Raw genomic sequence first — 177,072 nt, 5'->3', positions numbered from 1 at the left:
ACAGCGATGTATCGTTTTAAACAATTAATGGGTGATAAGCTAAAAAGTCGTCAATTCAATAGTCAGCATACAGAAACGATGATTAAAGTGAAGGCAATAAATAAAATGACTGGGCTAGGTATGCCCAAATATCAGCAACAGAGTTAAAACTGAGAAGTTGATTAGGAGTTAGCTATTTGATCAACAAGGCCCCACCAAAGTAATAACTTAACCATGACGCGCTCTATACCTGCCAATTGATCGGCTGTTTCCCCATGTCCAATAACAACTGATTCGTTTTAGAGAAATGCTGACAGCCGAAGAACCCGCGATGAGCCGACAAAGGAGACGGGTGTGGTGCGTGCAATACATGATGGCGGGCGGTATCGATGCTTTTCCCTTTTTTCTGAGCATGTGCGCCCCACAATAAAAAGATAGTGCCTGTGGTGTGCTCATTTACATGTGCAATCACAGCGTCAGTAAAGCGCTCCCAGCCAAGTTTTTTATGGGAATGTGCCGCTCCTTGCTCAACCGTTAATACGGTATTTAACAGTAAAACGCCTTGCTCAGCCCATGACAATAAAAAGCCATGCTCTGGGATGGTAAAATCCGTCACATCTTGTACCAGTTCTTTGTACATATTCGCCAATGACGGAGGTGGCTTTATTCCTGGTAAAACCGAAAAGCATAAGCCATGCGCTTGTTCAGGCCCATGGTAAGGGTCTTGCCCTAATATCACGACTTTTACTTTACTTAAATCAGTGACGTTCAGCGCTTCAAATACATGCTTATCTTCCGGGTAAACCGCAATACCCTCAGCACGACGTTGTGCGACATAACTGAGTGTATCTTGTAAGTAAGTTTGCTTATGCTCTTGCTCTAAAAATGTTTTCCAACCGCTCATTTGGATAGCCTCATTAATTAACCTAACCTCAATACATCGCACAATAAATTATTGTCATAACGAATTATAATGTGCTTTTGAATGCCGCATTTTATCACACATATCGCTTACCCCTTGTAACACCCGAGTGCTATAACGGTGCAACAAATCAGCATCCACTTCTATAAATTGCTGATTCGCCACAGCTGGGATCTCTGGCCACTTTTGCCAATCAACCATTTGTATTTGCTTCTTGGTTTTTTCATTAGGTAAGACAATAACGTGAGGGTTCGCTTTGATCACATTCTCAATGCTGATTTGTGGATAGTCAGTACTACCCTTTGCAAACACGTTCTCAACACCGCACACTGATAATAACTGGTGGATCCACGTATTTTTGCTAACAGTCATCATAGGGTCGGGCCACAATTGATAAAAAACCCTAAGCGAATTACCTGTGGCGTAACGCGTTTTTATTTCTTCAAATTGAGCCGTAAATTCGGTTGCAGCTTGTTCACCCTCCTTTATTTTCCCAGTTAGTTGGCCAAACAACCGTAATTCATCAGCCACTTTATTAATGTCTTTTGCATCGCTGTAAACGACTTTGATACCCAGCTTTTCCACTTTTGCTAAGTCAATTTTTTTACTGCCTGTTTGCCACGCAATCACTAAATCTGGCTTTAGTGCCAATAGTTTTTCAAGCTGAATGCCGTTGTAACCCCCAATACGAGGAATGGCGTTGGCGGCGTCAGGGTAATCGGCATAATCAACCGTACCGACTATCAAATCACCCGCTCCAATTGCAAATAAGTTTTCAACCACATGTGGAGCCAATGCCACAATGCGCTTAGCGCTATCAGCTTGAACATAGCTACTTAGCAATAACAACGCTGTAAAAGCAGTAAAAAAACGCATTAAAAATCAAACCCTTTTTGCGCTTTAATCCCCGCTTCAAAGGCATGTTTTACATTACGAACTTCACTGACTGTATCAGCTAGATCAGTTAAGCGTCGATGTGCAGCACGACCTGTGATGATGACCGATTGCATTTTAGGACGATTTTCAATAGCCGTAATGACCTCATCTAAATCGATATACTCATAGGTCACCATGTAAGTCAGCTCGTCAAGCAATACAAGATCGATACTCTCGTCCGCTAACCAAGCTTTAGCTTGTTGCCAAGTGTCTTGTGCTGCTTTGGTATCTGTTTCACGATTTTGTGTTTCCCATGTAAAACCGGTTTTCATCACAGAAAATGGAACTCCCGCTTTTTCTAGCAGGTTACGTTCTCCACAGTCCCATAAACCTTTTATGAACTGAGCAACAGCCGCGTTCATACCATGCCCAACACACCGAGCGACGGTACCAAATCCAGACGTTGATTTTCCTTTACCATTACCAGTAATAACTTGAAATATCCCTTGCTCAGCTTGTGCAGCAGCGACTTTTGCATCCACATTCTCTTTTACTTTTTGCTGGCGCTGCTGATGCTTATCGTGGTTTTTTTGTTGTGCTTCTTGTGTCTTATTTTGCTTATCGGTGCTCATATTTTCCTCTACTCACCACGCGTGATCGCGGTAATTTTTGTTACATCTAAATATTGTTCACATACATCAGCAAGGCGTTCTAATTGCGTTTCTCGATGCTTATTTAAGTCGAACATATCATTGTCTAAGTCCCCTTCACTGGCCCAGCGCAAAATGGCAGATGCTGCTTCTGTGTTATCAAATAAACCATGTAAATAGGTACCCGCTATTTGGTTATCGTCACAAATAAAGCCATCTTGTTTAGTGCCGTTCGGATGGGCTGAAAAATACAGAAATGGACGTGCCATCGCTGGCCCATGACTTTGGCCACAATGGATCTCATACCCCGCAATAGCAACATCGTTGTCATCTAATTTGCAGGTTCCACTGACTTGAGTCAACGTTTTCTGTGCACTTAACTGTGTCGTAAAATCAACCAGGCCCAAAGTAGTAATATACTGAACAGATGATTCAACCCCCAGAGGGTCTGAAATCGATTTACCCAGCATCTGCAACCCTCCACATACGCCAAGTACCTTCCCACCGTAGCGTAAATGGCGCTTGATCTCTGCTGACCAAGTTTGCGACTGTACAAAGGTGAAATCACTGATCACATTCTTGCTACCAGGAATAATGATCAAGTCTACACTACCAATACTTTGGGTGTGACGCACATAGCGTAAATCAACATTTGGGTGTAGACGTAACACATCAAAGTCTGTGTGATTACTAATATGAGGCAATAGCAGTACCGCTACTGACAGTTGCTTATCTTCAAGCACATTATCCATCGCCACTGCGTCTTCTGCATCTAGATTCAATGAATGTAAATAAGGCAACACACCCAATACTGGCTTACCGGTTCTTTCTTCCAACCAATCCAGCCCTGATTGTAGTAATCCAATATCGCCACGAAAGCGATTAATGACAAACCCTTTTACCAGCGCTTGCTCTTCCTCACTGAGCAACATCAATGTGCCAACGAGATGCGCAAATACTCCTCCTTTATCAATATCAGCAATAATGATTACTGGGCAATTGACTTGGGTGGCAAATCCCATATTGGCAATATCATTTTCTCGCAAGTTAATTTCTGCAGGGCTGCCCGCCCCTTCAACCATGATCATGTCATACGCGTTTACCAGCCGGCTATGTGATTGCAGCACCGCCTCCATCGCCACTTTTTTATAATCATGATATTTGGCCGCTTCCATATTACTAATGGCCTTCCCATGAATAATAACTTGTGCACCAGTATCGCTATTAGGTTTGAGCAAAATAGGATTAAAATCAGTATCTAACGCCACATTTGCAGCCACGGCCTGCAACGCTTGTGCACGACCAATTTCACCACCACAGGGGGTCACTGCGCTATTTAATGCCATATTTTGCGGCTTAAATGGCGCAACGTTAAAGTTTTTTCTGGCAAACACACGACATAACCCTGCAACCAGTGTACTTTTGCCAGCATCTGACGTGGTCCCTTGTACCATCAATGTTTTCACTGTTTTATTCTCTATTTTATTCTTAAGGTACAACCAGCCATAATGAAGTCGACGCGATCGGCTAACTGGGCAATATCTTGATGTAACCACCCTGACTGATCGACAAAGGTACGGCTCAATTCACCTAACGGGACAATGCCATGCCCCACTTCATTACTCACTAAAATCACTTTGGCTTGAGTTTCTCCCAATGCACGCAACAAGGCTGATTTTTGCTTTATATATGCATCGATGCCTTGCTCGCATAAACCATGGGTTAGCCATAATGTTAAACAGTCTACTAAAATACACGTTTGCTCATCAGTATCGGCGATGACTTCGGGTAATGCCCAAGCCTCTTCAACAACAGTCCAATGTGCACTGCGAGCGGCTTGATGGTGCTTAACACGCTCTGCCATTTCATTATCTTTAACTTCAGCCGTTGCGACATAGAGTAATTTTTTAACCAGCCTATTATGAAGATAGTGTTCAGCAAGTTGTTCCGCTAAACGGCTTTTACCCGAACGTGCACCGCCCAACATTAACGTTATTCGCTCAGTCATAGCCATACCTGTATACAAAAACCATAAATCACTAACTCTGCAATTTGCTGTGCCGCACCCAGACAATCCCCGGTATACCCACCTAACTGATGCTTAAACCACTTAATACACAATAAACGTGTTACCCATAAAGCACCGACCAACATGAAGCATTGCAACAGGGTAAAAGCACCCAACAACCACATGAGAAGTAACACGCAGCCTGCGCTTGCATATAACACCTGTCGACCGTCTACTGATAAACTCTGAGCCACAGGTTTCACTTTGCTTTGTGCATCCTCTTGCGCATACAACAATAGCCCAATAATGCTCGTAGCCATTGCACGACTGAACGTATGCGCGCAAATCAGCGCCATCACAATCCAGCTCACCTGCACAGTTAACAGCATTAACTGTTGGTATTTTGCTAACAGCAGCAACACCAACGCAGCCGTGCCATAGGTGCCTAAGCGGCTGTCTTTCATAATGGTCAGTTTCTGTGATACCGACCACCCCCCTCCAAAGCCATCCCATAAATCAGCAAAGCCATCTTCATGAAACGCACCGGTGAGGATCAAACCCGCTGCCAACAGTAAAACAATGGAAATTTCATTGGGTAAAAATGACTGTAAAAAACAATAAAGCAGAGCCAACCCTGCGCCAATGACCCCTCCGACTAGGGCAAAATACCGGCTGGCTTCATTTAAACTAGTATCGTCAATGGGTGTAGGCACTTTAACAGGGATACGTGTTAAAAAGCTGACGGCTAACAGCAACCTTTGCTTATTCACCCTCTACCACCTGAGTCACTTGCGCTTCATCAAAGCTGGCCATATCATTATAAAGCGCCAATGCACTTTGGATGAGTGGTAAGCTCATGGCAGCTCCGGTACCTTCACCTAATCGTAAATCTAACGCTAATAAAGCTTCCGCTTTTAAATATGCCAGCATTTTTCGATGGCCTTGTTCACCTGAGCAATGTGCAAAAATCATATACTGTTGCGCGCTAGGTGAAAGACGGCACACAATCATTGCCGCAGCCGTCGCAATAAATCCGTCGATCACCAAGACCATTTGTAATTTTGCCGCTTGTTGCATCGCCCCCACCATTTGGCAAATCTCAAATCCGCCCAAGCATCGTAAAATATCAATTGGGTTTGTTAAATTCGGTTTGTGTCGTGCCAAAGCCTGTGAAATCAGCTGCTGTTTTTTTAGAACTATCTCCTCACAGACCCCAGTCCCTTTGCCAACGGTTTCCTGTGGTGTCAACCCTGTCAGCGCAGAGAAAATCGCCGATGCTGCGGTGGTATTACCAATGCCCATTTCACCAAATGCAATTAAATTAGTCCCTGATTGGTGGTACTGTGTTGTAAGGCCAGCCCCCATTTTTAAACCCATGTGAAGCTGTTTATCATCAATCGCTTCATCGATGTGCAAAGCGCGCGTACAACTGCCCAAACGTTGAGAAACAATACCCAATAACTCAGCCGGAGGCGTTAAAATACCGCAATCGACAACACTTAGTTGCCAGCCTAATTGGCGACATAACACATTAATTGCCGCGCCCCCAGAGGCAAAATTCGCAACCATTTGCCCTGTTACTTCACTGGGTGCTATCGAAACGCCTTGTGCCGCCACCCCATGATCTCCCGCAAAAACGATTAGTTGTGGCGCAGTAATTTCAAAACGCGCCTCAGCAAATTGCTTATCATCTAACTTTTGGGACAAAATACTGACCACTTGGTAAGCCACATGCTCTAATTTACCGAGTGCTCCCAAAGGCTTGGTTTTTAGATCTATTTTATGCTTAATCTGGGTTGCAAAGTGATGTTCTAGTGGCTTTACCATCGATAAACTCTCTCAGTTAGGCTTAATATTACTACGATGAACGTTTACGGAACATCAATAAAAATAGGAAAAACACACTCCCAATCGCTGACGTGATCACGCCAATGGGCAATTCTTGGTTTTCAAAAGAGATCCGCGCGATCACATCTACCCAAATCATCAACAGCCCGCCACTCATTGCGGTCGTAATAAGACCAAGTGTGGTTGCCTGCGAGATAAAAAACCGCACAATATGGGGGATCATTAAGCCTACAAACCCTACGCCACCACACATAGCAACAAGCACCGCCGTCAATAAGGAACTTAATAGCAGCATGCCTAAACGTACTTTTTCAACACTGACGCCCAACGTAGTCGCACTCTCATCTCCCAGTAGTAATGCGTTAATAGGCCGGCGCAATAGCAACATGATCAGCATGCAACCACTCACCACCAAAGACGGTAACCACAACCACTGCCAGTCGGCTCGACTAAAACTACCTAAATTCCAAAACAAAATTGCGCTGATCGCTTGTGGGTCGCTCCAATACAGAAGCAAGCTGGTAAAAGAACTAAATAAGAAAGACAGGGCTACACCGGCCAGTAACATGGCTTCAACTTGTCCTGATGTCCGCCCTTTTGCGATCAGTAACAACAATGTCATCGCCAGTAAGCTCCCAGCAAAGGCAGCGCCAGATAATGCCAGGCCAGCTTGAATACCCGTGACAGCAAATAACACCACAACCCCGAACGACGCGCCCGATGAAATACCAAACAAATAAGGGTCAGCCAAAGGATTACGCGTTACCGTTTGTAAAATAAGCCCAGCCATAGCTAGCCCACTGCCCGCAATAAATGCCAAAATTACTCGAGGCAAACGTAGCTCAATAATGATTTTCTGTGAAAAATTCCCAACATCATAGTGCCAAAGAGCGTGCAGGACTTGCTCTGTAGTAATGGCAATGGCACCCAGCTTTAAGGCAATGAAAAAACTAATAACACAACTTAATGCTAACGACACGGTAATCGCGACATGCTTCATAATTGGTATCCGTAGTGATAGCGAATGTGGGGGACCTGCGTTATACCATCATATGGGCAGGGCACAGAATTTACCACAGCATGTACACCGTACACATCCGCCAAAAGCTGAGCCGTTAATATGTCAATAGGCGCGCCTTGCGCAACAAGTGCCCCCTGTTGCAAGACCAGTATTTCATCACACAAAGCCGCTGCTAAATTTAAATCATGAAATGATGCTAACACAGTAATATTCAGCGACTTTGCCAGCGCCATGATTTGAATCTGATATTTCACATCTAAATGACTGGTTGGCTCATCCATAATCAAAAAAGTGGGCTGTTGCACAATCGCGCGCGCGATCAACGCCCGTTGTTTTTCTCCCCCCGACAAATGAGAAAAAGGCTGCTGAGCTTTATCATTCAAACCAACCTTATCAATCGCATTTATAATCTGAGTTTTATCTTGCTGGTTAACTGAACTGAATAATGTTTTATGCGGTAACACCCCCATCGCAACCACGTCAAATACCGTTAAATTAAATTGATCAGGGATCTCTTGCAGCACAACTGCAACGTGTTTTGCATATTCTTGCCGTGGATAATCAGATAAGGACTTTCCAAAAAATGTAATACGTCCAGCGCTCGGTGCTGCATAACGATATAAGCAGCGCAGTAATGACGATTTACCAGCGCCATTAGGACCAATTAACCCTACAAACCTGCCCGGTTGAATAGTAAAATTGATATTGTTCAGTATATGGTGTTCAGCAATCTTAAGGTTTAAATGACAGACCTCAATAACAGGTGAGCAGTTTGATCCTCGATCGTTCATAGTGACCCTCATGTCTTCATTTAATCAGCTATGATCAGTTTGAAAGCTATATTTCACGGGCTATTAAAAACGATAATACAAGAAAGTATGTTATATCACTGATATAACATATAAATTAATTGAATCACCCAGAGTACGCCCGCTCATGAGAAAGTTGCTGGTCTTGGTATCTGACTTGAGCACATTCAATGCTTTTACAGTTGCGGGGACAGTTGAACACTTGCAGTTCATTCCCAAGAAACACCAACAAACAGTCACTATTATGCTGTCTAGATGTCTAAAATACAACTTTTGGCCATGCAATGCCCTGTTCATCATAGTAGACTTTTACTTTAATCATTGCCCCATAACCGACATCAAATAAGCTTTGTTGTCTCGTATCGTGCTTGGGAAACGCTAAGATCAACGCCAGCAACTGCTTGATCACTCCGCCATGTGTGATCACTAGATTGCATGAATCATTGGGTGTCGCTAATTGTGCATGCCACCACTGCTGAATGCGTGTGTAAAACGCTTCCATGGTTTCAGCCTCTGGCGGAGTATACAGCCAAGGGTTTTGCCAAAAGTCACCGATGCTCGGATTATGGGTATTACTCCAAAGCCATTCAAACGATTTGCCATCCCACGCGCCAAAGTCCATCTCTTGTAATGAGTCTGCAATAAATAAAGGGCTCTGCCAGCGACAACTTAGTGTTGTAGCAAACTGGCGACATCGCTGTAAGGGAGAAGAGAATATACGGTCTATATCAGTCAACGTCTTAGTTTTAGCATATAGCTGCTCTATACCCAATTCACTGAGTGCAATATCAGTACAACCAGACAATACACCACTTTGAATCAGTGCACCGTGGCGTAAAAAATACCAAGTCTGTTGCATATTGCCTCTAAGATGCAGATACAAAAATGCGAGCTAATCGCTCGCATTACACTGAGTAACTGAAGTTACTTCCATCACTCTATTATAAAATTTGGTTCTCTTTCCAAACTTGCTCTTTTTCTAGGCGCTTTTTACGTTTATCACAGGGGTCATCACAATCACATGCTTTATCAATACCTACTGCACCTAAACCACCACAGCTACCCGCCATAGATTTTTTTTGAACAATAACACCTACAGCCATTGCCACAACAATTAAAATCAGTAAACCAAATGTAAGTAAAAACAGCGACATTGCACAGGCCCCTTAAAAGCAAATAAACAGCTCAATAATTGAGCTCATGACGGTGTAAAACACCCCTCATTATAACGCGGTTATTCCGTACTCACAAATATGGTTTGAACCGCTTACTTGCATAGGTTACTAAACCATCATCACTTTTACTGATCAAATACACCGCTAGGTCATGCTGCTGTGCATATGCTTTAGCCCGCTCAGTGCCCATTACAGTTAAAGCCGTAGCTAAACCGTCGGCTGTCATTGCTGATGGATGTAACACGGTTACCGACACAAGCTCATGTTTTACTGGCATCCCCGTCATCGGGTCAATCAAATGCGTAAACGTTTCACCGTCCATTTCATAAAAAATACGGTAATCACCCGAGGTCGCTATACCATTATTTCCAGGTTCAATAGCTTTATGTATTTGCCTTTGACCCATAGGTGCATCAGGCTGCTCAATGGCAATTACCCACGGCTTATTATTGGCTTTAGTACCGGCGACTCGTAACTCACCGCCGATTTCAACCATATAATTACGAAACCCTTGCTGCTCCAATAATAAAGCAACCTTATCGATACCATACCCTTTCGCCGTGGCCGAAAAAGACAGCTCTAAACCATTTTGAGTCTTAGCCAAACCTTGCTCATTCAGGACTAATTTATCCACACCAATATGAGCACGCATATCATCTAATTGCGTTTGTTCTGGGCGCTTAGTTGGTCGCTTATCTGGCCCAAATCCCCATAAATCGATCAATGGCCCCATGGTTACATCGAGCGTTTTTGTCGATCGACCCAGGCGTATAGACTCAGCAATTACGACCCGAAAATCATCACTGATCTCCATAACCTCATTCGCGTTAAGACCATTAAAACGATTAATCTCAGAGTTTTCGACCCACGGCGACATAGAAGCATTCACCGCAATCAGTGCATCGTCAATTTTCTGCTGTAATTCGCTCCCTTCGACCTGCTTACCTTGAGTAAATACTTTGACATTATAGGTAGTGCCCATCGTTTGACCATGCAATGTCAGAGGTTTAACTGGCTCATGCGATACATTGTCACAACCCACTAAGAACACACCCAAAGACACGGTTAATACAGTACTCATTCTATTCATTTACTGACTGCTCCATAGAAAATAAAAAGCCCCCAAGTACATGACTTGAGGGCTGATATCTATTTCAAAACTATGTTTTAAAAACTATGTTTGAAAAACTAAGTGTGCTAATTAGCCACCGAAGTCATCTAGTAAGATGTTTTCTTCTTCTACACCCAAGTCTTTCAACAAGTTGATAACTGCCGCGTTCATCATTGGAGGACCACACATGTAGTACTCACAATCTTCTGGCGCTTCATGGTCACGTAGGTAGTTTTCAAACAATACGTTATGAATAAACCCTGTGTAACCTTCCCAGTTATCTTCTGGTTGCGGATCTGACAACGCAGTGTGCCATACGAAGTTTTCATTTTCAGCCGCTAAGCCGTCAAAGTCTTCAACGTAGAACATTTCACGTTTAGAACGAGCACCGTACCAGAAAGACATCTTACGCTTTGAATTAAGACGCTTAAGTTGGTCAAAAATGTGTGAGCGCATTGGCGCCATACCAGCACCACCACCAACAAATACCATTTCTGCATCTGTGTCTTTAGCAAAGAACTCACCGAATGGACCAGAAATAGTTACCTTGTCACCCGCTTTCAATGACCAGATGTACGATGACATCTTACCACATGGTAACGTTAGGTTATTTGGCGGCGGAGAAGCGATACGCACGTTAAGCATGATGATACCCTCTTCTTCAGGGTAGTTAGCCATTGAGTATGCACGAATTGTCTCATCATCAACCTTAGACTCAAGGTTAAAGAAGCCAAAACGCTCCCAATCACCACGGTACTCATCAGGCACATCAAAGTCTGCATATTTAACATGGTGCGCAGGTGCTTCAATCTGAATGTAGCCACCAGCACGGAATGGAACTGACTCGCCATCAGGGATACCTAGTTTTAGCTCCTTGATGAAAGTTGCTTTGTTATCGTTAGAGATAACGTCACATTCCCACTTCTTAACACCAAAAATTGACTCTTCAAGTTCGATGTCCATGTCTGTTTTAACATTAACCTGACACGCTAAACGACACCCTTCACGTGCTTCACCTTTAGAAATATGGTCAAGCTCAGTAGGTAGAATGTCACCACCGCCATCATGAATGTGTACACGACACTGGCCACAAGAGCCACCGCCACCACATGCAGATGATACGAAGATACCAGCGTCAGCTAAGGCGCCAAGTAATTTTGTACCAGCCGACGTTTTGATGCCCTTCTCAGGATCACCATTAATATTAATTAATATGTCACCGCTCGCTACTAGCTTAGATTTAGCTGCAATAATAACTAAAACAAGTAGTACAACGATAGCAATGAACATTCCTACGCCTAAAAATACCTCAAGCATGATTTTTCCTCGCTACCTTACAGTGAAATACCAGAGAATGACATAAAGCCAAAGCCCATCAAGCCTACAGTGATAAAGGTAATACCTAAACCACGTAATCCATCAGGTACGTCTGCATATTTCATTTTCTCACGGATACCGGCAAGTAATACAATTGCCAATGCCCAACCAACACCAGAACCAATACCGAATACCACTGATTCAGTAAAGTTCAAGTTACGCTCTACCATGAATGATACTGCACCAAAGATTGCACAGTTTACGGTAATAAGCGGTAAGAAGATGCCCAGTGCATTATAAAGTGCAGGGAAGAACTTATCTAAAGCCATTTCCAAGATCTGTACAAGTGCTGCTATAACACCGATAAAGGTCAAGAAACGTAAGAAGCTTAAATCTGCTTCTTTAAAGCCAAGCCACTCTAACGCACCTGGTGCAAGTACTGCGTAATACACTAAGTTGTTTACGGGTACCGCAACACCTAGTACAAAGATTACTGCAACACCTAACCCTAATGAAGTCGTTACTTTCTTTGATACTGCTAAGAAAGTACACATACCCAAGAAGAAAGATAACGCTAAGTTTTCAACGAAAACTGCTTTGACGAATAAACTGATATATTGTTCCATCTCTCTCCCCTTATGCCTTCGCTTCTACTTGATCTTTCTTGTATGTACGAAGTATCCAAATAAAGATACCGACCAAGAAGAACGAGCTAAATGGCATAATTAGTAGACCCATAGGACGATACCAACCACCATCAGAAACCAAAGGTAAAATCTCAGCACCAAATAATGTACCTGAACCAAATAATTCACGTACAAAACCAACCGTTAGAAGTACCACTGAGTACCCTAAACCGTTACCAATACCATCTAAAAATGACATCGTTGGTGGTGATTTCATTGCATAAGCTTCAGCACGACCCATTACAATACAGTTTGTAATGATCAAACCAATGAAAGTAGATAACTCTTTTGCCGTGGTATAAACAACAGCTTGGAGTACCTGATCAACAACAATTACCAATGAAGCGATAATTGTCATCTGAACGATGATACGTACACTTGAAGGAATATGGTTACGTATCATTGAGATGAATAAACTTGAGAATGCAGTTACCACAGTCAAAGCAATTGACATGATAAGCGCATTTTTAAGGCTTGAAGTTACTGCAAGTGCAGAACAAACACCTAATACCTGAAGGGCAATGGGGTTGTTAGCAAATACAGGACCAAACAAGACGTCTTTCATTTCTTTAGCATTAGCCATTAGTTCAACGCTCCTTTACGTACTTTCGCAAGGAATGGACCAAAACCAGTGTTACCAGTCCAAAAATCAATTGTATTGTCTACACCAACTGACGTTAATGTCGCGCCTGATAACCCGTCAACCTTGTTGACGTCGCCACCAGAAGTGCCTTTAACAATATCAATTGGAAGTGACTTTCCAGCCCAAGTTGCTGTCCACTTCGGGTTTTGGATTTCACCACCAAGACCTGCCGTTTCATTATGCTTATAGAACTGAATTGCATTGATTGTTTGACCGTCGCTGTCTAACGCAAGGAAACCAAACATAACGCCCCATAATCCATACCCTTGAATAGGTAAGATAACAGACGCAACATTGCCATTCTCATCTTTACTAAGATAAACAGGCGAGTTGTTTGTCATGCGCTGAACGCCAGCAATGTCATCAGCTTTAGATAGCGCAATGCTTCGTGTGTCATCAAACTTAGTCATTTCAAAATCAAATGACATAGGGTCAACGTCAACGAAATCACCCGTTTTCATGTTGATAACGCGTGATTCAATGTTAGTACCGAAGGTTGCTTTTACATCAGTAACATCATTAAAGCCTGCTGCCGCTAAAATATTGCGCTGCACGTCTTCAATCTTGTTAGCTTGCTGTAGTGGACGTAACTGCACTGATGCAGCCGATACCACTACCGCACACACTAAACATAGACCAATAACAACGCCTAATGTTTTGCCTATAGATTCATTGTTACTAGACACGTGCTAATCTCCTCTTAACATTAGACTGCACAACAAAGTGGTCAAATAATGGCGCGAACAAGTTAGCAAAAAGAATAGCCAACATCATGCCTTCAGGGTATGCAGGGTTAACTACGCGAACAAGTACAACCATCACACCAATCAATGCACCGTATGCAAATTTACCTTTATTTGTGAATGACGCAGAAACTGGGTCAGTCGCCATAAAGAACATACCGAATGCAAAACCACCAAGTACTAAGTGCCAATGCCAGGGCATTGCAAATGCTGGGTTTGTTTCAGAACCAAGTACATTAAATAGCGTTGACATCACAACCATACCTAGGAAAACACCTAGAACAATTCGCCATGACGCAATACGTACATAGATTAAGAACAAGCCACCAATCATCAGTGCAAGAGTTGACGTTTCACCCATTGAACCTTGAATGAAGCCATAGAATGCATCCCACCAAAGCGCCATGTTGTTAAAATCAACTGCACCTTGTGCAACTTGACCTAAGTACGTTGCACCTGAGAATGAATCTACCGCAGTCCAAACCGTGTCACCAGAAATGTCAGCTGGGTATGCAAAGAATAAGAATGCACGACCCGCTAGTGCAGGGTTTAAGAAGTTACGACCCGTACCACCAAATACTTCTTTAGCAACAACAACACCAAAAGTAATACCTAACGCAGCTTGCCACAGTGGAATGGTTGAAGGAAGAATAAGCGAGAACAACACTGAGGTTACGAAGAAGCCTTCGTTTACTTCATGCTTACGGATTGACGCAAATAATACTTCCCAGAATCCACCCACTAAGAAGACAGTGCCGTAGATAGGTAAGTAGAAACACGCACCATAGAATATTTTAGCGCCCCAGCCAGCTTGTGCGGTTAATTCACCACCCAACGCTTGGAAAATCGCTACCTGCCATGTATTAGCAATTTCAAATCCGTTACCCAGCGCTAAAGCAGCCTGGTGACCGATATTGAACATACCAAAAAACATTGCAGGAAAAGTTGCCATCCACACTAAAATCATAATACGTTTTAGGTCGATGTTGTCACGCACATGCGTGCCGCCTTTGTTAACATAACCAGGCGTATAAAAGACAGTTGCTATCGCTTCATACAGAGCGTACCACTTTTCGTGCTTACCGCCCGCTTCAAAGTGAGGTTCAATGTCTTCTAAAAATTTCTTTAAGGCCATTTTAACCTTCCTTCTCGATAGTAGTCAGGCAATCACGAAGGATTGAACCGTACTCATACTTGCCAGGACACACGAATGTACACAATGCCAGATCTTCTTCATCTAGCTCTAATGCACCTAAGGTAATCGCACCATCTAAGTCACCTGCAATTAGGTCACGTAGTAAAGGTGTTGGTAAGATATCGAGTGGCATAACACGTTCATAGTTACCAATTGGTACCATCGCACGTTTAGACCCACCCGTAGACGTTGTCATTTTGAATAAACGACTCGGTGCTAGATGTGAAACAAACATACGTGTTACTGAGAACTTGTTACTACCAGGCGCGATCCAACCGAATAGTTCTTTTTCGCGACCTTCAAGTAATACACATACTTGAACATGGTAACGGCCTAAGAAAGCATGAGGTCCGGCTGCTGTTTTACCAGCTAACACAGAGCCAGAAATGACTCGGTTATCACCGTCTTCAAGCTCACCGGCAACTAAATCAGTTAGCGATGCACCTAATTGTGTTTTAACTAGACGTGGGTTTTTCACACGAGGGCCAGCTAAGGATACAACACGCTCACTGCTGATTTCGCCAGTTAAGAATAACTGACCAAACGCAATCACGTCTTGGTAACCTAGATGCCAAACCTGCTTGCTAGCAGACACCGCGTCTAAATGATGGATATGAGTACCAACCAGTCCTGCAGGGTGTAAACCACCAAACTCATGCACTTCTACTTGAGAAAGCGATGAGCTAGGTACTTGACTACCAGCTTGTTTGCAAACGAATACTTTACCATCAGTTAGTCTTGATACCACAGCAAGACCCGCTTCAAATGCTTCCACATTTTCAGCGATGATCACTGCAGGATCAGCAGCTAACGGATTAGTATCCATTGCAGTTACAAACACAGAGCTAGGAGTAGCATCTAGTGAAGCAACTTTGCTAAAAGGACGGACACGAAGCGCTGGCCATTGACCAGACTCAACAAGCACTTCTTTTACTTTATCACGCTCAAGATTGCTTAATTCAGCAGCCGAGAACTTTTCAAAAGTAATTTGCTCATTGCCTTGTACTTCAATCACGATGGATTGTAGTACACGCTTAGCACCACGGTTGATTTCTTTAACTACACCAGCAGCTGGTGCAGTAAACTTGACGCCAGGATTCTTTTTATCTAAAAAAAGAACTTGGCCTTTCTTGACTTGGTCATCCACACGAACATGCATGGTAGGACGCATACCAATAAACTCTTCACCTAGCACAGCTACTCGTTTGACGGCAGAGCCATCATGAATAACTTGCTGAGGTGCGCCCTCTATGGGTAAGTCCAGACCTTTTTTTATGTTGATCATACGCACTTGCATTACATTAACGGAAAGAAATTGAAAAATCTTTTAATTACCACGGCGCTTGTTGCCTCGTATTCGTCAGGTATAAAAGAGCCACCTGTCCAAGTACTGAAACAAGCATCGTAGTCGTGTTCTCACATATTGCCGAGATTTTAACATTAATCACCCTAACTATGCGAGGAGAAATATTAAATTAATACGTCTTTACAATGGTTTTTGTGTAGTTATAGGTCTTGTACTTATTTCAACATAGACCAAAGTCGAATTGATGAAAAATATAGAAGGGTTTTGAACAAAAATAAAGCTAAACAGAACTAAAAATGTCGAATAAATGAACTAGGCACAGATGATAATTAGGCCTAGTTCATAATTATCAGGACGTTACAAAAGGTGGTTAATCACAACAGCAGAGTCAACTTCTTGATCATAATCTATCGTTTCGATGCCAAAACCAAATAAACGTAAGAACTCGTTGTGGTAACCAACATAATCTGTAAGCTCATCAATGGTTTCAGAATTAACCGAATCCCAAATGACTTGAATACGTGATTGCACGTCGTCTTCCAGCTCTTTATAGTTTTGGAATAAGTGGCCACCCTCATCAAAACGTGGCGTATCGCCATAAAGGCTCTCGCGGAACAAACCATTTATTTGTTCAATGGTACCTTCATATGTACCATCCGCTTTCATAACTTTAAATAGCGCAGAAATATAAAGAGGCATAATAGGGATCGCAGAACTGGCTTGTGTTACCACCGCATTTAACGAAGAGACATACGCTTCACCATTTAAAGACGCAGTCGATGCTTTAATTGCGGCTGTTGCTCTATCTAAATCTTCTTTTGCTTTACCAATCGTTGCATGGCCATATATTGGCCAAGTCAGTTCTTTACCAATATATGTATACGCGGTCGTTTTAAAGTTGTCAGCTAGCACATCAGCTTCTTTTAAAGCATCAACCCACAACTCCCAATCTTCACCACCCATCACTTTTACCGTATTGGCAATCTCGTCTTCATTTGCCGCTTCAACGGTAATATCACCTATTGTGCGTGCTGACGTATTCAAGTTTTTCGTTGTAACATCATTACCAATGGGCTTGAGTACCGACGAAAATACTTCACCAGTTTTTGGATCTGTACGACGTGGTGACGCCAAGCTATAGATAACCAAATCAACCTTGCCCATTTCAGCTTTAATTGCAGCAATCGTTTTTTGCTTTATCTCATCAGAGAACGCATCGCCGTTTATGTTCTTAGACCATAAACCTGCTTCATCTGCCGCTTGCTGAAATGCCGCGGTATTGTACCAACCAGCCGATGCTGTTTTACGCTCAGTACCTTCTTTTTCAAAAAAGATCCCTAACGTCTTTGCACCTGCACCAAAGGCAGCCGTAATACGAGATGCCAATCCATATCCAGTTGATGCACCAATAACCAATACATTCTTAGGACCATTTTCAATTGGGCCTTGCGCTTTTACATAATCAATTTGCTCTTGAACGTGAGCGGCACAACCAGCTGAGTGTGCGTTAGTACAAATAAAACCACGAATTTTTGGCTTAACGACCATGATAAATCCTATTTACTTTTCAAATAACTGCCATAGTTTAATGGTTGATCAGACAAACACAGGTCTGATCAGCTACTTATCAAACTTTGAACCACCCAAACATGTTGGCGAATCAGGAGTTTGTCCATTTTTTTCACTATACTCGTCAGGAGTATATGCATGGATAGAGAGCGCATGAATATGGTTAGCGAGTTCATCTTTTAAGATCTCATTAACGATACGGTGACGCGGTAACAAGCGCTTCCCTAAAAACTCTTCACTTACAATGACGACTTTAAAATGAGACTCTTCACCTCTGCTATGCATATGGCTTTCATTCACCACATTTAAATGCTTACACGCAACTGCATCAGCAAGCTTAGCGTGAATGTGTTGTTGCATTGACATTTCAAGTCCTTCAATAAATTTGGAATTTAGGGCTACTATACGCTTTTGCTTGCTATTGACCAACACTACGAAAGGTTAAATTTATACGCCCACCTTTCACCCGGGTTTGTTTTGGAAGTGCATGTTGATACCCTGATTGACTGGTGCTGTGCATAAGTAAACCACTGCCATTTTCGAGCAAGATATTGTAAGTCGTTTTTGAGGCCTTCTCTTTAATGACAAACTTTCTTGACGCACCAAGCGAAATAGACACAATAAACGGATTAATACCGAGTTCGGGTTCATCGTCACTATGCCAGCCCATACAGTCATTACCATCTCGGTACCAATTGACTAGTAACGCATTAAAACGATACCCATACGTCTTTTGCAATCGCATCCGCATATCATCTAACACACTAGGCCAGCGCTCAGAGCTTAAAGTCTGCTTTGAATAACTGTAATTCACGTCATTGTCTGCAATAAAGCTTTGCAACCGAGGAATGCGATGTAACTTACCGAATACTTGAATTTGTGGCTGTTGCCAGTTTAGATTCGCAACCAAGTACTCATACAAAGCAATCCCTTTGCTATAACTCATAACCTGCTTTATATAGTCGAAGCCATGAGGCAAGAGCAGTTCAGGGTTTTGCAATGTCATGATACCATTCTCCTATTCTCTATGACTGCTACTATATTGATTATGACAACTGACGCGATACTGGGTGAGCATCACCTTACACTACACCGTTTTCCACTGGAACAAAAAAATCGCAGTTTACAAGCGTGGGATTCGGCTGATGAATATTTACTAGATTACACTTTTGAGCATCATTGCGCCCCTCAACATGCACTGGTTTTGAATGACGCTTTTGGCGCCATTACAGCAGCACTTATTGCTCAATACCCAACGATCAGAGTAACTTGCGTATCAGACTCATTTGTTAGCCATCAAGCATGCCAATACAATTTAGCTGAGAACACACTTAATGCAGAACACGTTACTTCTCAAAATAGCTTAACGTCGCTGCCCCAAGATGTTGATTTGATTTTAATGAAAGTACCTAAAAATGCTGGCTTTATGCAGCATCAGTTGGCCCAAATTAGCCAACTAGCGGCTGACATTCCAGTTATCATTGCGGGGAAAGTTAAAGAAATACACAGTTCCACACTCAAAAGTGTCACCCACTTTTTATCTGAACCGAAAACCAGTTTAGCCGTTAAAAAATCTCGACTAATATTTGCCACCAGCACAGGCAAGCCAGTCAAAGACAAGTTCCCAATTAGCTGGGCTTTAGAAAAAACAGACTTTACTATTTACAATCATGCTAATGTATTTTCAAGAGATTCACTCGATATTGGTGCGCGCTTTTTTGCCAACTACTTGCCACAAGGTAAAAAGCCAATAAAAGTCATAGATCTTGGCTGTGGCAATGGCGTAATAGGCCTTTTAACGCTCGCCAAAATGCCAAATGCTAAACTGACATTTGTGGATGAATCTGCCATGGCTGTTGCAAGTGCAGAGCAGAATGTACTGCATAACTTACCTGAGCAAAGCAGTAACTGTACCTTTATTCAAAATGACTGCCTAACGGACTTCACACCAGGTTCAGCTGATTTAGTGTTATGTAACCCTCCGTTTCATCAAGCGCAAGCCATCACTGATCACATTGCTTGGCAAATGTTTATACAAGCCAAGCAGACGCTAAAACAAGGTGGTGAATTGCGCATTATTGGAAATCGCCATTTGGAGTATCAAGAAAAATTAAATCGACTATTTGGCAATTGCAAAATTATCGGAAATAACAAAAAGTTTACCGTACTAAGCGCAACAAAAAGAGGTTAATCCATGTTAAAACTGTGTCTTCTATTTATCAGCCTTTTCACACTGTCAGGGTGTGCAACAGCGCCAAAATCCGTTATTTTAAACCCAGTTTATACCAGTGGAAAAATAAGTAATATTAACAGTGTACTACAAGCAAAGGTTGTCGATCACCGTATTACCAATTTCACAATCAAAGTACTCAATCAAGAGCCCGCTGTATATTTACCCGATGCCAGTTTGCCAGTAAAAATACAAAACGCTTTTTTAGACGCACTCACCAGTAATGGTGCAACAGTCTTACCTACTTCACGCCATACTATCACGTTACAAATCAATGCATTTCATAGCAAAATAACAGAAAGTCTCACGCAACATGAAAGTAACGCAGTTGCAGATTGGTTGGTGATTGCTGCCGCTAATGGCAATACGTTTGAAAAACGTTATACAGGCCAATCGCAAATTACAGGGCCGTTAAAACACGAGCAAGCAAAAGTCGAATCACAATTAAACAGCTTGACGAAGAAAATGCTGACGCGCATTGTATCTGATCAAGCACTTATCAACTTATTACAAGGACAATAACATGAAAAGAATGTGGTTTATTTTGATCGTAGCGCTATTTTCTAACCTCGCCTTTGCGGCGAATAAAGAAGGACGCTTTGTACAAAAAGATAATTTGTTTCCTCGTGTTGAGATCACCACAAGTCTTGGCAAAGTGACTTTAGAGCTGGATCGTTCTCGTGCGCCTATTACCGTAAACAACTTTCTAACGTATGTCATCAATGGTGACTATAAAGGCTCCGTCTTTCATCGTGTTGAACGCGATGATGCCAATGAACAAGACTTTGTTATTCAAGGAGGCGGATATGATAAAGACTATGATGGTATGTTCGAACGCCCGCCTATATTTAACGAAAGTGGTAATGGTATGAAAAATGATATTTATAGCGTTGCAATGGCATACCAAGACAGTAAACCACACTCAGGTACGCGTCAGTTCTTTTTTAATATGGATAACAATAAACATTTAAACCCGGGCCGTGATTGGGGCTTCGCAGTATTCGGTAATGTTGTTGAAGGCTATGAAACGCTCGACAAAATAATGCAAGTAGAGACAGGTTACAATCAAAAACTCGGCTACACATTTATCCCCAAGACTCCGGTTATTATTTTCGATATTGCCGTGCTCAAAGCAATAGAACTTTAAACTAAACAAGAAGCACACCAATGATCCTCAAAGCAAGTTTACGTGACTATTTGGGTTACTATAAAGACCGACGATTGGTCACTATTTTTATGTTGGGGATCAGCAGTGGCTTCCCTTGGGTTTTAATCGGTTCAGTTATGTCCGCATGGCTTAAAGATGAAGGCTTAAGCCGCAGTATGATAGGCTTATTTGGTATCGTCTTCGGCGCATATACAATTAACTTTTTATGGTCACCGTTGCTCGATCGCGTCAAGATCCCAAGATTAACCGCCATGCTAGGCCAAAGACGAAGCTGGATCGCAACTTGCCAAGTGATCACTATGCTTGCAACCCTAGGCATGTCTTATATCGTCATCAAAGATAACTTATTCAGTGCCGCCTTACTGTGTTTTATTATTGCGGCTGCCTCAGCGACACACGACATTGCGATTGACGCCTACCGTATAGATATCTTACCTGAAGCAGAAAGTGAAAAAGCCACTGCGGCTGCCGCTATGGCCACCTCTGGGTGGTGGAGTGGCTATGCATTACTCGGCGCGATCCCTTTTTTCTTGGCTGACTCACCAGCTTTCGATTGGCCAAGAATTTATTTAGTGCTTGGGATTATTATGGGGCTACTCGTGCTCGTTACATTATTTGCTAAAGAGCCAGAATCACAAAGGGATCATATTCACAAACAGCTAGAGTTAGCTTACCAAGCTCGCTTAGGCCACTCACAAAGTGCCATAAATAAAGCATTAGCATGGTTTGCAGTGACACTCATAGAGCCTTTTAAAAGCTTTTTCACTAAAAACGGCGTCAAAACAGCGCTCGCATTATTGCTATTTATATTCTTGTTTAAAATAGGTGAATCGTTTTTAGCAAGAATGTCTATTGTTTTCTATAAAGAGATTGGATTCAGTAACAGTCAAATTGGCCAATATTCGAAGCTAGGGACGGGTGTTATCACCATTATATTCGCCTTTTTGGGCAGTATTTTTAACCATAAGTATGGCATTGTAAAAGGGCTATTTATCAGCGGCTTAGCAATGGCTGCTTCTAACCTTATGTTTTCATGGATCGCTGTAGCAGGCCCTCAAGAGCATTTATATGCTATGGCGATCGTGGTTGATGGCTTTACACAAGCTTGGTCGTTAGTTGCAATGGTCGCCTTTATCTCGATGATGTGTGACCGCGCATTCAGTGCGACACATTATGCCTTGCTAGCCTCGCTAGGAAGCTTAGGACGAACGGTTATGTCGAGCTATAGTGGCGTGGTAATTGATGATTGGTTACAAGGGGATTGGGCGTTATTCTTTGTGATAACTGCATTAATGGTAATACCATCATTATTGCTACTTTATATGATACGTCATAAGCTGTATGACATTGAGTCTGCATATCATCTTTCAAAAAAGTAACGTAAGAGTGAGAGAATTGAGGTGCAGTTCCTTGCACCTTCTTACGCTAACTTATTTAATTAGTCTTCGTCTTTATTCACTAAGTTAAGACCTTCATACGGGTCTACTTCTAATGCTTCGCAATAGCGTAAAAATTCAATCACATCCAAACGACGTTCTTGATTTTCAATTTTACCGATAAAAGAGTGCGGTGTGCCTAGAACCTGCGCAAGGCTGCGCATTGTATGGCCTTTTTCATGACGCTTCGATTTTAACCATTTTGTTAACTTGCCGTTTTCTTCTGAAGAAACCGTTTTACCCATCATACTTAACATCTCCTACTCGATGATTATTCTAAATTACACCGATATGAAATTTGCCCGTCTCACATCAGCGGTGTACTGTATACCATAGGCATGATCAAAAAATCTATCATTTGTTCCTATGTACCAAATTAGGTATAGCCTATATTTCTGTTAACACCTAATTAAAATTTAACTTTTTACCGACTTTTTATCCAAGCATGTTCAGGCATTAACTTTAACAAATTTTTTATAAAATGCACCAGAAAATGAAATAATTTATTTTTTCATTTAAAACAAAGGCTTAGATTTTTAAAAGGATAGGTAAACCTAAAGAAGAGAATCTTTTATGTTTAGAGTGCTGTTTTTGTTACCTATTTTATTATGTATAGGATGGTTTTGGTTTTTACGCAGTAATCGAGTTCCACTGAAACAAGGGAAGCAAGGATTTATCTACATACTCGCATTTAGTTCTTTTGTATTAGGATTCTTTACATTAATGATCCAAGTGACAAAGACATAAAAAAAGCCACGCTAATTCGTGGCCTCTTCATTTCAAGTTGTGGGGTTTAATTAAACGCTAAAACTGGCCCCACAACCACAGGTTGTCGTTGCATTTGGGTTACTTACAAAAAAGCGTGCGCCTTCTAACCCTTCAGTATAATCCACCACACCATCAATTAAATATTGAATACTCATCGGGTCAACAACCATGACCACCCCATTTTTTTCAATTTCTAAATCGCCAGGGTTGGCTTTTTCATCAAAAGTGAATCCATATTGAAAACCAGAGCAACCACCTCCAGTTACATAAACACGCAGCTTTAACTCAGGATTCTCTTCTTCTTCAATTAACTCTTTTACGCGATGCGCCGCAGCATCACTAAATTGAATTGGTAACTGTTCAGACATACTTTTCGACCCTTGTACATTTTATAGCTGGATTATCTAATACCCGAGTGTTTTAATCAAGTATAGTCACAACACCTTAATTGATTAAAATACCCCCATATCAAACACGCTTCGCAGACTATTGCTAAATTCCTCATTATGACGTTCACTTCTCATAAGTATTCAGGTAATTCTTGCCATAAAATTTCAGTTTCTCAATAAGACGAAGTGACATTTTTTTGATAGACTTAAGTCTTTAATATGACATGGAATTAAGATATGTCGCTGGATACATTACGGCGTAGTTTGGCCAAACCCAAAACATCCGTGCAACTGTGTTTACTCGGTGTGTGTGCAGGACTAATTGCGGCTATTCTGATCATATTATTTCGTCTCACCATTGTACTCGTGCAATCAACCTTTCTAGACTCTCCTGATCATTTTTCGCAACTCCCTGAGTTTCAACGTGTTGCACTACCTGTTTTGGCCGCTTTACTGATTGCCCTATTCGCTAATTTAACAGGCTTTAGGCATTATAGACTGGGTATTCCTTTTGTGATCCACCGTATCAAACATCACTACGGACAAATGCCGATTTGGAATACCGCGAACCAATTTTTTGGCGGAGCTGTAGCACTGATAAGTGGCTTTTCTGTTGGCCGTGAAGGTCCTTCTGTTCATATGGGAGCTACCGGTGCAAGTATTTTAGCTGAGCGGTTACATTTACCTATGAATGCCTCTCGTACACTGGCTGGCTGTGGTGTCGCTGCGGGTATAGCGGCGTCATTTAACACACCGCTGGCTGCTGTTATTTTTGTAATGGAAGTCGTTTTACGAGAATACAAAATACATATTTTTGTGCCCATCATGCTCGCCGCAGTAACGGGGGCCTTAGCAACGCAGTTTGTATTTGGCGCAGGATCTGAGTTGGCACTAATCAATATCACGCCTTTGAGCTTTTGGCACTACCCTTATTTAATTCTGTGTGGCGCAATTCTCGGTGCCGTCGCCTTTAGTTTTAATCAAAATCTTATGCTCATTATAAAAACATTTAAACCATTGAGCATGTTACCAAGACTAATGTTAGCTGGGCTAATTGCGGGCCTTATCGGCTATATGGTGCCTCAAGCAATGGGGTCAGGGATGAGTGCGATCACCATCGCTGTAGATTCACCAGAAAACATTCAATTACTCACAACAATACTCATCGCTAAATTGCTTGCTACGTTATTTGCGATAGGGCTCGGTATACCAGGCGGGTTAATTGGTCCCGTTATCGGACTTGGGGTTGTTATGGGCACGTTAATGTCCTTTTTTGCTCAGTTTATTACCCCAGGGGTTGATGTCAGCGGCACCTATGGCGTATTAGGCATGGCAGGGTTACTTGCGGCTACCTTGCATGCCCCTTTGGCGGCATTAACTGCGGTAATGGAATTGACCTCTAGTCCAGAAATCATCGTACCTGCAATGCTGGTGATCTCTACCGCCTATGTGACTGCACTGCAAGTGTTTGGTAATCGTTCTATTTTTTTACAGCAACTTGATTTTCAGGGCTTACCTTATCAAGTTTCTCCCGCCAGCGAAGCGCTGCAAAAAGTGGGGATAATGGATGACATGGACGAACAATTTAAATTGTTATATTCAGATGATAAAGAACAAATAAAAGAAACACTCGACGCTGTTAATAGTCAAACCCCGCTGATCGTTTATGATGAAGAACACGGTTATCGGTTAGCTGAATATGACCTAAATTTAATGAGTGATCAAAGCATGAATATTTCTTATATTCCGCTTCAAGGCCTGAGCAGTCAAGCAACCTTGTCAGACGCATTTGATGTACTCAAAGATAAACGCAGTGGCGCAGTATATATTTACAATCAAAAAGATAATCAACAAATAATGGGGATATTACGCTGGGATCATATCCGTCACATTTTAACCACGCGTAATAGTTTACTTTAATATTGAGGGCACAATGAGCTTACTTCTAACTTTCAAAGCGTTACATCTCTTTTTTATGATCGCATGGTTTGCGGGGATTTTTTATCTTCCTAGATTATTTGTCTACCACGCAATGACCGAAGAAAAGTCATGCAGTGCTATGCTTAAAATAATGGAGCGTCGATTACTTTATTTTGTTACCCCATTTGCAATCCTAACTCTGGTTTTCGGCGTATTAACTATCGTTGAATATGGACGTGAGTGGTTCCGGTACAGTATGTGGCTACACTACAAATTAGTACTGGTGATCATCCTTTATATTTACCATGGCTTTTGCTTTAAATTACTCGCTGATTTTAAGCATGACAGAAATAAACGAAGCGATCGCTTCTATCGTTACTTTAACGAGTTTCCAGTGCTGGTATTACTTGCAATTGTATTGCTCGCGGTACTCAAACCAAGCCTTTAATTGTGTTACAATGGCGCGCCAAATAACCATGCGACTGCATGCACGTTATGATGGTGGTTTGCTGCGCCGCAAGCCCGTTGTCAATCAGTGATTAGGAACCACCCCATGTTAAGTTTCCAAGGTGAAAACATTCTTTCCGTAAATCAATTGGACCGAGAGGCAATTGAGCATATTTTTGCTGTCGCAAAACAAATGGAACCTTATGCAAAAAAGCATAAGCGTACGCGTGTTTTAGAGGGCGCTATCTTAGCCAACCTATTCTTTGAACCAAGTACTCGAACACGAGTGAGTTTTGGTACTGCATTTAACTTACTCGGTGGTATTGTCCGAGAGACAACAGGTATGCAAAGCTCTGCATTAGCAAAAGGTGAATCTCTCTACGATACTGCACGTGTCATTTCAGCTTATGCTGATGCCGTTGCGATGCGCCATCCTGATGCAGGATCAGTCGCAGAATTTGCGACAGGCTCAGACGTTCCCGTAATTAATGGCGGTGACGGGCCAAATGAGCACCCAACTCAAGCCTTATTAGATTTGCTGACAATAGATCGAGAGCTGGGTCGTTTTGAGCGTGGAATCGATGGAATGCATATTGCTCTGGTGGGTGATTTAAAATATGGCCGCACAGTGCACTCTTTATCAAAATTACTCTGTCACTATAAAGATATTCGCTTCAGTATGGTTGCACCTGACGGATTACAGATGCCCGATTACATCTTAGATAGTGTCAGCAACGCCGGTCATAAAATAGAAATCGTGTCACAAATGGAAGGCAACCTAGCCGCTGATATCGTCTATCAAACACGTATTCAAGAAGAGCGTTTCCCTTCTCAAGAAGAAGCAAATAAATACCGTGGTGGCTTTCGGATCAGCCAAGCAATTTACAATGCGCACTGCAAACCAAACTCCGTATTAATGCATCCGCTGCCGCGTGATAGCCGCAGTGACGCAAATGAACTAGACAATGATCTCAATAATAACGACAACCTCGCAATATTCCGTCAAGTACAAAATGGTGTCTTGATCAGAATGGCGTTGTTTGCATTAACGCTTGGCGTAGAAAACCAAATTACTCAGTATGAAGCAGATGTACCTTGGTTCAGCCGTAAGCGTAATAGCTAAGCAGATAGGAATTTAACATGACCATAAGCCAAGATTTATTTTCTCGTGCACAAACCTCTATTCCAGGAGGTGTAAACTCTCCTGTGCGAGCATTCAATGGTGTCGGCGGTACACCTTTGTTTATTACCAAAGCAGAAGGGCCTTTTACCTACGATGCCGACAACAATCGTTACATCGATTACGTTGGCTCATGGGGACCGATGATCTTAGGGCACAATCACCCAGAGATAAAACAAGCCGTGTTAGCCGCAGTAGAAAACGGTCTAAGCTACGGCGCCCCAACTGAAGCTGAAATTCTTATGGCAGAAAAAGTCAAAGAGCTAGTTCCTTCAATTGAAAAAGTACGTATGGTAAGTTCTGGTACAGAAGCCACTATGAGCGCTATTCGTTTAGCGCGAGGCTACACTAATCGTGACAAAATCCTCAAGTTTGAAGGATGTTATCATGGCCATGCAGATTCTTTATTAGTTAAAGCAGGCTCAGGCGCACTCACCATGGGCGTGCCTAGCTCCCCTGGGATCCCAGAAGATTTTGCCAAACACACGCTCACCGTATCATTTAATAATTTAGATGAAGTGAAAGCCATCTTTGCACAGTACCCAGATGAAATATCTTGTATTATCGTGGAACCGGTTGCAGGTAACATGAACTGCATTCCCCCTGAGCCTGGTTTCTTGCAAGGTTTACGTGACGTGTGTGATGAACACGGCGCAGTACTCATCTTTGATGAAGTCATGACAGGTTTTCGGGTGGCACTTGGTGGCGCTCAAGCTTACTACGATATCCAACCAGATTTAACCTGCTTAGGAAAAGTGATTGGTGGCGGTATGCCTGTCGGTGCATTTGGTGGTAAACACGCCATTATGGATTATATTGCCCCTGTTGGCCCTGTATACCAAGCCGGTACTTTATCAGGTAACCCAATAGCTATGGCCGCCGGATTAAAAGCACTAGAGCTTTTATCTGCTGAAGGCTTGCATGATGAACTTGAAGCAAAAAGTAAAGCGCTATGCGAAGGCTTTCAGCAAGCTGCTGATACCGCAGGTATTCCACTAACCACCAATTTTGCCGGTGGCATGTACGGTTTCTTCTTCACTGACGCGAAGTCGGTTACCAGTTACCAGCAAGCAACAGAATGTGATTTAGAGCGTTTTAAGCGCTTCTTCCATCTAATGCTAGAAGAAGGTGTTTACTTAGCCCCCTCAGCATTTGAAGCTGGGTTTGTGAGTACAATGCACTCAGATGAAGATATTCAAAATACCATCGCTGCTGCGCAACGTGCCTTTGCTAAATTGTAATACACTCAGAGTTGTTACAGTAAATTATTGAATAAAAAGCCCGAAAGGGCTTTTTTTATGCCTGTCTATTTTATTTTGAACTAATATTAGTCATTACACGGTCTACTCTTCTCGAATATTTTTAACATTCAAAAGTGAACAATATGCAAGGACTAAGAACGCTCAGCGCGCCTGCGACTCAATTTATGGCGCAATTAAAATACAAAACAAAAATAACCTTAGTGTTCGGTATTTTACTGGTTCCATTGAGTTTAAGCTTATTTTTTCTAACCAACATATTGTCTGACTCGATACGAGTGAGCAAAGAACAGCAACATGGCTTAAGTATTTATCCAAAGTTACTCTCTAATATCATGCAGGCACGGCCCGACAATAATAAGCAAGTCGCTGAAAGTGCTGGTTTTCAATTAATAACTCAGCAAGATTCTTCGGTACTTGAGCTCGTATCCATTCAATCTAAACTGGCAATCGATGATAATTTAACTCGCTCTTATATCAATAGAACGCTTGTTGAATCCACGCCTCGCCTACTGGCTCAAATCAATGCTGTCGCAGAGCAAGCTAATAAAGTGATCAATGCTGGTCGCTTCACACCAGATAGCTTTATTGCACTGTCTAATTTGAACAAGGGGTTACCGACTTTTAACGAACAACTGCAAAGTAAGCTACTCGTTGCCCTACATGCAATGCCAAGTACAAAAAAAGTGTTACAGCCACATGTGGATGCACTAGAGAAAAGCTTAGATGAATACAAAAATGCCGTCACCAATAAGTTATTGGAGCCTGATAACCTAGAGCTCAGCGCGAGTCAGTTTTCTCGCTTTCATCAAAATGTGCTGAATGACGTCAATGCGTTAGTTAACGCTGCAACCCCACAATTAAAAACATTGCTAACTCAGAAGCTGGAACAGCAGCGCTTGATCCGAAATACCGTCGCATTTGCTGCACTTGTTAGTTTATTAATTGCCATCTATTTAATGTTAGGGTTCTATTTCGCAGTATCAGATAGCATTTCAAACTTTTCTCGTACTGCTGCAAGAGCGGCCGGTGGCGATTTAAGTGCCAAAGCAACAGCCCATGGTAAAGATGAAATGTCTATCATCGTCGAGCAGTACAATAAGGTTATTGATGCCTTCGTGCATTTATTAGAAGACGTGAATGTGACCAGTGGCGACCTACACACTGCGACCAAACAACTCAGTCAAATCAGCCAAGACACCCGTGATGACGTTGACCAGCAACAAAATAAGATTCAAACTATTCATAGTGCTTTAAGTGAAATGGCACACTCTGCCGACTCGGTTGAGACCTCTGCACAACATGCAACTGAACTTGCGAGCACAGCAGCACAGCACGTAAAACAAGGCACAACCAATACCACTGAATTGGCTCGCCATATGACAGAGCTACAATTGGAGTTTGAAGAAAGCCGAGGCGCACTCGATAAACTCGCGCAAGACAGTCAAAATATCAGTAAGGTCAGTGCTGCTATTAGTGAAATCGCAGAGCAAACAAACCTATTGGCACTCAATGCAGCCATTGAAGCTGCAAGGGCCGGAGAACAAGGTCGTGGTTTTGCGGTTGTTGCCGATGAAGTACGCACACTCGCAAAGCGCACACAACAGCAAACAGAAGAGATCCACAGCATTATTAGTTCGCTCCAAAATGCATCGAACGATACGCAAAGCAAAATGCGCAATAGCGTTGAAAAAATGGAACTCGGCGTCAATGCTGCCAATCAAACTAATCAAGTGCTCCAAGCCGCAGAGCAAAGTATGATCGACATTGATCAGCAAGGGCACCTTATTTCAGACTTAGTTAAACAGCAGTCTAGTGCAACCCAGCAAGCACTGGCTGATTCAAGTGAAATAAGCAGTCTTGCCGAGCATACGTTGGTATCTGCCGAAGCCACTCAAGAGGGGGCACACAAGCTCTCAACCATGGCGACTAATTTACAAACCGCGATGGATCAATTTAAAACATAGCCACCCGACTATATAAAGGCCTAAGTTATTGAGCACATTTAGGCCTAGGTTCAAATTCGCTGGTTCGTATCGGTAATTGGATCACTTTACCGCACCCTGGTGGCGCTTGTTTGCCTGTTTTTTCATTGACAAAAGCCCAGCGAACGCCAGCAGGTCTTGTATCTGCAATGGCTTGTGGGTTTAAAGGCTTTAAATAACGGATGTATAACTCTAACGCACCGCTGGCACCGGTCAAACCTGTTGGACGGTTATCGTCTCGCCCTAACCAAGTAACGGTTACCGTATTATGATCAAATCCAGCAAACCAACTATCTCGTAGATCATTACTTGTGCCCGTTTTTCCTGCAAGTTGAATTGACGGAAAGTGCGCATTAATACGCCGTGCTGTACCATCTTTCGTTACCCGCTTTAATCCATACTTTGTCATATAACTGGCGTCTGCAGAAAATCGCTTCTGTGCATCAACATCATGCTCATATAAAACCCGCCCAACCGCATCTGTCATCGCCGAAATACTGGTTAATTTTCGATATTGCCCGCCACTTGCAATGGTGGTGTACATTTGTGCCACATCAAAGCTAGAAAGCTCTATCGCGCCTAATAATAAAGAAGGATATTGATTTATCGTGTCTTCTATTCCCAGTTTATTTAGTGATTCAGCAACGTTATGAACCCCGATATCGAGCCCTAGATTCACCACGGGAATATTAATACTGCGACTAAACGCCCTAAACAATGGCATATATCCTCTAAACTTATGATCAAAGTTTTCAGGTTGCCAAGTATCGCCAGCTTCATCTGTTACTTGTAGCGGAGAATCATCTAATAACGTGCCTAAGTTGTATTGTGATTGCTCTAACGCCGTTAAATATACTGCAGGCTTCACCAGTGAGCCAATATTACGTTTGGTATCTAATACTCGATTAAAGCCGTTGTAGCGCACCTCCCTACCCGCAACCAATGCCGACACACCGCTTTTTTCTATGTTAACTGAAATCATGGCGGTTTCTAGTTGCTTGGTTTTAAACCGCCTTTCTAAATACGGTAACCCAGCGCCGATTGATTGCTCCATGGCCGTTTGTTTTTGCAAATCGAAATACGTGAAAATACGCACCCCAGCATTCACTATTTCTTGATTTGGCAAGCGCTTTTTCAACTCTCGGTTAACCAGTTCTAGGTATCCCGGGTAGCTCTTGTGTAAGCTATTTTTCAATGTTTGAATTTTGATAGGTCGTGCCAACGCTAAGCGAAATTCATTGGTACTGATATGGCCGGACTCTGCCAGCAAACGTAAGACCAGATCTCTGCGTTCTTGCACGCGTTCAGGGTAGCGTCGCGGATTATAATAAGAAGGCCCTTTAACCATCGCAACCAATAACGCAATTTGATCAAACTCTAACTCATCAACCGGCTTTGCAAAATAAAACTCAGCAGCTAAGCCCATGCCATGAACACCTTGGTTATATGCTTGGCCTAGATATACTTCGTTAAGATACGCTTCAAGTATCTCATCCTTGCTGTACCTGTAATCTAAAATTAATGCGATAAAGGCTTCATTAATTTTGCGCACGATGGAGCGCTCTCGTGTTAAATAAAAGTTTTTTGCCAATTGCTGAGTGAGTGTACTGCCCCCTTGCACGGTGCGGCCGACTTTAATATTGGTATAGAATGCGCGCATAATCGACCACAGTGATACACCATGATGCTCATAAAAATCTCGATCCTCGACTACCAATAATGCTTGCTTGAGAATATTCGGGAATTTTTCTAACGACACAAATTCACGGTCTTGATTACTTTCATTACCAATACGGGCTATTTGAACGGGCTCTAATCGGGCTGAATTAACCCTACGGCCATTTTGATCAACAATGCTGGCTAGCTTTTTACCCGCAAAGTTTAAAGTAAAGGTACGAGCTTGCTCACTGCCATCATGAAAATTAAAACTGCGTCGATGCACCTCGATGGTTCGCCCTTGCAGCACATATTGCCCAGTGCGGTTTATTCGATTAACTTGTGAATAATTTAAGCGTTTTAATTCCCATAACACCTCATCTTCTGACAAGTACTGATCAGGATAAAAATTCATAGCACGTGCATACACCTGCACTGGCAGTTGCCACTTATTCCCTTCAAATTGTTTGGTGATTTTGGCGTCGAGATACACTACATAAAACGCCACGACCACAATACATGCTAAACTCCCTTTCCAAATTAAGTTCCAGATGGTACGCAATGTACGCTGCTTAATTCGTTGTAACAAAGGGGCATTGGTCGGCTTTTTGGCTGCTCTTTTTCTAGGTTTTGGCTTTGCTGTTTTTGCGCTGCTTTTAGTGGCTGACTTACTGACTTTATCAGTGCTTTTTTTAGAACCTGCGTTTTTTTCTGCCATGCCTACCGTACAAAAAGAAATATTAAATAGTTGATAAGCGTAGGTTACCTCAGATTAACCAGACCTGAAAGTCACAACGGGCCCTTAGGCCCGTAAATATTCTGATATAGAGTAAGTAAGTTTACTGAGAACGCACACTCACAAATTCAGGATACGCATCGACACCACAATCATGTTGATCCATGCCATTTATTTCCTCTTCTTGACCCACTCTAATTCCCATTGTTGCTTTTAAGAGTGCCCACACCAAATAAGACACAACAAATACAAAGCCTAAAATACAGAGCACACCAATTAGCTGCACACCAAAAGTAGCATCGCTATTAGACAGCGGTACTAACATGACCCCCAACATGCCACAAGTACCATGTACTGAAATCGCTCCCACAGGATCATCTACCTTCGCTTTATCTAAAAATACGATACTAAATACCACCAGCGAGCCTCCTAATGATCCTAATAAGCACGCCATTAACGGAGTCGGAGACGCAGGTTCAGCAGTAATAACCACTAGGCCAGCTAACGCACCATTTAAAATCATCGTTAGATCTGCTTTACCCCACAAAACTTTACACACCAACAATGCGGCAATTGCCCCTGTGGCCGCCGCCGCGTTCGTGTTTAAAAGTATTTGACTCACCGCAACTGCGTTTTCTTTGTCTGCCAAAAAGAGTTGAGAGCCTCCATTAAAGCCAAACCAGCCCATCCACAGTATAAAAGTCCCCAGTGTTGCCAGAGGCATATTTGAGCCTGGGATCGGGTAAATCTCACCGTTACGACCGTATTTCCCTTTGCGCGCACCCAGCAATAATACACCCGCCAATGCAGCAGCAGCCCCCGCGCCATGCACAATGGCAGAACCGGCAAAATCAACAAAGCCTAGTTGTGATAAAAACCCACCACCCCATGTCCAAAACCCTTCGACCGGATAGATGAAGCCGGTCAATACGACTGTAAAGGCTAAAAATGCCCATAATTTCATACGTTCAGCGACTGCGCCAGATACTATCGACATGGCTGTTGCAACAAATACCACTTGAAAGAAAAAATCAGCCTCTAACGCATGGGTGGCATCGGTGCTTGCTGCACCAATCAAAGCACCAAACTCAGGGACGACTCCGCCCTCCGTATTTCCCACGTACATAATGTTATAGCCAATCAGCAAAAACATGGTGCATGCAATGGCATATAACGCGATGTTTTTGGTTAATATTTCAGTGGTATTTTTAGAGCGGACAAGCCCAGCTTCGAGCATGGCAAAACCCGCCGCCATCCACATAACCAGTACGCCAGAGATAAGAAAGTAGAAAGTATTTAATGAAAACTTCAGTTCTATTATTGCATTTTCCATGATGGTTCCTCAGATAGCTTCTTCGTCTAGTTCACCAGTACGGATCCGCACTATTTGATCTAAATCGTAAACAAATATTTTTCCATCACCAATTTTCCCTGTGTGTGCTGCTTGTGTTAATACATCTACAACACGCTGTGTGTTTTCACTTCGAGTGGCAATTTCTAGCTTAATTTTGGGAATAAAATCCACTTGGTATTCAGCCCCTCGATATAACTCAGTATGACCTCGCTGACGCCCAAACCCTTTAACATCAACCACCGTCATCCCTTCCACGCCTAAATCGGCAAGTGCTTCTCGTACTTCATCCAATTTAAATGGTTTTATTATTGCACTTATCATTTTCATTGTTCGTCCCCTTAGGACAGGCTTATCCTGTACACAGGGGTAATCCAACCTTTATGCCATAATTTTTTATTGTTTATTTTGAAAGACTTAATATATTTAATATTGCGAGGCGTATAAAAAATGCACCATGAAGGTGCATTCTATTTATTTATGAGCTGAACTGGTGCGCTAGCTATGGACCACCACACAGTTACGTTGCCGAGCTTTGGCTTGATAGAGTGCTTTATCCGCTGCACGCATTATTTGGCTAAGAGAACCATGGTTGCAAAATGCTAAGCCGATACTCACCGTACTAAACAATATTTCACCATTAATATCGAACTGTGTTTTTGCTAAACGGTCACGAAAGTCATTCATTGCCCGCTCTGCCACTTGCATATCATTGCCCGGTAGCACCACAGCGAACTCTTCCCCGCCGATCCGAGCAACTGTACAATGATTAAATGCACTTTTAAGTAAATCAGCAACTTGGGTTAGAACTGAGTCCCCACCTTCATGACCATATTCATCGTTAATACTTTTAAATAGGTCTAAATCAAGCAGCGCCAATATATACTGGTCAGGTTTTGCCTTAAACAATTTTTCAGCTTGTTGACAGAAGAAGCGGCGGTTATATAAACCCGTTAAATAATCTCGGTGTGCATACTCTTTAATTTCAGCAATTAAATTTAATTGCTCCATAGTCTGCATTATGCGGCAATGAAACTCTTCATTCATAAAAGGCTTTGCTAAGAAATCATTGGCACCAAATTTAATAAACTTAGCCGACAAACCATGGCTCCCTGCCCCTGACAGGCCAATAATCGCCAATTCATCTCGGCCTCGATTATTTCTTATGGCTTTAACTAACTCAAAGCCATCCATGGTCGGCATAGCATAATCCGTTAATAGCAGCTTGATCTCATAATCTTCTTTAAGCATATGTAATGCTTGCTCACCATCTTGTGCTTCAAGCACAGTAAACAGCTGCTTTTCGAGCATTTGTCGCATAACTGCACGACTGATCATCGAGTCATCGGCAACCAATGCTTTACAGCCTTGGTTACGCAGAAGGCGAGAAACCAGCTTTACAGCGTATAAATATGAGTCACGGTTGTCTTTGATAACATAATCAACCACACCGAGCTCTAGCATTTGCTGACGGCTGTACTCATCAATTTTTGACGTGAGCACCACGGTAGGTACATTTTGTCTTAGCGTATGTTGAACAACTTCTCCATCCATAGCATCGGGTAACGTCAAATCGACCAAGGCCAATGTATATTGATGCTTACTCAAGTATTCTCGACTTTCTTTTAAAGACCACGCAAAGTCTATTTCAACTTCTAAATATAAGCTGGCTAAATGACGCAGCACTTGCTGTACCACTTTACTGTCTTCAACAATTAAAACTCTTTGCATGGTAACGAGGCTCTATAACTACTAAGAGAAATGGGACGATTCAAGGATTTAAACGACTAAATACTTTAATGCGACATAATAAAGTCGTAAATATACGCGATTTTTGTTACAAAAAAAACCACAAACACGTTACAAATTACAATCAACTTAGCATTTGTACCTAGGCTATTTTCATTAGAAGCAATAGTCTCACCATCTAGCCATTTAAACTCAAATCCTTTGCAATATATAGAATATTCCTCTTTAATTAATCAATTGCAAAACATAGGATTATTATGAAACCCGTTACAATATTGCTATTTATACTGACCTTGGTCTGTTATAACGCCAGTGCCAGCGAGCATGCACGAGCCATCGACATTGATAGCCACGTGATCACCAAGCATAAAGCGACCATTAATGATCAAAAGATCAGTTATACCGTCAATACGGGTACCCAGCCGGTATGGAATGCGCAAGGGCAACCTATTGCAACTTTACACTACACCTATTACAAAAGAGATAAAATCAAAGACGACAGTAAACGCCCATTATTGATTTCTTTTAATGGTGGTCCAGGCTCGGCTTCGGTATGGATGCATGTTGCCTATACCGGGCCTCGCGTGCTTAACATTGACGAAGAAGGTTACCCAGTGCAGCCATACGGTTTGCAAGATAACCCGTTTTCAGTACTTGATGTGGCAGATATTGTTTTTGTGAACCCTGTAAATACCGGTTACTCACGAATATTACCCAACAAAGATGGCAAAATGCCAAGTAAAGCAGAGCAAAAGAAATTGTTCTTTGGTGTAAATGCCGACGTAACGTATTTAGCAGAATGGTTAAATACCTTTGTTAATCGTCACAACCGCTTTCGTTCACCCAAATTTCTCATTGGTGAAAGCTATGGCACAACCCGTGTCTCTGGGCTGGCTCATGCTTTGCAAAATCAGCAATGGATGTATATTAACGGGGTAATTTTAGTCTCGCCAACCGATATTGGTATCAAGCGTGATGGTCCAGTCAAAGCGGCTAATAGACTCCCTTATTTCGCTGCTGCAGCCTGGTACCACAAAGCCCTCACCACCGAGCTACAAAATAAAGATTTGCTTGAGGTCTTGGAAGAGGTTGAAAGCTATACCATTGATCAATACTTACCCGCGCTCGCAAAAGGCGCATTTATTAGCGAACAAGAAAAACAACACACCATTACACAAGTAGCTAAATACAGTGGTTTGTCTGAAAAATTTGTTGCACAAAACAACCTTGATATTCCAAATGCGGCGTTTTGGAAAGAGCTATTGCGTCATAAGGGTTATACATTGGGTCGCTTAGATTCTCGCTATTTAGGTATTGATAAAAGAGATGCCGGATCTCGACCTGATTACTGGCCAGAACTTACATCGTGGTTGCATTCATTTACCCCTGCGATTAACTATTATTTGAGAGAAGAGCTAAATTATAAAACCGACGTAAAATACAATATGTTTGGTAACGTGCATCCTTGGGACCGCAGCAATAATAAGACGGGTGAACAATTGCGATTAGCGATGGCACAGAATCCCTATTTGAATGTGATGATCCAAGCAGGTTATTACGATGGAGCAACCAATTACTTTGATGCTAAATACACCCTTTGGCAACTTGATCCAAGCGGAAAAATGCGCGACAGACTTAGCTTTAAAGGGTATCGTTCAGGCCATATGATGTATTTACGTCGAGCCGACCTTGAAAAGTCAAATCAGGAATTACGCGAATTTATAAAAGCGTCATTACCCAGCGCAGACAAAGCCGCTAAATACTAAGCAATTGATTACCTTAAAGGCGCAGACCATACTGCGCCTTTTTCCTCTGTTGTATTCATAAATTCTTTTCGAATATTCGCGCTGCATCGCGCGCTTTGATAATATTACTTTTTTAAACATCTTTAGGGGCGTAAAGATGCAAGGTACTTTGAGCAAATTAAAAGCACAACTGACCAATCCTATCCAATACCAACTTCCGGTTGGGGATGAACTCATTAACTTAAATGACTTTATGGGTAAAACAATCACATTGACGCATACTGGCAATATTTTTTGTAGTAACTGCGGTAAAAAAACCAAAAAGAGTTACTCTCAAGGCCACTGCTTCGTTTGTATGAAAAAGCTTGCTAGCTGCGATATGTGTATCATGAAGCCGGAAACCTGCCATTATGATCAAGGAACATGTCGAGAACCTGAATGGGGTGAGAATAACTGCTTTGTTCCTCACTATGTCTATCTGGCCAATACTTCGGGTTTAAAGGTCGGTATTACACGCCATACTCAGATCCCTACACGTTGGATAGATCAGGGAGCAACACAAGCATTACCCATTTTTAAAGTACAAACCAGATTACAATCAGGACTGGTTGAAGTCGCCTTAGCTGAGTTTATTGCCGATAAAACAAATTGGCGTAATATGTTAAAAGGGATCAGTGTTGATGCTGATTTAAAAGTGGCTGCAGCTCAGTTGATCCCCCAGATACAAGCAAAATTAGATGAACTTGCAGAGCTATTTGGTGCAACGGCCATTGAAAAGCTCGATGAAGATGTTATCGATTTATCGTTTCCAGTCGAGACATTCCCAAGCAAAGTTACCTCATTTAACTTTGATAAAAATCCAGAAGTCAGTGGTGTACTACAAGGTATAAAAGGCCAATACCTTATTTTCGATACCGGTGTGATCAACATCCGTAAATTCACTTCTTATGAAGTGAGCTTTACTGAGTTGTAAAAATTCATCCAGTTATTGGCAGCCAGAGGTTTACAAAACAAATAGCCTTGTAAAGTATGACAGCCCAGTTTTTGTAAAAACTGGCGCTGCTCTGGCTTTTCAACACCTTCAGCAACAACTTGTAAATTAAGTGCTTTAGCCATCGCAATAATGGCACTGACAATTTCACTATTGCCATACTCATCTGGAATTTTAGCAATAAAACTGGCATCAATTTTCAAAATATCAATGGGGAGTTTTGTCAGGTAGCTTAAGGCTGAATAACCTGTACCAAAGTCATCTAATGCAATCGACACACCTAAGTTTTTGAGCTGTTTTAGCTGCATTTTTGCCTCATGTAAGTTACTAATAAAGCTACTCTCGGTCAGTTCAATCTCTAAGTATTGACCTTTCAAGCGATGTTTAGTCAACGCATTCGCCACCGTTAAAGCCAAATCCCCCTGAGATAAGAATTGCGCCGATATATTAATGGCAATACGGCGGATCTCTGCACCTTGAGAACGCCAAAATGCCATTTGCTCACACGCTCGATTGACCACCCATTTATCTAATTGAGTGATCAATCCAAGTTCCTCAGCTAACGGAATAAACTGTGCAGGTGAGATCATGCCTAAATTAGGATCTTGCCACCGAAGTAAACATTCAACACTATTTATTCTACTACTGGTTAAGCACTGTAAGGGCTGAAAATACAATTCAAATTCACTATTCTTTAGCGCACTTTGAAAACGGCTCAACATAGACAAACGCTCTAACGAGCGCGCATTCATCGAGGCTTTGTATAGCTGAAATGAATTACGACCAATTTCCTTAGAGCGGTACATTGCGACATCGGCATGTTTGAGCAGGGCTTCGCTGTCTAAACCATCTTCAGGGTAAATTGCGGCACCTATAGAAGCCGTTGCAGCAACACATACTTCACCCAATTCAAATGGCATACTCAATTGCTGCAGAATTCGATTGGCAAAGCTGACTACGCTGTCGATGTCTTTTACTTCCGTTAATAAAATAACAAATTCATCTCCGCCAAGCCGAGCAAGAGTATCTCCTTCTTTAAGCATGGCCTTTATCCGTTCACTCACTTGCACTAACAATTGATCTCCAGCGCTATGACCCAAAGAATCATTTACTTCTTTGAAGCGATCTAAGTCAATAAACATCACCGCCAAAGTTTGTGTATCTCGGTGGGCACTGGCAAGTGCCATAGATAAACGATCATGAAATAAGCGTCGATTAGGCAAGCTCGTCAACTCATCAAAATACGCAAGCCTGACTATTTTTTCTTCTGCATTTTTACGTTCTGTAATATCGCTAAAAATTGCCGCATATAGTACATCTTCACTATAGGGCTCTTTGATCTCAATGATCGTTAGCCACTCAACATAGACATCGCCATTTTTTTTACGATTACAGATCTCACCTTGCCATACACCTTTTTCGCTGAGTTGCTGCCACATCTGCTGATAATACTCCTCACCATGCAAGCCTGAACTCAACATACTTGGGTCTTTTCCCAATACTTCATAATCATGAAAGCCTGTCAGCGCGCTAAATGCTGGGTTAACTTGAATGATCTCACCTGTGCTACGCGTGATCATAATGCCATCTAATGACGCATCAATGATCCGATTGGCTAAATACAAATTCTTTTCTGATTTTTGTAACGCAATATCTCGCTGAGCCAAGACCTTTTCAAGCTCACTACAATAAGCGGTTTCTATCTCTGTAAGCACATTTTTCAGGCCCAATAAACCGATCACCTCATGGGTATTCGCGTCTTTAACAACCAAATGTCGAATGGATTTAGTGGTCATTAATCGATATGCATCAAATAAACTGTCACTAGGAGTCACGTAATGCATGGGATAACTCGATAATTGCCAGCAATGTATTTGCCAATCAGGATTCAGCACCATATAGGCAATATCTCGTTGCGTTACGATGCCATATTGTTCAAGCGCTTGGTTGTACACCAGCACAGCCGTAACACGCTGACTTTTCATCACTTCTATGGCACGTGAGATGCAATCATCACTTTTCAAAATACATACTTTCCGCTCGAAGTGTTCTTCAATCGGCCTGAAATGTAAATAATGATCAAGCCCTTGATTACGAACAATATCAGATAGTGACACCACTCCAACGGCTTGCTTATTCTCGTCTTTTACTAATAGGTGGCGAATAGCAAGTTGATGAAACTTAATCGTTGCCTCCCCTAAAGTTTTATCAATGCCAATAGCATGCACCGGTGACGCCATCAACGCACCTATTGGCGTGTGAGTAAAAGTCGGATTTTCAAAATTCAATTTTACGCAGTCTGATTCAGTCCAAATCCCTGCAATATCATTACCCTTTAGTACAAAAATAGCACTCACTTGGTGTGCTTTCATTTGCTTTACTGCATCAGTTAAAGGCGTATGCCATGAACAAGACACTAATTGGTTGGAAAATATATCTTTGACTTGTAATTGGCGGTTATCAGTTTCCATAAGCTAAACCTCGCTTTTTAGCACTGCAAGCCAGTATAATATTGCTCACCATTTATACTTTGATTGAAAACAAAAAATGACAATAAAGCACTACCCTCTACTGCTTATAATACAAGGTGGTATTGAGTACATAGAGAATCAAAGCATGTTAGATGCTTCGCTTTACAGTATTGATAAAAAAGAATTTAATGAAATATTCGTCATATATAACAACGGTGAGAGTCATGCCTTAAGCTCACCCGCGCCAATCAAAATATGCCTAACAGAATTGACCAAATTAGTGCAACAGTCTCTTGTTGATGATGGTCAGTGCTGTGTAGAAAAGATAGAAATAACAGATGTTTGCCAAGCATTTTATTTACTTCAAGACTCGGCTTAACGGCTTAGTAGATATTTAGCCGTTGACCAATGCTTTTATATGCGTAACGGCGCTACGCCCTAACGAAGATAAGTCGTACCCCCCCTCCAAATAAGAAATAATGCCCAGTGCACCGTAGTCTTTAACAAACTGTGTTACCTGCTCGGTAAACCACTGGTAATCAGCTTCAACAAACTTAAGGCTGCCCATTTCATCTTCTAAATGAGCATCAAACCCAGCACTGATCAACACTAACTGTGGAGAAAATGACTTAAGTTTAGGCAACCACTGCTGTTCATAAAGTGCGCGTAAATCCTTTCCATCACTGGCAATGGCCAGCGGAGAGTTCAAAACTGAGTCGGTGTTTTCAATCGCAGTATTTGGATAAAATGGGTATTGAAATAAAGAGCAAAACAAAACAGCAGGGTCAGATTTAAAAATATCTTGCGTGCCATTACCGTGATGTACATCAATATCAAGAATCGCAATGCGCTCAATCCCTTGCTGTTTGGCATAGGCTGCAGCAATGGCAACATTATTAAAGACACAAAAACCAGCTGATGTATGCTGGTTAGCATGATGTCCAGGTGGGCGCACACTGCAAAATGCAGCATCTAAATTACCCGCTAAGATTTCATCAACGGCTAAGATCCCAGCCCCCACAGCACGTTCTATGGCTTTAAATGACTCCGGACATAACCAGGTATCGCCATCTAATTCCGTTAATCCCTGCTCTGGTAATTGTGTCAACACCCGATCTATCAAAGCATGATCATGTACCAAAGCAATATGGTCACGGGTAGCGGAGGGTGCCTGCTTTTGCGTCACGGCAATATCGAGCCCTGACGCCAACAGCCTATCCGATATGGCATCCAAACGAGCTGGGCACTCTGGATGATCGGCGATCATCTTATGCTTGCGACAATGGGGGTGACTGATCACAGCAGTGCGCATTTTAGATCCTTTTGAAAAACTCATACACAATAAAACCAATGTGCACAGAGTGTAGCAAAGCTCATCTGTACATACTTTGCTACTTTGGTGTTATGAATACACACTCAGTCTTTATTTAGCCGTTAAGCTTAGATCATGAAAATCAAAACTAAAATCTGAAATATCAGGGTTCACAAATTCCATTGTGGCCGACTTTACTTGCTGGGTTTTGTCAAAAACAAAATCAATATAGGCATCTGCCTCTAGTAGCCTTTCGTCCCATCGCACCACAAAACGGTTTCCCGAGACATGCTCTAATTTGCCTTTGAGCATTTTAGTATGTGTAAAGTCAATACGCAGTTCACCCACTAACTCTTCAATAATAACATCACCATACCAATCACTTTTTAATGTACCGGTGTAATACTGTGCTGGAAAAGCTTTTCGGATCTCTTTAGGAAGTGTAATGCCTGCGTTGGGATATAACTGGGCTTTTTCATTTTTGTATTCTGTTGCTAATAACGTTACCCAATCTTTGTCCGTTTGCCCTAGTGCATCTTCAAACACTTCATGAATTATCGCAGTCAACGCTGGGTAAGCCTGTTGATTAGAAAGTACCACGACTCCCAGCTTCTTCTCTGGGATCATCGCAACCTGTGAAACCATCCCTAAGATCCCACCACCATGGCCCACTTTTTTATAACCAAAGTAATCTTCAATTGCCCAACCTAAACCATAACCTCTAAATTGTTGTCGGTATGCATTAAAAGAAGCGGGCTCTGTCAGGCGCATAATATGCGGGTGCCACATTTGTATCTGATGTTTGCTGTCATACAACTGCTCACCAGCTAACAATTTGCCCGATGCGAGCTGAGCAAGTAACCACTTACTCATATCATCAACATTAGACGCAATTGCGCCTGCACCTCGAAAGTCTTCTAAGTAATTAACAAAGAATGGTGTCAATTGACCATTGTCAGGTATGTTACCAATCGCCCAGTTAGTATTGTGCTTAGCAATGCGCGAGAAACCGGCTCTAGAACCATCCATTTTGAGAGTTTTGAAAATCCGCTGCTCGATAAATTCTCTCCAGCTCATACCAGATAATCGAGCAACCACTTCTCCTGCGACCACAAACATTAGATTATTATATGCATATTCACTACGAAAACTTGAAGACGGTGGAATGTACTGTAGTCCTTTAATAATATCTTGCACCGGCTTATCTGTGTCAGGCCAAATCATTAAATCCCCAGCACCTAAACCCAAGCCACTGCGATGGCTCAATAGGTCTCTGATAGTCATGTGAGCTGTAGCATACTCATCATATAAGCGAAATTCAGGAAGATGTTTAGTAACCTTGTCATCCCAACTTAACTTACCTTCATCAATAAGCATCGCTAACGCAGCAGCAGTAAACGCTTTAGAATTTGAAGCGATGCCAAATAAGGTGTTTTTATCTACTTTTTTACCAGATGCTAAATCTCTTACACCGTACCCTTTTGACAATACAACTTGATCATTTTCCACCACGGCAATTGCGATACCTGGCACATTAAATTGTGCCATTGCAGCGTAAACAGCATTATCAATATCAGTAATATTCACTCTCGCGGCAGGGGCCGCCCCAAATGAGCTAAGGCTCACAGTAAGTAAGGTCGCAGCGACCAATGTATTAAGGTATTTCATTATTAATAACTTCTTTATTTTGTATAGATTGAGAGTTCGGTTTCTTTGCGCTGAGCTTGCCTATCAATGACAGACGCTTGCTCTTTGATACGTGCTAAATAACTTGTTGGGAAGTGGTGCTCTAATGCCCCGGCATAGACATGCTGAACATACCAGTCAAACGGAAGCTGTGTCGTTATCAATGTATTGGCAATGTAACAATACGCACTCACATATTCACCTGACCTCAATTGCACGGTGACTTCTGTGCGGTCGTAACGTGCTCCTTCAACCTCATCGAGTAATGCTTGCTCACACTCATCCAACGCATACACAACCCCAAAAACAACATCTTGGGTGTTACTTGTTTGATGAATATTACACTTTGCTGAGCCATCCGTACTGAGCATCGAAAACTTCAGTTCAAAGCTTGATAACTGAGCAACCCCCACCTTTTTCGCCTGTGGTAATCGTGCAAACAGTCGCGGACTTGACATGTTAGAGCCAAATGCAAAGTTGTAAAAGGTGATACCTCTCATCGCTAAGCTCCTCTTTAAATAACGACTCGAACCGCCAATGCAATTAAAATGATACCAATCCCTCTATCAAACCAGTGCCCTGCTTTATGAAAAAATGCTCTTACCGCCTGTTTAGATAAGACAATCGATAAAAACGAAAACCACAACCATGTAGCAACTGCCATATATCCGCCATAAAAGGCTTGCACAACGCTTGGAGTTTCAGCCGATATAACCAAGGTAAACAGTGATAAAAAGAACAACGTTGCTTTGGGATTAAGCGCATTAACCAAAAACCCTCTGCGTAACGCTAAACCATATGACTCAACTTGAGACTGTTCATTGTTGACGCTTTGAGGGTCAGTATTTGCTTTTGCTCTAAGCGCTTGAATCCCCATATATGCCAAATAGGCACCCGCAACATATTTTAACGCATTAAAGGCCGCTTCAGATTGAGACAATAAAATCGCTACGCCAAGCAAGCAATACGTTACATGCACTAAAATGCCTAAAGCAACTCCCGCACTCGTCCACAAAGCATTTGTACGGCCGCGCTGAACACTTTGTTTCAACACAATCGCAAAATCAGGTCCTGGGCTCGCTACAGCAAAAAAGTGCGCAACTGCGATTAATAAAAACTCATCAAGATAGATGAACATGACGCTGCTCCTCTAAAGCCAACAACAATGGATTAGGCGTGTCATTTATATAATTCTTAAGTTGCTTTTGTGCCTTTTTATATACACCGCGCAAATGGGGTTTTAAGTGTTTTTTACCATCTATCTGTGGCTTAAAATGACAAATTAATGCATGCATAAAGACCGTTTGTGGCTCAGTTAAAGCGGCTTGGCGATTTGCATAGGGGTTGTAACACGATCCACACCCCCCTTTAAATTGATATACCGTGTTGCTCATCATGACGCCGAATCCTAAAAAGCAAGCCAATGCATCACTCGCTGCAGCAACTTGCGCTTCGCCTCCAGGCGGTAAAATACCACGATGATAAATCATCACCGTCGCCAGAGAACCGGCAAAACTTGCGACTAAATCTTGTGGTTGGTTAATTTGATTTGGGTTATAAGATAACTGCATATCAATTGCCGGTGCATTCACTAATTCGGCTTTCTCACCACGAATTTCATCTATGAAAGTAAACTTAGGCATACTTTGCTGCTGCATGTGTTGCTGCGGATTTACAACACTAATTGGCCATGATTGCATGCCAGCATAATGACTCACGCGCTTAAACACGGTACTGGCCATTTGCTCAACACTACTGACTTGATCTGGAAAAAACTTACCCGTTGGTTCAATAATTTGGGTGTCAGTCATAAAATACTGACCATCAAATTGCTCACATGCCCATACAAACGTATCAATTAACCATTCGACTTCAGAGTCGCTTAATAAAGGAGGTGATTTAAAAAGTGTCAACATAATTTACTGTGCCTTATTTGCCCATTCCCATGCCTGCGTCCCATACAAGGGCACTGTTGATAGTGCATGATGGTGACTGCCGCTGGTCTCTTTTGTTGAATATGATAAATAAATTAAGCTTCGTGTTGGTGCATCAAAAATACGTCTTACTTTCAATGATTTAAATAAGATGCTTTTCGATGTTTTGAACACTATCTCACCACTTTTTGATAAATTGATCTCTGCTAGTTGCTCAGCGGTAATGGGCCCGGTTTGACGACATGCAATCGACATGTCTGAGGGGTCAGAAAAATCAAGGTCTGCTTCTACGTGACTTATATGACAGGTAACGCCTGTTACTAATGGGTCTTGTTGAGCAGACACCACGACGTCTTTCGTCGTAAACAACCCTAAACTTACCTTGGCGGCATCATCAGAACAAGCAGATAATAGGCTAACGCCAAGTAACAGCGCTAAAAGTCTATAATTAACCATTTGGCTTTCCTTTCAAAGTTACTTAATATATTTGGCATTTACGCATAAACTACACAATAAGTCATCATGCCACATTTGATCATTGAACATTCTCATAATTTACCCATTTCTGAAGCCAATTTACTCAATGCACTACATGATACGGCAGCATCAACCCAATTGTTTGACCCATCTACCATAAAATCTCGCGCAATAGAATTTAAGCACTTTAAACTAGGGAGCAATAAATGTGGATTTGTCCATGTTCAGGCACATATTATTGAAGGCAGAACAATGGAGCAAAAACAACTCTTAAGCGATGCATTACTTCAACAGTTACAAATACAATTGACCGAACAATATCAATTAAGTGTTCATATTTATGATTTGACCCCACAAATATATCGAAAAAACTGAACTGAGCCGGTAGCTAACGTATAATGAGATATACGTTATACTTTTCCAATGAGTTTATATGAAATTTCCGTGTAGAATCGACAAATTTGTCAGCCACCTTACTGAATTACCTCGCACAAAAGTCAAAGCAGGCATCAAAAAAAATAAAGTAACTGTTAACGGCGAAACAATTACAAAATTTGACCATTCAATTACCTTAGACGACCAAGTTACATGGCAAGGTGAGTCATTAAAATACCTTGGAAAACGGTACTTTATGTTAAACAAGCCTGCTGGGTATGTTTGCGCAAATAGTGATGAGTTACACACGACTGTGTTTGATTTATTGGATGAAACGCACTTAAAGGATTTTCATGTTGCAGGACGTTTAGATATTGATACAACCGGGCTGGTATTGCTCACTAATGATGGAGATTGGTCACATAAGATCACCTCGCCCAAAAAGCAAAAATACAAAACGTACCTAGTTGAAACACAAGATATCATTACCTCTGAAGCAATCGAACAGCTTCAAAATGGCGTGCAATTGCACAACGAAAAACACCCAACAGCCCCAGCGATAGTTGAACAACTCGCCAGCTACAGCCTGCGTCTATCAATTTATGAAGGTAAATATCATCAAGTAAAAAGGATGCTTGCCGCCGTAGGCAATAAAGTCGTTGAACTGCATAGAGAAAATATTGCAGGTATCGCACTAGATGAAGCCTTATCGGCAGGTGAATATCGGCTACTGACAGATGAAGAAATTAACATAATTAATGCAAAATAGCCTTATATTACGGGAGTATGAGTAAATATCATCTCATTTTCCCGTAAATACGTTATATCTTACTTACATGATTTCAATAAACGTGATAATTAATATACTCGGCATGTTTTAAGGGGCATTTTGTGTTTTCATCATTAACGTTAAGAATTAAAATAATTTTATTCGCTGCAGCATTTTTCCTCTCACTGCTACTTGTTGCTATTTTAGGTTTGCAATCACTTCGACACGCAAGTGAAGTAGATAACATTGCACGAATAAATCAATTAATGAAAACCACAGTCAATATTGTCGAGCAATTTGAGCAATATGCTTCAAGTGGTGAATTGTCAGAACCCCAAGCAAAACAACTTGCGATTGAGATGCTTCGTAACAATAAATACCATGACTCTGAATACGTTTATGTGGTTGACGATAGTTTAAATTTTGTTGCGACTCCTCACGACCCGCAACTTCATGGTACCAGCTTTAATGATTTCAAGGATGCCAAAGGGCAAAGCATTGGCAGAATGGTCGAACGCTTAGTCGGCAGGAAAACAAATCAAATCATCACCTACCATTGGGACTCTGTACGCGATGGTGAAACCGTTGACTTAACCTCGGTAGTACAAAAAACAGCGAATTTTGGTTGGTATATTGGCACCGGAATTAGCTACAAAGAGGTAGATGAACGTTATTGGGAAACCGCACAGTGGTTGTTATCTTTATCCTTAATTATTGCGGTTGTACTCACATTCGCACTCAGCAAATTTGGTATTGGACTCTCAAACAAATTAGGGGGAGAGATTAACGATGTATTGTCTATCGTTAATCAAGTTTCAAGAGGTAACCTAACCTCCCCTATAAACACATCAGACGCGCACCCTGATAGCATGATGTCAGCAATGGACTACATGCAAAAAGGCCTACGAGATGTTGTAGGTGGAATCGTCACGGTGAGTGACACTTTAAAAGTACAAAGCTTTGATGGTGAAAAGCGCTCTGACGAATTGGAACATTTAACACAAAGCTTAAGTGATGAAACCCAAATGGTCGCATCAGCCATTACAGAGCTAACAGCATCAGCACATACTGTAGTCGACCATGCAGAACAAGCGGCAACGTCGGTCCAAGAAGCTGAGAACCAAGGACAAAATGCAGACAGATTAACCTCCAATGCAGCGGAAGCCATAGAAGTATTGGAGCAGCAAATTGACAGTGCAGGCAATAATATTCATGTTCTTGATGAAGAAGTAAATAACATTGCAAACGTTTTGAGTGTCATACAAAGTATTGCCGAGCAAACCAATTTACTAGCGCTTAATGCTGCAATTGAAGCGGCACGAGCTGGAGAGCAAGGGCGAGGTTTTGCCGTTGTTGCAGATGAAGTTAGACAACTAGCCCAACGAACACAAACAAGTACCGAAGAAATTCACACTATGATAGGCAAACTTCAATCGGCCACACAGGATGCAAAATCTTCCGTATCTTTGAGTATTGCAACCAGTGAAAAAACCGTAACCATGTCAAAAGAAGCCAGTGAAGAGCTTCGCAGAGTAGCAACCTCTTTAGGTGCTATCTCTCAAATGAGTCACCAAATTGCATTGGCGGCTAAAGAGCAACTTGATGCGGGTGAAGATACCGCTAGACGAGTGGTAACCATTTCAGATACTGCATCACAGACCGCAAATGTATCGCAGCAAGCACACTTGGCAACAGACAGTATTAAGGAACTAACAGCGACTTTAGAGCGAGAAATGGATAAATTCAACGCCTAATTTGACCGTTAAAAAATATAGTAATCAAAAGCTTAATACGAAAAAAGTTATTATAGTTTGTCGTTTAATTCTTTTTTCGTAAAAATTAATTAATTCATTTCTTTTTTTGTTTAATTAGTGTTAAATTCTTAATTGTAACTAAAGATAATTGTAACGAGCCATATCGTTTCAATTTTTATGGTTACAGGTAACCCCAAAAGTACAGACATAAATTGAAATACGGATAATATATCTATTTAATACAAATACTTTGCAAAAGGAATATCACAATGAAAGCACTATCGTTAGAAGCGTGTAAAAAAGTTGTAGGATCTGGTGTATTTGACCCTGAACACCCAGTGGTAGATACAAATTCAGCAAAGGCCAAAAAGCTCAATCGCCAATGAAGTCTGAGAAAAACCTTTATCGATTACTATTGATTTATGCAGTATCAATAGTCTTTTGGGCGATAGTCAAAGATAACCCTCTTATTTTTACTAGTGTACTGATTGCTTTTGGCTTACTTGTTTTATTCTTATCTTTTAGAATAGAAGAAGTTAATATAGCTACGATTGTTACATTAACACTGCTACCAACACTTATTGAGTTTCTCATTTTTGGATTAGGCTTGGTCAACTTATCATCATCACATGGAGATAGACTAGTTCAGAACAGTATAATATACGGCATACACTTTGCCATAGACTTATTTATATTGGTGCCATTAACTTACCGCGTTGAATTATCGAAAAAACTTTTCCCTATAGCCAAGGTCAAATATACCTTTGCTGATAGTATGCTGCCATGGGTACAAATTATTGCCATCGTGATGACTTTTTCTGCCTTGATTGAGAATTACTTTAGAAACGCCAAAGGCTATGATATCACCTTCTTTTTCTACTCATATTCAATCGTTGGATATTTAAAATACTCTTTCGCTTTCGGGATTATTACCGTATTACTCGGTATGGCGTATAAAGAATATTATGGCTTCAAAACACCGACATTACTTTCTAAAGGCATAAAACGCTCGAATAAATAGGGCCTCAAAGGCCCTTACTGCCTACTTTATTTCAACCCTTTGCGAACGCATAACAATCTCATCGTTTAGCTCGATACCGATACCTGGCTCTTCTGATACTTTGAAAATGCCATTTTCTGGCTGAGGGTCTTGAATACATAGCTCACGGTTCCACTTTTTAATCGCGTAAGTATGGTGTTCATGAATAAGAAAGTTAGGAATAGCCGTTTCTAAATGCAATGATGCCGCTGTTGCAACTGGGCCACCGCAAACATGTGCTTGTACACGCACATCAAAAATATCTGCATAATCACACACTTTCTTTGTTTCGGTAAAACCACCACACAAACCGACATCAGGCTGTAATACATCAATACTCTGATCTTCAAAGTATGGACGAACGCCCCAACGATTATATAAGCGCTCACCACCAGCAATAGGCACCGCAACCTTGTCTGCAACTTTCGCATGCAACGAGTGGTTTAAATAATTCACAGGTTCTTCATAGAACATGCAATCAAACTCTTGCGCAATCTCTCCAATTTGAATAGCAGAAGTCGCGCCAGGTAAACTATGACATTCAAAAATAATGTCTACTTCATCACCAACGGCTTCTCGAATAGCTTGCATACGCGCGCGGTATAATTTCATTTCTTGGCGAGAGATCAACTTAGTACGGTCATAATAAGTGTTACCCGCCTTATCATACATAATTGGGTCAACTTTGACGGCATCGTACCCTTGTGCAATCGCTTTTAGAGCCGCTTCTGCGTATTCTTGTGGTTGAACAAGTGCTTTAAATTCATCATCCCAATCAAATTGTAATTGTGACGCATAAGTACGTAGCTCTGGATTTACTTTACCACCAAGTAATTGATATACAGGTAACTTAAGTGCCTTACCTTTTATATCCCATAAGGCAATATCAATTGCACTCATCGCAGCATAAACCACAGGCCCACCACCTAGGCCCCAAAAGCTTTCTCTTAGCATACGAGACCAAAGCAGTTCAGTTTGAAATGGGTCATGCCCTATCAGAAACGCTTCCGCCATTTCTTTAATCATACTGGCAGCAGCACTATGCCCTAAGTCGTAAGCTAAACCCGCTTCCCCCACACCTGAAATACCTTCATCAGTATGAATTCGAATAAAAACGGGGGTCCAAGCTGGTCGTTCTGGACAGTGAATATCAAATACTTCGACGCGATTAACTTTCATGTAAACTCCTATTGAGCAAAACCAGGATCAAGACGATACGCCTTTCTCAACATGGCTGGCCAGGCTAACTGCCCACCTGTACTGCCGCTGTGTACCACGCTTGCTTGTTTATAAATATTATCAATGATGGGTTGTGGAACTTGAACAGCTTGTTGCCCGGTAGCTTGAATGGCGACTTGAATTTCACATGCTCGCTGCAAATCATAAAAACGCATAAATGCGTCGCCTACTGTTGGTCCAACCGTTAAACCACCATGATTCACCAGAAGCATATGGTTAGTCGTTCCCAAATCATCTTGTAAACGCTGTCTCTCATCATCATTTACGGCTAAACCTTCGTAACCATGGTAAGACAGTGAGGGCAGTGAAAACATCGAGTGCTGGCTTAAAGGCAATAGACCGCATTCGCTACTGGCGACCGCAATCGTTTCTTTGGTGTGTAAATGAATAACGCAGTGCGCGTCGTCACGAACCTCATGAATTGCGCTATGAATTGTAAATCCAGCAGGATTTATTTCAAATGGCGTGTCATCAATAATATTACCAGCCAAGTCAACTTTAACAAGATTGGAGGCGGTAACTTCGTCAAAGCTCAGGCCAAAAGCATTTACAAGATAATAGTCTGTACCGGGTAACCTAGCCGACATATGGGTATAAATTAAATCACCCCAACGCATGTGTTCTACCAGTCGGTAACATGCAGCTAAATCAACTCTCAATTGCCACTCTTGCTCACTGACCTTGCCTTTTAAATCAAGTTTTGGCAGCTCTAGCATATACTTTCCTTTTTACTTGGTCACACACCCATCAATATAGATGTTTAGAAGTCTAAATCACTCAGCTCGTTTGTTCAATGAAAAATAAAAACCACCGACAAGCGGTGGTTTTTATTTGAGTCAAATAATGCGTTATTTAACTTTAGATAAGTACTCTGCAATGGCGTCAATTTCAGCATCTGACACGTTAGCTACCATGGCTTTCATTGCCATCGACATACCATTATTACGTTTGCCAGATTTAATATCTTTCATCTGGGCCGCTAAATACTCTTTGTTCTGACCATTTAATTTCGGGTACAGTGCCATTATAGGCGCTTTACCTTCAGCACCGTGGCATGTTTGACACATCTTAGCGGTATAAAGTGCAGCACCATCCGCAGCGTTCACTGCCGTTGCTCCCATCGTGGAAAGCGCTAACCCGACTCCCATTATTACGTGTTTTATCTTGCTCATAACTTTACTCTTTTTTTAAATAAACGGATAAATCTTTTATAGTGTAGACCAATTACTTTCACTACACATACGCACTTACTCGCTTCAAAGATCGCAATGAGTGTATCCATACCAACGATAGTTGGCGCAGAGAAAAATAATCTTACCAGCCACATTCAGTCACTATTTTACGTCTTACCACACTAAATCGTCTGGGATCTCATAGTCTGCATATGGGTCATTTTCATCTGGCCCTTGGCTATCATCTTCAACATGGAACACGATGTACTTCTCATCCACCTCTGCGACCTTTCTTGCTGGCTCATCTTGAAGCACAAAAAACTGACCTTCCAGTACACAAATCGCTAAGCGGCCCTTAGATAAAGCGTTCTTCGTGGGCTCATCCACATCTAGTTCTTTTACTTTATTGTTATACGTAAAATTGAAAGTGAGTTCCCCACGGATCTCATCCTGATTGTGATGCTCTAAAATTTGTTTAACGCGAGCCACTTGCTCACGCTCTTTAAGCTCAGCTTTTTTCGCTTGATTCTGCTCTTCGGCTTTTTTCTGCTGCTCTAATTTAGTTTGCGCAATGTGCTTTTGTAAATCACTCGGATCGCTCGTGGCACCTTTTTTCTTTTTCTTCTGCGCTTTACGCTTTTCAGATTTAGCCACTTTGGCTTTATGTTCCGATGTTAATCCTGCTTTCAAAAGCTGGTCTTGTAATGAACCCATAATGCAGTGCTCCATGAAAATATAATGCGCTATATTTTAACCTAGTTGATTTTTTTCACCAGATAGAAAACACACATTTCTGTGGCTTATTTACTAGAAAAGGCACAAACAGTAATTTAGCAAGTCCATCAGCAGGCACCATGACTTAGCGCAAGTTATTTGTATCTAATAAATTTAAAGTTATGATGAAGAATAAATTTAATAAAAAATATCACACACTTATTCAATACTGAGTTGTTTCATGCCTTTAATGCTATTACTTAGCTGCTCTCTTTTTACATTTTTTGTCTTGTATGCACCGCAGCCTTTGTTGATGGTATTGGCAACGCAATACAACGTCAGCCCAGCCAGCAGTGGTAGCTTGATGTCTGCGACTATGCTGCCACTTGCAATCGCGCCAATTTGTTATGGCATTTTATTTGCTCGATTTAACCCGTTACGGATTTTAAAATATGCCATGTTCTTACTTGCGATCACCTGTATCACCTTTGTTCATATGCCCAACTTTGAGTTGCTGCTAGCCACACGTTTTATACAAGGTTTGATCTTACCCGCCGCGTTAACAGCCATGACAACTTACATCGGCCAACAATATCAAGGCCGGACCTTACATAAGAATATGACGCGGTATATCGCAAGTTCAATTATGGGAGGGTATTTAGGTCGAGTACTTTCAGCAAATTTCGCCGCCTTTTTTACCTGGCAAAGCTTTTACTATTTTATTGCAGTGATGCTTGTGGTTTTAGCCTTAACTATCACGACTCAGTCAAGTAAATTCAGTCCGAGCAAGCATACCGTACCAAGCTCACCTAAAGACTATGTACGTCCACTGAAAGAAACACGATTATTCAGACTTTATTGTGCGGTGTTTTGCATGTTCTTTTGCTTTTCAGGATTACTGAACTATTTGCCCTTTATCTTGCAAACACGCTTTCATATCATTGATAGTAAAATGATAGGGTGGGTTTACACCAGCTACTTAGTTGGTGCCATTTTATCACTGTCCACGCCCACTTTGCGACGCTATATCACTAACAACTGGGTATTTTTAAGCGCGGTATTTTTGACATATAGCATCAGTATTGCACTCTTATCAGTTAGTAACTTAAACTTCTTTGTCGTTATATTTACGCTCTTTTGTGCTTCTATGTTCATGATACATTCGACAGCAGCGCCAATAGTAAATCAATTAAGCAAAGCGCCGACTTCTATAACAAATGGCGCCTACGTCTCATTTTATTACAGTGGTGGCGCACTTGGCTCTTACATTCCAGGGCTTATCATGCAACACCATGGCTATACAGCCTTTATCATCAGTTTATTGCTCGTAAGCTTGGTGGGCCTGGTTTTAGTCACGAAGAATTATAAACATGGGATGTCAACTATGCGCGGATAATGCCCTGTTTGTCGCCAAAAAGTATAAAGATCATGTTGCTGTAATACCCAGGTTTTATCATTTTCAAACGGATGGCACTGCCACTCTAATTCGTTCAATAAACCACTATCTAGCCACAGTTCAACGGCTCTTTTATCATCATTAACTAACGCAAGAGCAGACACACAACCGGGTTTAACCCCTAAATACTTATCTAAGCGCTCCGTAGAAGCGAGCCCCAAACGGGATAGCTTTTGTTGTGTAGATAAGGCCTTTAAATCAACTTTCAAATGAGCACGGGTCAAGCACAAAATATGCTTCTTTCCTCGATTATCTCGTAAGAACAAGTTTTTGATCTGGACACCACTGCGTTTAAGTCCGAGTTTTTGCGCTTCAGTACAAGTAGGTAAAGGCGGATGTTCGTAACTTTTGAATGTGATCCTTAGCGTCTCTAGTACTGCTTTGAGCTTAAGCTGTTGAGGCGTCATGAGCACTCACCCCGCAATTGTACGCTCCTTTGTCGCCAAAAAACTTGGCTCACTTTATAGCCTTGCGAACAATACGCACTTTCATCGAGTTTTTTTTCTAAAAGCGTTACAGCCTCTTCTTCTAAAGCCAATTTTAACTCTGGAGAATCTTCAACGCGTTCATATTCAGAGAAACGCTTGAGCTCACTGCGCGTCATTGCTTTACGGCCATCCACTTTCATCATTGGGGTGGGTGAAACCGTCACAATAAATGCAAAGAGCTCAGCTCCTTGTTCAGATTTTTTTGTATGCAGTACCTGCTTTTCGATTTCATAGCTTGGTTTTGGCGTACTACTACACCCCAGCATTAATAATACGCTAGGGAAAATAACGGCTAGGCTTTTAATCAAAATATTCTACCCTCTTAAACTGTTTAGCCAGTCTAACAAAGGCAGCATTAAAATTGTTAATTTTTTAAAATCGAAAATACTTGACTCTTGAGGGGAAAAACTATAAATTTTTGCTCGTCTTTTGACGGAATGTGGGGCTATAGCTCAGCTGGGAGAGCGCCTGCCTTGCACGCAGGAGGTCAGCAGTTCGATCCTGCTTAGCTCCACCACTTTCCGTATCTTTATTTTATATATTGATCTTTCATTTTCCTTCTGACGAAACGGTTTATTCCCCTTAAATAGCTTTACCCAATCTTAAACACTAACGTACTTGATACTTCATATATTTTTGATTTTCGCCCAACACCCTATCATAATATGAGTTGACTGAGACTAGCCTACCATTGCATTGAATCACAAAAAATCCTCCTACAGACACTCCAATACGCATCATGTAACGCTTAATTCACCACAACCATCGAATACTGAGTAATTGGCCGTACAAATAATTCAAAACAGGCATCGTTGAAATGTCATATATTCACAGTAATTTTCACGGTAAAGGATCAATAAACAGTCTATTGTTAAAGTGAATACGTAGTTCGAAAACGCAATACTAAATTACTTTCTCTCAATTTAATTATGCGACAACCACTAGCGAGTTGTCCGTTAAACTTTGCTGACACTATGATCAGCCGGAGACGCTATGTCAGCTATTTACATTGCTGGAATTGCCTTATTTTCTGTTTTTGCACAATGGCTTGCATGGGTTTTCAAAGTGCCAGCTATCCTGTTTTTACTGCTTGTTGGACTCCTTCTCGGCCCAATTTCTGGCCAGCTAAGCCCTGATGACTTATTGGGGGACTTATTATTTCCCATTGTTTCACTGTCTGTTGCTGTGATCCTATTTGAAGGATCTTTAACCCTTCATTTTAGAGAACTTAAAGGTATTGGAAAAATAGTCCGTAACTTGTGCTCTATAGGCATGCTTGCAACCTTTGTTATTATTGCTCTCAGTGGTTATTTTGTCCTAAATTTGGACTGGCGAGTCGCTGCAGTGTTAGGCGCTGTACTCGTGGTTACTGGACCAACCGTTATTGCGCCAATGCTTAACGCAATGCGTCCGACACAAGACATTGACCGAGTATTACGCTGGGAAGGGATCGTTATAGATCCCATCGGGGCGCTATTTGCCGTATTAGTGTTTGAAGCAGTTAGCTTTGTAGGCAAAGGCGAAGTGTTAAGCCATACCCTAATCGCCCTTTTTACCACGTTAGGTGTGGGGATGAGTGTCGGCGTTGTTAGTGGCTGGCTAACAAGTTTATTGATCAGACGTGAATGGCTCCCGTATGAACTTCATAAGTTCGGGATCCTCGCATTGGTGCTATTTAGCTTTTCATTTTCTAACTTTTTAAGCCATGAGTCCGGTTTATTGGCTGTCACGGTCTTTGGTATTTGGCTTGCCAATCAAGATGATTTGGAAATTGATTCAGTCCTTGAGTTTAAAGAGGATCTATCAATGATCCTGATTTCGAGTTTATTTATCTTGCTCGCTGCACGCCTTCAAATCAGCGATTTGATGTTACTCGATATCAATATTTTCATCTTTCTCGCCATCGTACTCTTTGTCGCAAGACCTATCTGTATTGCTATCTCAACCTTCAATAGTGATTTGCCATTTAAATCTCGACTCCTATTATCTTGGATAGCACCTAGAGGAATAGTCGCAGCCGCAGTGGGTTCTGTCTTCGCGCTCAGTATGTTTGAATCAGGAATTGCAGATGCTAATAAAATAGTCCCTCTTATATTTACCGTGATCATTGTCACGGTGGTGCTGCAGAGCTTAACGGCCACTCCGCTCGCTAAATTATTAGGGGTGCGTCAACCCAGTCCAAATACATTACTCATAATTGGGGCTAATCACGTCGCTAGGGCTATTGCTTGTGGTTTAAAAGACCAAAATATTGACGTTCACTTGTCAGATCCAGCATGGGAAAATTGCAAGATGGCACGTATGGATGGCTTGCCTTGTTATTATGGAAACCCTCAGTCTGAACACGCGGAGCGTTACTTACCCCTCACTCAACTGAAATCAGTGATAGCACTTTCACCCAATCGCCATCACAACGCGTTAGGGGTGCAATACTTCTCGCATTTATTAAATGAGCAGAGTGTGTTTTCATTGCGCTCCTCAACCAATCATGCCAAAGCAAACAAAGATAGTGCGACCTTTTTATCCCGGCAGATATTGTTTGGAGAACAAGGGAATTATGCGCGCTTAAGTAGTTTAATAGCCAAAGGGGGAAAAGTAAGTGCAACCCGCCTATCAGAAGAATTTACGTGGCAACAGTATCTCGATGTCAATAAAGAAGCCATCCCCCTGTTTATTATATCTGAGCGCAGTAAAGAAGATGCCCCTCTGCTCATTAGGCCTTTTGTTATTGGTATGCAAAAGCAGCCTGAAGAAGGTGAAAAGATTGTCGCCTTGCAGCCCCCTAAAATGACTGTTTTAAAAGATACAGCTTTCAATAAAGAATCTTCTGAGCAAGCCCGCGTAGAAGGCTAAGAAACGTAGCGAGTATGTTGAATTCGGGTGGCTATGATACCTTTCTCATAGCCAGTTAAATAAGTTACAACGGCAAGCGTGCACGGCGTATAACACTTTGTGGCATACGCTCTGCGAGCTTGCTTAAAGCATGCTCTATTTGTTTATGTTGTTTTTTATCCGCAACGGCAGAATGAAATAACCACCGATAAGCATCTTCATAATCTCTCGGGCTGCCATGCCCGTTATTAAATAAGCTAACTAAACGTAGCTGGGCTTTTAAATTACCTTGTGCTGCGGCTTCACGTAAATAGGTTATCGCCATCGCTTTATCTGCTTGAACAAGCTGCCCTACATCATAATATCGACCTAGTTGCTCAAGTGCCGACGCTAGGCCCTGCTCAGCAGCACTACGCATGTAATATAACCCTAGCTCTACATCACGTTCTACACAAACCGCATACGCTAGCATATCCCCATATAAAAATTGATATGACGGTAACGCCATTGTCTCCGCTCTGGCTTCAATATCTTGAACCAATTGACATTCATCAGCCTTCACTCGCTCTAAATGCGTGTTCTGCTTTATGAGCTCAATTAACTCCGCCTGAGTATACAAGGGAACGGCTTCAATCGGCTCCTGTGCGGCAGATACTTGCCAACAGAGCAGAAAACCCACACTACACCACTTCTTCAACATAAGCACCTTGACGTCAATATCACACTCTAATATTTATACAAAGACTATACCAACAATCAAATTTTAGGCATAAAAAAAGCTGCAATTGCAGCTTTTTTTAATTTGACTGAGTTTACTCGCCAAATGGGTTGCGTAAAACCATCGTTTCTACGCGATCTGGGCCAGTTGAAATAATATCAATTGGCACACCAGTAATTTCTTCTAAACGCTTAACATAGTTAACAGCTGCTTCTGGAAGCTGTTCAACTGACGTTGCACCGAATGTATTTTCAGTCCAACCAGGCATTTCTTCATAAACTGGCGTTACTTTCTCGTAACCTTCAGCAGCCAATGGGGTGATATTTGTTACCGTTCCATCTTCTAACTGATAACCAGTACAGATCTTAATTGTTTCTAAGCCATCTAAAACATCTAACTTAGTTAAACAAAAGCCTGTGATACTATTGATTTGAATTGCACGACGCATCGCAACAGCATCAAACCAACCAGTACGGCGTAAACGACCTGTTGTCGCGCCAAACTCATGGCCTTTATCACCTAAGTGCTTACCTACTGGGTCTTGCTTGTCTAAACCATCGTATAGTTCAGTTGGGAAAGGACCTGAACCTACACGTGTTGTATATGCTTTAACAATACCAAGTACGTAATCTAAGTTTAATGGACCAAAACCAGCACCTGTTGCAACACCACCTGCAGTGGTATTTGAAGACGTTACATATGGGTATGTACCATGATCGATATCTAGTAACGTACCCTGTGCACCTTCAAATAAGATGTGTTCACCTGCCGCACGCTTTTGATCAAGTAGTTCTGTAACATCAACAACCATTGATTTCAGAATATCAGCAACAGCCATTGCATCGTCATACGTCTTTTGGAAGTCTACTGCGTCAACTTTGTAGTAATTTACAAGTGCGAAGTTATGGTACTCAAGCACTTCTTTAAGCTTAGTTGCAAATTGCTCTGGATTGAATAAATCACCAACGCGTAATCCACGACGTGCAACTTTGTCTTCATATGCAGGGCCGATACCACGACCTGTTGTACCAATTGCTTTCTCGCCGCGAGCAAGCTCACGTGCTTGGTCTAAAGCTACATGGTAAGGCAAAATAAGAGGACAAGCTTCACTGATCAACAAACGTTCACGTACTGGTACGCCACGCTCTTCTAGCATGCCAATTTCTCTCATTAGCGCATCTGGCGCTAAAACCACACCATTGCCGATCACGCACTGTACGTTTTCACGTAGCACACCTGAAGGGATTAAGTGTAGAACGGTTTTTTCACCGTTAATTACCAATGTATGGCCTGCGTTATGACCACCTTGATAACGTACAACAAGAGAAGCTTTATCTGTCAGTAAGTCAACAACCTTACCTTTACCTTCGTCACCCCATTGGGTGCCTAATACAACGACGTTTTTACCCATTGCAAAATCACTTAGAAAAAATTAGGCGCAGATTTTACCAGAAAACCATGGTCAAGATCACCTTGTTTAGATTATTTTTTCCTCATTCAATTTTTTATTATCAAAAGCCATTGAATTAAAAACAAAAAAAGCTCTGAAATCTCAGAGCTTTTTTATAAAGGTCTACAGCCACTACTGTGGGTTTGCGCCTTTCATGTAATTGAAGAAATCGCTTTTCGGCGATAGTACCATTACATCATTTTTGTCTTTAAACGTATTTTTGTACGCTTCTAGCGAACGAACAAAACTAAAGAACTCAGGATCTTTGTTATACGCATCTGCATAAATCTTTGCAGCTGTTGCATCACCTTCACCTCGAACACCACGCGCATTACGTTCAGCATCAGCCAACATAACCGTCACACGGCGGTCTACTTCAGCTCGGATCGTCTCAGCCTTCTCTTGACCTTCAGAACGGTGCTCTTTCGCCACAGCGGTACGCTCAGCGCGCATACGTTGGTAGATTGAGTTACTCACTTCATTAGGTAAGTTAATTTGCTTAACACGAACATCTAATACTTCAATACCAAGCTCTTGTGCACTTTCTGATGCTTGAACCAGCGCTTCAGCCATTAACTCGCTTCGCTCACCTGATACAATTTCACGAATAGTACGCGAACCAAAGTTTGTTCTCAGTCCATTATTCACTTTTTGCTTTAGGAGTGTTTCAGCATATGCCTTATCACCACGTGCACGTAAGTAAAATGAACTAAAGTCATTAACACGCCATTTTACGAAAGAGTCAACAATCAAATCTTTCTTTTCACTGGTTACAAATCTATCAGGTGCGCCATCAAGTGTTTGAATACGCGCATCTAAACGACGAACTTGACTGAAAAATGGAATTTTCAGATGCAAGCCAGGTCCATAAACTACAGCGTCATCATTGCTATCTTTTTGTACTTTACTAAAAAGTAAAACAATCGCACGTTGACCTTCTGTTACCACAAACACCGATGAAAAAGACATCACGACCGCGGCTAGTAGTAGTACAACACTAAAGTTTTTCATTGCCATTACCTCCCGCTGTTAAATCTGTCTTGTGTATAGCGATCATTACTGCTATTCACTGTGCTATTACGTGATTGACCTAGCGTCTTACGAAGCTGATTAATATCATTTTGGTTCGGTAAAGTCATCGGTGTGCCACCTGAAGACTGGTTCATGATTTTATCAAGCGGTAAATACATCATGTTATTTGAGCCTTCAACGTCAACTAGCACCTTAGTACTACGCCCTAATACCTCTTCCATTGCATCTATGTATAAACGCTGACGCGTTACTTCTTTCGCTGCAATGTATTCTGGTAATAGTTTCTCAAATCGTGCGACCTCACCTTGAGCTTCTAATGTAATACGCTCTCGGTAACCTTCCGCTTCTTGGGTCATTCGTGTAACTCGACCACGTGCACTCGGCTCAATCTCACGCGCATACGCTTCAGCTTCACGGATGAAGCGCTCTTCATCTTCTTGTGCTGCAATTGCATCATCAAACGCATCTTTTACTTCTGAGGGTGGACGCGAATCTTTAAAGTTCACATCAGTTACCAAAATACCTAAATTGTAAGGTTCGATAATTTTGTTAAGTTCATCCCAGGTACGCTGACGAACTAACTCACGGCCTGTTGTTAGTACTTGGTCCATGCGTGAGTGACCCACAACATATCGTAAAGCACTATCAAGAGATTGCTGTAAACTGTGATCGGCATCCGTCACACTAAACTTGTATAGGGTTGGATCCATAACACGATATTGCACTTCAAATTCAACGCTTACCACATTTTCATCTTCAGTGAGCATAAAGCCTGATGCTGATAACGAACGAACGGCTTCGATATTAATTGGAATGACACGCTCAATAAACGTCATTTTCCAACGTAAACCTGGCTCAGCAATACGGTCAAATTTACCAAATTGTAATACGATGCCGCGCTCAGCTTCTTTAACGGTATAAATACCACTTAAAGCCCAAACAACAGCTGCGATAAGTAATACAAATGTAATACCAGCACCACCGATGCCGCCATTGCCACCACCGCCGCCGGATTTACCGCCGAACAAACCGCCAAACTTGTTACTGAACTTACGGAATACTTCATCTAGATCAGGTGGGCCTTGATCTCGTCCACCACGGTTTTTATTTTTCCATGGGTCGTTATCATTGCCATTATTACCCGGTTCATTCCAGGCCATAGCTATACTCCATTGTAATTAAAATGAATTAAGATAAATCTAACAAATATAGAACGCATCTCATACAAAAATGCGCACAAAACTGTAATTTATTGTGAAAATTCTATTTTATAATAAAACTTTCTATCTCTGAGCCTTGTTCTTTCTTTAGCTTTTCCCAGTCGACATGAGGAACTCTGACGTCAATTAGCCAATTGCCCTGCTCGTCATAACTTTCTTGCTGCACTGCACTCAGGTTAAACAACGCCCCTCGTAGACGTCCAAAACTTGGCGGAATACATAGACTCTCTGAGAATATTTTTTTCGCCAGTAATTCAGAAATAGCATCACTGAGTAGCTCAACACCCGCACCGCTATGTGCGGATAACCACACACGAATAGGCATTCCTTCGTCGTTGCGGTCGATACGAGGTCTTACGTCGTCTAGTAAATCGATTTTGTTATACACTAATAATTGAGGAATATCATCTGCCTCAATTTCAGTTAAAACCGATTGTACCTCTTCTATATTCTCTTTTCTTCTACTATCCGCCGCATCAATCACATGAATTTGTAAATCAGCTTCTCGTGTTTCTGTTAACGTTGCTTTAAAAGCCGCCACTAGGTCATGAGGTAAATGGCGAATAAAGCCTACCGTATCAGCTAAGATCACAGGCCCAATATCGTCTATATGCAACTTTCTTAATGTGGGATCAAGTGTTGCAAATAATTGGTCTGCTGCATACACATCAGCATTAGTAATATGGTTAAAGAGTGTCGACTTTCCGGCGTTGGTATACCCGACTAGCGATACAGTAGGTACCTCGTTGCGAGCTCTCGCACGTCGCCCTTGCTCTCGCACAAGTGCCACCTTATCTAAGCGCTTGCGGATACTCTTTATACGCTCTCGCAGTAAACGGCGGTCAGTTTCTAACTGCGTTTCACCTGGTCCTCGTAACCCAATACCACCTTTTTGGCGCTCTAAATGCGTCCAACCTCGGATCAATCGGGTAGAAACATGACGCAGTTGAGCAAGCTCAACTTGTAATTTACCTTCGTGCGTTCTTGCACGTTGGGCGAATATATCTAAAATCAATGTCGTTCTATCTAATACTCGACACTGGCAGATACGTTCTAAATTGCGTTCTTGCGAAGGGCTGAGTTGGTGATTAAATATGATGACATCTGCATTGTGGATTTTGACAGTTTCAGCTATTTCTTCTGCTTTACCCGTACCGACGAATAGTTTGGCATGCGGTGATTGACGGCTGCCTTGCACAACCGTCAAACTACTAACACCAGCAGAAGATACCAACATTTCCAGCTCATGAAGATCTTCACGATCTCCTTCATTTGGAAACTCGATATGGACTAAAACTGCCTGTTCGCCGGCTTCATAACGGTCAAACAAGCATTACGCTCCTAGTTTTTATTGATAGCTACCTTCATCGCTTTGCTCAGCAACGTCATTGCCTTGCGCACTTTGAAAATTAACTGCGCGCGCAGGCACAACAGTAGAAATAGCGTGCTTATAAACCATCTGGTTTACTGTGTTTTCAAGCAAAATTACAAACTGGTCAAACGATTGAATTTTACCCTGTAATTTAATGCCGTTAACTAAAAAAATTGAAACAGGAATGCGCTCACGACGTAAGACATTCAAAAATGGGTCTTGTAACGATTGGCCTTTTGCCATTTTCTTTTCCTTCGTTCTAGGTGTTATTATAGTTTCGCTGTCATCAAATCGGAACAGATTGATTTAACAACTACTATTAGCTTAGCGAAGTTAGTACGCGTTGCAAGTTTTCTTGATCATCAGTCTCTAACCAATTCACATCAGGCCAGCTCCTTAACCAAGTAAGCTGACGCTTCGCAAGTTGTCTGGTTGCCGCAATCCCTTTGAATACCATTTCGTCATGATCGCAGTTTCCCGCTAAATGTTCCCACATTTGTCGATACCCTACACACCGTATCGACGGTAAATCTGGATGTAAGTCTCCCCGCTGATATAAGGTCGAAACTTCATTTTTAAACCCCTGATCTAACATTATATTAAATCTTTTTTCAATACGATCGTGTAATACTTTACGATCAGTGGGCGCAATCGCAAATTGGTGGAATTGATAAGGTAAAAGAGGCTGTTTTTGCTGCTGCAAAACAGTCATAGTTTGACCTGTCAAACGATATACTTCAAGGGCTCGATTGATGCGCTGAGAATCATTTTCGCTGATTTTTGCTGCTGCATCAGGGTCAACCGCTGCAAGTTGCTCATGCAAACCAGCCCAACCGATTTGCTGTGCTTGCGCTTCTAACTCTTGACGTATTGTAGCATCAGCTTCCGGCAAAGGAGATAGCCCTTCAATTAAACCTTTAAAATACATCATCGTCCCCCCTACCAAAATGGGCACTTTTCCTTGTTGGTGTAACTGATCAATTTTTTCAATCGCATCACGACGAAAATCAGCCACCGAATAGGTTTCAAGCGGATCTAACATATCAATTAGATGATGTGGTGCGAGTGATAACTCCTCTGCATCAGGTTTAGCTGTGCCTATGTTCATGCCTTTATATACCAAAGCAGAATCAACGCTGATCACTTGTGTATCTAAATGTTGGCATAACTCAATGGCCAATGCCGTTTTTCCTGCGGCAGTGGGGCCCATTAAGGTTATAACGGGTAAATTATTCACTCTCAGACTCTTGCTGTAATAACTTCAAAAATATACTGCTTTCTATTTTAACTGCTTTTTCCTGAATGCGCGCCAAACATTCGGTATTTTTTTCTACTGCTGGCTGAATTTTTGCAAAATGCTCCGATTCAAAATAACGTTTAGGTGTATGACTATTGAGCCACTCTAGCCAATGTTCTAATGAATCTGGATTTGTACTGCACCCCGCCAACAGAGCTGTCATAAATGTTGCGACATCTATACTGTACAAGCTCATTGGCATTTTTTTTATCATTGCATATTGCTCAAACAATGAAATTTCAAAGCCCAATAAAGTTAACCACGAACTTTGGTCATGTAACTGTGCTAAGTCTGTTTTCTCTAAATTAACTCTAACAGGTAATAGCAATGCTTTACCCAGCAAGGCAGCATCCTGCTCTATAACTTTTTGCCAATAAGTGGTGAGAGCATATTCAAAGTGTGAAATATACATATCACCATCACGCTTAATTAACACAGCACCATTAGGAATACTCAACCAAGAGACTTGCTGAACTGAGTTGACTGCTGGCTCTGCCACCTCAACAACATTATCAAAATGGCTGGCTTGCTGATGAGACAACCCCTGATAAAGCTGATTTGCATTATATTTACGAGAATTGTGCGGCTGTGTAGAGTGAGTACTAAAACCCGAACCACCGCTGTTCCCTGTGGTCCCTCGACCACTATTGGCATTATAACCACCTTCAGAGCGCTGCTCTCTTGTGTTGCCCTCTTGTGGATCATAACTTCCAACAAGACCCGCATAGTCGGTATTCGTTTCATTAATAGTTTGTAGCGAGCTGCGGTACGTTTGATGCTCTTCATCTGGTTGCTGGTGCATTTGCATAGCACGTGCTTCATCACCCGCTACACCCGACTCCTCTTCTAAAGGCGCAATCAAGTCCGCGGGTAATACAACTTGCTTAATAGCTTGCACAATAAAATCATGCACTAACCGCGCTTGGTGAAAACGGACCTCATGTTTAGCTGGATGCACATTTACGTCAACCTGACGCGGGTCTATCTCAACGTACACCACAAAGCCCGGTAAAGCCTGTTCTCCTGCAGCTTCTTCAAAAGCTTGTCGAATCGCATGCAAAACTAACTTGTCTCGCATCATTCGCCCATTAACATAGCTGTATTGTATGCTGTTGGTATTGCCAATCGGCAACACCCAACCATAGAGCTTTAAGCCATCAGTCCCTGACTCTATAAATGCAGCAAGCTGCTCAAATTCTTTTCCAGCAACCTGCGCAACCCGCTTTACACCCTGTGTCGACTCGCGGGCTCGATATTGACGCACTACTTTTTTATTGTGCGTCAAAGTTAATGCAATATCAAAGCGACTCAGTGCAATACGCTTTAATAGCTCATCAATATGACTGAACTCCGTTTTCTCTGTTCGTAAAAACTTGCGACGTGCTGGCGTATTAAAAAACAGATCTTTCACTTCAATCGTCGTGCCATCTGGATGTGCTGTCGGCTGCACTTGCACCGCCATATCTCGCCCTTCAGCAAAAGCTTGCCATGCTGTTTCTTGTGTTGCAGGCTTTGAACTTAATGTTAACCGAGACACTGAGCTAATTGAGGCTAATGCTTCCCCCCTAAATCCCAATGATGAAATACATTCTAAATCATCCAAGCTCTTTAACTTACTCGTTGCATGTCGAGATAACGCCAAAGTGAGTTCATCTTTAGCGATCGCTTTGCCGTTATCACGAATACGAATTAGCTTATGCCCACCACGCTCTATATCAATGTGGATCTTTGTTGCTCCTGCATCAATACTATTCTCTACCAGTTCTTTGACAACCGAGGCTGGGCGCTCAACCACCTCACCTGCGGCTATCTGGTTAGCTAGACGTGCGGGTAATATTTCAATGCTCATATGCTAGGCTTTTGGGATCATAAGAATTTGGCCAATGTAAAGGGTATTCTTCTTTAACTGGTTATGCTTTTTTAGTGCTGAAATGGTGGTACCGTAACGGCTTGCAAGTACACTCAGCGACTCACCACTTTTCACTTTATGTCTCAGTGGTTTATTATTTTTTAAACTGGCGAATAAAGAGTCATCCGGAGGATTACGCTTATAATAATTTCTGATGGAGTAAAAAATCGCCTGTGCCAGTCGCTGCTGGTGTTGCGCAGTATTTAGCTTACGCTCTTCTTTTGGATTAGAGATAAAGCCAGTTTCAACCAATATTGAAGGAATGTCTGGAGATTTTAATACCCCAAAGTTTGCAGCTTGAGGTCGCTTTTTATGTAACTTAGACACACTTTTAAGCTCCTTAACGACCTCATCAGCGACTTGAAATGCCGTTTTCATAGAGTGATCCATCGACATATCTAACAACGCTTTCGCTAAATACTTTTCATTGGCAGTGTCTTTAATTAAATCGGCCGCGCCTCCCAACAACTGAGAGTGTTTTTCCTTATCTTCTAACCACTTACCTATTTCAGAGTTAGCTCGACGCAGTGATAAAACCCACACTGAAGTACCGTTTGGGCCCGGACTTGAAAATGCATCTGCATGTATCGAAACAAAAAAGTCAGCGCGTTTTTTTCGTGCATGCGCCGTGCGCGTATTAAGCTTTAAGTAGTAGTCTCCAGTACGAATTAAACGCGCTTTCATTCCAGGTTCTTTATCAACCAGTCGTGCAACTCGCTTCGCTATCTGTAGGGTAATATTCTTTTCATACGTACCTGCAGGCCCTATTGAACCTGGATCTTCTCCACCATGTCCTGCATCAATGGCAATAATAATATCTCTGTCTGCGGTGCGTGTTCGTTTTTTAGCTGTGCTTTTATCAACTGAAAATGACTTTTGCTTTTTAGAATATAAATCAACGACTAGGCGGTTTTTGTAAGGCCCCGTTGGTGCTAAGGCAAATACCACTGGCTTTACCGCCCCAGTTAATTCAAATACAACCCGCGTGCTATTTTTCTTTTTAGGTTTACTGTATCTCAATTTACTGATCAAATTATGCTTTTTGGGCACACTGGGTAAATATTTAGCTTGCTGTGTATTTTGTAAATCAATAACCAACCGCAAAGGGTTTTTCAGCATAAAGTAGCTAAAGTCTGGCTTCGACGACATGTCAAAAACCACACGCGTGCTTTCAGGTGAAGGCCATACACGTACACCTTCCATGTTGTTTTTTGCCAGTACCTTTGTACTGATAAATAGGCACAGTAATACCGTGCAAAGCACGACCGTATGATATTTAAATAATCTCATATTACCCTAAACTGCTGATAATTTTTTCTCCACGCGCACTCTTTGCGGTGATAGTAATACAGCGTTGCTGATCCTCATATGCCATTTCAATACTAAGATCTGGTGTGGGAATAAAACCCACCCCTTTCTCAGGCCATTCAACAATACAAATAGCCTGATCTGCAAAATAATCTCTGATCCCCATATATTCAAGCTCTTCGGGATCACCCAAACGATATAAATCAAAATGATAAATTGACACATCATCTAATTCATATGGCTCCACCAGGGTATAAGTGGGGCTTTTTACTTTTCCATTATGCCCTAACCCTTGCACAATGCCTCTGCTTAATGTGGTTTTGCCAGCGCCTAAATCCCCATTTAAAAACAACACAGCCCCTGTTTTCACAGCATTGGACAAGCGTCGGCCCATCTCTACAGTTGCCGCTTCATCAGCTAAGTGTAGGCAAAAAACATCACTCATGTTTACCCCAATAAATCTCTAATATGCTTAAATAAATCCCCGGCAAGCAATCCTTTTTCACCTTCGACAGCAGCCCTTTCAGCTGCCAAACCATGAATATACACAGCCAAACTGGTTGCGGCAAATTTCTCCATGCCCTGTGCAATTAAACTGGCAATGATACCAGATAATACATCCCCCATCCCAGCACTGGCCATTGCTGAACTCCCTGAACGGTTAATATTCATTCGAGTTTGCTGGCAAACTAAACTCCCCGGCCCTTTTACCACCACAGTGGTGTCATAGTCCCGTTGTAAATGTGCTGCAACATCAAACCTATTCGACATATCCACAGTATTACTTTTCGTCAGCAAACGACGAGCTTCTCCCATATGCGGTGTCATAACCGCCTGTTTATAGCGTAATGAAGATACCGCTGACAAATTCAATGCATCAGCATCACAAACCACAATACCATCAAAGTTAAAGCTTTTATCAAACAGCGCTTTTGCCCAATTATCTTGACCTAACCCCGGGCCAATCACCAATACATCGGCTTTAGCAAACAAGGCACCAACATATTCACGGCTGCTCTCAACTGTTTCAATACCGTGTACCATAAGCTCATATCGCCCCTGTTGAACCATTGCGACATTATCTGTATGTGTAAGTACACTAACTAAACCTGCGCCAGAGCGTAAACATGCTTCACTCGCTAACCGGATCGCCCCTGCCATTCCTTTATTACCGCCAACCAATAAAACGTGACCGCACTGGTTTTTATAACAATCATGCGCCCTGCCTAAACGCATTGCCATAAACGCAGAGTGAGACACATAAGACACTGCTGAGTTCACTATTTTTGAAAAAGCCTCTGCAACGCCCAAAGGAGCAAATAGCAACTTGCCACAAACTTGTTTAGCACTGCCTGTTAGCATACCTTGCTTTAAGGCAATAAAAGTCAGAGTAATATCAGCTAAAAATGCACCGTCAGCTACGATCCCCGTTGATGCCTCAATACCACTTGGCACATCAATACTGAGTCGCAGTGCAGTATCTTTATTACAATATGCAAAAATATTTTTTAATGAGCCGCTTAACTCACCAGAAAAACCTATCCCGAAAACCCCGTCAACAATCACATCAAATGAGTGCTGTTTTGGTAACTCACTCAATACGTTTAAGCCCGCAGCATCAGCTCGTTGATACGCCCTAAGGGCATCGCCCGCCAGCAAGCTCGGAGAAAAAACGGCTACTATGGTCACCTTACGTCCAGCTCGGTGCAATAACTCAGCCAATAAATATGCATCTCCTGCGTTATTTCCCTTACCCGCTAGAATTAAAATATGCTCTGCATTTACTAACTCATGATCGAATAAATCAAAGAGCGCGTCAGCTGCGCGTACCATTAATTGCGATAAATTAAGACCAACAAGCTGGGCTGCGCTTGCTTCATTATCCCTCACTTGCTGGGCCGTATAGGCAAACTGTGGTAAATTAGCCGTGTATTTAGCTGCCAAGATCGATTTCCCGTGACTATCACTCATATTGACTATACTGAACTCGCAATAAAAATTAAGCAATGGGGCCGCGAACTTGGTTTCGCTGAAGTCGGGATCACCGATATAGATCTCAGTGAACATGAAGCACAACTGCAGCGCTGGTTAGACAAAGGTTATCACGGCGAAATGGAATATATGGCAGCGCATGGCATGAAAAGAGCACGTCCAGCGGAGTTAGTACCAGGCACACAGCGCGTTATTTCAGTCAAAATGAACTACCTGCCTCCTGATGCCAGCTTTGCCAGAGCATTAGGTAACAAACATACAGCCTACATCAGCCGCTATGCGCTTGGCCGCGATTACCACAAGGTGTTGCGCAATCGGCTCAAAAAACTAGGCCAAAAAATAGAACAAGAAGTCGAACAACTTGGATATCGACCCTTTGTTGACTCTGCGCCTGTACTTGAACGCCAATTAGCTGAAAAAGCGGGGCTAGGCTGGCGTGGTAAAAATAGCTTGTTAATTCATAAGCAAGCCGGCTCATGGTTTTTTCTAGGTGAGTTATTTGTCAGCATCCCCTTACCCATAGATGCGCCCAATGACATTGAAGGATGTGGCAAATGTAACGCCTGTATTACCTTATGCCCCACTGGTGCAATCGTCGAACCGTATGTGGTCGACGCCAGAAAGTGCATTTCATATTTAACCATCGAACTACAAGGTGCTATTCCTGAACAGTACCGTCCATTACTCGGAAACCGTATTTATGGATGTGATGATTGCCAACTGGTGTGCCCGTGGAATCGCTTCGGACAATTAACCGACGAGCTAGATTTTCATCCTCGCCAACAAATTAAAGACCAAGATTTAATGACATTATTTGCGTGGGATGAAAGTACCTTTTTAAAAAATACCGAAGGCAGCCCTATACGCCGCATAGGTCATGAACGTTGGTTACGTAATATCGCCGTTGGATTAGGTAACGCACATTATGATCCTCTCATCATTGAGGCGCTAAAAGCTCGCCTCAATAGTGCATCACCTTTGGTGAAAGAGCATATAGAATGGGCACTCACGCAACAGCATGATAAACAAGTAAACACAGAACGAAAGAAGGCCCGACTCATTAGAATCATTGAAAAAGGCCTCCCGCGAGACGCCTAACCTTTTGCATGTTCAGACAATAGTGCCAAATCGCCTTCAATTTCGTTAAAAGCACTTTTAACCATGTCAATGGCTTCTTTTCGCGCAACTGAGTTTTGAATTGCTTCATCAACATTATTGAATATGAAAACTTCTTGATCTTCATCTAAACCCATGGTCGGGATCCGCGTTTCAAAACGCTCTTGCAATGCGCGAAACACCGTTTCATTTTGCTTGCGATTGGTCTCTAACATACCCATTAAGCTTTTAAATTTTCCATTCACCATCGCTTGAGCTTTATCTAAGTTTTCACGCTGAGCTGTCAATTCATGACGAGTTAAAATTGCAGTCAATTGTTGCTCTGTCACGCTCACCAAAAAACATATATGGTCTCGAATTCGACCATGCTTGCTCTCATCCTCCGGCATATTTAAAATCAGGACGCTGACTAAATCATAATTGACTAACACTCGGCTCGTAAATTCATGTAACCGCCCCTTCGATTTTAAAATATCGAATAACTCAATGACAATGGGCGAACATAACCCTGTGGTGGCAAAGTGATGACGCTGTTCATCAATTCGAATTTCAACATTGCTGTTCAAGCCAAAGCTAGACAAGCATTTCGTCATGGCATTAGCCAGCGTAGGAATATCGTCCAAAAGTGAAATTTGTTCTATATAATTAACTATTTGGCCCATTTCACTGCTGGTAGCCATTGCATCAAATGCTGTCGATGTGGCTTCTTCTACTTGCTGTTCAAGAATATCTTTATCTAGCAACATTTGACTTAAATTCAACAACTTTGTTTTTAGTTCCCCTTGACCAAATGGCTTTACGATATAATCTTCAGCTCCTACAGAGTAACCTTCCATACGCTCTTCAACAGACCCTCTTGCTGACACAAACATCACCACAATATGGTGTGTTTCAGGGTTTGCCTTTATCGCGCGACATACATCGTAGCCATTCATTTGCGGCATACTAACATCGAGTAAAATCACTTGTGGGTCAAATGATTCAATCATATCTAAGCATTCAGGCCCACTGCTTGCGGTAAGCAAATCAAAGTTGAGGTCTTCAAGGATCTCTTCAAGAATTTCTAAATTAAATGGTTCGTCGTCGACGGCTAAAATACGCTGCAGGGCCATAAGTTTATTCCTTTTCTATTATATCGCTCATTCTATTTATAGTCATGATTTACATGAATGCTAGTATGTTAAACGCTTTAATGCTGACTCAATGGCAACTCTATGTGGACTGTCGCGCCGCCAAATTCATTGTTACTGGCATAAATACAGCCTTTGTGTAGCAAAATAAATTCCTTACAAATCGCCAACCCTAAGCCTGTACCACCAGCGCCATTATTGGTTTTACTACTTTGCACAAACTTCGAAAAAACCTGCTCAAGCTCATCATCGGGGATCCCAACGCCTTGATCGCTAATGGCCACAGCCACTTTATTTCCGATTAAATCAACAGCCACCTTAATCTGACTATTCTCAGGGCTAAATTTAAGCGCATTTCCCAATAGATTACGCACCACCTGGTTCATTTGCTCCTGATCGCAATACAACAAAATAGGCGTTGAAGGAACGCATAACTCAAACTGGATTTTTTTTGCCAAGGCACTGCCAGCCACATCATCGATACCCGTTTTAATAATACTGGTAAAATCGTAGTTACTTGGATTAAAGGGAAAGCGACCGGCATCCAAACGTGATAAATCCAAAAGATTGTTCAGTAGCAATAACAGCCGCTCACCACTGGTTTCAATTCTCGATAAATATTTTTGCAATTTGTCTAGTGGTGCTTCACCACAGCTTAACTTGTCTAATCCAAAGCGCGCGAAACTCAAAATAGAATGCATGGGGGTACGTAATTCATGAGACATATTGGCTAAAAATTCTGACTTGCTTAAATTCGCGGCTTCAGCAGCATCTTTCGCACTTTGTAATTGCGCAGTCCGTGCTTGAACTTCAGCTTCAAGTACCTCTTTGGCTTCTTCTAAAACTTGTTGTTTTTTCTTTAGGTGTGCGACATTTTTAAATATAACCGCAAATGCCACTTCGCCATGATGATCTATTTCATTAAAAGTGCCCATTAAAGGGATATCACCTGACGCCTGTGGTAATACCAACTCGCAATTAAAGTGTCGCTTTATACCCACCTCTTTAATCGCCACTTTTAAAGAGTCAGTGCAATCAGTCGCAAATAAATCATAAAGAGAACGCGCTTGTATCTCGCTTTGTGACAATTTAAGTAAGCGCATTGACGCATCATTCGCTTCAATAATCGCGCCACTGCGCTTAAATAAAACAATAGGATCTGGAGTATGCTTATAAATAACTCGCAATAAGCTATCTCGCTCAATTAGCGCATCAACGGTATCTTGCAGTCGTTCAACCAACTCTTGATTTTGTCGCCTTAATAACTCGGTCTGCCATAATTTATGGAGTGACTGCAGCAATTCGCTTTCATCAAACGGCTTTAGTAATACATCTTCAACCCCCTGTCGAATGGCTTCCATCATGTCTACTTGACTGGCCCTTGAGGTGAACAATAAGCAGCGGCAATTAGGCGATAAACCTTTAAGCTGCACAAACATCTCAACGCCAGTGCCGTCTGCAAAATTAAAGTCACTGATCAATAAATCAATGTGCTCTTTACTCGCCACTTCCAATGCTGAGCCAATAGTTAGCGCAGTAAATACGGTTAGCTGCGCTCCACGTAAACTCATGGCCAGCTGCTCTAAACGTGTCGCATCATGATCCACTAATAGCACTGTGGGTAACACCAAGCGTTGATTTGCACCGACTTCTAAAACACGCTCTAATAAATGCGTGATCTCTTTATTGGCAAAGAAAGGGTAAACCACAATGCCATTCGGCAGTGCTTTATTAAATTGGCTGAATACTTCTAAATGCTCGGTATTATCTGGCTTTGGCGCTAAAAGAATGAGTTTACAATGCTCTTTTAAAGAGGAGAGTACCGTTAAATAATGGCTGGGGATCCCATGCGCGATGGCGATAACATCGTAATGAGTAAATGTAATGCCTTCATCAAGCATATTATAGTGAATATGCTCAACCTGCCCTCCTAACAGCTCAAACAACACTTTGAGTCGCATTGCCAGTACACTGTTACTATCTATGATCAATACTTTATTCGACATAATCCATTTCTATTCCTTGCCCTAACACAAGTAGTGTAGTCGAATTTTTAAACTTGTTAGAAACCTAGGCTACCCATTGGTTAACTGCTTACCAAGAATGGTTAAACTGAACCGCTTGTCATCCATACGGGCAATATGAGGTAACTCCCCCCAGCAACTATAACCTTGACGTTCGAACAATTTAATACTGGGCACATTATGTGAAAAAATAAAGCCGAGTAAGGTATCCACGTCAATGCTCATTGCATACTGTTCGGCGAATTCCAGTAATTGAGTACCTAAGCCTTTCCCCCTTGCTTGGCCTGTAATATAGATACTAATTTCGCACGTTCCTGCGTAAGCCGGGCGGCCATAAAATGACTTAAAACTCAGCCAAGCTAGCACGATTCCTTGGGACTCATACACAAATAAAGGTCTATTTGATGTGTGGCTAAAAAACCACTGGGTACGCGCTTCTACTGTTGTCGGCTCAGTATCCGCTGTCACCATACGACTGGGGATTGTTTCATTGTAAACAGCAACGATAGCTGGCAAATCTCGATGTTCCGCAATTCTAATAGTCATAGTGTAAGAAAGATGATCAAATCAAGGTCTATTGGCGTATCATAAAAGAGTTCATCAAACAAAGGAAAGGCAATGCTAAACAAACTACTCAAACTGACTCTAATTTCATCAAGCTTATTATTGAGCTCGCAAGTACTCGCTGCAACATGCGATGATTTTACCAATGTAGAATTAAGAAAATTACGCTCTCAAGACACCCTTAATTTGTGTCAGTTTAAAAACAAGCCTTTGCTTATCGTCAACACTGCCAGTAACTGTGGCTTTACCGGTCAATTTGAAGATTTAGAAAAACTCCACAAAAAGTATAAAGATCAGGGGTTAGTCGTATTGGGCTTCCCATCAGATGACTTTTTTCAAGAAGAAGATGATGAGAAAGACACAGCCAAAGTTTGCTTCGTCAATTATGGTGTAACTTTCAATATGTTAGCAACATCAGATGTACGAGGTGACAGCGCAAACCCTATCTTCAAACACTTAGGTGATAAAACCAGCTCTCCAAAATGGAATTTTTATAAATATTTAGTCTCTGCAGACAGACAAACGATTACTCGCTTCAATAGCCGCACTAAACCTCTATCAGACGAAATGGTGAGTGCCGTAGAAAAAGCATTACAATGATATCGTGAGTTTTTAATACAAGTGTATTAGAATAAATGGTGAATAAAAATTAATCACAAGCGAAATATGGAGAAGTTATGACAGTTGCAAGCGCAAGGCACATCCTAGTAGATAGTGAAGCGGAATGTTTAGATTTAAAATCGCGCATTGCTGCCGGTGAAGATTTTGCTGAATTAGCAAAGCAGTATTCTAGTTGTCCTTCGGGACAAGACGGTGGGGCGCTTGGCGAGTTTGGCCCTGGCATGATGGTCCCTGAGTTCGATACTGTGGTATTTTCTGCACCACTGAATGATGTACAAGGCCCTGTTCAAACACAGTTTGGTTACCATTTACTTGAAGTAACAAGTAGAACTGAGTAAGTTCATACCTATGCTAACAAGCCGCTTTTTGCGGCTTTTTTTTGACTTAAATTTGGAAAAGGAACACTGCTATGCAACTATTTGGTTCTGATACATCTCCCTACGCGCGCCGAATTCGATTATTCATTACTCATCACGCCCTCGATATAGACTATATTCACCTCGATATCTTTTCCGACGCAGGGAGAAAGGAGCTCATAGCGCATAACCCAGCTCGAAAAATCCCATTTTTAGTGAACGGATCACAGCAAATAAGTGACTCTAATGTCATTTTTCGTTACCTAAATGAACACTACGATTTACCTAGACTAACTTGGTGGCAAGAAAATCAGCTGACTAATATTAACGCCTGTAACGATTCATTGGTTGAACTACTTATTTGTGACCGTTCAGGCTTCGACACAAACAGTGACGCACTATTTTTTAAGCTACAAAGAGAACGTATTGAGCAAGTACTTTTAGATTTAAATGAACAATGTGTGAAAACTCACTTTTTAGACTGTCAGTACTTGCAGATCAGTTTATACTGCTTGCTAGATTGGATCGTGTTCAGAGAGCTCACCGATCTAACCTCATTTGCTGCCTTATTGAACTTTCACACCGTTCAGTCACAACGCAAAGGAGTAAAGCAGAGCGATCCACGCAACTAAATAACATATTTAAAAAGGTATACGCCATGAGCGACATTGAAATTGAATCAGAACTTGTCACCTTTGTTGAAAAGGTTCGCCTCGGTGAACAAGTATGGGCACTGGGTGCTGAAGATGGTGGCGTTGTGGTATGTGAATCAAACCAGTTCGAAACGACTGACGTTTTACTCGTGTGGGATAGCGCAGAAAAAGCGCAAGCTCAGTGTAAAGATGAATGGCAGGGCTATACGCCAACACCCATTGCACTTGATGAGTTTTTAGATGAGTGGGTTGAAGACCTCAATGAAGACGAAGCATTACTTGGTCTGAACTGGAATGACGAAAATGTATGCCTTGAAATCGAACCAACCGGTTTAGCGCGAGCGTTAACTGACTAAGGCTACTAAAGTACCATCGATAGCACGCACATAAGCTTGTGTGTGCTCATTTTTACTACATGGTGACATTAACGGCTCTGCACCTGCAGCAACGGCTTTGTCATAACTTTCACTGACATTATTACATAGCATAGTTAACTCAAACCCCAATGCGGGCTGTTTGGGCTGAGACCGTATATAGCTTTGTTTAAACTGTGCTTGAGCATAGGGATGACTGGCAAACCCAAGTGTCACTTGGCCCGTGTTTAACTCACCATAATCTGCTGATTCTGTTAGTTCAACCGCACTCAACCCAAAAGCCTGATAGTAAAAATCAAGCACCTCTTCTACGTTATCAACATAAATAATTGTTTTTAAATACCGCATGCTACTCGCCAAAAATTTAAAAGCGCCATAATTCACCATCAAACACTCTGTAACTAAAGCATATTTTTTAAGCTGGGTAAAATACAATCAATAAAGTTTGCATAAGTAAAAGTGACTATACTGGGCGATGATGAGGCCATCGAAGAATATAAGCTGGAATAAAAAGAGGAGGATGCAAAGCAAAATACGACTTTGTCGCACTGTAAAAATGAACTGAAGAAGCTGTTTGGCGCTCTCGGAAGGGATCGAACCTTCAACTTAGCCTCCGGAGGGCCACGTGATATCCATTTCACCACGAGAGCGACACAGCAGTTTTTCAACCGCGTTTATAATAATGCTATCGATGACCAAATACTAGCATTTGTGCGCTACATGCCTAATTTTTAATCTAAAAATCAAAAAAACACTATACATTGCACAAAAAACGCGATATTTAACTATGCTTAGTTATACCTTCGTCGGTGCAACATGCCATTTGTGTTCACCGAACAATGCGAAACAGAGCAAAAGCTCTATAACAACAAGCGCATTGTGCTTAAAAAATATCAAGAGGATTATTATTATGACCCCGATGACCACTGAACAAGTAGCTGAATTTCTTGGCGTAAAAGTAGAGCGAGTAAAGAGACTATCTAGAGAGAACTTACTTGTTGCAAAAGATAATGATGCTGATGGTCAGCCTATATTTGATAAAACAGATGTAGAAAAGTACAAAGAGCTGGCACAAAGGTTAGGCGGGATCTAGTCAACGAGACTATGTAGTCTTGCAATGAGGGGCCTCGCATATGAGTGTGCTCCTCTGCTTTGATACCACTCGATACTCAATAATAAATAGACAATCTGATACGCCAGTAATTTACCGATCGCATAATCAGGTAAAGTGAGATGACGATGTGCGTAATATGTCTTTAATAACGCGTTCTGTGCGTGTGTATCCAAATTAAAGCTGCAACTTAGTGCAGCCAAATCAAAGTAAACATCATTATATTGGGCATACTCAAAATCAATTAATCTAGGCCCACGATCCGCATTGAGTAGGTTATCAAATACTAAGTCGTTATGACAAAAAGCCAGATCTCGCGGCAACGATTCAATCAATTTAACGGCCCGCAACATATGATGCTCAGCACATTCGAGCTCTTTTAATGTGAGTTTTTTCACAAAGCTGATTATATCAACAGGGACAGTATTATCCAACCCCTGGTATTCATGTAAAGTCACCAAACATTGAATAAGGCTTACATCAAGCGCGGTAAACGGGGCTACCTCTTCAATAAACTCAAATAACGCAATGCGCTTATCACAGTCGTATGCCCTAACCGATTGCGTGATCCCCATATCAGCGAGCGCATTTTGAATATTTAAAAGCGGTACTGGCACCTCACCTTTATAGCATTTTAATAGCAGCTTTCCTTGGTTAGTCTGTAATAGGAAGTTATCGTTACTTAACCCTCGTGCAAGGCGTTCAATACGCTCTACATGCAATGTCGGTAACAATGCTTGAGCTAGCGCAGTTAAATCAGCCGCCAGGTTAGTCATATTCTAATTTTGCTAATGATTGGCCTTCACGTTGCTCATGTTCATCATACCAACGTTTGTAACCCCAACACACCAACACGGTATAAAAAACAAATAAAACCAGCGTTGGATAATAGCCTTTTGCAAAATATAAATAGATTGAAGCAGTATCAATCACTATCCAATATAAAAAATTCTCCAACACCTTTTTAGCCACTAAGTACGTGGTAACGATCGCAAAACAGGTGGTAAAACTATCAAGGTATGCCAGTTCAGCATTGATATATTTATCCGTCAAATAACCTAATATGACAGCAACTATACTGGTCACTATAATAATTTTAATGTGTCGGCCAAGCGACCAAGACACAATGGGCACTATGGATTGATCCTGCGCCTTTTGCCACATTCTCCAGCCAACAACCGCCATTATCATGTAATAAAAATTCAGCGCAGACTCCATAACTAAAGCGCCATTCCAGTACATCACCGTGTAAATAAACGTACTGATAAATGCAGCAGGCCAACACCAACTATTCTCTTTGATGGCCAATAGCAAGTATGCCAAAGAGAGCAATACAGCAATATACTCCCAATACGACATAGCGGTAAAACCAGAAAGTACGTCTCGTATAAATTCAATCATTGGCGGACAAGTCACCTGAAATAAATTTACACACAAAAACGATTTTTCCATAAGTAATGAACGAGCGCTTCATTTCTGACTGTAGCGTCTGCATAACTAAATCATAGTCACCAAACACCTGGGTAGACATCGTATTGGTTATAACTTTTAGTTCTGAATTTTGATTTAAGCGGTCAATGAACTCTTTAATAAATGGAATATAATCACTATGAAGTGGGTATTTACTGATCTCAACTGACAGTTTCATTGCAGCTCTCTAAAGGGAATATAGACATGGCTATTGTAGCCGCCGATAGCGACTTTGGCGACCATTACTCACGCTAAACACATGTAAAGCAATCATAAATGAATACATGTTAGCTACAATAAATAGGGCGATTTAATAATTAAAACGCCCTGACTCTATTTATGCGCCAACGATGCCAAGTGGTTTCGCATTTTTCCATGCGCCACGCGTAAAATCAGGCACATCAACAGAACTACTGCGGTTTGCAACCGATTGTGCAGATAATGGTGATATAACAGACCATGCCGCCCCATCATAGACATCTTGATCTAGCGGCTCACCATTACGCAAGCAATAAATCATTCGCCAAAACATCAAAAAGTCCATGCCACCATGGCCCCCATTGCGCTGTGCTTCTTCTCCCATTTTAACCCAAAGAGGGTGATCATATTTATCGTACCAAGCCTGCATATCATGATCCCATTCATGAAAGCTCTTGCTGCCATTATTTTCTAAGGCAATCCGATTTGGGAAACCTGCAAAAACACCATTGGTCCCTTGGATTAAATTATGACGAGAATAAGGCCTTGGCGTGGTTGTATCATGCTGAACCATAATACTGCGGCCTTGAATGGTTTTAATTATCGTGGTGTTCATATCTCCCGCGATATAATCGAGCTGATTGCGTTGATGCCCTGCTGTAAACTCTCGTTTGGCATAAGCGCTTCGGCCTAACGCAGGTGAACTCATAGAGGTTAGATAATCAAAGCGATCTCCACGGTTAATATTCATATACTGTGACACTGGACCTAGGCCATGAGTAGGGTATAAATTACCGTCGCGTTTTGCATGCCATTCAGTACGCCATGAACCGGTTTTATGCTCAATTTCTTTCATTTGCCAACGCAATTCATGAATATAGGCGGCTTCACCATGCAATAGTTCGCCAAACAAACCTTGTCTAACCATATTTAGTACCATCAACTCATCACGACCATAGTTGACGTTTTCCATCATCATACAGTTTTTCTGAGTGCGCTCTGCGGTATCTACGATTTGCCACATTTCTTCTACCGTCAAGGCCAGAGGTACCTCAACAAAGGCGTGCTTTGCACTATTCATGGTATCGATAGCCATTGGAGCATGCCATGCCCACGGAGTAGAAATTATCACTATATCAATATCATCACGCGCTAGCATTTGTTGATAAGCTCGTTCGCCCCCAGAATATAATGCTGGCTTTTCTACTCCCTTATCAACTAAATATTGAGCAGAACGTTCCAAAACCTCGTCATGAGTGTCACAAATTGCGACTATTTTTGTGCCTTCAATATGGCTCATGCGTTTTACATGCCCATAGCCTCGCTGCCCAACGCCAATAAAACCAACGCGTACAATTGGCATTTTTGGTACTACCAACCCTATAACAGATTGACCCTGAGCTGCTGGCGATTGGGGGAGTGATGTACTTGTTTGCGCACACCCAGCAACAACACTGGCTGCTGCCGTTGCACTGGCTGCTTTTAAAAAATCACGGCGGTTAAACTTTTTCATTGTTATCCTTTGTCATTACCACAACTATTCTGGCCCTATATTACGTTATTAGCGACGACCAACAAGTCTGACAAGCATTAAAAAAGCGCATAAGCGCTTTTTTAGTTTTTAATAAGAATGCCCTTTAAGGTGCCTTCTTTATCAAGTATATCTTGATACAACTTAAACTGATTACGTGCACGCTCTAAATTGTGCGTGGCGTGCTTGGTCGCAAAGTAATTATCACCATCTAAATAGTCCGTCAAAAAGCGCAGACCTATCATGAACGGCATTACTTTCGCGCCAAGTAAGAAGCTCATTTTTTCTTGCTCAGTGATCGACTCAGATAACGGCGAAACATAGCCCTTCACAATGGCTTCGAATATTTCTTCTCGTACTTTTACAGCTGATAAATCTGTAGAGTCTTCGGCTTCTGGTGAGCAAAAAGTACGTACCATATCGCCAAAATCAAATAACCAATAACCCGGCATGCAGGTGTCTAAATCAATGACGGCCTTACCTTTATTGCTGCTATTGCAAAAAAGCATGTTATTAATTTTAGTATCATTGTGACAAGGCCTCAGTGGAATAGTCCCAGCCAATGCTTCTAGCTCAGCAACTAGACTAACTTGGCTTTCACAAAAAGTGATATCCGCCATACAATTCGCTACACGGCTATGCTCATCTGCACTTACCGTATTTTTGAATGTCTCAAAGCGCTTGGTTAAATTATGAAAGTCAGGAATAACATGATGTAATGTTTGTGCATTAAAGTCTTCTAGCGCCCGAGCAAATAACCCAAATGCATTGGCTGCGGTTTGCGCATTTTCAGTGCTATTAACCACATCTTCACTGTAACTTCCCCCAATAAACTCTAATGCGCGCCATACCTCGTTATTATGGGTTACTAAGTATTTACCATTAATCGTTGGTAAATGCTTAATAATATTCAGTTTATACTTTCCTATTACCGCTTTGTCTGACAGGTGCTGCTCAATGGCGCGTGCATTTTCTACAAGATGCTCTGGCTGTGGAAAAACATCCGTATTAAGTTTTTGTACTACCACCGCCTGACTGCCATCTTTTAGTAACATTGTGGTATTAATGTGACCATTACCAATCGGGTTCATCACAGCAGTGCTGCTATCTAAACCAAATTGTTGCGATAAATAATGCACTATCGCAGTATTCTTCATGTGTACCTCATTGCGTGACCGCGTGTGTGAAGGGACTGAGACTTGCTCATCCATGACGTAATTCATTTAATTTTCCTGCTACGCTATCTAGTTCTTCTTTGAAGGTAATGCCATACCAATCATCTATGGCTGAATAAGCTGTGACATGAATTTCATTCAAGGATATACATGCTTGAATACAATCGGGCAAATAATACTCTTTTTTGACAACGTTGTCATCGCTATCTAAAAACCGTGAGAAATCATGATTCAGATATGTTATAAGCTTAGGAGTGATCCCCCAAAATGTCATGGAGGCAAGTGTGTTTTCATTGATAAGTATTCTTTCACCCGCACACTCACCGAGTAGTTGGTCGTTTTCAATTTTAATATTTAAACATTCTTTAACCGATACCAACGAGCCACCATCTAACTGGCATAGACCGCGATTTACGCCTCCTTGTTCTGACAACGTGCGCTTAATTGGATAACCCACCATAGCCATATGATGTTCATTCGCAGCGGTTTTAACAAAGTGGCTAACTAATTGTTCGTAGGCGTTTGGTCCATAATAATCGTCGGCCGTGATCACAATCGCAGCTCGGGTAATGTAGTCACGCGCCGCCAATAACGCATGGCCCGTTCCCCAAGGTTTTAATCGCTCTTTTGCTTTATCAAGGTGCTTTTTTGGCACATCTAATATCGTTTGCTCAACTAAATGAATCGTTAAGGCCTGAGGTAAACGTGGAATAATACGTGTTTCTACCGTGGATTTTATCGCTGAATTTATCACCAACACAACTTCCATGACTCCCGCATTATGGGCATCTTGGATGCTTAATTCCATAATGGAACATTCTAGTCCAGGGATTTCTGCTATCTGTTTATTGCCACCAAAACGGCTACCAAGACCACCGGCTAGTATCACCAGCAGCGGCGTAAGCGCTGTCTTATCCGTATTTCCGATTACCATATCAGACCACTAAATATTAATAGGCGGACAAGTTTACAGCGCTTTTAAAATAATAGAAAGTCATTGCAAAATTTGCGTCAATCAAACTTTTGGCAGAGATACTTAACTTCAAGGTACTCATCTAACCCTTGCTTAGCCCCTTCACGACCTAACCCTGATTGCTTCACCCCCCCAAATGGCGCTACTGGATTCGAGATCATACCTTCATTTATGCCAATCATGCCGTACTCTAACGCACGAGAGACCCGATGTATTTGCGACACATCTTGTGAATAGACATAAGCAGCGAGCCCCTCTTCTACTCCATTGGCAAAACTTAAACTTTGCTGTTCATCCGTAAATGTTATGACTGACACAACCGGCCCAAATATTTCAGTGTTGGCAATGTCCATATCGGGTGTCACATGAGTTAAAATAACAGGGGCCATAAACAGTCCTGCTTCTTCTGATCTTTGGTAATGTATTTTCGCACCTTGTTTTAATGCTGAAGAGATCAAGCCGTCTACTTTGACTTTAGCAGGCTCATTAATTAATGGTCCTAAATCGTTACCTGCCACCATCCCATCACCCACTTTTAAAGCAGCCACAGCCGTTGTAAGACAGCTGATAAACTCCGCCATACACCCTTGCTCAACCAGCACCCTGTTCGCCGCTACACATGTTTGCCCTGCGTTACGAAATTTAGCTGCCATCAAACCAGTAACCGCTTCAGCTATATTCGCGCTGTCATAGACAATAAAGGGCGCGTTTCCGCCAAGCTCCATAGATGTGCGTTTGATTGTCGTAGCCGATTGCGACAATAATAATCGCCCCACCTTTGTGGACCCTGTAAATGTTAACTTGCGGATTGCTGCGCATTGGCAATAATACTCAATCAGCTCGGCGGGTTGAGTCGTTATCAGCACCTGAAATGCCCCTGCTTCCATACCTGCCTGAACAGCTAATTTTGCTAATGCAATGGCACTCAATGGGGTTTCTTCAGATGGCTTTAAAATAAAGCTACATCCCGCCGCATAAGCTGGTGCAACTTTGCGCGTGATCATCGCAAGCGGAAAATTCCATGGTGTGATGCCAAGCACTACACCGACTGGTTGTTTGATGGTGCTCAATTGTACCAATGTATTTTGACTCGGGATAGTTTCGCCATAACTTCGTATGGCTTCTTGCGCAAACCACTCCACAAAGCCCGCAGCATAACGCACTTCACCTAGCGCTTCATGCAATGGCTTGCCTTGCTCTGCGACCATCAATTCTGCCAGCATTTTTTCATTGGATAAAATTAATGCATGCCATTTTTTCAGTACTTCACTGCGCTGTACCGCTGAAACCAAACGTAATTGTTCTAATGCGTGTTTAGCACCCGTTAACGCCAACATTCTGCCTTTTTCATCAACCGATGAGACGTGTTTCACAGTTTGCTGATTAGCTGGATTCAATACCGCAAACATATCCTGAGTTTGATATGACTTACCGTTAATAAAAGAATGTTCGTGTTCTAAGAGCAATTGCATCGAGACAACCTGTTAATCTAGTTATGATTAATATGCCACAGTTATGGCGTTAAAAACAAAAAACCGCAGCACGTATGCTACGGTTTTCATCATAATAAATGACAGACTAACTATTAATGATCTTCATTTACGATGTTTAAATTGTACTTAGGAATTTCAACCACAAGATCTTCATCTGTGATAATCGCCTGACACCCTAAACGTGACTCAGGTTCTAAGCCCCATGCTTTATCTAGCATGTCATCTTCTAATTCATCACTTTCATCTAATGAGTCAAACCCTTCACGTACAACAATGTGACAAGTAGTACATGCACATGACTTCTCACATGCATGGGGAATACTAATGCCATTTTTCAATGCCACGTTTAACACTGTTTCACCTTTAGGAGCTTCAATAGCTGCGCCTTCAGGACATAATTCTTCATGGGGTAAAAAGATGATTTGTGGCATATTACACCTCGTCTACAGACTGCCCTTGCAGTGCTTGTTTAATTGATACATCCATACGACGTGATGCAAATTCGCTACTTGCGGCATCAACATGTTCAATGGCACTTTTAATTTGATCCGGCAACGTTGCTTGCTCACGCGTGTTCGCCAGCTCCGTCATCGCTTCACGTAAATCAGCAAGTTCTTGCTCATTTAATAAATTACTGTCTGTTAGCAAAGAAGCTTCAAGGGCTTCAAGTACCCTGAGCGCCTCTACTTGCTGCTCTTTTAGCATTCGCGCTTGCATATCTTCTTTAGCGTTACTCATTGAGTCTTTAAGCATTTGAGCAACTTGATCATCCGATAAACCAAACGAAGGTTTAACTTGAATGTCAGCTTGGACACCGGTTGATTTTTCTGTGGCAGATACACTCAATAACCCATCCGCATCCACCTTAAACGTAACACGAATATGGGCAGCACCCGCAGCCATTGGCGGTATACCTTTTAAGCTAAATTTGGCCAGCGAACGACAATCATCAACCAGCTCTCGCTCACCTTGGAGTACATGCAACGACATCGCCGTTTGACCATCTTTGAAGGTCGTGAACTCTTGCGCTCTGGCAACTGGAATAGTGGTATTGCGCGGGATGATTTTCTCGACTAGGCCACCCATCGTTTCAAGACCGAGCGACAACGGCAATACGTCTAATAACAACATATCAGAGTCAGGCTTATTGCCAACTAAAATATCAGCTTGAATAGCTGCGCCTAATGCAACAACTCTATCTGGGTCGATAGTCGTTAATGGCTGTTTTGCAAAAAAGCTTTCCACGTTTTCACGAATAACCGGCATCCGTGTCGAGCCACCCACCATAACAACCTGCAGTACTTCTTCGTTAGTCACACCGGCATCTTTCACTGCACGGCGACAAGCACGTAGGGTTTTCTTCACCAGAGGCATAACAAGTTCAGCAAATTCGCCTTGGGTTACTGCCACGGTGTGAGTTTGTTCTCTAACATCCAATTTAACGTTAACTGTTTTATAACCGCTCAGCGCTTCTTTACATGCTTTGGCTTTATTCATGAACAAACGTAATTCATGGGCATCTAAATCATCGATTCCCACTTTTGACTTAAACAATGACACCAGCATGGAGTCAAAATCATCTCCGCCTAAACTTGAGTCACCGCCTGTGGCCAATACTTCAAAAACACCTTGGTTTAAGCGCAAAATAGAAATATCAAAGGTACCGCCACCTAAGTCATAAACCGCAATAACCCCTTCTTGGCCTGAGTCTAAACCATAGGCCACAGCGGCCGCAGTTGGCTCATTTAGCAATCTTAATACATTAAGTCCGGCAAGTTCAGCCGCGTCTTTGGTACTTTGACGTTGTGCATCATCAAAATAGGCAGGCACCGTGATCACCGCGCCCAAGATATCTTGGCCTGCAAAGCTTTCAACAGCACGTTGATTCAATGTTTTGAGTATTTCAGCCGATGCTTGAACTGGGTTCACTGCGCCTGCGATGGTATTAATCGCAACGTTACCGCTTTGCTCAATAAACTCATACGGTAACTGACCATAGCTTTGTTCGATTTCTGCTAACGTTTTGCCTAAAAAACGCTTTACTGAGATCAGGGTATTGGTTGGATCTTCAACAGAAGCTTGTTGCGCCTCTTGGCCAACAATGATCTGCTGCTGTTGATATCTAACCACAGAAGGTAACATGGCTACGCCAGATACATCCGTCAGTGTTTTAGCTTCGCCGCTTTGTACCGTCGCAACCAATGAATTGGTAGTTCCTAAGTCTATACCAATCGCGAGTTTATGTTCATGTGGTGCCGCGCTCTGCCCCGGCTCAGCAATTTGCAATAAGGCCATTATGCTCTTCACTTTGCAGCTCACCTTCGAAAAGGTCAGCCTGTAAGATTAATCAAATAAACTGTCTTCAATACGTGCGAGTTCATCACGTAATTTAAATACAAACTTGAGTTTACGAATATTATCAGCAGCTTCCAGTAACATACTTTCATCAGCTTCATCAGCTAATTGCGTAAATAACTGCGCACTGTACTGTTTGTCTAATGCGTCTATTTCAGCTTCGAAGTTTTCAATGGCTTGTTCAACATCAGTGCTATCTGCAAGCTCTGAGAGCGTTTCACGTAATTCCATTTGCTGCATTAAAAATAACGGATCTTGCAATGTTTGTTGCTCGGCTCGAATATCGACACCGCGCTCGCTAAGCATATATTCAGCACGTTTCAGTGGGTGTTTCAAAACAGCCAATGCATCGTTAATTTCAGCTGTTTTTTGCACTGCAAGTAGCTTTTCACGTTCACTCTTTCCTGCAAATTTATCAGGATGTATAACACGCTGTAAATCTAAATACTGTTTATTAATTTTAACTAAATCAACATTGTAGGCTACTGGAATATCAAACAACTCAAAGTAACGCATATCACTTATTCACTTATAAAAGGCTTTGCTAAAATACAATAAAGCCCCACCAAAGTAGGGCTCTATACCCAAAAAATATTTCTTCAGGTATGTTACATCCGTAAAACGAATAAGTTAAACGGTAAAGCTTTCTCCACAACCACATTCATCTTTCTGGTTAGGGTTAACGAATTTAAATCCTTCATTTAACCCTTCTTTTGTGTAGTCTAGTTCTGTGCCATCAATATATACTAAGCTCTTAGCATCAATAATGACCTTCACATCTTGGTGTTCGAAAACTTCATCACCTTCACTTAACTCATCAACAAATTCGAGTACATAAGCAAGACCTGAACAGCCCGTGGTTTTTATGCCAACACGCAAACCTAGCCCTTTGCCACGATTGTCTAAAAAGGTTCTAACTCGATCTGCTGCCGCGTCTGTTAATGTCACTGCCATAACTATTTACTCTTACTTAGCTTGTTTACTTTTGTAATCAGCAATTGCTGCTTGAATTGCATCTTCTGCTAGGATTGAACAGTGTATTTTCACTGGCGGTAATTCAAGTTCAGCAGTGATATCGGTATTTTTAATTTCAGCAGCTTCATCTAACGACTTGCCTTTAACCCACTCTGTTACCAATGACGAAGACGCAATGGCGCTACCACAACCATACGTTTTGAACTTAGCATCTTCAATAATACCACCATCAGATACTTTAATTTGCAATTTCATTACATCGCCACATGCTGGTGCGCCAACCATACCGGTTGCAACATTTGGATCATTTTTGTCTAAAGAGCCTACGTTGCGTGGGTTCTCTACGTGGTCAATTACTTTATCACTATACGCCATAATACTTTCCTCACTATATGCTCATAGCGTTGAGCTACAAGCAAAAATTGCTTAATGCTTAATGGTGTGCCCATTCAACGCTATCTAGGTCTATGCCCTCTTGGTGCATTTCCCAAAGCGGTGACATTTCACGTAGGCGGCCAATCGACTCTTTCATTAATTTGACGGTGTAGTCGATTTCTTCTTCTGTTGTGAAGCGGCCAATACTGAAACGAATTGAACTATGCGCTAGTTCGTCGTTGCGACCTAATGCTCTTAATACATATGAAGGCTCAAGGCTCGCTGAAGTACATGCTGATCCTGACGATACAGCAATGTCTTTAACTGCCATAAGCAAAGACTCGCCTTCAACAAAGTTAAAACTGATGTTTACAATGCCAGGTACAGACTGCTCAACACAGCCATTGAAGTACACTTCATCCATACCATCTTCACCCATAACACCATCAATCAAACGCTGACGAAGCGCACTGATGTGTGCATGGTCTTTTTCAAAATCTTGTTTTGCAATACGAAATGCCGTGCCCATTCCAACCAGCTGGTGTGTTGCCAAAGTACCTGAACGCATACCACGTTCATGACCACCACCATGCATTTGCGCTTCTAGACGAGCACGTGGCTTACGACGTACATAAAGTGCACCTACCCCTTTAGGGCCATAGGCTTTGTGACCCGAGAAAGACATAAAATCTACTTTCAACTCTTTCAGGTCAACTTTAACTTTACCTGCGCTTTGCGCACCATCAACATGGAACATGATCTTACGTTCACGACACATTTCACCAATCGTCGCGATGTCTTGAATAACACCAAGCTCGTTATTTACGTGCATAACACTCACCAAAATAGTGTCTTCACGCATTGTCGCTTCTAACTTTTTCAGGTCAAGCAAGCCATTTTCTTCAACTTCCATATAGGTTACTTCAAACCCTTGACGTTCAAGCTCACGACATGTATCAATCACGGCTTTGTGCTCTGTTTTTACAGTGATGACATGCTTACCTTTTTTCTGGTAAAAGTTTGCTGCACCTTTAATAGCCAGGTTATTTGACTCTGTTGCGCCAGAAGTGAATACAATTTCACGCGGGTCCGCGTTAATTAAATCAGCGATATCATTACGCGCTTGGTCAACAAGTTCTTCTGCCTGCCACCCAAAACGGTGCGAGCGAGATGCTGGGTTGCCAAAATTCCCTTCCATTGTCAGGCATTGCATCATTTCGTCGGCAACACGCTGATCAACCGGAGTGGTTGCTGCATAATCTAAATAAATCGGTAACTTCATTTGTTTCTCCGCTTGACGCCAACCTTAAAGTTGACAGCTCACTTGAATATTGTCTAATTGCTTCATCGCACTATTGACGCTGTTATCCTGACGTAATGCAACAGATTGCACCTCAGAATTTGCGACTAATTCGGCAAGGGAAATGTTTTTTAAAAAATCTTCGATACGCTGGCTTAAATCAGACCACAATGTGTGCGTTAAACAACGCATCCCACTTTGGCAACCGCCCCCTTCTCCATGACAACGTGTCGCGTCGACTGACTCATCAACGGCGTTTATCACGTCACCCACAGAAATTGCTTGCGCATCACGACCAAGTAAATAGCCGCCGCCCGGACCTCGTACTGAGCTCACTAACCCATGTTTACGTAATCGAGCGAATAATTGTTCAAGGTAAGATAAAGATATTTCCTGACGACCTGAAATATCAGCAAGAGGGACAGGGCCAGCTTTAGTATGCAACGCAACGTCTAACATTGCTGTTACCGCATATCTGCCTTTCGATGTTAATTTCATAAAGCCCCCGAGCTTAATTACCAAAGCGCAAATTTTAATTACCTGACTAAGATAGTCAAGTATTACTGACTTGTAATACCAGTCTAATCACAGATATTGCCCAAATACCCGACTAAACTACTCAAGTATTACCACATTGTAATTACCCGAGTAATTTAGTCAAGTATTATCTTGTGCAAATCGTGTTCGACCAAACAGCCTATTTACAATGGCTATTTTTGTGTCGATTTATTAATCGAGGTTAAAATACCGCGCAAAATATTAAGCTCTTGATCTTCTGGACGAGCGCGGTTAAATAAGCGTTTTAATTTGGTCATAACCATGCCAGGGTGCTGCTTTACAATGAAGTTAGTTTCATTGAGTGTACTTTCTAAATGCTCATAGAATAACGCCATTTGCTTAGCGCTTGGATAAACCGCGTCATCTTCTTCAACTTTGACTTCTTGCGTCGCCAAGAAGGCCATACGCGTTTCATACGTTAAAGTTTGTACTGCCATTGCTAAATTTAACGAACTATATTCAGGGTTTGCTGGAATACATACGTGGAAGTTACACAGTTGCAACTCTTCATTGGTTAAACCGCTATTTTCACGACCAAACACCAATGCGACAGGCCCCGTATTTGATTCTTTAACCAATTTTTCAGCACATTCTCGAGGGTCAACCATTGGCCATGACAATGTACGTGAACGTGCACTAGTGCCTATGGTTAATGCGCACCCATCAATTGCTTCAGATAAGGTATTTACCGTGGTTGCAGCACCGAGTACATCAGTGGCGCCCGCAGCTAGAGCACTCGCATGGCTATCAACTTCACAAGCTGGGTCAACCAAAAACAGTTTGGATAATCCCATCGTTTTCATCGCGCGTGCGACTGAACCAATATTGCCTGAGTGAGATGTATTTACTAATACAATGCGAATGTCTTCTAATGCCATCGTTATAAGCCCTGATAAAAATAATGCGGGAGTTTACCACAGCTTGCGAACAGCCCCATAGTAAAACCCGCAGTAAAAAAATTAGTTTAGAAAGATCAGTTGCGTATAAAAAACAACCAACTTAATTTCATAATTATTGTTTACTTTGTAGCAAAAGTCGCTAAAATACGCCGGCTTGAAATAATACTGTTCTTTTACAACCCAAAGGTAATGCTATGCATCCAATGTTAAACATTGCGGTACGCGCTGCGCGTAATGCAGGTAAAGTGATCTTACGTGCATGTGAAGATTTATCAAAAATCGAAGCTCAACAAAAAGGTAGCAACGATTTTGTTACGAACATCGACAAAGACGCTGAAGCGATCATCCGCGATACGATTTTAAAAGCTTTCCCTAACCACTCATTAGTCGGTGAAGAGTTAGGTGTAATTGAAGGCACTGATGCAGATTACCAATGGGTTATCGATCCACTTGATGGCACAACTAATTTCATCAAGGGCATTCCTCACTTTGCAGTATCAATTGCATTAAAAGTGAAAGGTCGTGTCGACCAAGCTGTTATTTATGATCCAATTCGCAGTGAGTTATTCACCGCTTCTCGTGGTCAAGGTGCTCAGCTAAACAATACCCGTATTCGTGTCACGAAAAGCAATGATATTGCAGGATCAGTATTAGCAACTGGTTTCCCATTCAGACAAAAACACCACTTAGATGCTTACACTGAAGCATTCAAAGCATTATTCATCCACACCGCTGACATCCGTCGCGCTGGTTCTCCTGCGTTAGATATGGCCTATGTTGCTGCAGGTCGTATTGATGGATTCTTCGAGTTAGGTCTAAAACCGTGGAACACAGCAGCTGGCGAGTTACTCGTTAAAGAAGCCGGTGGTATGGTTATGGACTTTGCAGGTGGTGCAGGTTACAACCAAAGTGGTAACGTCATTTGTGGTTCACCAAAACTTTGCCAACTTGTGGTAAAAGAAATTCGCCCAGTATTGACTGAATCATTACTGTGCTAATTTAATCTGTTTTTATAAAAGGAGGCACATGCCTCCTTTTTTCTTGCCTATATATTTGCTGTTAATGTCCATTTTATTAAAATAATAATTACTTCGGCACTTCAAAGTAGGGGTTCTGTAGTGAGATTTTTCTCGCATTATCCATAGGTAACGCATTAAGCTTGGCCGAGAAATAGCGCTCAAATAACACATCAAACTCACCGTTTTGCTGCATCAGTGCTAACCCTTTTTTCAGTGCAGTCGCTACCTCAGGTTTTTCCTTACTCACGAAGAAATAAAAAGCACTTGGGTACTGCAAATATAAATTAGGTAAAATCACTAAGTCGTCATTGTGTTGTTCGGCAAGCTCTGAGGCAACTTCAATAAAAGAACGTGGGAAATAATCTATTTTGCCTCTGGCAACCATCGCAAACATGGCTTGATATTTAGACATCGGCCTAACTGGCAAATCATTAAATGCGAGAATTTTTGTATCAGGCCAATCATGGCCTTGCACGGCGGTTAACTTAGCCAATTGCGCTTTGGTTTCTATTTTTTCAAACCTTGCTAAGTACATACGGTTTATCATCAAAGCCCGTTTACCAATAAACCCTTTAAACAACGGCACAGGAATCGCTATCGCCAATTGTTCTCGCTCTGGGCTGGTCATACTCCAATGTAAGTCAACTTCACCGCGACTCAACGCCATTAACGTACGCTGCTGATGAGGGTGCACTTCAATATGCTCTACTTTTACCTCAAATTGGGCTGCCAGTAACGCTTTATCAAGCAACTCATATAAGTATAAATCACGGTCATAAAGCGCACGCTGCTCTTTTGCAACGTATAAAGTTGATACCGCATAAGATGTACTAGCCCAACTACACAATAGGCACAGCCATATGAATTTACCCATATGCTCGCTCCAAGATTGTTTTCAATTAAGCTACACGTTCGCGACCCGTTACTCAAGAATTATCACTCGTACTCCACCAAAAGTCTAAACTCATAGCTCACACAGGTACACACTTCTTTGCTGATTTAATGACAGTGATTGTGTTTATTTTATACCAAGCACTCTTGCGCTTGACTCTTAATTCTAACGACAGGCGCAGCCGGCTTTCGTCGATTACACACAAATAAATAGCTATTGCGATAGCGCTTAGCCTCTTTCTTTGCATCTGTGGCGAGCGCTGCCACTTGATGGCTATTGTTACAGCTATCTAAATCAGGCCTTACTAGCCCAATCGATAGTGTCAATAATGGCACAAACTGCTTTTGCCCTTCTCGATTAGTCGCCCAATAGCCTCCCGCTTCCACATGCTCAGAGGTAAAAAATGCTTTAGACTGGAGTTCAAACTGATTAATGATTTGATGACATAAATGCTCCGCATCCGTACCGTCAAATACCACCATAAAATCGTCTCCGCCAATATGCCCCACGAAACACTTACTTTGACTACACACTTGAACTGTCACATCTGCCAATAACTTTATGACGCTATCACCACTGGCGTAGCCATACAGATCATTGAATTGTTTAAAGTGATTCAAATCCACATACGCCAAAGAAAAGTTATGATGCGCTCTTAGCCTTTGTTCTATCGCTTCATTTATCGCAACGTTACCCGGCAACATCGTCAATGGGTTTGCGTGTTGTGCATGGCGAATTTTTTCTTCTGTAATGTGTTTCAAAATATCTCGTAGTGGTGCTAAGCCAAGATACCGATCATCTCGAGTCACAATAATATGACGGCGAATGTCAAACTCTTGCTCTGTGATCTGCTGACTCACCACATCTAACTTTGCGTTCTCATTGACAATAAGGGGCTGCTTATCCATCAACTCCGTAACAGGCTTTTTCGCATACAAAGCGTGACCATAGGGGGCGGCGAATACTTCAGTTAATTGATCTCGATGTAGTAAACCAACTGGTTGCTGCTGGGCATCAATGACAGCCAAGCTCATCAGTAACTTATTCTGCTCAAAGCGTTTATGTGCATCTTTGCAACGCGTTGCTTGATCGATTGCACTTTCTATTTGTGCTAGTAACCCCACTGACATCGTCATTTCGCTGTAATCTCCTTGTGGCCGCAATTTTAATTGCATCACTTGTACTGCATCTAATATAATTGGAGGTTGATGCGCGGGTCTTGCAAGCAAAAACCCCTGTGCATGCTCAATCCCTAACTTTTCTAGTAAAGATAGCTCTTCTAATCGCTCAATCCCTTCCGCAATCACGGAGGTGTTGGTTACTTTTGCTAACTCAATTATCGATTTTAGGAATTCTCGCTTCACAATACTTTGGTCGCAATGGTCGATAAAGTAGCGATCAACTTTTACAAAATCAGGCCGTAGTTCAGACCATTGCTTTAACCCTGAATATCCGGCGCCTAAGTCATCAATGGCGATTTTAAAACCAAGCTGACGGTAATGTTCTATGGTTTTTAATAATAAAAATCCGTCATCGACTTTATCTTGTTCAGTGACCTCAATCACAACCCGGTTAGCTGCTAAACCATACTTTTCAACTAAATGCAGCGTCTCGCCTTTAGGGTGGCTTGGGTCGAGTAATGTATTTGGGCTCACATTTATAAAGAGCTTTCCTGGCAAGTCTTGTTCGACAAAGCGTGCAATGGCTTTTTCTCGGCAAAGTAATTCTAACTCTGAAAGCTTGCCATGAGCACTGGCAAGTGAAAAAAGGCGGTCGGGAAGTTCAAGATTGGATCCTGCAATACCTCGACTAAGCGCTTCAAAACCAAGTACATGTTGCTTGGCAATATCATAGATAGGTTGAAATAAAGTACGTACAGCGCCTTCGTGTAATAATTCTTCTAATGCTGCTAAGTCAAGCGAGGTGTTATTGGGCGCTTTGTCCACTGAATTCCGACCACATGATCAAGTAATAATCAAACACGCTATCAAGATTTTATGACGATTTTATTGCAACACGCCGAACTGTCCCTATAAAGCACTATTTTTATAAGGTGGTTATCCATAAAAAAAGCCAGTGTTCATACACTGGCTTCTTAACTTAAAATACCGACTCAATTACTCAGCATCTTCATAATCAATGTCATCATTTGCTGTTTTAAAGCCATGCTTGACGAGGACTTCAAGGTAAAATGATGGCTGCTCCAGTCGCGCTGCTTCATCAATACATTTATTAATTTCGTGGACTTTAATAACGTCTGCTTGAGATTCAGTGTGACCAAATCGACAATCAAAATCCCAATAATCAACACCTGCCGGTAATGTTTTATTGCGCTCACGACGAAGGTATTTTTTCACTTCGTATTTTATAGCGTCAACTAAACGTGCAGGTTTTAACTTAGGGTGCGTCAAAGCAAAAGTTTTTTTCATGATGATCTCTGTGTCAGGACAGCTATTACGTAAAATCTGCCGAGTTATAGAAGTTAGTCTATCTATTTTACTGTAATTTATGGATGGTAGCGAATACTAAAGTAGCTTTATCTGCATACAATGCTACTTTGTGCAGTAATTCAGTGCTCACACTGTCAGTCACCCGTTTCTGTACCTAAAAACCAATCAGTGCACGCATAGTAAGTGATACCTCGTTGCTGCGCAGCAGAGAGTAACAGCACACCCACTTCCAACAAAATATCTATTGCAGTTCATTGCCAGTTGCGTAGACTCAGTAATACATCAAGCACACAAAGTGACTATTATGCCAGGACTCCCCGCAGCCAGAATTACAGATATGCATGTTTGCCCTATGGTAACTGGGGTCGTTCCTCACGTAGGCGGCCCAATATCAGGTCCTAGCGTCGTAAATGTCCTCATCGGTAGTCTGCCTGCAGCTGTAGTGGGTGATTTAGCCGTGTGTGTTGGGCCACCAGATAGCATAGTAAAAGGCAGTGTGACTGTGCTTATAAGTGGTCGACCGGCGGTACGAATGGGAGATATGACCAGTCACGGCGGTAATATAGTGCTAGGCATGCCCAATGTGCTGATAGGCTAGTCTCAATAATAAAGGCAGTCACATTGTCACTGCCTTATTTATCATTAAAAGCCTAAAGAAAGATTTTCATACTCTTTTAACGGGAAGCCTTTCATAGTGCCATGCCTGTCGAGCCATTCAACAAGGATTTTCATCCACTGATAGCCTAATTTAAAGTTCCATATCGGATTAAACAAGGGTACGTACTGCATTTGCACCAATTGCGCCCGTAATGTTCGTACATCTTGCTCACTTTCCATGATCCAAATACGCCCATCAGGAAAATAAACTACGGCTTCATAATCGAGCTCATCTACCATAGGCCGTCCAGCTTCATCACTGTGGTGCACGACCCATCCTCCGCTGCCTGCTTTCATACAACCGGCATTGACGCGCACGGCAATTTCTTCCAGTAACAAAGATAAATTGCCAGTATGGGCACCTTCTTGACGACCATACTCCTCATATGTGCGAATAAATGTATCGCTTCCATCTACGTCACGTTGTAAGAAGTTATCTTTTTTACCATTGGTTGCAGCACGCACGACTTGTCGTTCTTCTTCAGAAAAAAAGCGCTCCTTTGGAAAAACGCCCCACAAGTCATAGTCGCCGGTTTGCACCCCTTTAAAGTTCGATGGGGCTTTTGCGCCATACCCTAATGGATTTGTTAATCCACATAACTGAACATAGGTTTGACCTGTTTCAAGTGTCACACCCTGTTTTCGTGCATCAGCACACGCTTGCACCAGTTCATTATCTGGCCCGTAACATACTGCCCAGTCACTGCTGCTAGGGTTGTATGCTCTAGAACCTTGTTGTAACGACGCCACCTTAATCAAAACAAAGGTATGATGCTGACCATCTTTTGCCGCTGCCGTGATAGTGTACATATCGTCACTGACTTTTTGCTGCTTATAGTGCTTTTTTGCTCTGAGCATCAATGCTGGTAAGCCGTTCCGGCGAGTTTCTGAAATATAAAGTGGAATGGCCATTGCGCCATATTTATTAATCGCCTCCGCGACTTTATTTTCTTGCCACCCGACAGCCTTGCCTCCTGTGCCCTTCTTCCCCAGCGCAGGATCAGCCAAAACAAACCCCGCCATCGGTCCCCAGTCACACGATTTGGCTTTTACATGATACCCTTTGGTCGCATACCCTTCATTTATCAATTGCGTCGCATATATACCCACCGCACGTGTCGACACGACGCTGTTTGTTTCTTCTGCAACTTTCGCAAATACCGCAGAATGCGCCTGAGGGATCCCGGCTAATAATTCCGCATTTTCGATGCCATTTTTCACAGCAGCTCCTTAGTAATACGTGAGAATTGTTGTTATAAAGATCAGTGTGCTCAATATCGGCCAAAACCACACACCTGCAATTTTTTTGTAAAATCTAGCGTCGCCGCCTACGGCTTCCGCCTTATAATATTTATGCGCAATGTACATAAATACCGACGCTAATAAGTACAATAAAAAGTAAAATATCTCGAAGTACACGACCTCATCTATCTGTAAATGTTCGCGAATACTGTAATGTGCCAACAATATGGTAAATACCACGGCGGTAATGTTATTTCGTAAGTCGCCATAAGGCGTATATGCCATGCTGACAATACAGGCATACAATAGGCACACCATCACCATGACCGGCAATAATGTCGTCACAAATGGTCCTAAAAACTCTCGCTCTATATTAATGCTGTAATTGAGCTCAGGACTAATATCCTGATTAACAAAGCTATCCATACCAAAGTTGGTGTTATAGTTTTGGAACGTGTACTTGTAATAACTTTGTTTTAAACGCCACTCTTCCAAAACAATGTCTGCTGCCATCGCTGGGTTATCCATTTTCCCTAACTTTTCATAGGCTTCTAAATCTGGGACTAATACGATATTACTGCCTAAATCTGCACTGTTTAATCGCAGTACAATATTCTTGTGGTCAAAGGGGTATTTCGAATAATCAAATTGCTGACGCGTTTCTATAGAAAAATACCACCCCACCACGAGACCACCGTCTTGCAGTTCTTTTCTGTATTGCTCGGTGATTGTCGATTCTATCGCTTCATTAAATTTCACCTGCGGGAGGATCACAGCGCGCTGCTTGGCCGTCAACTTTTGCCATACTAGCCCAGTTAAATGAACGTTATTGGCATTCACAAACTCAATGGATTCAACATAAATACCCGTTGCCACATAATTAGGTTCTGCGATACGCATCTGCAACATACGATTACGGTAGCTCGTTTCCAGTGCTTCTCGTTGAGCGGTAGACGTGATCACTACCGTACTCGGCTCTTCAATGGTGTTAAAGCTTCTTGCGAACTCTAGTACCATGACAGTACTCAATATCAACAACAACGAAATAGACACATTATTCTGCGCCCAACTTATCTTTTGCTGACGAGTCCAAAGTAAGATGGCAAAAATGAACGCCGCAGCATAACATCCAACAGCCACAATATTCATTTGTCGTCTTGCATCCTTGTCCATTTCGAACATATCTGCCGACATTCTGGTGATCAATATCCAATCAGTATATGGAATTTTAGTACAAGCAGCATAGTGCTCGTCATTGTCCATTATTTCACCATTAAAAAAGAGATAATCAAGATCATCATCAAAGCATTGTCCGATCTTATTTAAGAATTTAAACTCTGGCTTTTGCGATAGGCTGGTCACACTTTCCCCTTCTCTCACATAAGCAAAAACAGGGTGAGAAATGAGGTTTTGCTGCTTCGAAAAAATAATGCCATATCCCCCTAAGCCAAACTTCAGCTTTTTCAACGATGTGGTTAAATGATCCAAAGACACATCAGAAGGAATAACGCCCAGTGGCGCGGCATTACTATTTTTCGCGGCCAACGAGTCATAAAACGGCACAGAGTAAGTACTCATCAGTACGTTATTTTGAGGCTCGTAATATGGCTCGGTCCAAATAGGCCCTTCTTTCAAAGGTCGATGATACCAACTAAACTCCACATCGGGTTTGTCATAATCGACCAAGTCGAACTTTTTATCTGGCCCAGATAAACGCTCATAATAAGGACTAAAATAACGCGTATAACGGTCAAATTTATATGGGTGAAATGTCACATTGAGTGAGAATATGTCTTCGTTATTATAAAATGTTTCCGCGAGTAACTGAGGCGCATGCTGTTTATCCTCAAGTGCAGTGATACGTTCAGCAAATGCGTCAACTGCCTGCATCGTCGTAACTAATTTACTCCCCATCTGCTGTGATGCAGAGTGGGTTTGCTGCTGGACTTGTGCTCTTATTTCAGATTGGAAGCGATTATATTTTTGATAAATAATAAAACTGCTATACGCCGCACTGAGTATACTAAACACCATCAAAAACCATAAAATAGGTATGGCTAACTGATCACCGAGCTTTTTTGCTACTTCAACACTTTTATGATTACTAATAGTCATCGCTTACTTTCATTTAAAATTAATTATACGCCATAACAGGCCGTTCCAGCCCCAGTGACGTGTTCAAACCGACTCTAGGCCTCATTACTGATCCCTAAGAAGTTTTCAGGGTTAATTAATTCCTTTTTGACCTGCAATCATCGTGTAACGGGTATTTAATTTTTCCAAAGACATCGCCAATTCTTGCAACGCATTGCGTTCTGACTGAGCAGCTGCATTAAGCTTAGTCATTGCTGGCCTCCTTGGGCTGGTTCTATGTGTTGAATCTAATTGCATTAACCATGCTTGCACTGGGTATAAAACGTCTCGTTGCAATATTTCCAAACGCCGTGAGATGACGTTTAAACATCCCTCTATTGCTTGGCAATTACGTGGCTTTAGCGCCTTTTGAGCGCGTTGAGTAAAGAACTTATAGTAAATACCCACGCCCTTATCAATCGACTTTGTGATTTCATGACGACGGCCAAATTTAACCCACGTCAGCTTTTTCCATTGACCAACAGAAACGGGCTGATTCTCCAACGTATTTAATGCACCTTTTAACGAAGCATGGCCTACCATGGTACGATTAATAATTCGATAATCGAGTGCTTGCAACGACAGCTCTATTTTTTTAATCTGCGCTAAATAATCAAACTCCTGCGTACGCTGTTGTGACAGCGTCGCTTTGTTAAACAATTCTACTTGGTCTAATACACTTTCACCGCGCTTAGTCACGGTTTGAACTGACGCCAGTTTTTTACGATTAAATAACTCAACTTGATCTAATACACTGGTCCCCTGTTTTACCTGTGTTTCGCTTTCTTTTAACTGTTCTCGATTAAAGCGCGTAATTTCATCCAGTACACCTATGCCGTGCTTTTCTACTGTGTTGGTTGTTCGCAAGCTGTTGTTGTTATGTAATTCAATTTCATCCAGCAATCCCTTACCACGCTTCACCTGCGTATCGACGTGCTTCAAAGACGACTTATCAAATTGCCTAATATCATCTAATAAAGAGCTGGGTTTAGATAACTCAACTTTGCTAAGTTGCGACTTCTCAAAATTTTGAATATGCAATAAAAAAGGCGCTGGGCCAACTGCATCTGATTGGCTTTTAAGCCCCTTTAAGCGGATCTTTCGTGACTCGATATACTCTTGGGCTCGCTCTTTTAACGAGTCAAATTCCGACATATGTTCGGTGCAATAATCTAACCAAATTGCCATATCTTGATTGTCTCGAACGGTGGCAAATAACGTCGAATCTGTGGCGTTCACAATTAAATATGCCGCTATCAACGGGTCTTTTAATAATTCATCAGATACATAAGGGTTATGTTTGTTGATTTGCGATAAATGCCGATTGAGCTTTCGAGTAAAGTAATACTCTTTCGCAAGCACCGCTATTTTCTTAATATAAAACGCAGTAAGTGATAAAACCTTGCTGACATTGCCAGGGACTGTGATCCCTGAAACAACAGAAAAGCTATTTTCTAGCGCTTTGACTAATTGCACGGCAGCATCGCGCATCGCCAATAAAAACTGATTATTAGCAAACGTCATTAATGCCGTGCGTAGTTGATACGTTTTATTAGCAAGCATCATTGTTTTGCTATCTTTGTAACGCTGATAACAGCCTTTTACGGCAATTTTCACGGCATCAGTATACTCTTTTACTGATTTACCCGCCGATACAATCGAGTTGATCCCAGGGACTAAAGCGATACACACTTCCGCCACTAAACTAATTAGCAAATCCCGAATACTCACCCAGCAATCACTCACGAACTTGATAAAGTCTTCAGCGATCCCTTTTAAGAACTCATAAATTGTGTGAGCAATGTCTTTGATCCACCCGTACCCTTGCTTAACTTGGGCCGCCATCACATTCCCCGTTTTCATTTGTACGGCTATTGAGCTGGCTATTTGATTGATCTCTGACGATTCACTGCGTTGTTCATCATTGTGATTAGCACGCGTTTGGCGATCATTTTCCGTTTTTTCACGGCGGGATTCTGTTATGTCTTCTTTGGCCTGTTTGACCATCTCTTTTAAATCATCTTTGTACAAAAACTTTGCTTTGCTGCCATAAAGAATACGCACACAATCCCGCTTCGCTTCTTTGGTGAGCAGCAACGAAAAATCATCAATTTGTTGATCTTCTTCTTTGGGAAATAGAAAGTTATGTAAGCGCTCAACGGGAAATTGTTTATCAGATTGATTCCGCTGACTAGAACGCCAACCATCTAGGTTTAAGTACTTTTCTTCTTTGCTCACTTGCCACAAAAAGTACGCGCTTTTTAACTCTTTAAAAATCTCAGGCGTAGGAGTTGAACAATAAGCAGCGACTTTTGCATCAACTTTACGCAGCAAAGCGCCACGTGACGCCAGACGAATGTTGGTATCTGACTTCCATGTATTTAAAATATGTGTGGTTGCAAACGACATAAGCACCCCAAAGACAAAAAACTAGGCTCTATCAATCATAGACAATAAAATGGCCGCGTTGATCGCATGACCCACCATATTATCTGGTGGCATCACCACAGGGAGCTCTGGTGCGACGATAGAACCCGTCCCAGACCAAAAAACCGCATAGCCGAGCCAACCAATATCGGTATCTAACCCAATGCGTTCAGCTAACTGTTGCGCGCGAATACGTAATGTTTCATTCGGTGAGTGAAGCCAATTTTCAACACAGTTCATCAGCTTCATGCCCTCGGCGCTTATATCTTGCTTTTGCTTGAGAACGCGCCCGCCCCAACGAATTGCGAGCATCACGGGTAATCCATGTGCAATAAGTTGAATTGCATCTCGTTCTAATTCATTTTTTAATAATTGCTGTACCGCATGTTCAGGAGAGTACGTTGGATCTAATATCGCTTGAGCCTCTTTGGAGGGCTGATATTTAGATAAAATAACCGCGATTGTCTGTTGTTTCAGCTCGCCCACTATCTGGGCATTAATAATTTCCACGAAAACCTTCACCCTTAGTTAATTTTGACCAATGCACCAGTGATCTCAGCCATAGCTGCACCACTTAATTTAGCCATTGCGGTTGAAGTCACTTGTGCACCAGCAGTGCCTTCCAACTTTGCGATAGCCGTCGACTTCACATTGGCGCCTGCAGTCCCCTCTAAATTAGCTTGCGCTGTGGCTTTAATATCAACATTTGCGGTTGCGCTTATCTTAGTCGATGCACTGCTAGAGGTGGTTAAATTGAGTGCCGATATTTTAGTGTCTTGACTTGATTTTAGCTCGATATTGCTGGCTTCAATTTTAATACCAGAACTACTAATGGTAATTTTATTGCTGCCCACTTTGAGCTCTATTTCTGACTCTCCCTCTATCGCGATTTTATCTGCTTTGAGGCTATAATTTTTAGTCACCGCTACAGTTTGAGACTCTTCTATAGTAGTTTTTTGTGATTTCTTTATCGTGAGTACATCTTCAGCATTCACTAAGGTCGTGGCATTGTTAGTCACTGTGATATCTAAGTCTTTGCCTGAGCTTATCGAGAGTTTTTCTTCCCCCTTTTTATCATCAAAACAAATTTCATGACCGGTATCTTCTGCCAATCCTGTTTTTATGCTTGATTGCGTCGCGTCTTTTTGTGCATAAGGCGGTTGAACTCCACTGTTATAAACACTGCCGATCACGATCGGCTGGTCAATATCACCATTAATAAAATCAACTAAAACTTCATCGCCAATACGCGGTATAAACTGCATTCCCGCATTACTCCCGGCAGTTTGCTGCATGACGCGCAGATAACAACTGGTTGACTTCGCATCACTGACATCCCACATAAAATGGACTTTAATGCGGCCGTCTTTGTCTTGGTTGATCTCGCCTTTGCTATCAAATGACCCTGTATCGGTTACCACCAATGCACTGGTGATCCCACGTACTGCTGGCTTCTCAACTAACATCGGGGTTAATGCTAACGCACTATCTCGGCACGTAACATGACACACATAGCTTGTGCCAACGTTTGCTTGTGTCACATCTATTTGGTGCTCAACAGTCAGCGTATTATATTGCCCCTGCTGTTGTGTATTTACATGTGACTCAACCGAAAGCATATTGCCAACCAACACCACATTGGCGTCTGTGGTCATTCGAATATTACTTGCTTGTGCTTCTTGGGCATTATTTAGCTGCGTTGCGAGTGTGCTTACGTCAGTAAAATCTCCGGCATCACTGTTTAAAGCAAAATGCTCAAAGCTGCTATTAGCAACCGTTGTCACATTGCTTGAAGATTGTTGTGCACTTCCGGTTTCAGATTTCGCTTTTGCGTAATTATATCCAGATAAAGACAATGATTTTTTTGCTAAACGCTGTTCTGGCTGCCAAGACTGTATTAACAAGTTTTTTGCCGATTTAACTAAGCTATGATCAAATTTTGCAGACTTATTGTCATCAAAAGGAGCAGAGGCCAGCTGCAGCTCTAAAGTATGCTTACCATCACTTTGTGAAAAGAAAAACACCACACCCGCTTCGGCAATAATACGGGTAACAAACTCAAGATCAGTTTCATCATACTGTGTGCAATATTCTTTTTTGGTCGAAGGCATCGAGCCAAATTTATACATGCCCTTAAAGCCCGCATTATCAAAAATATCTGACAATATATCTTTGACCGTTTGCGCTTGGTAAATACGGTATGTGCGGCTAAAGCGTAATAGCCATAGCCAAGACTCTAAACGAATATAAAATGCGCGTATGGAATCGGCATTGGCTTCTTGTTCTGCAACTTCCACCACATAAGCATTATAATCAAGCAGCTTATTAGGCCGCCCAGCCACATCTTGATACCAACTCAGCGACAAAGTTTCACCCAGTGTACTCGAGATGTCGTCGCCATCCGTGATCAATTGCATTGTAATTGATACGCCTTCACACAATTTGTCGGCAACGGAGCAAGTATTTAAGCGGTATTCTTTCCCCTGCTCTGTGGTAGCAATTAAATAGCTGGTTTCACCCGCAATATAGGTATCCATAATATAACTCCAGCGTGTTATCTAAGGGGCTGCACTAAGCGCAGAGGCACGGTCAATTGGCCATAAAAAAGTGGGTTCAATAAACTTTGTGTATTACCTACCTCATTTATGGTTAAGGTTGCTCCAGCCTCATTTTGATAAGGCATCATCAATGTATTTTTATTAACACTGACTTTGTGTTTATCGATAAGGCGTAACAAGCCCCATACCCCTTCATAGCTTTGCATCTGTTTTTGGTTATTCAAATCAACCAAGGTCACGGTTAACTGCTCCGTTGAGAAATCTTTTGGCCACACCCCTTTTACCTCTATCAACGGACCATGTGTGTAAAGCAATTCAATATCACCTGAGCTTAATGTGAATGAATTTAATTGTGGTGACAATGATAATGGCTTAATGGTCACTTTGGCTTGCAGCTCATTTGCTTGACCGTACAACTGGCGTCGCATTTTTTTGAACTGAGTAAAGAATTGCACTATCTCAGGCTGCAGAGATATCACGGCATTTCGATTAAAAATCGCCATTTGATATTGTGTGTCTACCAGTAAAAAGTGAGATAAAATCTCAGATTCGAATTTACTTACACTGCTATCTGACGCAAAAAAACTCGCCAATGAATTTAAGTTCAGGTCTTCTCCTTGCAACGCAAAAGGATAATACGGTGCAATTGAATCACTGTAAGGCTTTACCACGGAACTTTGCCAATGAGTTTGCAGGTAACCCTGAACCTTTTCTCTCACATGTTGCGTTGTTTTCTCTACGGTTAATACCGCTAAACTTTGCATAAGACGTTCTGAGTATTGCTTCAGCCATAAGCCAGAAAACGCATCAATATTACGGTTACTTTGAATTTGCTCAAAATAAGTCAAACCTGGGATCACATCATCATCCGCATTGGTCATCCATGCTTTTAAAGCGATCAGTTGCTGTAAAAATGCCTGATATTCATTACGCATCGCTTCTTGCTCACCCGCTAAGAGTTGATACTGCGAGAACGACTGCCTGATTTTCTCACTGATCTCGTTGTGTTCATTCGCTTGCGCAATATCCAGTAACTTTTGCTTATCTAGTTTTGTACTGGCTAATTTAACCAACTTTTCAGCTTTTGCTGCTTTTACAGCAACCCCTTTCGGTGCTTGTTTGGCAACACTGCCACTTGGTACAGCTTCTGGCACGTCAACTGTTGGGATCACCACATAATTGCGCAATGTACCGTACAATTGCATCAAAGGAGATTTTTCATTCGAGGTTAACGCATCCATAACCTGTTGTAAGGTCAATGACTGCTTCAACGCTAAACGCTGATAATATTTTTGCCAAAAACGCGTGTAATCGTTGATGTAACTGTATTTGAGGTAATTACCAATACGCGTCAGCTCACGTTGAGTCGGGGGTGTTTGAAATAAGCCGTGGTTATTGTTAACCATTTGCTGCATAAATTCAGATTCAGGCACAAATGACAGTTTTTGCATGGCTTCAGGTGTGTACAACGCAGGCACCAAAAAACTACTACTTTCACCTTTAATTTCAAACAAAATGGTATTTTTTAAGGCGTCACCTAGCAAAGCCGGACGAATATCAATAAGTCGGTTAAACTGGGGAAGTTGCTTAACGTATTTGTACATTAATTGATTGGTATCTTGCAGTGCTAATTGACTATCAACAATGGCCAATAACTCATCATTAGTAACAACCGGCTCATAGCCTAACTCATAAAAATCATTTAACAACGCGATAAAGTGTTCTGTTTGTAGCTCATCCATCACCCCACTTTCGAGCAAAGATGTCGACATATACTGTAGCACCACCGCTTTATTTTCTCGGTTAGAAAAAGACAAATAAACATCTTTTACATTGATCACTTTTAGGTAATCTTCTAATTCAAGATAAACAAAGAGCTCTTCCTCCAAGTATTTTTTCATACTGGGTTCGATAGCCACTGACAGTTGATTTTTGTATAAAGCTTGATAGTGCTCAGCCCGCTCTATCGATGTTAAAACATCCAGTGCATACCACGGTTTTGATAACTGAGCTTGATTAAAATTTACATACGCAGAACGCAACAATATCAGGGGTTCAACAATGGTTGAAGGCTCGTCAATATTAAACGTGGAGTTGTCCAAATTCGCTTTATATGACTTATGCACTGCCCTAAATTCAGAATGTAATGCTTCGTTATAGGTATAAGCTTGCCAGCCAATCCAGCTTGCTAACAGCAACACCGCAGCCCCCGATGTAAACATCGTTGCTTGTTTAATACCATGTTGCCACATTTTCCAGCGATTCGCTGGCGCACCATGTGAGGTCGGTAAAACATGTTCCGCAAATGTTTTTGTTAATTGGGCTTTTGGTTTTAAATTAGACTCTTGTACTACAGGTAAACGAGTTTGATTCACTTCAATCAACGCATGCGCCGTGGCTAAATTAACGCGCTGAGAAGCGGTTTCTGACTCGACTAAATGAAAGCTTTCTAACTTAAAGGGCACCGTTAAACCGTTAAAATCTAGCAACTCATCAACAAAGCCTGTGACTGACAACTTTAAATATTGCAGTTGCATTGACCCTAGTAATTGCTTTCGCTTAAAACCCTCGTCTAGTTGTAACGACACTTGATGTAAGTTATGCGCAAATAAGCGCTTAAAAAGATCATCATAGGCTTGGTTGAGCGTGTCAGTAACCTTGTGGTTATTTCCATCTAAAAAGAACGACAGTACACCTAAGTCATTTTGTTCATGCAAAGTCTCTGCTATGCCATCCAGTTTATTCACGCCGCACAAAAATAAATGCAGAGGAATTTTATAGCCGCTGAGTAAGTAAAGTGACTCTAACTGCGCCTTAACATCTGCAAGGTGATCTTGTTTCAATTTTTGTGCACGCTGGATCAAACTAAACGCATCATTAAGCAACAATACGCCATTGATTGGTTGCTTAGGCCGCACATGATTGAGCCAAGAAAGAAAATGCGCTCGTTCAGCTTTATGGCTCGCTTTCACATGCCAAATTAACGCACCTTGTACATGATAAACGGCAATATTTGCAGGCATATTTGACAAGTTAACACGATTAAACTGTGCAAATGTTTCATTGATATTCTCTTCAGAGGCAACGAGATACCATGCTGTATCATAAATATTGCTACTGAGCTTAATCTTCTTAGCAATTCGACGATACAACAAAGAATATTGTTTAAACTGACTGCCACGCCTATATCGACGAATAGCGAAAGCCTTCATACTTGGGGAGAAATAAACCACAATGGCTAATACCGCGATCAGTGCGCTAACCCAGTAATAGATATCAGAAAAGTCGAGCCAAATACTCAGCCCAACCATTACAAGGCTGACAATAATTAACACACTCGCGAGAATAATTCGCACCATTTAACTACTCACTGATTTTTTTTATATAAGGGTTAATATTGCAACGTTCCGTTAGGTGATCACTCGCGACTTTTGCTTGCGCAAACCCCGTTGCGACATACCCAACAAATTGACGCGCTTGGCGCTGGATTATCTGTAAAGGATACTGAGAGTTTGTGCAGGCATTATGTAGTTTCTCAGCCCGCTCCATATTTTTAAATGCGCCGATCTGCACTAAGTACTGTACCTCAGGCTCACTCATGCTCTGTGTGGTCGGATCATCCACATCAGATAGGTGTATATGTTCACTCTTATCTGCAAGCGGTGCTACAGGGGCAATCATCGGTGAAGTCATATCACTTAGCAGTTTACGACTGGGAGCAATGTCAGCCTCCGCGTCTATCGGGTAAGTCGCTTGTTCAAAGAATTGGGTATTTTCCATATACATTTTTTGCGGCTGTAATTTTTGGATATGCTGATACGTATCATCAGCCATTTGCTGATATTCTAAGTTTTGCTGCTGATATACTTCACCCAAATAGTGGTTATAACTGACTAAGCCACACAATAATATAACCCCCACCGATAACCAAAATAGCAGTGGGGTAATACCTTTAAACAAGCCTAATCGTCTTCGTAATAAGGTAATACGGTGTGGTTGTTCCGTTATGGCTTGGTCAAGCGCACCCAGCTCGGATAATGCATAGTGCATATCCATGATGATTTGCTTTAATTCAGCACGATGATGATTGTGATACTTTCCTTTAAAGCCGAGTTGTAAGATCACGTAGCATACCTTTAACAGCGCCAAATGCTTCTTCGGAGATCCCATTAACTGCTTAATTAAATTAAAGAACGTTTCACCACTATTACGAATACCGAATAGCTGACTAACCAGAGTTTTATTTTGCCATTGTGTGGTATCAAGCTCGCTCTCGTAACCAACTCGTTCATCAAAATATGCCGCCCAAATAAAGCATAACTTATCAAGTAAAGCAGGCGACACAGTCAATGATTGCCCACGATGCTTTATGTTTTTTAATTCACCGACAACATTAGCGCGGTAATTATCCAGCGATGCCAGATCATCTAAAGATTTAATAGCGTCTATCATCGGCATCAACGGCAAACTCAAACGCATCAATTCTTCACCCTGCCATTCAAACTCGTTGAGCAAATCTTTCAGCGCTGTGTTTCTCTCATCAACCAAGGCAAACTGGTTAACTGTATAACTTGCAGTACTCATGTTAATTGATCATAAAGAGTTTAACGTCATCAACATGTATTCGCGCATCAATGTGCAGCGCCAACATCTCTTTGTTTTCGATGATTTGTAGCCATAACCCATCGTCTACATCCACCTCGAAATAAGTGGTATCCGCTTGTTCTTTTAGTTCAGCCGGTGGAAAAGGTAAGGCTTTAACTGACACCCCTTGTGTTGCATTTTTAATACAATTCACGATGCTCTTATTCCCAGCTAATTTAAATCCAGTCTGAAATACCTCTTTGGCAATATATCCTTCAGAGGCTATCACTGCGATCACGATACGCTGAGATTGCAAAACATCACTTTGTTTCACTTTTGCTAACAGCATTCTACGACTATCAAAGAGTGACTTATCCCAAAAATACTCAATCACATTTTGCTGCTGTGTAATAGACAGCTTATCTTTAACACACGACAGTACCCCATGAAACTGTTTAAACAAATTTTCAAATGTCAGCGGAGTCCAAGGCAAACGTGGCTCATAATCAACACTGAGCAATGCGGCTTCAAACTGCTTTAATTCAAAGAAGAATCGCCCTAATTTGTAATGCTGGGTCTTTTGTGTGGCTTCTAACCAAGGTAACCAATGATAAATGGTACTAAGTAGCTGCTGTTCTTTAAATAACGCCGCATTACTTTGGGTTTCTAGTGCGGTATTTAAACGTAGAAGTAATTGATTTGCTTTGGCGTTAGCCAATGTTTCGAGCTCTTTTACGCGCTCGACTAAAATATCCGCCGCACCAATGCTTAAACAATCTGGGATAAATGAGCGATCTATGATCACCGCGCCATTCCCATCTACTTCAAGTACTTTACCAACGGCCAGTTTCACAAACCCATCTAGATTATCTTGCTCTAGTTTAAGTACTGCATTTAACGAGGCCGTTTCGACTTCTATTTCTTCTTGTTCATTCGAGGTGAAGTCGTAAATTTTGATAAAGCTGGTTTTATAACGCGACGTGGTTGAGTCATTTTCAAAACTGTTACTTCCCCCCAATAATGCAGGAACGACCAAATATACCATCTGATCAACACTGCCCGCAGGAATACTCATTGCCACTTCTTTTGTCATTTTAAAATATTGACCGTCTGGCAATATGCCCTCACAGGCACGCACAGAAAACTGCCCAAGTTGTAACAGTGACTCGTTAATACTCAATTGCGTTAACCCACAATGCGGTGCAAATTCACTGGTTGTTAAAGCGCTATAGCGTTGTGTCACCCCTTCTAAATGGGCTTCCATCTGTTGAAAATGTTGAGGGTATAAAAATGTCCCTTCACGCCACACAATTTTGTTACTCAAGTTAAGCTCCCCAACTAAATAAATTATCTAACAGACTTTCTTCTGGGATCTCATTAAACTTTACACCGGTGCCATTAATACCCAGCCACAACTGCGTATCATTTGACACATCTTCAGGTAATTCAATCAGCGCTTTTGTCGCCCCAGCTTCATACTCAGTAAACTCAACTAACACCGCTAAATAGCGTACGCCGGGTAACAACTTTACTGTGATTTCTTTCGTACTACTTGGCATTACCGGATAAAAACGTTTTTTCTCAATAAGCTGCTCAGCTAACACCGCGGTATCGTCATTAAACAATGTAATGAAGTCATTTTGTGAAAAGCGGTCTTTTTTGGTTAGCTGATAAATACGCACAGCCACAGGGTTGGCCGTATTATTCGCCCAATTGAGTTGCTCGTTGGTTTCCATTTGCAGTTTAATAGGTAAAGAATAGCGCTGTAACGCATCTCCACCAGAACAACTGGCCAACAACAAGCAGGTTAGTATTAGTATTATTTTTGCATGCATTCAATTAGTATCGCTTTAAACTGACGTTTAAAATGCCCTTCTTTAATTTTTCTTTCATAATAACTTTTATATGCATTCCAATGCTTGGAACTCAACATGGATGGCGCACCGACCATTTCATCGATCAATTGTGGGTCAAATTCTTTTATAAATTCATCAACCACATCATCCATCATCATAAGCAGTTGCTTTTGCTGCTGCCATGGGTTTTGCGTCACCGCCAATAGTTGATCTAGCTTTTGTTCAATCGCGCGCTGATTACTGTCAGTTGAAATAGCAGCTTCTACCTTTAATTCCTGTGCCATTTCAATAAAGTCGTCACTTTGACGCTCAGTATTGTGCTCAGAGAGCGCTTGGTCTAGTTCGCTTTCTAAATCAGCAAAAATATTGCTGGCATCAAAGGCTATATCATCAACACTTTCAAAAAAGGAGTCTGCTGACTGTCCCTCAGCTACAACATTAACTTGTTGCTCATTTTCATTTGAAAACAATAAAGTATAACCATGGAATGTAATTACATCCCCATCCGACAATAAAGCGGATGAATTTGCTAATTGCGCTCGACCATTAATTTTTACGCCTTCAATAAGGGCCACCAGCTTATATTGCGCTGTCGCTTTATCTACCAATACCTTTACTAACTGTGCTGCATCCCCCTGCTCATCGTCGACACTGGGTAAAATAAGATCACACTCTATAGAGCCACCCAACACCACACCTTGTTCAGAAATGGTGGCCATACGCGACAACAATCGAATGTCGTCAGGGCATTCCGTCACTTGTAAAATCGCCGTATTCATTTACTGTTTTCCATTATTAGGCACAATACAATTTGATACCGCCGTATTAAATGCATCTAAAAAAGTCGGTCTATCGTTCAAAAATGCTTTTGAAAACAGCACGCCTAAATCAATTGTTCCATATTCTGTGCGTGAAAACGCCGTATCTTGCAAACGTAACTGCGATATTTCATGCTCAAACTCATGTTCATCTAATAAAATCGCATCAACCTCATGACTGATTAGTAACTTGACTAAAGCACTCGCGCTGCGCGGCTTCATCTTAACGTTATAGCTTGCTCGTTTTAATGCTAACCATTCATCAGAGCCAAACTCCGCCGCCACTTTGTAACGTTGATAAAGCGGGTTAGTGGTTTTTATATTAATTTTATTCCCCGCAAAGTACCAATATAGGTGCTTTGCTGCCACAGGCACAGAGACCTCACCAAATTCACTGCGAACAGCACTTTCAGCCACCGCAAAAATAGCATCTAGTTTGCCTGTTCTTAAGCGTAATTCAACATCTACCCAATCACTAAACTCAGCGCGATAAGGCGTTTCTAAGCGATTAAATGCACACTTAATTTGGCGGATCACGCTGCCTTTTACTCGATCATTTTCAATATAATGATAAGGATAAGCCTCGTGTGTTGCTAAGCGTATTAGGTCTTTTCCTAACACGCTAAAAGCAGCACAACTTATGCCAATGAACAAAGTAATTTGTGCTAATAACTTCAGCATAACGACCTTAACTTACCAGTAAGTCGAAACCAGCAGCATCCGCTTGACCATTAATGGTGACTGCGCTGATAGTCTCGCCTTGACTAATTTTTTCAATGCACCGTTCTGCAAGGAGCGGCATAAGGTGACGATTAATAATTTGCTCAATGGCTCGTCCGCCTATCGTAGGCTCATTGCCTTTCGTCACAACATAGTCAACAAAGCTCTGATCATACTCTAGCGTGGCTTCATAGGTTTCAGCCAACTTTTGCGCCACACGTTTTAAAGAAATCTCAGTAATTTGCGCTAATTCAGCTTCATTCAACGGATAATACGGAATAATATTACAACGACCTAAAAACGCAGGCTTGAAATACTCTTGTAATGCTGGACGCACATTGTCAACCAAAGAAACCAGCTCTGGGCGTGTTTGGTGGTCATTACAATAATCTACAATGGCGCTATCGCCAGCGTTTGAGGTCATTATGATCAGCGTATTTCTAAAATCGATATTGCGCCCTTCACTGTCTTGAATACAGCCTTTATCAAAAATTTGATAGAAAATATCGTGCACACTTGGGTGCGCTTTTTCCATTTCATCGAGTAGCAATACACAATACGGGTTACGGCGAATCGCTTCGGTTAATACGCCCCCTTTACCATAGCCAACATAACCCGCTGGAGATCCTAACAGCATTGACACTTTATGCGCTTCTTTAAACTCAGTCATATTGATGATGGTCATGTCTTGCTCGCCACCAAACAACTGATCAGCCAACGTGAGTGCAGTCTCTGATTTACCCACACCGCTCGGACCGCACATTAAAAATACGCCAACCGGTTTACGTTTATCTGTTAATCCGGCACGTGATACGCGAATGCTTTTAGCCAGTTCATTCATTGCATGTGATTGACCAATAATACGCTGATGCAAAGAATCTTCTAGAGTCAGTAACTTAGCAACTTCATCTTTGAGTAAGTTGCCTACTGGTATACCCGTCCATGCACCAATAACTTCTGCAATAGTTTGTTCATCGACAATAGCGTGGATCATAGGATCTTCACCTTGCAGTGTTTTTAACTGCGCTAGCAATTGCGCAAAGTCGCCTTCTGCTTCACCTTTTTGAATAGCGGCGAGCTCACCTGCTAATGCTTTCTCTTTGTCCCATTGCTCAGTGAGTGCTGTAAGCTGCTGCTCAAAGCTCACCTTTAATTGGGCTTTTTCGCTAATCGTCACCTGTTGATTAGCCAACATTGCGTCTTCTTTGTTTAACGATTCAATTTCTTTGTCTAGGTAACGAATACTTTGTTCTACCGACTCGATTTGCGCTGGCTTTGCGCTTTGCGTCAATGCAATGCGCGCACAGGATGTGTCTAATATGCTAATGGCTTTATCAGGCAGCTTTCTGCTTGGCAAATAACGCACAGATAAGCTCACTGCAGCCTCAAGTGCTGCTTCAGTAATAAACACATTGTGATGTGACTTCAGTGACTCAGCGACCCCCCGTAACATTTGCAACGCATCTTCTTCGTTCGGTTCATCAATTTTGACCACTTGAAAACGACGAGTTAGTGCAGGATCTTTTTCGAAGTACTTTTTATACTCCTCCCACGTTGTCGCAGCCAGCGTTCTAAATTCACCGCGTGCTAATGCAGGTTTTAACAGGTTTGCTGCATCATTTTGACCTTCAGCTCCCCCCGCGCCAATCAACGTATGCGCTTCATCAATAAAGACCACAATCGGTACTTCTGACATTTTTACTTCATTAATTACATCTTTCAGCCTGTTTTCAAATTCGCCTTTAACGCTTGCGCCGGCTTGTAATAGCCCCAAATCCAAAGTATGAATTTGCACCCCAGCCAGTACAGCGGGTACTTCATTATTGGCAATTTTTTGTGCTAGCCCTTCTACCACTGCGGTTTTACCCACGCCTGGCTCACCAACAAAAATCGGGTTGTTTTGTCGCTTACGACACAAAATATCAATTGCTTGGCGAACTTCTTCAGAACGGCCAGAAATAATGTCTAACTCACCATTTTCTGCCGCTTGCGTTAAATTAACGGTGAACTTATCTAATGCTCCGGTAACTACAGAAGCAGGGGCACTACTGCCACCGGTATTACCGCTTTTGACTGGAACAGATAAGGTTTTTATATGCGCTTTTAAGCTTTCAATAGACACATTTTTCAGTGCATTGAATTCTTTACTGTTAAAAGCCAAAGGATCGGGCTGTAAAATACTCAGCAACAAATGTAGCCCGGCCACACTGCCATGAGAGAATTCAACAGATGCCACCAACCAAGCTGATTTTACCGTCTCAATGAGTTCGGGACTAATCGTAGGCTGACCAGAATGTACTTTTTCTAGTTTGCTTAGCTTTTGCTCTAGCTCCTGTACAAAGCCTGCAATATTTACTTTTTGTGATTCTAGAAACTGTTGAAGTTTCGGATCTCGCCCTTGTAATAAAGACATCAACCAATGCTCAATTTCAATTGCGCCAACTTGCGATTTCATCGCATCAGCAGCCGCATATTCGAGTGCATTTTTTAGGTTGCTATCTAAATAAGCTATTAACTTTGAAATAGAAACTTGTGACATACGATCCCTTATACTCTAACGAGCCCTTACTATTCGTTTATATATACCATTGCGCGTGGCTAAATTGGAATTTACCCCCAACACAATCGCGTCAGGTTGCTGCTTAGTAAGTTTTAAACATGATGCCTGTGAGCCAGTATATTCAGCCTCAACATCAACTACAACCTCATGATTAACATAGTAATTACAAAGCGTCTTAATCGCCTGTAACCGACCAACTAATTCACTGTCTTGGCGTTCAAGTTTGGCAAAACACGATGCCGACTCAAACTTCACTTTGACAATGATCTTACGGCCCAGCTGTGGAAACTTTCGTCCTAACACTGCGCCTTGCCCTAATTGGCAATGACCAATGCGACTGCGCGCTTGTGCTGGTATTACTTTTTCTTCCAGCTCAGTTAACGACACCGAAATGTCGTTCGGAAAATAGTGCTTTAGCAATAACACTAAATTATTTAATGAGTAATGTTCACTGCGAACAACCAAGGTGGCCGGTAGCATAGACAAAGCTTCGTATTGCGCTGTCAACGAGTAAAAATATGAGCGTTTTAACGTCAATACATCATGGGCCGTTTGTGTTTGTTCTGCGCGAAAAACCAATGATGAATACGACCTTAATTGCAGCGCTTGATGTACAAAGGTGTTATCAAAAATTGCCAAAAAGCGTAAATACGCCCGATTTGACTTTAAGTACGCTTCTTTGAGCCAATCCAAAATAAAATTAGGTAACCCGCCCTGAGGGCCAAATAAAGTGGCTTCATGCGCACTCACCACGTAGTGTTTATCAGCTAATTCGTCGTATTTTATGTGTCGATTGGTGTAATTATCAGAAAACAGCTCTTGCTTGAAGCTCACTTTTTTAGCCCCAAACAACCTAGCCAGACGTGTAAAGTGCAGCGCAGAACTCACTCGATTAAACACTCGCTTACTTAGCTGCATACACGCACCCCAAGCTGAGCATCAAAGCGCTTAATCGGCCAATTGAAACTGGTATACTGCACATGCAACTGACAGCAACGATCAAAAGGCGTCTGTGCGATAAAAAAGTCATTCAGTAATTCACTGAACAACGAGAGGTCGGCCGTCAGCTCTGAATTATCCAAAGTAATGGTCAAATTCAGTCCGGGTACAAACACCATTCTACCTTGCACCTGAAATGGCGCATTGATCTTTTCAGCTTTCACATGGTAAATAGCATTCAGCTCTTGGTGCGTCGCATTTGAATTCACAAATAAACGCAAAAAGCCTTTCAATGTTTCTTTGGCATCTTCAGCTTCTAGCAATTGCGACAAGTTAAACGATAATAAGCGCAGCATATTCCAGTAATTACGTTCATCTGTGACGGTTCCGACTGGTTGTATTGTGACACCACCGACGTGAAACTCGCCAGCTAACGCTTCTTCTGTGTTCACCAGTATGCGATTACCAACATGTACTTTATTCGCCAAGTCAGCATCAAAGCAGGTAATTTCAGCATAGGTAGTAAAGCCATTTGGATACGCCTTAGTGGCATTATTAATGGGTAACACCAAATGCTGAACTTCATCTATTGCATCAATGGTTTGTGAATGGCTTGCCGCAGCAAGCTTAGTGATTTTTGACCAATATAACTGTTCTTGAAAATCAACTGTTTGGGTCCCTATGACCGGTGGGATTTCAGTTTGACCACTTGATGAGACCTGATAAACACGATCGATAGAATAAATGTGAATGTTGTTCTGACTGGCATCGGCGATAATCGGATATGACAGTTCTTGATAATTCACCCGCACCGGCTCAGAGGTTTGATGAAACAAATTGCTAAACAGCGTCTTATTAATTTTAACCGACAGGTTTTTCTCATCTAATAACCCCGCGCCGAGCTCATTTAAATAAAAATCTAAATAAACCGTTTGCCCTGGGAGAACTGGAACTTGCTTATCGTTACGTAAAATAAAGAAATGGCGTTTATCAGGAATAGCAAAATATTCTTTGAGCTTAAAGTACACCGGAATTTCATTACTTTTAAGCGGTGAAACCAAGGAGTTCTCATCACACAACAATGATTTAAAGTTCCCCTCTCCGACATCGTATGCTTGCTCAGCGCCCTCCACACATAGCGCGACGTTTATCACCGCTTGATTGATGATGTCTGCCACATTGCGACCAATAGACTCATTGCTAAAATGCAACTGAATTGCTTGGCACAGCGCATGCTGTATATCGACTTCGTCACTCACAGGCTTTAACGCCACACGTAAACAGTACAATGCATGCTTGGTATCAAGGCCGTGAGGCATTGCGTGCTCAAACGGCGTTTGCTCCAACTTAAAACCAGTCACCGACAGCGGGCTAAACGTGATCGGTAGGGAATTACTCAATTTAATACTGACGTTTTCTTCACCCGCTTTGAGCACGTCTAGTTCAACTTCAACGTGTTTGTCTAACAATACCGGTTTATTAAAGTCATCTGCACTGGGTTGAAACTGAGCCTTTACCACAGTTGGCAATGTTTTAAACAAGTTTGGAGACACAATCTCACTAAACTCTTCAATATGCTTTGTTCTTAGCGTATCGATTTCCATGGCGTTTTTGGCGGCAACCCACGCAAAACTGTCGATTAACCGCGTAACATTAGGGTCTTCACGACCCTTATCATTTAAATTAATATGCTCTGCTTCGCGACGAAAGCGCTTACGAAACCCTTCTAAGCCATGACGTATGCTGGCAAGTTCATCTTCAAAGTGTTTCAACATACGGTTAATCATATTGGCTTTCGTTCTCTATCATGACTGTCATTTGACTTAAATTAATATCGGTATCAAACAGCAATACCTCTTCTTTACCATTAATCGTGATCATGGCTGAGATTTCAAACTTTAGGGTATTCGACAGTAAGTCTTGTTGTTCATGTTCGATATACGCCACTTTAATGGCGTGTAATCGGGGCTCAAATTGGCTGATTTTGTTTTTAATTCTTATCGCAATTTGTTCGCCCGAATTCAAACGGCTGAATAAGGCAATGTCTTCCAAACCAAAACAAATGCTCGACTGGCTCGCCATACTGTTGCTGTCATCATGTAAAAATGCCGCTTCGGTCTTTAAAATAAGCCCAATATTATGATGGATTGATTGCACTAATTCATCACTAGAATTATGCGTCGCACTATCCGTATCCATATAAAATGCGCTAAAAAAGCTCATGACTCTACCGCCGTTGATAAACTCACCATGCTGGCGACGCGGTCATACTGATATTGTGGTACAAGATCAATATGGCATGCATAACGCTTGGTATCACCCGGCTCTTCGATTACACGCACTTTTGCCGACTTTAATGGCATTCCAGCCAAGGTCATTTCATCAGATACAATCGAGTTAGAACAATACTGCTCTAGCCAATGACTTAAACGGTTTTCACAATCATGCGGCTCTAAAGCTGATCCTATCATTTCTCGCAGTTGCACTTTTAAATAGTGCGCAATACGGCTGATCATTAAAGTCGTTTGGATCAAATAACGGTTTTCTCCTTGCGTTTCAGTTTTTACAGAGCAATTAGACTGAAAGAAATATTTACCATTGAGTGGGTTATGAAAAATGGGGATCAAACCCTGTTGTGACAAATAAGACGCAGTAGAGCCCGACATCCGTGTTTTAAACGTCGTGGTAAACTGGGCTTTTTCACCAAAGTTACTGATAACACTGCCACCTGAGGAGTCTAATTTTCGTGACTTTAAAAAACCAAACCAACGTACGCGATTAAACTCCAATAACACATTTTTTAAGAACGCCGTCGCCGCATTCCCCCAGATATAATCGCCTTCACTTTCTTCATCAAATACAAAACCACAGGGGTGAAACCGATAGGCTTCTCGTATCGCAGCTTTATTAAAAATCAAACCTAAAAAATGGCTGTTATTACTTTGTCTTAAGCGATGCCAACTCGCGAAGTCATTATCGGCTAGCACACGATTTAACTTTGGCACATCACATAAAAACGTTTCGCCGGGTGCGCCTAAAAAATTATCATCGGCATCGAGTAAAATGGGACACAAACTCTTCTCACCTAATTCAGCCAAAAGCTCTAGGGTATAAAGTGCATCAAATTCATCGGCATAATCGAGTTCAAGGCTGACATTGTGGTCTATCACAAGTAACCCATAAGGCTCCCCGCCCATGGTATTAAACTCTTGATTAGCAACAACGTTATATAGTCGGGTATGTTTAATTGAGGTCGCAATATTCAAGTCATGTGAAATCTCTTGCCACGAGATATTCATGATCTTCACTTTTATCGTTTTGTAGTTAACCGGTAAGCTCACCAACTCTTGTAAGTTGCGCCAGCGCGCTTCAAGATCAACAAACTGTTGTGAAGCCATAATTAAAGACAGCTGTTCACTGATCACCCGATCAATTTCACTAATTAGGTGCTTAGCCTGCGCTTTAGGCGGTATATGTGGCTGACTTAGTTCAGTGTGCAACTTCACGCGATAAATCCTTGCAACGTATTTCAGTCAATGTGTGTTCTGTATGATTAAAACGAGGTACCTAAGTACCTCGTTTTTGCAGCTTATCAATCTGTTAAATTGACGCTGTTCTGGTCAACCTTAGCCCGGTAAGCTCGCTACCATACGCACAGAAGTGGTTAGCTCTTCCATTTGTAGCCAAGGTCTTAGGTGTGCAATCGCAGAATAAGCACCAGGGCGACCTGGTTGCTCGATAACAGAGATTTGTGCTTCAGCCAATGGCGTTTTAGCACGTTCTTCGTTACCCATCGCACCTGAGTTGGTATAAGTTGCAATCCACTCACTCATTTGCTTTTGAATATCTGCTGATTCCATGTTTGAACCAATATTATCGCGGCCCATCACTTTTAGGTAATGTGCAATGCGGCTACTGGCCATAATGTAAGGTAAACGTGCTGAAATTGCCGCGTTTGCCGTTGCGTCTAGGTCAGTATATTCTTTTGGTTTTTGCGTTGTCTGGCCACCTAAGAACACAGCGTAATCTGAGTTTTTATAGTGAACCAAAGGTAAGAAACCAAGATCACTTAGCTCTTTTTCACGCTCGTCTGTTAGGTTTACCTCAGTAGGACACTGCTGGGTAATATCACCAGAATCTGTAAAGTAAGTTAAGTTAGGTAGCGACTCAACTTTACCGCCATTGTCCATACCCCGAATCGCCGTACACCAACCAAATGCTTCAAATGCGTTATTCATATTTAACGCCATATCAAACGCTGCATTTGACCATACTAGTTCGTCGTTACTTGCTGGTTTTGGATTACCGGCATTGTCCGTACTCAGCTCTTCAAAATTAAATGACTTAATTTTTTTGCCTTTACCGCCATATGGCAAGCGCGCCATAGTCCGAGGTAGCGTCAATGCAACATAACGTGCATCATCACTTTCTCGGAATGAGTTCCATGACGCATAGCTTGGTGAATCAAATGCTGGCGCAATTGGTTTGCCTTCGCTGAACGTTGAGAAACTGTTCAGTTCAAACATTTCAGGTGCTGCTGCTGCAATAAAAGGTGCGTGGCTTGCTGCTGCAACTTCACCCATATAACGCAGTAACGCGACATCTTCATCGCTTTGTGAAAACTCGTAATCACCTAAAATTAACCCATATGGTTCACCACCAGCAGTACCATATTCGTGCTGGTACATAGAGTTAAATATTGGGCTACGATCAACCGCAGGTGCATCTTCAAATTGCTCTAATAACTCGTCTTTTGAGATATTTAATAGCTTAACTTTCTGCGCAGTGCCCAGCGCACTATTGCGGATCAGTTTCTGCAGACCCAACCAAGACCCTTCAAGCTCCTGAAAAGTATCTTTTTGCATGATTTGCGATAGCTGCTCTGACATTTTTGCGTCAATCGCAGCTACTGCATCTTCAATCGTCGCTGTCAGGTTTTTATTCCACGTTACCGTGCCTGACATCGCTTCTTGCGTTAAAGACGTTAATAACTCTTTCGTTCTATCTGGTGCAGTTTGGCTTGTGGCATTAATTGCTTGATCTAAAAACGAGAGGCTTTCGCCTTCGCCACCAGCACCTTGCTGTAACTCTTCAGACATTACTCTTCTCCTTTCGCGCCAAGTTCTTCAGATAATGCGCTGATAGAGTCCGAGCTTTGCAAGATATCTTTTAATAACTTTTCAAAGTCACGCGAACGGTCAGCTTTACTGAGTAGTTCATTTAATTGATTACGCGTTTCAAGCAGCTTTTTAAGCGGCTCGATTCGCTGTACCAATGCATCTGGTTCAAAGTCTTTCATTGATTCAAAATCAAGGTTCACTTCAAACTGACTGTCATCATTTTCAATAACATTGTCGACTTTAAGCGACAAGCTTGGCTGAATACGCCCTAGTACTTCATCAAAGTTATCTTGATCTACTTGAACAAACTCACGATCTTCAACTTCTTTTGGATCTTCTTTGTCACCAGAGAAGTTACCCAAAACAGCTGAAACGAAAGGAAGTTCTTTTTTCTCTGAAGCGCCATTAGTTTCAACATCGTAAGTAATACTTACGCGGTTTTTACTCACGCGCTTGTGCTGTGAATTAAGTGCCATTTGCTATACCTTACTTAAGATCTGCCGCAGACGTTAGTTGGTTAGTTGTTGCATCGTATTTCACTGATGCTGCTTTCTCTAACTTACCGCCTTCATCTTCAACGAAGAAGATTTGTTCAATTTTAGTATAAGTTAACGAGAATGACTCTGAAGGTTGACCGCCATCACTACCAGAAATACTGAAGTTAGCCATACGTGCTTCTTCTAACGAAATAACATAGTAAGGAATGATCCCTTTACCGTCACGTGATGGCTTAGTCATTACTAGTTCAATTGTTTTACCATCTGCACCCGGCTGGAACAAATAAGTTAACAAATAAGGTGTTGCGCCATCATATGTCTTAGAGATACTGATCTCACCAAGTGCAACCATACCGCTGTCTTGGTTATTTGCATTGCCAATATCTACTGACACACCACGCATTGCGCCCCAAGATAGACTATCGACTGCAAACCAACCTTTTTTACTATTTAAGTCAACAACCGTTGCTGCGCCTTTAATAGTGTCATTACCGTCGATTCTCATGAAGATTGATGCCATCTCTCTTTCTCCTTTGCTATTTTAGTTTGCCTACTGTGCCGCAGGCATTAATATATGATAACTACCATAATGGCCCAGAGCTTGAAGAACTGGCCTTTGGTTGCTGCTCTATTACCGGCTCAACCTTTTCAGGCTCAACAGGTGTGTGTGTTTCTTCTACAATAACAGGTGTCTCTGTTATCGTACTTTGTGGTGTAATCACTGGGGCTATTTGCTCATTAAGTAATTCACCCAAGTCATTTTCAACCCCAGTTAACTTGCTAATTTCAGCCAGTACTGGCGAATCTTTGGTGATCAGCTCGTTCATTAATTCCGAAAATGACATATTGCCCCACCGGATCGCACGCGCTAACAAATAAGGAATTGGACTGTGCGGCTCTGTTTGTTTAAAAAACACCGCAATTCGGTTCAAATCTTCAAGCGCATTCTCTCGAGTATAAGTGCTTATATCACTTTGCGCTTGAGGCCTTACAACAACCGCTTCACGCGTTTCAATTTCGGGCGTCACATCAGGTTTTATCATAGCGTCACTGTCATTTGTCTGAACAGGTGCCGGCACAATGTCTTCTTTTTTAACCACATCAGGGAAAAAATACTGATACATTGCTTTTATTTGCTTGAGATTGTCTTTTACAAAACGAAACCCAAGCAACGCCAAACCATTTTTATTTCGATAACCGTTAATGAATACATCAATTTCACCGATTTTATTGTCAATTGATGTAATCGTTTCAAACTGCGCTGTTAGCTGTGCTTTATGCGATTGAATCACACTGGCAAACTCGGCTTTTTGTTGTTCTAATTTGCCTGATTTATGATCTGATAAATAATCACTAAATGTGTAGCTGTCTATGAACGGAAACTGCATAAGGGGGGCATTCAACAACCCCGTATTTGGGCTATCCCCGGTTAACTGCTCCAACGGTCGAGTTTGGTTTTCACACTGCTTACGCATTGCTTCAGCCGCCTCTAACCCCGCAACTTTTTTGTCGGGTAAACGAGGGTGTATATCTTCTTTAAGCACATTTAACGCAAATAAAAAGTCACTTAGCCCCTCATCTAATAAAGACAGGTCAGCCTTTTTATAAGGCAGCGCTGCAAGCCACCACACAAATACTTCGATATCGCGAGACTCATTTTTTAACGTCTCTGTACAGGCTTGCTGTAGTTGATACCAAGCCTCAGCATTTTGGCGCTGTAAGTCTTGATCTTGTGCCGAAGTTGGTGTTTCTAATAATTTACGAAGGCTGGACTGAGCAACATTTAGTAAGTTTCTAAGCTCTCTAAATTTTGCACGTTGTTCTTTTAAGTAAATACCAACTTCTAATTCACTGTCTTGAGTATATAGCAACATAAATAGCTAAATACTACTCCCTTAAGATTGCGATAAAGTATAGAAACAGTTTGGAGCATAATGAGATAAAGTCAAGACAAGAATCTATGATTAAATACAGTTCAAACCACTTATTTCACCCACCTAGTTCACCCTCTAGAAAAATGAAAAAACAAAAACCCAAACGATTGATATTTATAGATATTAAATTAATTAAAATCTCCATATTTTGTTCACTTTTCAGGAGTAAAAGGGGCATATACAGCAGTTGCAACTATGAAACCAAAATGAAAACAAAATAATACAAAATGGAATAATTAGAACTTAAAATACCGATTTATTCGCCATAATATAAGTAAAGAAATATTTAATAGCAGTGGAAGTTCGTACGATAAAACTGAGTGATTTTTATTAATCATTTAATAGTTTTTAACCAACTATTGATTGATTAAAAGTATCTAGAGTAGACCCAGAGTAAAATACTCCCTTTTTAAGTCATCAAACATTTACCTTAAAGTAAAATAAGACATATGCTGTCGCATCACGTAAAAACTCAAGGACTGACTACTAATCAGCCTAAAATCTTAAATGAGTTCATTTGCACATTCATCACATCCCGACCCCTTGTAACCAGTTAAATATTTAGCTCAACTTAACCAAATAAAGTATGTACGCCTTTGATTCCGGGCAATATGAATTCACAATCAACGCTATTGACAGAAATAGAATTAAGCCATAGTCTAAATATGTCCAAATTAATGGATAACTTTCTATACTAAAAAGGAGTTCAAAGTGAAATTAGCACTAAAAAAACAACAATTGAAAAAGCTAAGCAGTAAAGAAATGTTAGATAAGAACGCAACTAAAGCAATTGGCGGCGGTGGTTTTTCTTTATCTGGTTGTTTTAAAGATCATCCATGTGAGCCTTACTAAACAGTTCACAGTCTAAGCTCATAATATGAGCTTAGACTACACAGTTCTAATTTGCGTCTAGAAAACTATGGGAAATTCAGCCAACCACCGTCAAGGTTTACAGCAACCGTTACCTAATAAAAGATAGTCTTCGTTTTAATTAACTCAAAACACACTAACACACCTGCCCTGCCGCAAAGCCACAGCTCCACGCATATTGGAAGTTATAGCCACCTAACCAGCCGGTTACATCGGTTACTTCGCCAATAAAATATAAGCCTTGCGCTTTTTTAGCCTCAAAGGTTTTTGAGCTGAGCTCATCGGTGTCCACACCACCTAAGGTAACTTCAGCGGTACGGTAGCCTTCGGTGCCATTGGGTTTGATGGTCCAATTATGAATATAAGTGGCAATGCCCTCTATTTCTGTGTGACTTAACTGGTTAAGTGCTTTGTCTGGAATGGCGTGTTCAGCAATTAAAATTTCAATAAAACGTTTTGGCAATAGGGTGCTTAAACTATTTTTAAGCGATTTACTGCCCTGCTCTGCGCGCCATTGATGAAGGGTGTCTGACAAGTTTAATTCGGGTAGTAAGTTAATCGTGACGGCCTGACCTGCTCGCCAAAATGATGAGATCTGTAAAACCGCGGGACCTGATAAGCCTCGGTGAGTAAACAAAATATTCTCTTTAAACTCAGTGCCGTCTTCACTGCTTACGTTACACGCGATGCTCACGCCTGATAGCCCTTCAAATCGTGCTTTATCATGATCATGCAAAGTAAATGGCACCAGTGCCGCCATTGTTGGTAATACATTTAAGCCAAACTGCTCGGCGATTTTATACCCAATCGGCGTTGCGCCTAGTTTTGGCATAGTTAATCCACCGGCGGCAACCACCAATGACGCACATTTAAATTGCTGCTCTGAGGTTGTCACCACATAGCCACCTTCAGCTGCTGCCACGACGTTTAACACTTCACTCCGTAAAAAGTGCTCAACACCCGCCCATTCACACTCCGTCATTAAAATATCAACAATGTCTTGGGCACTGTTGTCGCAAAATAACTGACCTAAGGTTTTATGGTGATAGGCCAAGCCATGGCGGTCTACCAGCTCAATAAAATCATGCTGGGTATAGCGGCTTAAGCATGACTTAACAAAGTGTGGATTGGCACATAAATAATTGCTGGGTGACGCCCCTTCATTGGTAAAGTTACACCGACCACCACCACTGATCAAAATTTTACGACCGGGCTTTTTACCCATATCAACAACGGCGACTTTTCGGCCTCGATAGCCAGCCTGCGCGGCACACATTAACCCAGCAGCTCCGGCACCAATCACAACAACATCAAATTGCAGCACACTTTTACTCATCAAAATAAATTTATGCGCGCATTGTAACAAAATTGCACTCGCAGCAAAATTACTTGCTCAAACTCCGGCCAAAAAAGCATATTCTCACTAAAATGTGAATTTATTTCATCTTGTTTACATTCATTTACACTACTGTGCACACTCATTTACAGAATAAATAATTTTTATAAATGTAATAAAAACATAACACTAGAGTGTTTTTTGCACAACTTAGACGGCCCCTTATAACAAAAACAATAGTGCACATAACAAAACAACACTTTAAAAAAAATAACTTTAATTTTACCTTCGTTAACCTTCTTGCAAATAAGAAGCATCAACAAAAACAAGGTAGGGGAAATTTATGACAACAACAAAATTAAAATTAGGTGCTATTTCACTGGCTGTGACTGCGGCATTTACGGCACACAGTGCTTTAGCAACAAGTAACAATATTAGCTTTGCGCAAACCGCTGTAAAAATGCAAAACCAAGCAACACTCGGTACCCAGTTCATCATAAAATATAAAGAAAACAACGAACAAATGATGACTTTATCGACTGAACAAATGTCTGACGCGAATGTGCAACAGCGCGCTCAGGGGTTTGTTCAAACATTTAAAAGCCAAAAATCGAGCGTTTCAACGCACTATGTGCGACCAATGGCGCTGGCAAATCACCACGTTATGCGGGTAAATAAAAAACTAACAACCCTTGAAGCAAACGCGTTAATGCAAGAAATCGTTGAGTCGGGTAATGTTGAATACATTGAAATAGACCAAATGCTCCAGCCATTTGCCACCCCGAACGATCCGCGTTATTCAGATCAATGGCATTATTTTGAAGCCAATGGCGGTTTGAACTTACCAACCGCTTGGGATAGTGCAACTGGTGCGGGTGTAACGGTTGCTGTACTTGATACCGGCTATCGTCCTCACCGAGATTTAAACGCAAACATTTTACCTGGCTACGACATGATCTCTAACTTACAAGTCGCGAACGATGGTGGCTTACGAGATAATGACGCACGAGATCCGGGTGATGCAACAACACGCGGCGAATGTGGTACAGACGCGCAAGGCAACCCATCACCTAGTTCAGACAGAGACTCTAGCTGGCATGGTACTCATGTTGCGGGTACTGTTGCAGCAGTCACAAACAATGGCGAAGGTATCGCTGGGGTTGCTTATGACGCACAGGTTGTACCTGTACGTGTACTTGGTAAATGTGGTGGATTAACCTCAGATATTGCCGATGGCATTATTTGGGCATCTGGTGGGACCGTTTCAGGCGTGCCTGCAAACGCCAATGCTGCTGATGTTATTAACATGAGCTTAGGTGGCGGCGGTGCATGTAGTGCAACAACGCAAAATGCCATCAACCAAGCACGTAACAACGGCTCTGTTGTGGTAATTGCTGCGGGTAACGACAACGACAATGCCAACAACTACAACCCTGGTAACTGTAATGGCGTAGTGAATGTTGCATCCGTTGGCCGTAACGGCGGCCGAGCTTACTATTCAAACTATGGTACCTCTATTGATGTCGCAGCACCGGGTGGCGCACAAAGCTTTGCCAATGATTCAGAAGGCGTTTTGTCAACACACAACTCAGGCAGCACAGGACCGGTATCTGACAGCTATCATTACTCGCAGGGTACTTCAATGGCGGCGCCGCATGTTGCAGGTGTTGCTGCATTGATCAAGCAAGCAAAACCCAATGCAACGCCTGACGAAATTGAAACTATCTTAAAAGATACCACACGTAGCTTCCCAGCAACATGTAACAACTGTGGTACTGGTATTGTTGATGCAGCAGCGGCTGTAGCGCAAGCGACAGGCACACCACCACCGACTGGTGATGACAACGTGTTAACTGATGGTGTCGCGAAAAGTGGCTTGAGTGCAGCTAAAGATAACCAAGCTTTCTATACACTTGAAGTCCCAGCAGGCGCTACTAAAGTACGCTTTACTACATCGGGTGGTTCAGGTGATGTTGACCTTTATGTACAAGCAGGCACTAAACCAACAACAAGCAGCCATGCATGTAAATCTGAGCAATCATCAACCAGTGAAGTGTGTGAAATTGATAACCCTACTGCAGGTACTTACCATGTACTATTAAGTGCGTACTCTGCATATTCTGGTGTGAGCTTAAAAGGTGATATCACAACAGGTGGCGGTACAACGCAACCGGGCGGTGGCTCACAAAGCAACCTAGCAGCCTCAAGAAGCCAGTGGCTACACTATACCATTGATGTACCCGCAGGCATGAGCAGCTTTACGGTAACAACATCTGGTGGCACGGGTGATGCAGATTTATATGTCACTCAAGGTTCACGTCCAACAAGCAGCAGCTATGATTGCCGTTCGTGGAATTCAGGCAATGCTGAAACATGTACTTTTAATGCGCCAGCAGCAGGTACATGGCACTTAAGCTTAAACGCTTACGCTACTTTCTCAGGCGTTACACTCAATGCTGAGTACAAATAACCCAACCCGATTGTAGCAACTCGCAATCACTCCCATTCCCTGGGGCAGGCCGAAGCAACCGCTTCGGCCTTTTTATTCACCGCGCTTACACCAAGCCTAAACTGGTTCTTATGCGCTGCATTTGCTCTTGTAATTGCCCTTGAATATCACTGACCTGCTGGCCTGAACTATTCACTTGATGTTTCATTTGCGACATTGCCACACTAAAGTTTTCTAGGAGTCCATTTTGCTGTTGGGCAAGCTCCATGGCGTTATCGGCAACTTGATTGGCACTTTGTGCACTGGTCGCTACACCTTCTGAATTACGTTTAAGCTCATGAGCATGAGAAGTTTGCAGCTGTGCATCGTCCGCCAATGCCGATATTTGCGTGGATACTTTTTCTGAGTTTTCACCTAAAATACCCAATTGCTGATTAATATCAGACAGCGAATCTTGGGTTTGCTGGGCGAGTTTTCTCACCTCATCAGCCACCACAGCAAAACCACGGCCATGCTCACCCGCCCTCGCAGACTCTATCGCAGCGTTTAATGCGAGCAAATTTGTTTGTTCTGCAATGGTGCGGATCATTTCAATCACTTTACCCACATCCGACACGCCATTTAATAGCTCATTTAAGCTGGCTAACCCTTGCTCAACTCGGCTTTGCGTTTCAGAGCTGGCATTGAGCATCGCGTCTGCAAATTGTACGCTTTGCGTCATAGCTTGATGCGTGCTGCTGGCATTATCCGAGACTTGGGTATTAATATCGTTCACCTCACCGCCCAACGCTTTAATTGTTACCAGCATGGTTTCGGTCTGCTCAACTTGCTCATAGGTGGTATCTGATTGGCGGCCTATTTGCGAAAGGTTATCGCTCATTTGCTGCATAAAGTCGTTGATCACTTCTAGCATATGCGAACGCTCTTGCGCTTCATTGCGTTGTCGGTCAATCAACTGATTAAAGTAGGTCGCTATTTCACCGAGTTCGGTATTGGCATGTTTACTATGAATATTTTTTAATTCATTACTTTCAATCAAGTCGGCAAACCCATCGCGTAATTGGCGCAAGGGCGTCAATACCTGATTAAATTGCATTATATAAACCGCTGCCGCTAATAAAACCAACAAGCCAATTGCAACACCAAAGATAAGCAATACTTGGTATTTTAACTGAGTCTGTTCATCTTTTAATTGTTGCTCAGCACTGAGCATGATGTCGGCAACCTCTTTAATGTCGTTACGCAGTGCATCTATACCTTGTTGCCTTTGTTTTGCCTGCGTTAAGGTGCTTTGTAAATCACGATCAAACCGTTTTGGCCAGCTTACTAGCTCGGCTTTTATTTCTTCTGCAAGATCTTCCGCCTCGCCACCAAAAAACAGTTCATCTTCATCAATTTCAGACATTACACCTAAATTGTCGAGCGACTCCAGTTTGCGCGCTAATGTATTTAAGCTGCTGATGGTTTTTTGCAAGTTGGCATCTGTTGTATTGTCAAAATGGGCATTGAGTTGATAGGTATAAATACCTAGGTTACTCACTTGTGCATAATAGTCGGACGCCAGTGAAAAATAGTCTGCACTCAAAGGGTGTGGCTGCGCCTTTAATGTGTAACTAATTAACGACGATGCCGAGCCTGCCATTTGCCTTAACGCATTATCTAGTAACGCCATTTCATTGCCCGACAACTTACCCAGTGCTCGATACTTGCCGTTTATGTCGCTATCTAAACTATCCAGCTGTTTGGTGAGTAACCCATTCACGCTGCTCGGCAATATAGATAAACTATTGGCCTTAATGGCAGCAATGATCTCTGAGGATTGACTTAGGTGCTGACTATCCCCTGCTTTTAGGTAGTCTTCAATACTGCCTTCAAGGTCAATCAAAATGGTGTTCTTTAACTGAGTGTACGCCGTGTTTTGTACATCTAACGTATTTAAAGTGTTTGACGCCCAAAATAAGACGCCCGCCAAGAATATGCTGGCCAAAGCTAAGAGTATTGCCAAGAGCCGAGTAAACGAAGATACGCGCATGATCACATCCTAATAATGAGTAGCGCGGGTAGAGTATTAACCTTTTATGACAGTTTAATGTAATTTGTTTGTTTCAGGTTCAGCAACAGATAAAAGCATACTTTAGGCGTAGCTTTTATCCGCATTAAATGGCCATTTTGCTATTTCATCGCTGATTTCACATAGACATCAAAACGATTTTTCTTAGTGGTGATCTGCATGCTGGGCTTTTTATCGTTCAAAAAAGGTGCATAGTCAGGGCGCTTAACCACCACACGTTTGCTGGCAAGCGCATATGCAAAGTCAAATAACCCATCCGCATCATGATCGTCTCCAACCAAGGTTTGAAACACGCGCATTTCTTTTTTTACCAGTGCTGACTTTTCGCGATGTGGAAACATCGGATCTAAATACACCACATCAGGCTGGCACGCCGTTGCAGCCAAAAGCGCATGACTAGAGCCAAATGCCATGGCCATATTGCTTTGCATCCAAGGTCCAATATCGGCATCTTGATAAGCACGTTGTAAGCCATCGTATAACAGTGCCGCCACAACTGGGTGGCGTTCATGTAAGGTGACTTGGCAACCAAGTGATGCCAATACAAATGCATCTCGTCCAAGTCCTGCTGTTGCATCTAAAACATGGGGGGTGGCCCCTTTATTTAAGCCAACGGCTTTGGCTATCGCTTGGCCTTTTCCACCACCAAACTTACGACGATGCGCACTTGCTCCGGTGACAAAATCAACTTGAATAGCGCCTAATTTAGGTTCATCACTTTTAAATAGCTGGAGCCCTAATTGGTCATATATCAATTTAAAATCTATACCTTGCGCATGGTTTTGCGCCCATGCAGGCAACGCAAATTTTTGCTCAATTTGTTCTAAATATGGGCGGTTTTCTGGAAAAGGGGTATGAATAACCAACTGCAAGCTCCTAAAATCATAGCCTCCACAGTATATCTAATCAGTAATCCACACGACATAAAAACTTGCTTCATGCGGCAAAGTTAATGCCGTTTGCGGTAATATAATTAAAATAATTCAATATCGGTTTGTGCAGCAACCTCTTCTTCACCCCAAGGCTTCGCAATTTTATTTAAGCTTTCAATCAATTGATGGCGTGCCTCGGTAATATCCGACAACTTAAACTTAATAATTGATAACTCGTCATCCACAAACGAAAAGTGTTGATAGAGTTTATCTAGTGCTTCTACCTGCTCTGCTGTTAGCTGCTTGTCTTTTAAGCCGTTAATTTGCTGCACCAAGTCTCCAAATTCACTTACCTTACTTGAATGATGGCCGCCAATACCAGCTAATTGGTCTGATAGCTCTTCAAAAACACGGCCAATTTGATCCACTTTACTCAATGCTTCTTCACTGACTTCCATATCTTTTATTTTTGCATTGGTTGCCTCTAAAATGTGCGGTAACAAATCTTTGTAACGCCCATACATGGCATTATCATCCACTGGCATATTTTTAATTAACAAAGACACTTTCGGGTAGTTAATAATTGTCCGGCGACCAAAATCAACAAAGCGGCTGCCATCACGATGCTTACTCAGCAGTTCTTGTTCTATTGGCTGCATGGCACCATTACCAGATAAAAACACTTGTGTATCGTGATACCAAAATGCCACAGCAACCTCTAGCTGTAATGGCACAAAAAATTCAAAGAAGTAATCCGACAGGGTGGTTAAATCATGGGCGTTATACGACTGGCCAACATAGCGCATGATCCGCCCCATATCACCAGAATCCGTCATGGCTATCTCTGCAGTGATCTGAGCTCTGCGTACATCTAGCGTTAACTTACGAGATTGTTGGCGGTACGCATCTAACACTTTAATGCGGGCAATGAGTTCATCGCTTTCGAAGGGTTTAGCCACGTAGTCTGACGCACCCGCATTGTAGCCCCTCATTCGCTCAGCTAGTTCTGACTTAGACGAAAGGAACATCACCGGTATATCCGCTGTACGACGTGACTTTTTTAGCTTTTCGCATACTTCAAAGCCCGACATGCCCGGCATTTCAACATCGAGTAAAATTATGTCTGGATGATACTTTTCAGCAAGGCGCAAGCCTTCGTCACCATTTTTGGCGTGTATCAGTTTACAAAAGTGCGACAATGCCTCTTCTATAATATGGTGCACTAATTTATCATCATCTATAGCCAACACCAATTTGGTCATTGTGCTTTCCCTATCAAATCATATCTTTAAAAAGCATAGACCGAGATGATAAATTTGCGAGCAAGTTTCAGATAAAATAAAAGCACCCTTAGGTGCTTTTATCTATATACAGCATTGTTTTACTGCAGTGTTACGCTGCTACATCAATACCACTGTGACGCAGCAATGCATCCACTTGTGGTGCTCGACCACGAAAACGGGTAAATAATGTCATTGGTGATTCAGACCCGCCCATTTCTAATATGTTTTCCATAAATGCCTGACCTGTCTCAGCATTAAAGATCCCCTCTTCTTCAAACTTAGAGAATGCATCCGCTGACAGTACTTCAGCCCACTTATACGAATAGTACCCCGCACTGTAACCACCGGCAAAAATATGACTAAAACCATGTTGGAAACGATTAAACTCTGGCGCTTTCACGACCGCGACTTTTTCTCGTACGGTATTTAACACTTGTTGAATTTGGCACCCTGAATCGGCTTGATAATCAGCATGAATGTGGAAATCAAATAAGCTAAATTCAATTTGACGCAACATTTGCATCGCAGATTGATAGTTTTTAGCCGCTAATAACTTATCTAGTAACTCTTTTGGTAATGGCGCGTTTGTTTCGTAGTGCCCAGAAATAAAACTCAACGCTTCTTCATCGTAACACCAGTTTTCAAGAAACTGACTTGGTAGCTCAACCGCATCCCATGCAACCCCATTAATACCCGCCACTGGTGCTGCATCAACTTGCGTTAGCATATGGTGAATACCATGACCAAACTCATGGAATAATGTAGTGACTTCATTATGGGTAAATAACGCAGGTTTATCTCCAACCGCTTTATTGAAATTACACACCAAATAAGCAACGGGTGTCTGAAGTTGGCCATTTGCACGCATCTTTCTGCCCATGCAATCATCCATCCACGCACCGCCTCTTTTATGCTCGCGCGCATACAAATCTAGATAAAAGTGACCACGTAATTCGTCGGCTTTATCATGTATCGCAAAAAAACGTACATCGCTGTGGTAACTATCAAAGTCTGTCATTTCAGTTACTTTAATACCGAATAAACGATTAACCGTTTCAAATAAGCCATTCAGTACACGGTTTGCTGGGAAGTATGGGCGTAATTGTTCATCAGAAATCGCATACTTGTCTTGTTTTAGCTTTTCACCATAATAGCCATAGTCCCAAGCTTGCAGCTCACTAATGCCATGTGCCTGCTCGGCAAATTCAACAAGCTCTTTTAATTCACCATTTGCTTGAGCTTTGGATTTTTCAGCTAAGTCATTCAAAAATTCAAATACTTGCCCTGGTGAATCGGCCATTTTTGTTGCCAGTGATTTATGTGCATAGCTATCAAAACCAAGTAATTGTGCTATTTCATGACGCAGGGCTAGCGCTTCAGCCATAATCTCTGAGTTGTCGAATTCATTGGCATTTGGTCCTTGATCAGACGCTCTGGTTGAAAATGCACGATACGCTTCTTCGCGTAATTCACGGTTATCGGCATATGTCATCACCGGTAAATAAGACGGGAAATCGAGGGTAAATACCCACCCTTCTAATTCTTTACTTTGTGCTGTATGCGCAGCTAATGCGAGTGCGGATTCAGGAAGACCTGATAATTGACCTTCATCTGTAATATGTTTTTGCCAAGCTTGCGTGGCATCCATCACATTATTACCAAACTTTGCGCCCAATTCGGATAAACGCGCACTTATTTCGCCATAACGGTTTTGCTGTTGTTCATTTAATGCAATTCCTGATAACGCAAAATCGCGCAGCTGATTGTCGATAGTGGTTTGCTGAGCAATAGACAATGTTGAAAATTCAGCAGACTCTTTTACTGCTTTATAGGCGTTATATAACCCTTGATGCTGACCACAGTAAGTAGAATATTCAGAGATCAATGGTAAACACTCATCATAGGCTTCTCGCAGCGCATCTGAATTAACCACTGAGTGCATGTGCGAGACAGGCGACCACATACGCGACAGCTTGTCATCCGCCTCTTCTAATGGTAGTACCAAGTTTTCCCAATTAAATACACTGTTAGTCAGCACATCATCAATGGTTTTACGACAGTGAGCAATCGCTTCTTTAAGGGCGGGTACTACATGCTCTGGCTGGATCTTAGAAAATGGCGGTAGGCCTTCAAGCCCGATTAATGGATTGCTCATGTAATCTCTCTTTTATTTTTTATCTAGGTGTTGAAATTGGGGCAAACATCGCTATTTCAAGCAGTAACAAAGAATTCTGATCAACCTGAAAGAAAGCATATACCTGTTCTAAAGTGATCATGTATACGTATTCTTCCGTTAAGCTTAAGTTATCATCACGCAGAAATTTCAGATCTTTACGTAAATTGGTATTACACTGTTATTTTTTCATCGGCTTGATGGTCTTACTACTTTAAGCGTAGAACATATTATTTAATTTTTAAGGGTAAATTATGGCTCAACATTTTGATTATATTGCTATTGGTGGAGGCAGTGGCGGTATTGCTTCTGCAAACCGAGCTGCAATGCGTGGCGCAAAAGTAGCCATTATTGAAGCCAAGCACATGGGTGGAACCTGCGTAAATGTCGGGTGTGTGCCAAAAAAAGTTATGTGGCATGGCGCGCAAGTCGCTGAAGCAATTAAATTATATGCGCCCGATTATGGTTTTGATGTTGAACTGAAAAACTTCAATTGGTCCAAACTAGTTGAAAGCCGTCAGGCATATATTGGTCGAATTCATCAAGGTTATAATGGCTATTTAGCCAAAAATGGCGTCACCGTGATCAATGGCTTTGCTAAGTTTATTGACAACAAAACGGTTGAAGTTAATGGAGAGCACTACACCGCTGATCACATTTGTATTGCAATAGGCGGTCGTCCATCGGTACCAAACATACCGGGTGCTGAGCACGGTATTGACTCCAATGGTTTTTTTGAGCTAAATGAGCAACCACGCAGTGTTGCTGTAATTGGTGCAGGGTATATTGCCGTTGAATTAGCGGGTGTTTTGCATGGGTTAGGCACTGACACGCATTTATTCGTTCGTAAACACGCCCCATTGCGCAGTTTTGATCCGCTCATTGTAGAAACCCTCACCGAAGTAATGGAAAAAGAAGGCCCAACACTTCACACTCACTCTACACCGAAAGAAATTGTAAAAGAGGCCGACGGCTCTGTGACACTTCACCTTGAAAATGGGGAAAGTCACAATGTGGAGCAACTTATTTGGGCAATCGGTCGAGAGCCAGTAACCGACTTGATCAATCTAAAAGCCACTGACGTTGATACCAACCAGCGTGGTTTTATCAAAGTAGATGAATTTCAAAATACATCGGTGGATGGCATTTATGCGTTAGGCGATATTATGGAAGGTGGCATAGAGCTTACACCCGTGGCTGTAAAAGCCGGACGTATGTTGGCCGAGCGCTTGTTCAACCCTGAATTACCCAATGCAAAAATGGATTATAGCTTAGTCCCAACAGTGGTATTCAGTCACCCTCCAATTGGTACCATTGGTTTAACTGAACCCGATGCCATTGCACAATATGGCGAAGATCAAGTTAAAGTATATAGTTCGTCTTTTGCGGCCATGTACACCGCAGTTACAGCTCATCGTCAGCCTTGTAAAATGAAGCTAGTGTGTGTAGGCCCTGAAGAGAAAGTGGTTGGCTTACATGGTATTGGATTTGCTGTTGATGAAATGATCCAAGGTTTTGCCGTTGCCATGAAAATGGGCGCGACCAAAGCAGACTTTGACGCAGTGGTTGCGATACACCCAACGGGTAGCGAAGAGTTTGTGACTATGAGGTAGGGGTCGAAATACAATCAATATCGATTGAATTTCACGTGCCTACGTTATGCCACCTAAATGCAGCGGAATTAGGTGGCATAGACATTACAATGCAATTCAGAATAGATTAGATCAGAGCAATTCACTATCTTTATATAGGCACTAAGTGCAATAACCCCTTTACAGCACTCAACGACGACTCTCGTTACCAGCAAAACTGATTCACTGGATATTTCTCTCAAAAAATACAAAATACTAACTAACAGTTACGTTATAAAACCCCCGTTTTAAATGACTTTACGGTACTTCGAGTAACACATTTGACCTTCACTGTTCAGTTGGATAAACCTGGGACTTCCCATTTGGTATAAGTCTGAAGATATACCGGTCTATTTCACATTTATTTCACGCCCAGTTATTTAATGTTGCCTCATCAGAATTAAGGAAACAAACATGAGTATAAAGACTATATTTTCAATTAAAGGGCTCAAAATAATGGCAGGGCTATTCTTCTTTTTAGGCGCAATCTATTATGCATTTTTTACCTTAGACACTGAAAACTTGACCACCGAGCAAATAGTCGATAGCTACAATTATACGCCTGTTGAACATATGGATTTTGAGTTAAATGAGCTAGATGACAGATTATTTGAGTTCAGTTATACCACTTTTGATGGTTCAAAGGTAAAAGGGCAAATTAACTATCCTCAAGAGGTGAAAGACAAATACCCTGTTTTAATAGGTCTGCATGCTATGGGCCGCAGCTACCCTCGCTGGTGGACAGATTCGATCAATGGACGACCCACGGTTACCCAAGTTAACAAGATAACCCAACAAGCCCTACAGAAAGGGTATGTTGTCATTGCAATTGATGCGAGATATCACGGCTCACGCAAAGTTGCTGATAAGCCTCTAAGCTCGATCATGTTCGATGTGAACTTTCTGGGTGATAAAACCGATTATGTAGAGATGATGAGCCATACCATTGTCGACCACCGAGTATTGATTGACTGGATTGAACAACAAAAGCAACTGGATATCAGCAATGTTCACGTTGCAGGTTATAGTATGGGCGGCCAATCTAGCCTGCTATTAGCGGGTGTGGATAAACGAGTTAGTAATGTTTTAGCCATTGTGCCACCACACATTGAAGATACCACAGCTTCAGTAGCCCCTAAAAATGTGGCGTCTTTATTGGTTGATCAAAAAGTATGGTTGGTCACGACAAACAATGATGAATATGCCAGTAAAAGTAATAATTTGGCTTTGTATAACGCACTTGCATCGAGTAATAAGAAACATATTATTTTTGAGGGTGGTCACATAATAAACCAAGAGTATGTTGAGTCACTGGCTAGCTGGTTTTAGCACAATCATGTTCTCTTCAACGCAGTCACTAACGGCTTTACTACAGCAAGCCTTTTGGTTTATCAGAAGGCTTGGTCTGTTTCCTAAGGCTAAACTATACTTTCAAAACTGAACATAAGCAGAGAGTATTTCCCATTGTACAAAGTAATAAGTTTTTTAATCTTATTATTGCCAGTAACGACGGTGGCGAGCTTAGATCCTAAAACAGCTGAAAATGAATACTTACTCCAACAAGCACAGTATTATTTATCTTCAGATCCAACAAAATCACTGCGTATCTTGAGCGACGATCTCACGCTGTCTCAATTAACAAGCAAACAAAAAATACAGTGGTATCTGCTCAACACCAGAGCCGCGATTGTTACCAATCAACTGAACAACGGATATGCGTCACTTGAGCAATTGTTTTTATTAAATGAACACCCCTTTTTTTATGAAAAGCTGCCATCTATCCTCAGTATGACCGGAGTTTGGTTGCGTAAATCATCCTATATCAACGATGCAGAAACCACATTTACCTGTGCGTTGAAGCAAAAATCCTCTTTAAATCAGCAAATGGGATTAAAAATTAGCTTGGCAATTATCGCTCGCCATCAAGCCAATTACATTCGCGCCAAAGCACTGTACAAAGAAGCATATCAAATTGCTGAGAAGCTAAAAAATGAGCGCGCTTTAGCCACCATTGCGAATAACTTAGGCGTTCTTGCATTAGATAAAAATAAGCTGACTCAAGCAAACGGCTATTTTCGTAAAGCTTTGGCAGGTCACCAACTGCAAGCGAAAAAGCCAGGTCATATAAATGCAGGAATAAACTTACTGTTTGTTTTTTTATTACAAAAGCAATTCATTAATTATCAACGCTTGTATGACCCCATTGCTAAGCTGGTTGAAAGCTTTCCCGACCAGCCTAAACGAACTTACCTTTTATGGGTGAATAGTGGCTATGAAGCAACGCAAGGTGTGCTCATTTCACAGCAACTAAGAACTCAGTTAATAACAGAGTTTGATCAATTAGAAAGTAAGGGGTTAAAACAGCTTATACATAAGCACTTAGCCCCCTCCTTGAATATCGTATTGAAATTACCAGCTCAGCAAGCGAGCAAAACATTTAACGCACCTTGGTTTAAGCAAATTAAATTGTGTAATTGGTAGTTGCTATAGCATTCAACTTTATAAATATAATATGAGGTTGAGTACAACTGATGTGGAAACACGACAGAATAAAAAATAATGATAAGGTGGCATAACCGTGGTTTTTCATGACATAACACTAATGTTTGCCTTGACCCTTGCTGCATTGATAGGTGCAGTAATGATTGCTGCAATAGGGAAAATGAGTGAATCTGCACTTGGTGCGCGTATGTGGGCTCTTGGGTATAGCTGCCTAGCGGTCGCTTATGCCATCAACGTGTTTGTTTCCTCAGAATGGAACCCTGCAAGAGGCTTTACATACAACACTATGCTTATTGCTGGGCATACATGGTTACTTGCGGGCACGTGGCAATTTATGAATAAACCCCTGCCTACTCGCACTATTTCTCTGCTGTTTATAAGTATTTTTATCAGCACTGTGATTTTCACTTTTCTCTTTCCAATACGAGATGTACGCTTAGTGACGATTGGCATTTGGCTCATTATGGTTCGTGCAAGCTTTGCTTACTGCCTATGGCAATATGCTAATAATAACCGTTATGAACGGACTATTTCTCGTGTAGCGGCTTCTTTGGTGTTAGTTGAGGTGCTTGCCACCCTTATTTACACCACCAATGGTGCGTTAGGCGAATTGCCTTTAATTGGTAAACAATCAGGTACGGTTGCAGTGATCACTTGGCTCGGTGCCCTCATCGGGATCATGGTTGGCGCGCCTATTCTCATGCTCCTAAGTACCAGTCGGTTTATCGCTGAACTTGATAAAGCTGCGCATCATGACCCACTTACTAGCTTGTATAATCGTCGTGGATTTTTCTATGTCATTAGGCCGTTACTCACTATTGGCGCCCGTCAACACAACAACATTCATGTGCTGATGATAGACATTGATAACTTTAAACAATTAAATGATACACATGGGCACTCAGTTGGCGACCATGTATTAGAAATTGCCGGAGAAACTCTTGCTACGACGGTTCGTGAAAGTGACGCCGTAGCCCGATGGGGAGGTGAAGAATTTTGTATACTGACCTATGCAATGCATACAGATAACACCATAAAATTAGCAGAACGCATTCGTACGCTATTTACAGAAAAATGCGCTTTGCTACCAGAATTACAAAATGACGTTGTTACGATCAGTATTGGCGTATCAATAAATGGTCGAGATGGTGAGTCATTTGATGCAATTCAGTCGCGGGCAGATAAAGCCCTGTATACCGCGAAAAAAACAGGGAGAAACAAAACAATTTTGTATAGCGAATGAGTATTAACAATATGCGAAAACTAGCTTCTTACCACACAGTTTCGGCCGTTGGCTTTTGCTTGATAAACGGCATGATCAGCCAATTTTAATGATTGGCTAAAAGGCAGTTGTAAATTTACCTCGGCCACACCACAGCTCACCGTGATCATAATTCTCTCAGAACCGTATTCGATTTGTTGCTGAGACAAGGCTTCTCGTAATCGCTCTGCCACATGGTATGCATTATCTGCATTGGTGTGCGGTAGCATCGCTACAAACTCTTCTCCGCCAAGTCGGCATAAGCAGTCTTCGGTACGCAGTACTAATTTACAACACCCAGCAAAAGCTTGTAATACAATATCGCCAACCTCATGGCCATAAGTATCATTAATCGCTTTGAAGTGATCAATATCGACGACGACCATACTCAGTGGCAGCTCTGCTCGCATATGGCGGCTTATCTCTCGCTCCGCATAATCCATTAAATAGCGTCGGTTTTTAAGCCCTGTGAGTGCATCTTGAAATGCTAAATCTGAGAGCTGTTGCTGCAATGCCCACAGTTCGCTCACCAGAATGCGTCGGCTACAACAATCTGCGATCATTTCGGCATATGATACTTCTGCACTTTGCCACTGTCTCGGGCCATCAGTTCCTTCGCAACACACAATACCATGAGGCACACCATTTTTAAAAATGACCGTATCTAACATGGTAGTTATGCCGTATGGCTTTAAGTAATCATCTGAAAACTCAGTTGTGCGTGGGTCTGTTTCAGCATCACTCGCGGCAATAGATTCTCCATTTTTTAATGCCGTGAAATACGCATGATAGCGTTCTAAGCTCAATTTGGCATAATCCATTTGCTCAACTTTGGTTGACCAATCGGTGTTCGCCACATTCAATAAAAAGCGGGGTTGAATATGATCATCAAATAGCCACACTGACACTCTGCTCACCGCTAACGTGGTGCGCCCTTCATCAATAATATCCTGTAAAAACGCCTGATAGCTGCCAGAAACATCAACTTCTTGAGAGCATACTCTTCTCAATCGTTGTGTTACTTCACTTAAATCATTGAGCATAAGACACCAAAGCTACTAAACATTTACAAACACATTTTTCTACATCTCTATTAATGATACGCAATAATCAGAAAAAGGATGAACTATTTTATACATCAATATGAGTAACTTGTTTTGATACAAATAAAAACGAGGGTAAAGTACCTATTAACAAAACACTATATCATGAGACAATTCAACAGCCACATATAAGACAACTGCTGAATTATCATATGACAATAATTATGATAGATATTTCAATAAATACTTTTTAAATATTGGATCGGTTTTAGCCAACGCTTTTTGCTCAGCCAAAATATCTTTTAATATCGAGTTTGACGTTAAGGGGTTTGCCAGTACAACCCTAAACACCACTGTCGGTTGGTGATCATATTGAGCTGGAGTCAATCGAGTACGCGATACAAATGAACGCCCTGTTTCGCGCTGGCGTTTTTGCATACTGGCAGTAAAGCGGTTGAGTGCTGCATAGATTTCAATCCGTTCAGCCTCATCAGCCCGCGCAATCGCATGCTGTATTTGCTTTGGCACATATCGATAAGTGAGTAAGCATAATTCAGGTTCAGAGATAAGCTCAAAGTCAGGGTCATTTTTTATTAATTCGGCAAAGTAACGTGCTTTATCAATGCCTTTATCAATCAGCATTTCGTAACCTTTACGACCAATAACGCGCATACAGGCGTGTACGAGCATTGCCATACCTGGGCGACTTCCCTCTAAGGTATGACTGCCTAAATCTTTTGAGCCTTTACGCAGGATATACTCAGCATGGTGCTCAATCGCATCAGCTGCTGCTGGGTCTTTGAATAAAACGAGCCCCGCGCCCATCGGCACATACATTTGTTTATGAGCATCAATCGTAATGGAATCTGCACGCTCAATACCCGCCAATAAATGCCGGTTATTGTCTGATAGGAGTGTCGCGCCACCCCATGCAGCATCAACATGAAAATAACACCCAAGTTCAGCGCTTAAATCAGCCATATCGTTTAAAGGATCGATATTACCTGTTTCTGTGGTGCCAGCAACCCCGACTAAAGCCAATACTTTAATGCCTTTTGCTTGCAATTGATGCGCTGTCTCACGCATTTTTTCAACATCAACTTTATTATTTTCGTCGGTCGCAATACCAATAAAGTTTTCTCGGCCAAGCCCTAAAATATCAGCCGCTTTACCTAATGAATAATGGCCTCTATCTGATACAAGCACTGCCAACCCTTTATAACCGTAATGCAGCATGCCTGCGAGCATTCCCTGTGCAGCAATACCTTTAAATTCGCCATCGGCTTTTAATAAACGGTTTCGGGCAATCCACAATGCAGTAATATTGGCAATCGTTCCACCAGAACAAAATGCACCGAGCGATGTTTTTGCACTGTGCATCCATTTGTCATAAAAATGTTCGTCATTACCATAAGCTAAATGGTGCATCATCCCCAGCACTTGACGCTCTAAAGGTGTAAATGCTTTAGAGGTTTCAATTTTAACCAGGTTTTGATTTAAACCCACCATCAATTTAGACAGCGGCAACACAAAGTGGGGTAACGCTGAGGTCATGTGTCCAATAAAGCTTGGGGCAGCCGTATGGACTGAATGTGCCACCAGCTGCTCCATTATGTCTTGTGCATAATCAGAAACGAACATCGGCTCTTCAGGCAACACCGCATCTTGAAAGTCTTTTTCAATCTCGTGTAAAGGCTTTTCAATTGCCGCGATGTTCTCATTTAAGAACCCAGCTAAATTACTAGAGATTTCTAACTCTATTTTACTCAGAGTCGAATCTGGCGCTTCTGGCACCGTAAAAATACGCATTAAACTTTCTTCAGAAGCGACAGCACAACGCTTTGGACCCATCTTGCTACCTAATTCTCTAACTCTGTATTGCTGTTTAAGCAATAGTAATATGAGTTGTTATGACGAAATGGCTAACTTTACTGCAAGTTAATAGATTTGTCTCGTTTTGAACGCTGAAAAGTCGCGAAATCCCATAATGTTTAGTGACACTATCATTTAAATATAACGACACTTAATTGAAATTTACATGTATATTTAATTTTCTTTAAAGCTAAAAATGATATAACTAAGAATTAGGCGACCTTTGCATTGCACTCTCTTCATGTTTAAAATTAAGGAACGCTTATAAATAGGACAGGTATGCTCAGAAGGATTTCTCTGATAGTTTGGCTCTGCATTGGTTTTGTTACTTTTATCGCAAGCCTTATTAGCTATGTTGGCTATAGCTATCACACTACCCGCAAAGCGATCATGGATGATATTGACACTCGCCTATTACATGCAGCGAAAGCTGCGCAGTTAATTATTGGTGATGATTATCACGATCGATTAAATGAGGTAGACTCAGCCCAATTTGAGCAGCTCAGCGCTCAGCTCACTGCACTTACCAGCGCTTTGGAAGTTGAATATGTCTACACCATGATTTACGATGCACCATTGGTGCGGTTTACATCATCAAGTTATACACAAGAAGATTTAATACTTGGCCGAGTAACGCAATTTTTTGACCCCTATCTAGAAGCAACCATCGTTAACAAAGGGGCATTTCGCTCAACAGAACCCGTCTTTGAAATCTCAGAAGATCAATGGGGCCACTTTAAAACCATTCTCATACCTTTTATTAGTAGTAATGGCACCACTTACCTTACGGGCGCTGACATCACCACCGATGACGTTGCACAACAGCTACGCGTGAGCGTAGCCAAAGCAACATTAACCGCCAGTTTTTTCTTTTTTATTGCCTTGCTAGTGGCCGGCATATATTTATTACTTTATAAAAAGTCAATGACGTCAGATACACGTACAGGCTTTGCTAACAGAATTGCATTAGAGCACGATTTAGCCAAAAATAAGCAACAACATTTAAGTTTGGCTATTATTTGGGTCAGTGAGCTTGAAGACATTATTAGCTTTTATGGTGCAAGCGTAGGAGATCAAGTTATCCAGCGTATTATGAAGCATTTTAGCGAATTTACTTACCCATACCCTGTATATCGCCTTGCCACATCCAAACTGGTGATCATGTGCGATACCGACAAAGGTGAGCATTACCTGACAAACATAATCAAAGAATTTCCTAGTTCTCGGCCAGTGCTCAATAACCCACACCTTTATATTCAGCTTAGTGCCGGCATTGCCTCAGGTAACAAGGCATTATTACTCGATAACGCCTATGTTGCGTGTCGCCAAGCAAAGCAACAAAACAAAACCGTCTGCCTCTATGCCATTCATAATAACGATGCAAAACAGCAGCAGGCCAATCATCTGGCGTTGGCAAATACCTTACAAGATGCATTTGAAAAAAATAGAGTTGTTGCCTATTTTACACCCCGTTTTGATGTTAAGAAAAATATGGTTTCCCAGCATATTTGTAGCGCTCGTATTATTAATGAGCAAGGCGCTATCTTAAGTGCTGACATCTATCAAAAAGTCGTAAAACGTTCTCGTATGGAGGGTAAACTAACGCATAATATTTTAACTCAGTGCGTCACACGTTTTAGAAAAACAAATACCGCTTGGAGTTTAAAGTTAAGCTATCAAGATGCCACTGATCCGCAGCTCATAGATATAATAAATCAAGAATTACGCCGCTACCCTCAGCCCGCTTTGATCACCTTTGAACTGGATGAGCAAGCTGTCTTAAATAACTTTAACTCCATGGCTGCCAGTATCAACATGCTGAAAAGTAAAGGCGTAAAAATCTTGATCAACGGCGTCAGCAGCGGGCTATTAACCGTCAGCCGAGTTATGAAACTAAATATTGATGCAATTAAGCTTGATGAACATATTTCAGCACATATGCACCGAGATGAGCAGGTCTTTGAGTTTATATCTCACTTAGCCAAACTCTGTAAAGACCGAGATATACAATTGGTTGTGGGCGCCGTATTGGACGAAGCACAGTTTAAACGCTTTATTGAGGCTGGCGTAGATATGATGCAAGGGCGACACATAGGCAGAGCCACCCCACATATTAGAACAGAGTCACGCGCACTGAACCATTAATCCTTAACTATCACAGTGTAACCACTAAGCGCGTGCTTGATTGGCCACTCATCCAGTATTTACGTTCAAAGGGCGTGATCGCTTGCTCACTGCTATAGGGTTCAACGGCCGTTGGGTGACCAGCTAGCTGCAAGGCGCGCGCAAACTCTCTAACATAAATATCCCAGTTACTGCGTACTTCAAGTTGACCACCAAGCTTAACAATAAAAGGGAATACCGCAGCACCGTGCCAACGACGACCAATATGCTTAGCCTTAGGCCAAGGGTTTGGATACAGCAAATAATGGTGTGTTGGCTGCCAATTAGCCGCGACTGCTAAGCGCCAAAAATCATTTAAATCCGCTTGTACCAGCATATATTGACCTGAGTCTGTCTGCTTGTATTCCACATCATGTTTATCTAATCGATGTGATGACTTATCAATACCAATGATCAATGCGTTCGGGTGCAATTTAGCTAAATTAGCCGTGCTTTCACCTACCCCACAACATGAATCTAAAATGATGTCTCCGGTAAATGCTTGTACGCGCGCATTTACTTCGTCAAATGCCTTTTGCGTATGGGCCGCAATGGGCTTTTTGAACTCAGCAGTTAAATGCTTATTTACAATTTCATCCAGCTTTTCATGCAAGCTAGGTTGGTTTGAGACAATACTTCTCGAATTTGCTTCTGCCATCAGTGACGTAACCCTACCCCTCGGCGGATCAATGTCAGCGCCAAGATAAATAACCCAGTAATAAATGCTAATAATACCGTAAATGCCACATAAATGTTGACATCTGATACACCTAAAAAGCCAAATCTAAATGCATTCACCATATAAATGATTGGATTGGCTTGCGATACGCCCTGCCAAAATTCAGGTAACAAGGTGATCGAGTAAAACACGCCGCCTAAGTAAGTCAGTGGGGTTAAGATAAAGGTAGGAATAATACTGATATCATCAAAGCTATTGGCAAATACCGCATTAATTAACCCACCCAGTGCAAACACCGCCGAGGTTAAGACTACGGTGGCAATGATCACCCCAATATTGTGTATTTGTATATCGACAAAAAACAGTGAAACTAAGGTCACAATTAAGCCCACCAGCATGCCACGCGCCATACCACCGCCCATGTAACCTAACACAATAATATAATTAGGTACTGGCGCAACCAAAAGCTCTTCAATACTTTTTTGGAACTTTGTCGAATAAAAGCTCGAGGCTACATTAGAATAGGAGTTGGTGATCACCGACATCATAATTAAGCCCGGAACAATAAACTCCATATAACTAAAGCCGCCCATTTCACCAATGCGCGAGCCAATTAAGCTACCGAAAATAACAAAATACAACGTCATGGTTATCGCGGGAGGCACCAAGGTTTGCACCCAAATTCGTAAGAAGCGAATGCACTCTTTGATCCAAATACTTTTTAAGGCTACGCCGTAGCGAGTAATACTCATGATTCACGCCCCTGCTCTAACAGCCCAACAAATAACTCTTCTAGCCGGTTTGCTTTATTTCGCATACTCAACACCGTATTCCCTTGTGTGCTCAGCTGACTGAACACCTCATTTAAACTCTGTGATTTTTTAACTTCGACTTCTAAGGTGTGCTCATCGGTTAAGTTAAACGCATACCCTTCGATATTCACCGGTTGGACCGGTGTTTGTAAATCAAGTACAAAGGTTTCTTTGTCGAGCTTTGCCAATAGCGCTTTTATCGTAGTGTTCTCAACGATTACCCCTTGATCGATAATGGCAATGTTTTTACACAGCAGCTCCGCTTCCTCAAGGTAATGAGTCGTTAAAATAATCGTGACACCTTGCTCGTTTATCTCTCTAAGAAAACTCCACATTGAGCGACGTAATTCAATATCAACCCCAGCGGTTGGCTCATCTAATATTAATAATTTTGGTTCATGCATTAACGCACGCGCAATCATTAAACGGCGCTTCATGCCGCCTGATAACGTGCGTGCTTGTTTGTCTTTTTTCTCTAACAAGCCAAGTTGTGCTAAATATTTATCAGCACGTTGATGCGCTTCTTGACGTGGTACGCCATAGTAACCAGCCTGATTTACTAAGATTTGGCTCAAGGTTTCAAATTGGCTAAAATTAAACTCTTGCGGGACCAAGCCCAACTCAGCTTTTGCATCTTCCAATGCAGTATCAATTGAGTGCCCAAACACGCTAACCTGCCCAGCGGTTTTATTTACCAAGGATGCTATAACACCTATGGTGGTTGATTTACCCGCGCCATTAGGCCCCAGCAACGCAAAGAAGTCTCCTTGCTCTACTTTTAGGTCGATGCCTTTTACAGCTTCAACACCATTTTTATAGACCTTGTTCAGGCCTTGAATATCTAATGCGATCGTCATGTTATTTTTGTTCTCCATAACCCCACCTCTCGGTTAAGGTATGCTCTATATTAAGATGATCTAAAATACGGGCCACCATAAAATCAACCAAGTCATCGATCGACTCGGGTTTATGATAAAAACCCGGTGCTGCGGGCATAATCGTTACCCCCAACTGGCTCAGTTTTAACATATTCTCTAAATGAATGGGGCTAAAAGGCGTTTCTCGTGGTACCAAAATAAGCTGGCCGCGCTCTTTAATAACCACATCGGCTGCCCGTTCTAATAAATTATCCGACGCCCCCAACGCTATCGCCGATACCGATCCTGCACTACACGGGCACACCACCATTTTTTTCGGTGCTGCCGACCCCGATGCCACAGGACTAAACCAATTGTCTTTACCAAATACCTTAATTTGCTCTGGCTGCGCGTTAAACAGCGTACTCAACTGCTCGCTGGCTTTTTGCTCGTTACCCGAGAGCTTAACGTTCGATTCAATGTCTAATACCACCCGCGCGGCACTCGAGATCAGCACATAAACTTGGTAATTCATTGCGACGAGTACTTCTAATAATCGCAATCCATAAGGCGCACCCGATGCACCACTAAATGCCAACGTAATCGCAGGTTTAAAACTCTTCACACCATCTACCCTTTTATGTTAATTCGCAGTATATCAACTAACTATGTCTGTTTTATGCAGCGCAGACAGTAGCTTTTGATGTAACCCACCAAAGCCACCATTACTCATGATCAAAATATGCTGACCCGCTTGCGCGTTAGCACACACCTGTTTGATAATTTCATCCACACTTGAAAAACACTGGCGGCCCGCTTTACTCGCTTCATCGCGCAGTGACCAATCCAAGTTATCGGGTTCAAACAAATATGCTTCATCCGCCTCACTGAGTGACGCCAATAATGTTTGTTGATGTACCCCCATTTTCATCGTATTTGAACGCGGTTCTAAAATCGCAATCACAGGTTCAGTCCCAACTTTCGCTTTTAGCCCTGCAAGGGTTGTTTTAATGGCCGTAGGGTGATGCGCAAAATCGTCATACACACTGACGCCGCCCACCTCTGCAAGCAACTCCATACGACGCTTTGGAGAAATAAACTCGCCGAGTGCATCTATACTGACAGAGACAGGAATGCCCACATGTCGCGCTGCCGCAATGGCCACCATGGCATTTTTTACATTATGCTCACCAATGGCCTGCCAATTCACAACCCCTTCAAGCTGACCGTGTAAGCACACTTCAAACTGACTACCGTCTGCTTTGCGCAAGTTATACGACCAATCGCCGTTTAAAGTTTCTTGTTCGCTCCAAAAACCACGTTTAATCACCTCAGCAAGCGCAGTGTCATCCGCAGGGTAAATCGCTTTACCTTGCGCAGGTAGTGTTCTTAACAGGTGATGAAACTGTGTTTGAATGGCATTTAAATCGGTAAAAATGTCAGCATGATCAAACTCTAAATTGTTCATAACTAAAGTGCGGGGTAAGTAATGCACAAACTTACTGCGCTTATCGAAAAAGGCGGTGTCGTATTCATCGGCTTCAATCACAAAAAATGGTGTATCACTGACCCGTGCCGACACCCCAAAGTTTTGCACAATGCCGCCAATTAAAAACCCCGGGCGCAGCCCCGCATATTCTAGTATCCACGCCAACATGCTCGCAGTCGTGGTTTTACCATGCGTCCCCGCAACGGCCAGTACCCAGCTGTCTTGCAATAAATGATGTTTTAACCATTCTGGGCCAGATGTGTACGGAATATTTTTTTCCAGCACGTATTCCACACATGGGTTGCCTCGACTCATAGCATTGCCAATCACCACACAATCTGGCGCAGGGTCTAACTGAGCCGTGTCATAACCTTGCGTTAATTCAATGCCAAGTTCTTCTAACTGCGTGCTCATCGGCGGATACACGTTTTGATCAGAGCCAGTAACTTTATAACCCAAAGATTGTGCGATTGCTGCAATGCCACCCATAAAGGTGCCACAAATACCCAAAATATGGATATGTTTCTTGTTATTTTGCGTCGTGACCATGACGATGTATGCCTTTATTTAAAAAATTGAGACTGCTGGAATTTGCAAGGTGCTTACTATGCCAAAAAATCACGCAACACACCATAAACCATACTGCAAAACAGCTGTGCTAAAACGCCAAGAATAGCCCCACAATACTGAATTATTGATGAGTGAATCACGCTCTCTCAAAATACCGTTAAAAAAAATGCCAGTCTCTGACTGGCATTTTTTAACTCAAACTCAGCTTATGCTACGCCGTATTGATCTCGGTATGCTTTAACTGAGGCAAGGTGTTCACCCATGCTACCTTGTTCTTCAAGGTAAACAATTAAGTCAGCAAGCTTCACAATTGACACAACCTCAGTGCCAAAGTCTCGCTCAACTTCTTGAATTGCTGATAGTTCTGCTTTACCTTTTTCTTGACGGTCCAGTGCAATTAACACACCTGACAAATCAGCACCTGCAGCAGCAATGATCTCCATCGACTCACGAATAGCAGTACCTGCAGTGATCACATCATCAACTAACATGATACGCCCTTCAAGCGCTGAGCCAACTAACGAGCCGCCTTCGCCATGCTGCTTTTTCTCTTTACGATTAAAGCAATAAGGCACGTCTTTGTCATAATGATCAGACAGCGCAACCGCAGTCGTCGTCGCAATCGGAATACCCTTGTATGCGGGGCCAAACAGTAAATCGTATTCAATACCAGCATCTTCAAGTGCTGCGGCATAAAAACGCCCTAAACGCGCTAAATCACGACCAGTGTTAAATAAACCAGCGTTGAAAAAATACGGGCTCGTGCGGCCTGATTTAAGGGTAAACTCACCAAATTTAAGCACCTGCTTTTCAAGTGCAAATTCAATAAACTCTTTTTGATATGCTTTCATACTTTTACCTACTTACGTGATACTTAACTGATACCTAAACTAAACGGGAACAACACTCAATTATGCTAATGCTTTCTTTTGCAGGTCGATAATTTCACGAATTGAATGCTTAGCAAGCCCTAATAGCTCATCAAGTTCTTCAAACGAGAAAGGTTCGCCTTCAGCGGTGCCTTGTACTTCAATCAGCTTGCCTGTTTCTGTCATGATCACGTTCATGTCAGTTTCAGCTTCTGAATCTTCTAGGTATTCTAAATCAGAAATCGCTTGGCCGTTATAAACACCCACAGAAATCGCCGCAATCATAAACTTAAGCGGGTTATTGTTGATCATGCCTTTGGCACGCATATGCGTTAACGCATCAACCAACGCAACACATGCACCACTAATAGACGCAGTACGAGTACCGCCATCAGCTTGCAGCACATCACAGTCAATCGTAATGGTGTTTTCGCCAAGGGCTTTTAAGTCAACCGCAGCACGCAATGCACGTGCGATCAAACGTTGAATTTCCATCGTACGGCCGCCTTGCTTGCCACGCGCCGCTTCACGGTTATTACGGGTATGTGTAGAACGTGGCAACATACCGTATTCTGCCGTGATCCAACCTTTACCTTGACCTTTCATGAAGCGCGGTACACCGGCTTCAACCGTTGCAGTACAAAGTACTTTTGTATTACCAAACTCTACCAATACCGCGCCTTCGGCGTGAATTGTGTAGTTACGTGTAAATGTTACCGGTCTGATCTGGTTTGCTGTTCTTTCACTTGGACGCATCCACGTTCCCCTAATATTCAAAATTTCAGTCATTATAATGGGTCAGACAGTACGATGCCATGTCGATTTAGACAAAACAACGACATTGAGTGAAAATTGCTTACTGCGTTGATTTTTTATTAAGCTATAATACCAGCTGGAAATTTTGTTAATAGATTAGGAACTTTACATGATCCATAGTATGACCGCCTACGCACGCCGAGAAGTTAAAGGTGATTGGGGCACAGGAGTTTGGGAAATCCGCTCAGTAAATCAGCGTTACCTAGAAACCTTTATCCGCGCACCTGAACAATTTCGTGGTATGGAGCCGGTAATACGCGAGCGCCTACGTAAACATCTTCAACGCGGAAAAGTAGAAGTCTATTTAAAGTTTACAGCCAACCCTGCTCACGTCGGTGAGCTGTCTATTAATGAAACATTGGCTGAACAGCTGATCAACAGTGCAAAATGGGTGCAACAACAAAGCCAAGGTGACATCAACCCCGTTGATATACTGCGCTGGCCAGGCGTAATGGAAGCACAAGAAGTTGATCTAGATGCCGTAAATAAAGCCCTACTACTTGGCTTTAACGACCTTATTGAAGACTTTAAAGCAGCACGTGCAAGCGAAGGTGGCAACCTAGAAACCATGATCACCACGCGCCTAGATAGTATTTTAGAGCAAGTTGCGATTGTAGAAGAACACATGCCAGAAATCGCCAAATGGCAACGTGAAAAGCTCAATGCCAAGCTAGAAGACTTAAAAGCCGACATCGACGAAAACCGCCTTGAGCAAGAACTTATTTACCTAGCTCAAAAACAAGATGTGGCCGAAGAGTTAGATCGTTTAAAATCTCACGTAACAGAAGCACATAAAATCATTAAAAAAGGCGGCGCATGCGGCCGTCGTTTAGACTTTATGATGCAAGAGTTTAATCGCGAGTCAAATACCCTTGCCTCAAAATCAATTAATACCGACATCACCAGCGCAGCGGTAGAGTTAAAAGTACTAATTGAACAAATGCGTGAGCAGATCCAAAATATTGAGTAATTACTAATACACGTAAGTAATAATAACCTCATATCTTTGAAAACCGCCAAATAGGCGGTTTTTTTGGCTCTGGTTTTTTGCTGCTTCTTTTTTCGCTCCCAAATTCCAATAATAAGCGTACTTCATACGCTTTCTATTTATAAATATAATTAACCGCTCCCGCCTCCTTCATATTAATTAAAATTTATAGATGAAGAATAAAACAGAACCTTGTCAACAAATGTAAACATGCTATTTACATTTATTGCATTTCAAAATATTATGCTAAACAAGGTTCTATACGGCTAAACTACACATCTTTAACACTTTTAGCTGGTGCATGCGTTACGTAAGGTAAGTTCGCTTACCATAATGGATGCCTTTTATAGGGAAACAAGCTCCTCAACATAATAAGGACAAAGGATGTGATAGATGGTGATGACCTCAGGGCAATGAGAGTCAATGCGGGTATTTCTCAAGACAGAATGGCTAAAAAACTCAATTGTGATCGAAAAACCATCATCAACTATGAGTTAGGGGTGAGCGATATTCGCTCTAAACAGCTTTTCATGTGGCTGGTTTATTGTAAGATAGACTCAGGATCGTTGTTAAACGAAATAAAACAGATCCGCGATCACGTTAATCAAACAAAAAAACCACGTTTACAGGATGAAGAACAATGCAAAAAATAAGCCCATTCAATATTATTAGCGTTATGAATTTTTTTATAAATGTTTATAGTATAAAGAATGTAGGTACTTGTAAAACGCATAGAACTGCGAGTAACTGCAGAAGTAATATAGACATAAAAGTTCTTTCTACTAACACTTGCACTCTTTTTTCTGGTGGTAATACAGCATATAAACCAGCATCAACACAATCTGTCAATGTTGACTTTACACCTCCTATCCCTATAGATGGCTACAAGGATAACTAATGAAACCCTCAAATCTGATATTATTCAGTATTGCATCAATGGCTTTTTTTTATATTCAACTCTGGGATGTAAGCCTTACTACACCACTTCATTTATCATTGTTAGGCGCATGTACTGTATATGGTATTTATATAAAAAATATAAATATGTCCCACATTGCTGGTTTTATTTTTACGTTAACAGCTTTACCAACTATAATTTTTGAGACTGGTTTAATAAATCATATAATAGTAAATATGAGCAAAGTCTTACAGGGGCTTATAATTTACGGAACTCAGCTATTTTTCAGTTTAGCCACAATATCAATACTTATATTCCGAGTACAAGTTTCCCGCCACCTATCAAAATCTAAAAACATTGAACTAACAAATTTTGATGGTGTTTTTCATTGGATATATATTTACATATCTATATTATACTTATCATCTATGGTTGAGTATTTTATAAAAGTTCATTTCAACATGAACTCTTGGACTTTTATTTATGATAACTTTGAAGGGTTAGTTTATATAGCTTGGGCACTTAATTGCGGTGCTTTACTTACGATGATGATAACATCACAAAAATCAGATACGCGTACCGAAAAAACCACAGCATAATAGTTGCACTATTTAAACGCTTTTTCAGCTATAAAACTAATGTTTCATACTCTGGTGATTGTGATAATCACCAGAATGTAAGACCACTCTCTTTTAGCGTTACACAGGCCCAATATTTATCGTATTTCTCTGCAATCCTTATAAAGTATTGAGAATAAACACACTGTTTACATGTCCCCCTTTTTAACAATACCATATAGATGACATAGTGCTGGGGATAAATATGATTGATGGTGATGACTTAAAAGCAATGCGACTTAATGCCGGTATTTCCCAGCAGGGCATGTCTAAAAAACTAGACTGCGATAGACGTACCATCCATAACTATGAACTTGGCGTGAGCGATATTCCCTCAGCACGATTATTTCAGTGGTTCAAATACTGCAAACTCGATATATCCGTACTACTCAATCAAATAAAAGCTGTGCGAGGAGAGGCAAGTAAAAATGGCACATCTAAGCTGTTAGACGTTATTTCTGTAGTATTGATATTTGGTCCGTTATGGCACTCAGCTATAGTGACGCCACTTTATTTATCATTACTTGGAATATGCGCCCTATACGGTATATATCGAAAAGACATTAACACCACGCATATTGCTTGTTTCATTCTTTTCATAACGACATTGAATTGGGCTTTTTTCGAAACGAGTTTGATTAACTATGTAACCCCTGATGAAAACAAGGTACTGCAAGGCATATTAATTTATGGTGCTCAATTATTATTTAGCTTTAGCATTACTCTCACTCTCATTTTTAGGGTACAAATATCTCGATTAATATCAAAATCAAAAAAAATCAGCATTACACACTTTGATGGCATATTTCACTGGTTATATTTATATAGTTCTATGATTTATTTACTAGCGATGTTCGAAGATGTCGCTTATTTCGCTTTTGAGATGAAATCATGGACATTAATACATGAAAACTTTGAAGGACTAGTCTATATTTCATGGGCATTATCCTCTGCAACTTTATTAAACATGATCATTGCTACTAAAGAATTCAGCCAAGACAATGAGGAAACAGCTTCTAAATAAACTAAACAACATGAAACCTGTAGTTGTGAGTTGGCGATATATCATAAAACCTGTCAATAATATAAAAGCTCTTCAACTATGCGTACCTTCACATAATGCCGCTTTCAACTTACATTCTGGTGGTTTTTATAATCACCAGCTTTAAGGCTACTCACTCTTAAAGTCACATTGGTGCAGCATTTTATCGTACCTAGATGTAACCTTTACAAGCCACGATAATAAACACACTGTTTACATGCTCCCTTTTTCAAAATACCATACACGTAACATAGCATTGGGGATGAACATGATTGATGGTTATGACTTAAAAGCAATGCGGCTAAACGCTGGTATTTCCCAACAAGGCATGTCTAAAAAGCTAGACTGCGATAGGCGCACCATCCATAACTATGAACTTGGCGTGAGCGATATTCCCTCAGCACGATTATTTCAGTGGTTCAAATACTGCAAACTGGATATAAGCGTATTGCTAAACCAAATAAAAGCAGTACGAGGAGAGGCAAGTAAAAATGGCACAGCTAAGTTACTAGATGTTATTTCTGTGGTTCTTATACTCAGCCCGTTATGGAGTCATTCAATCATAACCCCTATCTATTTATGCCTACTGGCAATTTGTGCTATGTATGGCGCATATAAAAGGGATATTAACATGCTCCACATCTCTGGTTTCATTTTTATTCCAACTGCCATATCAAGCCTTATATTTGAAACAGGTTTAATAAACTACCTAACACCGGCTGAAAATGCTCCCTTACAAAGTATGCTTATTTATGGCACTCAACTTTTTTTATTACAACAATTGTATTATTGTTAATTTTTAGAGTTCAAATATCTCGATTACTCACCAACCAAGAAAACATCAAACTAACCAAATTTGATGGAATTTTCCACTGGATTTATATCTATAACTCATTACTCTATCTGGCTGCTTTATTAGAGGACATGGTTTATATATTCCTTGATATGAAATCCTGGACATTAATTTACGATAACTTTGAAGGGTTAGTATATATTGCTTGGGCACTCAGTTGTTGCACGCTAATAAGCATGATGCTTACTACTGAGAAAGTAAAAAAACCATAGTAGCAAAAGTACCATGGTACAAAACCAATTCAATACATCATGCATTTCTGCTCCCCCTTAACTTGCTTAACTGATTTCACAAAGCTACTTAATACAACCCCAAAGCTGGTGCCATCTCTACTTGTTCTCTATTTTTGGGCCTTTTATAAACCTGAATTGAGGGTAGATACATCCCTTACGTTAAAAAATGCACCGTAAAAAATAACGTAGTATTAATGCTTTACTCCATGTTGGAGTTGCTCAATATAAGTACACACACTATTTACATATCACGTCGTTCGCAATACCATATACACAATAATTGTGAGAGGTGTATATGATTGATGGTGATGACTTAAAAGCAATGCGACTCAATGCTGGCATTACCCAACAAGGTATGTCTAAGAAGTTAGAATGTGATAGACGCACCATCCATAATTATGAATTAGGTGTCAGCGACATTCCGTCTTCGCGGTTATTTCAATGGCTGAAATTCTGCAAGCTCGATTTAGGCTCCCTTCTAAACCAGATAAAAGAAGTTCGCAGCGAATCAAGCATAAATGGTACCTCAAAACTGTTAGATTTTATTTCTGCTATTATCATATTTGGTACCTTGTGGAACTACCTTATAGCCGCCCCTCTTTACCTATTACTTTTAGCTACCTGTACTGCGTACGGAGTGTATGTAAAAAACACGAACATCACCCACATTTCTGCTTTTATTTTAGTACTTTCGGCGCTCAACTTTACGCTTTTTTCGACAGGTATGATAAATGATATGACTAATGCAGAAAACGAGCTACTCCAAGGGAATATTGTGTTTGGTGTCCAGCTATTTTTTAACTTCATGATTGCCACTCTACTCATTTTTAGAGTACAGCTGTCGCGAAAGATCTCTAATGCAAAAGACATAAAGCTCACCTATTTTGATGGCATACTGCATTGGATATATATCTATATCACTGTTATCTATTTACTTGGGTTAATCGAAAATATTGGCTGGGCTTACTTCGAATTTAAGTCCTGGACATTTATTTTCAACAACATTAAAGAGTTAATCTATGTAGCTTGGGCACTATGTTTTTCGACTTTGCTTACAATGATAATTAGCACAATAAAGCCTCAGGTAAAACCTCAATAAAACACGAAATAATGTACTGATCTAGCTAAGTTCTATTATTATCAATACGTGTTTAAATACAGTTATTTTTTTGGCTACAACTATTTTTATATTTGAAACTATTCACTATTACGCATAGCGCGAAAACTTAAATTCACCATTGAATTAACTGATTTTATCGGGCATTAATTGCCCGCTAAAAGTTAAACTTCTACAGCTTTTTTTTACTTAAAATTTACGTTGTGGAGATTTTTTCACACTCAATCACCCAGAATGATTCTATCAACAACAAACGATTAAATAATTTCATGTTAAAACATCGCTTTAAAACGGATTCAAAAGCCATTATTTTATCAACAAATGGATTTATTGCTCATTTTCCAGCCAGCTTAAAACGCAACATAACGCTTATGCAAAGAGCGAGCATCGTATACTTTCAAGTAAACGACTTTCTTAAAAGCTCAGCACATCGTGTGGCCACTCACTTACTTTGCAAATGTTCTTTGGAGGCAATATGAAACACAATACAAGTAGAAGAAAAATTCAAATTGACAGATTCAAAAATGAGATGCAAAAAGCGATGCGAAGCTTGCGTAAAAAGCACGGCCTAACGCAAAAGCAACTGGGTGTCATATTGCACGTGGACCAAGCAACAATTAGTAATTTTGAGAGTGGCAAAACCATCATGAGTGTGACGCAAGTTTACGAGATGATGCTTATATTTGGTAGCGATTTCGCCAACCCAGTTATGAGTGAGTTATTTGATAACAATGTTATTATTAACACTAAGACGGCTAATGCTGCGCTTGTTGCTTAATTACATAGCCCTATACCAATAGGGCTATGTTTCATTAATAAAATCATACTTAGCTAAATACTTTGGTGATTCACTGCTTTTGTTTAAAGTGCATCATATTAAACAAAAGTATGCAGCTAACAATCCATGCTATATAAATTAAGCCCTCAAAGTTGTCATAAACCAGAGTAAAGTAGCTACTTTGTAAGTAAAACCATGCGATGTGCTCCAGCAATGCAATAAAATATATGAATGATGTATATATAAATATCCAATGAAAAAAGCCATCAAAAAGTGTAAGTGAAACCGTATTAGATTTTGATATCACTCTTGAAAACTGCACTCGAAAGACAAAGAGCAAGACGGCCAGAAGACTAATCAACAGCTGAACACCAAACATTATACTTCCTCGAATAAGCTGTCCAGTTTCTGGTTTAATTAGTTCAATAAGACCAGTTGCAAAAATAATATATTCAATAATGTTAAGTAACAAAAGGAATAGCGAGATATGTATAATATTTATATTATTCTTGTACATACCAACTATCATAGCGATTGCCAAAGCAGTTAAATAAATAGGTGTAACGACCACTGGTGCCCAAAGCTGAATAGTTATGAGTAAAATTGAAATCACATCTTGTAGCTTAGCTTTTGCGTTATTTTTGTCATGTTCGCGAATTTGCTTCACCTGTGACACCAGAGCACCGACATCTACCTTGCAACACTTTAACCAAATAAACATTCTGGTTACTCGTATATCGGTAGCTCCAACTTCATAATTAATAACCGTTTTTCTATCGCAACCTAGCTTAGATGCCATCTCACCTTGAGATATCCCCGCTTGAAGCCTCATTGCTTTTAAGTCTTGACCATTTACCACTTTCACTCCTAAGGGATTTCATTCATACCTATTGAAATATAACAACATAAATCCCATAACTATAAGGCTTTATAGATAAAATAAAACCTTTAAATAGCCTGAAACTAACTTTCAAAGTACTCAATCAAGATAAAGCCAAATCAAATACACCGCATGACTAAATCTCAAAATCACTCTCGTTACTTCAACAATACAATTTGAATTAAGTTATAGATTTAAATTCACCTGTAAATATAAGAACATTAAAAGGTCTCGAGAGAAAACGACTAGTTTTGCCTGTTTCCTGATGAAGAAAACTAGGCTTTGATTCGTTGGCAGTGATAAAGAATACTCTCCAAAGAGCTTATATAGGCCTTTTTTATGCCGCCTGACTTCAACTGGTACTTAGTAAGCGTGCTTTATATTAGTATCAAATATGTTGATCAATAAGAAAAAACTCGCCACTATCTAGGCTATATTTCTCTTATGGACTCAGCGTACATGAAGTTACTCGAAAATGTGTCCCCCTTAAAACAACTTGAGATCATTAATCGGCTTGAATTTTTTAATGAATTTACGCTGGCAGAGCGACAAGTTTTGCTCGAGTCTTTTAGTCATTTATATTTAGTACATCAAAATCACCACGCTTTTAAGCGCTTTGAATTAGACAACCGACTTTTTATTGTGCTCAGTGGTGAGTTTAGTATTTTTAAGAAAAGCCAATTGCTTGAGTTAGGCCGTGTGGGGCCTGGAGAGTTTATTGGTGAGGGCGCTTTTATTTGCAACCAAGAACACTCTACCAGTGCTAAAGCCCTTAAAGACAGTATTTTATTGGCCATTACACCTGAAGCTATGACAAAACTACCCAATGTGATTCGAGAAAAAATGAAGGATAAAATTATTGCGGGTATGAGTGCTCGGATCAGCACGCTCAGTACTTATATTGAAGACAATATCTAGTGGATTTGAATGCGATTTAGCATATTAAAGGCATGTGCAAGAACCCATGCCTTTAGTAAAACCATAATTAGAATTAAACAATCAATCTCATTAATCCAATAATGCATTAAACGCACTGAACAGCTTTTCAAGCTCTTCAATCGTGTTGTAGTGCATGCACCCAATACGGACAACGCCACCCTTATCCATCACCCCTAATTGCTCACATAAACCTTGTGCGTAAAAGTTACCATCCCATACACACATATGCTGTTTACCTAAAAACTCAGATACAGCGCGTGGTTCAAGGCCTTCAAATGTTAGTGCAAAAGTCGGTGTGCGCTCTTTAAGGCGGGTTAAATCTGAAATACCAAACAATTTAATTTGTGGAAATTCAGCTAAGCGCGTTAAAAAGTATTCGCTTAATGCCATTTCGTGCTGTTTGGTTTTTGCAAAGCCTTCAGCTAAACGCTGACGACGAGACGTCGCTTCAGGCAAGTCACTTAAGCTGGCAATATAGTCTATTGCAGCCACAACACCCGCAAGGCCTTCAAAGCTCTGAGTACCGGTTTCCCAGCGGCCTGGGATCACGTCTTTTGCAGGCTCTACTTTATAAGGGGTAAACCCTTCTAAGTGTTCACGCTTACCATAGACAATACCCACATGAGGGCCAAAAAACTTATAGGCTGAACAAGCTAAAAAGTCACAATCCAGCGCTTGCACATCAATAAGTTCATGGGGGGCATAGTGCACAGCATCAACATAAACTAAAGCGCCAACTTGGTGGGCTAATTCAACAATGTGTTTTATATCGTTTATAGAACCCGTTGTGTTTGACGCATACGTTACAGCAACCAGTTTTGTATTACTGTTTAATAACTGCTTATAGTGCTCTAAGTTTAACGTGCAATCAGCTTCATTAATTTGTAGAGCATGTACTGTCGCCCCTTTATCTTCGGCTGCTTGACGCCATGACGACACATTTGAGAAGTGATCGGCGTTGGTAACAATAACCTCATCGCCTGCCTGCCACGCCCTAGAAAGTGCACGGCTAAAACTAAAGGTTAGGCTTGTCATGTTTGCACCGAACACGATTTGCTCTTTGCTTGGCGCATTGAGTAGCTCTGCAACCGCTTGGCGAGCGTTGTTAAGCAAGTCTACCGTTTTTTCACTAGAGAAAAATGCGCCACCTAAGTTGGAATTGTAATAGCCCAAATAGGCTGACATTGCACTGAGTACTGACTGTGGTACTTGCGAGCCACCTGGGCCATCTAAAAAGATAGGAGCTTGGCCATTTACTTGCTGCATTAATGCTGGAAATTGACGACGAAGTTTAGTTAGTTCCATGGTTCACTCGAGTTATGAGGTAAATACAAAACAATCTAAATAGCCAATTTTATCAGCATCTAGTTTATTCATTGGAGTCGCGTTATGCCATACTTCACGGTCGTTGATCAAAGCAAATAAGCCATCTTTGATTTCCATTTTAAAGCAAGGCTCTACGTCTTTGTTTTCATAAACCAATAACTCACCACCGGCGATGTTCTCATGTGATACACCACATACACAGACGTGATCAAAACCATCTTGATGGATGCCTTCAGGGGCTGGCGGCGTGTCACTTTCAATTGCTAACATACGGAATTGATGTACTTCAATTTCACGCTCTTGTGAAATACCTGTCATAGCACGAAATTCATTTAATAGGTGCTTAAAGCCATCGCTTTGCAATAAGCTGTCTTCAAGGTTTTCGTATACACGTTCGACATTGCCCTGAAAAGTATTAATCGCGTCGTCTTGAACAAAAGCTTTTGCAGGCTGCAATGACACTTGATCATCTGAAAATTTAATTACTGAGTAACGACGTTTTCTGAACGCACCGTCAGCATACGGGTTACTTGGTAGTTGATTAAATGAGGGCTTCACTGCGTCGATATGCGCTTGTTGGATGAAACGAAGTTGAAGCAAGTTCTGATTGTTTACTGCGGTCATTTTGCTCTCGCCTATTGATGACAAATTGGCGATAATTCTAAGCGAATGGAAAATAAATACTGTTTAATTTACCTATTAATATGCCACAAAATAGCAGTAACAAACCAAAATATACGAAGATATTGAATATTTATTCTATTATTTAAAACGCGACTGTTTCTTGTTTTGTAAGTATTAAAAAAGCCGGCATTTTGCCGGCTCTATTGCTCAAAAAGGCTACACAGCTTGCTGGATGATCACGTCATCTGCTTTTTGTGTGTATTGAGGCATTTTATGAAAGTTGAGGTAACGATAAGTATCAGCGGCGGTTGCGTTGATCTGTTGCGCATAATCTTGATACTCGGCGGGCGTGGGGAGTTTACCAATAATGGCAGCGACCGCAGCTAGCTCAGCTGACGCTAAAAACACGTTAGCACCAGTCCCTAAACGATTCGGGAAATTACGCGTTGAAGTTGATACCACGGTTGCTTTATCTGCAACCCGAGCTTGATTCCCCATACATAACGAACAACCTGGCGTTTCGATGCGTGCGCCTACTCGACCAAAAATACCATAATAGCCTTCGTCGGTAAGTTGATCTTTGTCCATTTTAGTCGGTGGCGCAACCCAAAGCTGAGTGGGTAATCGGCCGCCATAGTTATCTAACAATTTACCTGCTGCACGAAAATGACCAATATTAGTCATACATGAACCGATAAACACTTCATCTATTGACTCCCCTTGCACAGTTGATAATAAACGTGCGTCATCTGGGTCATTCGGGGCACATAAAATGGGCTCTTTAATATCGGCCAAATCAATGTCAATCACGTGGGCATACTCTGCATCAGGATCTGCTTGCATCAACTCAGGGTTAGCCAACCATTCTTGCATTTTTGTAATACGACGTTCAATCGTACGAACATCTCCATAGCCTTGCGAGATCATCCACTTCAGCATCACAATGTTTGAATTAAGATATTCTGCAATTGACGCTTCAGAAAGCTTAACCGCACACCCTGCCGCTGAACGCTCAGCTGACGCATCAGAGAGTTCAAATGCTTGCTCAACGGTTAAATGCTCAACACCTTCAATTTCAAGCACTCGACCAGAAAACTCATTAATTTTACCCTTTTTCTCAACGGTTAATAGCCCTTGCTTAATACCGTAATACGGAATCGCATGCACTAAATCACGTAGTGTGATCCCAGGCTGCATCTCACCTTTAAAGCGCACTAGGATTGATTCAGGCATATCAAGGGGCATAACCCCTGTCGCCGCCGCAAAAGCCACCGCGCCAGAGCCAGCAGGAAAAGAAATCCCCAGTGGAAAACGTGTATGCGAATCTCCCCCAGTTCCCACTGTGTCAGGTAACAACATGCGATTTAACCAAGAGTGAATGACACCGTCACCTGGACGTAACGACACCCCACCGCGGTTCATTATAAAGTCTGGCAAAGTATGATGAGTATTCACATCAATGGGTTTAGGGTACGCTGAAGTATGGCAGAACGACTGCATGGTTAAATCAGCGGAGAAGCCAAGACATGCTAAGTCTTTTAACTCATCACGTGTCATTGGGCCGGTAGTGTCTTGCGAGCCTACAGTCGTCATTTTAGGCTCACAATATTGGCCTGGGCGCACACCATCAACACCACACGCTTTACCCACCATTTTCTGCGCTAACGTAAAGCCTTTTGAGGACGCTTGGGCTTCTACTGGTTTACGAAAAATCGTTTCGGCTTCAAGCCCTAATGAAGCCCGAGCTTTATCGGTCAAACCTCGACCTATGATCAAAGGTATGCGACCACCTGCACGCACTTCATCAAGAATAACTTCTGATTTGAATGAAAATGTAGAGAGTACCTCATCCGTACCATGGCGCTTAACTAGGCCTTCGTAAGGGTAAATGTCAATTTGATCTCCCATGTGCAGCTCTTCGACCGGCAGTTCAATCGGCAGTGCACCGGAGTCTTCCATTGTATTGAAGAAGATAGGCGCTATTTTTCCACCTAAACAGACGCCACCTACGCGTTTATTTGGCACGAAAGGAATATCATCTCCCATGAACCACAATACGGAGTTAGTTGCGGACTTACGTGATGACCCCGTCCCTACCACATCCCCAACATAGGCTAACGGTAGACCCTGTTTTTTAAGCGTTTCTAATTGCGTAATTGGGCCAATTTCACCTGACTTTTCGGGGTGAATACCTTCTCGCTCAATCTTGAGCATCGCCAGCGCATGCAAAGGAATATCTGGACGAGACCACGCATCTGGTGCGGGAGATAAATCATCAGTGTTGGTTTCTCCCGTTACTTTAAATACGGTAACAGAGATCTTTTCGGCAACGGCTGGTTTATCGGTAAACCACTGTGCGTTAGCCCAAGATTCAATCACTTGTTGAGCAAATTTGTTACCAGCTTTTGCTTTTTCTTCTACATCGTAAAATGCGTCAAACATTAATAACGTATGCGATAAGCCTTTAACAGCAATGGGCGCCAAAGTCTCATCGTCTAGTAATTCGATCATAGGTGCTATATTGTAGCCACCTAACATAGAGCCAAGTAGCTCTGCTGCATACGCTTTTGTTATAAGTGGTGATTGTGTATCACCTTTTGCGATAGCTGCTAAGAAACCCGCTTTAATATAGGCAGCATCATCCACCCCAGGTGGTACTCGATTAACGAATAAATCGAGAATGAACTCTTCTTCACCTGCTGCCGGCGACTTAACAAGCTCGATGAGATCTGCGGTTTGCTGCGCATCTAATGGCTTAGGTACTATCCCAAGCTCTGCACGTTCTTCGACGTGTTGACGATATTCTTGAAGCATAATTTTACCCTCTTGATGACGTGAACTGGCATAACATGTCTATCAACTCAACATAGTATGACCATAGATTCTAAGACTTAGTATATGGCGTTTACAGCGAGATGAGAATGAAACAACGGTGGCAGGTCTTTATACTCATTATAAATATGATGAATATAAATACTAAAGAGGCTCTATTTTTGTGAATGTACTCGGATTGGTAATCATTCGTAATTGTATAGATAAGTACATTGATTATTGGTGAATTTCTTTGGTTTTAACCCCTTTGCTATTCTATATACCTTAGTAGCTAAAAACAGGGCCTTGTTTAGCCTTTTACGATTCACGCTAAAAAAGTGAATATTACATTCAGAGAGTTTGTCTTGATACCCCACTTATAGCTAGCCAACTATTACCAAAATAAGCGCCATTCATCCTCCCACTATATCGAACATAAAACATCTATACCCTTAAGTTAAAACATGACCAATAGAAATATAGATAATATCTTAAATAAATAATGTGCTTAAAAAAGTCTTAAATGAATGACTATAACAAAGCAGATGGGCATGCGTTTTCTGGATCCTGACCTATGTCTGGAAGACAACAGTGAGAACACTAAAAAGTGTAAGGGTAAAAAGTGGTGAGCATAATTGTTATGGTCCTAAGCTTCGATAGAAAGACAAAAAATAAATATCGCTTCGCTTAAGTGCTGCTAGATAAAAATAGATAGTCTCTCGAGAACGATATCGTTTAAGTGACTACGACCCCAATAAATAAAGGCATCGAATCCCTGAGCTGGTTTTATTATCGAAAGCTAATTATAGCAACCCTATGTTTATGAACTCCCTCATTAAACAATGTTTTAATTAATGTAATTGGTATAGGAAAAAGGAGTCACTGCCAATACAGTAGTGTTTCAAAAGAGGTAATTTAGAGGTGGGTGTGGCTCTATAACCTAAAAAGCAGATACAAAAAAGCCGAGCTATTGCTCGGCTTTTTTAGTGTCTTCTACAAGACTTACTCTGCAGACTGCGCGTCTTCTTGAGTTTCTTCAGTCGCTGGACGACCTAGAAGCTCAACATAAGCCATTGGTGCATTATCACCAGCACGGAAGCCACACTTAAGAATACGAGTGTAACCACCTGGACGGCCTTCGAAACGAGGACCAAGTTCGCTGAATAACTTACCAACTACTTCATTATCACGCGTGCGAGCAAACGCTAAACGACGGTTTGCTACACTGTCAGTCTTAGCCAGTGTGATTAAAGGTTCAATTACACGGCGTAACTCTTTCGCTTTAGGCACAGTTGTTTTGATGATTTCGTGCTTCACCAATGAACTAGCCATATTGCTGAACATCGCTTTACGATGGCTGCTGTTACGGTTTAATTGACGACCACTCTTACGATGGCGCATGACCCTATCCTTCTAACTAAACTAATATAGTAACTTAGCTTATTCAGCTAAGCTTGCCGGAGGCCAATTTTCTAGGCGCATGCCTAGAGAAAGACCACGTGAAGCCAGTACATCTTTTATTTCAGTCAAAGACTTCTTACCAAGATTTGGTGTTTTCAGAAGCTCAACTTCAGTACGCTGTACTAAGTCACCGATATATTGAATTTGCTCGGCTTTCAGACAGTTTGCTGAACGTACTGTTAGCTCAAGATCATCAACTGGACGAAGCAGAATAGGATCGAATTCTGGCTTCTCTTCTTTCTCTTCTGGCTCAGAAACATCACGTAAGTCTACGAATGCATCTAATTGCTCAGCTAAGATAGTAGACGCACGGCGGATCGCTTCTTCAGGATCTAATGTACCGTTTGTTTCCATATCAATGATTAACTTGTCTAAATCTGTACGTTGCTCAACACGGGCTGATTCAACCGAGTACGCAATACGTTCAACCGGACTGAATGATGCATCAAGCAACAGACGGCCGATTGGACGCTCATCGTCATCAGAGGATAAACGACTAGACGCTGGCACATAACCACGACCGCGCTCAACACGAATACGCATGTTGATATCGCTATTACCTGCCGTTAAATGACAAATAATGTGATCTGGGTTGGCGATTGTTACATCTCCATCGTGCTGAATGTCTGCCGCTGTCACAGGGCCTACACCAGATTTTGTCAGGGTAAGAAAAACTTCATCTTTACCTTCTAGAGATACAGCTAAACCTTTAAGGTTTAACAAAATTTCAATGATGTCTTCTTGTACGCCTTCTTTCGCGCTGTACTCATGCAATACACCATCAATTTCAACTTCAGTTACTGCACATCCTGGCATAGACGAAAGTAGTATACGGCGTAAAGCGTTACCCAAAGTGTGACCAAAGCCACGCTCAAGTGGTTCTAAAACAACTTTAGAACGCGTAGGGTTGATAGCGTCGATATCGACTAATCTTGGCTTTAGGAACTCAGTTACAGAACCCTGCATTTTATCCTCTCTTAACTCTTAACTTTACTTCGAGTAAAGTTCGACGATTAATTGTTCGTTAATGTCCGCAGACAGATCAGAACGCTCTGGTAGGCGCTTGAAGCTACCTTCCAATGTCTTACCGTCAACTTCAACCCAAGTAGGCTTCTCACGTTGCTCAGCCAACTCTAGAGCTGCAATGATACGTGCTTGCTTTTTAGACTTCTCACGAATTACTACAGTATCTTCTGGAGTAACTACGAATGAAGGAATATTTACAACACGACCATTAACCATTACCGATTTGTGGCTTACTAGCTGACGTGCTTCAGCACGTGTGCTTGCAAAGCCCATACGGTAAACTACGTTATCTAAACGTTGCTCTAAAAGTTGTAATAGGTTTTCACCAGTATTACCTTTTAGGCGAGCAGCATCTTTGTAGTAGTTGCGGAATTGCTTTTCAAGTACACCGTAGATACGACGAACTTTTTGCTTTTCACGTAACTGTAAACCGTAATCTGATAGACGACCTTTACGTGCGCCATGCTGACCAGGTGCTGTCTCAAGTTTACACTTTGAGTCGATTGCTCTCACGCCGCTCTTAAGGAACAGGTCAGTACCTTCACGACGACTCAGCTTGAGCTTAGGGCCCAAATATCTTGCCATGTTCTTTCTCCTAACCTATTGTTATACGCGACGTTTCTTCGGTGGACGACAACCATTGTGTGGAATTGGCGTCACGTCAGTGATGTTTGTGATACGGTAACCAGCAGCATTCAAAGCACGAACAGCAGACTCACGGCCTGGACCTGGTCCTTTAATGAATACTTCTAGGTTCTTAAGACCGTACTCTTGTGCAGCAGTACCTGCACGCTCAGCAGCAACCTGTGCAGCGAACGGAGTAGACTTACGAGAACCACGGAAACCAGAACCACCTGCAGTCGCCCAAGAAAGAGCATTACCTTGACGGTCAGTGATGGTTACAATCGTGTTATTGAATGATGCATGAACGTGTGCCATACCATCAACAACTTGCTTTTTAACCTTTTTACGACGAATTGGTGCTTTAGCCATAACTTACCTCACCTTATCTTTTGATAGGCTTGCGAGGACCCTTACGAGTACGCGCGTTAGTCTTAGTACGTTGACCACGAAGTGGTAACGAACGACGATGACGTAAGCCACGGAAACAACCAAGGTCCATAAGACGCTTGATGTTTAAAGTCACTTCACGACGAAGATCACCTTCAACAGTGTACTTACCTACTTCTTCACGAAGTACGTCAAGTGTTTCGTCTGAAAGCTCACCGATTTTAGTATTTTCGGCGATACCAGTCGCTGCTAAGATAGCCTTAGAGCGAGTTTTACCTACACCATAGATAGCAGTTAAACCAATTACTGCATGCTTATGATCAGGGACGTTAATGCCAGCGATACGGGCCACTAACACATCTCCTATATTTCGATTCGATTCCCATCTGTTTGAAAAGCCCGTAAGGATACTCAAACGAAGACCGAACCACATTTAAAAACACAGGCCAAGTAGTATTACTTAGCCTGCATGAGTTTATTAGCCTTGCCTTTGCTTATGCTTAGGCTCACTGCATATCACTCGTACTACACCAGCACGTTTGATAACTTTACAGTTACGGCAGATTTTCTTAACGGAAGCACGTACTTTCATTGCTCAACTCCGTGAAAATAACCTTATCGGCTATAGCCTTTAAGGTTTGCTTTTTTAAGCACAGAATCATATTGATGAGACATCATATGAGTTTGTACTTGTGCCATGAAGTCCATGATCACAACAACGATAATCAAAATTGATGTACCGCCGAAGTAGAATGGCGTTTGCCATGCCATGGTCATAAACTCGGGCACCAGACAGATAAAGGTTATATACAAAGCACCTGCCAATGTCAGGCGTGTCATCACTTTATCAATGTATTTAGATGTCTGCTCACCGGGACGAATACCTGGGATAAAAGCGCCAGATTTTTTCAGGTTATCTGCTGTCTCACGCGGGTTAAATACCAACGCAGTGTAGAAGAAGCAGAAGAAGATAATAGCCGCGGCTAGTACCATCGCATACAGAGGCTGACCAGGAGTCAACACTGCAGAGATAGCTTGTAGCACATCAGCGACCGGACCTTCACCTTGGCCGAACCAGCTTGCTATAGTACCAGGGAACAGAATTATACTGCTAGCAAAGATTGGTGGAATAACACCCGCCATGTTTACTTTCAGTGGTAAATGCGTACTTTGAGCAGCAAATACCTGACGACCTTGTTGGCGTTTTGCGTAGTTAACAACAATACGTCGTTGACCACGTTCAAAGAACACAACAAGATAAGTAACAGCGAATACGATTACCGCAATCAATAGCAGTGCTAAAACATGCAAATCACCTTGGCGCGCCATTTCAGCTGTCGAACCAATCGCAGACGGCAGGTTAGCTACAATACCAACAAATATCAGTACAGAGATACCGTTACCGATACCACGTTCTGTAATTTGTTCACCCAACCACATAAGGAACATAGTACCAGTTACTAAACTCACCACAGCGGTGAAGTAGAAACCAAAACCAGGGTTAACAACTAACCCGTCCATCATGCTTGGTAAGCCAGTGGCAATACCAATTGATTGGAATGTAGCAAGCACGAGCGTGCCATAACGCGTATATTGACTTATCTTCTTACGACCTTGTTCGCCTTCTTTCTTAAGCTCTATCATCGCAGGATGTATGTGCGTTAATAGCTGCATAATAATCGAAGCCGAAATATAAGGCATAATACCGAGTGCCAATACCGAAGCTCGCTCAAGCGCACCACCGCTGAACATGTTGAACATTTCAACAATGGTGCCCTTTTGTTGCTCGAAGAACTCGGCAAGTACAGCGGCGTCAATCCCAGGGATCGGCACAAATGAACCCAAACGGTAAATAATGATAGCACCCAATACAAATAGTAATCGACGCTTCAGTTCCGAAAGCCCACTTTGTGCACTTTGCATATCTTGACCTGGTTTAGCCATTGTGTACTTCCTTAGTCTTCTACCTTGCCTCCGGCAGCTTCAATAGCTTCGCGAGCACCTTTAGAAGCCTTAAGGCCTTTAACGGTAACTGCGCGTGAAACTTCGCCAGATTTAACAACTTTAACGAACAAAACGTTCTTTTTAACTAGACCAGCTGCCTGTAGCGCGCTTAGGTCTACCACATCGCCTTCAACTTTAGCGATTTCGTATAGGTTTACTTCAGCAGATACTAGTGATTTGCGTGAAGTGAAACCGAACTTAGGTAGACGACGTTGCATAGGCATTTGACCGCCTTCGAAACCAACGCGTACTTTACCGCCAGAACGTGACTTTTGACCTTTGTGACCACGACCACCAGTCTTACCAAGACCAGAACCGATACCACGACCAACACGTTTAGCGGCAGTTTTTGAACCTGCAGCAGGAGAAAGTGTATTCAAATGCATTCGAATTACCCCTCAACCTTAACCATGTATGAAACTTGGTTGATCATACCACGCACACATGCTGTGTCTTCCAACTCAACAGTGTGATTGATACGACGTAAACCAAGGCCACGTAAAGTAGCTTTATGCTTCGGTAAACGACCGATAGAGCTCTTTACTTGTGTAACTTTTACAGTTTTATTAGCCATGGTTAATTACCCCTGAATCTGTTCAACAGTCAAACCACGTTTTGCAGCAATACCCTCTGGAGAATTCATGTTCTCTAGAGCTGAAATTGTTGCACGAACAACGTTGATTGGGTTAGTTGAACCGTAACATTTAGAAAGAACGTTCTGTACGCCCGTAACTTCTAATACTGCACGCATTGCGCCACCTGCGATGATACCAGTACCTTCAGATGCTGGTTTCATGAACACTTGTGAACCTGCGTGACGACCCTTGATAGGGTGTTGCAGTGTGTTACCGTTAAGATCAACGTTGATCATGTTACGACGCGCTTTTTCCATTGCTTTTTGAATAGCAGCTGGTACTTCACGTGCTTTACCGTAACCAAAACCTACTTTACCTGCGCCGTCACCAACTACTGTTAGTGCAGTGAAGCTAAAGATACGACCACCTTTAACTACTTTAGACACACGGTTCACCGCAATTAGCTTTTCAGCTAAATCAGGCTGTTGTTGCTTTGCTTCTACGTTAGCCATTGTCTACTCCTAGAATTGCAAACCGGCTTCACGCGCAGCATCAGCTAGCGCCTTCACACGGCCGTGATATTTAAAGCCACTGCGATCAAAAGCTAGCTTTGCTATGCCTTTGTCAGCTGCACGTTCAGCAACCGCTTTACCTACAGCTTGTGCTGCAGCAACGTTGCTTGTACCTGTAACTGTTTCGCTAATTGCTTTCTCAACAGTAGAAGCAGCAGCCAGTACAGTACCCTCAGCATTAACTACCTGAGCGTAAATGTGACGTGGCGTGCGGTGGATAACAAGACGCGTTGTGCCTTGTTCAATAAAATTTCTACGTGTGCGTTTAGCACGACGTAGACGAGCTGTTTTTTTATCCATCGTCTTACCTTACTTCTTCTTGGCTTCTTTACGACGCACATGTTCGTCTGCATAACGAACACCTTTACCTTTATAAGGCTCTGGTGCACGGTATGCGCGAATGTTAGCAGCTGTTTGACCAACAACCTGCTTATCTGCGCCCTTAACAAGAATCTCAGTTTGGCTTGGAGTTTCAATCGTGATACCCGCTGGGATCTCGAAATTAACTGGGTGTGAAAAGCCAAGAGTTAAGTCTAATACTTTACCCTTAACTGCCGCACGATAACCAACACCGATTAACTGAAGTTTCTTCTCATAACCTTCATTCGTACCAACAATCATGTTGTTGATAAGTGCACGAGCAGTACCTGCTTGTGCCCATGCGTTCGCAACTTCACGAGGTGTAGTTGTGATCACGTTATCAGTAAGAGTTACTTCAACAGCGTTGTTAATAGTACGAGTCAACTCACCGTTTTTGCCTTTAACTGTGATGTCCTGGCCTTTAATTGTAACTTCTACACCGGCAGGAACTGAAATTGGAGCCTTCGCTATACGAGACATTGTTCCCCTCCGATTAAGCTACAAAGCCAATGATTTCACCACCAACACCAGCACTACGTGCGGCACGGTCTGTCATCAAGCCTTGAGAAGTTGATACGATAGCGATACCTAGACCACCCATTACCTTTGGTAACGCGTCACGTTTCTTATAGATACGTAGACCTGGGCGACTAACACGCTGGATGTTTTCAATAACAGCTTTACCTTCGAAATATTTTAATTCGATAGTCAATTCTGCTTTTACGTCACTAGATACAGCGAAGTCAGTAATGAAACCTTCGTCTTTAAGTACCTTTGCAACTGCTACTTTCAGCTTTGAAGTAGGCATTGCAACAGCAACCTTCTTCGCAGTCTGACCGTTACGGATACGTGTGAACAAATCCGCAATAGGATCTTGCAAGCTCATTGTCTTACTCCCGTGATTCTATTACCAAGAAGCCTTTTTAAGGCCAGGAATTTCACCGCGCATAGCTGCTTCGCGAACTTTAATACGGCTCATGCCGAATTTACGAAGGAAACCATGTGGGCGGCCCGTAATGTTACAACGATTACGTTGACGTGCAGGGCTAGAATCACGCGGTAGAGCTTGTAGCTTTAATACCGCATCCCAACGATCATCTTCTGATGCATTAACATCAGAAATGATAGCTTTTAGTGCCGCACGCTTTTCAGCGAACTGAGCAACTAATTTAGTGCGCTTTGCTTCGCGCGCTTTCATAGAATTCTTTGCCATAACCCTACCCTTATTTCTTAAATGGGAAGTTAAACGCTTCTAACAACGCACGGCCTTCCTCATCAGTTTTCGCAGAAGTCGTGATTGTGATATCCATACCGCGAACACGGTCTACTTTATCATAATCGATTTCTGGGAAGATGATTTGCTCACGTACGCCCATAGAGTAGTTACCACGTCCGTCAAAAGACTTAGCACTTACACCGCGGAAGTCACGAATACGAGGCATTGCAATTGAGACTAAACGCTCAAAGAAATCCCACATACGCTCGCCACGTAGGGTTACTTTACAACCAATTGGGTAGCCTTCACGAATCTTGAAGCCAGCTACTGACTTACGTGCTTTCGTGATAAGCGCTTTCTGACCAGAGATTGCTTCTAGATCGTTTACAGCGTTTTCTAGAATTTTCTTGTCAGCTAGGGCTTCGCCCACACCCATGTTTAATGTGATCTTTTCGATCTGAGGGACTTGCATAACAGAGCTGAAACCAAACTTCTCTTGAAGTTCAGCTACTACTTTGTCTTTATATACTTCATGCAGTTTCGCCATCGTCTACTCCAACTATTAGATAGTTTTACCAGTAGATTTGAAGATACGTAATTTCTTACCGTCTTCAATCTTGAAACCTACACGATCCGCTTTACCAGTTTCCTGGTTGAAGATCGCAACGTTTGATACGTCGACTGACGCTTCTTTCTCAACAATACCACCAGCTTGCTGCAACTGCGGAACAGGCTTTTGGTGCTTCTTGATTAAGTTAATGCCTTCGACAAATACTCGACCAGCTTCAGTTACAACTGAAAGCACTTTTCCGCGCTTACCTTTGTCTTTACCGGCTAGTATGATTACTTCGTCATCACGACGGATTTTTGCTGCCATGATAGATTCCTTATAGTACTTCTGGGGCTAGTGAAACGATCTTCATGAACTTTTCAGTACGCAGTTCACGAGTCACAGGGCCGAAGATACGAGTACCAACAGGCTGTAAGCTATCATTTAAGATAACAGCCGCATTGCTATCGAAACGGATCAAAGAACCGTCTGGACGACGAACGCCTTTTCTAGTACGCACAACTACCGCGTTTTTAACATCACCTTTCTTCACTTTACCGCGAGGAATTGCTTCTTTAACAGAAACTTTAATGATGTCACCAATCGCTGCATAGCGACGGTGCGAACCACCAAGGACTTTTATACACTGCACTTTGCGAGCGCCGCTGTTATCAGCAACGTCCAGCTGAGTTTGCATTTGGATCATCTGAATGAGCTCCGGTGTAGTTTTAACACGCTTTAATTTGTTTAAAATCAAAGCACTTCGATTAAATACCACTCAAAAAACAATTAGATTGTCGTTCAAGGGCGGGCAATTGTACCAGCAAAGTACTAGGTTGGATAGTTCAATTTTTAATTAATTGGCGTATTCCACTGACTTTCACTGAGTACTTTTCTGATATGAGGACAAGCAGTTAGTTTTTCAAGCCATAAAGCTATTGATACACAACAGATTAAAAAGTAACCAGCATTATTAATGCAGAGAAAAATAATTTCTTCTGTAAGATTATATTGCTTTATTTAACAAAGAAAATGACTAAAGAACCCTGTCTTTGGGTCTAATTAACATGAACACGGCAAAAATAACGTTTCTATTGATTACCAATATCGACGACTAATACCAGTGACCAATGATAAATTAAAACGCAAAGCTATATTCAGCAGCTTCAATCTTAATCTGTTCATCATAAAAGCCCATCGGCAACACTGTTACCTCAGTATCTACCTCCTTGAATGATTTTACTTTGAGTTGTTCACAGAGTGCTTGTCGCTTTTCAAGCCAATTATCACTAAAACGCGGGTTACTCCTTAAATGTGATAGAGATCTAAACTCAAAATATATTGTGCGTCTAAGGTGACTCGCTGCTTGCTTGTCCGAACCATGTACGGTATTGACGTGATGAATAACAATATCGCCAGCTTGTACCGCGATATCTTGACTCGATATGTTACCTAACTGAAGCCTATCTTTGATTTCAGACACGCTGTCGTGCATTAAATGTGATCCAGGGATCACCTTCAAAGCACCTTGCTCTGCAAATGAATCGTTTAAATAAATCCCCATCGTAATGATGGCGGCATCATCAGCTCGCGCCTGCATATCTCTGTGCCAATCAAATGCCTCATTACTCGTAGTATTTTTGATCACCATAGACTCATAAACAGGCAATACCGGCTCACCAATCAATAACTCCGCCGCCCCAATAATAGTCGGATGTGTCAGTAAACGTGCAAAGTTAAGTTGATACTCAAATAAGTTGTTAATGCGTAACACCGACGAATCGCCTTTATACTGAGATAAAGCAATATGCATCAAACCGCGACCTTGCATTGCAAGTTCTTTAGCATCGCGCAGCAAGGATTGCGCCTGCTGTTGAAGGTGTGATAGTAATTCAGGCTCAATACCCTGCTTGATCACCGCATACCCTTGGTGTTCAAACTTACTTTTCAACAATGTACTCATCGATATGCATTCCTTGTAATACTGCACTAAATATAAATAGAGACCTACGTTTGGCCTCTATTCATTATTCTCTATACTCTATACTCTATACTCTATACTCTATACTCTATACTCTATCGAGTATTAGCCACCAAATAGCCCTTTGAACTTATCTTTGAGTTTATCTTTTAATTTGTCTTTCACGTTCTCTTTGGCGGCACTGCTTATATCTAAACTGACATCCACTTTATGAAAAGGCCCCTTAATGCGCAATGGCACTTTAAAGCCCGTACTTTTATCTGCACTTGCTTGACCTTCAACCGTATCAACAATACCGGTAACCAAGCGATAGTTCACATTAGTGTTCGGTAAATCAACCTCACCCGAGCCAGTAATGCGTATTAATGGGCTCGCTAAACTCAAATCATTATTGCGGCCAACACCGTCTTTAAATACAAAACTACCTGTTAACGCGGAAAAGTCTGTTTTCTGCTGCGGATCATAATCTGCATTTAATCCGTCTTTTAATGAAGAAAAATCGCCTTTGAGCATTTCTTTGGCTTTGCGGGTCATTTGAGCAATATTAGCGCCTTTAACGCCCCCATCTTTAAAGCTAAATGCCATGTTACCGGCAAGCGCTGATACAAATTGTTTTTGGCTTTGGCCTTGGGTTGTTAAATTCCAATCAATACTGCCTTTACCCAGAACTTTATCAAACCCGACCGCATCAGTAAGTAACGGTTCTGCATTGATGTTTTTCAACGCAAAATTTGTTGCTATTTTATAAGGCGTTACATCAGCATTTACTTTAACACTGCCTTTGCCTGTACCGTCATAAGCGTTAAACTCATCAAGGCCTAGTTGTGCAACACTGTTTTTAAGCTGTAATGAAAACTGGTTTTTCCCCAAAGTAATATCGTGCGCTTTTAAACCCGTGGAGCGCACCACAATATCTGCGTTGACTTGCCCTAATGCCGATAAATCAATTGGCGTATCATCCCATACAATGGGTTGACTCGGTGTTTGCGCATCGGGCTTGTCGGGCGCTGGCGCCGCCGCAGGGTCAGGAAGGTAAGGGTTTAAATCTAAC

General features: G+C 41.8%; 171 protein-coding genes, 2 tRNA genes, 1 pseudogene and 1 riboswitch (1 of these 175 running past the window's edge). Of the genes and pseudogenes, 43 read left to right on the top strand and 131 right to left on the bottom strand.

Annotated features, from left to right (window positions below):
* Nucleotides 1–147 (top strand): annotated as a pseudogene (locus tag BGP78_RS22925) (IS5/IS1182 family transposase); the annotation flags it as partial.
* A gap of 76 nt (nucleotides 148–223) precedes the next feature.
* Here the strand turns inward: BGP78_RS22925 and ung are convergent.
* From ung to BGP78_RS12550, 21 genes are all read right to left on the bottom strand, one after another.
* Complete coding sequence (gene ung, locus BGP78_RS12650; RefSeq protein WP_119861689.1) at nucleotides 224–883, bottom strand: uracil-DNA glycosylase; 660 nt, start codon at nucleotides 881–883, stop codon at nucleotides 224–226.
* Between the two features lie 54 nt (nucleotides 884–937).
* Nucleotides 938–1,777: a cobalamin-binding protein gene (locus tag BGP78_RS12645; protein ID WP_119861688.1), complete on the bottom strand. Its 840-nt coding sequence runs from the start codon at nucleotides 1,775–1,777 to the stop codon at nucleotides 938–940.
* Entirely contained in the window at nucleotides 1,777–2,409 is a 633-nt protein-coding gene (gene cobO / locus BGP78_RS12640; RefSeq protein WP_119861687.1) for a cob(I)yrinic acid a,c-diamide adenosyltransferase, read from the bottom strand. The genes BGP78_RS12645 and cobO overlap by 1 nt, the downstream gene beginning before the upstream one ends.
* An 8-nt stretch (nucleotides 2,410–2,417) precedes the next feature.
* On the bottom strand, nucleotides 2,418–3,893 hold the full coding sequence (locus BGP78_RS12635; RefSeq protein WP_119861686.1) for a cobyric acid synthase: 1,476 nt from the start codon (nucleotides 3,891–3,893) through the stop codon (nucleotides 2,418–2,420).
* 11 nt (nucleotides 3,894–3,904) lie between these two features.
* Nucleotides 3,905–4,435 (bottom strand): bifunctional adenosylcobinamide kinase/adenosylcobinamide-phosphate guanylyltransferase, encoded by a 531-nt coding sequence (cobU, locus tag BGP78_RS12630; RefSeq protein ID WP_119861685.1) that lies wholly within the window; start codon nucleotides 4,433–4,435, stop codon nucleotides 3,905–3,907.
* Nucleotides 4,432–5,205 (bottom strand): adenosylcobinamide-GDP ribazoletransferase, encoded by a 774-nt coding sequence (locus BGP78_RS12625; protein WP_119861684.1) that lies wholly within the window; start codon nucleotides 5,203–5,205, stop codon nucleotides 4,432–4,434. The genes cobU and BGP78_RS12625 overlap by 4 nt, the downstream gene beginning before the upstream one ends.
* Nucleotides 5,198–6,262 carry a nicotinate-nucleotide--dimethylbenzimidazole phosphoribosyltransferase gene (gene cobT, locus BGP78_RS12620; RefSeq protein WP_119861683.1) on the bottom strand — a complete coding sequence of 355 codons (1,065 nt, stop codon included), beginning with the start codon at nucleotides 6,260–6,262 and terminating at the stop codon, nucleotides 5,198–5,200. Before cobT ends, BGP78_RS12625 begins: the two co-directional genes overlap by 8 nt.
* Nucleotides 6,263–6,293: 31 nt before the next feature.
* Nucleotides 6,294–7,283 carry an iron ABC transporter permease gene (locus BGP78_RS12615; protein WP_119861682.1) on the bottom strand — a complete coding sequence of 330 codons (990 nt, stop codon included), beginning with the start codon at nucleotides 7,281–7,283 and terminating at the stop codon, nucleotides 6,294–6,296.
* Nucleotides 7,280–8,095 carry an ABC transporter ATP-binding protein gene (locus BGP78_RS12610; RefSeq protein ID WP_119861681.1) on the bottom strand — a complete coding sequence of 272 codons (816 nt, stop codon included), beginning with the start codon at nucleotides 8,093–8,095 and terminating at the stop codon, nucleotides 7,280–7,282. Before BGP78_RS12610 ends, BGP78_RS12615 begins: the two co-directional genes overlap by 4 nt.
* Before the next feature lie 137 nt (nucleotides 8,096–8,232).
* Nucleotides 8,233–8,372: riboswitch (cobalamin riboswitch) on the bottom strand.
* The gene (locus BGP78_RS12605; RefSeq protein WP_119861680.1) at nucleotides 8,373–8,972 is read right to left on the bottom strand and encodes a histidine phosphatase family protein; all 600 of its coding nucleotides are present in this window, start codon (nucleotides 8,970–8,972) and stop codon (nucleotides 8,373–8,375) included.
* Between the two features lie 82 nt (nucleotides 8,973–9,054).
* Nucleotides 9,055–9,267, bottom strand: coding sequence for a (Na+)-NQR maturation NqrM (nqrM, locus tag BGP78_RS12600; RefSeq protein ID WP_010362847.1), 213 nt, complete (start codon nucleotides 9,265–9,267; stop codon nucleotides 9,055–9,057).
* A gap of 91 nt (nucleotides 9,268–9,358) precedes the next feature.
* Nucleotides 9,359–10,378 carry an FAD:protein FMN transferase gene (locus BGP78_RS12595; RefSeq protein WP_119861679.1) on the bottom strand — a complete coding sequence of 340 codons (1,020 nt, stop codon included), beginning with the start codon at nucleotides 10,376–10,378 and terminating at the stop codon, nucleotides 9,359–9,361.
* Nucleotides 10,379–10,489: 111 nt separating this feature from the next.
* Complete coding sequence (gene nqrF, locus BGP78_RS12590) at nucleotides 10,490–11,716, bottom strand: NADH:ubiquinone reductase (Na(+)-transporting) subunit F (protein WP_119861678.1); 1,227 nt, start codon at nucleotides 11,714–11,716, stop codon at nucleotides 10,490–10,492.
* 17 nt (nucleotides 11,717–11,733) lie between these two features.
* A complete protein-coding gene (gene nqrE, locus BGP78_RS12585) occupies nucleotides 11,734–12,342 on the bottom strand; it encodes an NADH:ubiquinone reductase (Na(+)-transporting) subunit E (protein WP_010362844.1) in 609 nt (202 codons plus the stop codon).
* A 10-nt stretch (nucleotides 12,343–12,352) separates the two neighbouring features.
* Nucleotides 12,353–12,985, bottom strand: a complete 633-nt coding sequence (locus BGP78_RS12580; protein WP_010362843.1) for an NADH:ubiquinone reductase (Na(+)-transporting) subunit D — start codon at nucleotides 12,983–12,985, stop codon at nucleotides 12,353–12,355.
* Nucleotides 12,985–13,731 (bottom strand): Na(+)-translocating NADH-quinone reductase subunit C, encoded by a 747-nt coding sequence (locus BGP78_RS12575; RefSeq protein WP_119861677.1) that lies wholly within the window; start codon nucleotides 13,729–13,731, stop codon nucleotides 12,985–12,987. Before BGP78_RS12575 ends, BGP78_RS12580 begins: the two co-directional genes overlap by 1 nt.
* The gene (locus BGP78_RS12570; RefSeq protein ID WP_010362841.1) at nucleotides 13,724–14,923 is read right to left on the bottom strand and encodes an NADH:ubiquinone reductase (Na(+)-transporting) subunit B; all 1,200 of its coding nucleotides are present in this window, start codon (nucleotides 14,921–14,923) and stop codon (nucleotides 13,724–13,726) included. The genes BGP78_RS12575 and BGP78_RS12570 overlap by 8 nt, the downstream gene beginning before the upstream one ends.
* Before the next feature lies 1 nt (nucleotide 14,924).
* Complete coding sequence (locus BGP78_RS12565) at nucleotides 14,925–16,268, bottom strand: Na(+)-translocating NADH-quinone reductase subunit A (protein WP_119861709.1); 1,344 nt, start codon at nucleotides 16,266–16,268, stop codon at nucleotides 14,925–14,927.
* A gap of 378 nt (nucleotides 16,269–16,646) precedes the next feature.
* A complete protein-coding gene (gene fabV, locus BGP78_RS12560; protein WP_119861676.1) occupies nucleotides 16,647–17,837 on the bottom strand; it encodes an enoyl-ACP reductase FabV in 1,191 nt (396 codons plus the stop codon).
* A gap of 72 nt (nucleotides 17,838–17,909) precedes the next feature.
* A complete protein-coding gene (locus tag BGP78_RS12555; RefSeq protein ID WP_119861708.1) occupies nucleotides 17,910–18,224 on the bottom strand; it encodes a BolA family transcriptional regulator in 315 nt (104 codons plus the stop codon).
* Nucleotides 18,225–18,276: 52 nt separating this feature from the next.
* On the bottom strand, nucleotides 18,277–18,864 hold the full coding sequence (locus tag BGP78_RS12550) for an alpha-ketoglutarate-dependent dioxygenase AlkB (protein WP_119861675.1): 588 nt from the start codon (nucleotides 18,862–18,864) through the stop codon (nucleotides 18,277–18,279).
* A 42-nt stretch (nucleotides 18,865–18,906) separates the two neighbouring features.
* Here BGP78_RS12550 and BGP78_RS12545 point away from each other — a divergent pair, with 42 nt between their 5' ends.
* From BGP78_RS12545 to BGP78_RS12530, 4 genes are read left to right on the top strand one after another with little or no spacing between them, the layout of a single operon-like run.
* Entirely contained in the window at nucleotides 18,907–20,049 is a 1,143-nt protein-coding gene (locus tag BGP78_RS12545) for a methyltransferase (RefSeq protein ID WP_119861707.1), read from the top strand.
* A gap of 3 nt (nucleotides 20,050–20,052) precedes the next feature.
* The gene (locus BGP78_RS12540; RefSeq protein ID WP_119861674.1) at nucleotides 20,053–20,610 is read left to right on the top strand and encodes a YajG family lipoprotein; all 558 of its coding nucleotides are present in this window, start codon (nucleotides 20,053–20,055) and stop codon (nucleotides 20,608–20,610) included.
* 1 nt (nucleotide 20,611) lies between these two features.
* A complete protein-coding gene (locus tag BGP78_RS12535) occupies nucleotides 20,612–21,235 on the top strand; it encodes a peptidylprolyl isomerase (protein ID WP_119861673.1) in 624 nt (207 codons plus the stop codon).
* 20 nt (nucleotides 21,236–21,255) lie between these two features.
* Nucleotides 21,256–22,635, top strand: a complete 1,380-nt coding sequence (locus BGP78_RS12530; RefSeq protein ID WP_119861672.1) for an AmpG family muropeptide MFS transporter — start codon at nucleotides 21,256–21,258, stop codon at nucleotides 22,633–22,635.
* Nucleotides 22,636–22,694: 59 nt separating this feature from the next.
* On the opposite strand, the gene BGP78_RS12525 is transcribed toward BGP78_RS12530, so the two are convergent.
* On the bottom strand, nucleotides 22,695–22,940 hold the full coding sequence (locus tag BGP78_RS12525; protein ID WP_010362832.1) for a helix-turn-helix transcriptional regulator: 246 nt from the start codon (nucleotides 22,938–22,940) through the stop codon (nucleotides 22,695–22,697).
* A gap of 549 nt (nucleotides 22,941–23,489) precedes the next feature.
* The gene (gene erpA, locus BGP78_RS12520) at nucleotides 23,490–23,828 is read right to left on the bottom strand and encodes an iron-sulfur cluster insertion protein ErpA (protein ID WP_010362831.1); all 339 of its coding nucleotides are present in this window, start codon (nucleotides 23,826–23,828) and stop codon (nucleotides 23,490–23,492) included.
* Between the two features lie 258 nt (nucleotides 23,829–24,086).
* Here erpA and BGP78_RS12515 point away from each other — a divergent pair, with 258 nt between their 5' ends.
* The 5 genes from BGP78_RS12515 to BGP78_RS12495 all read left to right on the top strand — a co-directional run bounded on the left by BGP78_RS12515 (nucleotide 24,087) and on the right by BGP78_RS12495 (nucleotide 30,622).
* Nucleotides 24,087–25,769, top strand: a complete 1,683-nt coding sequence (locus tag BGP78_RS12515; RefSeq protein WP_119861671.1) for a chloride channel protein — start codon at nucleotides 24,087–24,089, stop codon at nucleotides 25,767–25,769.
* A 13-nt stretch (nucleotides 25,770–25,782) separates the two neighbouring features.
* The gene (locus tag BGP78_RS12510; RefSeq protein WP_010362829.1) at nucleotides 25,783–26,217 is read left to right on the top strand and encodes a CopD family protein; all 435 of its coding nucleotides are present in this window, start codon (nucleotides 25,783–25,785) and stop codon (nucleotides 26,215–26,217) included.
* Between the two features lie 105 nt (nucleotides 26,218–26,322).
* On the top strand, nucleotides 26,323–27,339 hold the full coding sequence (locus tag BGP78_RS12505) for an aspartate carbamoyltransferase (protein ID WP_119861670.1): 1,017 nt from the start codon (nucleotides 26,323–26,325) through the stop codon (nucleotides 27,337–27,339).
* A 17-nt stretch (nucleotides 27,340–27,356) separates the two neighbouring features.
* On the top strand, nucleotides 27,357–28,637 hold the full coding sequence (gene hemL, locus BGP78_RS12500; RefSeq protein ID WP_119861669.1) for a glutamate-1-semialdehyde 2,1-aminomutase: 1,281 nt from the start codon (nucleotides 27,357–27,359) through the stop codon (nucleotides 28,635–28,637).
* Between the two features lie 143 nt (nucleotides 28,638–28,780).
* Complete coding sequence (locus BGP78_RS12495; RefSeq protein WP_119861668.1) at nucleotides 28,781–30,622, top strand: methyl-accepting chemotaxis protein; 1,842 nt, start codon at nucleotides 28,781–28,783, stop codon at nucleotides 30,620–30,622.
* Nucleotides 30,623–30,647: 25 nt separating this feature from the next.
* Here BGP78_RS12495 and mrcB read toward each other — a convergent pair whose 3' ends face one another.
* From mrcB to BGP78_RS12475, 4 genes are all read right to left on the bottom strand, one after another.
* The gene (gene mrcB / locus BGP78_RS12490) at nucleotides 30,648–33,014 is read right to left on the bottom strand and encodes a penicillin-binding protein 1B (RefSeq protein WP_119861667.1); all 2,367 of its coding nucleotides are present in this window, start codon (nucleotides 33,012–33,014) and stop codon (nucleotides 30,648–30,650) included.
* A 121-nt stretch (nucleotides 33,015–33,135) separates the two neighbouring features.
* Entirely contained in the window at nucleotides 33,136–34,365 is a 1,230-nt protein-coding gene (locus BGP78_RS12485; RefSeq protein ID WP_119861666.1) for an ammonium transporter, read from the bottom strand.
* A gap of 9 nt (nucleotides 34,366–34,374) precedes the next feature.
* A complete protein-coding gene (locus BGP78_RS12480; protein WP_119861665.1) occupies nucleotides 34,375–34,713 on the bottom strand; it encodes a P-II family nitrogen regulator in 339 nt (112 codons plus the stop codon).
* A 168-nt stretch (nucleotides 34,714–34,881) separates the two neighbouring features.
* Nucleotides 34,882–36,114 carry a diguanylate cyclase gene (locus BGP78_RS12475; protein WP_119861664.1) on the bottom strand — a complete coding sequence of 411 codons (1,233 nt, stop codon included), beginning with the start codon at nucleotides 36,112–36,114 and terminating at the stop codon, nucleotides 34,882–34,884.
* A 275-nt stretch (nucleotides 36,115–36,389) separates the two neighbouring features.
* Between BGP78_RS12475 and BGP78_RS12470 the strand changes: the two genes are divergently transcribed.
* Both BGP78_RS12470 and BGP78_RS12465 read left to right on the top strand, forming a co-directional pair.
* Nucleotides 36,390–37,898: a S10 family peptidase gene (locus BGP78_RS12470; RefSeq protein WP_119861663.1), complete on the top strand. Its 1,509-nt coding sequence runs from the start codon at nucleotides 36,390–36,392 to the stop codon at nucleotides 37,896–37,898.
* Between the two features lie 136 nt (nucleotides 37,899–38,034).
* Complete coding sequence (locus BGP78_RS12465; protein ID WP_119861662.1) at nucleotides 38,035–38,850, top strand: DUF2797 domain-containing protein; 816 nt, start codon at nucleotides 38,035–38,037, stop codon at nucleotides 38,848–38,850.
* On the opposite strand, the gene BGP78_RS12460 is transcribed toward BGP78_RS12465, so the two are convergent.
* Nucleotides 38,823–41,339, bottom strand: a complete 2,517-nt coding sequence (locus tag BGP78_RS12460) for an EAL domain-containing protein (protein ID WP_119861661.1) — start codon at nucleotides 41,337–41,339, stop codon at nucleotides 38,823–38,825. The genes BGP78_RS12465 and BGP78_RS12460 overlap by 28 nt on opposite strands.
* A 76-nt stretch (nucleotides 41,340–41,415) precedes the next feature.
* Here BGP78_RS12460 and BGP78_RS12455 point away from each other — a divergent pair, with 76 nt between their 5' ends.
* Nucleotides 41,416–41,718, top strand: coding sequence for a DUF4144 family protein (locus BGP78_RS12455; protein WP_119861660.1), 303 nt, complete (start codon nucleotides 41,416–41,418; stop codon nucleotides 41,716–41,718).
* A 15-nt stretch (nucleotides 41,719–41,733) separates the two neighbouring features.
* On the opposite strand, the gene BGP78_RS12450 is transcribed toward BGP78_RS12455, so the two are convergent.
* From BGP78_RS12450 to BGP78_RS12425, 6 genes are all read right to left on the bottom strand, one after another.
* Entirely contained in the window at nucleotides 41,734–42,651 is a 918-nt protein-coding gene (locus BGP78_RS12450; protein ID WP_119861659.1) for a histone deacetylase family protein, read from the bottom strand.
* Between the two features lie 111 nt (nucleotides 42,652–42,762).
* Nucleotides 42,763–44,319, bottom strand: coding sequence for a serine hydrolase (locus BGP78_RS12445; RefSeq protein ID WP_119861658.1), 1,557 nt, complete (start codon nucleotides 44,317–44,319; stop codon nucleotides 42,763–42,765).
* A gap of 14 nt (nucleotides 44,320–44,333) precedes the next feature.
* Entirely contained in the window at nucleotides 44,334–44,837 is a 504-nt protein-coding gene (locus BGP78_RS12440) for a gamma-glutamylcyclotransferase family protein (RefSeq protein WP_119861657.1), read from the bottom strand.
* A 14-nt stretch (nucleotides 44,838–44,851) separates the two neighbouring features.
* Nucleotides 44,852–45,475: a LysE family transporter gene (locus tag BGP78_RS12435; protein WP_119861656.1), complete on the bottom strand. Its 624-nt coding sequence runs from the start codon at nucleotides 45,473–45,475 to the stop codon at nucleotides 44,852–44,854.
* Nucleotides 45,459–46,253 carry a hypothetical protein gene (locus BGP78_RS12430; RefSeq protein WP_119861655.1) on the bottom strand — a complete coding sequence of 265 codons (795 nt, stop codon included), beginning with the start codon at nucleotides 46,251–46,253 and terminating at the stop codon, nucleotides 45,459–45,461. Before BGP78_RS12430 ends, BGP78_RS12435 begins: the two co-directional genes overlap by 17 nt.
* 3 nt (nucleotides 46,254–46,256) lie before the next feature.
* Nucleotides 46,257–46,727 carry a CreA family protein gene (locus BGP78_RS12425; protein WP_119861654.1) on the bottom strand — a complete coding sequence of 157 codons (471 nt, stop codon included), beginning with the start codon at nucleotides 46,725–46,727 and terminating at the stop codon, nucleotides 46,257–46,259.
* Between the two features lie 66 nt (nucleotides 46,728–46,793).
* Here BGP78_RS12425 and BGP78_RS12420 point away from each other — a divergent pair, with 66 nt between their 5' ends.
* The 4 genes from BGP78_RS12420 to BGP78_RS12405 all read left to right on the top strand — a co-directional run bounded on the left by BGP78_RS12420 (nucleotide 46,794) and on the right by BGP78_RS12405 (nucleotide 50,667).
* Complete coding sequence (locus tag BGP78_RS12420; protein ID WP_119861653.1) at nucleotides 46,794–47,123, top strand: 5-carboxymethyl-2-hydroxymuconate Delta-isomerase; 330 nt, start codon at nucleotides 46,794–46,796, stop codon at nucleotides 47,121–47,123.
* Nucleotides 47,124–47,181: 58 nt separating this feature from the next.
* Nucleotides 47,182–47,892 carry a 16S rRNA pseudouridine(516) synthase RsuA gene (rsuA, locus tag BGP78_RS12415; RefSeq protein WP_119861652.1) on the top strand — a complete coding sequence of 237 codons (711 nt, stop codon included), beginning with the start codon at nucleotides 47,182–47,184 and terminating at the stop codon, nucleotides 47,890–47,892.
* A 122-nt stretch (nucleotides 47,893–48,014) separates the two neighbouring features.
* Complete coding sequence (locus BGP78_RS12410; protein ID WP_119861651.1) at nucleotides 48,015–49,646, top strand: methyl-accepting chemotaxis protein; 1,632 nt, start codon at nucleotides 48,015–48,017, stop codon at nucleotides 49,644–49,646.
* A 382-nt stretch (nucleotides 49,647–50,028) separates the two neighbouring features.
* On the top strand, nucleotides 50,029–50,667 hold the full coding sequence (locus tag BGP78_RS12405; RefSeq protein ID WP_119861650.1) for a hypothetical protein: 639 nt from the start codon (nucleotides 50,029–50,031) through the stop codon (nucleotides 50,665–50,667).
* A gap of 21 nt (nucleotides 50,668–50,688) precedes the next feature.
* Here the strand turns inward: BGP78_RS12405 and BGP78_RS12400 are convergent, their stop codons facing one another.
* From BGP78_RS12400 to BGP78_RS12385, 4 genes are all read right to left on the bottom strand, one after another.
* The gene (locus BGP78_RS12400) at nucleotides 50,689–51,864 is read right to left on the bottom strand and encodes a mandelate racemase/muconate lactonizing enzyme family protein (protein ID WP_010362807.1); all 1,176 of its coding nucleotides are present in this window, start codon (nucleotides 51,862–51,864) and stop codon (nucleotides 50,689–50,691) included.
* An 8-nt stretch (nucleotides 51,865–51,872) separates the two neighbouring features.
* On the bottom strand, nucleotides 51,873–52,640 hold the full coding sequence (locus BGP78_RS12395; protein WP_119861649.1) for a class II aldolase/adducin family protein: 768 nt from the start codon (nucleotides 52,638–52,640) through the stop codon (nucleotides 51,873–51,875).
* Nucleotides 52,641–52,772: 132 nt separating this feature from the next.
* Nucleotides 52,773–53,096, bottom strand: coding sequence for a c-type cytochrome (locus BGP78_RS12390; protein WP_119861648.1), 324 nt, complete (start codon nucleotides 53,094–53,096; stop codon nucleotides 52,773–52,775).
* A 174-nt stretch (nucleotides 53,097–53,270) separates the two neighbouring features.
* A complete protein-coding gene (locus BGP78_RS12385; RefSeq protein ID WP_119861647.1) occupies nucleotides 53,271–53,810 on the bottom strand; it encodes a DUF2058 domain-containing protein in 540 nt (179 codons plus the stop codon).
* Nucleotides 53,811–54,051: 241 nt separating this feature from the next.
* On the opposite strand from BGP78_RS12385, the gene BGP78_RS12380 reads away from it, so the two are divergent.
* A complete protein-coding gene (locus BGP78_RS12380) occupies nucleotides 54,052–55,206 on the top strand; it encodes an MFS transporter (RefSeq protein WP_119861646.1) in 1,155 nt (384 codons plus the stop codon).
* On the opposite strand, the gene BGP78_RS12375 is transcribed toward BGP78_RS12380, so the two are convergent.
* Both BGP78_RS12375 and BGP78_RS12370 read right to left on the bottom strand, forming a co-directional pair.
* Complete coding sequence (locus BGP78_RS12375; RefSeq protein WP_119861645.1) at nucleotides 55,173–55,673, bottom strand: prolyl-tRNA synthetase associated domain-containing protein; 501 nt, start codon at nucleotides 55,671–55,673, stop codon at nucleotides 55,173–55,175. The genes BGP78_RS12380 and BGP78_RS12375 overlap by 34 nt on opposite strands.
* Nucleotides 55,670–56,062 (bottom strand): hypothetical protein, encoded by a 393-nt coding sequence (locus BGP78_RS12370; RefSeq protein ID WP_182912281.1) that lies wholly within the window; start codon nucleotides 56,060–56,062, stop codon nucleotides 55,670–55,672. The genes BGP78_RS12375 and BGP78_RS12370 overlap by 4 nt, the downstream gene beginning before the upstream one ends.
* A 133-nt stretch (nucleotides 56,063–56,195) precedes the next feature.
* On the opposite strand from BGP78_RS12370, the gene BGP78_RS12365 reads away from it, so the two are divergent.
* Together BGP78_RS12365 and BGP78_RS12360 are read left to right on the top strand one after the other, a co-directional pair.
* Nucleotides 56,196–56,271 (top strand) — tRNA-Ala (locus tag BGP78_RS12365).
* A 476-nt stretch (nucleotides 56,272–56,747) separates the two neighbouring features.
* Complete coding sequence (locus BGP78_RS12360; protein ID WP_119861644.1) at nucleotides 56,748–58,607, top strand: sodium:proton antiporter; 1,860 nt, start codon at nucleotides 56,748–56,750, stop codon at nucleotides 58,605–58,607.
* 64 nt (nucleotides 58,608–58,671) lie between these two features.
* Here the strand turns inward: BGP78_RS12360 and BGP78_RS12355 are convergent, their stop codons facing one another.
* The 11 genes from BGP78_RS12355 to BGP78_RS12305 form a co-directional block, all read right to left on the bottom strand.
* Nucleotides 58,672–59,286: a tetratricopeptide repeat protein gene (locus BGP78_RS12355; protein WP_119861643.1), complete on the bottom strand. Its 615-nt coding sequence runs from the start codon at nucleotides 59,284–59,286 to the stop codon at nucleotides 58,672–58,674.
* Nucleotides 59,287–59,398: 112 nt separating this feature from the next.
* The gene (locus BGP78_RS12350; RefSeq protein WP_010362798.1) at nucleotides 59,399–60,715 is read right to left on the bottom strand and encodes an adenylosuccinate synthase; all 1,317 of its coding nucleotides are present in this window, start codon (nucleotides 60,713–60,715) and stop codon (nucleotides 59,399–59,401) included.
* Nucleotides 60,716–60,886: 171 nt separating this feature from the next.
* Nucleotides 60,887–61,765, bottom strand: a complete 879-nt coding sequence (gene hflC / locus BGP78_RS12345) for a protease modulator HflC (protein WP_119861705.1) — start codon at nucleotides 61,763–61,765, stop codon at nucleotides 60,887–60,889.
* 5 nt (nucleotides 61,766–61,770) lie between these two features.
* Nucleotides 61,771–62,946 (bottom strand): FtsH protease activity modulator HflK, encoded by a 1,176-nt coding sequence (hflK, locus tag BGP78_RS12340; protein WP_119861642.1) that lies wholly within the window; start codon nucleotides 62,944–62,946, stop codon nucleotides 61,771–61,773.
* Between the two features lie 103 nt (nucleotides 62,947–63,049).
* Complete coding sequence (gene hflX / locus BGP78_RS12335) at nucleotides 63,050–64,336, bottom strand: ribosome rescue GTPase HflX (protein WP_119861641.1); 1,287 nt, start codon at nucleotides 64,334–64,336, stop codon at nucleotides 63,050–63,052.
* 18 nt (nucleotides 64,337–64,354) lie between these two features.
* Entirely contained in the window at nucleotides 64,355–64,621 is a 267-nt protein-coding gene (hfq, locus tag BGP78_RS12330; RefSeq protein WP_010362794.1) for an RNA chaperone Hfq, read from the bottom strand.
* A 76-nt stretch (nucleotides 64,622–64,697) separates the two neighbouring features.
* Nucleotides 64,698–65,615 (bottom strand): tRNA (adenosine(37)-N6)-dimethylallyltransferase MiaA, encoded by a 918-nt coding sequence (gene miaA, locus BGP78_RS12325; protein ID WP_119861640.1) that lies wholly within the window; start codon nucleotides 65,613–65,615, stop codon nucleotides 64,698–64,700.
* Nucleotides 65,608–67,524, bottom strand: a complete 1,917-nt coding sequence (gene mutL, locus BGP78_RS12320) for a DNA mismatch repair endonuclease MutL (RefSeq protein WP_119861639.1) — start codon at nucleotides 67,522–67,524, stop codon at nucleotides 65,608–65,610. Before mutL ends, miaA begins: the two co-directional genes overlap by 8 nt.
* Nucleotides 67,525–67,527: 3 nt before the next feature.
* Nucleotides 67,528–68,787: an N-acetylmuramoyl-L-alanine amidase gene (locus BGP78_RS12315; protein WP_259386305.1), complete on the bottom strand. Its 1,260-nt coding sequence runs from the start codon at nucleotides 68,785–68,787 to the stop codon at nucleotides 67,528–67,530.
* A gap of 88 nt (nucleotides 68,788–68,875) precedes the next feature.
* The gene (tsaE, locus tag BGP78_RS12310) at nucleotides 68,876–69,337 is read right to left on the bottom strand and encodes a tRNA (adenosine(37)-N6)-threonylcarbamoyltransferase complex ATPase subunit type 1 TsaE (RefSeq protein ID WP_119861638.1); all 462 of its coding nucleotides are present in this window, start codon (nucleotides 69,335–69,337) and stop codon (nucleotides 68,876–68,878) included.
* Nucleotides 69,338–69,339: 2 nt separating this feature from the next.
* A complete protein-coding gene (locus tag BGP78_RS12305) occupies nucleotides 69,340–70,836 on the bottom strand; it encodes an NAD(P)H-hydrate dehydratase (protein ID WP_119861703.1) in 1,497 nt (498 codons plus the stop codon).
* 12 nt (nucleotides 70,837–70,848) lie between these two features.
* Between BGP78_RS12305 and queG the strand changes: the two genes are divergently transcribed.
* Nucleotides 70,849–71,982 (top strand): tRNA epoxyqueuosine(34) reductase QueG, encoded by a 1,134-nt coding sequence (queG, locus tag BGP78_RS12300; RefSeq protein ID WP_119861637.1) that lies wholly within the window; start codon nucleotides 70,849–70,851, stop codon nucleotides 71,980–71,982.
* Here queG and BGP78_RS12295 read toward each other — a convergent pair.
* The 3 genes from BGP78_RS12295 to BGP78_RS12285 all read right to left on the bottom strand — a co-directional run bounded on the left by BGP78_RS12295 (nucleotide 71,979) and on the right by BGP78_RS12285 (nucleotide 75,700).
* Nucleotides 71,979–73,112 carry a PleD family two-component system response regulator gene (locus BGP78_RS12295; protein ID WP_119861636.1) on the bottom strand — a complete coding sequence of 378 codons (1,134 nt, stop codon included), beginning with the start codon at nucleotides 73,110–73,112 and terminating at the stop codon, nucleotides 71,979–71,981. The two genes, queG and BGP78_RS12295, sit on opposite strands and share 4 nt — an antisense overlap.
* A gap of 77 nt (nucleotides 73,113–73,189) precedes the next feature.
* A complete protein-coding gene (locus tag BGP78_RS12290) occupies nucleotides 73,190–75,136 on the bottom strand; it encodes an ATP-binding protein (protein ID WP_119861635.1) in 1,947 nt (648 codons plus the stop codon).
* A 69-nt stretch (nucleotides 75,137–75,205) separates the two neighbouring features.
* Nucleotides 75,206–75,700: a GNAT family N-acetyltransferase gene (locus BGP78_RS12285; protein WP_119861634.1), complete on the bottom strand. Its 495-nt coding sequence runs from the start codon at nucleotides 75,698–75,700 to the stop codon at nucleotides 75,206–75,208.
* 72 nt (nucleotides 75,701–75,772) lie between these two features.
* Between BGP78_RS12285 and BGP78_RS12280 the strand changes: the two genes are divergently transcribed.
* The 4 genes from BGP78_RS12280 to BGP78_RS12265 all read left to right on the top strand — a co-directional run bounded on the left by BGP78_RS12280 (nucleotide 75,773) and on the right by BGP78_RS12265 (nucleotide 77,704).
* Entirely contained in the window at nucleotides 75,773–76,318 is a 546-nt protein-coding gene (locus BGP78_RS12280) for a glutathione peroxidase (protein WP_119861633.1), read from the top strand.
* 77 nt (nucleotides 76,319–76,395) lie between these two features.
* Entirely contained in the window at nucleotides 76,396–76,677 is a 282-nt protein-coding gene (locus tag BGP78_RS12275; protein WP_010362781.1) for a peptidylprolyl isomerase, read from the top strand.
* A 71-nt stretch (nucleotides 76,678–76,748) separates the two neighbouring features.
* Entirely contained in the window at nucleotides 76,749–77,327 is a 579-nt protein-coding gene (locus BGP78_RS12270) for a glutathione S-transferase family protein (protein WP_119861632.1), read from the top strand.
* 26 nt (nucleotides 77,328–77,353) lie between these two features.
* Nucleotides 77,354–77,704, top strand: coding sequence for a DUF2750 domain-containing protein (locus BGP78_RS12265; RefSeq protein WP_119861631.1), 351 nt, complete (start codon nucleotides 77,354–77,356; stop codon nucleotides 77,702–77,704).
* Here BGP78_RS12265 and BGP78_RS12260 read toward each other — a convergent pair.
* Nucleotides 77,693–78,070, bottom strand: a complete 378-nt coding sequence (locus tag BGP78_RS12260; RefSeq protein WP_119861702.1) for a VOC family protein — start codon at nucleotides 78,068–78,070, stop codon at nucleotides 77,693–77,695. The genes BGP78_RS12265 and BGP78_RS12260 overlap by 12 nt on opposite strands.
* Nucleotides 78,071–78,297: 227 nt before the next feature.
* A tRNA-Arg gene (locus tag BGP78_RS12255) sits at nucleotides 78,298–78,372 on the bottom strand.
* Between the two features lie 260 nt (nucleotides 78,373–78,632).
* Here BGP78_RS12255 and BGP78_RS12250 point away from each other — a divergent pair.
* Nucleotides 78,633–78,815 carry a helix-turn-helix domain-containing protein gene (locus BGP78_RS12250; protein ID WP_010362777.1) on the top strand — a complete coding sequence of 61 codons (183 nt, stop codon included), beginning with the start codon at nucleotides 78,633–78,635 and terminating at the stop codon, nucleotides 78,813–78,815.
* Here BGP78_RS12250 and BGP78_RS12245 read toward each other — a convergent pair.
* From BGP78_RS12245 to trmJ, 15 genes are all read right to left on the bottom strand, one after another.
* Nucleotides 78,812–79,609: a phosphotransferase gene (locus tag BGP78_RS12245; protein ID WP_119861630.1), complete on the bottom strand. Its 798-nt coding sequence runs from the start codon at nucleotides 79,607–79,609 to the stop codon at nucleotides 78,812–78,814. The genes BGP78_RS12250 and BGP78_RS12245 overlap by 4 nt on opposite strands.
* Complete coding sequence (pnuC, locus tag BGP78_RS12240) at nucleotides 79,602–80,231, bottom strand: nicotinamide riboside transporter PnuC (RefSeq protein ID WP_119861701.1); 630 nt, start codon at nucleotides 80,229–80,231, stop codon at nucleotides 79,602–79,604. Before pnuC ends, BGP78_RS12245 begins: the two co-directional genes overlap by 8 nt.
* The gene (locus tag BGP78_RS12235; protein WP_119861629.1) at nucleotides 80,227–80,481 is read right to left on the bottom strand and encodes a YkoF family thiamine/hydroxymethylpyrimidine-binding protein; all 255 of its coding nucleotides are present in this window, start codon (nucleotides 80,479–80,481) and stop codon (nucleotides 80,227–80,229) included. The genes pnuC and BGP78_RS12235 overlap by 5 nt, the downstream gene beginning before the upstream one ends.
* A 159-nt stretch (nucleotides 80,482–80,640) precedes the next feature.
* Nucleotides 80,641–82,014: a Gfo/Idh/MocA family protein gene (locus BGP78_RS12230; protein ID WP_119861628.1), complete on the bottom strand. Its 1,374-nt coding sequence runs from the start codon at nucleotides 82,012–82,014 to the stop codon at nucleotides 80,641–80,643.
* Nucleotides 82,015–82,115: 101 nt separating this feature from the next.
* Complete coding sequence (locus BGP78_RS12225; RefSeq protein WP_119861700.1) at nucleotides 82,116–83,189, bottom strand: phosphotransferase enzyme family protein; 1,074 nt, start codon at nucleotides 83,187–83,189, stop codon at nucleotides 82,116–82,118.
* Between the two features lie 46 nt (nucleotides 83,190–83,235).
* A complete protein-coding gene (locus BGP78_RS12220) occupies nucleotides 83,236–84,141 on the bottom strand; it encodes an NTP transferase domain-containing protein (RefSeq protein ID WP_119861627.1) in 906 nt (301 codons plus the stop codon).
* A gap of 77 nt (nucleotides 84,142–84,218) precedes the next feature.
* Complete coding sequence (locus BGP78_RS12215; protein ID WP_119861626.1) at nucleotides 84,219–85,652, bottom strand: NAD-dependent succinate-semialdehyde dehydrogenase; 1,434 nt, start codon at nucleotides 85,650–85,652, stop codon at nucleotides 84,219–84,221.
* Nucleotides 85,653–85,765: 113 nt separating this feature from the next.
* The gene (fdx, locus tag BGP78_RS12210) at nucleotides 85,766–86,104 is read right to left on the bottom strand and encodes an ISC system 2Fe-2S type ferredoxin (protein ID WP_010362769.1); all 339 of its coding nucleotides are present in this window, start codon (nucleotides 86,102–86,104) and stop codon (nucleotides 85,766–85,768) included.
* A gap of 1 nt (nucleotide 86,105) precedes the next feature.
* A complete protein-coding gene (gene hscA / locus BGP78_RS12205; protein ID WP_119861625.1) occupies nucleotides 86,106–87,968 on the bottom strand; it encodes a Fe-S protein assembly chaperone HscA in 1,863 nt (620 codons plus the stop codon).
* A gap of 48 nt (nucleotides 87,969–88,016) precedes the next feature.
* Entirely contained in the window at nucleotides 88,017–88,544 is a 528-nt protein-coding gene (gene hscB / locus BGP78_RS12200) for a co-chaperone HscB (RefSeq protein WP_119861624.1), read from the bottom strand.
* 114 nt (nucleotides 88,545–88,658) lie between these two features.
* The gene (iscA, locus tag BGP78_RS12195) at nucleotides 88,659–88,982 is read right to left on the bottom strand and encodes an iron-sulfur cluster assembly protein IscA (protein ID WP_119861623.1); all 324 of its coding nucleotides are present in this window, start codon (nucleotides 88,980–88,982) and stop codon (nucleotides 88,659–88,661) included.
* A gap of 12 nt (nucleotides 88,983–88,994) precedes the next feature.
* Nucleotides 88,995–89,378 (bottom strand): Fe-S cluster assembly scaffold IscU, encoded by a 384-nt coding sequence (gene iscU, locus BGP78_RS12190; protein WP_010362765.1) that lies wholly within the window; start codon nucleotides 89,376–89,378, stop codon nucleotides 88,995–88,997.
* Nucleotides 89,379–89,436: 58 nt separating this feature from the next.
* Nucleotides 89,437–90,660: an IscS subfamily cysteine desulfurase gene (locus tag BGP78_RS12185; protein ID WP_010362764.1), complete on the bottom strand. Its 1,224-nt coding sequence runs from the start codon at nucleotides 90,658–90,660 to the stop codon at nucleotides 89,437–89,439.
* A 24-nt stretch (nucleotides 90,661–90,684) separates the two neighbouring features.
* Nucleotides 90,685–91,176, bottom strand: a complete 492-nt coding sequence (iscR, locus tag BGP78_RS12180; protein ID WP_010362763.1) for a Fe-S cluster assembly transcriptional regulator IscR — start codon at nucleotides 91,174–91,176, stop codon at nucleotides 90,685–90,687.
* Between the two features lie 212 nt (nucleotides 91,177–91,388).
* Nucleotides 91,389–92,114 carry a tRNA (cytosine(32)/uridine(32)-2'-O)-methyltransferase TrmJ gene (trmJ, locus tag BGP78_RS12175; protein ID WP_119861622.1) on the bottom strand — a complete coding sequence of 242 codons (726 nt, stop codon included), beginning with the start codon at nucleotides 92,112–92,114 and terminating at the stop codon, nucleotides 91,389–91,391.
* A 215-nt stretch (nucleotides 92,115–92,329) separates the two neighbouring features.
* Here trmJ and suhB point away from each other — a divergent pair, with 215 nt between their 5' ends.
* Nucleotides 92,330–93,133 carry an inositol-1-monophosphatase gene (gene suhB, locus BGP78_RS12170; protein WP_119861621.1) on the top strand — a complete coding sequence of 268 codons (804 nt, stop codon included), beginning with the start codon at nucleotides 92,330–92,332 and terminating at the stop codon, nucleotides 93,131–93,133.
* Between the two features lie 88 nt (nucleotides 93,134–93,221).
* Here the strand turns inward: suhB and BGP78_RS12165 are convergent, their stop codons facing one another.
* From BGP78_RS12165 to BGP78_RS12155, 3 genes are all read right to left on the bottom strand, one after another.
* Nucleotides 93,222–94,028 (bottom strand): ABC transporter substrate-binding protein, encoded by an 807-nt coding sequence (locus BGP78_RS12165; RefSeq protein WP_119861620.1) that lies wholly within the window; start codon nucleotides 94,026–94,028, stop codon nucleotides 93,222–93,224.
* A 149-nt stretch (nucleotides 94,029–94,177) separates the two neighbouring features.
* The gene (locus BGP78_RS12160) at nucleotides 94,178–95,992 is read right to left on the bottom strand and encodes a GGDEF domain-containing protein (RefSeq protein ID WP_119861619.1); all 1,815 of its coding nucleotides are present in this window, start codon (nucleotides 95,990–95,992) and stop codon (nucleotides 94,178–94,180) included.
* 171 nt (nucleotides 95,993–96,163) lie between these two features.
* On the bottom strand, nucleotides 96,164–96,475 hold the full coding sequence (locus tag BGP78_RS12155) for a DUF6172 family protein (protein WP_119861618.1): 312 nt from the start codon (nucleotides 96,473–96,475) through the stop codon (nucleotides 96,164–96,166).
* 325 nt (nucleotides 96,476–96,800) lie between these two features.
* On the opposite strand from BGP78_RS12155, the gene BGP78_RS12150 reads away from it, so the two are divergent.
* Entirely contained in the window at nucleotides 96,801–97,094 is a 294-nt protein-coding gene (locus BGP78_RS12150; RefSeq protein WP_119861617.1) for a PAAR domain-containing protein, read from the top strand.
* A 44-nt stretch (nucleotides 97,095–97,138) separates the two neighbouring features.
* On the opposite strand, the gene BGP78_RS12145 is transcribed toward BGP78_RS12150, so the two are convergent.
* The 20 genes from BGP78_RS12145 to BGP78_RS12050 all read right to left on the bottom strand — a co-directional run bounded on the left by BGP78_RS12145 (nucleotide 97,139) and on the right by BGP78_RS12050 (nucleotide 124,481).
* Entirely contained in the window at nucleotides 97,139–98,374 is a 1,236-nt protein-coding gene (locus BGP78_RS12145) for an anthrax toxin-like adenylyl cyclase domain-containing protein (RefSeq protein ID WP_119861616.1), read from the bottom strand.
* Between the two features lie 9 nt (nucleotides 98,375–98,383).
* The gene (locus BGP78_RS12140) at nucleotides 98,384–100,510 is read right to left on the bottom strand and encodes a hypothetical protein (protein WP_119861615.1); all 2,127 of its coding nucleotides are present in this window, start codon (nucleotides 100,508–100,510) and stop codon (nucleotides 98,384–98,386) included.
* Nucleotides 100,511–100,621: 111 nt separating this feature from the next.
* Nucleotides 100,622–102,937, bottom strand: a complete 2,316-nt coding sequence (locus BGP78_RS12135; RefSeq protein ID WP_119861614.1) for a WH2 domain-containing protein — start codon at nucleotides 102,935–102,937, stop codon at nucleotides 100,622–100,624.
* 21 nt (nucleotides 102,938–102,958) lie between these two features.
* Nucleotides 102,959–103,465 (bottom strand): DUF6931 family protein, encoded by a 507-nt coding sequence (locus tag BGP78_RS12130; RefSeq protein WP_119861613.1) that lies wholly within the window; start codon nucleotides 103,463–103,465, stop codon nucleotides 102,959–102,961.
* A 14-nt stretch (nucleotides 103,466–103,479) separates the two neighbouring features.
* A complete protein-coding gene (locus tag BGP78_RS12125; protein ID WP_119861612.1) occupies nucleotides 103,480–105,492 on the bottom strand; it encodes a type VI secretion system Vgr family protein in 2,013 nt (670 codons plus the stop codon).
* A 17-nt stretch (nucleotides 105,493–105,509) separates the two neighbouring features.
* Nucleotides 105,510–108,872, bottom strand: coding sequence for a type VI secretion protein IcmF/TssM N-terminal domain-containing protein (locus BGP78_RS12120; protein ID WP_119861611.1), 3,363 nt, complete (start codon nucleotides 108,870–108,872; stop codon nucleotides 105,510–105,512).
* 4 nt (nucleotides 108,873–108,876) lie between these two features.
* Complete coding sequence (locus tag BGP78_RS12115; protein ID WP_119861610.1) at nucleotides 108,877–110,097, bottom strand: DotU family type IV/VI secretion system protein; 1,221 nt, start codon at nucleotides 110,095–110,097, stop codon at nucleotides 108,877–108,879.
* A 1-nt stretch (nucleotide 110,098) separates the two neighbouring features.
* Nucleotides 110,099–111,421 (bottom strand): type VI secretion system baseplate subunit TssK, encoded by a 1,323-nt coding sequence (gene tssK, locus BGP78_RS12110; RefSeq protein WP_119861609.1) that lies wholly within the window; start codon nucleotides 111,419–111,421, stop codon nucleotides 110,099–110,101.
* Between the two features lies 1 nt (nucleotide 111,422).
* Complete coding sequence (gene tssJ, locus BGP78_RS12105) at nucleotides 111,423–111,932, bottom strand: type VI secretion system lipoprotein TssJ (RefSeq protein ID WP_119861608.1); 510 nt, start codon at nucleotides 111,930–111,932, stop codon at nucleotides 111,423–111,425.
* Nucleotides 111,917–112,732, bottom strand: a complete 816-nt coding sequence (locus tag BGP78_RS12100) for a hypothetical protein (RefSeq protein WP_119861607.1) — start codon at nucleotides 112,730–112,732, stop codon at nucleotides 111,917–111,919. The genes tssJ and BGP78_RS12100 overlap by 16 nt, the downstream gene beginning before the upstream one ends.
* Nucleotides 112,733–113,452, bottom strand: a complete 720-nt coding sequence (locus BGP78_RS12095; RefSeq protein ID WP_119861606.1) for a transporter substrate-binding domain-containing protein — start codon at nucleotides 113,450–113,452, stop codon at nucleotides 112,733–112,735. It abuts the gene before it with no gap.
* Nucleotides 113,453–113,459: 7 nt separating this feature from the next.
* Complete coding sequence (gene tssH, locus BGP78_RS12090; protein ID WP_119861605.1) at nucleotides 113,460–116,030, bottom strand: type VI secretion system ATPase TssH; 2,571 nt, start codon at nucleotides 116,028–116,030, stop codon at nucleotides 113,460–113,462.
* Between the two features lie 15 nt (nucleotides 116,031–116,045).
* On the bottom strand, nucleotides 116,046–116,969 hold the full coding sequence (locus BGP78_RS12085) for a type VI secretion system baseplate subunit TssG (protein ID WP_119861604.1): 924 nt from the start codon (nucleotides 116,967–116,969) through the stop codon (nucleotides 116,046–116,048).
* Complete coding sequence (locus BGP78_RS12080) at nucleotides 116,960–118,777, bottom strand: type VI secretion system baseplate subunit TssF (RefSeq protein ID WP_119861603.1); 1,818 nt, start codon at nucleotides 118,775–118,777, stop codon at nucleotides 116,960–116,962. Before BGP78_RS12080 ends, BGP78_RS12085 begins: the two co-directional genes overlap by 10 nt.
* Entirely contained in the window at nucleotides 118,770–119,213 is a 444-nt protein-coding gene (gene tssE, locus BGP78_RS12075) for a type VI secretion system baseplate subunit TssE (RefSeq protein ID WP_119861602.1), read from the bottom strand. Before tssE ends, BGP78_RS12080 begins: the two co-directional genes overlap by 8 nt.
* Nucleotides 119,210–120,496 carry a type VI secretion system contractile sheath domain-containing protein gene (locus BGP78_RS12070; RefSeq protein WP_119861601.1) on the bottom strand — a complete coding sequence of 429 codons (1,287 nt, stop codon included), beginning with the start codon at nucleotides 120,494–120,496 and terminating at the stop codon, nucleotides 119,210–119,212. Before BGP78_RS12070 ends, tssE begins: the two co-directional genes overlap by 4 nt.
* A gap of 120 nt (nucleotides 120,497–120,616) precedes the next feature.
* Nucleotides 120,617–122,089, bottom strand: a complete 1,473-nt coding sequence (tssC, locus tag BGP78_RS12065; RefSeq protein ID WP_010362740.1) for a type VI secretion system contractile sheath large subunit — start codon at nucleotides 122,087–122,089, stop codon at nucleotides 120,617–120,619.
* On the bottom strand, nucleotides 122,089–122,586 hold the full coding sequence (gene tssB / locus BGP78_RS12060) for a type VI secretion system contractile sheath small subunit (protein WP_010362739.1): 498 nt from the start codon (nucleotides 122,584–122,586) through the stop codon (nucleotides 122,089–122,091). The genes tssC and tssB overlap by 1 nt, the downstream gene beginning before the upstream one ends.
* A gap of 10 nt (nucleotides 122,587–122,596) precedes the next feature.
* A complete protein-coding gene (locus BGP78_RS12055) occupies nucleotides 122,597–123,127 on the bottom strand; it encodes a type VI secretion system tube protein Hcp (protein WP_010362738.1) in 531 nt (176 codons plus the stop codon).
* Between the two features lie 61 nt (nucleotides 123,128–123,188).
* Nucleotides 123,189–124,481, bottom strand: a complete 1,293-nt coding sequence (locus BGP78_RS12050; RefSeq protein ID WP_119861600.1) for an ImpA family type VI secretion system protein — start codon at nucleotides 124,479–124,481, stop codon at nucleotides 123,189–123,191.
* Nucleotides 124,482–125,252: 771 nt separating this feature from the next.
* Here BGP78_RS12050 and BGP78_RS22665 point away from each other — a divergent pair.
* A complete protein-coding gene (locus BGP78_RS22665; protein WP_171044277.1) occupies nucleotides 125,253–125,393 on the top strand; it encodes a hypothetical protein in 141 nt (46 codons plus the stop codon).
* 154 nt (nucleotides 125,394–125,547) lie between these two features.
* Here the strand turns inward: BGP78_RS22665 and BGP78_RS12045 are convergent, their stop codons facing one another.
* Nucleotides 125,548–126,735 carry an NAD(P)/FAD-dependent oxidoreductase gene (locus BGP78_RS12045; protein ID WP_119861699.1) on the bottom strand — a complete coding sequence of 396 codons (1,188 nt, stop codon included), beginning with the start codon at nucleotides 126,733–126,735 and terminating at the stop codon, nucleotides 125,548–125,550.
* 355 nt (nucleotides 126,736–127,090) lie between these two features.
* Between BGP78_RS12045 and BGP78_RS12040 the strand changes: the two genes are divergently transcribed.
* On the top strand, nucleotides 127,091–129,217 hold the full coding sequence (locus tag BGP78_RS12040) for a S8 family peptidase (protein WP_119861599.1): 2,127 nt from the start codon (nucleotides 127,091–127,093) through the stop codon (nucleotides 129,215–129,217).
* An 85-nt stretch (nucleotides 129,218–129,302) separates the two neighbouring features.
* On the opposite strand, the gene BGP78_RS12035 is transcribed toward BGP78_RS12040, so the two are convergent.
* The 4 genes from BGP78_RS12035 to prlC all read right to left on the bottom strand — a co-directional run bounded on the left by BGP78_RS12035 (nucleotide 129,303) and on the right by prlC (nucleotide 135,577).
* Nucleotides 129,303–131,228, bottom strand: coding sequence for a methyl-accepting chemotaxis protein (locus BGP78_RS12035; RefSeq protein WP_119861598.1), 1,926 nt, complete (start codon nucleotides 131,226–131,228; stop codon nucleotides 129,303–129,305).
* A 140-nt stretch (nucleotides 131,229–131,368) separates the two neighbouring features.
* Nucleotides 131,369–132,133, bottom strand: a complete 765-nt coding sequence (locus tag BGP78_RS12030; protein WP_119861597.1) for a class I SAM-dependent methyltransferase — start codon at nucleotides 132,131–132,133, stop codon at nucleotides 131,369–131,371.
* A 107-nt stretch (nucleotides 132,134–132,240) separates the two neighbouring features.
* Nucleotides 132,241–133,401 (bottom strand): response regulator, encoded by a 1,161-nt coding sequence (locus BGP78_RS12025; protein ID WP_119861596.1) that lies wholly within the window; start codon nucleotides 133,399–133,401, stop codon nucleotides 132,241–132,243.
* 130 nt (nucleotides 133,402–133,531) lie between these two features.
* On the bottom strand, nucleotides 133,532–135,577 hold the full coding sequence (gene prlC, locus BGP78_RS12020; protein WP_119861595.1) for an oligopeptidase A: 2,046 nt from the start codon (nucleotides 135,575–135,577) through the stop codon (nucleotides 133,532–133,534).
* Nucleotides 135,578–135,849: 272 nt separating this feature from the next.
* On the opposite strand from prlC, the gene gorA reads away from it, so the two are divergent.
* The 4 genes from gorA to BGP78_RS12000 all read left to right on the top strand — a co-directional run bounded on the left by gorA (nucleotide 135,850) and on the right by BGP78_RS12000 (nucleotide 140,971).
* Entirely contained in the window at nucleotides 135,850–137,208 is a 1,359-nt protein-coding gene (gene gorA, locus BGP78_RS12015) for a glutathione-disulfide reductase (RefSeq protein ID WP_119861594.1), read from the top strand.
* Nucleotides 137,209–137,640: 432 nt separating this feature from the next.
* Nucleotides 137,641–138,555, top strand: a complete 915-nt coding sequence (locus BGP78_RS12010) for an alpha/beta hydrolase (protein WP_119861593.1) — start codon at nucleotides 137,641–137,643, stop codon at nucleotides 138,553–138,555.
* A gap of 135 nt (nucleotides 138,556–138,690) precedes the next feature.
* Complete coding sequence (locus tag BGP78_RS12005; RefSeq protein ID WP_119861592.1) at nucleotides 138,691–139,707, top strand: tetratricopeptide repeat protein; 1,017 nt, start codon at nucleotides 138,691–138,693, stop codon at nucleotides 139,705–139,707.
* A gap of 160 nt (nucleotides 139,708–139,867) precedes the next feature.
* Entirely contained in the window at nucleotides 139,868–140,971 is a 1,104-nt protein-coding gene (locus BGP78_RS12000; RefSeq protein WP_182912280.1) for a diguanylate cyclase, read from the top strand.
* Between the two features lie 20 nt (nucleotides 140,972–140,991).
* Here BGP78_RS12000 and BGP78_RS11995 read toward each other — a convergent pair whose 3' ends face one another.
* Nucleotides 140,992–142,032: a sensor domain-containing diguanylate cyclase gene (locus BGP78_RS11995; RefSeq protein ID WP_119861590.1), complete on the bottom strand. Its 1,041-nt coding sequence runs from the start codon at nucleotides 142,030–142,032 to the stop codon at nucleotides 140,992–140,994.
* Nucleotides 142,033–142,254: 222 nt separating this feature from the next.
* Nucleotides 142,255–143,883, bottom strand: a complete 1,629-nt coding sequence (gene panP / locus BGP78_RS11990) for a pyridoxal-dependent aspartate 1-decarboxylase PanP (protein WP_119861589.1) — start codon at nucleotides 143,881–143,883, stop codon at nucleotides 142,255–142,257.
* A gap of 300 nt (nucleotides 143,884–144,183) precedes the next feature.
* Between panP and BGP78_RS11985 the strand changes: the two genes are divergently transcribed.
* Complete coding sequence (locus BGP78_RS11985; RefSeq protein WP_119861588.1) at nucleotides 144,184–146,049, top strand: GGDEF domain-containing protein; 1,866 nt, start codon at nucleotides 144,184–144,186, stop codon at nucleotides 146,047–146,049.
* A gap of 10 nt (nucleotides 146,050–146,059) precedes the next feature.
* Here the strand turns inward: BGP78_RS11985 and BGP78_RS11980 are convergent, their stop codons facing one another.
* The 7 genes from BGP78_RS11980 to rph all read right to left on the bottom strand — a co-directional run bounded on the left by BGP78_RS11980 (nucleotide 146,060) and on the right by rph (nucleotide 152,099).
* A complete protein-coding gene (locus tag BGP78_RS11980; RefSeq protein WP_119861587.1) occupies nucleotides 146,060–146,725 on the bottom strand; it encodes a tRNA (guanosine(46)-N(7))-methyltransferase TrmB in 666 nt (221 codons plus the stop codon).
* The gene (locus BGP78_RS11975) at nucleotides 146,725–147,492 is read right to left on the bottom strand and encodes an ABC transporter permease (protein ID WP_119861698.1); all 768 of its coding nucleotides are present in this window, start codon (nucleotides 147,490–147,492) and stop codon (nucleotides 146,725–146,727) included. Before BGP78_RS11975 ends, BGP78_RS11980 begins: the two co-directional genes overlap by 1 nt.
* Before the next feature lie 2 nt (nucleotides 147,493–147,494).
* Nucleotides 147,495–148,415 carry an ABC transporter ATP-binding protein gene (locus BGP78_RS11970; protein ID WP_119861697.1) on the bottom strand — a complete coding sequence of 307 codons (921 nt, stop codon included), beginning with the start codon at nucleotides 148,413–148,415 and terminating at the stop codon, nucleotides 147,495–147,497.
* A gap of 1 nt (nucleotide 148,416) precedes the next feature.
* Nucleotides 148,417–149,040, bottom strand: a complete 624-nt coding sequence (locus BGP78_RS11965) for a flavin prenyltransferase UbiX (protein WP_119861586.1) — start codon at nucleotides 149,038–149,040, stop codon at nucleotides 148,417–148,419.
* 33 nt (nucleotides 149,041–149,073) lie between these two features.
* Entirely contained in the window at nucleotides 149,074–150,453 is a 1,380-nt protein-coding gene (gene mpl, locus BGP78_RS11960; protein ID WP_119861585.1) for a UDP-N-acetylmuramate:L-alanyl-gamma-D-glutamyl-meso-diaminopimelate ligase, read from the bottom strand.
* Nucleotides 150,454–150,680: 227 nt separating this feature from the next.
* Entirely contained in the window at nucleotides 150,681–151,325 is a 645-nt protein-coding gene (gene pyrE, locus BGP78_RS11955; RefSeq protein WP_010363683.1) for an orotate phosphoribosyltransferase, read from the bottom strand.
* Nucleotides 151,326–151,385: 60 nt separating this feature from the next.
* Nucleotides 151,386–152,099 carry a ribonuclease PH gene (rph, locus tag BGP78_RS11950; protein ID WP_010363685.1) on the bottom strand — a complete coding sequence of 238 codons (714 nt, stop codon included), beginning with the start codon at nucleotides 152,097–152,099 and terminating at the stop codon, nucleotides 151,386–151,388.
* 169 nt (nucleotides 152,100–152,268) lie between these two features.
* Here rph and BGP78_RS11945 point away from each other — a divergent pair, with 169 nt between their 5' ends.
* From BGP78_RS11945 to BGP78_RS11895, 7 genes are all read left to right on the top strand, one after another.
* Complete coding sequence (locus BGP78_RS11945; RefSeq protein ID WP_119861584.1) at nucleotides 152,269–153,129, top strand: YicC/YloC family endoribonuclease; 861 nt, start codon at nucleotides 152,269–152,271, stop codon at nucleotides 153,127–153,129.
* Between the two features lie 404 nt (nucleotides 153,130–153,533).
* Nucleotides 153,534–153,800: a helix-turn-helix transcriptional regulator gene (locus tag BGP78_RS11940; protein ID WP_119861583.1), complete on the top strand. Its 267-nt coding sequence runs from the start codon at nucleotides 153,534–153,536 to the stop codon at nucleotides 153,798–153,800.
* Between the two features lie 244 nt (nucleotides 153,801–154,044).
* Nucleotides 154,045–154,644, top strand: coding sequence for a hypothetical protein (locus BGP78_RS11930; RefSeq protein ID WP_119861581.1), 600 nt, complete (start codon nucleotides 154,045–154,047; stop codon nucleotides 154,642–154,644).
* A gap of 223 nt (nucleotides 154,645–154,867) precedes the next feature.
* Nucleotides 154,868–155,686 carry a helix-turn-helix transcriptional regulator gene (locus BGP78_RS11920; RefSeq protein ID WP_259386304.1) on the top strand — a complete coding sequence of 273 codons (819 nt, stop codon included), beginning with the start codon at nucleotides 154,868–154,870 and terminating at the stop codon, nucleotides 155,684–155,686.
* Nucleotides 155,687–155,972: 286 nt separating this feature from the next.
* Nucleotides 155,973–156,500: a helix-turn-helix transcriptional regulator gene (locus BGP78_RS22920; RefSeq protein ID WP_259386303.1), complete on the top strand. Its 528-nt coding sequence runs from the start codon at nucleotides 155,973–155,975 to the stop codon at nucleotides 156,498–156,500.
* Nucleotides 156,501–157,085: 585 nt separating this feature from the next.
* The gene (locus BGP78_RS11905; RefSeq protein WP_259386302.1) at nucleotides 157,086–157,889 is read left to right on the top strand and encodes a helix-turn-helix transcriptional regulator; all 804 of its coding nucleotides are present in this window, start codon (nucleotides 157,086–157,088) and stop codon (nucleotides 157,887–157,889) included.
* A 493-nt stretch (nucleotides 157,890–158,382) separates the two neighbouring features.
* On the top strand, nucleotides 158,383–158,685 hold the full coding sequence (locus tag BGP78_RS11895; RefSeq protein WP_119861579.1) for a helix-turn-helix transcriptional regulator: 303 nt from the start codon (nucleotides 158,383–158,385) through the stop codon (nucleotides 158,683–158,685).
* 70 nt (nucleotides 158,686–158,755) lie between these two features.
* Here the strand turns inward: BGP78_RS11895 and BGP78_RS11890 are convergent, their stop codons facing one another.
* Complete coding sequence (locus BGP78_RS11890; RefSeq protein ID WP_119861578.1) at nucleotides 158,756–159,544, bottom strand: helix-turn-helix transcriptional regulator; 789 nt, start codon at nucleotides 159,542–159,544, stop codon at nucleotides 158,756–158,758.
* A gap of 480 nt (nucleotides 159,545–160,024) precedes the next feature.
* On the opposite strand from BGP78_RS11890, the gene BGP78_RS11885 reads away from it, so the two are divergent.
* On the top strand, nucleotides 160,025–160,483 hold the full coding sequence (locus BGP78_RS11885) for a cyclic nucleotide-binding domain-containing protein (RefSeq protein WP_119861577.1): 459 nt from the start codon (nucleotides 160,025–160,027) through the stop codon (nucleotides 160,481–160,483).
* 90 nt (nucleotides 160,484–160,573) lie between these two features.
* Here the strand turns inward: BGP78_RS11885 and BGP78_RS11880 are convergent, their stop codons facing one another.
* The 22 genes from BGP78_RS11880 to BGP78_RS11775 all read right to left on the bottom strand — a co-directional run.
* Nucleotides 160,574–161,809 carry a cysteine desulfurase-like protein gene (locus tag BGP78_RS11880; protein WP_119861576.1) on the bottom strand — a complete coding sequence of 412 codons (1,236 nt, stop codon included), beginning with the start codon at nucleotides 161,807–161,809 and terminating at the stop codon, nucleotides 160,574–160,576.
* Nucleotides 161,810–161,821: 12 nt separating this feature from the next.
* Nucleotides 161,822–162,454, bottom strand: coding sequence for a 2OG-Fe dioxygenase family protein (locus BGP78_RS11875; protein ID WP_119861575.1), 633 nt, complete (start codon nucleotides 162,452–162,454; stop codon nucleotides 161,822–161,824).
* A 216-nt stretch (nucleotides 162,455–162,670) separates the two neighbouring features.
* Entirely contained in the window at nucleotides 162,671–165,268 is a 2,598-nt protein-coding gene (gene acnB / locus BGP78_RS11870) for a bifunctional aconitate hydratase 2/2-methylisocitrate dehydratase (RefSeq protein WP_119861574.1), read from the bottom strand.
* Nucleotides 165,269–166,267: 999 nt separating this feature from the next.
* On the bottom strand, nucleotides 166,268–166,666 hold the full coding sequence (gene rplQ / locus BGP78_RS11865; protein WP_010363718.1) for a 50S ribosomal protein L17: 399 nt from the start codon (nucleotides 166,664–166,666) through the stop codon (nucleotides 166,268–166,270).
* A gap of 39 nt (nucleotides 166,667–166,705) precedes the next feature.
* Nucleotides 166,706–167,692, bottom strand: coding sequence for a DNA-directed RNA polymerase subunit alpha (locus BGP78_RS11860; RefSeq protein WP_010363720.1), 987 nt, complete (start codon nucleotides 167,690–167,692; stop codon nucleotides 166,706–166,708).
* 24 nt (nucleotides 167,693–167,716) lie between these two features.
* Nucleotides 167,717–168,337 carry a 30S ribosomal protein S4 gene (gene rpsD / locus BGP78_RS11855; RefSeq protein WP_119861573.1) on the bottom strand — a complete coding sequence of 207 codons (621 nt, stop codon included), beginning with the start codon at nucleotides 168,335–168,337 and terminating at the stop codon, nucleotides 167,717–167,719.
* 21 nt (nucleotides 168,338–168,358) lie between these two features.
* Nucleotides 168,359–168,745 carry a 30S ribosomal protein S11 gene (gene rpsK, locus BGP78_RS11850; protein ID WP_010363724.1) on the bottom strand — a complete coding sequence of 129 codons (387 nt, stop codon included), beginning with the start codon at nucleotides 168,743–168,745 and terminating at the stop codon, nucleotides 168,359–168,361.
* Nucleotides 168,746–168,758: 13 nt separating this feature from the next.
* Entirely contained in the window at nucleotides 168,759–169,115 is a 357-nt protein-coding gene (gene rpsM / locus BGP78_RS11845; RefSeq protein WP_010363725.1) for a 30S ribosomal protein S13, read from the bottom strand.
* Between the two features lie 126 nt (nucleotides 169,116–169,241).
* The gene (gene rpmJ, locus BGP78_RS11840; protein ID WP_002959476.1) at nucleotides 169,242–169,355 is read right to left on the bottom strand and encodes a 50S ribosomal protein L36; all 114 of its coding nucleotides are present in this window, start codon (nucleotides 169,353–169,355) and stop codon (nucleotides 169,242–169,244) included.
* A gap of 23 nt (nucleotides 169,356–169,378) precedes the next feature.
* The gene (gene secY, locus BGP78_RS11835; protein ID WP_010363748.1) at nucleotides 169,379–170,707 is read right to left on the bottom strand and encodes a preprotein translocase subunit SecY; all 1,329 of its coding nucleotides are present in this window, start codon (nucleotides 170,705–170,707) and stop codon (nucleotides 169,379–169,381) included.
* Between the two features lie 11 nt (nucleotides 170,708–170,718).
* The gene (rplO, locus tag BGP78_RS11830; protein ID WP_010363750.1) at nucleotides 170,719–171,153 is read right to left on the bottom strand and encodes a 50S ribosomal protein L15; all 435 of its coding nucleotides are present in this window, start codon (nucleotides 171,151–171,153) and stop codon (nucleotides 170,719–170,721) included.
* Between the two features lie 5 nt (nucleotides 171,154–171,158).
* Nucleotides 171,159–171,341: a 50S ribosomal protein L30 gene (gene rpmD, locus BGP78_RS11825; protein ID WP_016710201.1), complete on the bottom strand. Its 183-nt coding sequence runs from the start codon at nucleotides 171,339–171,341 to the stop codon at nucleotides 171,159–171,161.
* Between the two features lie 6 nt (nucleotides 171,342–171,347).
* Nucleotides 171,348–171,854: a 30S ribosomal protein S5 gene (rpsE, locus tag BGP78_RS11820; RefSeq protein ID WP_010363754.1), complete on the bottom strand. Its 507-nt coding sequence runs from the start codon at nucleotides 171,852–171,854 to the stop codon at nucleotides 171,348–171,350.
* Between the two features lie 9 nt (nucleotides 171,855–171,863).
* On the bottom strand, nucleotides 171,864–172,214 hold the full coding sequence (rplR, locus tag BGP78_RS11815) for a 50S ribosomal protein L18 (protein WP_010363756.1): 351 nt from the start codon (nucleotides 172,212–172,214) through the stop codon (nucleotides 171,864–171,866).
* Between the two features lie 9 nt (nucleotides 172,215–172,223).
* Nucleotides 172,224–172,754 carry a 50S ribosomal protein L6 gene (gene rplF, locus BGP78_RS11810; RefSeq protein WP_010363759.1) on the bottom strand — a complete coding sequence of 177 codons (531 nt, stop codon included), beginning with the start codon at nucleotides 172,752–172,754 and terminating at the stop codon, nucleotides 172,224–172,226.
* Nucleotides 172,755–172,767: 13 nt separating this feature from the next.
* Nucleotides 172,768–173,160, bottom strand: a complete 393-nt coding sequence (gene rpsH / locus BGP78_RS11805) for a 30S ribosomal protein S8 (RefSeq protein WP_119861572.1) — start codon at nucleotides 173,158–173,160, stop codon at nucleotides 172,768–172,770.
* A 21-nt stretch (nucleotides 173,161–173,181) separates the two neighbouring features.
* Entirely contained in the window at nucleotides 173,182–173,487 is a 306-nt protein-coding gene (gene rpsN / locus BGP78_RS11800) for a 30S ribosomal protein S14 (RefSeq protein ID WP_010363762.1), read from the bottom strand.
* 10 nt (nucleotides 173,488–173,497) lie between these two features.
* Entirely contained in the window at nucleotides 173,498–174,037 is a 540-nt protein-coding gene (rplE, locus tag BGP78_RS11795) for a 50S ribosomal protein L5 (RefSeq protein WP_119861571.1), read from the bottom strand.
* A 15-nt stretch (nucleotides 174,038–174,052) separates the two neighbouring features.
* Nucleotides 174,053–174,367, bottom strand: a complete 315-nt coding sequence (gene rplX / locus BGP78_RS11790; RefSeq protein WP_010363766.1) for a 50S ribosomal protein L24 — start codon at nucleotides 174,365–174,367, stop codon at nucleotides 174,053–174,055.
* Between the two features lie 10 nt (nucleotides 174,368–174,377).
* Entirely contained in the window at nucleotides 174,378–174,746 is a 369-nt protein-coding gene (gene rplN / locus BGP78_RS11785; protein ID WP_010363768.1) for a 50S ribosomal protein L14, read from the bottom strand.
* A gap of 432 nt (nucleotides 174,747–175,178) precedes the next feature.
* Nucleotides 175,179–176,003, bottom strand: coding sequence for a phytanoyl-CoA dioxygenase family protein (locus BGP78_RS11780; RefSeq protein ID WP_119861570.1), 825 nt, complete (start codon nucleotides 176,001–176,003; stop codon nucleotides 175,179–175,181).
* A 123-nt stretch (nucleotides 176,004–176,126) separates the two neighbouring features.
* Nucleotides 176,127–177,072, bottom strand: partial view of an AsmA family protein gene (locus tag BGP78_RS11775; protein ID WP_119861569.1) — the final stretch only. 1,007 nt of this gene lie beyond the right edge of the window; only the last 946 of its 1,953 coding nucleotides appear in the window; the start codon falls outside the window, past its right edge; its stop codon occupies nucleotides 176,127–176,129.

It is taken from the genome of Pseudoalteromonas sp. MSK9-3, from assembly GCF_003590335.1.
In the GTDB taxonomy this organism is placed as follows: Bacteria; Pseudomonadota; Gammaproteobacteria; order Enterobacterales; family Alteromonadaceae; genus Pseudoalteromonas.
Note: the sequence above shows the minus strand (reverse complement) of the source record. Positions and strands in the feature narration are given on the sequence as shown.

Coding starts and splice junctions, on each gene's coding strand:
- ung (WP_119861689.1), bottom strand. CDS start 883: ATGAGCGGTTGGAAAACATTTTTAGAGCAAGAGCATAAGCAAACTTAC.
- BGP78_RS12645 (WP_119861688.1), bottom strand. CDS start 1,777: ATGCGTTTTTTTACTGCTTTTACAGCGTTGTTATTGCTAAGTAGCTAT.
- cobO (WP_119861687.1), bottom strand. CDS start 2,409: ATGAGCACCGATAAGCAAAATAAGACACAAGAAGCACAACAAAAAAAC.
- cobU (WP_119861685.1), bottom strand. CDS start 4,435: ATGACTGAGCGAATAACGTTAATGTTGGGCGGTGCACGTTCGGGTAAA.
- cobT (WP_119861683.1), bottom strand. CDS start 6,262: ATGGTAAAGCCACTAGAACATCACTTTGCAACCCAGATTAAGCATAAA.
- BGP78_RS12615 (WP_119861682.1), bottom strand. CDS start 7,283: ATGAAGCATGTCGCGATTACCGTGTCGTTAGCATTAAGTTGTGTTATT.
- BGP78_RS12610 (WP_119861681.1), bottom strand. CDS start 8,095: ATGAACGATCGAGGATCAAACTGCTCACCTGTTATTGAGGTCTGTCAT.
- BGP78_RS12605 (WP_119861680.1), bottom strand. CDS start 8,972: ATGCAACAGACTTGGTATTTTTTACGCCACGGTGCACTGATTCAAAGT.
- nqrM (WP_010362847.1), bottom strand. CDS start 9,267: ATGTCGCTGTTTTTACTTACATTTGGTTTACTGATTTTAATTGTTGTG.
- BGP78_RS12595 (WP_119861679.1), bottom strand. CDS start 10,378: ATGAATAGAATGAGTACTGTATTAACCGTGTCTTTGGGTGTGTTCTTA.
- nqrF (WP_119861678.1), bottom strand. CDS start 11,716: ATGCTTGAGGTATTTTTAGGCGTAGGAATGTTCATTGCTATCGTTGTA.
- nqrE (WP_010362844.1), bottom strand. CDS start 12,342: ATGGAACAATATATCAGTTTATTCGTCAAAGCAGTTTTCGTTGAAAAC.
- BGP78_RS12580 (WP_010362843.1), bottom strand. CDS start 12,985: ATGGCTAATGCTAAAGAAATGAAAGACGTCTTGTTTGGTCCTGTATTT.
- BGP78_RS12570 (WP_010362841.1), bottom strand. CDS start 14,923: ATGGCCTTAAAGAAATTTTTAGAAGACATTGAACCTCACTTTGAAGCG.
- BGP78_RS12565 (WP_119861709.1), bottom strand. CDS start 16,268: ATGATCAACATAAAAAAAGGTCTGGACTTACCCATAGAGGGCGCACCT.
- fabV (WP_119861676.1), bottom strand. CDS start 17,837: ATGGTCGTTAAGCCAAAAATTCGTGGTTTTATTTGTACTAACGCACAC.
- BGP78_RS12555 (WP_119861708.1), bottom strand. CDS start 18,224: ATGTCAATGCAACAACACATTCACGCTAAGCTTGCTGATGCAGTTGCG.
- BGP78_RS12550 (WP_119861675.1), bottom strand. CDS start 18,864: ATGACATTGCAAAACCCTGAACTGCTCTTGCCTCATGGCTTCGACTAT.
- BGP78_RS12545 (WP_119861707.1), top strand. CDS start 18,907: ATGACAACTGACGCGATACTGGGTGAGCATCACCTTACACTACACCGT.
- BGP78_RS12540 (WP_119861674.1), top strand. CDS start 20,053: ATGTTAAAACTGTGTCTTCTATTTATCAGCCTTTTCACACTGTCAGGG.
- BGP78_RS12535 (WP_119861673.1), top strand. CDS start 20,612: ATGAAAAGAATGTGGTTTATTTTGATCGTAGCGCTATTTTCTAACCTC.
- BGP78_RS12530 (WP_119861672.1), top strand. CDS start 21,256: ATGATCCTCAAAGCAAGTTTACGTGACTATTTGGGTTACTATAAAGAC.
- BGP78_RS12525 (WP_010362832.1), bottom strand. CDS start 22,940: ATGATGGGTAAAACGGTTTCTTCAGAAGAAAACGGCAAGTTAACAAAA.
- erpA (WP_010362831.1), bottom strand. CDS start 23,828: ATGTCTGAACAGTTACCAATTCAATTTAGTGATGCTGCGGCGCATCGC.
- BGP78_RS12515 (WP_119861671.1), top strand. CDS start 24,087: ATGTCGCTGGATACATTACGGCGTAGTTTGGCCAAACCCAAAACATCC.
- BGP78_RS12510 (WP_010362829.1), top strand. CDS start 25,783: ATGAGCTTACTTCTAACTTTCAAAGCGTTACATCTCTTTTTTATGATC.
- BGP78_RS12505 (WP_119861670.1), top strand. CDS start 26,323: ATGTTAAGTTTCCAAGGTGAAAACATTCTTTCCGTAAATCAATTGGAC.
- hemL (WP_119861669.1), top strand. CDS start 27,357: ATGACCATAAGCCAAGATTTATTTTCTCGTGCACAAACCTCTATTCCA.
- BGP78_RS12495 (WP_119861668.1), top strand. CDS start 28,781: ATGCAAGGACTAAGAACGCTCAGCGCGCCTGCGACTCAATTTATGGCG.
- mrcB (WP_119861667.1), bottom strand. CDS start 33,014: ATGGCAGAAAAAAACGCAGGTTCTAAAAAAAGCACTGATAAAGTCAGT.
- BGP78_RS12485 (WP_119861666.1), bottom strand. CDS start 34,365: ATGGAAAATGCAATAATAGAACTGAAGTTTTCATTAAATACTTTCTAC.
- BGP78_RS12480 (WP_119861665.1), bottom strand. CDS start 34,713: ATGAAAATGATAAGTGCAATAATAAAACCATTTAAATTGGATGAAGTA.
- BGP78_RS12475 (WP_119861664.1), bottom strand. CDS start 36,114: ATGCAAAGAGTTTTAATTGTTGAAGACAGTAAAGTGGTACAGCAAGTG.
- BGP78_RS12470 (WP_119861663.1), top strand. CDS start 36,390: ATGAAACCCGTTACAATATTGCTATTTATACTGACCTTGGTCTGTTAT.
- BGP78_RS12465 (WP_119861662.1), top strand. CDS start 38,035: ATGCAAGGTACTTTGAGCAAATTAAAAGCACAACTGACCAATCCTATC.
- BGP78_RS12460 (WP_119861661.1), bottom strand. CDS start 41,339: ATGGAAACTGATAACCGCCAATTACAAGTCAAAGATATATTTTCCAAC.
- BGP78_RS12455 (WP_119861660.1), top strand. CDS start 41,416: ATGACAATAAAGCACTACCCTCTACTGCTTATAATACAAGGTGGTATT.
- BGP78_RS12450 (WP_119861659.1), bottom strand. CDS start 42,651: ATGCGCACTGCTGTGATCAGTCACCCCCATTGTCGCAAGCATAAGATG.
- BGP78_RS12445 (WP_119861658.1), bottom strand. CDS start 44,319: ATGAAATACCTTAATACATTGGTCGCTGCGACCTTACTTACTGTGAGC.
- BGP78_RS12440 (WP_119861657.1), bottom strand. CDS start 44,837: ATGAGAGGTATCACCTTTTACAACTTTGCATTTGGCTCTAACATGTCA.
- BGP78_RS12435 (WP_119861656.1), bottom strand. CDS start 45,475: ATGTTCATCTATCTTGATGAGTTTTTATTAATCGCAGTTGCGCACTTT.
- BGP78_RS12430 (WP_119861655.1), bottom strand. CDS start 46,253: ATGTTGACACTTTTTAAATCACCTCCTTTATTAAGCGACTCTGAAGTC.
- BGP78_RS12425 (WP_119861654.1), bottom strand. CDS start 46,727: ATGGTTAATTATAGACTTTTAGCGCTGTTACTTGGCGTTAGCCTATTA.
- BGP78_RS12420 (WP_119861653.1), top strand. CDS start 46,794: ATGCCACATTTGATCATTGAACATTCTCATAATTTACCCATTTCTGAA.
- rsuA (WP_119861652.1), top strand. CDS start 47,182: ATGAAATTTCCGTGTAGAATCGACAAATTTGTCAGCCACCTTACTGAA.
- BGP78_RS12405 (WP_119861650.1), top strand. CDS start 50,029: ATGAAGTCTGAGAAAAACCTTTATCGATTACTATTGATTTATGCAGTA.
- BGP78_RS12400 (WP_010362807.1), bottom strand. CDS start 51,864: ATGAAAGTTAATCGCGTCGAAGTATTTGATATTCACTGTCCAGAACGA.
- BGP78_RS12395 (WP_119861649.1), bottom strand. CDS start 52,640: ATGCTAGAGCTGCCAAAACTTGATTTAAAAGGCAAGGTCAGTGAGCAA.
- BGP78_RS12390 (WP_119861648.1), bottom strand. CDS start 53,096: ATGAGCAAGATAAAACACGTAATAATGGGAGTCGGGTTAGCGCTTTCC.
- BGP78_RS12385 (WP_119861647.1), bottom strand. CDS start 53,810: ATGGGTTCATTACAAGACCAGCTTTTGAAAGCAGGATTAACATCGGAA.
- BGP78_RS12380 (WP_119861646.1), top strand. CDS start 54,052: ATGCCTTTAATGCTATTACTTAGCTGCTCTCTTTTTACATTTTTTGTC.
- BGP78_RS12375 (WP_119861645.1), bottom strand. CDS start 55,673: ATGACGCCTCAACAGCTTAAGCTCAAAGCAGTACTAGAGACGCTAAGG.
- BGP78_RS12360 (WP_119861644.1), top strand. CDS start 56,748: ATGTCAGCTATTTACATTGCTGGAATTGCCTTATTTTCTGTTTTTGCA.
- BGP78_RS12355 (WP_119861643.1), bottom strand. CDS start 59,286: ATGTTGAAGAAGTGGTGTAGTGTGGGTTTTCTGCTCTGTTGGCAAGTA.
- BGP78_RS12350 (WP_010362798.1), bottom strand. CDS start 60,715: ATGGGTAAAAACGTCGTTGTATTAGGCACCCAATGGGGTGACGAAGGT.
- hflC (WP_119861705.1), bottom strand. CDS start 61,765: ATGAAAAACTTTAGTGTTGTACTACTACTAGCCGCGGTCGTGATGTCT.
- hflK (WP_119861642.1), bottom strand. CDS start 62,946: ATGGCCTGGAATGAACCGGGTAATAATGGCAATGATAACGACCCATGG.
- hfq (WP_010362794.1), bottom strand. CDS start 64,621: ATGGCAAAAGGCCAATCGTTACAAGACCCATTTTTGAATGTCTTACGT.
- mutL (WP_119861639.1), bottom strand. CDS start 67,524: ATGAGCATTGAAATATTACCCGCACGTCTAGCTAACCAGATAGCCGCA.
- BGP78_RS12315 (WP_259386305.1), bottom strand. CDS start 68,787: ATGGAAGGTGTACGTGTATGGCCTTCACCTGAAAGCACGCGTGTGGTT.
- tsaE (WP_119861638.1), bottom strand. CDS start 69,337: ATGAGTGATGTTTTTTGCCTACACTTAGCTGATGAAGCGGCAACTGTA.
- BGP78_RS12295 (WP_119861636.1), bottom strand. CDS start 73,112: ATGGCCCTGCAGCGTATTTTAGCCGTCGACGACGAACCATTTAATTTA.
- BGP78_RS12290 (WP_119861635.1), bottom strand. CDS start 75,136: ATGTCGAATAAAGTATTGATCATAGATAGTAACAGTGTACTGGCAATG.
- BGP78_RS12285 (WP_119861634.1), bottom strand. CDS start 75,700: ATGACTATTAGAATTGCGGAACATCGAGATTTGCCAGCTATCGTTGCT.
- BGP78_RS12280 (WP_119861633.1), top strand. CDS start 75,773: ATGCTAAACAAACTACTCAAACTGACTCTAATTTCATCAAGCTTATTA.
- BGP78_RS12275 (WP_010362781.1), top strand. CDS start 76,396: ATGACAGTTGCAAGCGCAAGGCACATCCTAGTAGATAGTGAAGCGGAA.
- BGP78_RS12270 (WP_119861632.1), top strand. CDS start 76,749: ATGCAACTATTTGGTTCTGATACATCTCCCTACGCGCGCCGAATTCGA.
- BGP78_RS12265 (WP_119861631.1), top strand. CDS start 77,354: ATGAGCGACATTGAAATTGAATCAGAACTTGTCACCTTTGTTGAAAAG.
- BGP78_RS12260 (WP_119861702.1), bottom strand. CDS start 78,070: ATGCGGTATTTAAAAACAATTATTTATGTTGATAACGTAGAAGAGGTG.
- BGP78_RS12250 (WP_010362777.1), top strand. CDS start 78,633: ATGACCCCGATGACCACTGAACAAGTAGCTGAATTTCTTGGCGTAAAA.
- BGP78_RS12245 (WP_119861630.1), bottom strand. CDS start 79,609: ATGACTAACCTGGCGGCTGATTTAACTGCGCTAGCTCAAGCATTGTTA.
- BGP78_RS12235 (WP_119861629.1), bottom strand. CDS start 80,481: ATGAAACTGTCAGTTGAGATCAGTAAATACCCACTTCATAGTGATTAT.
- BGP78_RS12230 (WP_119861628.1), bottom strand. CDS start 82,014: ATGAAAAAGTTTAACCGCCGTGATTTTTTAAAAGCAGCCAGTGCAACG.
- BGP78_RS12225 (WP_119861700.1), bottom strand. CDS start 83,189: ATGAAGAATACTGCGATAGTGCATTATTTATCGCAACAATTTGGTTTA.
- BGP78_RS12220 (WP_119861627.1), bottom strand. CDS start 84,141: ATGGTAATCGGAAATACGGATAAGACAGCGCTTACGCCGCTGCTGGTG.
- BGP78_RS12215 (WP_119861626.1), bottom strand. CDS start 85,652: ATGCAATTGCTCTTAGAACACGAACATTCTTTTATTAACGGTAAGTCA.
- fdx (WP_010362769.1), bottom strand. CDS start 86,104: ATGCCACAAATCATCTTTTTACCCCATGAAGAATTATGTCCTGAAGGC.
- hscA (WP_119861625.1), bottom strand. CDS start 87,968: ATGGCCTTATTGCAAATTGCTGAGCCGGGGCAGAGCGCGGCACCACAT.
- hscB (WP_119861624.1), bottom strand. CDS start 88,544: ATGCGTTACTTTGAGTTGTTTGATATTCCAGTAGCCTACAATGTTGAT.
- iscA (WP_119861623.1), bottom strand. CDS start 88,982: ATGGCAGTGACATTAACAGACGCGGCAGCAGATCGAGTTAGAACCTTT.
- iscU (WP_010362765.1), bottom strand. CDS start 89,378: ATGGCGTATAGTGATAAAGTAATTGACCACGTAGAGAACCCACGCAAC.
- BGP78_RS12185 (WP_010362764.1), bottom strand. CDS start 90,660: ATGAAGTTACCGATTTATTTAGATTATGCAGCAACCACTCCGGTTGAT.
- iscR (WP_010362763.1), bottom strand. CDS start 91,176: ATGAAATTAACATCGAAAGGCAGATATGCGGTAACAGCAATGTTAGAC.
- trmJ (WP_119861622.1), bottom strand. CDS start 92,114: ATGGCATTAGAAGACATTCGCATTGTATTAGTAAATACATCTCACTCA.
- suhB (WP_119861621.1), top strand. CDS start 92,330: ATGCATCCAATGTTAAACATTGCGGTACGCGCTGCGCGTAATGCAGGT.
- BGP78_RS12165 (WP_119861620.1), bottom strand. CDS start 94,028: ATGGGTAAATTCATATGGCTGTGCCTATTGTGTAGTTGGGCTAGTACA.
- BGP78_RS12155 (WP_119861618.1), bottom strand. CDS start 96,475: ATGAAAAAAACTTTTGCTTTGACGCACCCTAAGTTAAAACCTGCACGT.
- BGP78_RS12150 (WP_119861617.1), top strand. CDS start 96,801: ATGCCAGGACTCCCCGCAGCCAGAATTACAGATATGCATGTTTGCCCT.
- BGP78_RS12140 (WP_119861615.1), bottom strand. CDS start 100,510: ATGACTATTAGTAATCATAAAAGTGTTGAAGTAGCAAAAAAGCTCGGT.
- BGP78_RS12135 (WP_119861614.1), bottom strand. CDS start 102,937: ATGTCGTTTGCAACCACACATATTTTAAATACATGGAAGTCAGATACC.
- BGP78_RS12125 (WP_119861612.1), bottom strand. CDS start 105,492: ATGGATACCTATATTGCGGGTGAAACCAGCTATTTAATTGCTACCACA.
- BGP78_RS12120 (WP_119861611.1), bottom strand. CDS start 108,872: ATGGTGCGAATTATTCTCGCGAGTGTGTTAATTATTGTCAGCCTTGTA.
- BGP78_RS12115 (WP_119861610.1), bottom strand. CDS start 110,097: ATGAGTACTGCAAGTTATACAGTTAACCAGTTTGCCTTGGTTGATGAG.
- tssJ (WP_119861608.1), bottom strand. CDS start 111,932: ATGCATGCAAAAATAATACTAATACTAACCTGCTTGTTGTTGGCCAGT.
- BGP78_RS12100 (WP_119861607.1), bottom strand. CDS start 112,732: ATGAATACGGCGATTTTACAAGTGACGGAATGCCCTGACGACATTCGA.
- BGP78_RS12095 (WP_119861606.1), bottom strand. CDS start 113,452: ATGCTGAAGTTATTAGCACAAATTACTTTGTTCATTGGCATAAGTTGT.
- tssH (WP_119861605.1), bottom strand. CDS start 116,030: ATGTCACAAGTTTCTATTTCAAAGTTAATAGCTTATTTAGATAGCAAC.
- BGP78_RS12085 (WP_119861604.1), bottom strand. CDS start 116,969: ATGCAGCTAAGTAAGCGAGTGTTTAATCGAGTGAGTTCTGCGCTGCAC.
- BGP78_RS12080 (WP_119861603.1), bottom strand. CDS start 118,777: ATGATTAACCGTATGTTGAAACACTTTGAAGATGAACTTGCCAGCATA.
- tssE (WP_119861602.1), bottom strand. CDS start 119,213: ATGAGCTTTTTTAGCGCATTTTATATGGATACGGATAGTGCGACGCAT.
- tssC (WP_010362740.1), bottom strand. CDS start 122,089: ATGTCTGAAGAGTTACAGCAAGGTGCTGGTGGCGAAGGCGAAAGCCTC.
- tssB (WP_010362739.1), bottom strand. CDS start 122,586: ATGGCACTTAATTCACAGCACAAGCGCGTGAGTAAAAACCGCGTAAGT.
- BGP78_RS12055 (WP_010362738.1), bottom strand. CDS start 123,127: ATGGCATCAATCTTCATGAGAATCGACGGTAATGACACTATTAAAGGC.
- BGP78_RS12050 (WP_119861600.1), bottom strand. CDS start 124,481: ATGTTGCTATATACTCAAGACAGTGAATTAGAAGTTGGTATTTACTTA.
- BGP78_RS12040 (WP_119861599.1), top strand. CDS start 127,091: ATGACAACAACAAAATTAAAATTAGGTGCTATTTCACTGGCTGTGACT.
- BGP78_RS12035 (WP_119861598.1), bottom strand. CDS start 131,228: ATGCGCGTATCTTCGTTTACTCGGCTCTTGGCAATACTCTTAGCTTTG.
- BGP78_RS12025 (WP_119861596.1), bottom strand. CDS start 133,401: ATGACCAAATTGGTGTTGGCTATAGATGATGATAAATTAGTGCACCAT.
- prlC (WP_119861595.1), bottom strand. CDS start 135,577: ATGAGCAATCCATTAATCGGGCTTGAAGGCCTACCGCCATTTTCTAAG.
- gorA (WP_119861594.1), top strand. CDS start 135,850: ATGGCTCAACATTTTGATTATATTGCTATTGGTGGAGGCAGTGGCGGT.
- BGP78_RS12010 (WP_119861593.1), top strand. CDS start 137,641: ATGAGTATAAAGACTATATTTTCAATTAAAGGGCTCAAAATAATGGCA.
- BGP78_RS12000 (WP_182912280.1), top strand. CDS start 139,868: ATGATTGCTGCAATAGGGAAAATGAGTGAATCTGCACTTGGTGCGCGT.
- BGP78_RS11995 (WP_119861590.1), bottom strand. CDS start 142,032: ATGCTCAATGATTTAAGTGAAGTAACACAACGATTGAGAAGAGTATGC.
- panP (WP_119861589.1), bottom strand. CDS start 143,883: ATGGGTCCAAAGCGTTGTGCTGTCGCTTCTGAAGAAAGTTTAATGCGT.
- BGP78_RS11985 (WP_119861588.1), top strand. CDS start 144,184: ATGCTCAGAAGGATTTCTCTGATAGTTTGGCTCTGCATTGGTTTTGTT.
- BGP78_RS11980 (WP_119861587.1), bottom strand. CDS start 146,725: ATGGCAGAAGCAAATTCGAGAAGTATTGTCTCAAACCAACCTAGCTTG.
- BGP78_RS11970 (WP_119861697.1), bottom strand. CDS start 148,415: ATGACGATCGCATTAGATATTCAAGGCCTGAACAAGGTCTATAAAAAT.
- mpl (WP_119861585.1), bottom strand. CDS start 150,453: ATGGTCACGACGCAAAATAACAAGAAACATATCCATATTTTGGGTATT.
- pyrE (WP_010363683.1), bottom strand. CDS start 151,325: ATGAAAGCATATCAAAAAGAGTTTATTGAATTTGCACTTGAAAAGCAG.
- rph (WP_010363685.1), bottom strand. CDS start 152,099: ATGCGTCCAAGTGAAAGAACAGCAAACCAGATCAGACCGGTAACATTT.
- BGP78_RS11945 (WP_119861584.1), top strand. CDS start 152,269: ATGATCCATAGTATGACCGCCTACGCACGCCGAGAAGTTAAAGGTGAT.
- BGP78_RS11930 (WP_119861581.1), top strand. CDS start 154,045: ATGAAACCCTCAAATCTGATATTATTCAGTATTGCATCAATGGCTTTT.
- BGP78_RS11920 (WP_259386304.1), top strand. CDS start 154,868: ATGATTGATGGTGATGACTTAAAAGCAATGCGACTTAATGCCGGTATT.
- BGP78_RS22920 (WP_259386303.1), top strand. CDS start 155,973: ATGATTGATGGTTATGACTTAAAAGCAATGCGGCTAAACGCTGGTATT.
- BGP78_RS11905 (WP_259386302.1), top strand. CDS start 157,086: ATGATTGATGGTGATGACTTAAAAGCAATGCGACTCAATGCTGGCATT.
- BGP78_RS11895 (WP_119861579.1), top strand. CDS start 158,383: ATGAAACACAATACAAGTAGAAGAAAAATTCAAATTGACAGATTCAAA.
- BGP78_RS11885 (WP_119861577.1), top strand. CDS start 160,025: ATGAAGTTACTCGAAAATGTGTCCCCCTTAAAACAACTTGAGATCATT.
- BGP78_RS11880 (WP_119861576.1), bottom strand. CDS start 161,809: ATGGAACTAACTAAACTTCGTCGTCAATTTCCAGCATTAATGCAGCAA.
- BGP78_RS11875 (WP_119861575.1), bottom strand. CDS start 162,454: ATGACCGCAGTAAACAATCAGAACTTGCTTCAACTTCGTTTCATCCAA.
- acnB (WP_119861574.1), bottom strand. CDS start 165,268: ATGCTTCAAGAATATCGTCAACACGTCGAAGAACGTGCAGAGCTTGGG.
- rplQ (WP_010363718.1), bottom strand. CDS start 166,666: ATGCGCCATCGTAAGAGTGGTCGTCAATTAAACCGTAACAGCAGCCAT.
- BGP78_RS11860 (WP_010363720.1), bottom strand. CDS start 167,692: ATGCAGGGTTCTGTAACTGAGTTCCTAAAGCCAAGATTAGTCGATATC.
- rpsD (WP_119861573.1), bottom strand. CDS start 168,337: ATGGCAAGATATTTGGGCCCTAAGCTCAAGCTGAGTCGTCGTGAAGGT.
- rpsK (WP_010363724.1), bottom strand. CDS start 168,745: ATGGCTAAAGCACCAATTCGTCGTAAAAAGGTTAAAAAGCAAGTTGTT.
- rpmJ (WP_002959476.1), bottom strand. CDS start 169,355: ATGAAAGTACGTGCTTCCGTTAAGAAAATCTGCCGTAACTGTAAAGTT.
- secY (WP_010363748.1), bottom strand. CDS start 170,707: ATGGCTAAACCAGGTCAAGATATGCAAAGTGCACAAAGTGGGCTTTCG.
- rplO (WP_010363750.1), bottom strand. CDS start 171,153: ATGCATTTGAATACACTTTCTCCTGCTGCAGGTTCAAAAACTGCCGCT.
- rpmD (WP_016710201.1), bottom strand. CDS start 171,341: ATGGCTAATAAAACTGTAAAAGTTACACAAGTAAAGAGCTCTATCGGT.
- rpsE (WP_010363754.1), bottom strand. CDS start 171,854: ATGGCTAACGTAGAAGCAAAGCAACAACAGCCTGATTTAGCTGAAAAG.
- rplR (WP_010363756.1), bottom strand. CDS start 172,214: ATGGATAAAAAAACAGCTCGTCTACGTCGTGCTAAACGCACACGTAGA.
- rplF (WP_010363759.1), bottom strand. CDS start 172,754: ATGTCTCGTATAGCGAAGGCTCCAATTTCAGTTCCTGCCGGTGTAGAA.
- rpsH (WP_119861572.1), bottom strand. CDS start 173,160: ATGAGCTTGCAAGATCCTATTGCGGATTTGTTCACACGTATCCGTAAC.
- rpsN (WP_010363762.1), bottom strand. CDS start 173,487: ATGGCAAAGAATTCTATGAAAGCGCGCGAAGCAAAGCGCACTAAATTA.
- rplE (WP_119861571.1), bottom strand. CDS start 174,037: ATGGCGAAACTGCATGAAGTATATAAAGACAAAGTAGTAGCTGAACTT.
- rplX (WP_010363766.1), bottom strand. CDS start 174,367: ATGGCAGCAAAAATCCGTCGTGATGACGAAGTAATCATACTAGCCGGT.
- rplN (WP_010363768.1), bottom strand. CDS start 174,746: ATGATCCAAATGCAAACTCAGCTGGACGTTGCTGATAACAGCGGCGCT.
- BGP78_RS11780 (WP_119861570.1), bottom strand. CDS start 176,003: ATGAGTACATTGTTGAAAAGTAAGTTTGAACACCAAGGGTATGCGGTG.